Origin of the sequence: Azospirillum baldaniorum (assembly GCF_003119195.2) — a bacterium.
GTDB lineage: Bacteria > Pseudomonadota > Alphaproteobacteria > Azospirillales > Azospirillaceae > Azospirillum > Azospirillum baldaniorum.
The window spans coordinates 1,395,001-1,621,605 of the sequence record NZ_CP022254.1; the positions used below are offsets into that span (position 1 = coordinate 1,395,001).

196 protein-coding genes, 1 tRNA gene and 1 rRNA gene (1 of these 198 only partly in view) are annotated in these 226,605 nt (G+C 68.8%); 97 read left to right on the forward strand and 101 right to left on the reverse strand.

Features of this window, described 5'->3' with window-relative positions; translation table 11 throughout:
• Window positions 1-1,406, forward strand: a 23S ribosomal RNA gene (locus Sp245p_RS20620) (it extends 1,342 nt beyond the left edge of the window).
• Between the two features lie 151 nt (window positions 1,407-1,557).
• Here the strand turns inward: Sp245p_RS20620 and Sp245p_RS20625 are convergent.
• The 11 genes from Sp245p_RS20625 to Sp245p_RS20680 all read right to left on the reverse strand — a co-directional run bounded on the left by Sp245p_RS20625 (window position 1,558) and on the right by Sp245p_RS20680 (window position 15,772).
• Window positions 1,558-2,622 carry a GNAT family N-acetyltransferase gene (locus tag Sp245p_RS20625; RefSeq protein WP_246119803.1) on the reverse strand — a complete coding sequence of 355 codons (1,065 nt, stop codon included), beginning with the start codon at window positions 2,620-2,622 and terminating at the stop codon, window positions 1,558-1,560.
• A gap of 38 nt (window positions 2,623-2,660) precedes the next feature.
• Window positions 2,661-3,668, reverse strand: coding sequence for an NAD(+) synthase (gene nadE / locus Sp245p_RS20630; RefSeq protein ID WP_014198150.1), 1,008 nt, complete (start codon window positions 3,666-3,668; stop codon window positions 2,661-2,663).
• 93 nt (window positions 3,669-3,761) lie between these two features.
• The gene (asnB, locus tag Sp245p_RS20635) at window positions 3,762-5,780 is read right to left on the reverse strand and encodes an asparagine synthase (glutamine-hydrolyzing) (protein WP_014198151.1); all 2,019 of its coding nucleotides are present in this window, start codon (window positions 5,778-5,780) and stop codon (window positions 3,762-3,764) included.
• A 55-nt stretch (window positions 5,781-5,835) separates the two neighbouring features.
• The gene (locus tag Sp245p_RS20640; protein WP_014198152.1) at window positions 5,836-7,395 is read right to left on the reverse strand and encodes a class I adenylate-forming enzyme family protein; all 1,560 of its coding nucleotides are present in this window, start codon (window positions 7,393-7,395) and stop codon (window positions 5,836-5,838) included.
• 64 nt (window positions 7,396-7,459) lie between these two features.
• Window positions 7,460-7,756: an acyl carrier protein gene (locus Sp245p_RS20645; RefSeq protein WP_014198153.1), complete on the reverse strand. Its 297-nt coding sequence runs from the start codon at window positions 7,754-7,756 to the stop codon at window positions 7,460-7,462.
• Window positions 7,757-8,251: 495 nt separating this feature from the next.
• Window positions 8,252-9,163 (reverse strand): polysaccharide deacetylase family protein, encoded by a 912-nt coding sequence (locus tag Sp245p_RS20655; protein ID WP_014198155.1) that lies wholly within the window; start codon window positions 9,161-9,163, stop codon window positions 8,252-8,254.
• Between the two features lie 117 nt (window positions 9,164-9,280).
• Window positions 9,281-10,408 carry a glycosyltransferase family 4 protein gene (locus tag Sp245p_RS20660; protein ID WP_014198156.1) on the reverse strand — a complete coding sequence of 376 codons (1,128 nt, stop codon included), beginning with the start codon at window positions 10,406-10,408 and terminating at the stop codon, window positions 9,281-9,283.
• Window positions 10,409-10,487: 79 nt separating this feature from the next.
• Entirely contained in the window at window positions 10,488-11,696 is a 1,209-nt protein-coding gene (locus Sp245p_RS20665; protein ID WP_014198157.1) for a glycosyltransferase family 4 protein, read from the reverse strand.
• A gap of 7 nt (window positions 11,697-11,703) precedes the next feature.
• Complete coding sequence (locus Sp245p_RS20670; RefSeq protein WP_014198158.1) at window positions 11,704-12,636, reverse strand: glycosyltransferase family 2 protein; 933 nt, start codon at window positions 12,634-12,636, stop codon at window positions 11,704-11,706.
• Between the two features lie 61 nt (window positions 12,637-12,697).
• On the reverse strand, window positions 12,698-14,035 hold the full coding sequence (locus Sp245p_RS20675) for an O-antigen ligase family protein (protein WP_014198159.1): 1,338 nt from the start codon (window positions 14,033-14,035) through the stop codon (window positions 12,698-12,700).
• A 291-nt stretch (window positions 14,036-14,326) separates the two neighbouring features.
• Window positions 14,327-15,772 carry an exopolysaccharide biosynthesis polyprenyl glycosylphosphotransferase gene (locus tag Sp245p_RS20680; RefSeq protein ID WP_014198160.1) on the reverse strand — a complete coding sequence of 482 codons (1,446 nt, stop codon included), beginning with the start codon at window positions 15,770-15,772 and terminating at the stop codon, window positions 14,327-14,329.
• Window positions 15,773-16,619: 847 nt separating this feature from the next.
• On the opposite strand from Sp245p_RS20680, the gene Sp245p_RS20685 reads away from it, so the two are divergent.
• Window positions 16,620-18,101: a lipopolysaccharide biosynthesis protein gene (locus tag Sp245p_RS20685; protein ID WP_014198163.1), complete on the forward strand. Its 1,482-nt coding sequence runs from the start codon at window positions 16,620-16,622 to the stop codon at window positions 18,099-18,101.
• Between the two features lie 167 nt (window positions 18,102-18,268).
• Here Sp245p_RS20685 and Sp245p_RS20690 read toward each other — a convergent pair whose 3' ends face one another.
• From Sp245p_RS20690 to Sp245p_RS20710, 5 genes are all read right to left on the reverse strand, one after another.
• Complete coding sequence (locus Sp245p_RS20690) at window positions 18,269-20,746, reverse strand: cellulase family glycosylhydrolase (protein ID WP_014198164.1); 2,478 nt, start codon at window positions 20,744-20,746, stop codon at window positions 18,269-18,271.
• A gap of 229 nt (window positions 20,747-20,975) precedes the next feature.
• Window positions 20,976-21,902, reverse strand: coding sequence for a class I SAM-dependent methyltransferase (locus tag Sp245p_RS20695; protein ID WP_014198165.1), 927 nt, complete (start codon window positions 21,900-21,902; stop codon window positions 20,976-20,978).
• A gap of 161 nt (window positions 21,903-22,063) precedes the next feature.
• The gene (locus tag Sp245p_RS20700) at window positions 22,064-23,323 is read right to left on the reverse strand and encodes an endo-1,4-beta-xylanase (RefSeq protein ID WP_014198166.1); all 1,260 of its coding nucleotides are present in this window, start codon (window positions 23,321-23,323) and stop codon (window positions 22,064-22,066) included.
• 188 nt (window positions 23,324-23,511) lie between these two features.
• Window positions 23,512-25,878, reverse strand: coding sequence for a GumC family protein (locus Sp245p_RS20705; RefSeq protein WP_109138809.1), 2,367 nt, complete (start codon window positions 25,876-25,878; stop codon window positions 23,512-23,514).
• Window positions 25,879-25,881: 3 nt separating this feature from the next.
• Complete coding sequence (locus tag Sp245p_RS20710; RefSeq protein ID WP_014198168.1) at window positions 25,882-26,574, reverse strand: WecB/TagA/CpsF family glycosyltransferase; 693 nt, start codon at window positions 26,572-26,574, stop codon at window positions 25,882-25,884.
• 557 nt (window positions 26,575-27,131) lie between these two features.
• On the opposite strand from Sp245p_RS20710, the gene Sp245p_RS20715 reads away from it, so the two are divergent.
• Window positions 27,132-29,399: a helicase-related protein gene (locus Sp245p_RS20715; RefSeq protein ID WP_014198170.1), complete on the forward strand. Its 2,268-nt coding sequence runs from the start codon at window positions 27,132-27,134 to the stop codon at window positions 29,397-29,399.
• A 148-nt stretch (window positions 29,400-29,547) separates the two neighbouring features.
• Here Sp245p_RS20715 and gpmA read toward each other — a convergent pair whose 3' ends face one another.
• Complete coding sequence (gpmA, locus tag Sp245p_RS20720) at window positions 29,548-30,309, reverse strand: 2,3-diphosphoglycerate-dependent phosphoglycerate mutase (protein ID WP_014198174.1); 762 nt, start codon at window positions 30,307-30,309, stop codon at window positions 29,548-29,550.
• Window positions 30,310-30,536: 227 nt separating this feature from the next.
• Between gpmA and Sp245p_RS20725 the strand changes: the two genes are divergently transcribed.
• Both Sp245p_RS20725 and Sp245p_RS20730 read left to right on the forward strand, forming a co-directional pair.
• Window positions 30,537-30,815 carry a MarR family transcriptional regulator gene (locus Sp245p_RS20725; protein ID WP_236778250.1) on the forward strand — a complete coding sequence of 93 codons (279 nt, stop codon included), beginning with the start codon at window positions 30,537-30,539 and terminating at the stop codon, window positions 30,813-30,815.
• Between the two features lie 12 nt (window positions 30,816-30,827).
• Window positions 30,828-31,169, forward strand: a complete 342-nt coding sequence (locus Sp245p_RS20730) for a hypothetical protein (protein WP_014198176.1) — start codon at window positions 30,828-30,830, stop codon at window positions 31,167-31,169.
• 15 nt (window positions 31,170-31,184) lie between these two features.
• Here Sp245p_RS20730 and Sp245p_RS20735 read toward each other — a convergent pair whose 3' ends face one another.
• Together Sp245p_RS20735 and glgX are read right to left on the reverse strand one after the other, a co-directional pair.
• A complete protein-coding gene (locus tag Sp245p_RS20735; protein ID WP_014198177.1) occupies window positions 31,185-31,382 on the reverse strand; it encodes a Nif11-like leader peptide family natural product precursor in 198 nt (65 codons plus the stop codon).
• A 209-nt stretch (window positions 31,383-31,591) separates the two neighbouring features.
• Complete coding sequence (gene glgX, locus Sp245p_RS20740) at window positions 31,592-33,877, reverse strand: glycogen debranching protein GlgX (protein WP_014198178.1); 2,286 nt, start codon at window positions 33,875-33,877, stop codon at window positions 31,592-31,594.
• Between the two features lie 569 nt (window positions 33,878-34,446).
• Here glgX and Sp245p_RS20745 point away from each other — a divergent pair.
• From Sp245p_RS20745 to Sp245p_RS20755, 3 genes are all read left to right on the forward strand, one after another.
• On the forward strand, window positions 34,447-36,597 hold the full coding sequence (locus Sp245p_RS20745) for a hybrid sensor histidine kinase/response regulator (protein WP_014198179.1): 2,151 nt from the start codon (window positions 34,447-34,449) through the stop codon (window positions 36,595-36,597).
• Window positions 36,598-36,709: 112 nt separating this feature from the next.
• Entirely contained in the window at window positions 36,710-38,002 is a 1,293-nt protein-coding gene (locus Sp245p_RS20750; protein ID WP_014198180.1) for a pentapeptide repeat-containing protein, read from the forward strand.
• Window positions 38,003-38,041: 39 nt separating this feature from the next.
• A complete protein-coding gene (locus tag Sp245p_RS20755; RefSeq protein ID WP_014198181.1) occupies window positions 38,042-38,521 on the forward strand; it encodes a conserved exported protein of unknown function in 480 nt (159 codons plus the stop codon).
• A 61-nt stretch (window positions 38,522-38,582) separates the two neighbouring features.
• On the opposite strand, the gene Sp245p_RS20760 is transcribed toward Sp245p_RS20755, so the two are convergent.
• From Sp245p_RS20760 to Sp245p_RS20790, 7 genes are all read right to left on the reverse strand, one after another.
• Window positions 38,583-39,383 carry a MetQ/NlpA family ABC transporter substrate-binding protein gene (locus tag Sp245p_RS20760; protein ID WP_014198182.1) on the reverse strand — a complete coding sequence of 267 codons (801 nt, stop codon included), beginning with the start codon at window positions 39,381-39,383 and terminating at the stop codon, window positions 38,583-38,585.
• A gap of 10 nt (window positions 39,384-39,393) precedes the next feature.
• Window positions 39,394-40,062, reverse strand: a complete 669-nt coding sequence (locus tag Sp245p_RS20765; RefSeq protein ID WP_014198183.1) for a methionine ABC transporter permease — start codon at window positions 40,060-40,062, stop codon at window positions 39,394-39,396.
• Window positions 40,028-41,092: a methionine ABC transporter ATP-binding protein gene (locus Sp245p_RS20770; RefSeq protein ID WP_014198184.1), complete on the reverse strand. Its 1,065-nt coding sequence runs from the start codon at window positions 41,090-41,092 to the stop codon at window positions 40,028-40,030. The genes Sp245p_RS20765 and Sp245p_RS20770 overlap by 35 nt, the downstream gene beginning before the upstream one ends.
• Window positions 41,089-42,759, reverse strand: a complete 1,671-nt coding sequence (locus tag Sp245p_RS20775) for an acyl-CoA synthetase (RefSeq protein ID WP_014198185.1) — start codon at window positions 42,757-42,759, stop codon at window positions 41,089-41,091. The genes Sp245p_RS20770 and Sp245p_RS20775 overlap by 4 nt, the downstream gene beginning before the upstream one ends.
• A gap of 171 nt (window positions 42,760-42,930) precedes the next feature.
• Window positions 42,931-43,710 (reverse strand): MetQ/NlpA family ABC transporter substrate-binding protein, encoded by a 780-nt coding sequence (locus tag Sp245p_RS20780; protein WP_014198187.1) that lies wholly within the window; start codon window positions 43,708-43,710, stop codon window positions 42,931-42,933.
• A 73-nt stretch (window positions 43,711-43,783) separates the two neighbouring features.
• On the reverse strand, window positions 43,784-43,984 hold the full coding sequence (locus Sp245p_RS20785) for a hypothetical protein (protein WP_014198188.1): 201 nt from the start codon (window positions 43,982-43,984) through the stop codon (window positions 43,784-43,786).
• 477 nt (window positions 43,985-44,461) lie between these two features.
• Window positions 44,462-44,731 (reverse strand): hypothetical protein, encoded by a 270-nt coding sequence (locus tag Sp245p_RS20790; RefSeq protein WP_014198190.1) that lies wholly within the window; start codon window positions 44,729-44,731, stop codon window positions 44,462-44,464.
• A 204-nt stretch (window positions 44,732-44,935) separates the two neighbouring features.
• On the opposite strand from Sp245p_RS20790, the gene hisG reads away from it, so the two are divergent.
• The 16 genes from hisG to Sp245p_RS20870 all read left to right on the forward strand — a co-directional run bounded on the left by hisG (window position 44,936) and on the right by Sp245p_RS20870 (window position 60,587).
• Window positions 44,936-45,670 (forward strand): ATP phosphoribosyltransferase, encoded by a 735-nt coding sequence (gene hisG, locus Sp245p_RS20795; RefSeq protein ID WP_014198191.1) that lies wholly within the window; start codon window positions 44,936-44,938, stop codon window positions 45,668-45,670.
• Window positions 45,654-46,961: a histidinol dehydrogenase gene (gene hisD, locus Sp245p_RS20800; protein ID WP_109138810.1), complete on the forward strand. Its 1,308-nt coding sequence runs from the start codon at window positions 45,654-45,656 to the stop codon at window positions 46,959-46,961. The genes hisG and hisD overlap by 17 nt, the downstream gene beginning before the upstream one ends.
• Window positions 46,958-47,440 (forward strand): UPF0262 family protein, encoded by a 483-nt coding sequence (locus Sp245p_RS20805; protein ID WP_041812404.1) that lies wholly within the window; start codon window positions 46,958-46,960, stop codon window positions 47,438-47,440. The genes hisD and Sp245p_RS20805 overlap by 4 nt, the downstream gene beginning before the upstream one ends.
• Before the next feature lie 16 nt (window positions 47,441-47,456).
• Window positions 47,457-47,918, forward strand: a complete 462-nt coding sequence (locus Sp245p_RS20810) for an arsenate-mycothiol transferase ArsC (RefSeq protein WP_014198192.1) — start codon at window positions 47,457-47,459, stop codon at window positions 47,916-47,918.
• A gap of 201 nt (window positions 47,919-48,119) precedes the next feature.
• Window positions 48,120-50,363, forward strand: a complete 2,244-nt coding sequence (locus tag Sp245p_RS20815) for a hybrid sensor histidine kinase/response regulator (RefSeq protein ID WP_244439431.1) — start codon at window positions 48,120-48,122, stop codon at window positions 50,361-50,363.
• 110 nt (window positions 50,364-50,473) lie between these two features.
• Window positions 50,474-51,550: a lysozyme family protein gene (locus Sp245p_RS20820; RefSeq protein WP_014198194.1), complete on the forward strand. Its 1,077-nt coding sequence runs from the start codon at window positions 50,474-50,476 to the stop codon at window positions 51,548-51,550.
• 142 nt (window positions 51,551-51,692) lie between these two features.
• On the forward strand, window positions 51,693-51,911 hold the full coding sequence (infA, locus tag Sp245p_RS20825) for a translation initiation factor IF-1 (protein ID WP_014198195.1): 219 nt from the start codon (window positions 51,693-51,695) through the stop codon (window positions 51,909-51,911).
• A gap of 56 nt (window positions 51,912-51,967) precedes the next feature.
• The gene (locus Sp245p_RS20830; RefSeq protein ID WP_014198196.1) at window positions 51,968-52,588 is read left to right on the forward strand and encodes a Maf family protein; all 621 of its coding nucleotides are present in this window, start codon (window positions 51,968-51,970) and stop codon (window positions 52,586-52,588) included.
• Window positions 52,585-53,841, forward strand: coding sequence for a ribonuclease E/G (locus tag Sp245p_RS20835; RefSeq protein ID WP_014198197.1), 1,257 nt, complete (start codon window positions 52,585-52,587; stop codon window positions 53,839-53,841). Before Sp245p_RS20830 ends, Sp245p_RS20835 begins: the two co-directional genes overlap by 4 nt.
• Before the next feature lie 3 nt (window positions 53,842-53,844).
• Window positions 53,845-54,030 carry a DNA gyrase inhibitor YacG gene (gene yacG / locus Sp245p_RS20840; RefSeq protein WP_014198198.1) on the forward strand — a complete coding sequence of 62 codons (186 nt, stop codon included), beginning with the start codon at window positions 53,845-53,847 and terminating at the stop codon, window positions 54,028-54,030.
• 98 nt (window positions 54,031-54,128) lie between these two features.
• Window positions 54,129-54,204 (forward strand) — tRNA-Phe (locus Sp245p_RS20845).
• Window positions 54,205-54,382: 178 nt separating this feature from the next.
• Window positions 54,383-55,360 carry a glycosyltransferase family 10 domain-containing protein gene (locus tag Sp245p_RS20850; RefSeq protein ID WP_014198200.1) on the forward strand — a complete coding sequence of 326 codons (978 nt, stop codon included), beginning with the start codon at window positions 54,383-54,385 and terminating at the stop codon, window positions 55,358-55,360.
• A gap of 19 nt (window positions 55,361-55,379) precedes the next feature.
• Window positions 55,380-56,102 carry a hypothetical protein gene (locus Sp245p_RS20855; protein WP_014198201.1) on the forward strand — a complete coding sequence of 241 codons (723 nt, stop codon included), beginning with the start codon at window positions 55,380-55,382 and terminating at the stop codon, window positions 56,100-56,102.
• An 8-nt stretch (window positions 56,103-56,110) separates the two neighbouring features.
• Complete coding sequence (locus Sp245p_RS20860) at window positions 56,111-58,594, forward strand: tetratricopeptide repeat protein (protein WP_014198202.1); 2,484 nt, start codon at window positions 56,111-56,113, stop codon at window positions 58,592-58,594.
• Window positions 58,591-59,376, forward strand: coding sequence for a galactosyltransferase-related protein (locus tag Sp245p_RS20865; protein ID WP_014198203.1), 786 nt, complete (start codon window positions 58,591-58,593; stop codon window positions 59,374-59,376). The genes Sp245p_RS20860 and Sp245p_RS20865 overlap by 4 nt, the downstream gene beginning before the upstream one ends.
• A 131-nt stretch (window positions 59,377-59,507) precedes the next feature.
• Window positions 59,508-60,587, forward strand: coding sequence for a ParA family protein (locus tag Sp245p_RS20870; protein WP_244439432.1), 1,080 nt, complete (start codon window positions 59,508-59,510; stop codon window positions 60,585-60,587).
• Between the two features lies 1 nt (window position 60,588).
• Here the strand turns inward: Sp245p_RS20870 and Sp245p_RS20875 are convergent, their stop codons facing one another.
• A complete protein-coding gene (locus Sp245p_RS20875; protein ID WP_014198205.1) occupies window positions 60,589-61,017 on the reverse strand; it encodes an Lrp/AsnC family transcriptional regulator in 429 nt (142 codons plus the stop codon).
• A 130-nt stretch (window positions 61,018-61,147) separates the two neighbouring features.
• Here Sp245p_RS20875 and rocF point away from each other — a divergent pair, with 130 nt between their 5' ends.
• From rocF to Sp245p_RS20890, 3 genes are all read left to right on the forward strand, one after another.
• Complete coding sequence (gene rocF, locus Sp245p_RS20880; RefSeq protein WP_014198206.1) at window positions 61,148-62,137, forward strand: arginase; 990 nt, start codon at window positions 61,148-61,150, stop codon at window positions 62,135-62,137.
• 27 nt (window positions 62,138-62,164) lie between these two features.
• Window positions 62,165-63,382: an ornithine--oxo-acid transaminase gene (gene rocD, locus Sp245p_RS20885; RefSeq protein ID WP_014198207.1), complete on the forward strand. Its 1,218-nt coding sequence runs from the start codon at window positions 62,165-62,167 to the stop codon at window positions 63,380-63,382.
• Between the two features lie 245 nt (window positions 63,383-63,627).
• The gene (locus Sp245p_RS20890) at window positions 63,628-64,743 is read left to right on the forward strand and encodes a M14 family metallopeptidase (protein ID WP_014198208.1); all 1,116 of its coding nucleotides are present in this window, start codon (window positions 63,628-63,630) and stop codon (window positions 64,741-64,743) included.
• Between the two features lie 152 nt (window positions 64,744-64,895).
• Here the strand turns inward: Sp245p_RS20890 and Sp245p_RS20895 are convergent, their stop codons facing one another.
• Window positions 64,896-65,654 carry a hypothetical protein gene (locus Sp245p_RS20895; RefSeq protein ID WP_129557205.1) on the reverse strand — a complete coding sequence of 253 codons (759 nt, stop codon included), beginning with the start codon at window positions 65,652-65,654 and terminating at the stop codon, window positions 64,896-64,898.
• 276 nt (window positions 65,655-65,930) lie between these two features.
• On the opposite strand from Sp245p_RS20895, the gene Sp245p_RS20900 reads away from it, so the two are divergent.
• The 5 genes from Sp245p_RS20900 (at window position 65,931) to Sp245p_RS20920 (ending at window position 68,669) form a co-directional block, all read left to right on the forward strand.
• Window positions 65,931-66,572: a calcium-binding protein gene (locus Sp245p_RS20900; RefSeq protein WP_014198210.1), complete on the forward strand. Its 642-nt coding sequence runs from the start codon at window positions 65,931-65,933 to the stop codon at window positions 66,570-66,572.
• A 119-nt stretch (window positions 66,573-66,691) separates the two neighbouring features.
• Window positions 66,692-67,342: a TetR/AcrR family transcriptional regulator gene (locus Sp245p_RS20905; protein ID WP_041812876.1), complete on the forward strand. Its 651-nt coding sequence runs from the start codon at window positions 66,692-66,694 to the stop codon at window positions 67,340-67,342.
• A complete protein-coding gene (locus Sp245p_RS20910; protein ID WP_014198212.1) occupies window positions 67,329-67,793 on the forward strand; it encodes an SRPBCC family protein in 465 nt (154 codons plus the stop codon). The genes Sp245p_RS20905 and Sp245p_RS20910 overlap by 14 nt, the downstream gene beginning before the upstream one ends.
• Window positions 67,794-67,827: 34 nt before the next feature.
• Window positions 67,828-68,262, forward strand: a complete 435-nt coding sequence (locus Sp245p_RS20915) for a VOC family protein (RefSeq protein ID WP_014198213.1) — start codon at window positions 67,828-67,830, stop codon at window positions 68,260-68,262.
• Between the two features lie 41 nt (window positions 68,263-68,303).
• Complete coding sequence (locus Sp245p_RS20920) at window positions 68,304-68,669, forward strand: DUF1428 domain-containing protein (protein WP_014198214.1); 366 nt, start codon at window positions 68,304-68,306, stop codon at window positions 68,667-68,669.
• Between the two features lie 9 nt (window positions 68,670-68,678).
• On the opposite strand, the gene Sp245p_RS20925 is transcribed toward Sp245p_RS20920, so the two are convergent.
• From Sp245p_RS20925 to gabD, 3 genes are all read right to left on the reverse strand, one after another.
• Window positions 68,679-69,563: a CgeB family protein gene (locus Sp245p_RS20925; RefSeq protein ID WP_014198215.1), complete on the reverse strand. Its 885-nt coding sequence runs from the start codon at window positions 69,561-69,563 to the stop codon at window positions 68,679-68,681.
• A 131-nt stretch (window positions 69,564-69,694) separates the two neighbouring features.
• The gene (gabT, locus tag Sp245p_RS20930; RefSeq protein WP_014198216.1) at window positions 69,695-70,981 is read right to left on the reverse strand and encodes a 4-aminobutyrate--2-oxoglutarate transaminase; all 1,287 of its coding nucleotides are present in this window, start codon (window positions 70,979-70,981) and stop codon (window positions 69,695-69,697) included.
• Window positions 70,982-71,009: 28 nt separating this feature from the next.
• Window positions 71,010-72,470 carry an NADP-dependent succinate-semialdehyde dehydrogenase gene (gene gabD, locus Sp245p_RS20935; RefSeq protein ID WP_014198217.1) on the reverse strand — a complete coding sequence of 487 codons (1,461 nt, stop codon included), beginning with the start codon at window positions 72,468-72,470 and terminating at the stop codon, window positions 71,010-71,012.
• 140 nt (window positions 72,471-72,610) lie between these two features.
• Here gabD and Sp245p_RS20940 point away from each other — a divergent pair, with 140 nt between their 5' ends.
• Window positions 72,611-73,195, forward strand: a complete 585-nt coding sequence (locus Sp245p_RS20940; protein WP_014198218.1) for a cupin domain-containing protein — start codon at window positions 72,611-72,613, stop codon at window positions 73,193-73,195.
• Between the two features lie 158 nt (window positions 73,196-73,353).
• Here the strand turns inward: Sp245p_RS20940 and Sp245p_RS20945 are convergent, their stop codons facing one another.
• The 5 genes from Sp245p_RS20945 to Sp245p_RS20965 form a co-directional block, all read right to left on the reverse strand.
• Window positions 73,354-74,184 (reverse strand): ABC transporter permease, encoded by an 831-nt coding sequence (locus Sp245p_RS20945; protein WP_014198219.1) that lies wholly within the window; start codon window positions 74,182-74,184, stop codon window positions 73,354-73,356.
• Window positions 74,181-75,443 (reverse strand): ABC transporter permease, encoded by a 1,263-nt coding sequence (locus tag Sp245p_RS20950; protein ID WP_014198220.1) that lies wholly within the window; start codon window positions 75,441-75,443, stop codon window positions 74,181-74,183. Before Sp245p_RS20950 ends, Sp245p_RS20945 begins: the two co-directional genes overlap by 4 nt.
• Before the next feature lie 150 nt (window positions 75,444-75,593).
• A complete protein-coding gene (locus Sp245p_RS20955; protein ID WP_014198221.1) occupies window positions 75,594-76,640 on the reverse strand; it encodes an ABC transporter substrate-binding protein in 1,047 nt (348 codons plus the stop codon).
• 95 nt (window positions 76,641-76,735) lie between these two features.
• Entirely contained in the window at window positions 76,736-77,845 is a 1,110-nt protein-coding gene (locus Sp245p_RS20960) for an ABC transporter ATP-binding protein (protein ID WP_109138893.1), read from the reverse strand.
• Window positions 77,846-78,123: 278 nt separating this feature from the next.
• A complete protein-coding gene (locus Sp245p_RS20965) occupies window positions 78,124-79,041 on the reverse strand; it encodes a LysR substrate-binding domain-containing protein (protein WP_014198223.1) in 918 nt (305 codons plus the stop codon).
• Between the two features lie 108 nt (window positions 79,042-79,149).
• Here Sp245p_RS20965 and Sp245p_RS20970 point away from each other — a divergent pair, with 108 nt between their 5' ends.
• The 3 genes from Sp245p_RS20970 (at window position 79,150) to Sp245p_RS20985 (ending at window position 82,901) form a co-directional block, all read left to right on the forward strand.
• Entirely contained in the window at window positions 79,150-80,352 is a 1,203-nt protein-coding gene (locus tag Sp245p_RS20970) for an acyl-CoA dehydrogenase (RefSeq protein ID WP_014198225.1), read from the forward strand.
• A 161-nt stretch (window positions 80,353-80,513) separates the two neighbouring features.
• Window positions 80,514-81,716, forward strand: coding sequence for a CaiB/BaiF CoA transferase family protein (locus Sp245p_RS20975; protein ID WP_014198226.1), 1,203 nt, complete (start codon window positions 80,514-80,516; stop codon window positions 81,714-81,716).
• Between the two features lie 258 nt (window positions 81,717-81,974).
• The gene (locus Sp245p_RS20985) at window positions 81,975-82,901 is read left to right on the forward strand and encodes a DMT family transporter (RefSeq protein ID WP_014198227.1); all 927 of its coding nucleotides are present in this window, start codon (window positions 81,975-81,977) and stop codon (window positions 82,899-82,901) included.
• Here Sp245p_RS20985 and Sp245p_RS20990 read toward each other — a convergent pair.
• Genes Sp245p_RS20990 through Sp245p_RS21000 form a run of 3 tightly spaced genes read right to left on the reverse strand, consistent with a single transcriptional unit; the run spans window position 82,898 to window position 85,713 of the window.
• A complete protein-coding gene (locus Sp245p_RS20990; protein WP_014198228.1) occupies window positions 82,898-83,278 on the reverse strand; it encodes a hypothetical protein in 381 nt (126 codons plus the stop codon). The genes Sp245p_RS20985 and Sp245p_RS20990 overlap by 4 nt on opposite strands.
• Before the next feature lie 18 nt (window positions 83,279-83,296).
• Complete coding sequence (locus tag Sp245p_RS20995; protein ID WP_014198229.1) at window positions 83,297-84,607, reverse strand: hypothetical protein; 1,311 nt, start codon at window positions 84,605-84,607, stop codon at window positions 83,297-83,299.
• Between the two features lie 2 nt (window positions 84,608-84,609).
• On the reverse strand, window positions 84,610-85,713 hold the full coding sequence (locus Sp245p_RS21000) for a hypothetical protein (RefSeq protein ID WP_041812409.1): 1,104 nt from the start codon (window positions 85,711-85,713) through the stop codon (window positions 84,610-84,612).
• A gap of 190 nt (window positions 85,714-85,903) precedes the next feature.
• Here Sp245p_RS21000 and Sp245p_RS21005 point away from each other — a divergent pair, with 190 nt between their 5' ends.
• Both Sp245p_RS21005 and Sp245p_RS21010 read left to right on the forward strand, forming a co-directional pair.
• The gene (locus tag Sp245p_RS21005) at window positions 85,904-87,922 is read left to right on the forward strand and encodes an AsmA family protein (RefSeq protein WP_014198231.1); all 2,019 of its coding nucleotides are present in this window, start codon (window positions 85,904-85,906) and stop codon (window positions 87,920-87,922) included.
• A 33-nt stretch (window positions 87,923-87,955) separates the two neighbouring features.
• Window positions 87,956-89,737, forward strand: coding sequence for an SLC13 family permease (locus Sp245p_RS21010; RefSeq protein WP_014198232.1), 1,782 nt, complete (start codon window positions 87,956-87,958; stop codon window positions 89,735-89,737).
• Between the two features lie 162 nt (window positions 89,738-89,899).
• Here the strand turns inward: Sp245p_RS21010 and Sp245p_RS21015 are convergent, their stop codons facing one another.
• On the reverse strand, window positions 89,900-90,724 hold the full coding sequence (locus Sp245p_RS21015) for an aldo/keto reductase (RefSeq protein ID WP_014198233.1): 825 nt from the start codon (window positions 90,722-90,724) through the stop codon (window positions 89,900-89,902).
• A 56-nt stretch (window positions 90,725-90,780) separates the two neighbouring features.
• The gene (locus Sp245p_RS21020; protein WP_109138812.1) at window positions 90,781-91,974 is read right to left on the reverse strand and encodes an MFS transporter; all 1,194 of its coding nucleotides are present in this window, start codon (window positions 91,972-91,974) and stop codon (window positions 90,781-90,783) included.
• Between the two features lie 129 nt (window positions 91,975-92,103).
• On the opposite strand from Sp245p_RS21020, the gene Sp245p_RS21025 reads away from it, so the two are divergent.
• The 6 genes from Sp245p_RS21025 (at window position 92,104) to Sp245p_RS21050 (ending at window position 97,494) form a co-directional block, all read left to right on the forward strand.
• Entirely contained in the window at window positions 92,104-93,003 is a 900-nt protein-coding gene (locus Sp245p_RS21025; protein WP_014198234.1) for a LysR family transcriptional regulator, read from the forward strand.
• A gap of 57 nt (window positions 93,004-93,060) precedes the next feature.
• Window positions 93,061-93,537, forward strand: a complete 477-nt coding sequence (locus Sp245p_RS21030; protein ID WP_014198235.1) for a MarR family winged helix-turn-helix transcriptional regulator — start codon at window positions 93,061-93,063, stop codon at window positions 93,535-93,537.
• A gap of 90 nt (window positions 93,538-93,627) precedes the next feature.
• Window positions 93,628-94,533 (forward strand): efflux RND transporter periplasmic adaptor subunit, encoded by a 906-nt coding sequence (locus Sp245p_RS21035; RefSeq protein WP_014198236.1) that lies wholly within the window; start codon window positions 93,628-93,630, stop codon window positions 94,531-94,533.
• Window positions 94,530-96,602 carry an FUSC family protein gene (locus tag Sp245p_RS21040; protein ID WP_014198237.1) on the forward strand — a complete coding sequence of 691 codons (2,073 nt, stop codon included), beginning with the start codon at window positions 94,530-94,532 and terminating at the stop codon, window positions 96,600-96,602. The genes Sp245p_RS21035 and Sp245p_RS21040 overlap by 4 nt, the downstream gene beginning before the upstream one ends.
• On the forward strand, window positions 96,599-96,805 hold the full coding sequence (locus Sp245p_RS21045) for a DUF1656 domain-containing protein (protein ID WP_014198238.1): 207 nt from the start codon (window positions 96,599-96,601) through the stop codon (window positions 96,803-96,805). Before Sp245p_RS21040 ends, Sp245p_RS21045 begins: the two co-directional genes overlap by 4 nt.
• A gap of 455 nt (window positions 96,806-97,260) precedes the next feature.
• The gene (locus tag Sp245p_RS21050; RefSeq protein WP_014198240.1) at window positions 97,261-97,494 is read left to right on the forward strand and encodes a hypothetical protein; all 234 of its coding nucleotides are present in this window, start codon (window positions 97,261-97,263) and stop codon (window positions 97,492-97,494) included.
• Here Sp245p_RS21050 and Sp245p_RS21055 read toward each other — a convergent pair.
• A complete protein-coding gene (locus Sp245p_RS21055) occupies window positions 97,485-98,249 on the reverse strand; it encodes a glycosyltransferase family 2 protein (RefSeq protein WP_014198241.1) in 765 nt (254 codons plus the stop codon). The genes Sp245p_RS21050 and Sp245p_RS21055 overlap by 10 nt on opposite strands.
• Before the next feature lie 84 nt (window positions 98,250-98,333).
• Here Sp245p_RS21055 and Sp245p_RS21060 point away from each other — a divergent pair, with 84 nt between their 5' ends.
• Window positions 98,334-100,007 (forward strand): tetratricopeptide repeat protein, encoded by a 1,674-nt coding sequence (locus Sp245p_RS21060; RefSeq protein WP_109138813.1) that lies wholly within the window; start codon window positions 98,334-98,336, stop codon window positions 100,005-100,007.
• A 1-nt stretch (window position 100,008) separates the two neighbouring features.
• On the opposite strand, the gene Sp245p_RS21065 is transcribed toward Sp245p_RS21060, so the two are convergent.
• The 3 genes from Sp245p_RS21065 to Sp245p_RS21075 form a co-directional block, all read right to left on the reverse strand.
• On the reverse strand, window positions 100,009-100,254 hold the full coding sequence (locus Sp245p_RS21065) for a hypothetical protein (protein ID WP_014198244.1): 246 nt from the start codon (window positions 100,252-100,254) through the stop codon (window positions 100,009-100,011).
• Window positions 100,255-100,368: 114 nt separating this feature from the next.
• The gene (locus tag Sp245p_RS21070; protein ID WP_109138814.1) at window positions 100,369-102,531 is read right to left on the reverse strand and encodes an O-linked N-acetylglucosamine transferase family protein; all 2,163 of its coding nucleotides are present in this window, start codon (window positions 102,529-102,531) and stop codon (window positions 100,369-100,371) included.
• A 45-nt stretch (window positions 102,532-102,576) separates the two neighbouring features.
• Window positions 102,577-103,122 carry an RT0821/Lpp0805 family surface protein gene (locus Sp245p_RS21075; protein ID WP_041812883.1) on the reverse strand — a complete coding sequence of 182 codons (546 nt, stop codon included), beginning with the start codon at window positions 103,120-103,122 and terminating at the stop codon, window positions 102,577-102,579.
• Between the two features lie 148 nt (window positions 103,123-103,270).
• Between Sp245p_RS21075 and Sp245p_RS21080 the strand changes: the two genes are divergently transcribed.
• The 5 genes from Sp245p_RS21080 (at window position 103,271) to Sp245p_RS21100 (ending at window position 107,537) form a co-directional block, all read left to right on the forward strand.
• Window positions 103,271-104,887, forward strand: coding sequence for an acyl-CoA synthetase (locus Sp245p_RS21080; protein WP_014198248.1), 1,617 nt, complete (start codon window positions 103,271-103,273; stop codon window positions 104,885-104,887).
• A gap of 249 nt (window positions 104,888-105,136) precedes the next feature.
• Window positions 105,137-105,880, forward strand: coding sequence for a sulfite exporter TauE/SafE family protein (locus Sp245p_RS21085; RefSeq protein WP_014198249.1), 744 nt, complete (start codon window positions 105,137-105,139; stop codon window positions 105,878-105,880).
• Between the two features lie 76 nt (window positions 105,881-105,956).
• On the forward strand, window positions 105,957-106,661 hold the full coding sequence (locus Sp245p_RS21090) for an ABC transporter ATP-binding protein (RefSeq protein WP_014198250.1): 705 nt from the start codon (window positions 105,957-105,959) through the stop codon (window positions 106,659-106,661).
• 92 nt (window positions 106,662-106,753) lie between these two features.
• Window positions 106,754-107,158, forward strand: a complete 405-nt coding sequence (locus Sp245p_RS21095) for a MerR family transcriptional regulator (RefSeq protein ID WP_014198251.1) — start codon at window positions 106,754-106,756, stop codon at window positions 107,156-107,158.
• A complete protein-coding gene (locus Sp245p_RS21100) occupies window positions 107,118-107,537 on the forward strand; it encodes a carboxymuconolactone decarboxylase family protein (RefSeq protein ID WP_014198252.1) in 420 nt (139 codons plus the stop codon). Before Sp245p_RS21095 ends, Sp245p_RS21100 begins: the two co-directional genes overlap by 41 nt.
• 3 nt (window positions 107,538-107,540) lie before the next feature.
• Here Sp245p_RS21100 and Sp245p_RS21105 read toward each other — a convergent pair whose 3' ends face one another.
• Both Sp245p_RS21105 and Sp245p_RS21110 read right to left on the reverse strand, forming a co-directional pair.
• Complete coding sequence (locus Sp245p_RS21105; RefSeq protein ID WP_035678432.1) at window positions 107,541-107,819, reverse strand: GNAT family N-acetyltransferase; 279 nt, start codon at window positions 107,817-107,819, stop codon at window positions 107,541-107,543.
• 43 nt (window positions 107,820-107,862) lie between these two features.
• Window positions 107,863-108,495 carry a trimeric intracellular cation channel family protein gene (locus Sp245p_RS21110; protein WP_035678407.1) on the reverse strand — a complete coding sequence of 211 codons (633 nt, stop codon included), beginning with the start codon at window positions 108,493-108,495 and terminating at the stop codon, window positions 107,863-107,865.
• A 169-nt stretch (window positions 108,496-108,664) separates the two neighbouring features.
• Between Sp245p_RS21110 and Sp245p_RS21115 the strand changes: the two genes are divergently transcribed.
• Window positions 108,665-109,363, forward strand: coding sequence for a pirin family protein (locus Sp245p_RS21115; protein WP_014198255.1), 699 nt, complete (start codon window positions 108,665-108,667; stop codon window positions 109,361-109,363).
• 162 nt (window positions 109,364-109,525) lie between these two features.
• On the opposite strand, the gene Sp245p_RS21120 is transcribed toward Sp245p_RS21115, so the two are convergent.
• Genes Sp245p_RS21120 through Sp245p_RS21130 form a run of 3 tightly spaced genes read right to left on the reverse strand, consistent with a single transcriptional unit; the run spans window position 109,526 to window position 111,426 of the window.
• Window positions 109,526-110,086, reverse strand: coding sequence for a hypothetical protein (locus Sp245p_RS21120; protein WP_014198256.1), 561 nt, complete (start codon window positions 110,084-110,086; stop codon window positions 109,526-109,528).
• A gap of 60 nt (window positions 110,087-110,146) precedes the next feature.
• The gene (locus Sp245p_RS21125) at window positions 110,147-110,572 is read right to left on the reverse strand and encodes a hypothetical protein (RefSeq protein ID WP_014198257.1); all 426 of its coding nucleotides are present in this window, start codon (window positions 110,570-110,572) and stop codon (window positions 110,147-110,149) included.
• A gap of 14 nt (window positions 110,573-110,586) precedes the next feature.
• Window positions 110,587-111,426: a TIGR02587 family membrane protein gene (locus Sp245p_RS21130; RefSeq protein WP_014198258.1), complete on the reverse strand. Its 840-nt coding sequence runs from the start codon at window positions 111,424-111,426 to the stop codon at window positions 110,587-110,589.
• A gap of 161 nt (window positions 111,427-111,587) precedes the next feature.
• On the opposite strand from Sp245p_RS21130, the gene Sp245p_RS21135 reads away from it, so the two are divergent.
• From Sp245p_RS21135 to Sp245p_RS21165, 7 genes are all read left to right on the forward strand, one after another.
• The gene (locus tag Sp245p_RS21135; protein ID WP_041812415.1) at window positions 111,588-111,794 is read left to right on the forward strand and encodes a heavy-metal-associated domain-containing protein; all 207 of its coding nucleotides are present in this window, start codon (window positions 111,588-111,590) and stop codon (window positions 111,792-111,794) included.
• A gap of 80 nt (window positions 111,795-111,874) precedes the next feature.
• On the forward strand, window positions 111,875-114,274 hold the full coding sequence (locus Sp245p_RS21140) for a heavy metal translocating P-type ATPase (RefSeq protein ID WP_109138895.1): 2,400 nt from the start codon (window positions 111,875-111,877) through the stop codon (window positions 114,272-114,274).
• 11 nt (window positions 114,275-114,285) lie between these two features.
• Entirely contained in the window at window positions 114,286-114,708 is a 423-nt protein-coding gene (gene cueR / locus Sp245p_RS21145) for a Cu(I)-responsive transcriptional regulator (RefSeq protein WP_041812887.1), read from the forward strand.
• Between the two features lie 55 nt (window positions 114,709-114,763).
• Window positions 114,764-116,713 carry a M1 family metallopeptidase gene (locus tag Sp245p_RS21150; RefSeq protein WP_014198260.1) on the forward strand — a complete coding sequence of 650 codons (1,950 nt, stop codon included), beginning with the start codon at window positions 114,764-114,766 and terminating at the stop codon, window positions 116,711-116,713.
• Window positions 116,714-116,818: 105 nt separating this feature from the next.
• The gene (locus Sp245p_RS21155; RefSeq protein WP_041812416.1) at window positions 116,819-117,451 is read left to right on the forward strand and encodes an SH3 domain-containing protein; all 633 of its coding nucleotides are present in this window, start codon (window positions 116,819-116,821) and stop codon (window positions 117,449-117,451) included.
• A gap of 121 nt (window positions 117,452-117,572) precedes the next feature.
• Window positions 117,573-118,712 carry a hydrogenase formation protein HypD gene (hypD, locus tag Sp245p_RS21160; RefSeq protein ID WP_014198262.1) on the forward strand — a complete coding sequence of 380 codons (1,140 nt, stop codon included), beginning with the start codon at window positions 117,573-117,575 and terminating at the stop codon, window positions 118,710-118,712.
• 144 nt (window positions 118,713-118,856) lie between these two features.
• On the forward strand, window positions 118,857-119,945 hold the full coding sequence (locus Sp245p_RS21165; protein ID WP_014198263.1) for a TRAP transporter substrate-binding protein: 1,089 nt from the start codon (window positions 118,857-118,859) through the stop codon (window positions 119,943-119,945).
• Window positions 119,946-119,988: 43 nt separating this feature from the next.
• On the opposite strand, the gene Sp245p_RS21170 is transcribed toward Sp245p_RS21165, so the two are convergent.
• Together Sp245p_RS21170 and Sp245p_RS21175 are read right to left on the reverse strand one after the other, a co-directional pair.
• Window positions 119,989-120,201 carry a hypothetical protein gene (locus tag Sp245p_RS21170; RefSeq protein ID WP_040135042.1) on the reverse strand — a complete coding sequence of 71 codons (213 nt, stop codon included), beginning with the start codon at window positions 120,199-120,201 and terminating at the stop codon, window positions 119,989-119,991.
• Window positions 120,202-120,430: 229 nt separating this feature from the next.
• Window positions 120,431-122,050, reverse strand: a complete 1,620-nt coding sequence (locus Sp245p_RS21175) for an ABC-F family ATP-binding cassette domain-containing protein (protein ID WP_109138816.1) — start codon at window positions 122,048-122,050, stop codon at window positions 120,431-120,433.
• Between the two features lie 122 nt (window positions 122,051-122,172).
• Here Sp245p_RS21175 and Sp245p_RS21180 point away from each other — a divergent pair, with 122 nt between their 5' ends.
• The 3 genes from Sp245p_RS21180 (at window position 122,173) to Sp245p_RS21190 (ending at window position 124,567) form a co-directional block, all read left to right on the forward strand.
• A complete protein-coding gene (locus Sp245p_RS21180) occupies window positions 122,173-122,895 on the forward strand; it encodes a helix-turn-helix domain-containing protein (RefSeq protein ID WP_246119804.1) in 723 nt (240 codons plus the stop codon).
• Window positions 122,896-122,951: 56 nt separating this feature from the next.
• Window positions 122,952-124,022, forward strand: coding sequence for an IS630-like element ISAzba6 family transposase (locus tag Sp245p_RS21185; protein ID WP_014198268.1), 1,071 nt, complete (start codon window positions 122,952-122,954; stop codon window positions 124,020-124,022).
• Between the two features lie 92 nt (window positions 124,023-124,114).
• Window positions 124,115-124,567 (forward strand): DMT family transporter, encoded by a 453-nt coding sequence (locus Sp245p_RS21190; protein WP_014198269.1) that lies wholly within the window; start codon window positions 124,115-124,117, stop codon window positions 124,565-124,567.
• Window positions 124,568-124,572: 5 nt separating this feature from the next.
• On the opposite strand, the gene Sp245p_RS21195 is transcribed toward Sp245p_RS21190, so the two are convergent.
• A complete protein-coding gene (locus Sp245p_RS21195; RefSeq protein WP_014198270.1) occupies window positions 124,573-125,355 on the reverse strand; it encodes an NAD(P)H-dependent oxidoreductase in 783 nt (260 codons plus the stop codon).
• Between the two features lie 96 nt (window positions 125,356-125,451).
• On the opposite strand from Sp245p_RS21195, the gene Sp245p_RS21200 reads away from it, so the two are divergent.
• Window positions 125,452-126,381: a LysR family transcriptional regulator gene (locus Sp245p_RS21200; protein ID WP_014198271.1), complete on the forward strand. Its 930-nt coding sequence runs from the start codon at window positions 125,452-125,454 to the stop codon at window positions 126,379-126,381.
• Between the two features lie 26 nt (window positions 126,382-126,407).
• Here the strand turns inward: Sp245p_RS21200 and Sp245p_RS21205 are convergent, their stop codons facing one another.
• On the reverse strand, window positions 126,408-127,646 hold the full coding sequence (locus tag Sp245p_RS21205) for a benzoate/H(+) symporter BenE family transporter (RefSeq protein WP_014198272.1): 1,239 nt from the start codon (window positions 127,644-127,646) through the stop codon (window positions 126,408-126,410).
• A 113-nt stretch (window positions 127,647-127,759) separates the two neighbouring features.
• Here Sp245p_RS21205 and pdxR point away from each other — a divergent pair, with 113 nt between their 5' ends.
• The 3 genes from pdxR (at window position 127,760) to Sp245p_RS21220 (ending at window position 130,833) form a co-directional block, all read left to right on the forward strand.
• Window positions 127,760-129,250 (forward strand): MocR-like pyridoxine biosynthesis transcription factor PdxR, encoded by a 1,491-nt coding sequence (pdxR, locus tag Sp245p_RS21210; protein ID WP_014198273.1) that lies wholly within the window; start codon window positions 127,760-127,762, stop codon window positions 129,248-129,250.
• 136 nt (window positions 129,251-129,386) lie between these two features.
• On the forward strand, window positions 129,387-130,088 hold the full coding sequence (locus tag Sp245p_RS21215) for a glutamine amidotransferase (RefSeq protein ID WP_014198275.1): 702 nt from the start codon (window positions 129,387-129,389) through the stop codon (window positions 130,086-130,088).
• 100 nt (window positions 130,089-130,188) lie between these two features.
• A complete protein-coding gene (locus Sp245p_RS21220; protein ID WP_244439433.1) occupies window positions 130,189-130,833 on the forward strand; it encodes a DedA family protein in 645 nt (214 codons plus the stop codon).
• Between the two features lie 6 nt (window positions 130,834-130,839).
• On the opposite strand, the gene Sp245p_RS21225 is transcribed toward Sp245p_RS21220, so the two are convergent.
• From Sp245p_RS21225 to ftsE, 6 genes are all read right to left on the reverse strand, one after another.
• Window positions 130,840-133,113: an adenosylcobalamin-dependent ribonucleoside-diphosphate reductase gene (locus Sp245p_RS21225; protein WP_014198278.1), complete on the reverse strand. Its 2,274-nt coding sequence runs from the start codon at window positions 133,111-133,113 to the stop codon at window positions 130,840-130,842.
• 117 nt (window positions 133,114-133,230) lie between these two features.
• A complete protein-coding gene (locus Sp245p_RS21230) occupies window positions 133,231-134,232 on the reverse strand; it encodes an alpha/beta hydrolase family protein (RefSeq protein ID WP_109138818.1) in 1,002 nt (333 codons plus the stop codon).
• A complete protein-coding gene (locus Sp245p_RS21235) occupies window positions 134,232-135,014 on the reverse strand; it encodes a lysophospholipid acyltransferase family protein (protein WP_014198280.1) in 783 nt (260 codons plus the stop codon). Before Sp245p_RS21235 ends, Sp245p_RS21230 begins: the two co-directional genes overlap by 1 nt.
• A 13-nt stretch (window positions 135,015-135,027) precedes the next feature.
• Window positions 135,028-135,663 carry a YdcF family protein gene (locus Sp245p_RS21240; protein WP_014198281.1) on the reverse strand — a complete coding sequence of 212 codons (636 nt, stop codon included), beginning with the start codon at window positions 135,661-135,663 and terminating at the stop codon, window positions 135,028-135,030.
• 35 nt (window positions 135,664-135,698) lie between these two features.
• A complete protein-coding gene (locus Sp245p_RS21245) occupies window positions 135,699-136,601 on the reverse strand; it encodes a cell division protein FtsX (RefSeq protein WP_014198282.1) in 903 nt (300 codons plus the stop codon).
• Between the two features lie 22 nt (window positions 136,602-136,623).
• Window positions 136,624-137,304 (reverse strand): cell division ATP-binding protein FtsE, encoded by a 681-nt coding sequence (gene ftsE / locus Sp245p_RS21250; protein WP_014198283.1) that lies wholly within the window; start codon window positions 137,302-137,304, stop codon window positions 136,624-136,626.
• 246 nt (window positions 137,305-137,550) lie between these two features.
• Between ftsE and Sp245p_RS21255 the strand changes: the two genes are divergently transcribed.
• Window positions 137,551-138,225 carry a zinc-ribbon domain-containing protein gene (locus tag Sp245p_RS21255; protein ID WP_109138819.1) on the forward strand — a complete coding sequence of 225 codons (675 nt, stop codon included), beginning with the start codon at window positions 137,551-137,553 and terminating at the stop codon, window positions 138,223-138,225.
• A gap of 23 nt (window positions 138,226-138,248) precedes the next feature.
• Here the strand turns inward: Sp245p_RS21255 and Sp245p_RS21260 are convergent, their stop codons facing one another.
• Entirely contained in the window at window positions 138,249-138,869 is a 621-nt protein-coding gene (locus tag Sp245p_RS21260) for a TetR/AcrR family transcriptional regulator (RefSeq protein WP_014198285.1), read from the reverse strand.
• A gap of 303 nt (window positions 138,870-139,172) precedes the next feature.
• Between Sp245p_RS21260 and Sp245p_RS21265 the strand changes: the two genes are divergently transcribed.
• From Sp245p_RS21265 to Sp245p_RS21275, 3 genes are all read left to right on the forward strand, one after another.
• Window positions 139,173-140,267, forward strand: a complete 1,095-nt coding sequence (locus tag Sp245p_RS21265; protein ID WP_244439434.1) for an HlyD family secretion protein — start codon at window positions 139,173-139,175, stop codon at window positions 140,265-140,267.
• A gap of 54 nt (window positions 140,268-140,321) precedes the next feature.
• Complete coding sequence (locus tag Sp245p_RS21270) at window positions 140,322-142,019, forward strand: DHA2 family efflux MFS transporter permease subunit (protein ID WP_165359988.1); 1,698 nt, start codon at window positions 140,322-140,324, stop codon at window positions 142,017-142,019.
• A 101-nt stretch (window positions 142,020-142,120) separates the two neighbouring features.
• Complete coding sequence (locus Sp245p_RS21275; protein WP_014198289.1) at window positions 142,121-142,639, forward strand: hypothetical protein; 519 nt, start codon at window positions 142,121-142,123, stop codon at window positions 142,637-142,639.
• Window positions 142,640-142,645: 6 nt separating this feature from the next.
• Here the strand turns inward: Sp245p_RS21275 and Sp245p_RS21280 are convergent, their stop codons facing one another.
• Together Sp245p_RS21280 and Sp245p_RS21285 are read right to left on the reverse strand one after the other, a co-directional pair.
• Window positions 142,646-143,029: a hypothetical protein gene (locus tag Sp245p_RS21280; RefSeq protein WP_014198290.1), complete on the reverse strand. Its 384-nt coding sequence runs from the start codon at window positions 143,027-143,029 to the stop codon at window positions 142,646-142,648.
• Between the two features lie 107 nt (window positions 143,030-143,136).
• Window positions 143,137-145,653: a sensor domain-containing protein gene (locus Sp245p_RS21285; protein ID WP_014198291.1), complete on the reverse strand. Its 2,517-nt coding sequence runs from the start codon at window positions 145,651-145,653 to the stop codon at window positions 143,137-143,139.
• Between the two features lie 204 nt (window positions 145,654-145,857).
• Here Sp245p_RS21285 and recO point away from each other — a divergent pair, with 204 nt between their 5' ends.
• The 3 genes from recO to Sp245p_RS21300 all read left to right on the forward strand — a co-directional run bounded on the left by recO (window position 145,858) and on the right by Sp245p_RS21300 (window position 150,441).
• On the forward strand, window positions 145,858-146,580 hold the full coding sequence (gene recO, locus Sp245p_RS21290; RefSeq protein WP_014198293.1) for a DNA repair protein RecO: 723 nt from the start codon (window positions 145,858-145,860) through the stop codon (window positions 146,578-146,580).
• A gap of 18 nt (window positions 146,581-146,598) precedes the next feature.
• Window positions 146,599-148,869 carry a DNA topoisomerase IV subunit A gene (gene parC, locus Sp245p_RS21295; RefSeq protein ID WP_109138821.1) on the forward strand — a complete coding sequence of 757 codons (2,271 nt, stop codon included), beginning with the start codon at window positions 146,599-146,601 and terminating at the stop codon, window positions 148,867-148,869.
• A gap of 474 nt (window positions 148,870-149,343) precedes the next feature.
• Entirely contained in the window at window positions 149,344-150,441 is a 1,098-nt protein-coding gene (locus Sp245p_RS21300) for a TRAP transporter substrate-binding protein (RefSeq protein ID WP_014198296.1), read from the forward strand.
• Between the two features lie 107 nt (window positions 150,442-150,548).
• On the opposite strand, the gene Sp245p_RS21305 is transcribed toward Sp245p_RS21300, so the two are convergent.
• The 6 genes from Sp245p_RS21305 to Sp245p_RS21330 all read right to left on the reverse strand — a co-directional run bounded on the left by Sp245p_RS21305 (window position 150,549) and on the right by Sp245p_RS21330 (window position 157,413).
• Window positions 150,549-152,060 (reverse strand): TRAP transporter large permease, encoded by a 1,512-nt coding sequence (locus Sp245p_RS21305; protein ID WP_014198297.1) that lies wholly within the window; start codon window positions 152,058-152,060, stop codon window positions 150,549-150,551.
• 20 nt (window positions 152,061-152,080) lie between these two features.
• Window positions 152,081-152,620 (reverse strand): TRAP transporter small permease subunit, encoded by a 540-nt coding sequence (locus tag Sp245p_RS21310; protein ID WP_014198298.1) that lies wholly within the window; start codon window positions 152,618-152,620, stop codon window positions 152,081-152,083.
• 241 nt (window positions 152,621-152,861) lie between these two features.
• Window positions 152,862-153,602 carry an arginyltransferase gene (locus Sp245p_RS21315; protein ID WP_014198299.1) on the reverse strand — a complete coding sequence of 247 codons (741 nt, stop codon included), beginning with the start codon at window positions 153,600-153,602 and terminating at the stop codon, window positions 152,862-152,864.
• A gap of 80 nt (window positions 153,603-153,682) precedes the next feature.
• The gene (locus Sp245p_RS21320; RefSeq protein WP_014198300.1) at window positions 153,683-154,660 is read right to left on the reverse strand and encodes an alpha-E domain-containing protein; all 978 of its coding nucleotides are present in this window, start codon (window positions 154,658-154,660) and stop codon (window positions 153,683-153,685) included.
• Window positions 154,657-156,123 (reverse strand): circularly permuted type 2 ATP-grasp protein, encoded by a 1,467-nt coding sequence (locus tag Sp245p_RS21325; RefSeq protein WP_014198301.1) that lies wholly within the window; start codon window positions 156,121-156,123, stop codon window positions 154,657-154,659. Before Sp245p_RS21325 ends, Sp245p_RS21320 begins: the two co-directional genes overlap by 4 nt.
• A gap of 231 nt (window positions 156,124-156,354) precedes the next feature.
• Window positions 156,355-157,413 (reverse strand): flagellar motor protein MotB, encoded by a 1,059-nt coding sequence (locus Sp245p_RS21330; RefSeq protein WP_014198302.1) that lies wholly within the window; start codon window positions 157,411-157,413, stop codon window positions 156,355-156,357.
• A 228-nt stretch (window positions 157,414-157,641) separates the two neighbouring features.
• Between Sp245p_RS21330 and Sp245p_RS21335 the strand changes: the two genes are divergently transcribed.
• A complete protein-coding gene (locus Sp245p_RS21335) occupies window positions 157,642-158,121 on the forward strand; it encodes a flavin reductase family protein (RefSeq protein ID WP_014198303.1) in 480 nt (159 codons plus the stop codon).
• A 66-nt stretch (window positions 158,122-158,187) separates the two neighbouring features.
• Here the strand turns inward: Sp245p_RS21335 and Sp245p_RS35850 are convergent, their stop codons facing one another.
• The 5 genes from Sp245p_RS35850 to Sp245p_RS21370 all read right to left on the reverse strand — a co-directional run bounded on the left by Sp245p_RS35850 (window position 158,188) and on the right by Sp245p_RS21370 (window position 164,637).
• Window positions 158,188-160,176, reverse strand: a complete 1,989-nt coding sequence (locus Sp245p_RS35850; RefSeq protein ID WP_014198304.1) for a M10 family metallopeptidase C-terminal domain-containing protein — start codon at window positions 160,174-160,176, stop codon at window positions 158,188-158,190.
• Window positions 160,177-160,289: 113 nt separating this feature from the next.
• Window positions 160,290-161,537, reverse strand: a complete 1,248-nt coding sequence (locus tag Sp245p_RS21355; RefSeq protein ID WP_246119805.1) for a threonine ammonia-lyase — start codon at window positions 161,535-161,537, stop codon at window positions 160,290-160,292.
• A complete protein-coding gene (locus Sp245p_RS21360) occupies window positions 161,534-163,954 on the reverse strand; it encodes a penicillin acylase family protein (protein WP_014198305.1) in 2,421 nt (806 codons plus the stop codon). The genes Sp245p_RS21355 and Sp245p_RS21360 overlap by 4 nt, the downstream gene beginning before the upstream one ends.
• A gap of 117 nt (window positions 163,955-164,071) precedes the next feature.
• Window positions 164,072-164,458 (reverse strand): c-type cytochrome, encoded by a 387-nt coding sequence (locus tag Sp245p_RS21365; RefSeq protein ID WP_014198306.1) that lies wholly within the window; start codon window positions 164,456-164,458, stop codon window positions 164,072-164,074.
• Entirely contained in the window at window positions 164,455-164,637 is a 183-nt protein-coding gene (locus Sp245p_RS21370) for a DUF3553 domain-containing protein (protein WP_014198307.1), read from the reverse strand. Before Sp245p_RS21370 ends, Sp245p_RS21365 begins: the two co-directional genes overlap by 4 nt.
• A 231-nt stretch (window positions 164,638-164,868) precedes the next feature.
• Here Sp245p_RS21370 and Sp245p_RS21375 point away from each other — a divergent pair, with 231 nt between their 5' ends.
• The 6 genes from Sp245p_RS21375 to Sp245p_RS21400 all read left to right on the forward strand — a co-directional run bounded on the left by Sp245p_RS21375 (window position 164,869) and on the right by Sp245p_RS21400 (window position 171,604).
• On the forward strand, window positions 164,869-165,513 hold the full coding sequence (locus Sp245p_RS21375; protein WP_014198308.1) for a histidine phosphotransferase family protein: 645 nt from the start codon (window positions 164,869-164,871) through the stop codon (window positions 165,511-165,513).
• 333 nt (window positions 165,514-165,846) lie between these two features.
• Window positions 165,847-168,612 carry a hybrid sensor histidine kinase/response regulator gene (locus Sp245p_RS21380; RefSeq protein WP_014198310.1) on the forward strand — a complete coding sequence of 922 codons (2,766 nt, stop codon included), beginning with the start codon at window positions 165,847-165,849 and terminating at the stop codon, window positions 168,610-168,612.
• Window positions 168,609-169,109, forward strand: coding sequence for a chemotaxis protein CheW (locus Sp245p_RS21385; protein ID WP_014198311.1), 501 nt, complete (start codon window positions 168,609-168,611; stop codon window positions 169,107-169,109). Before Sp245p_RS21380 ends, Sp245p_RS21385 begins: the two co-directional genes overlap by 4 nt.
• Window positions 169,110-169,157: 48 nt before the next feature.
• Window positions 169,158-169,523: a response regulator gene (locus Sp245p_RS21390; protein WP_014198312.1), complete on the forward strand. Its 366-nt coding sequence runs from the start codon at window positions 169,158-169,160 to the stop codon at window positions 169,521-169,523.
• 138 nt (window positions 169,524-169,661) lie between these two features.
• Entirely contained in the window at window positions 169,662-170,762 is a 1,101-nt protein-coding gene (locus Sp245p_RS21395; protein ID WP_052584397.1) for a protein-glutamate methylesterase/protein-glutamine glutaminase, read from the forward strand.
• Window positions 170,759-171,604: a CheR family methyltransferase gene (locus Sp245p_RS21400; RefSeq protein ID WP_014198314.1), complete on the forward strand. Its 846-nt coding sequence runs from the start codon at window positions 170,759-170,761 to the stop codon at window positions 171,602-171,604. The genes Sp245p_RS21395 and Sp245p_RS21400 overlap by 4 nt, the downstream gene beginning before the upstream one ends.
• A 14-nt stretch (window positions 171,605-171,618) precedes the next feature.
• Here the strand turns inward: Sp245p_RS21400 and gcvA are convergent, their stop codons facing one another.
• A complete protein-coding gene (gene gcvA / locus Sp245p_RS21405; protein ID WP_014198315.1) occupies window positions 171,619-172,524 on the reverse strand; it encodes a transcriptional regulator GcvA in 906 nt (301 codons plus the stop codon).
• A 148-nt stretch (window positions 172,525-172,672) separates the two neighbouring features.
• On the opposite strand from gcvA, the gene Sp245p_RS21410 reads away from it, so the two are divergent.
• Window positions 172,673-172,897: a DUF1127 domain-containing protein gene (locus Sp245p_RS21410; RefSeq protein ID WP_109138822.1), complete on the forward strand. Its 225-nt coding sequence runs from the start codon at window positions 172,673-172,675 to the stop codon at window positions 172,895-172,897.
• 70 nt (window positions 172,898-172,967) lie between these two features.
• On the opposite strand, the gene ctrA is transcribed toward Sp245p_RS21410, so the two are convergent.
• Window positions 172,968-173,699 carry a response regulator transcription factor CtrA gene (ctrA, locus tag Sp245p_RS21415; protein ID WP_014198317.1) on the reverse strand — a complete coding sequence of 244 codons (732 nt, stop codon included), beginning with the start codon at window positions 173,697-173,699 and terminating at the stop codon, window positions 172,968-172,970.
• Between the two features lie 277 nt (window positions 173,700-173,976).
• On the opposite strand from ctrA, the gene fliI reads away from it, so the two are divergent.
• Both fliI and Sp245p_RS21425 read left to right on the forward strand, forming a co-directional pair.
• The gene (fliI, locus tag Sp245p_RS21420; RefSeq protein WP_014198319.1) at window positions 173,977-175,323 is read left to right on the forward strand and encodes a flagellar protein export ATPase FliI; all 1,347 of its coding nucleotides are present in this window, start codon (window positions 173,977-173,979) and stop codon (window positions 175,321-175,323) included.
• Window positions 175,320-175,757 carry a flagellar export protein FliJ gene (locus Sp245p_RS21425; RefSeq protein WP_014198320.1) on the forward strand — a complete coding sequence of 146 codons (438 nt, stop codon included), beginning with the start codon at window positions 175,320-175,322 and terminating at the stop codon, window positions 175,755-175,757. Before fliI ends, Sp245p_RS21425 begins: the two co-directional genes overlap by 4 nt.
• Window positions 175,758-175,798: 41 nt before the next feature.
• Here Sp245p_RS21425 and Sp245p_RS21430 read toward each other — a convergent pair whose 3' ends face one another.
• Window positions 175,799-177,292 (reverse strand): sensor domain-containing diguanylate cyclase, encoded by a 1,494-nt coding sequence (locus tag Sp245p_RS21430; protein WP_244439488.1) that lies wholly within the window; start codon window positions 177,290-177,292, stop codon window positions 175,799-175,801.
• On the opposite strand from Sp245p_RS21430, the gene Sp245p_RS35855 reads away from it, so the two are divergent.
• Complete coding sequence (locus Sp245p_RS35855) at window positions 177,212-177,421, forward strand: hypothetical protein (protein WP_041812424.1); 210 nt, start codon at window positions 177,212-177,214, stop codon at window positions 177,419-177,421. The two genes, Sp245p_RS21430 and Sp245p_RS35855, sit on opposite strands and share 81 nt — an antisense overlap.
• 143 nt (window positions 177,422-177,564) lie before the next feature.
• Here the strand turns inward: Sp245p_RS35855 and Sp245p_RS21435 are convergent, their stop codons facing one another.
• From Sp245p_RS21435 to fliF, 10 genes are all read right to left on the reverse strand, one after another.
• A complete protein-coding gene (locus Sp245p_RS21435) occupies window positions 177,565-177,927 on the reverse strand; it encodes a hypothetical protein (RefSeq protein ID WP_014198323.1) in 363 nt (120 codons plus the stop codon).
• A 14-nt stretch (window positions 177,928-177,941) separates the two neighbouring features.
• Window positions 177,942-180,011, reverse strand: a complete 2,070-nt coding sequence (locus Sp245p_RS21440) for a hypothetical protein (protein WP_246119806.1) — start codon at window positions 180,009-180,011, stop codon at window positions 177,942-177,944.
• Window positions 180,012-180,018: 7 nt separating this feature from the next.
• On the reverse strand, window positions 180,019-180,813 hold the full coding sequence (locus Sp245p_RS21445) for a MinD/ParA family protein (RefSeq protein WP_014198325.1): 795 nt from the start codon (window positions 180,811-180,813) through the stop codon (window positions 180,019-180,021).
• Window positions 180,810-181,871 carry a flagellar biosynthesis protein FlhF gene (locus Sp245p_RS21450; RefSeq protein ID WP_014198326.1) on the reverse strand — a complete coding sequence of 354 codons (1,062 nt, stop codon included), beginning with the start codon at window positions 181,869-181,871 and terminating at the stop codon, window positions 180,810-180,812. The genes Sp245p_RS21445 and Sp245p_RS21450 overlap by 4 nt, the downstream gene beginning before the upstream one ends.
• A gap of 43 nt (window positions 181,872-181,914) precedes the next feature.
• Window positions 181,915-184,077, reverse strand: coding sequence for a flagellar biosynthesis protein FlhA (gene flhA / locus Sp245p_RS21455; RefSeq protein ID WP_109138824.1), 2,163 nt, complete (start codon window positions 184,075-184,077; stop codon window positions 181,915-181,917).
• A gap of 35 nt (window positions 184,078-184,112) precedes the next feature.
• Window positions 184,113-185,651 carry a sigma-54-dependent transcriptional regulator gene (locus Sp245p_RS21460; protein ID WP_014198328.1) on the reverse strand — a complete coding sequence of 513 codons (1,539 nt, stop codon included), beginning with the start codon at window positions 185,649-185,651 and terminating at the stop codon, window positions 184,113-184,115.
• Window position 185,652: 1 nt separating this feature from the next.
• Complete coding sequence (locus Sp245p_RS21465) at window positions 185,653-186,519, reverse strand: motility protein A (protein ID WP_014198329.1); 867 nt, start codon at window positions 186,517-186,519, stop codon at window positions 185,653-185,655.
• Entirely contained in the window at window positions 186,516-186,845 is a 330-nt protein-coding gene (gene fliN, locus Sp245p_RS21470) for a flagellar motor switch protein FliN (protein ID WP_014198330.1), read from the reverse strand. Before fliN ends, Sp245p_RS21465 begins: the two co-directional genes overlap by 4 nt.
• Before the next feature lie 62 nt (window positions 186,846-186,907).
• On the reverse strand, window positions 186,908-187,678 hold the full coding sequence (locus Sp245p_RS21475; protein ID WP_014198331.1) for a FliH/SctL family protein: 771 nt from the start codon (window positions 187,676-187,678) through the stop codon (window positions 186,908-186,910).
• A 4-nt stretch (window positions 187,679-187,682) separates the two neighbouring features.
• A complete protein-coding gene (fliF, locus tag Sp245p_RS21480; RefSeq protein ID WP_014198332.1) occupies window positions 187,683-189,347 on the reverse strand; it encodes a flagellar basal-body MS-ring/collar protein FliF in 1,665 nt (554 codons plus the stop codon).
• Window positions 189,348-189,886: 539 nt separating this feature from the next.
• On the opposite strand from fliF, the gene Sp245p_RS21485 reads away from it, so the two are divergent.
• The 4 genes from Sp245p_RS21485 to Sp245p_RS21500 all read left to right on the forward strand — a co-directional run bounded on the left by Sp245p_RS21485 (window position 189,887) and on the right by Sp245p_RS21500 (window position 198,968).
• Window positions 189,887-190,411 carry a helix-turn-helix domain-containing protein gene (locus Sp245p_RS21485; protein WP_109138825.1) on the forward strand — a complete coding sequence of 175 codons (525 nt, stop codon included), beginning with the start codon at window positions 189,887-189,889 and terminating at the stop codon, window positions 190,409-190,411.
• Between the two features lie 525 nt (window positions 190,412-190,936).
• Entirely contained in the window at window positions 190,937-192,124 is a 1,188-nt protein-coding gene (locus tag Sp245p_RS21490) for an aminotransferase (protein WP_014198334.1), read from the forward strand.
• Window positions 192,125-192,271: 147 nt separating this feature from the next.
• Window positions 192,272-193,900 (forward strand): sensor histidine kinase, encoded by a 1,629-nt coding sequence (locus Sp245p_RS21495; RefSeq protein WP_014198335.1) that lies wholly within the window; start codon window positions 192,272-192,274, stop codon window positions 193,898-193,900.
• A gap of 187 nt (window positions 193,901-194,087) precedes the next feature.
• Window positions 194,088-198,968 (forward strand): alpha-2-macroglobulin family protein, encoded by a 4,881-nt coding sequence (locus tag Sp245p_RS21500; RefSeq protein WP_109138826.1) that lies wholly within the window; start codon window positions 194,088-194,090, stop codon window positions 198,966-198,968.
• Window positions 198,969-199,071: 103 nt separating this feature from the next.
• On the opposite strand, the gene Sp245p_RS21505 is transcribed toward Sp245p_RS21500, so the two are convergent.
• Window positions 199,072-199,254, reverse strand: a complete 183-nt coding sequence (locus Sp245p_RS21505) for a hypothetical protein (protein WP_014198337.1) — start codon at window positions 199,252-199,254, stop codon at window positions 199,072-199,074.
• A gap of 315 nt (window positions 199,255-199,569) precedes the next feature.
• Between Sp245p_RS21505 and Sp245p_RS21510 the strand changes: the two genes are divergently transcribed.
• The 5 genes from Sp245p_RS21510 (at window position 199,570) to Sp245p_RS21530 (ending at window position 206,489) form a co-directional block, all read left to right on the forward strand.
• Window positions 199,570-200,067 (forward strand): MerR family transcriptional regulator, encoded by a 498-nt coding sequence (locus Sp245p_RS21510; RefSeq protein WP_014198339.1) that lies wholly within the window; start codon window positions 199,570-199,572, stop codon window positions 200,065-200,067.
• Window positions 200,064-201,227 carry a thiolase family protein gene (locus Sp245p_RS21515; protein WP_014198340.1) on the forward strand — a complete coding sequence of 388 codons (1,164 nt, stop codon included), beginning with the start codon at window positions 200,064-200,066 and terminating at the stop codon, window positions 201,225-201,227. The genes Sp245p_RS21510 and Sp245p_RS21515 overlap by 4 nt, the downstream gene beginning before the upstream one ends.
• Window positions 201,228-201,254: 27 nt before the next feature.
• Window positions 201,255-203,588: a 3-hydroxyacyl-CoA dehydrogenase/enoyl-CoA hydratase family protein gene (locus Sp245p_RS21520; protein WP_014198341.1), complete on the forward strand. Its 2,334-nt coding sequence runs from the start codon at window positions 201,255-201,257 to the stop codon at window positions 203,586-203,588.
• Window positions 203,589-203,605: 17 nt separating this feature from the next.
• On the forward strand, window positions 203,606-205,396 hold the full coding sequence (locus Sp245p_RS21525; RefSeq protein WP_014198342.1) for an acyl-CoA dehydrogenase C-terminal domain-containing protein: 1,791 nt from the start codon (window positions 203,606-203,608) through the stop codon (window positions 205,394-205,396).
• A 448-nt stretch (window positions 205,397-205,844) separates the two neighbouring features.
• Window positions 205,845-206,489, forward strand: a complete 645-nt coding sequence (locus tag Sp245p_RS21530) for a response regulator (protein ID WP_109138828.1) — start codon at window positions 205,845-205,847, stop codon at window positions 206,487-206,489.
• A gap of 91 nt (window positions 206,490-206,580) precedes the next feature.
• On the opposite strand, the gene Sp245p_RS21535 is transcribed toward Sp245p_RS21530, so the two are convergent.
• The 7 genes from Sp245p_RS21535 to Sp245p_RS21565 all read right to left on the reverse strand — a co-directional run bounded on the left by Sp245p_RS21535 (window position 206,581) and on the right by Sp245p_RS21565 (window position 214,550).
• Complete coding sequence (locus Sp245p_RS21535; RefSeq protein ID WP_014198345.1) at window positions 206,581-207,015, reverse strand: CBS domain-containing protein; 435 nt, start codon at window positions 207,013-207,015, stop codon at window positions 206,581-206,583.
• A 163-nt stretch (window positions 207,016-207,178) separates the two neighbouring features.
• Window positions 207,179-207,877, reverse strand: a complete 699-nt coding sequence (locus Sp245p_RS21540) for an OmpW/AlkL family protein (RefSeq protein ID WP_014198347.1) — start codon at window positions 207,875-207,877, stop codon at window positions 207,179-207,181.
• A gap of 160 nt (window positions 207,878-208,037) precedes the next feature.
• On the reverse strand, window positions 208,038-208,511 hold the full coding sequence (locus Sp245p_RS21545; protein WP_014198349.1) for a hypothetical protein: 474 nt from the start codon (window positions 208,509-208,511) through the stop codon (window positions 208,038-208,040).
• A gap of 14 nt (window positions 208,512-208,525) precedes the next feature.
• Window positions 208,526-209,686, reverse strand: coding sequence for an NAD(P)/FAD-dependent oxidoreductase (locus Sp245p_RS21550; protein ID WP_109138899.1), 1,161 nt, complete (start codon window positions 209,684-209,686; stop codon window positions 208,526-208,528).
• Window positions 209,687-209,794: 108 nt separating this feature from the next.
• Window positions 209,795-213,256 (reverse strand): chromosome segregation SMC family protein, encoded by a 3,462-nt coding sequence (locus Sp245p_RS21555; protein WP_014198350.1) that lies wholly within the window; start codon window positions 213,254-213,256, stop codon window positions 209,795-209,797.
• Window positions 213,257-213,281: 25 nt separating this feature from the next.
• On the reverse strand, window positions 213,282-213,962 hold the full coding sequence (locus Sp245p_RS21560) for a DsbA family protein (RefSeq protein ID WP_244439438.1): 681 nt from the start codon (window positions 213,960-213,962) through the stop codon (window positions 213,282-213,284).
• 108 nt (window positions 213,963-214,070) lie between these two features.
• Window positions 214,071-214,550, reverse strand: coding sequence for a DUF721 domain-containing protein (locus tag Sp245p_RS21565; RefSeq protein WP_014198352.1), 480 nt, complete (start codon window positions 214,548-214,550; stop codon window positions 214,071-214,073).
• A gap of 128 nt (window positions 214,551-214,678) precedes the next feature.
• Between Sp245p_RS21565 and mutY the strand changes: the two genes are divergently transcribed.
• The 3 genes from mutY to Sp245p_RS21580 all read left to right on the forward strand — a co-directional run bounded on the left by mutY (window position 214,679) and on the right by Sp245p_RS21580 (window position 219,242).
• Window positions 214,679-215,761: an A/G-specific adenine glycosylase gene (gene mutY / locus Sp245p_RS21570; RefSeq protein ID WP_014198353.1), complete on the forward strand. Its 1,083-nt coding sequence runs from the start codon at window positions 214,679-214,681 to the stop codon at window positions 215,759-215,761.
• A 38-nt stretch (window positions 215,762-215,799) separates the two neighbouring features.
• A complete protein-coding gene (locus Sp245p_RS21575) occupies window positions 215,800-216,561 on the forward strand; it encodes a DUF1194 domain-containing protein (protein ID WP_014198354.1) in 762 nt (253 codons plus the stop codon).
• A gap of 158 nt (window positions 216,562-216,719) precedes the next feature.
• The gene (locus Sp245p_RS21580) at window positions 216,720-219,242 is read left to right on the forward strand and encodes an ATP-binding protein (RefSeq protein WP_014198356.1); all 2,523 of its coding nucleotides are present in this window, start codon (window positions 216,720-216,722) and stop codon (window positions 219,240-219,242) included.
• Between the two features lie 4 nt (window positions 219,243-219,246).
• On the opposite strand, the gene Sp245p_RS21585 is transcribed toward Sp245p_RS21580, so the two are convergent.
• The 4 genes from Sp245p_RS21585 to Sp245p_RS21600 form a co-directional block, all read right to left on the reverse strand.
• A complete protein-coding gene (locus Sp245p_RS21585; RefSeq protein ID WP_041812902.1) occupies window positions 219,247-219,630 on the reverse strand; it encodes a dihydroneopterin aldolase in 384 nt (127 codons plus the stop codon).
• Between the two features lie 133 nt (window positions 219,631-219,763).
• Window positions 219,764-220,849: a site-specific DNA-methyltransferase gene (locus Sp245p_RS21590; protein ID WP_041812428.1), complete on the reverse strand. Its 1,086-nt coding sequence runs from the start codon at window positions 220,847-220,849 to the stop codon at window positions 219,764-219,766.
• 90 nt (window positions 220,850-220,939) lie between these two features.
• Window positions 220,940-221,611, reverse strand: coding sequence for a ribonuclease HII (locus Sp245p_RS21595; protein ID WP_014198359.1), 672 nt, complete (start codon window positions 221,609-221,611; stop codon window positions 220,940-220,942).
• Window positions 221,608-222,384 carry a cyclic nucleotide-binding domain-containing protein gene (locus Sp245p_RS21600; protein WP_052584425.1) on the reverse strand — a complete coding sequence of 259 codons (777 nt, stop codon included), beginning with the start codon at window positions 222,382-222,384 and terminating at the stop codon, window positions 221,608-221,610. The genes Sp245p_RS21595 and Sp245p_RS21600 overlap by 4 nt, the downstream gene beginning before the upstream one ends.
• Window positions 222,385-222,553: 169 nt before the next feature.
• Between Sp245p_RS21600 and Sp245p_RS21605 the strand changes: the two genes are divergently transcribed.
• Window positions 222,554-223,051, forward strand: coding sequence for a YchJ family protein (locus tag Sp245p_RS21605; RefSeq protein WP_014198361.1), 498 nt, complete (start codon window positions 222,554-222,556; stop codon window positions 223,049-223,051).
• Window positions 223,052-223,294: 243 nt separating this feature from the next.
• Window positions 223,295-223,873 carry a cold-shock protein gene (locus Sp245p_RS21610; RefSeq protein ID WP_014198362.1) on the forward strand — a complete coding sequence of 193 codons (579 nt, stop codon included), beginning with the start codon at window positions 223,295-223,297 and terminating at the stop codon, window positions 223,871-223,873.
• 202 nt (window positions 223,874-224,075) lie between these two features.
• Here the strand turns inward: Sp245p_RS21610 and Sp245p_RS21615 are convergent, their stop codons facing one another.
• Complete coding sequence (locus tag Sp245p_RS21615; RefSeq protein ID WP_014198363.1) at window positions 224,076-225,524, reverse strand: S41 family peptidase; 1,449 nt, start codon at window positions 225,522-225,524, stop codon at window positions 224,076-224,078.
• Window positions 225,525-225,841: 317 nt separating this feature from the next.
• A complete protein-coding gene (locus tag Sp245p_RS21620) occupies window positions 225,842-226,564 on the reverse strand; it encodes a sugar transferase (RefSeq protein WP_014198364.1) in 723 nt (240 codons plus the stop codon).
• Between the last annotated feature and the right edge of the window lie 41 nt (window positions 226,565-226,605).

A 226,605-nucleotide genomic window follows, 5' to 3' on the forward strand; every position in this document is an offset into this window, starting at 1 on the left:
GCGAGGCCGAAAGGCGTAGTCGATGGGAACCACGTTAATATTCGTGGGCCAGCGGGTGTGTGACGAATGGGAAAGCGTGTCGGGCCTTATCGGATTGGCCCGGCTGGGGACCCGTTCCAGGAAACAGCCCCCGCATCAGACCGTACCCCAAACCGACACAGGTGGACTGGTAGAGCATACCCAGGCGCTTGAGAGAATGGTGTTGAAGGAACTCGGCAAATTGCCCTCGTAACTTCGGAAGAAGAGGGCCCCGTTGTGGCGCAAGCCATGGCGGGGGGCACAGACCAGGGGGTGGCGACTGTTTACTAAAAACACAGGGCTCTGCGAAGCCGTACAAGGCGACGTATAGGGTCTGACGCCTGCCCGGTGCCGGAAGGTTAAGAGGAGGGGTTCACGCTCCGAATTGAAGCCCCGGTAAACGGCGGCCGTAACTATAACGGTCCTAAGGTAGCGAAATTCCTTGTCGGGTAAGTTCCGACCTGCACGAATGGCGTAACGACTTCCCCGCTGTCTCCAACACCAACTCAGCGAAATTGAACTCTCCGTGAAGATGCGGAGTACCCGCGGTCAGACGGAAAGACCCCGTGCACCTTTACTACAGCTTTGCAGTGGTGCTAGGGATCTCATGTGTAGGATAGGTGGGAGGCTAGGAAGCCCGGGCGCCAGCTCGGGTGGAGCCATCCTTGAAATACCACCCTTGAGGTCTCTGGCATCTAACCGCGCTCCGTTCATCCGGAGCCGGGACCCTGCATGGCGGGTAGTTTGACTGGGGCGGTCGCCTCCCAAAGTGTAACGGAGGCGCGCGATGGTGGGCTCAGAGCGGTCGGAAATCGCTCGACGAGTGCAATGGCATAAGCCCGCCTGACTGCAAGACAGACAAGTCGAGCAGAGACGAAAGTCGGCCATAGTGATCCGGTGGTTCCATGTGGACGGGCCATCGCTCAACGGATAAAAGGTACGCCGGGGATAACAGGCTGATGACTCCCAAGAGTCCATATCGACGGAGTCGTTTGGCACCTCGATGTCGGCTCATCACATCCTGGGGCTGGAGCAGGTCCCAAGGGTTCGGCTGTTCGCCGATTAAAGTGGTACGTGAGCTGGGTTTAGAACGTCGTGAGACAGTTCGGTCCCTATCTGCCGTGGGTGTCGGAGTTTTGCGAGGATCTGTCCCTAGTACGAGAGGACCGGGATGGACATACCTCTGGTGCACCGGTTGTCACGCCAGTGGCATGGCCGGGTAGCTAAGTATGGACGGGATAACCGCTGAAAGCATCTAAGCGGGAAACCCACCTCTAAACCAGAACTCCCTTGAGAGCCGTGACAGACCATCACGTCGATAGGAGGCATGTGGACGGGCGGCAACGCCTGAAGCTGAGCCTTACTAATCGCTCGATCGGCTTGATCCTTTATGAACGTCGCGTGCAGCGGCAAACCGCTCATGCGCTCGGAAGATGCACCCTCACATTCTCGACTTTACGCACGACCCATACGAAAAGGGCGCCCGCGACGATGCGGGCGCCCTTTTCGTTTTGAGCGGATTTCCGTTTGCGAAACCGTTTATCCGCCGAGATCCTTGAAGCCCATGTCGCTGTCGGCGGCGGTGACGAACCAGTTCTTCGGGTCGCCGATCAGTGGAGTCAGTTCCGGACGGTCGGCCGCGGGGCGGGCCATCATCCGGGTCGGCTGGCGCAGACCGTTCTTCAGGCAGAGGAAACCCATCATCGACAGGGGACGGGCGGCTTGGGCGTTCAGCGTGCGGCAGACCAGGGCGGCCAGCCGGTCCCGTCGGGCGCGCTCGACCAGCAGGGCGAAGGCGGGCATCAGCCAGCCCGGACGGGCCAGATAATCGCAAACCACCCCGACGCTCTCATCACGCCAGCGGTCCACCCGCAAAACCACATAGGCCACCACCGTCTCGCCGCGCATGACGAGGAAGCGGCGGTGCCGCGCCGCATTGGGGATCTTGTCGAAGCGCCACTGGAGATAGGCGTGGTCGCGCCGGGCGGCGCAGAGATGCTGGGGGGCCGCGGCCTCCCACAGCCCGTCCATCCGCTCGTCGAAGCGCTCGACCTCGACCAGCCGGGCGCCGAAGGTCCGGGCGGCCGCGTGGCCGACCAGCGAGGCGGCGCTCATCGCCGGCTTTCCCAGCCGCGCCATGAGGCGGGCCAGACCGCCGTCATAGGGGCTGACGCGCAGGCAGCGCGGCGGATCGATCACGCGCAGATAGGTCGGGACGTTGCCGAGATCGAGCCAGCCCGCCCGCTTGTAGGACTTGTAGGCGGCGTCGGTCATCGACAGGGAGACGCTCACCTCGCTGGCGGCGGCGTGGGTCTCCGACAGGCCCGGCCCGACGCCGCGCAGCCGCCATTCCGGGGCGACCATCAGGTCGATCGCCCAGGAGGCGCGGCGCACCCGCTGCCCCACCTTCAGCGCGAAGGGAATGCCCGCCTGCTGGCCGACGATCCCCCCGTTCCGCTTGCAGACCCAAAGCTGCATCCCCTCCGGATCGGGGGTCGGCGGCTCCTCGAACAGCCAACTGAAATGGGTGTCGTCCAGCAGCGGGGAGTCCGCGCCGAAGTGGTCGCGCTGGAAGGACTCCAGCGCGACACGATCCTCGGACATGAACCGTTCCACACCCCGCTGAAGCCAGGGCATTGCGGTCATGCGTCGCTCCCGTCCACCTCGACCGGCTGCACCAGCGCGGCGTTGCGCAGGATGCGGCCCGACGTGCGGCGCTTCAGGACGATGTCCTTGTAGACGCGGCGGACCTGCTCGACCGACAGGTTGAGGGCGCGGGCCGCCTCGTCCTCCGGCACGCCGCGGCCGTAGGCGCAGAGCGCCAAGTCCAGCTTGTCGTAGGGGATGGCGTAGTAGAACTCCTCCTGCGACTGCGGCAGGGTGTAGGTGTCGGTGCTCGGCGACTGGCTCTGGATGTCGTCGGGCAGGCCGAGCCAGGCGGCCATCTGGTAGACCTGGGTCTTGAACAGGTGGGCGATCGGCTTGAGGTCGGCCAGACCGTCGCCGCCGCGCACGAAGAAGCCCAGCTCATACTCCAGCCGGTTCGGCGTGCCGAGGACCGCGTAGTTCAGCCGGTCGGCGTGGGTGTATTCCATGGTCTTGCGGACGCGCTGCTTCAGGTTGGTGGCGGCGACCACCGACAGATAGACGTCCACCGGCATGCGGCTGGTCTGGCGGTCGCCCTCCGGCGATTCAACCGTCATGGTGAAGTAGTTGACGCGGTCGGCGTCGAGCAGGCCGGCGGCCAGACCGATCTTCTGCTTCCAGCCCGGCCCGTATTCCGGGAAGAGGCGGCGGATGGCGCTGTCGCGGCGGTCGTAGCAGCCGAGCGCGGTCAGCGGAGCGGTAAGGTTCTCCATGATCGGCTCGATGCCCAGGCTCTCGCAGAGCAACCGGCCCCGGCGGGTGCTGTCGGGCGAGGATTCCTTCTCCGGCATCAGGATCGCCAGGACGCGCTCCGGCCCGAGCGCGCGAACGGCCAACGCCGCGCAGACCGAGCTGTCGATGCCGCCGGACACGCCGAGCACAATGCCCTGGCGCTTCAGGTCGTGGGCGACGGTGCGCTGGATGAACTGTTCGATCTCCCGGGCCGCGGCCGCGCAGTCGAGCGAGAGGGCGTTGGCGTCGAAGGGATGCAGGGCGTTCAGCATGGTGTCGGTTTTCCCGGTTGGCGTTGTTGCATCGACTGTGAGAAGGAGACTGTGAGAAGGACTGTGCCTTGGGGACCGCGCCGGGCCGCCGGATCAGGCGGCGGCGGCGCTGTCCAAATGCTCTTCGAGAATGTGGATGGGCGCGGCGTCCAAGCGGGCGCGGAGCGTCGAGGCCCGGCCCGGCAGCTCGTCCAGCACGTTCCGGGCGAGCATCTGGAGGGTGAGCACGCCGACCAGGGCCATCTCCTCGCGCTCGCCGGCCATGCGGCCGTCGGTGCGATGGGCCTTGGCGGCCAGCGCGGTGACGCCGGCGGCGTCGACCAAGCCGTAGCGGTTCAGCGACTCCTCGGACAGCAAGTCCCGGACATAGGCCGGGGCCTGGGCGCCGAAGAGGGCGGTGGTCATCGGGGCGCGGTAGGGGCGCTTCGGGCGGTGGAAGATCTCCGCCGGCAGCAGGCGCGAGGCGACGCGGCGCAACGCCAGCTTGTCGCGCAGCCCCAGCATCTTGACCCGGTCGGGGAGGGCGGCGCAGAGGTCGTCCACCTCCGGATCGAGGAAGGGGTAGCGGACCTCGATGCTGTTGGCCATCGCCACCCGGTCGCCCTGGCTGGTCAGCAGGTAGGGCGACATGAAGGCGGCGATCTCCGTCCACTGGGTGCGGGCGAGCGGGCTCCAGCGCGACCAGCCGGCCGGCAGATGGGCGGCGACGACCTCGTCGAAGGCCTGCGCGTTGGCGGCGGAGCGCACGTCCGGGGCCAGCAGGCGCTGGGTCCAGGCGGTGTTCTGCCAGCGGATGCGGTGGGCGTAGAAGGGATCGTCGGTCTCCGTCATGCCGCGCTTCCAGAAGGCCTGCCAGAGCGGGCTGTCCTTCTGGCCACTGGTGGCGGCGTAGGGATGGATGCGGCTGAGCAGCTTCGGGCGCGCCGTGGAGTGCGGCTGCCGCGCCCAGAAGCGGCGGACCTTGTCCTCCTTGAAGATGTCGTAGCCGGCCAGCCACTCGTCGGCGCCCTCGCCGGACAGAACGACGCGGATGCCGCTGTCGCGGACGAGGCGGGAGAGCAGGAACAGCGGCGCCGGGGCGGTGCGGACCAGCGGCGATTCGCCGTGCCAGATCACATCGGGCAGGGCCGCCTGGATGTCCTCCGCCGTGCAGAGGATGTCGTGATGCTCCGTCCCGACATGGCCGGCGACCAGCCGCTGCTGCGGCGTCTCGTCGAAGGCGTTGTCGGCGAAGCGCACGCCGAAGCTGTGCATCTGCGTGGTGTCGAGCTTGCGGGCCAGCGCCGCGATCACCGAGCTGTCCAGCCCGCCGCTGATGTAGACGCCCACCGGCACGTCGGCGCGCAGCCGCAGCCGGATGGCGTCGAGCAGCTTCTCCTCCAGCCGGTCCGCCGCCTCGTCCAGCGTGATGCGGGACAGGGCGGGATCGCCGGCCATGTCCGGCTCCCAATAGCGGGCCTCGTGCAGGCGCAGGTCGGCATCGATGCGGATGGCGGTGGCCGGCGGCACGCTCTGCACCCCGGCGAAGACGCTGCCCTGGGGGGCGACGCTCCAGTGGGTGAAGACCTGGGCGAGGCGGGCGGCGTCAAAGCGCGGCTCGATGCGGCCGCCGCCGAACAGGGCCTTGGCCTCCGACGCGAAGGCGAGATGGTCGCCGCTGCGGGCGTAGAACAGCGGCAGGATGCCCAGCCGGTCGCGGACCAGCCACAGCTCGCGCTTCACCGCGTCCCACAGGCCGATGGCGAACTGGCCGTTCAGCTTGGCCCAGGCGGCGGGGCCGTACTCCTCGAAGGCGTGGACGATCACCTCGGTGTCGGTGCGGGTGTAGAAGCGGTGCCCGCGCGCCTCCAGGTCACGCCGCAGTTCGACGTGGTTGAAGATCTCGCCGTTGAAGGTGATCCAGAGTGTCCGTTCCTCGTTGTGGATCGGCTGGAAGCCGCCGGCCAGACCGACGATGCTGAGGCGCGCATGGGCGAGCCCGATCCGCCCGTCGCGGTAGAAGCCGTAGCCGTCCGGGCCGCGGTGCCCGATCATGGCGATCATGCGCTTCAGTTCGTCGAGTCCGGCGGGCTCGGCACGCGGCCCGGCGAGAACTCCGGCGACACCACACATCGCACGCTCTCCTGTGTGTCTTGATCCGGCGGGAAAGGGATCGGCGGTAAAAAAGTCAGGCGGTTTCGGCGAGCATCGCGCGCTTGATCTTGCCGGACTCGGTCTTCGGCAACTCGTCGCGGATCTCGATGAACTTGGGCACCAGATGGCTTTCCAGGCGGCCCCGGCAGTGCTGGCGGATCGCCATCTCGGTCAGGGTGGCGCCGGGGCGGACGACCAGATAGGCCTTCACCGCCATGCCGTCGGCGGAGTCGGGCACGCCGAGAACGGCGGCCTCGACCACGGCTTCCAGCTCGTAGAGGGCGTTCTCGACCTCCTTGGGGCTGACCTTCTCACCGCGACACTTGAACACGTCGTCCTTGCGGCTGACGAAGTAGAGGCAGCCGTCGGCGTCCATGGTGAAGAGGTCGCCGGTGTAGAGCAGGGTCTCGCCCTGCGGCCCGCTGCGCAGGCGCTTGGCGGTTTCCTCCGGCCGGTTCCAGTAGCCGCGCATCACGTTGGCGCCGCGGACCACCAGCTCGCCGACCTCGCCGGGGGCGGCGCGGTTGCCCAGCTCGTCCACCACATAGGCTTCGCAGTTGGGAATGGCCCGGCCCACCGAGGCGGTCTTGGTGCCGAGGTCGCGCGGGTCGAGGTAGCAGATGCGGGTGCAGCATTCCGTCATGCCGTACATCGAATAAAAGGCGGCATCGGGAAAGCGCTCGCGCAGGCGGTCGATGTGGGCGGTCGGCAGGGGGGCCGCTGCGTTGGTCAGGTAGCGCAGCGAGGACAGGTCGGCGGTCTTCAGCGCCTCCATCCCCAGCAGCGTGGAGAAGAAGGTCGGCACGCCGGGCAGGCCGGTGATGCGGTGCTTCACCATGCGCGCCAGCGTTTCCGCCGGGAAGGCGAAGGAACGTTCCAGGACCACCGTGAAGCCGACCCGCGCCCCGGTCAGGATCTGCGACAGGCCGTACCCGAAGGTCAGCGGCAGGACGCACATCACGACGTCGTCGGGCGTGTTCTCCAGATAGGTGGAGATCGACCAGGTGGTGTTCACCAGCGCGGCGTGGCTGAGCATCACGCCCTTGGGCCGCCCGGTGGTTCCCGAGGTGTAGAGGATGGCGGCCAGATCCTGATCGATCAGGCCGCGGCTTTGCGGCTTGGTGCCTCCGGACTGGGGGTCCGGGTGGGTGGCCACGATGTCGGTGAAGGAGAGCCCGCCGGCCCCGGCCGGCACGGCGGGCCCGACCCACAGCGTGGTGGCGAGGTGGGATGCCTCACCAGCCGCCGGCACAACCTGCCGGGCGAGCGCGGAGGGCGCGATGAGCGCCCGCACGCCGGCGTCGGTCAGGATGTAGGCCAGCTTGTCCGCCTTGGTGGACGGGTTGACGGGGACATAGACGGCCCCGGCCTTCAGCGCGCCGAACAGGCCCGCGACATACTCGATCGAGTTCTCCAGCATGACCGCCACCCGGTCGCCGCGCACCACCCCGGCGGACTGGAGCGCGCAGGCGACGGCGTCGCTCTGGCGGTCCAGCTCGGCGAAGGTGACGGCGTTCTCCCCCGCGATCAGCGCGGTGTGGTGAGGCCGCCTTGCGGCGGTTTCGCTGAGGAACTGATGAAGCAGGTGCGCCATGACGCTGTTCCCTTGCCTGGCTTCGGTGACTGTCCCGATGGTCCGTTCCGTCCTGGCGGACGGATCAGGCCGCGTCCTTCAGGGTCCGCTTGCGCTCGACGTAGGCGGCGATGCGGCTGACCGATTCGAGGTTGTCGGCCACCATGTCCTCGTCCTCGACGATGATGCCGAAGTGCTCTTCCAGGAAGGCCACGACGTGCATGATGCCGGTGGAGTCGATGATGCCGGTCTCCAGCAGGGATTCGGCGTTGTCGAAGCCGGAGTCGCTGCCGAGCAGGAAGTTCTCCACGATGAAGGCGCGGATTTCCTGGGTGGCGGGTGCGCTCAGGGTCGTCGTCTCGGTGGTGATGGCGGTCCGCATGTCGCTGGCAACTCCTGTGGGTTTGATCGTCGATCCTTGGCCGGCAGTTCGGGACGGTGGTCGACCTCGTTGGGAGTTACTCCAAAGGGGCCGTTCCGTTCCTTTCGGTGTTACCGCCTCGTTGCGTGGGATTGGGAAAGGCATTTCCCGTTCTTTGCAGAGAGGCTTCGGCAACGCCGCCGAGTACGTCATTCTTTATTGCATTCGAATGCGGTGTTTTCGAGAGTGCAAAGGACGATCGGACGGTGAAGACAGTGGCTAACCACTCAGGGTCATTGCAATTGAGCAGGGAATACCTTCTCGTACTCTTGGGGAACCCTCTCTGACTTGTGGCGTAGGAGGGCCTATCGCTCTCGTCATGGTTGCTGAGGGGCGGGCGTACGAGCCCCCACCCCGACCCTCCCCCGCTCCGCAGGGGAGGGAGAATCACGTCCCCTCCCCTGCGAAGCGGGGGAGGGTTAGGGAGGGGGCAAGGAGGAACGCGCGTCGCTGGGATCACGCCGCCGGCAGCGGATCGCCGTGCGTCGGGGTTGGAGCCGGCGCGACGCCGCCGTTCTTGCGCTTGCGCAGCCAGGCCGGAATGCCGGTCACCTGCACCGACAGCCAGTCCACCGAGGCGTCATCGGAAATCGGCACGGCGTGCAGCCGCAGCGGGTCGGCCTTCGGGCCGTTCCAGCCCGGATCGATGGTGCGCGCGGTGCGGAAGCCGGCCTGCCGGATGATCGCCACCTCACGGTCGCTGAAATCGCCGTTGGGGAAGGCGAAATGGCGGCAGGGCAGGCCAGTCGCCTCCTCCAGCTCGGTCTTGCACAGCGCGATCTCCTCGGCGCAGCGCTGGTCGTCGCATTGCAGAAGGATCGGGTGGGTGCGGGTGTGGGCGCCGTAATCGGTGACGGCGGCCAAATGCCGGACCTCGTCCCAGGTCAGCGACTGGCGGTCGGCGCCGTCCCGGTCGGGGTCGTCACCGGCCTCGGCCAGCCGGCGGCGGCGTTCCGGGTCGGGGAGGCGCTTCAGCGTCTCGGTGCCGATTCGCTCGGCGGCGGCGGTCTTCCACCAATAGGGGCGGGCGGTGCCGACCACGCGGCTGCACAGGTAGATGGTCGGTCGCACCCCGAATTCCTTGAACAGGGGCTCCAGGCGGGCGTTGTTGCGGTGGCCGTCGTCGAAGGTGACGACAAGCGGATAGGGCGGCAGGTCGCCCCACCGCCCGCTCTCCAGCGCGTCTGCCACCGCGTCCAGCGTGGTGAAGCTGTAACGTTCGGCGTACCAGGCGAGGTGCGCGCGCATCACTTCCGGGTCCGGATCGTGATACACGACGATCGTCACGTTCCGGCGCGCGAACAGATTTCGGAACAGGGCACCGACTCCCGTCCAGCGCACGATTCCGGCCGCGATGGCTTGCTTCATGGGGATTGGACCTCTGCTGTGTATCCGGTCCTTTGTTCACGGCTGGCGAGGCGGTTGCGGACCGGTTGAAAGGCAGGACGGGCCCGGCGCTGGACCGGACCCGGATCGGCGGGATCGTCAGCCGGAGCGCGCCCGGCGCGGCCCGATGGAGGCCGTGGGCGCCGGCTCGGACATCCAGCCGCGGGCGTTGCGGCGGTAGATCTCCACGATGCGCTCCCGGTAGACGGCGATGTCGAACTGGCGTTCGAAGCGGCGGCGGGCGCCCTGGCCCAGCCGGCGGCGCAACTCCGCGTCGTCGATCACGCGGGCCAGCGCATCGGCCAGGGCCGTCCGGTCGCCCGGCGGCACCAGCAGGCCGGTCTCCTCGTCGGCGATGGCGTCGCCCACGCTGCCGACCGGGGTGGCGACGATGGTCAGGCCGTTGGCCATGGCCTCCAGCACCGACATCGGCAACCCCTCGAACATGGAGGGCTGGACCAGCACATGGGCCTGCACCAGCTCCTTGCGGCAGCCGGTCTGGTCGAGCCAGCCGGTGAAGCGCACGCGCTCCTCAAGCCCCAGCGCCTTGGCCTGGGCGCGGTAGGTTTCCAGGTCGCCGTCGCCGGCGATGGTCAACTGCCAGGAGCGGCTGCGGCAAACGTCGGACGCCAGAGCGTCGAGCAGGACGTCGATGCCCTTCAGCTTGATCAGGCGGCCGAGGAACAGCAGGCGCACCGGCCCGTCCTCCGCGCGCTCCGGGATCGTCTCCGGCCCCGGCACGGCGTTGTGCAGCAGGGTCGTGCGGCGCACGGCCGGGAAGGTGGTGACCACCCAGTTGCGCCAGTACTCGCCCAGAACCACCACCTCGCTGGTCATTTCCATCATGTTGCGGATGGCCCAGCGGGACAGCGGCTTGGCGTCCTCGTAATGCTTCGGAAAGCGGCCGCCGTGCAGATGCAGGACGACCGGCACCCGGAACAGCGAGGCCATGGCGACGATCAGCCCCTTGCGCAGCACGCTGCCATATTCGGCCATGTGGATGTGCACGAGCTGGGCCTTGCCGGTCGCGAAGCAGCCGAACAGGCGCAGCATCGCGGCGGCGAAGTAGAAGGGCATCAGGTGGAATTTCGCGTCCGGCCCGTAGCTGTCGATCACCTCGAACTTCACGTCGGGGCGGTTCTCCCGCAAGTCCGTCGTGAAGTTGTCGACGATTCGCCCCATGCCGCCCTTTTCGAGCGTGCCGCCGGGTGAAACGATGTAGATCATATCCGCTCCTGACTGTCGCGCTCCCCTCGCGAAGCTTCAGGGAGGAAGGAATTAGGGACCCCGCGGAAAAAATGGGTTCTTACTGTCGGCCCGCGCGGGTCAGCGATGGCTTGGCCGCCGCGGCGTCGGGCAGCGCTCCCAATGAGGGGCGCCGGACGGCGTCGGGGCGGTTCAGCTCCGCATAGATGTCCTGAAGGCTGCGGCCATAGGACTCGATGACGAATTTCTCCAGGAACAGCCGGCGCCCCTCCGCCGACAGGCGCGCGTAGAGCGCCGGCCGGGCGGCGAGGTCGCGGACCGCGTGGGCCAGCGCCTCCGGGTCGTTGACCGGGACGATCCGCGCCGTCTCTCCGTCGGTCAGCACCTCCGGGATCGAGCCGACCGGGGTGGTGATGACGGGCATGCCGGTGGACAGCGCCTCCAGGATCACCATGGGCAACCCCTCGTGGGTCGAGGGCAGAAGCAGCATGTCGTGGTCGCGCAGATGGGCGTGCGCCTGCTCGCGGGAGATCCAACCCTCGAACCGGCACTCGCCGTCCACGCCCAGCTCCGCCGCCATGCGGCGGTAGCCCTCGACGTCGCCGCCGCCGCCGATGGTCACGCGGAAGCGGAAGCCCCGGTCCTTCATCAGCCGGCAGGAGCGCAGCAGCGTGCCGATGCCCTTGCGCTCCGACAGGTTGGCGAGCACGAGGAGCGACACGATCGCTCCCTCCGGCGGCGCCGCGCGGACCGGCAGGTCGGCGCCGATGTCCGGCACCGCGTTGTAGAGCACGCGCACCTTGTGCGGGTCCGTCCCGACCGACTGCACCAGGAAGTTCCGCCAGCTCTCGCCCAGCACCAGCGCGATGCCGCAGCGGTCGAACAGCCAGCGGCTGATCGCGCGGGACACCGGCCCCTTGTCGAAATACTCCATGAAGGACGCGCCGTGCAGATGCACGACCGTGGGGCAGGAGAACAGCCCGGCGAAGAGCTGGACCACCGCCTTGCGCCAGACGCTGGCGTTCTCCGACACGTTGATGTGCACGACCGTCGGGCGGCGGCGCAGCATCAGGGCGCCCAGCCGCGCCAGCGTGCCGGCCAGATAGACCGGCGACAGCAGGGCGCTGCCGGTGCCGCGGGTGTCGAGCACCACGGTTTCCGGGGCGGCCGGGCTGTTCTGGAAGGCGTCGACGATGTAGCCCGTCATCCGCCCGATCCCCCCGCCGCCGTCGAGCGCGCCGGGGGTGGCGAAGACAATGCAGGCGCGGGGCGCCTTCTTGCGCCGGAAACCCCTATCGATCAAACCCATTCTGCCCTCACGCCGCGCCGGGAGCCGAGAAGATGGCCTGACGCAGCCGGCGCCTCAGCCCGACCGGCATCAGCGAATGCATCAGGAAGGTGGTCAGCGCCATCGGGGTCGGCGCGCCGTCGCGCAGCGCCGATTTCAGGATGCGCTTGCGCACCGCCGGCGTCCGCGCCGCCTGTTCGCCGCCGGTGGCCTGGAGCAGCAGGCTGGCGTAGGCGCGGGGCGACAGCCGGGGCCGCACCGACTCCGCCCAGTTCAGGGCCATGTCGATGTTGTGGCAGGTCGACAGGGTGATGCGGTCCGATTCCGTGTAGTGGATCGCCAGCACCTCCGGCACCGTCACCAGGGCGCAGCTTTCGATCTGCCCGCAGGAGATCAGCCACTCCCAGTCGTCGAAGGCCGATTTCGGGATCGGCTGGCGCTGGAGCAGCGCCTTCGGGGCCAGCAGGGTGGTGGTGGGGGCGAAGGTCTCGCCCTTGAACAGCCCGTGGCGGACGAACAGGTAGTCGCCGATCCGGTCCCGCGGGGTGCACAGGCGCCGCGGCCATTCGAAGTCGCCGCGGGCCGTCACCACCTTGCAGCGGCAGCTCATGATCGGGTAGCGCACGCCGGGCGGGCGGGCGGCCATCTGCAGGGCGATCTTGCCCGGCATCCATTCGTCGTCGTCGTCGAGGAAGGCGATCCAGGCGCCTTCCGCGCGTTCCACGCCCAGATTGCGGGCGCCGGCGGCGCCGCGGTTCTGTTCCAGCGCGATCACGGTCAGCCGCGGGTCGCCGAACGCCCTCAGGCGCTCCTCGGTGGCGGGGTCGGGCCCGTCGATCACGACGACGACCTCGAGCGGGGCGTAGGTCTGTGCCAGCGCGCTTTCCACGGCCCGCGCGACCATGTCCGGCCGGTTGCGGGTGGGGATGACGACGGTGACCATCTCGTGTGGGGACGTCATGACATTACCTTCTGTCGCGACGGAGATTTCGGGGGGCGGAACATGAGGGGGCCTCCTTCCGTCAGCCGGGCCGGGCCGGACCGCTCCAGCCGGCGGCCGGAGGCCCGCCGTAGGAGGTTCCGTAAGGGGAGGAACTGGAGAAGCCGGCGTTGTACGCCTGCTGCTGGTCCTGCATGCGGGCCTGCATCTTCGCCCAGCGGCGGCGCTGCACGAGGCGGGTCACCGCGATCACCAGCACGATCCAGTTCAGGGAATGGCGTTCCAGGAACACGCTCTCCGACACCGAGATCAGCAGCAGGGCGCAGCCGACGGTGAAGATCCAGGCGGGCTCGGCGCGGTTCTCGCTGTAGCGGATGGCGCCGAAGCCCTGGATCAGCAGGCGTCCCATCAGCATCGCCGTCAGGATCACGCCGGGCAGGCCGAGGTCGAGCCACGCTTCCATCCACCCGTTGTGGGCGGAATTGATGCCCCAGCCCTGGGTGAAGGTGCTGCCCGGACCGTAGGCTCCGTACCAGTAGGCGCCGTAGCCCCAGCCGAGCAGGAAGCGGTCCTGGATGGACATCAGCGTGTGTTCCCACAGCACCGTGCGCCCGGTCAGCGTCGGATCGCGGCCCAGCATGTAGAGGATGTCGTGCCAGAAGGTCGTGCCGCTGGTGATGCCGACCACCGCGACCAGCAGGACGAAGGCCATGGCCGGCGCGAAGCTGCGGATGCCGCCGCGCACGAAGCCGCTGACCAGCAGCAGGCCGGCGACCAGGATCGAGGTCACCAGGCCGGTGCCCGACCGGCTCATCACGATCAGCAGCAGGGCCATCAGCAGCAGCGGGCGGACCACCCAGCGCTTGCCCTCGCGCGTCCAGTCGAGCCAGAGCAGGCAGAGCACCAGCCAGACCATCATGCGGCCCGTGACGTTCTTCTGCCAGAAGATGCCCTTCCAGGCGCCGACATGCTGCTCGTGGTCGAGCCCGACCGCCGGCATGGCGAAGACCGAGGCGTAGGACAGCACCATCAGGATCGACAGGCCCGTCGCCAGCATCCGGATGATTTCCGGGAAGGTGTAGCGCAGGGCGAGATAGACGGCGAAGGCGGTGGTGAACAGGAAGGCCACCGCGCGGCGCAGCGTCACGTCCGGGTAGATCGACCACAGGGCCGACAGGAAGGCCAGCGCCACGATCAGCGACACCGCCGGGCTTCCCGTCGGGATGCGGAAGGCCAGGCTGGGCCGCAGCGCGATCAGGCCCAGGATCATGACGTAGACGGCCATGAAGTAGATCACCGCGCCCGGCGCGTCCGGATCGGTCGTGCCGCCGCCGGTCAGCAGCGCCGGGAGCACCGACCCGCCGAACGAGACGATGCAGAAGACGGTGATGCTCTTTTCCAGAACTTCGAGGACTTTCATGGGGCCGCTGTTCCGGTGAAAAGGGCTGCTATGGCAGTGAACGCCCATGACGGGCGCACCGCATCGTTTTCTGAAGATGCCAACCCGATGCCCGGACCTGTAGCCGGGCGGAGGCATTAGGCCTAAGGAGGCCGCCCCCGTCGGGGCTACCTCCGGTTGGGCCACCCACCTCGATCTTGCGGGTCCCGCAGGGCCTATGACGGCCGGCTCCGGCGGCGTCGGAGCGGACCCCGGAAAAGGGAAAGCCCCTCTCCCGGGTGGGAAGAGGGGCCTGGATGGAGCGCTGCGGGGTCATGACCCTTCGCCCTTGAGGACGATCACCGCCGTCTTGCACAGGATGTAGAAGTCGAACAGCAGGCCGCAGTTGCGGACGTAGAAGACGTCCATGGCGACGCGTTCCTGGAAGGTGGTGCGGTGGCGTCCCGACACCTGCCAGTAGCCGGTCAGGCCCGGACGGACGGAGCCGATGACGTCCGCGGAGGCGCCGACCTCCGGCAGTTCCTTCGGCATGTAGGCGCGCGGGCCGATCAGGCTCATGTCGCCCATCAGGATGTTCACCAGCTGCGGCAGCTCGTCGAGCGAGGTCTTGCGCAGGAAGCGGCCGACCGGGGTGATGCGCGGGTCGTAGGTCAGCTTGTGGTAGGTCATGTACTCTTCGCGCATCTTCGGGTCGTTCTCCAGCAGGCGCTGGAGATGCTCCTCCGCGTTGATGTGCATCGAGCGGAACTTCAGCACGTCGAAGGTCTTGTCGCCGCCGGCCCAGCGCTTCTGGCGGAACATCACCGGGCCGGGGCTGTCCAGGCGGATCGCCGCGGCGATGCCCAGCATCAGCGGCGCCACCGCCACCAGCAGGATGGCCGACAGCAGGATGTCGAGCGCGCGGCGGATGCGCAGGTAGCTGGTCGGCGGACGGACCGAGACGCGCAGGGCCAGCGAGCCGTGCAGGTTGTGGTAGGTGGCGTCGACGGCGCTGACGTTGCCCTCGCCCAGCAGGCAGTAGACCTGCTTGAAGGGCAGCCGCTCGACCAGGGTCGTCAGCTCCTTCTTGTGCCGACCGATGTCGGCGACGATGGCGGCCTGGGCCTGCTGGGCGTAGGCCGGGGACTTGGCGAGCAGGTCGGTCGAGCCGACCACCGGCAGGTTGGCGACGCGGGTCTGCCACAGCGTGTCGTCGTCGTCGAAGAAGCAGACCGGACGCATCCCCAGCCAGGGCAGGCGCTGCAGCTTCTCCGCGATGGCCGCACCCTGCGGGCCGGCGCCGACGATCACCACCGGGGTGCGCCAGTTCAGCGCGCTGGCCATCAGGCCGTGCACCAGCAGCAGGTCGGCGGCGTAGGTGATCGCGAAGCCGATCAGGGCGACCGACAGCGCCTCGACGAAGAAGGAGCGGAAGCCGTCCATCACGATGAAGGGCACGGCCAGCACGGCGACCGACAGCAGGGCCGCCTGGAAGGTGCGGCGGGTGCGCTCCAGATAGTCGAAGCGGCCCAGCGAATAAATTCCGAAAACCGATTTCACCAGCGGCACCAGCATCAGGCCGGTGACCAGGGCGCGCTGCGACAGGTCCGCTTCCGGGGTCAGGGTGTCGCTTCCAAACAGCTGGATGAGCGTCCAGCCGAGCAGGGCGAGCATGAAGCCGTCGGACAGCGCCAACAGCAGCCCGGGTCCCACCGTCGGCATGGCCGTCTTCTTCACCGGGGCCAGATTGATGACCGCTTCTGGGTCGAGTTTGCTCATCGCAGGTCCCATTTATGTGTGAAACGGAATGTCATCCGTCTCGCGCCTGACCTAACGCGCCGCAGCGAAAGACGGTTTCTCATCAGCTTTTTCTTTGAGTCTTTCTGTGTTCAGAAAGACACACAAATATCAGCGCTTTCTCCGCCTCTGTGCAGACAGATCAGAAGGTTGCGCTGTTCTCCACGAATTAGGATAAAGGCTGCCGTCAATCAACAAATCACAAGAGGCTTCCTCCGCCAGCGGCGATACCCCTTACATCCAGAGTGGATTCCCCTGGGTGAGTTTGAAGAGATTAAGGAAAGTGGATGACTTCGTCCGGATCATCCGGATCGGTGGCGGCGCTGCCACCGCCGCTCCCCGGCTACTCCTTTCCTTCCCGCAAATTGGTGGTATCCGGGGGATGTTCCGCGTCCCCTATGGTGGGGTGCGGCGCCGGGTGGCGGCGGTATGTCCCGAGTTGGTCTGCCTGTCCCGCCGAGGCGGCGGCGCGGACGTATCCCATAAGAATCCAACCGACGATTTCGGATGAGGCGGTGTCTCCAACGCCCCGTTGATCGCGGTGGAGTGCCCTCGCAGGGTGGGTGGATTGCCCGCTGGGTCTTGCCCCCACCCTTACCTTCCCCCGCTATCGCAGGGGAGGGGACTGCCGTTGCTTGGCAGTAATCTCCCTCCCCTGCGTAGCGGGGGAGGGTCGGGGTGGGGGCACAGGTTGCCATCGGGATAAGTCCGAAGAGGACGACGACGGCACCAACGCGAAATTGAAACGTCCCGGTCCGGTTCCAATCATCGGAATTGCGTTCGCGGGTGCGGCAGAGCCGCCCCACCGGAGTTCTAGGCGGAGTTCCTGATGGCGTCCGAAGCAGCGACGATCTTGAAACACGGTTGGCTGTTCATGCTGGCCAACGTGGTGAACCGGGCTGCCGGGCTTCTGCTCCTGCCGCTCTACACCCGGCTTCTCAGCCCTTCCGAATTCGGCGTCTACGCGCTGGTGGTGGTGGTCGCCGACCTGCTGGCGGTCATGCTGATGATCGGCATGAACAACGCCTTCACCGCCGTTTATTTCGAACACGCGGAGGAAGGCGACCGGCGCCGCGTCGCCAGCACCTGCCTGCTGGCGGTGGTCGGCACGTCGGTGGCGATGGTCGGGCTGGCCTGGCCGCTGGGCATGGCGGGAAGCTGGGCGATGTTCGGCGACACCGGCCACGCGGCGGTGATGGCGATCGCGCTCGCCGGCGTCGCCCTGACCACCCTGTTCGAACTGGCGCTGGCCTATTACCGGGCGCGCAAGCGGTCGGGCCTGTGCCTGCTGGTGTCGCTGGCCAAGGTGGTCGCCCTGCTCGCCTTCAACCTGCTGTTCCTGTGGGCGCTCGGCCTCGGGGTGGAGGGCATCTTCCTGGCGAACGGCGCGTCCTTCCTGGCGCTCGGCCTCCTGCTGGTGGTGGCGATCCTGAAGGACACGGGCTTCTCCTTCTCCCTGCCGATCCTGAAGCGGGTGGCGGCGCTGGGGCTGCCCTACGCGCCGCAGTCGCTGCTCGACATCGCCAACAACTTCGTCTCGCGCTGGCTGCTGAACATCCTGCTGTCCACGGCGGCGGTGGGGCTGTTCGCCTTCGGGATGCGGCTGTCGCAGATCCTCTTCATGTTCCTGACCGCCTCCTTCCTGCAGATCTGGTCGGTCAGCCGGCTGGAGTCCCAGCATGGCGCGGCGGACCACGCCCAGGCGGATTTCGTCTTCCACCTGTTCGTCGTCCTGCTGACCGGAGCCGGGCTGGGGCTGGCGCTGACCGCGCCGGAGATCCTCTGGCTGATCGCGTCCGCCGACTACACGCCGGTGCTGACCAGCATGCCCTTCCTGGTGCTGGCCTATGTGCTGCACGGGGTGCGGATGAATCCGGAGGTGGCGATCCTGAAGGCCAAGCGCGTCGGCGTGCTGCCCTGGATCTCCGCGGCCAGCCTCGCGGTGGGCTCGGCGCTGGCGCTGGCGCTGGTCTGGCAGTGGGGCCTGCTCGGCGCCGCGCTGGCCAACCTCGGGCGCGAGGTCTTCCAGATCGCCCTGACCGAGACGGTGCGCCGCCGCATCTGCCGCGACGAGGTGCCGCTGAACGCCGTGCGGATCGGCTGGATCCTGGTGCCGGCGGCCTTCGCCTACGCGGCCGGCTGGTACCTGTTCGGCACCGAGGTCGACCCGGCCTTCACCGCCGAGAAGGTGCTGCTGGTGCTGATGTTCCTGGCGGCGGCGGTGTTCGGTCCGGGCATGGGATCGGCGGGCCGGGCGATGCTGGGCAAGCTGCTGCTGGGCCGCGTCCGCCGCATGCAATCGGCGTCCTGAGATTTTCCCTCTCCCGCCCCGGGAGAGGGAGGGGCCCACGCGTCAGCGTGGGAAGGTGAGGGTGCCGCCAAGGATCGGTGCCTGATCCTCGTACGACCCTCACCCGCCCGCTACGCGGGCACCCTCTCCCGGGGCGGGAGAGGGGACCTTCACCGCTTGCGCGGTCGTTACGCGGCCTGATGTTCGAGCATCAGGTTCACGGCGTCCACCGTCATCATGTGCGTGAAGTCGACCGACGACAGGTCGAGCGCGGACTGCACGCCCACCGACTGCACCGTCGCCGTGTCCTGGGCCAGGCTGTGGGCCAGCATGTCCGCCGACAGAGCCTGGGCGGAGCCCGGCGGGTTGATGGTGCCGATGCCGGTCCCGTCGGCGATGGTCGCCTGCGTCGGGTTGGAGAGCTTCAGGTTGAAGGTCTCGACGCCCTCGGCCACGTCGTCGCTCAGCACCTTGACGGCGACCGTCTTGGTGGTCTCGCCGGCGGCGAAGGTCAGCTTGCCGCTGGTCGCCAGATAGTCCGAACCGGCCTTGGCCGTGCCGTCCGCCGTGGCGTAGTCCACCGTCACCGTCTGGTTGTAGGCCTGGGACAGCTTCACCGTGAACACGGCGTCGGTGGTGACCGGGCTGGCGGCGGTGCTGCTGTACAGGCCGGGCTTGATGGCGTTGTACTTGTTGTAGTCCACCTTCCAGCTGTCGTTCATGATGCCGCCGGTGTCGCCCGAGCCGGGGCTCCAGGCCCAGTAGGTCCAGCTCGCCCCCTGGTCGCCCGCGGCGAGGTCGATCTTGCCGTCACCGTTCCAGTCGCCGTTCATGTACTGGATCAGCTTGGGCATCCACGCCTTGTCGATGGCGGTTTCCATGCGGCTGCCGAACTCGCCGACCAGGATCGGGGTCTCGTCGTTCTGGATGAAGTGGCCCCACATCTGGTCCCACTTCGCCGGCATGTTGTTCGGGAAGTTGTTGGCCTTGAACCAGTCCATCATGTAGAGCGACGGACCGTAGTCGTGGACCGAGTAGACCAGCTTGCCCGGTTCGTTGAACTTGACCTCGTAGTTCTTCTCGCCCAGCAGATTGCCGCCCCACCAGTACCACTGGTTCTGGTAGGTCTCGATGCCCTCGACGATCAGCAGCCAATCCTTGTTGACCGACTGGATGGCGTTGCCGATGCGCTCCGCGGCGCGGGCCCAGTCGTTGGGGCCGCCGTCGCCCCAGGTGGCCGGGTTGTGCGGCTCGTTGTGCAGGTCGGCGCCGATGACGGCGTCGTTGCCCTTGTAACGGGTCGCCAGCATCTTCCAGTTCTCGATCATCTTCGATTCCGGGTACTGGCTGGTGTACCAGAGCCCGTTCTCGTTGGCCGACGCGCCATCGCCGGAGCGGTGGTGGTCGAGGATGATCTTCATGCCGATCTTGTCGGCGTAGTCGATGATCTTGTCGAAGACCTCCAGCGAGGTCTTGCCGCGCAGGTCGGGGTTCTTCGAATAGTCGATGCCGGTCGGCATGCGGCCGTTGTCGAGCATCGCGTCGGAGTAGGGCAGGCGGATGGTGTTGAAGCCCAGATCCTTCATCTGGTTCATGTGGCTCTGGTAGCTGTCCATCCACAGCCCCTGCGGCGCGAAGGCGTAGCCCTCGGACCCGAACCAGTTCACGCCGGTCAGCTTCACGGCCTTGCCGCTGCTGTCCATGATCTGGCCGCCCTCGGTGTGCAGGAAGCCCGGCGCGATGCCGGTGGTCTTGCCGGTCGGCTCGGTCACCGAGACGTCGCTGACCGACAGGGTCGGCTTCGTCGGGGTGGGGGCCGGCGGGTTGGTCGGCGTGGTCGGGTTGGAGGAGCCGGGGAAGAAGCTCTTGTCGGCGTCGACGACCAGCGTGCCGTTCCACCACATGCCGGACTGGCCCTTGACCACGTCCTTGCCGTCCAAGGCACCCTTGTCATAGGTGACGTTGCTGTCGGTGGGCATGACCGACTTGCCGTTGATGGTGATCTTGTTGACCAGCAGGTTGCGGTCCTGGCCGTTCACCGTGGCGTCGTTGTCGTACTGGATCTGGACCTTGTGCGCCTGATCCGCCGTGGCGTTGATCGAGAAGGCGTAGTCCTTGGCCGAGGTGCCGGCGACGCCCTCGCCGACCTTCTTGCCATCGATCAGCAGGTTGAAATGCGCGTTGACGCCGCCCGCGGCGTTGCCTTGCAGGTTCAGGATGACCTGGGTGTTGCCGGCGGGGGCCGGCGGCGTCGGGACCGGGAAATAGTCCTTGGTCAGGGCGAAATCGAGCGAACCGTCCCACCACATGCCTTCCTGGCCGGGAATCACGTCCTTGCCGTCGGAGGCGCCGCGGTCGTAGGTGACCAGCGAGCTGGTGGAGGCGACGGGCTTGCCGTTCACTTCCAGCGACTTGACGAGCAGGTTGCGGTCCTGCCCGTTCACATAGCCGTCGTTGAAGTAGACGATCTGAAGCTTGTGCGCCTGATCCGGTGCGACCTGGGCCTTGAAGGTGTACCGGCCGTCGCTGGTCGAGCTGACCGTCGCCTGGCCAAGGTTGACACCATCCAGGAGCAGCCGGAACTGCGGCCAGATCCCGCCGGCAGCCTGCCCCGAGGCGTTGACGACGAAGGTCGTGTCGACGAGACCCGTGGTGGTCGTTGCCATTGGAAGTAACCTCTCTCCATTTTCGGTGGAGCAAAGGTGAGGCCCAATTGGTTAACGAGGTATTTCGGATTTTAGGGAAATGCGACTCAAAAGCCACGATAGGCTGTGAAAAGAATGAGGCGCGAAAAACCGCCTTTGCTGCGGTTTCCGCGCCACAGTGGGGCCTTGCGGCCACGGGGAGGTGAAAGTGTAAAGTCTTGTTACAGAAAGGTTTCTGAAATCCGCCGCCTCAGCCTTCGTGACTTTTGTGAGCCACCATGAAGACCTCCGGGCGGAACAGGTAAAGCTGGCCGATCTTGCCGAGCTTGCGCCGCAGGGTTAACGGCATCGCCCCCATGACGGATTCCACGGCCTTCACGTAGGCGAGGTATCCGCGCCCGGAACCATGGATGTGCATGCGCCGGCGCACCGCCATCGGGGCGATGTAGACGGCCTCCATCCGGGTGAAGCCGGCCTCGCGCAGCGCGCGCTCCGTCTCGCTCCAGGTGTATTCGCGCAGGTGCATGCAGATCGGCTCGTCCAGCCCGAAGACCTCCGACAGGTCCATCGGCCCGGCGTGCTTGTGCGGCATGCTGAGCACGTAGCGGCCCCCCGGCTTGAGGATGGCGTGCACGTTGGACAGGTGCACGGACACGTCCTCGGGGTGGAGATGCTCGATGACATGGGTGGAGACGACGGCGTCGTAATGGGCGCGCGGCTCGAACTCGGCGAGGTTCACGCCGTCGCAGCAGCGCCACGTCACGTTGGAGCGTTCGTCGGTCCAGCGCTCGCCGCGCTCACGGGTGATCTCGGTGGCGACGCAGCGGTGGCCGTGGCGGGCCAGATAGCTGAGCAGCCGGCCCTTGCCCGACCCGACCTCGTAGACGTCCCGCGCGCCCTTGAGCAGCGTCAGGAAGTGGCGGAAGTCCAACTCGTCGTTCTGCGCCGCCGTGTCCACCGCGTCGTTCAGCCAGGGGCATTCGCTGTAGAGGGTGGTGTAGTTCCGCTCGAACACCGTCCAGCGCTCTTCGCGGCGGGAATCCAGCAGCTCGCGGGCGAGCTGGCGTTCCAGGTCCCAATGCTGGCGGACCATGGTTTCGCTGAGGGGGTAGTTCGGGGCCAGACCGAACTTCCGCTTGTAGCGGGCGACCAGCTCATCCGACGTCAACGTGTCCACAGATCACCTCGTTGGGAGAAACGCCGCTGTTCCGCTAATCTAAGGTCGCTGTCGGAAATCCTTACAGGCGCGGACGGCGGAGCGGGCCGCGCGATCGGGCGGGGTAGAGGGGCCGGAAGGGGTACCGCGCCGCTTCCCGGCCGGAGTCGCCCCGATCCGCCTCACCCCGACCGGTTGCGTCCGCGCAGCGCCTGCACCGACGCCTCGTACAGCGGCAGCGGGCGCGACGCCGCGTCGTAGGGCGAGGGATGGGGCTTCAGCTCCGGCAATTCGCGGGAGATGTAGTTGAGGTCGGAGCGCAGGTGCCACCAGCACAGCTCGGCCAGCCGCGCGTTCCCGGCGATGTCGCCCAGATACTGCCCGGCCAGGAAGGCCATGGCGCGGTCCTTCTCCGCCCGCGACCAGGAGCGCGGCAGGTGCTTCTCGTTCACGTCGAACTCGGTGACGTGGATGGGCAGGCCCAGCCGGTCCATGGCCCGCAGGAAGCCCTTCATGCCCTCGCGGTCGTAGGGCTTGCCGGCCATCAGGTGGCTCTGCAGCCCGACGCCGTCGATCGGCACGCCGCGCTTGACCGCGTCGGTCAGCCAGGTCTGGAAATAGGCGCGCTTGCGCTGCTGCCAGCCCTCGTCGATCTCAATCCCGAACTCGTTGATAACCAGCTTGGAGGAGGGGAATTCCTTGCGGATGTGGTGGAAGAACGGGTCCAGCCATTCCGGCCCCTTGGCGCCGCCGGCCACCACCCACCACATGCCCTTGCGGAAGCCGTAGCGGTCCTGCTCCTGGGGGTGGCTGCGCTCGGTCTCCCAGAAGAAGGCCTCGTTCATCACGTCGATGCGGTAGAAATTGTCGCCGTAGCGCTGCTTGACCGCCGCGACCATGGCGGTGAAGCGCGGCCAGTAATTGTCCTCGGACAGCGTGCCGTCGGCCGAGAAATAGGCGCTCTCCGCGATGCCCAGCGCGCGCTGGCGGCTGGCCGGCAGCGTCATGTAGTCGGGCATGCCCATGTGCTGCCACAGGGCGCAGTGCCAGTTGGGCTTGGCGCCGATGCGGCGGGCCAGCTCCACCCCGGCGTCGAAGCGGCCCCAGTCGAAGTTGCCCTCCTGCGGCTGGAAGACGGCCCATTTGCCGCCGTTCTCGGGAGTCACCACGTCGCATTCCCGCGCCATCAGCGTGTCGAGCATGGGGTCTTCCGGCTCGATCAGGTGGTCGCGGGCGGCGCCGTGAAGAATCCCGGCGGCCCGGCAGGCGTCGCGCAGGGTGGGGTTGGGCACGGCGGCAACGGACGCCGCCTCGGCGACGGCGGGACCGGCGGCGGCCTTGCAGCTTGCCAGCACCGCGGCGGCTGCGGCGGCGCGCAAGGCGTCTCGGCGCGTGAAGGAGAGGGCTTTCGGCGAGGTGGCTTTTGGCGAGGTCTGGGCCATGGGCGTCGGGCCTCGTGAGGTTTGGAATGAAATGAAAATTCCCTCTCCCCTCTGGGGAGAGGGTTAGGGTGAGGGGGTTGCGCGCGTCGGGACCTCCGGCACAAGCACAACCCCCTCACCGGCCCTCCGGGCCACCCTCTCCCCAGAGGGGAGAGGGCTATGCGGGCAGAGGTGAAGGAAGGCGTCGCTTACGGCGCGGCGCGCAGGGTCTGGTCGCCGTAGTATTTCCGCGTGGCGACGTAGCTGTTGTACGGACCCTGGTAGCCCTTGCTGGCCGCCTTCTTCAGGTTCACGTCGGTCATCACGCAGACGAACTTGCTATGGTCGATCGGACCCAGGTCGGCCACCGCGTCCAGGTCGCTCGCCGTGGTGTGGCCCCAGCGGGTGACGAAGAGCACCTTGGAGGCGGCGCCGCAGACGATGCGGGCATCCGACACGGCCAGCGCCGGGGCGGTGTCGAACACCACCAGATCGAAGCTGGGCGACAGGCCGGCCATCAGCTGCACCAGGCTGTCGACGTTGAAGCGGTCCAGCGTCATCGGGTTCAGCTTGCCCGCCGGAACCATGGCGAAGGGCACGTCGTCGGAGGTGTGGACGATCTCGTCCAGCGTGGCGTCACCGGCGATCCAGTCCGACAGCCCCTTCTTGGTGGACAGGTCGAACAGCCCTTCCATGCGGGAGCGGCGGAAGTCGGTGTCCACCACCACCACCCGGCGGCCGGCCTGGCTGGCGACCTGGGCGACGGCGAGCGTCAGCGAGGTCTTGCCGTCCTGCGGGCGGGCCGAGGTCACCGCCAGCGCGCCGACCGGGCCGAGATCCGACAGATGGTTGCGGAACAGGGCGCGCAGGGATTCGCTGAACAGCGAGAAGGGGTGGCGCTGGAAGATCTTGTAGAGCCGGCCCTTGGCCCCGCGGTCGCTGTGGTGCGGCACGATGTGGACGGTGCCGACGCCCAGGATGCGGCGCACGGCGTCCGGGGTGTGGATGCGGCGCTGGAGAAGCTCCAGACCGAAGACGCTGAAGATGGCGAGCGCGAGGGCGGCGACGAAGCCGGCCAGCAGCAGCAGGACGCGGAAGGGACCCGACGGCTCGTGCGGCACCTGCGGCGCGGAGACCAGCTTGACGGCGGCCGGGAAGGCGCGGCTGTCCTTCTGGGCCTCGACCTCTTCCAGACGGCCCAGCAGGCTGTCGAGAAGCTGGCGCTTGGCGGTCGCCTCGGATTCCAGGGTGCGCAGCGGGATGGCCTGCTCCTGCATGGTGGCGTAGCTGCCCTCCATGCGGGTGATCATGGAGCGGAGCGCGGTCTCCTGCTCGACCGCGACCTGGGCGGCTTCGCGGACGCCGTTGATCTCGCGGCGGATTTCCTGCTGAAGCGAAGAGTTGGCTTCGTTCAGGCGGCCCTGCAGCTCGACGATGCGCGGGTGCTTCGGACCGTACTGGCGGGAGAGCTGGGCCATTTCCGTGGAGATGGCGGCGACCGTGGCGCGGAGCTGGGCGACGACCGGGGAGGCGATGCTGCCGCCGATGGCGTTCCAGTTGCCGGCCTTCAGGTTGCGCTCCAGCGTGTCGGCCTGGGCGACCGAGCGGGCGCGGATGGCCGACGCCTCGCTGAGGCGCAGGCGGGTCTGCTCAAGCTCGTTCTGGGCCATCAGGCCGGTGCCGCCCTTCAGCAGGCCGCCCTTGACGCGCGCTTCCTCGACCTTGGCGTCGGCCTCGGCCACCTCCTTGCGCAGCAGGACGATGCGGTCCTGCAGCCAGGAGATCGCGCTGGTCGACAGGTCGCGGTCCATCTGCTGACGGGTTTCCATGTAGCGGCGGACGATGCCGTCCACCACGTCGCGGCTCAGCTGCGGCTCCTTGGAGGTGAAGCGCACCTGGATCACGCGCGACCGGCCGACGATGGCGACGTCCAGCTTGCGGTGGATGCGCGCGATGATCTGGTCGTTGCCCAGCGCCGCGTGCGCCTCGCGCGCCCGGATGTCCTGCGCCACCTCGTCGCCGTGGCTCAGCAGCCAGGCGACCGGGGCCGGCGGGGAGCCCTCCCAGAAGCGCCCGGCGAGGTCGCGGCCGTAGGCCACCGCGCGCTCGACGAGCGGGAGCGTCTCGTCCTCCTGCGCCGGCGGGTTGAATTCCGGATGCTGGGCGAGCTGGAGATCGTTCACCACCTGGTTCAGCACCTGCGGCGACTTCAGGATCTCGATCTCGCTCAGGATCGCCGCGTCCTCGGTGGGGATCGCGCCCACCACCTGCTCGACCTCGCGGACGACGCGGACCTGCCGGTTGTCGACCAGCAGAAGGGCTTCGGAGGTGTACTGGTCCTTGAGCGTGGAGACGCCCAGAGCCGACAGGCCGGTCAGCACCACCACGATGGCCGCGATCAGCCACTTGTGGCTGCCCAGCACGCGCAGGATGAAGCGGAAGTCGGGACCCATGGACGGGGTCTGGGATTCGAACTCGCTGCGCCGGGACGGGCCGGGGGCGGCGGGCCATGCCGGAACCGGAGCCGGCGGACCGCCGTGATGGCCGCCATGATTGACTTGGGGCAGGTTTTCCACGTCTCAAAGCTCCTTATGCATGGGCGCTGGTGCTGGGGCGCTGGACGAACGCATGGCGGCACGGCGCATAAGCATGACGGTGTGGGCGAAGCCGAAAGCGCCGACGCAATAGCGGCGAAACAGGCGGCGGGGCTCCTGGACCAGCCGGAACGCCCATTCCAGCCCGATGCGCTGGACGGCGGCGGGGGCCCGGGTGAAGCGCCCGGCGAGGAAATCGATGATGGCGCCGCCGTTGACGATCAGCACCTTATGATCCAGCGCGCGCTTGAGCTGCACCGCGACCTCCTCCTGGCGGGGCATGCCCATGGCCAGGATGATGACATCGGGTTGAAGCTCCCGCGCACGGGCGATGTAATGCTCCACGGAATGGAACCCGTGCTGGGCATCGACGTAGTCGTGCGGGGTCCGCTCCTTCAGCCGCTCGATCCCCTCGTCCAGCCAGGGCGCCGCGGTGCCGTAGACGGCGACCCGACGGGGCGACAGCTGGCGGAGGAGGAGCGGGATGAAGTCGGTCCCGTTCATGTTCAGCCCGACCGGCTGGTCGAGCCATGGCAGGGCCGTCTCCAGCGCCACCCCGTCCCGCAACAGGACGTCGGAGGCGCGGAAGGCCGACCACGCGGCGGAGGACCCCGCGCAGAGGTTCACGCCGTGAGCGTTGAGGAACGACAGGATGGTCGGTCGCTCGACGGCTGACAATGTCTTTATCAATGCATGGCGCTCGTCCTCGCAAGAAATACACCGTATTCTCTCGATCAGTGCCAGGACGTCACGAGGGGTCGGCATGCACATCTCCTAACCAAATCTGCGAAGCGACGACGGTTACGTTGTCTGTGCAACGATGATGCCCGACGGTTTGCGGTGCAGTAAGACGATATTGCTTGCTAACACTTTCGATTGGTGGCATCCGGCAAGACCGTTACCGGGTACCCCTTTCGACGCGACCGCCGGACAACAGGGAATGATGTGGCTGGCACCGCCCCTTTTTCGCAGCGGTGGGATGGGAGAGGGGAAAGTTCAGGCGAATTAGCCCGGCCACGCCGGGGGAACCCCTGAATCGGCTTGCCCTATCCTATGGCTCCGACCATATAGGTACGCCCGTAGGGTGCCGGTGTGCAGAATAGGGGATGGGCGTCCGCCCTGCGGCACGGCACTGTTCGAGGTCCGGCAAAGCCCCCTCAAGACCGCCAGCCCCAACAGTTCCTTGAATCCCCAGGCCGATCTCTCCGGGGGCGGCGACGGAAGAAGACCAGTCCATGAGCAACGACGAAACCACCCCCCGCCAACCCGGCACGGCCGACGAATTCGACCGCCGCGACGCGCTGCGCGCCATCGCCGCGGTGGTGCGCGGCGACGGGATCGAGGTGGACGCCGACAGCACCCCGGCCCGCTGGTCGGTCGCCGTCGTGCATGAGGTGGTCGTTCCCGGAACCGACCGGAAGCTGAAGCTGCGGTTCCGCGTGGCGCTCGGCCCCTTGCCCGACATCGAGGCGGAGCTGTGGGGCCTGATGACGGCGGAGGAGGGCTTCGGCCGTCCCCAGGCGAAGACGCTGGGCAAGCGGGTCAAGGCGGCCTGCCTGTCCTCCGCCGCCATCGAGAAGGCGCGCGGGCGGGTGGACGGCTGGTTCGCCTCGATGGCGCAGCGCGCCAACGGCTTCGGCGAGGCGTGGCGGCCCAAGGGCTTCGCCGACGAGCTGGGCCGGGTGATCGGCTTCGGCGGCCGCATCCCGCGCCTGCAGACCCTGCTGGACGCGCTGGAGGAGGCCTTCTCCACCGCCGCCGCCCGCGCCGGTCTGAAGGTCCGGCGGGAGCGGCTGGAGAACGCCTCCGGCCTCGGCGTCTATCTCGACAGCTTCGCCACGGCCCGCGCCATGGTGCGCAAGCTGCGGCTGTTCGTCGGCCCGACCAACTCCGGCAAGACCCACGCCGCCATGGACCGGCTGGCCGAGGCGCCGAGCGGCTGCTACCTCGCCCCGCTGCGCCTGCTGGCGCTGGAGGGGCAGGAGGCGCTGGAGACGCGCGGGCGGGCGTGCAGTCTGGTGACCGGCGAGGAGCGCGACGTGCGGCCCGGCGCCTCCTTCACCTCCTCGACCATCGAGATGGTCAACACGTCCAAGGTCTGGGGTGCCTGCGTCATCGACGAGATCCAGATGATCGGCGACCCCGACCGCGGCTGGGCCTGGACCCAGGCGGTGGCCGGCGTGGCCGCTCCGGAAATCCTGATGACCGGCTCCGCCGACGCCATCCCCTACGTGCAGCGCCTCGCCACCGCGCTGGGGGAGGAGCTGGAAGTTGTCGAGTTCACCCGCAAGTCGCCGCTGCGCGTGCAGGAGGAGCGGGTGCCGCTGGAGAATGTCCGCCGCGGCGACGCGGTGATCGCCTTCTCGCGCAAGGACGTGATGGGGCTGCGGCGCGAGTTGCTGGCCCGCGACCACACGGTGGCGGTCATCTACGGCGCCCTGTCGCCGGAGGTGCGGCGGGCCGAGGCGCGGCGCTTCCGCGACGGCACGGCGGACGTGCTGGTGGCGACCGACGCCATCGGCATGGGGCTGAACCTTCCGGTTGCCCGCGTCGTCCTGTCGACCACCCGCAAGTATGACGGGCGGGAGGAGCGCGACCTGAACTCCTCCGAAATCCGCCAGATCGGCGGGCGGGCGGGGCGCTTCGGCATGCACGAGGAAGGCCGCGTCGCGGTTCTGGAGGGGGAGAACATCAACCCGGTGCGCCGGGCGCTGACCACTCCACCGGTCCCGCCCGAGGACCCGCGCACCTGGATCAGCCCCAACCTGACCCATGTCGAGGCCATCGCGCGGGAGCTGGACACCGACAGCCTCGCCAAGGTGCTGCGCACGGCGGGGCAGGAGCTGCTGCGCGCCAACCAGACCTTCCGCATGACCGACCTGGAGCAGCGCATCCAGGCCGCCACGGCGGTGGACCGGGCGAAGCTGCCGCTGGCGGAGCGCGACATGCTGGCGCGCTGCCCCATCGACGTGCGCGACCAGAACAACCTGCGCCTGCTGGCGCTGTGGGCGACGAACCAGGGCAAGGGAGTGCGCAACTCCGCCCCCGACGCCGCCGAGCGCTTCCACCACCGCGTCGGCACCGACGTGGAGCTGGAGAAGGCCGAGCGCGCGGTGAAGGAGCTGACCGCCTACGCGTGGCTGGCCTACCGCTTCCCCGACGCCTATCCGGACATGGACCTGTGCCAGGAGCGCCGGGCCATGCTGAACGCCTTCATCGAGCGCACGTTGGCCGAACGCTCGCTGGCCCGCGCCTGCCCGGTCTGCGGCACGCGGCTGAAGGCAAACCACCGCTTCCGGGTCTGCGACAGCTGCTACGCCGGTCGGGTGGAGGAGCGCCAAGGCGAACGGCGCGGGCGCCGTCCGGACGGAGCGCGCGGCCCGCAGCCGCCGGCGAAGAGCGGTGCGGAGGGTGGCCACCCGCAGTTCCACCACCCGCTGCCGGGACGCAAGGGCGGCAAGGGCGGGGCCGGGCACCGGGGACGCCGTCCCGCCGGCGGGTGAGGTCGTTCCCTCGCCCCTCTGGGGAGAGGGTGGCCCGAAGGGCCGGGTGAGGGGGTTGTGCGTGGCGGAGCGTCCGGCACAAGCGCAACCCCCTCACCCTAACCCTCTCCCCGGAGGGGAGAGGGAATGAAGGAAAGGGCTCATCGTATTACGCTGCCACGACTCCGCTCAGGCCGGTGTCGTCCCGGCGGGTCCAGGTGATCTCCTCGGTTCCGCCGCCCTCGGTCAGGAAGTAGCGGCGCAGCGGGACCAGATCGGCGCCCAGCTCGTAGACCAGCGGGCGGCTGGTCGGGATCTCGAACAGCGGGATGTCCTGGTCGGGCACCTTGTCGAGATGCTTCACGAGGCCGCGCAGGCTGTTGCCGTGGGCCGACACCAGCACCCGCGCGCCCAGCCGCAGGGCCGGGCAGATGCCCTCCTCCCAGAAGGGGATCACCCGGTCCGTGGTGTCCTTCAGGCTTTCGCCGCGCGGCAGGTTCGCGCGGCCGATCCCGGCGTAGCGCCGGTCCGACACCGCGGAGCACGGATCCTCGGGTTCGACCGGCGGGGGCGGGACGTCCCAGCTCCGCCGCCACAGGAAGACCTGATCGGCGCCGTGGCGGGCCGCCGTCTCCGTCTTGTTCAGCCCCTGGAGCGCGCCGTAATGGCGCTCGTTCAGGCGCCAGTGCTTGTGCACCGGCAGCCACATCCGGTCCATCTCCTCCAGCACGATGTCGAGTGTCCTGATCGCCCGCTTCAGGACGGAGGTGAAGGCCACGTCGAAATCGAATCCGGCCTGCTTCAGCAGTCCGGCGGCGTGGCGGGTTTCGTCAATCCCCTGCTGGGTCAGATCGACGTCGGTCCAGCCGGTGAACAGATCCGAGCGGTTCCAGACGCTCTGACCGTGCCGCAGCAGCACGAGCCGGTGCATGGGTCCCCTCCTCCTCACGTGACGGTTGCTCCTTCGGGGAACGGGAGGGTGGGGGGAAGGGTTCCGGCCGAGGCGTCACAAATGGCACGGCTTTATGTCAATTTGGAAACGCACGAGACACATTCGGACAACAAATGCGGGGTAACCTGCGGAGCAGGCGAAATTATCCGCCCGGCGCGTGCACAGCCGCACTGCGACGCCGAGCCAACTTGCGTTCCGAGGCCGCCATGCAGCATCATGACCTCCTCTCCAGGACCGTTTCGACCGATCGGGACATCACCCTGGAGGCGCTTCGTGTGTTCACCTACCTGAGCCGGCGGCTCCATTTCGACCGTCCCGTGCCGGTGCTTCAGTCCGAACTGGCTGATGCGCTCGGCATGCAGCGGCCCAACGTCAACCGGGCCATCAAGCTGCTGGAAACCAAGCAGATTCTTCTGCGGGATTCCAAACTGGGACGTGCGATCACGTTCCGGTTGAACCCGGAACTGGAGGGCGGCCGGGCCTGAAACTGGTCCGGAATGATTTTCGAAACGCGTCACCTTGTCTTCACGAATTCGGCCCTCAAGAAAGCCTTCGGCTGGTACCAGAAGGTGCCGAATCAGACCGATCTTCCGCTGGGCCTGATCGCCTCCGTCGTTCCGAAATCGGACGGGGGCGTGGTGGTCATGGTGCAGCAGGGGGCCGCGAAGGTGCGGGATGTCGCCTTCATGCCCAGTAAGACGCTCGGCGTCCTCCTGCTCTTCTGCCGCCGCCAGAAAATTCCCATTCCGCGCGACGCCGACAAGGACATCTTCCCGTCCGACGACGGGATCATGCTGACGATCCGCGGCAGTTGCAGCACCACGGCACCGCCGCCGTGACCTTGCCCCGTCCGCTCAGTCGGTTCCGCAGGCGACGGGTTGGGCCACGGCCAGGGGAATGTCCGCCTCGGTGAAGCGAAAGCCGTGACCGGCGGCGAAATCGACCAGATCGCCCAGAGTCAACAGGCCGCGCGACGCCCGCCGCAGCGCCGCACGCAGGGCCGGGTCGGCCTCGGTCGCAACCAGGAATCGGATGTAGTCGCCATGACACATGCCCAAACCTCCTGGAATCGTTGCGACTGCCCTTCGTCCCGGAGCGCGGAAACGGCGTCAATGTTGCGTTGCGGACGCAAGCAATGACTCAGCGCGAACAGTCCGTCGTCTTAATATCGTCTATTTGCCTAAAATTGTATATAAAAAGATCGAGGAACGATGCGGCGTCCTGCCGCACCGTTCCTTGACGGTCTATCGGGACCCGGCGATCACTCGCCCGGCTGCTGCACCGTCTCGGCCGGGCTGGCGCCCGACGCGATGCTGTCCGGCGTGATCGCCGCCACCGGCTCGCCCGGCCCGGAGGCGGCGCGCAAAGCCCGTGCGGCGGCCTTCAGCCCGATGTCGGAGCGGCGGTCGGGCATCAGCTCGAACAGCAGCAGGGAACGCCCGTTGACCGGGATCTCGTCGCCGGTCTGGGCGGTGGCGACCTCCAGCCGGTCGGGCTCCGTGGTGTCCACCAGCGTCAGCCAGCGGCTGCCGCCCGCGACCTCCGGCAGCTTGAAGGGCACCACGTCGTGGTAGGCGTTGATGATGAGCAGCAGCGTGGCGTCCGACGCCACCTTCTTGATGCCGGTGGCCTGCGCCCGCCCGTCGAGCAGCATGCCCAGGCAGCGCGCCATGGGGTCCTGCCACTGCTCGGTCGTCTTCTCCTCGCCGGCGGGGGTGATCCAGGTGAGGTCCTTCACCTCCAGGTCGGGGTTGTAGGCGCCGGTGAAGAAGCGCCCGCGGCGCAGCAGCGGGTGGCTCTGCCGCAGCCCGATCAGGTGGCGGACGAAATCGGTCAGCGCCCAGCCCTCGTCGCTGACGCCCTCCCAGTCGATCCAGCTGATCTCGTTGTCCTGGCAATAGGCGTTGTTGTTGCCGTTCTGGCTGCGGGCGAACTCGTCGCCGGCCAGGATCATCGGCGTGCCCTGGGACAGCAGCAGCGTGGCCAGCAGGTTGCGCATCTGGCGGAAGCGCAGGGCGTTGATCTCCGGATCGTCGGTCGGTCCCTCCGCCCCGTGGTTCCAGGAGATGTTGTGCGAATGGCCGTCGCGGTTGTCCTCGCCGTTCGCGTCGTTGTGCTTGTCGTTGTAGGCGACGAGGTCGTGCAGCGTGAAGCCGTCATGGGCGGTGACGAAGTTGACGCTGGCCCAGGGCTTGCGGCCCCGCCGGTTGAACACGTCCGCCGAGGCGGCCATGCGGGTCGCCAACTCGGGCAGCTTGCCCTCGTCGCCCTTCCAGTAGGAGCGCACGGTGTCGCGGAACTTGTCGTTCCATTCCGCCCAGCCCGGCGGGAAGCCGCCGACCTGATAGCCGCCGGGGCCGCAGTCCCACGGCTCGGCGATCAGCTTGACGCGCGACAGCACCGGGTCCTGGCGGCAGGCGTCGAGGAAGCCGCCGCTGTGGTCGAAGCCGTAGGTCTCCCGCGCCAGGATGGTGGCGAGGTCGAAGCGGAAGCCGTCCACATGCATCTCGGTCACCCAGTAGCGCAGGCTGTCGGTGACCATCTGGAGGACGCGCGCATGCACGAGGTTCAGCGTGTTGCCCGTGCCGGTGTCGTTGATGTAGTAGCGCGGATCCGGCGCCAGCCGGTAGTAGGAGGCGTTGTCGATGCCCTTGAAGGACAGCGTCGGCCCCATCTCGTTGCCTTCGGCGGTGTGGTTGTAGACGACGTCGAGGATCACCTCGATCCCGGCGTCGTGCAGGCGGGCGACCATCTCCTTGAACTCGTGGATCGCGCCGGTCGCCATGTAGCGCGGGTCGGGCGCGAAGAAGGAGATGCTGTTGTAGCCCCAGTAGTTGCGCAGCCCCTTTTCCAGCAGGTAGCGGTCATCCACGAAGGCATGGACCGGCAGAAGCTCCACCGCCGTGACGCCCAGCGAGCGGATGTACTCCACCACCTCCTGCTGGGCGAAGCCGGCGAAGGTGCCGCGGTACTGCGGCGGCACCGCCGGGTGCCGCATGGTGTAGCCGCGCACGTGGGTCTCGTAGAAGATCGACTTCTCCCAGGGGATCGCCGGGTGGCGGTCGTGGCCCCAGGTGAAGGCCGGGTCGATCACCACGCATTTCGGCATGCCGGGGGCGCTGTCGCGCCGGTCGAAGGACAGGTCGCCGCGCGGCGAGCCGACGCGGTAGCCGAAATGCGCGTCCGACCAGCGAAGCGGCCCGACCATATGCTTGGCGTAGGGGTCGAGCAGCAGCTTGTTCGGGTTGAAGCGATGGCCCGCCTTGGGTTCGTACGGCCCGTGCACGCGGTAGCCGTAGACCGTGCCCGGCCGGGCGTCCGGCAGATAGCCGTGCCACACCTCGTCGGTGTATTCGGGCAGTTCGATCCGTTCCAGCTCGCGGCGTCCGTCCTGGTCGAACAGGCACAGCTCCACCTTGGTGGCGTTGGCGGAAAACAGCGCGAAGTTGACGCCCAGCCCATCCCATGTGGCACCGAGAGGGTAGGGAAGACCTTCCCGGATGCGGGACTGGCGGAAAACCTTAGGAGCGAACGGCGGCTTCTTCACGGTTGAACCTCGTGTGGGCGCGTTGCGGCATGAAGCAGCACAGGAACGCGCAGACCGCTCCGGTGATCCCGTCATCGGCGCAATTTCCGATGTTTGAGGAAGCTTCAACTCCTGGCCGAACCAATTGGTGCTCCCTCACCCAAAGAGTGGGTCTGGTATGAGCATGGTCATAGTCGTCATGGCGGGTCGCGCCGATAACTATAGCGTGCTATCATCGGTTCCAGACAATAAAGGCAAATAAACTTCTGGGGGATGTCCGGGAGCCGTTCGGCAAAGGGCCAAGAAAACGGGTGTAACGCAGATGTCAATGTTTGCCTTTCCGTGCCACCGCCGGCTCTTCAGCGCCGAAAAGGCGGAAAGATCAATGAAGAGCAAGGCCGACCGCCATTTCTCTGCGGCTTCTTCGGCCCAACGGCGATCTGCCACCCTGAAACCCGCAAGCGCCGCATTCTGAACCATCCACATCGGTCATCGCCCCAGGCCCCGGCTTCGCCGGTGCCCGGCGGCATCGTGCATCCGGCGGATCGGTGGCACCGCTCCCGATCCGCCTCACCAAGACGCCCCCGCCCATGATCCGGCTTTCGGTCAACGCCCTGCTCAACTTCCATCCCAAGGCCATCCTGGCGGCCATTGTCCTGGTGATGACGCTGCTGGGCGGTGCGGCCTGGGGTGCGCTGTCGCTGGTCGATTACGTCAACACGCTCGACCGGGCGGAACGCGGCAGCCGGCAGGCGGCGGCCTTTCTGGAAGGGCACGCCGACGCGGTGCTGGATGGCGGAGCCGCTGCCCTGGCGCGGGTGGCCGACCGGTTGGAGGAAGGCGGGTTCGCGTCGCTCCCCGACAGCGCCCTCGGCGAGGCGCTGTCGGCGTCGCGGTTCGGCGTGCTGTCCATCCTGGACGCCGAAGGCCGGACGGTGTTCGGCCCCACCATCCATCCCGACGGGGGTATCGCCAGTGTGCTCCAAGGGGGAGGCGGCGGACTGGAGCTGTTGCACGGGCAGGTGGACGGGCTGGATTCCATCCTGATGGTCCGCCGCATCCCGGGGCGCGGGGGCGCCCTGGAGGGTGCGGTCCTGCTGGCGCTTCCCTCATCCAGCCTGCACACGGTTCTCGACGTCTTCAGCGACGGGCGGCACAGCGTCGCCGGCCTGTTCCGCCTGGACGGCACGCGGCTGGCCGGCATCGGCGGCAGCGGGATCGGCCCGCTCCCCGCGCTGGACCCCGGGGCGGAGAGCGGCGAGAGCGACTGGTCGCTCGGCGGGCAGGGTGCCGGTCAGGGCGTGGTCATCGGCCTGAAGCGGATGCGCGACTTCCCGGCGGTGGCGGCGGTCGCCCTGCCGCGCGCCGTCGTTCTGGAGCCGTGGAGCAGCCGCCTGCAGCACGGCTTCATGATGGTGGGCGTCAGCGTCGTCGCGCTGTTCGGGCTGGCCGCGCTCGGCTGGGCCAGCCTGCGGCGCGAGGCGGCGGCCCGCGACGCCCTGCGCGACGCCAACGCCCGGCTGGAGCAGCGGGTGGAGGAGCGCACCGCCGACCTTCGCTCCCTCAACCAGAAGCTGGTCCGCGCCCTGGCCGAGAAGGAGCGCGCCAATCAGGCCAAGGCCCGTTTCCTGTCGGCGGCCAACCACGACCTGCGCCAGCCCTTCCAGGCGCTGCGCCTGTTCCATCATCTGCTGATGGAGCGGCTGAAGGAGCCGCGCGAGCGGTCGATCGCCGAGAAGATGGGCGAGGCGCTGGACAGCGGGGAAAAGCTCCTGCACGCGCTGCTGGAGGTCGCCACGCTGGACGCCGGCGTGGTCCGCCCGAACATCGCCGAGGTGTCCATCGCCACCGTCCTGGATGGCGCGGCGTCGGAGTTCCGGGGGCTGGCGGCGGACAAGCAACTGGATTTGCGGGTGCGGGCGTGCGACGCCATGGTGCGCACCGACGCCACGCTGCTGACCCGCATGCTGGGCGACCTGCTGCGCAACGCCATCGCCTACACCCCGGCGGGCGGGGTGGTGGTCGGCTGCCGGCGGCGTGGCCAATGGCTGCGCATCGAGGTGTGGGACACCGGCCCCGGCATCGCGGCGGAGCATCTGGACGCCATCTTCGAAGACTTCGTGCAGTTGGGCAACCCGGAGCGCGACCGCCGCCGCGGCCTGGGGCTGGGGTTGCCCAAGGTGCGCCGCAAGGCCGCTCTGCTGGGCCACGCGGTGGAGGTCCGGTCGCGTCCGGGCCAGGGGTCGGTCTTTTCCATCATGGTCCCGCTGGCGGCCAGCGAATCGCGGACGGACGCGGCGGCCCCGGCCCCCGCCGGGCGTGCGGAGGATCCGGCGGCGCGCCTGATCCTGATCGTCGAGGACGACCCGGTGCAGAGCGCCGGCATGCAGCTGCTTCTGGAAAGCTGGGGGCACGACGTGCTGATGGCGGCGGACGGCCCGGCGGCGCTGGCGGCGCTGCGCGCGGCCCCGCGCTGTCCGGACGTCATCCTGTCGGATTTCCGCCTGCCGGGTCCGCTGACCGGGGCCGAAACGGTCACCCGCGCGGCGGAGCAGGAGGGGAGGCCCATTCCTGGCATCATCCTGACCGGCGACACCGGCCCCGAACGCATCCGCGAGGCCGTGGCCGCGGGGTGCCGCCTGCTGCACAAGCCCGTCACCCCCGACGTGCTGCGCGACGCGCTGAACGCGCTGGGGGCGGAGCGCGTGCCGGTGCGGCAAAGCCAGTCGTCCGCGGCGTGAAGGCCGGACGGCGCTTTCCCCGGCAGGAAAAGCATCCCATTGTGGGCTGTATTAATCATTCGTGAAGGCCGCCAAGGGTACTCTGAAACCGTGATCGGAGGCGAACACGGCCATGCAGCAGCGTCCTCTCACCCGTCTGGATCAGGTCCAGCTCGACGCGGTGGTGCGCCGGCACGAGATGTTCCGGAACGCCCGCATCGGCGGGGCGCGGGCGACGCTGTCCTTTTTCGACCTGAATGGGCTCGACCTCACCGGGCGTGACCTCGCCCACGCCGACTTCGTCGGGGCCAGCCTGCGCGGCGCCAATCTGGCCGGGGCGCGGCTGGACTGCGCGTCGATGTTCGCCACCGACCTGCGGCTGGCCAATCTGGAGAACGCCAGCCTCATCAAGACCGATCTGCGCGGCGCCTGCCTGCGCGGGGCCATCCTGATCGGCGCCAACCTGTTCGAGGCCGACCTGCGCGACGGCTCGCTGGCGGAGAAGGACCGCGACGGCAGCCTGCGCATCATCCAGGTTGAGGACCGGCCGACCGAGGCCTCCGGGGCGGACCTGTCCGGCGCCAACCTGACCAACGCCCGGCTGTCCGGGGCCATGGCGATCCACACCGACTTCACCGACGCGCTGATGCGCGGGTGCAAGCTGGTCCGCGCCACCATGCGCGGGGCCAATTTCACCGGATCGAACCTGGAAGGGGCGGACCTGTCGGGGGCCGACCTGCGCGGTGCCTGCCTGCGCGGCGCGGTGCTGACCGGTGCCACCATGGTCATGACGGAGCTGGCCGACGCCGACATGGAGGACGCCCTGACCGACGATCCGGTCGGCCGCGTCGTCGCCGAACTCGGGCGTCCGCTGGACGAGCTTCTGCACGAGCACATCCGCTGGGTGGGGTCGAGCGGAGCGGAGGGGACGGCGCTCGACCTGTCGGGCTTCGACCTGCGGCACGCCCCGTCGCTGGCCCACACCTGCCTGACCATGCTGCGGGCGGTCGGGGCGACGCTGTACGGGCTCGACCTGACCAGCGTGCAGCTTCAGGCCGCGGTGCTGGAGAAGGGCGATCTGCGTCTGGCCAAGCTGATCAACGGCGACCTGCGCGGCGTGAACCTGCGCCTCGCCAAGCTGAACAACGCCGATCTGCGCAAGGCCAACCTGCGCCCGCTCTATTTCGACGAGAGGCGGTCGATGATCTCCGACCTGTCGGGCGCGCGGCTGCGCTACGCCGACCTGCGCGGCGCCTGCCTGCGCGAGGTGAATTTCGCGGGGGCCGATCTGTCCTTCGCCAACCTGTCCGGTTGCGACCTGACGAACACGGACCTGACCAACGCCCGCATGTTCGGAGCGAAGCTGGAGCGTCGCGCCCTTTCCGACGGGGCGATTCTCGACGGTGTGGCGGGGCTCAAGCTTTAGAACTATATCTGTTGCGGATGTCCTGCGGGAGTGCGGTCCATGTCCGGGCGCGTGGGTGCGGTTTGCGGTGGCATGGTGTTCGGCCTGATGCTGGCGGCGGGGCTGACGGCTCTGCCGGGGGCGGCCCAGGCGCGGTCGTCGGTGTTCCTGTCCTTCGGCGGCCCGGTCTATCCCGACCATCCGCCGCCCCACCGGCATTTCCACGGTTACCCGCCGGTGGTCTACGGAGCCCCGGTCTACGGAACTCCAGTCTACGGACCGCCGGTCTATGTGGTGCCGGCCCCGCCGCCGGTGGTTTATGTGCAGCCGGCGCCCGTACCGGCCCCGCCGCCCGCGGTGGTCTTCACCGAACCGACGCCGGCCCCCATCGCCGCCACCCCGACCGGCCCGGCCTATATGGCCCGCGACGGCCAGCTTTGCCGGGAATACCAGACGACGGTCATGGTCGGCGGTCTCGCCCAGCCCGGCTACGGCACCGCCTGCCGCCAGCCGGACGGAAGCTGGCGGGTGATCAACTGACCAAAGAAAAAGGCCCTTCCCCCGTCCGGAGGAAGGGCCTTCTGTCTGTGGCCGGCGGTGATTACCAGGCCGGAACCACGGCGCCCTTGAAGCGGTCGAGGATGAACTGCTTCACCTCGTCGCTCTGGTATACCTTCACCAGCGTGGCGACCCACGGCTTGTCCTGGTCGGCCTTGCGGACGGCGATGACGTTGGCGTAGGGGCTCTCGCTGGCCTCGCGGGCGATGGCGTCCTTGTTCGGGTCCAGGCCGGATTCCATGGCGAAGTTGGTGTTGATGACCGCCACGGTCACGTCGTCCAGCGAACGCGGAAGCTGGGCGGCGTCCAGCTCCAGGATCTGCAGCTTCTTCGGGTTCTCGGAGATGTCGAGCGGCGACGCCTTCAGGCCGGCGCTCTCCTTCACCTTCAGCAGCCCCTTGGCCTGGAGCAGCAGCAGCGCGCGGCCGCCGTTGGTCGGGTCGTTGGGGATGGAGACCTTGGCGCCGTCGGGCAGCTCGTCCAGGCTCTTCACCTTCTTCGAGTACACGCCCATCGGGAAGATCACCGTCTTGGCGACGCTGACCAGCTCGTAGCCGCGGTCCTTCACCTGGTTGTCCAGGTAGGGCTGGTGCTGGAAGGAGTTGGCGTTCAGGTCGCCCTGCGACAACGCCTGGTTCGGGATGACGTAGTCGGAGAACTCCAGAACCGTCAGGTCGAGGCCCTCCTTGGCGGCCAGCGGCTTGACCTTCTCCAGGATCTGGCCGTGCGGGCCGGGGGTGACGCCGATCTTCAGGGCTTCGGCCGACGCGCCGACGGCGGTCGCCAGGGTCGCGATGCCGGCCACCAGACCAAAGGCCGCGCCGAGCACACGGGTACGGAACATCTCCAACTCCTCAGGACTTCAGGTTGCGTTTGTTGACGCGGCGGGCGATCCAGTCGCCCGTCGATTGAACGATCTGCACCAGCACGATCAGCACGACGACCACGGCCAGCATGACCTCCGGCAGGAAGCGCTGGTAGCCGTAGCGGATGCCGAGGTCGCCCAGGCCGCCGCCGCCGACCGCACCGACCATGGCCGAATAGCCGATCAGGCTGACCACCGACAGGGTCAGGCCCAGCGCGATGGCGGGCATCGCCTCCGGCAGCAGGACCTTGCGGATGATCTGGAAGGGCGTGGCCCCCATGGATTGCGCCGCCTCGATCAGGCCGCGGTCGACCTCGCGCACGGCGCCCTCGACGATGCGGGCGATGAAGGGCACGGCGGCGACCGTCAGCGGCACGATGGCCGCGGCGGTGCCGATGGAGGTGCCGGCGATCAGCCGGGTGAAGGGAATGATCGCCACCACCAGGATGATGAAGGGGGTGGAGCGCGTCATGTTCACCAGCACGCCGGCGACCCGGTTGAAGGCGAGGTTCTGCAGCAGTTCCCCCCGGCCGGTGACGGCCAGGAGCACGCCCAGCGGAAGGCCCAGCGCCGTGCCCAGAAGGCCCGACACCGCCACCATGTAGAGCGTGTCGAGAAGCGCCTTAAACAGCAGCGCGTAGATTTCCGGGGACAGCATGACCGAGCACCTCGACACCGAGCTTGTTGACGTTCAGGAGGCTGATGGCCGCCTCGATGGACTGCGGGTTGCCGATGGCCTCCACCACCAGCGTTCCGAAGGGCGCGCCCTGGATCTCGTCGATCTGGCCGTGCCAGATGTTCAGGTCCAGGTTCAGCTTGCGGCTGATCGCGCTGATCACCGGGGAGGTCGCGCGCTCGCCGGTGAAGGTGATGCGCAGCACCATGTTCGACCCCGGCACCGGCGTCGCCGACAGGCGGGCGCGCAGACTGTCCGGGATGCCGCGGTTGATGACGGGATCGACGAAGGTCTTCGTCGTCTCGTGCTTCGGGTGCGCGAAGATGTCGAAGACCGGCCCCTGCTCGATGATCCGCCCGTTCTCCATCACCGCCACCTTGTGGCAGATCTCCTTGATGACGGCGATCTCGTGGGTGATCAGGACGATGGTCAGCCCCAGCCGCTTGTTGATGTCGGCCAGCAGGTGGAGAATCTGGGTCGTCGTCTCCGGATCGAGGGCGGAGGTCGCCTCGTCCGACAGCAGCACCTTGGGCTTGCTGGCCAGCGCGCGGGCGATGCCGACGCGCTGCTTCTGCCCGCCCGACAGCTCCGCCGGGTAGCGGTCGCGCTTGTCGGTGAGGCCGACAAGGTCGAGCAACGGCTCCACCGTCGCGCGGATCTGCGCCTTCGCCACCCCGGCCAGCTCCAGCGGCAAGGCGACGTTGTCGAACACCGTGCGCGAGGACAGCAGGTTGAAGTGCTGGAAGATCATGCCGATGCTGTGCCGCGCTTCGCGCAGCTCGCGGGCCGACAGGGCGGTGACGTCCACCCCGTCGACCAGCACGCGGCCCGACGTCGGCTTCTCCAGCAGGTTCACGGTGCGCAGCAGCGTGGATTTGCCGGCGCCCGAACGCCCGATGATTCCGTAGATCTCGCCGCGCCCGATGGTCAGGTCGATGTCGGCGAGCGCCTGGACCGGCTGGCCGGTGCCGCGGGACGGGTAGGTTTTCTGAAGCTGTTCGAAGGTTATCATACGCTCTTGGCCTCCCGACGCTCTCCCAGCTCGCGGGCGGCGTCGCGCAGGACGGTCTTCTGGATTTTACCGGTCGATGTCTTCGGCAGATCGCTGAACACAACGGTGCGGGGCACCTTGTAGTGCGCAATGCGGTCCCGGCACCATTGAATTATGTCGGACTCAGAGGGGCGCTCCGCGCCGGGCTTCACCGTGACGAAGGCGCAGGGGCTCTCGCCCCAACGGTCGTCGGGGCGGGCGACCACGGCGGCCTCCAGAACGGCGGGGTGCCGGTACAACGCTTCCTCCACCTCCAGGGACGAGATGTTCTCGCCGCCGGATATGATGATGTCCTTGCTGCGGTCCTTCACCTCGATATAGCCGTCGGGGTGCAGCACGCCCAGATCCCCGGTGCGGAACCAGCCGTCCTTCAGCGCCTCCTTGGTCGCCGCGGGGTTCTTCAGATAGCCCTTCATCACCGTGTTGCCGCGCAGCGCGATCTCGCCGATGGTCTGGGCGTCGGCGGGGACCGGCCGGCCGGTCTCGCGGTCGAGCACGGTGGCGTCCTCCACCGCGACATGGTTCACCCCCTGCCGCGCGAACTGCAGCGCCAGCCCGTCGGCGTCGAGATCCTCCCACCCGTCCTGCGGAGCGCAGACGGTGGCCGGGCCGTAGCATTCGGTCAGCCCGTACATGTGCACCACCTCGAAGCCCAGCGTCGCCATGCCGGCGAGGACCGCGGAGGGCGGGGCCGCGCCGCCGGTGCCCACGATGACGCGGCGGGGAGCGGGCCGCCGCACCGCCGCCGGGGCGTGGATCAGCATGTTCAGCACGATCGGCGCGCCGCACAGATGGGTGACGCCCAGCTCCGCAATGGCGTCGAAGATCGCCGCCGGCTCCACCCGGCGCAGGCAGACATGGGTGCCGCCCGCGGCGGTGACCGCCCAGCTGTAGGTCCAGCCGTTGCAGTGGAACATCGGCAGCGTCCACAGGAAGACGCTCTCAGGCCGGACGTTCAGGGTGAAGGCGTTGCCCAGCGCGTTCAGATAGGCGCCGCGGTGGTGGTAGACGACGCCCTTGGGGTTGCCGGTGGTGCCGCTGGTGTAGTTGAGCGCGATGGCCTGCCACTCGTCGTCCGGCCCGTGCCAGGGGGCGGGGTCGGCGGCGGCGAGGAAGTCCTCATACTCCACGGCACCCAGCGACGGCGCGTCGGGCGCCTGCTCGTCGGCGATCTCCACCAGCGTGATGGGGCGCTCCGTCCGGGCGAGCGCCGCCTTGGCGACCGGCGACAGTTCGCGGTCGACGATCAGGAGCTTGGTCTCGCTGTGGTCGAGGATGAAGGCGATGGCCGCGGCATCCAGCCGGGTGTTCAGCGCGTTCAGGACCGCGCCGGCCAGCGGCACCGCGTAGTGCGCCTCCAGCAGGGCCGGGACGTTGGGCGCCAGCACCGACACCGTGTCGCCGCGCCTGACCCCGGCCCGCAGCAGCGCCCCGGCGAAGCGCCGCACCCGGTCGTGGAACTGCGCGTAGGTGATGGTGCGGCGGCCGTGGCGGATGGCCGGCTTGTCCGGATAGACCTTCGCCGCGCGTTTCAGGAAGCTGAGCGGGCTGAGCGGGACGTGGTTCGCGGGGTCGGGGGCGAGGCCACGGTCGAAGATCGAGGCGGTGCGGCTGAACGGGCCGGTCATGACGGAGCTTCCTGAAAAGAATCACTTTCGCGATTCCCTCTCCCCTCTGGGGAGAGGGTTAGGGTGAGGGGGTTGCGCGTGGCGCCACGTCCGGCAAAAGCACAACCCCCTCACCGGCCCTCCGGGCCACCCTCTCCCCAGAGGGGAGAGGGCTATGACAACCGGCGGCGCTCACCAGGTCGGGATGATGGTGCCGTTGAAGCGCGTGTTGATGAAGTCCCGCACCTCGGCGGAGCGATACAGCTCGATGAAGCGCTTGATCGCCGGGTCCTCGGCGCGATCCTTGCGGACGGCCCAGACGAGGTGCCATTTCGACTGGTCGTCTTCCAGAACCAGGGCGGTCTTCGGGGTCAGCCCGGCCAGGACCGCGTAGTTCAGCGTGATGACCGAAGCGTCAACGTCGTCCAGCGAGCGCGGAAGCTGGGCCGCGTCCAACTCCACCAGCTTGATCTTCTTCGGGTTGGACGCGATGTCGGCGATGGAGGTGTTCAGGCCCGCCCCGTCCTTCAGCCCGATCACCCCGGCCTTGGCCAGCAGGAACAGCGCGCGGGCGCCGTTGGTCGGGTCGTTGGGGATGGAGACGCTGGCCCCCTCCTTCAGGTCGGCCAGCGACTGGACCTTCTTCGCGTAGATGCCCATGGGCACGACGATGCTCTTGGCGACCGGCACAATGTCGTAGCCGCGCTGCTTGATCTGGTTGTCCAGGAAGGGCTGGTGCTGGAAGTTGTTGGCGTCGATGTCGCCGGACTGGAGGGCGGCGTTGGGCATGTTCCAGTCGGTGAACTCGATCACCTCCGCCTTCAGGCCCTCCTTGGCGGCGATCTTCGCCGTGTATTCCAGGATTTCGCCATAGGGACCGGCGGACACGCCGAGCTTCAGGGCCGCGGCGCCGGCGCCGGTGGAGACGGTGAGAAGGGCGGCGGTGACAATGGACGTCAGAAAGGCTTTCACGGAACGGGTCCTCTGTGCGCGGTGTGGAATGGCTTGGTCGGGCGATGGCGGTGTGTGAAATGCGGGCGCGCGGTCAGCGCCGCCGCACGCCGGAGCGCCGGGCTGCCAACTGCTTGGCGGCGCGCTCGGCCTGTCCGACGTTGCGGAAGGTCTTGCGGTCCAGGTCCTTGAAGGACCAGTCGGACACGAAGAAGGTGAAGCCGCCCTGGCCGGCGACGACGATGCCGGCGGACCGGCCCTGGACTTCGATGGCGTAGGCGTTGGAGGTGCTCATGACGGCGTTCTCCCTCGGCCCGCGGCGCTGCGGCGCGCGGGATTCATGCGGATCGGATGCTGGACTGGATGGCTTGGCGCGCTGAAGTCAGCGGCGACACGAGGCGTTGCGCATTCGGCAACACAAGCCCATCGCGGTGCCGGTCCGATCGGCGGAGGAGGGGAGGGTCATCATGGTCATTCCGGTCACTCCTGTCAGAGTTCCACGACCGGTATCGTGGCGCTTTAGCGTTTGGTGACGCGGCGCAAGCTGGCGATCAAATTGCCGCGGGGCGCCCCCCTTGGGCGTCCGGGGGTTTATCTACAATGTCGATGGGCATTCGGTCAAGGCGGAAAATGCGAGCGATGGTGTGAAAATACATATTTCACATCGCAGTTAGGTGTTTGTGCTCGCCACGGTTTATCGATGCCGCCCTTGCCCCCATCCCGACCCTCCCCCGCTTTGCAGGGAAGGGTGAGGGTGGGACCGTCGTGGGGCTCAGACCGAGCCGCCCGGCGTGCCGATGGTGGCGCTGCCCTTTTCGTGGCGGTCCGGGTCCATCGCGTCGGCGTAGGGTTTGCCGTCCGGGGTGGTTGTCTTGGGATGGCGGCCTTCCTTCTCGGCCTGAAGCCGTTCGGAAATGCCGGTCGGCGCGTCGTCGGAGCGCCGCGGGTCGGCGTTCGGCGCGGGGCCGCCCGTGCTGCTGGGATCGCCCGCGATCCGCGGGCCATGCGGGTTGATCGGCTGGTTGGAGCGGTCCTGGGTCATGGCTCCTGTCCTCGATTCAGGGAAAGGCGAATCCAACCGGCCGCGGCTGAGCGAGTTCCCCCTTTCATCGAGGAACCCCTTTCATCGAGGAACCCCTTTCATCGAGGAACAAGGCCGCCCTGCGCCGCGCTATGCCTCCTAAGACCGTGACGGCGGCGCGGAATGTGGTATATCCGGGCAGCGGTTCAGCCCGAGGAGAGTTCTTTGCCCGCCGATACCCGTGCTCTTGGCGCGCCGGCGCCCAGCACGCCGGCCGATGCGTCGTCGAACGTGTCGGCCAGTCAGCCGCTGGTTCTGGCCCTGCCCAAGGGACGCATCCTGAAGGAGCTGCGCCCGTTGCTCGCCCACGCCGGCATCGAGCCGGAAGCGGCGTTCGACGACGCGGACAGCCGGCTCCTGCGCTTTGCGACCAACATCCCGAATCTCAGCATCATCCGCGTCCGGTCCTTCGACGTGGCGACCTTCGTCGCCTTCGGCGCCGCCCATCTGGGCGTGGCCGGCAACGACGTGCTGATGGAATTCGATTATCCGGAAATCTACGCGCCGCTCGACCTCGGCATCGGCAAATGCCGCCTGTCGGTCGCCGAACCGGTCGAACTGGGGGAGAGCGACGATCCGTCGCGTTGGAGCCACGTGCGCGTCGCCACCAAATACCCGGAGGTCACCAGGAAGCATTTCGCGGCGCGCGGGGTGCAGGCGGAGTGCGTGAAACTGAACGGCGCGATGGAACTTGCCCCGACCCTCGGCCTGTGCCGCCGCATCGTCGATCTGGTGTCCACCGGCTCGACACTGAAGGCGAACGGGCTGGTGGAGATCGAGCACATCGCCGACGTCACCTCCCGCCTCATCGTCAACCGGGCCGCCTTCAAGACGCGGCCCGAGGAAATCTCCGGCTGGATCGACCGCTTCCGGGAGGCTGTGAATGCCCGTCAGGCTTGATGCCCAGGACCCCCGCTTCGCCAAGGGCTTCGAGGGGCTTCTCCACGCCAAGCGCGAAACCAGCGAGGACGTGCAGGTCCTGGTCGCCGGCGTCATCGACGACGTGCGCAAGCGCGGCGACGCGGCGCTGATCGACTACACCGCCCGCTGGGACCGCCAGACGCTGACCCCCGCCACGCTGCGCATCTCCCAGGAGGAGGTGGACGCGGCGGTCGGGCAGTGCGGCGACGAGCTGCTGCGCGCGCTCGACACCGCGGCGGAGCGCATCGAGAGCTTCCACCGCCTCCAGGTGCCGGAGACGACCGACTACCGCGACGCCCAGGGCGTGCGGCTGGGCGCCCGCTGGACGGCGGTCGGCGCCGCCGGCCTCTATGTGCCGGGCGGCACGGCGTCCTACCCCAGCTCCGTCCTGATGAACGCGCTGCCGGCCAAGGTCGCGGGGGTGGAGCGCATCGTCATGGTGGTGCCGACCCCGGACGGGGCGATCAACCCGCTGGTCCTGGCCGCCGCCAAGCGCTGCGGCATCACCGAGATCTACCGCATCGGCGGCGCCCAGGCCGTGGCCGCGCTGGCCTACGGCACCGAGACCATCGCGCCGGTGGACAAGATCGTGGGCCCCGGCAACGCCTTCGTCGCCGCCGCCAAGCGGCTGGTCTACGGCACGGTCGGAATCGACAGCATCGCCGGCCCGTCGGAGATCCTGGTGGTCGCCGACAACCGGAACGACCCGGCCTGGATCGCCATGGACCTGCTGTCCCAGGCGGAGCACGACACCTCGGCCCAGTCGATCCTCATCACCGACGACCCGGCTTTCGCCGACGCGGTGGCGGCGGCGGTGGACCGGCATCTGGAGACGCTGCCGCGCGCCGCCATCGCCGGGGAAAGCTGGCGGGAGCACGGCGCCATCATCGTGGTGCGCGACCTGCTGGCCGAGTCGCCGGCCCTGATCGACCGGCTGGCGCCGGAGCATCTGGAACTGGCGGTGGAGGACCCGGACGCGCTGGCCGCGACGGTGCGCAACGCCGGGGCCATCTTCCTCGGCCGCTACACGCCGGAGGCCATCGGCGATTACGTCGCCGGCCCGAACCATGTCCTGCCGACGGCGCGCTCCGCGCGCTTCTCCTCCGGCCTGAACGTGCTCGATTTCATGAAGCGGACGACCTTCGTCGCCTGCGATGCGGACAGCGTGAAGGCGATCGGTCCGGCGGCGGTGACGCTGGCCCGGTCGGAGGGTCTGGACGCGCACGCGCTGTCGGTGGCGCTGCGCCTGCCGGGGGGAGGTCAGGGGTGAGCACGAAGGGCAACCGCCGCATCGTCCACGTGACGCTCGACGAGAAGACGGTGATCCGGCGCAAGCCGGAGGTGGAGCACGAGCGCGCGGTTGCCATCTTCGACCTGCTCGAAGACAACGAGTTCTGTCCGTGCGACCATGCGGACGACGGTCCCTATCACCTGCATCTGTCGATCGAGGACAACCGGCTGGTCTTCGACGTCCGGCGCGACGACGACAGTGCGCTGGACAAGATCACCCTGCCGGTGACCGGCTTCCGGTCCATCGTCCGGGACTATTTCCTGATCTGCGAAAGCTACTATCAGGCGATCAAGCGCTCCTCGCCCTCGCAGATCGAGGCGATCGACATGGGGCGCCGCGGCCTGCACAACGAAGGATCGGAGATGCTGCGCGAACGGCTGGCCGGCAAGGTCGAAATGGATCTCCAGACGGCGCGTCGGCTGTTCACGCTGATCTGCGTCCTCCACATCCGCGGCTGACGGGGTCGGGCGGCGCATGGCCCCGGTGCTGCAACCGCTCCCCGTGACGAGCGTGTTGTTCGCCTGCACCTACAACATGATCCGCTCGCCGATGGCGGCGGCGATCATGCGCCATTTCCATGGCACGCGCGTCTACGTCGATTCGGTCGGCGTGCGCGAGGGGGACGAGGTCGATCCCTTTGCCGTGGCGGTGATGGAGGAGATGGGCATCGACCTGTCCCGCCACCGCTGCCGCAGCTTCGAGGATCTGGAGGACACGAATTTCGACCTGATCGTGTCGCTGTCGCCGGAGGCGCAGCACCGCGCCATCGAAATGACCCGCACCATGGCGTGCGACGTGGAGTTCTGGAACACCTTCGACCCGACCCTGGTGGACGGCAACCGCGAGGCCATGCTGGAGGCCTACCGCAAGGTCCGTGACGGGTTGCTGGGCAGGATCAAGGAGCGGTTCCCCCTGTCCCGCGGCCCGACGGTGTGACCATCCGGTGGTTTGGCGGCGGGATTTCGGGAAGTCCTTTTTCAAGGTTGGGTTGAGGTGCTATTGAGATGAATCATCGAATGACGTGCGCGCCGCCCCCTAGACTTTAGCGGTCCCTGAGAGGTTCTCCGCCTGATGCTCGCCGGCTTACCGTCCCGCCTGTTTCGTGCCACCGGCCTGCGGAGTCTCCGGCTACGACTGATGGGCGTCGTGCTGGCGTCGCTGGCTCTGCCGTTGGCCGGGGCGCTGTACTTCTTCGACCAGCAGCTCGACCAGCGCCTGAGCAGCGCCCGGGAACTGTCGCGGCACCTGACCGAGGACGGGGTGGAGCGGCAGCGCGACCTGATCGGCGAGGCGCGGAACCTGCTGAGCGTTCTGGCCCTGGTGCCGGCGGTCCGCGACGCCGACCACGGCAACACCGACGCCTGCGTCGCCACGCTGGCGCCGATGCCGCGGCAGCACCGCTGGACGACCGGCGTGTGGGTGACCGACCCGAACGGCCTTCTCATCTGCGACACGACCGGCCCCGGCTCCGGGATGAGCCTGCGCGAGCGCGAGTATTTCCAGCGGGCGCTGGACACCAAATCCTTCGTGCTGAGCGAGGTGGTGATCGGCAAGCGTTCGGGGAAGCCGCTGATCCTGGCGGTGCAGCCGGTGCTGGTGAACGGCGAGATCGAGCGGGTGCTGGGCGTCGCCATCGATCTGGCCTGGCTGACCGATCTCGTGAAGGTGACGCGGCAGGACGACGCGCGCATCCTGGTGCTGGACCGTCATGGCGTGCTGATCGCGCGCCAGCCCGATCCGGAAGGCTGGGTCGGGCGCAGCATGGCGGATTTCCCGCACATCCGGCGCATGCTGGCCGAGGGCAACGGCGCGTTCGAAGGCGAAAGCGCCGACGGGCTGAACCGCATCTGGGCCTTCCGCCATTCCCCGGAAACCGACACCATCTTCGCCGTGGGCATGCCGACCGGGCCGATCGTGGCGGACGCCCAGCGCGACCTGTTGCGCGGGCTGGTCCTGCTCGGCATCGCCGGATTGCTCAGCGTCGCGGCGCTGTGGTCGCTGCTCCACGCCTCGGTCCTGCGCTGGATGCGCGTTCTCAGCCAAGCGGCGACCCGGATCGGGGCGGGCGACGTCGGGACCGTGGTGGAGGCCCGCGGCGCGCCCGACGAAATCCGGCTGGTGGCCAACGCCTTCAACGACATGTCGGGGCGGTTGAAGCGGCGCGAGCAGGAGCTGCGCGCCGCCATGGAGGAGGCCCGCGCCGGCAGCCGCGCCAAGGAGGACTTCCTGGCGACCATGAGCCACGAGATCCGCACGCCGATGAACGGCGTGATCGGCTTCGCCGACATGCTCCTGGAAACGCCGCTGACCGCGGAGCAGCGGCGCTACGCTTCCCAGGTGCGGGAGGCCGGGCGGTCCCTGCTGACCGTCATCAACGACGTGCTGGACCTGTCGAAGCTGGAGGCGGGCAAGCTCGACCTGGTCCGCGTGCCGTTCCGGCTGGACGATCTGGCCGACCGCTGCCAGGCCATCGTGCGGCTGGCCGCCGAGCAGAAGGGGTTGGAGATGCACACCTCCGTCTCCGCGGCGGCGCGCGGCTACGTGCTGGGCGATCCCGACCGGGTTCGCCAGATCCTGCTGAACCTGCTCGGCAACGCGGTGAAGTTCACCGACACGGGCAGCGTCCGCCTGACCGTCAAGGCCATGGGGGACGAGGCCGGCGCGCGCCGCTACACCTTCACCGTCAGCGACACCGGCATCGGCGTCCCCGAGGATCGCCAGCGCGAGCTGTTCCAGCGCTTCAGCCAGTTGGACCGCGGGCGCGGCGGCACCGGGCTGGGGTTGGCCATCTGCCGCCGCCTGGTGGAGCTGATGGGCGGCGAGATCGGCGTGGAAAGTCGCCCCGGCGTTGGCAGCACCTTCTGGTTCAGCCTGCCGCTGCAGCCCGCCAGCGCCCCGGAACGGGACGACCAGGACGGCGCCGGGCTGAACCACCAGCCGTCGAGCCGTGGCGCGCGCATCCTGCTGGCCGAGGATCTGGCGATGAACCGCGATCTGGTGATCGCCATGCTGACCCGGGCCGGGCATCATGTGGACGCGGTGCCCGACGGGGCCGCCGCCGTGACCGCGGTGCAGGAGCGGACCTATGACCTCATCCTGATGGACGTTCAGATGCCGGTGATGGACGGGCTGGAGGCGACGCGGCGCATCCGGGCGCTTCCCGGCGTGCTGGGCCGCATCCCGATCCTGGCCCTGTCGGCGGGCGTGCTGGCCGTGGAGGTGGAGCGCTGCCGGCAGGCCGGGATGGACGATCATCTGGCCAAGCCGTTGGAGAAAAGCCGGCTTCTGGCCGCCGTCGACCATTGGAACGGCGAGGGGCGGCGAACGGCGGTCGACACCGGCCCCGGCCCCATCCGCATGGCCGACACGCCGGGCGATTGAATCCTCCGCGCCGATCCCGGTCAATGATTAAGAAAAATTAAGGCTTTTGTGCTAAAGCTGCGACGAAGGGTTCCGCGAGAGCGGTTCCGGTCTGACGGTTCCGGTGTTCCATGAAGGTCGCGCTGCCTCCACTCGTCCCGCTTCCCGAGCGCAAGCCGGATGTTCCCGCGCCGCCCTCCTCCACGGGCGCCGCGTCGGGCGGGTCGTTCCAAAGCGCGCTGGCGGACGCCCAGCCGGTTCCCCGCGGGCGATTGACCAACGGGCAGAAGGTGCCGCCCCTGCCGGCCGCGAAGCCGGAGGCGCCGATCCAACTCGCCGACGGCACCCGCGTGCCGTTTCCCGCCCGCAAGCCCGAGGCCGCCGCGACGGCTGCTGCGTCAGGCACCCAGTCGACGGTGATCGGCGCCGCGCTGGCGAACAGCCCCGCCGCCGGGCGGGTGGTTCTGGCGGCCCAGCAGGTCGCCGGCCTGTCGGGCCACAGCTTCACCGCCATTCTCGCCCAGGCGACCCAGGAAAGCGGGCTGGACCCGGCGGCCCGCAACCGCTCCAGTTCCGCCGCCGGTCCGTTCCAGTTCCTGGAGCGCACCTGGCTCGACCTGTTCCGCCGCCATGGCTCCGCCTACGGCCAGGGCGAGCTGGCGAGCGCGATCCAGAGCCGCAACGGCATTCCCTCGGTCAAGGACCCGACGGTGCGCCGCCAGATCCTGGCGCTGCGCCACGACGTCGACCTCTCCGCCGGCATGGCCGCGCGCTACCTGTCCGAGGGGCGCGACCGTCTGGAAGAGCGGCTGAAACGCCCGGTGTCGGAAACCGAGAGCCGCATCGCCTATGTGCTGGGCGTGGGCGGGGCGGCCAAGCTGATCCGCGCCGCCGAGTCGTCCCCCAGGGCGGCCGCCGCGGAGCTTCTGCCCGCCGCGGCGCGGAGCAACCGGGGCCTGTTCTACGACCGCGCCACGGGCCGGGAACTCACCGCGTCGGAGACCGTCGCGCGGCTGACGCGCCACATGGACACCGACCAGAAGGAGATGTTCGAGCGCATCGCGCAGGCCGCGGAACCCCGCTTGCGGCTCGATGGCGGCCCGTCGCCGCTCAGTTCTTTCCAGTCGGCGGCCCTTGGCGGCACCGCGGGCATGGACGCGGACGGCGCGGGGGAGTATGAAAACGGCGACGGAAACCCGTTCGGCTGAACCGCCGGCTGTTTCCGTCCCATCTGGAAGGCTTTGGCCAACCCCCACGCCGGAGGCTCACCGCCCCCGGTGGAATCCCCCTTGACCGGGCGGCTTCGGGAGGTCAGTTATTGCCTCGAAACTGTTACGGACTTAAGGGGCTATGGCTAAGGAAGATCTGATCGAGTTCTCCGGAACCGTCGTCGAGCTGCTGCCGAACGCGATGTTCCGTGTGAAGCTCGACAACGAGCATGAAGTGCTGGCGCACACCTCCGGCAAGATGCGCAAGAACCGCATCCGCGTGCTGGCCGGTGACCGCGTCAACGTCGAGATGACGCCCTACGACCTGACCAAGGGCCGGATCACGTTCCGGTTCAAGTGATTGAACCGGTTTCCCGCGTTGAACCGGTTTCCACCGTCGGCCATCCTCCCCGCGTTATGAGCACCGAAACCACCCACCGGCTCGTGCTGGCGTCCGCCTCGCCCCGCCGGCTCGACCTGTTGCGCCAGATCGGCGTGGTGCCCGACGCGGTCGACCCCGCAGACATCGACGAATCGCCCCTGCCGCGGGAGCTTCCGCCCCAGCACGCGCTGCGTCTGGCCGGCGAGAAAGCCGCCGCCGTGGCCGCGCGCCACCCCGGCGCCTTTGTGCTGGCCGCCGATACGGTGGTCGCCTGCGGCCGCCGCATCCTGCCCAAGGCGGAGGAGGAGAAACAGGCGCGCGCCTGCCTCGCCCTGCTGTCCGGGCGGCGGCACCGGGTGTTCGGCGGGGTCGTGCTGCTGTCGCCCACGGGTGAAGGGAAAGCGGGGGAAGGAGACGTGTTGCGCCGGTCGGATCGGCTGGTGCGCACCGACGTGACCTTCAAGTCGCTGTCCCACGAGGAGACCGAGTCCTACATCGCCTCCGGAGAATGGCAGGGCAAGGCCGGCGGCTACGCCATCCAGGGCCGGGCGGCGGCCCATGTCCGCTGGATCGGCGGCTCCTACAGCAACGTGGTCGGGCTGCCCCTGTTCGAGGTGGCGGCGCTGCTGCGCGGCGCGGGGTTCCCGTTGCCGTGAGCGGCCCGGCGGGCGGGACCGGATCGGACATCCTCATCGACCGCGACGGTCCGCTGACGCGGGCCGCAGTGCTGACCGGCGGACGGCTGACCGACCTCTACATCGACCATGCCGAGCGGCCTTCCCTGCTGGGCCATGTGTTCCTCGGCCGGGTGGAGCGCATCGCGACGGGGCTGGACGGCGCCTTCGTCGATCTCGGCACCGGCAAGTCGGGCCTGCTCTCCGCACTGGACGCCCGCGGGCCGAAGGGGCGTCCGAAGGCCAAGGGCGAGCGGATCGGCAACCTGCTGCGCACCGGCCAGACCGTGCTGGTGCAGGTGAAGGCCGACGCCACCGGGGCCAAGGGGCCGTCCCTGACCATGGACATCACCCTGCCGGGCCGTTTCCTGGTGCATGCGCCGCTGGGACGCGACGTGGCGGTGTCGAAGCGGCTGGGCAGCGGGCCGGAGCGCACCGAACTGGCCCGCCGCATCCAGGACATCGCCCCCGGCGCCGGCTGGATCGTCCGGGCGGGCGCCGCCACCGCGCCGGACGGGCTGCTGGCCGCGGAGTCGGACGCGCTGCATCTGGCGTGGCGGTCCATCCGCGACGCGGCGGAGCGGGGCGGCGGCCCCTCCTTGCTGCTGACCGGTCCCGACGCGCCGCGCCGCGCCCTGATCGAGCATGGGGCAACCGCTCCGTCGCGGATCATCGTGGACGACGTGGCCCTGGCCCGCGACCTCGCCGACTGGTGCGCCGACCGTGCACCGGACCTGGAGGAGCGGGTGGAGCCCTTCGACGCCCGGCTTCTTGCCGCGCCGTGCCCTGATCGAACAGGGGGCGGCCGGCAACGGCTGTTCGACCTGCGCGACCTCGACGCTGAAATCGAAACGTTGCTCGGCACGCGGGTGCCGCTGTCCGGCGGCGGGTCGCTGGTCATCGAGCGGACCGAAGCGATGACCGTCGTGGACGTCAACGCGGGGGAGCGCGGCAACCCGCTGGATGTCAATCTGGAGGCGGCGGCGGAGATCGCCCGGCAACTGCGCCTGCGCAACGCCGGGGGGATCGTCGTCGTCGATTTCGTCAACATGCGCAACCGGGGCGACGCCGAACGGCTGCTGAACGCCCTGTCCCGCGCGGTGGAGGACGACCCGGCGCAGACCCAGGTCTATGGCCTGTCCAAGCTGGGTCTGGTGGAGATGACCCGCGCCCGGCGCGGCACGGCCCTGGCCGAATTGCTGGGAACCGTCCGCACGGCCGCGGCGGAGGATTGAGCGATGAACGACAACCAAAAGCCTTCTGAGAAAGCCTGCCCGATCTGCGGCCGCCCGGCGGTGGAGGAAACCAAGCCCTTCTGCTCCAAGCGCTGCGCCGACGTGGATTTGTCGCGCTGGCTGGGCGGCGTCTACCGCATCGAAAGCCCCGACCGCCCGGACGCCGAGGAGGCCGACGAGCGGGAGTGACGGGGCGGCGAATTTATGCATTTTAGGGCTGGACAGGCCCGGCGAATTTGCCTACAAAGCGCGCCTCGACGCGCCGCGGTCTCCACCGCGGCCTCGGTGCCCAGGTAGCTCAGTTGGTAGAGCAGGGGACTGAAAATCCCCGTGTCGGCGGTTCGACTCCGTCCCTGGGCACCACTTCTTCCCCTCAAGGGGTTGTGGTGTTGCGAACGCTCCGTCATCCGCGGGGCGTTTTTTGTTGTGTTTTTTGTTGCCCGCGCCGCGTCTCCCGGCCTAGCGGGCGCGCGGAAGGGGTGGCGTTCCCGCCGCGGCGACCGTATCGTGCGTCGCGCAACGATCCGGCGCGGATGGCGGGATGCTCGATCAGCGGACAAGCGCGTTTCTTGAGGAATTCCTGGCGAAGCCCGGCGGCGACCCGGAGCGGCTCGACCGTTTCCTGTTGCATGGCCCGTACCGTGGCCGGCGTGGCGGCCGGCCCCGGCTGAAGCTGGCCTTCCACGACTTCTGGCCGGAGTTCGACACGGGGACGAACTTCTTCATCGAGATCCTGTCCAGCCGCTTCGACCTGTCGGTGGTCGAGGACGACAGCGACCTCGCCATCGTGTCGGTCTTCGGCGGGCGGCACCGCGAGGCGCGCAGCTGCCGCACCCTGTTCTTCACCGGGGAGAATGTCCGTCCGCCGCTGGACAGCTTCGACATGGCGGTGTCTTTCGACCGCGTCGACGACCCGTGCCATTACCGCCTGCCGCTCTACGTCATGCACGCCTACGAGCACATGCGGGAGGGAGCGGTGCCGCATTTCTGCTCTCCCGTCCTGCCGCCGGTGCCGCCGACGCGGGCGGCCTTCGCGGAGCGCGGCTTCTGCGCCTTTCTCTACAAGAACCCGAACGGGGAGCGCCGCAACCGCTTCTTCCCGGCGCTGGACGGACGGCGGCGCGTCGATTCGGTGGGCTGGCACCTGAACAACACCGGCAGCGTCGTCAAGATGGGCTGGCTGTCGAAGATCCGCGTCTTCGAACGCTACCGTTTCGCCTTCGCCTTCGAGAACGCCAGCCATCCCGGCTATCTGACGGAAAAGATCCTGGACGTCTTCCAGGCCGGGGCGGTGCCGCTCTATTGGGGCGATCCCGACCTGGAGCGCGAGGTGGCGGCCGGCAGCTTCATCGACGTGTCGCGCTTCGCCACGGACGAGGAGGCGGTGGACCACATCCTGGCGGTGGACGACGATTACGACGCCTATTGCGCCCACCGCGCCGTGGCGCCCTTCCTGGGGACGGAGGAGTTTTATTTCGACGCCTACCGCCTCGCCGACTGGATCGAGAGCCGGCTGTGAGGGCCGGGGAGAGGGAGCGATGGCGCGGGTGCTGCTGAACTACGCGGACGGGGCCTTCCTGGCGGCACAGAAGCGCAACGCCCGCAGCGGAATGGACATCGGCGGCTTCGATTCCGTCGCCATGCTGGGGCGAAGCCACATCGATCCGGCCTTCGTCGAGCGCAACCGCTTCATCCTCGACCAGCCGCGCGGGGTGGGCTACTGGCTGTGGAAGCCCTGGGCCATCTGGACCCTGCTGCGCGACCATCTGAAGGACGGCGACGTGCTGTTCTACTGCGACAGCGGCGCCCATTTCGTGCACCGCGCCGACCCGGTGATCGAGCTGTGCCGGGAGCGGCGCGACCTGCCCATCTTGCTGTTCACGCTGCAGGACGAATTCAAGAACCGCGGCTGGACCAAGCGCGACTGCTTTCATTTCATGCGGCTGGACCGGCCCGAATACACCGACGCCACCCAGATCCTGGCGAGTTTCATCGTCTGCGAACGGACGCCGGACACCATCGCCTTCGTCTCCGAATGGCTGCGCTTCGCCCAGGACGAACGTATCCTCACCGACGCTCCGAACGAGTGCGGCAAGCCCAACTACCCGGAGTTCCGCGACCACCGGCACGACCAGAGCATCCTCAGCCTGCTGGCCCGCCGCCGCGGGGTCAGCACCATCCCCGACATCTCGCAATGGGGCGACGACCGCCGACCGCCGGAGATCCCGCGCATTCTGCTGCACACCCGTCAGCGGGACTGAGAGGGCGCATGGACCTTTCCGAGACCGCCGAACGGGCCGCCGCGCTGCACCGGCAGGCCGTCGCCGCCCAACGCGAGGGTCGCGTCCGCGAGGCCGTGGCGCTGTTCCAGCAGGCGCTGGCGCTGCGCAAGGACGTGGACATCTATCTGGATTTCGGCGGGTTGCTGGCGGGGCTGTCGCAATGGGGGCCGGCGGGAGCGGTCTACGCCGCGGCGCTGAAGCTGGCGCCCGACTCCCCCGACGCCCATTACGGGGTGGCGCTGTCCCTTCACGCCCAGGGCCGCCCGGCGGAGGCCGAGCCGCACTACCGCACCGTCCTGGCTGCCTGCCCCGGGCTGGGCGAGGTGTGGAACAATCTGGGCGTGGCGCTTCAGGACCAGGGCCGCCCGGCCGAGGCCGAAACCGCCTACCGCGACGCACTGCGCGACCGGCCGGAGGACGCCGGCACCTGGAAGAATCTGGCGGTCGCGCTGGAAGCCCTGGGCCGGACCGGCGAGGCCGAAACCGCCTACCGGGAGGCGCTGTCGCGCAATCCGGAACACGGCGTGTCCCTGAACAACCTCGGCGTTCTCGTCCTGGCCGCCGGGCGCCGGGACGAGGCGGGGCGGATCGGCCGCCGCATGGCGGCGCTGAACCCGGCGGACCGGAACGGCTGGATGCTGCTGGGGACCGCCGCCCATGCGGCGGGCCACCGGGACGAGGCGGTACGGGCGAACGCGGTGGCGGTGCGGCTGGCGCCGGACGATGCCGTCCTGCGCCACAACCTCGCCAACGCGCTCGCCGCCGCCGGACGGCGGCAGGAGGCGGTGGCGGAGTACCGGACGGTTCTCGGGCTTCGGCCCGACGTCCCGGCGGCGGTCAGTCTGGCGGCGGAACTGCTCGGCCTGCACGACCTGCCCGGCGCCCAGGCGGTGCTGCGCGGCGCGCTCGGGCGGCATCCGGACCATGGCCCGGCGTGGCGGATTCTTGGCCAGACGCTGGCCGGGGCCTTGCGGCCGGACGCCGCGCTCCACGCGCTGCGCCGGGCGGTGGCCCTCGATCCCGGCGACCCGGCGGGGTGGGAGGATCTGGCCGCCGCCGCGACCCTGGCCGACCGGGTCGCGCCGTCCATTGAGGCCCTCCGCCGCGTCCGCCGGCTCTCGCCCGCCTACAACCCGGCGCTGGCGCAACTGGTGCAGCAGCAGCGGCACGCCTGCGACTGGCGTGATTTGCCGGCGCTGGAAAGCGACCTGATCCGGCGCCTGCGCGCCGGGGCCCTGGGTATGCCGCCCTTCGGCCTCCTGGCGGTGGACACGAGCTTGGCGGACCAGCGGGTGGCGGCGGAGCGCTGGGCGCGGCAGAAGGCGCAGGGAGTCCCCGCCGTGGCGCGGACGGCGGTCGCCGGTGATGGGCGCCTGCGCATCGGCTATCTCTCCGCCGATTTCCACGAGCATGCCACCGCCTATCTGATGGCGGAGCTTCTGGAGCGGCACGACCGGACGCGCTTCGCCGTCACCGCCTATTCCACCGGCATCGACGACGGCAGCCCGATGCGCCGCCGCCTGACCGCGGCGGTGGAGCGCTTCGTGGACCTGCGCGACCACGCCGACCGCGCCGCCGCGCAAGCCATCGCCGCCGACGGCATCGACATCCTGGTGGACCTGAAGGGCTACACGGCCTTCGCCCGCACGGCGATCCTGGCGGCGCGGCCCGCCCCGGTGCAGGTGAACTGGCTGGGCTATCCCGGCACCATGGGGGCGGACTTCATCGACGTCATCCTGGCCGACGCGGTGACCATCCCGCCCGGCGAGGAGGGCTTCTACAGCGAGGCGGTGGTGCGGCTCCCCCACTGCTACCAGCCCAACGACCGCCACCGCGCCATCGCGGAGCGCACGCCGTCGCGCGCCGATTGCGGCTTGCCGGAGGACGGCTTCGTCTTCTGCTGCTTCAACAACCCCTACAAGCTGACGCCCGCTGTGTTCGACGTCTGGGCGCGGCTGCTGCGCGCCGTGCCGGGGAGCGTGCTGTGGCTCTACGCCGGCAACCCGCTGGTCGCCGGCAACCTGCGGGGCGAGGCGGCGGCCCGCGGGGTGGCGCCGGACCGCCTCGTCTTCGCGCCGCCGCGCCCCCTGGTGGAGCATCTGGCGCGCCACCGGCTGGCCGACCTGTTCCTCGACACGCTGCCCTACAACGCCCATACCACGGCCAGCGACGCGCTGTGGACCGGGCTTCCGGTGGTGACCTGCCGCGGTGCCACCTTCGCCGGGCGGGTGGCGGCCAGCCTGCTCGACACGGTCGGCCTGCCGGAATTGGTGACCGACTCGCCGGCGGCCTACGAGGCGCTGGCCCTGGGCCTCGCCCGCGATCCGCAGCGGCTGGCCGGGCTGAAGGCGCGGCTGGCGGCGGCGCGGACGGCCAGCCCGCTGTTCGACGGGGACCGCTTCGCCCGCGATCTGGAGGACGCCTATCGCGCCATCTGGCAACGTTTCGCACCGGCAGGAGACCCGCGATGACGACCACGGACCGGCGGCTTCACATCGTCGTGCCCTACCGCGACCGCGCGGCCCATCTGCGGGACTTCGTGCCGCGGGTCGGCGCTTACTTCGCAACGCTCGCCGATCCCATCGACTACCGCGTCACCATCGTGGAGCAGGAGGCCGGGCTGCCCTTCAACCGGGGCGCCATCAAGAATGTCGGCTTCCTGCTGGGCGAGGCGGAGAGCGGCTACACCTGCCTGCACGACATCGACTATCTGCCCGTCGACGCCGATTACTCCTGGGTCGACCGGCCGACCCCCATCCTGTCCTTCGGGGCGGAGCAGCGGCCGGTGGCGCCGGGGCGCTCGGACCAGACGGTGACCACCGACCTGGAGAGCACGATGGGCGGCGTGCTGCTGATGCCCAACGACGTGTTCCGGCGGATCGACGGCTATTCCAACGCTTACTGGGGCTGGGGCTACGAGGATTTCGACCTGTCGCTGCGCATCCGCTCCCGCCGCATCCCGACCGCGCGGCGGCCCGGCCGGTTCGAGCCGCTGGACCACGACAACGAGGGCTTCAACCCCGACGCCTCGGCCTCGCCCATCTCGCGGGTCAACAAGCGGGTGTTTCAGGCCAACTGGGCCGGCGGGACAATCCCGGAGGAGGATGGCCTGTCCAGCCTGTCCTTCGAGATTCTCGACCGTCGCCCCTGCGACGGATGCCATCCCGGCGCCGAAGGACGGTGGGAGATCGTGCGCGTCCGCCTGACCATGGCGCCGCTGCCCGGCCAGCTGGCGGCCTTCAAAGCACGCTGAACCTGTTACCTTTCGGGACACCCGCGCATCTGCGGGAAGACATCGGCCCGCACGCTTGGCTATAGTGCGCCGCTTTCGGCGGCTCTTGGCCCGCAGGACGAACACCCGCGAAACGACGAAGCGGAATGGACATGACCAGCCACGAAGACGTCTTCGACGCGCCGGAGACGCGGCAGCCGACCATCCTGGCGGTGTACAATCAGAAGGGCGGCGTCGGCAAGACGACCACCTCCGTGAACCTCGCCCTGGCGCTGGCCGCGCTGGGCAAGAGCGTCGTCCTGATCGACTTCGACCCGCAGAGCAGCGCCACCAGCAACTTCCTGCTGCGGGAGAAGGCGCGCGTCGGCATCAACGACCTGCTGAGCCAGGACACCTTCGTCGAGGACGCCATCACCCCGACCAGCTTCGACGGGCTGTCGATGATCGTCGGCGCGCGGAAGCTCTATTCGCTGGAGCACGCGCTGGACGCCCGCGGCGGCTCGCAACGCGGCCTGCGCAAGGCGCTGCACTTCTCGCGCAACCCGCCGGATTACGTGGTGATCGACTGCCCGCCGGCGCTCGGCCATCTGGCGGCGGGCGCGCTGGCGGCGTCGGACCGGCTGGTGCTTCCCGTCTTTCCGGGGCGCTACGCGCTGGACGGGCTGAAGCGCACCCTGTCGGTGGTCGAGCACATCCAGAAGGGCATGAACCCCAACCTGTCGGTGGCCGGCATCCTGATGCTGTCGATCACCAACGACGAGGTCGGTCGCGAATCGCTGACCCTGCTGCGCTCCGAGTTCCCGGAGCTGATGTTCCGCACGGCGATCCCCTATGACGTGGACGTGGTGAAGGCGACCTACCGCCGGATGCCCGCCGCGATCTTCAGCCCGGAGGGGCGGACGACGACCCGCTTCCTGGCACTGGGCTGGGAGATCGTCCACGGTCGCGGCTCCTCCCCGACCGACGAGCAGCTGAAGCCGGCGCAGGACCGCATCCGCGCGTGGCACGCCGACACCGACTCCTCCTACACCGCCCGCCGCGCGGCGGCGCAGGACGACGGCGACGACTCCGCGGGCGGCGGCAACGGGCGCAGCGCTGGGGCTGAGGCGCCCAAGGGCGGTGGCGGCCGGGCGCTGGTCGCGGCGGCGGTCGGGCTGATCGTCGGCTTCGCGCTGGGCGCGCTGTTCGGCCAGCCGCTTCTGGGCGGCGTCCTGGCCGGTCTCGGCGGGTAGGCTACAGCACCGCCTTGCGGGCGGAGAGCAGGATGCTGGTCTCGGTGGAGGCGATGCCGGCGATCTGCCGGACGCGGCGCAGCGTGTCGTCGAAGGCCTCCAGCGACTCCGTTTCGATTTCAGCGACGACGTCCCAGCGCCCGTTGGTGGTGTAGACCGTCCGCACCTCCGGAAAGCCGTGCAGGCGGGCGATGACCGTCTCGGCGGCGCGGCCCTCCACCTCGATCATCGTGATGGCCCGGACCATGGCGGGCCGCAGATCCTTGCGCAGCAGCACCGTGAAGCCGGCAATCACCCCGCTCTCGACCAGACGGTCGATGCGGGCGCGCACGGTTGCGCGCGACACCTTCAGCGCGGCGGCGAGGCCGGCGACGGGCTGGCGCGCATCGGCGCGCAGCAGGCCCAAAAGGCGGTGGTCCAGGTCGTCCATGCCAGAATGATAAGTCGGGCTTCTCAAACTGTCAAAAACGCTGCCGTTCGTTGGCACTTTTCCGTCTTTCTGCCGCCTGTCTCGCCCCCGATAGTCATGGGAGACAGTTTCACACCGGGAGAGGGACGGCATGGCGTCGCAGGCGTCGGCGGATCGGGACGATCAGCGCTTCGTGGAGATCATCGGCGTTCCCATCGAGGCGGGGGCCGGCCATCCTGGCGCCCTGATGGGGCCGGCGGCGCTGCGCACGGCGGGGCTGGTCCGCGCCCTGCGCGAGCTGGGGCACGAGGTCCGCGATCTGGGTGATTTGGGGCGGGGTGACTTGACCCCCGCCCCCTGGAGCGAGGGCGATGCCGCCACCGCCCGTCTGGCGGAGATCACCGCTTGGTCGCGGGCGCTGGCCGACCGCTCCTACGCCATGATGCAGGCGGGCGGCGTGCCGGTCTTCCTGGGCGGCGACCACAGCCTGTCCATGGGCTCGGTCACCGGGGTGGCCCGCCATTGCCGGGAGACCGGCAAGCCGTTGTTCGTGCTGTGGCTGGACGCGCACGGCGACTTCAACACGCCCCACACCTCGCCGTCCGGCAACATGCACGGGATGCCGGTGGCCCTGCTGTGCGGGGAGGACGGATTCGACAACGTCTTCCCGCCGGAGCAGCGCGCCACCGTGAACCCGGCCCATGTGCATCTGTTCGGCATCCGCTCCCTCGACCCCGGCGAGCGGCGCCTGCTGCGCGCCCGCGGGGTGGACGTGGTGGACATGCGGCTGATCGACGAGCACGGCGTCGGCGTCCACATGCGCCGCATCATCGAGCGGGTTCGGCAGGCCGGGGGCCATCTGCACGTCAGCCTGGACGTGGATTTCCTCGACCCCGCCATCGCGCCGGCGGTGGGCACGGCGGTGCTGGGCGGGGCGACCTACCGCGAGGCGCATCTGATCATGGAGATGCTGCACGACGCGGGCGTCGTCGGCTCGCTGGACGTGGTTGAACTGAACCCCTTCCTGGACGAGCGGGGCAAGAGCGCCCTCCTGCTGGTCGATCTGGTGGCGAGCCTGTTCGGCCGCCGCATCATCGACCCCGCCGTCACCCAGTCGCAGATCGGCGGCCAAGCCGTCTGAAGAAGAAACAGACCCGGAGAGAACGCCATGCTTCAGCACGCCGCCGACCTGATCGGGACCGAACACCGCCTGGGCGCCCACAATTACAAGCCGCTGGACGTCGTGCTGGCGCGCGGCGAGGGCGTCTATGTCTGGGACACCGAGGGCAACCGCTACCTCGACTGCTTGTCGGCCTACTCCGCCGTCAACCAGGGCCATTGCCACCCGAAGATCCTGGAGGCGATGGTGCAACAGGCGTCGAAGCTGACCCTGACCTCCCGCGCCTTCCGCAACGACCAGTTGGCGCTGTTCTACGAGGAGCTGGCGGCGCTGACCGGCTCGCACAAGATCCTGCCGATGAACAGCGGGGCGGAGGCGGTGGAGTCGGCGATCAAGACGGTGCGCAAGTGGGGCTACGAGGTGCGCGGCGTGCCGGAGAACCAGGCGGAGATCATCGTCTGCTCGGACAATTTTCACGGCCGCACCATCTCCATCGTCAGCTTCAGCACCGACCCGGACGCCCGCGGCGGCTTCGGCCCCTTCACGCCGGGCTTCCGCACCGTGCCCTTCGGCGACGCGGCGGCGCTGGAGGCGGCGCTGACCCCCAACACGGTGGCCGTCCTGCTGGAGCCGATCCAGGGCGAGGCCGGGGTCGTCATCCCGCCCGCCGGCTATCTGCGCCGGGTGCGCGACCTGTGCACGGAGCGCAACGTCGTGATGATCCTGGACGAGATCCAGACCGGGCTGGGCCGCACCGGCAAGCTGCTGGCCGAGGAGCATGAGGGGGTGGAGGCCGACGTCACCCTGATCGGCAAGGCGCTGTCCGGCGGCTTCTACCCGGTGTCGGCGGTGCTGTCGAACTCCGAGGTGCTGGGCGTGCTGAAGCCCGGCCAGCACGGCAGCACCTTCGGCGGCAACCCGCTGGCCTGCGCCGTCGCCCGCGCCGCCATGCGGGTGCTGGTGGAGGAGGGCATGATCGACAACGCCGCCGCCCAGGGCGCCTATTTCCTGGAGCAGCTCGGCGCCATCCGCAGCAACGTGATCCGCGAGGCGCGCGGGCGCGGCCTGATGCTGGCGGTGGAGCTTCACCCGGAGGCGGGCGGGGCGCGCCGCTATTGCGAGGCGCTGCGGGCGCGGGGCGTCCTGGCGAAGGACACCCACGACCACACCATCCGCATCGCCCCGCCGCTGGTCATCACCCGCGAGCAGGTCGATTGGGCGCTGGAGCAGTTCGACGCCGTGCTGACGGGAACCGCCCTCCCGTAAAAGGCCTGGGTCATCGCATTCGCCCTTTTTAGCCCTCTCCCCTCCGGGGAGAGGGTGGCCCGGAGGGCCGGTGAGGGGGTTGCGCATGGCGGTACGTCCGGGAAAAGCGCAACCCCCTCACCCTGACCCTCTCCCCAGAGGGGAGAGGGGATTTTAACGCACAGCCCGGCGCAAAAGGCGCTTGCAGCCCGCCCCGGCCTTCGCCACGGTGGGGCGGGCTTTTCCTTATCCGGCAGCGATCCGCCATGCACAGCGCCATCATCGACCTCCCGTCCGCCACCCCCGGCACCCGGCGGACCCTGACCGTCCAGCGCTTCGGCACGGCGGGCGCGCGGCCCTGCGCCTACATCCAGGCGTCGCTGCACGCCGACGAGATCCCGGCCATGCTGGTGGCCGACAAGCTGCGCCGCATCCTGACTGCGCTGGAGGCCGAGGGGCGGATCGCCGGCGAGGTCATCCTCGTCCCGGTCGCCAACCCGGTGGGGCTGGGCCAGTCGCTGATGGACCATCACCTCGGCCGCTTCGACCAGGACGACGGCAAGAACTTCAACCGCGACTACCCCCACCTGACCGAGGCGGTGGCCGAGCGCGTGGCCGACCGGCTGACCGACGACGGCGAGGCCAACAAGGCCGCCATCCGCGCCGCCCTGGCCGAGGCCCTGGCCGAACGCACCCCGCGCACCGAGACGGAGCACATGAAGCACCGTCTTCTGGAGCTGGCGCTCCAGGCCGATTGGGTGCTGGACCTGCATTGCGACCTGGAAGCGGTGATGCACCTCTACACCCTGACGCCCTCGGCGGAGGCCTTCGCCCCGTTGCAGCGGCTGCTGGGCGCGCGGGCGGTCTTCCTGGCCGAGGAATCCGGCGGCGACCCCTTCGACGAGGCGGTCAGCCGCCCCTGGAACGAGCTTGCCAAGCGCTGGCCCGACCGCCCGATCCCCTTCGGCTGCCATTCCGTGACCGTGGAGTTGCGCGGGCAGGCCGACGTGGAGCACGCCCAGGGCGAAGCGGACGCCCAGGCCATCGCCGGCTTCCTCACCCATGCCGGCGTCCTGTCCGGCGAGCCGCCGGCCCTGCCGGAGCCGCTGTGCGCCCCGACCCCGCTGGAATCCTCCGAACCGCTGACCGCCCCGGTGGGCGGCGTTGTGGTCTTCCACCACAAGGCGGGCGACCGCGTGGAGGCCGGCGCCGTGGTCGCCGACATCCTCGACCCGCTGACCGGCGACGTGACCCCGGTGCGCAGCGAATCGGCGGGCGTGCTCTACGCCCACAGCGCGACCCGCTTCACCCTGGCGGGCAAGCGGATCGCCAAGGTGGCGGGGACGACGCTGCGAAGGACGGGGCCGCTGCTGAGCGCGTAATCCGGTTGCACGATGATGGCCTCATCGTTGTTCAGCCGTGACATTCGGCCGATCAAAGCACTGGCGCTGATTGAGAGGGCTGCGTCGGCAGAGCCATGTGGCGCTGCCGGCGTGAGGTGGCAATCCTGGCCTGCTCGCTCTCTCGATCCGTCTCACGACGCAGATCCGGATTTGATTTTATCAAGGATCTTTTCGTTTTCCTGCGCGTGATTGTTCACGTCCGCTTCGGCCAACATCTTGATGGCGGATTCGAATTTCTCCGATTTGAAGCCAAGTTCGTTCAAGCGCTGTCCGGCTTGGCGCTCTTCGTCACTCTGCACGTAGCGTTCATCGCCAGCGTTCATAAAATACGGCGTGCTGACATTTCCGAAGGATCTTTTGGCGGCTTCGAATCCCGCGGACCCCTCGACACTCTTGCCGAAGATATCGCTTTGCATTTGCTGCATCGCGGCGATTTCCTGAGCTCCGGTCATGCCGCTGCTTTTGATCGCGCTGCGCCGCGCGGAGGTCTGACTCATCTGTTCTGCCGAAATGTCGAGTGGGCCGGGCGTCCCGGATGCACGGCCCGAAAGGGACTCAACGGCATCGGATGCCTTGCCCCAGAATGTGTTGGCGCGTTGCTGCTTCAAATGACTGGACAGAGCAAGTCCCAGGTCCCGCGCGCTCATCGCTCCGGAGGAAACCAAGTTTCCGAGTTTGCTGCGATCCTCGGTTGAAAGCTGTGAGAAGACCTTAAGGGAGTCTCCCTTCAATTCCGAGGCGAGAGGGCTGAGGACGATAGAGTCCTGTTGAGGGCCTGTGTGGCTGGAGGCCTGAGCGCTTTCATTTTTTGTTGATGCGACGCTTGGTGGGGGCGTGGCCGGGATTGTCTTTGCTGCGCTGGTGGCTCCCGATAGATCGGAGACAATCATATCGATCTCCTTCCTTTGAGAATTTTCCGAATGGCATTTTAGGAGATGTTCCTTCGAGACCTAAATATTAGGTTTCGAATGATCGCATCGTCTATGCTTATAATTCATTGCATGTTATTAATAAAGTCTTAAAGCAAATATTATTTCATTAGATATCTAGTGGTTTGTATTCTAAGTAATGCAAATGTATTAATAAAAATTGGTTGCTGATCTATAATTTTTATGGGATAGGTGCGCTGCTGTCTTTTGTATTCACATACATGATAATGGAGGATAATGATGGGCGTTTATGTTCTTCCATCAACTCAGTACAACTGGGGTGCTAGCAACGTAAATGAATCTTGGTCTGTGTATGGAAATAGCCTCGATAATTATATTATCGGTGGAAATCTAGGTGATTACATTGATGGCGGCGCCGGTAATGACACGCTAGACGGCAACCCCGGTAATGACACGCTCAATGGTGGCGCTGGCAATGACACGTTGTATGGTTGGACCGGCGATGACAACCTCATAGGGGGCAGTGGCGAAGATTGGCTTGAAGGGGAGGCCGGCAACGACACGCTCAACGGCGGCGCTTCGGGGTTTCGTGACGTTCTCCTTGGTGGAGACGGAAGCGATACATACATTCACTATTACAACGATACCGGCCTTTCTTGGATCGCTGATGGTAGTGGGACGAGTGACAAACTTATAATCAACGATGTTTCATCTATCTATGATCTCCGTTTTGCATTGGACTCGAGCAATGCAAACAATTTGGTGATATACACCGATGCGGATGCGGCTAATGGTATCAGTGATGGAGTGGTAATTCAGGATTACTTTAGCGGTGCGGGGCATGGCGCCGGAGAAGTCGAGTATATTCAGGTTGGCAGCTATACCACTTCTCTTTGGGGCTTCCTCGGTCTGTCCTAAGCTTAACTACATTTGCGGTCGGAGAAGCTGGCGAAGGGAGCTTCGCCAGCTTCTTTCAATCGATTCGTAAATCAAAACGCACTCGACAAACATACCAACCGTTCGGTATGTTTCTGCCCATGCCGAGACCCGCCAAACATCACCCCGAACGCGGCGACGCCCGCACCCGGCTTCTCGAGGCGGCGCGGGACGTCATCCGGGCCAAGGGCTTCGCGGCGACCTCCGTCGATGATCTCTGCAAGGCGGCGGGGGTCACCAAGGGTGCGTTCTTCCACCATTTCGAGACCAAGGAAGCGCTCGGCGTCGCCGCCGCCGCCTATTGGGCGGAAACCACCTCGGCCTTCTTCGCGAACGCGCCGTACCACCGGCTCGACGACCCGCTCGACCGGCTGTTTGGCTATGTCGACTTCCGCAAGGCGATCATCGACGGCGACCCCGCCGAATTCACCTGCCTCGTCGGGACCATGACGCAGGAGGTCTACGGGTCGCACCCGGCGATCCGCGACGCCTGCGCCGCCAGCATCTTCGGCCACGCGGCGACGCTCGAACCGGACATCGCGGCGGCCATGGCGGCGCGCGGGATCGAGGCCGACTGGACCCCGGCGAGCCTCGCGCGGCACACCCAGGCCGTGCTCCAGGGCGCCTTCATCCTCGCCAAGGCGACGGGCGGGCGCGAGGACGCGCTGGACAGCGTCGATCACCTGAAACGCTACCTCACGCTGCTCTTTTCACAGCCCCATTCGAAAGGGAATTCCCATGACGGACGGTGAGCGCGACCTCGTTCTGACCCGCAGCCTCGACGCGCCGCGCGGCGCGCTGTGGCGCTGCTGGACCGAGCCCGAGCTGCTGAAACAGTGGTTCTGCCCCAAGCCCTGGTTCGTGTCCGAGGCACGGATGGACCTGCGGCCGGGCGGCGAGTTCTTCACGCGGATGAACGGTCCGAACGGCGAATCCTTCGGCGAGCCCGGCGTCTTCCTCGACGTGGAGGAGGGGCGGCGTCTGGTCTTCACCGACGCTTTCCGCCCCGGCTGGCGGCCGTCGGGCCGGGCCTTCATGACCGCCGACGTGCGGTTCGAGGACGCGGGCGCCGGCCAGACCCTCTACACCGCGCGCGCCATGCACTGGAGCGCCGAGGCGCGCGACGAGCATGAGAAGATGGGCTTCCACGAAGGCTGGGGCAAGGCGACCGATCAGCTCGAAGCCCTCGCCCAGACGCTCTGACCCGAAAACAGTCTGAACGGGAGGAAACGACAGCATGGAACCGACGATCTACCTGTTCTTCAACGGGACCTGCCTGGAGGCGATGACCCACTACGCCGAGACCCTCGGCGGCGACATCGTCTACGTGTTCCGCAACGGCGACGCCCCGGATGCGGACAGCCGGATGACCGGGGGCGATGACCTCGTGATGAACATGATGGTGAAGCTGGGGGCGACCACGGTGATGGCGTCCGACTCGCCGGACAGCATGTACAGCAAGCCGCAGGGATTCCGGGTGCAGATCGCCCCGCCGTCGCTCGCCGAGTTCGACCGCATCTTCGCCGTGCTGGCGAAGGACGCCCGCGTCGTGGAGATGCCGCCGGGCGAGACCTTCTGGGCCGAGCGCTTCGCCATGTTCACCGATCGCTTCGGCACGCCGTGGATGCTCAACCACACCGGCGCGAAAGACCCGGGCGCGGCAACGTCCTGACGGACGTGGCCGAAGCTTCAAACAAACAAGGGAGGAAAGACATGGCTTACATCGACGGGTTCGTCATCGCCGTTCCAACGGCCAACAAGCAGGCCTTCATCGACCACGCGAACAAGGTCGACGTTCTGTTCAAGGAGCTTGGCGCGACGCGCATCATCGAATGCTGGGGCGACGATGTGCCCAACGGCAAGCTCACCGATTTCCGCCGGGCGGTGCAGGCGAAGGACGACGAGACGGTCGCCTTCTCCTGGATCGAATGGCCGGACAAGGCGACGCGCGACGCCGCCATGGGGCGGATCGAGGAGCTGATGAAGACCGACGAGCGGTTCAGCCCGGAGAACAACCCGATGCCCTTCGACGGGAAGCGGATGATCTTCGGCGGCTTCGCGCCGGTCGTCGAGGTGTGAGCGGGCGCTTCAGCAGCCGGTGAGCGCGCCGGCCTCGCTGTTTGAAAAGCCGAGGTCCGCGGTGGCGCTGCGCATCAGCGCCACCGCATCCCGGTCCCTCATGCGCCGGTATCCCGCCTCGGCCAGCGCCTCCCGCCGCGCATTGTCGGCGACCAGCGCGCAAGCGGCCTCGACCAGCCCGTCGTAGGGGGCGAAGGCCATGGCGTCCAGCAGGTCGGGGTCGATTTCGGTGTCGGGGTGGCGCTCGGCCAGCACCGCCTTGCGGTTCGACAGCAGGTGCGAGACGCGGACGATCTCGAAGATGCCCGCCTCGTAGTAATGCAGGTTCAGCACCAGCTTGGCGTCGGCGACGAAGCGGTCGCGCAACGCCCCGTAATAATGCTGGAGGCTGACCACGGTCAGGCCGCGCTCGCCCAGCGCGTCGAGGATGGCGCGGCGGCGCGGGTTCACGGCACCGTAGAAGAGCACGTCGATGCCGGGGGAGGGGCTGTTGGGGATGCGGGTCATCTCGTCGGCATGCCCGACGGGAACGAGGCGCGCCCGGATGCCCTGGCCGGCCAGATCGGCGATGTTGCGCGGGCTGTAATCCCACACCCGGCAGCGGCGCAGCAGGTCCAGGTAATGGGCGCTGCGCGGGTGGAGGGTGGCGATCTGCTCCAGATTGTAGAGGATGGTGCCGCTGGGCAGACGGTCGCCTTCCTCCGCCGACAGGTCGTGCCCGCCCAGGACGATGGCGCGGCGCCGGCGGCCGACGCGGTTCCACACGATCTCCGCGTCGATGCCCAGGCGGCGCAGCGCGAAGCACAGGGTTTCCGCGACCTCTGAAAAGACGCTGGCCCCGGCGTCGCCCAGCCCGTTCTTCTTGATGATGACGATGTCGATTCCGCCGGCCATGCGCCCGTCCTCCGCCCCGCACCCTCATCCTAAAGCGGGGGCGGGCGGGCGCACAAAAAGAAACCCTCCTTCCCTTGCGGGAAGGAGGGCGTGCAGGCTGGGGACTTCACTGAAAAATCGGGACTGAAAAATCAGGCCGAAACCAGCTCCTCCAGGGAGCGCTCGATGATGTCCAGACCCTCGTCCACCAGCGCGTCCGACGCGGTCAGCGGAACCAGGATGCGGATCACGTTGCCGTAGGTGCCGCAGGACAGCAGGACGAGGCCCTTCTCCGCCGCCTTGGCGACCAGCGCCTTGGTCAGCTCCGCCGCCGGCTCCTTGGTGCCGCGGTCCTTCACCAGTTCCATGGCGATCATGCCGCCCAGGTTGCGCACGTCGCCGATCACCGACAGCGTGTTGCGCTGGGCCATGGTGCGGAAGCGGCCGGCGATGCGCTCGCCCAGGTCGTTGGAGCGCTGGATCAGCTTCTCCTCCTCGATGACGTCCAGCACGGCCAGCGCCGCGGTGGTCGCCAGCGGGCTGCCGGCGTAGGTGCCGCCGATGCCGCCGGGGATCGGAGCGTCCATGATCTCTGCCTTGCCGGTGACCGCCGACAGCGGGAAGCCGCCAGCCAGGCTCTTCGCCATGGTCATCAGGTCGGGCTCGACGCCGGAATGCTCGATGGCGAACATCTTGCCGGTGCGGGCGAAGCCGGTCTGGATCTCGTCGATGATCAGCAGGATGCCGTTTTCGTCGCAGATCTTGCGCAGGGCCTGCAGGAACTCCGGCGGGGCGATGTTGAAGCCGCCCTCACCTTGCACCGGCTCCACGATGATCGCGGCGACGCGGGTGGCGTCGACGTCCGACTTGAACAGCTGCTCCAGCGCCTTCAGGCTGTCCTGGACGCTGACCCCGCGGTAGGCGTTGGGGAAGGGCGCGTGGTAGACCTCGGCCGGGAAGGGGCCGAAGCCGACCTTGTAGGGCACGACCTTGCCGGTCAGCGCCATCGCCAGCAGCGTGCGGCCGTGGAAGGCGCCGGAGAAGGCGATCACGCCCGGACGGCCCGTGTGGGCACGGGCGATCTTCACGGCGTTCTCGACGGCTTCCGCACCGGTGGTGAAGAAGGCGGTCTTCTTCGGCGTGGAGCCCGGAACCAGCGCGTTCAGACGCTCCGCCAGGGTCACGAAGGACTCGTAGGGCGTGACCATCGCGCAGGTGTGGGTGAAGCGGTCGAGCTGGGCCTTCACCGCCTCGATGATCTTCGGATGGCGGTGGCCGGTGTTCAGCACCGCGATGCCGCCGGCGAAGTCGATGAAGCGGTTGCCCTCGACGTCCCACAGCTCGGCGTTCTCGGCGCGGTCGACATAGACCGGCATGGCGTTGGCGAGGCCGCGCGGAACGGCGGCGTTGCGACGATCCTGGAAGGACTGGTTGCTCATCTCAAACCCCCGATTGGAAAGGATGGCGTCAGGCGCCCAGGCCGACGCACAGGTACTTGATCTCCAGGAAGTCCTCCACACCGTACTTGGAGCCTTCCCGCCCGATGCCCGACTGCTTGATGCCGCCGAACGGCGCGACCTCGGTCGACAGGATGCCTTCGTTGATGCCGACCATGCCGTATTCGAGCTGCTCGGCGACGCGCCACACCCGGCCGATGTCCCGGCTGTAGAAATAGGCCGCCAGACCGAACTCGGTGTCGTTCGCCATGCGGATGGCGTCGGCTTCCGTCTCGAACTTGAACAGCGGGGCCACCGGGCCGAAGATCTCCTCGCGGGCCACGCGCATCTCGGTGGTGACGCCGGTCAGGATCGTCGGCTCGAAGAAGGTGCCGCCCAGGCCATGCCGCTTGCCGCCGAGCGCGACCTTGGCGCCCTTGGCCAGCGCGTCGCCCATCAGCTCCTCGACCTTCTCGACGGCCTGCCCGTTGATCATCGGACCCTGGGTGACCCCGGCCTCCATGCCGTTGCCGACGCGGATCTGCTTCACCGCCTCGGCCAGCTTGGCGGCGAAGGCGTCGTAGACGCCGGCCTGGACCAGCAGGCGGTTGGCGCAGACGCAGGTCTGGCCGGAGTTGCGGTACTTGGACGCGAGGGCGCCCTTGACCGCCTCGTCCAGGTCGGCGTCGTCGAACACGATGAAGGGCGCGTTGCCGCCCAGCTCCAGCGACACCTTCTTCACCGTGTCGGCGGACTGGCGCATCAGGATCTTGCCGACCTCGGTCGAGCCGGTGAAGGACAGCTTGCGCACGATCGGGCTGGCGGTCAGCTCGCCGCCGATGGCGACCGGGTCGGAGCCGGTGACGATGTTAAACACCCCGGCCGGAACGCCGGCGCGCTCGGCCAGCTCGGCCAGCGCCAGGGCGGACAGCGGGGTGTCCTCGGCCGGCTTGACCACGATGGTGCAGCCGGCGGCCAGCGCCGGGCCGACCTTGCGGGTGATCATCGCGTTGGGGAAGTTCCACGGGGTGATCGCCGCGACGACGCCGATCGGCTCCTTCAGGACGACGATGCGCTTGTTGCCGGCGAAGCTGGGGATCACGTCGCCGTAGACCCGCTTGCCCTCCTCGGCGAACCACTCGATGAAGCTGGCGCCGTAGGCGACCTCGCCACGGGCCTCGGCCAGCGGCTTGCCCTGCTCCAGCGTCATCAGGACGGCCAGATCCTCCTGCGCCGCCATGATCAGCTCGAACCAGCGGCGCAGGATGGCCGCGCGCTCCTTCGCGGTCTTGGCGCGCCAGGCGGGCAGGGCGGCGTCGGCGGCGTTGATGGCCTGCCGCGTCTCTTCCGCGCCGACGTCGGCGACCTGGGCCAGCTCCTCGCCCGTCGCCGGGTTGGTCACCGCGAAGGTCTTGCCGGAGAAGGCGTCGCGCCACACGCCGTTCACATAGGCTTGCGTCCGAAGAAGGCTCTGGTCGTTCAGCGACAGCATGGGAATCAGCCTCGATTTGCGATGTGAAGGGAGCGTACCCATGTTTAATAAATTAAACAACCCTAATCGGGTGTTGAGTTTTTGATGACGCACACACGCGAATCCGGTATGCCTTCCGGTCAGGAGCGAGGAACCGATCCATGGATGTGGACGCTGTCGATTTCAACGTGGGCGCGCGCCTGAAGCAGGTTCGCGAAGCGCACGCCCTGTCCCAGCGCCAGTTGGCGCAACGGGCGGGCGTGACCAACGGCACCATCTCGCTCATCGAACAGAATCGGTGCAGCCCGTCCGTCTCCTCGTTGCGCAAGGTACTTCAGGGCATTCCGATGACCCTGGCGGAGTTCTTCTCCTCCGACGACCTGCCGCCGCGCGAGCAGATCTTCTTCAAGGGAGGCGATCTGGTCGAGCTGACCGGGCTGGTGAAGAGCCGGGTCGGCTCCATCTCCTTCCGGCAGGTGGGCGACCTGCGCGGCCGCAACCTCCAGGTGCTGCACGAGAAATACGCCCCCGGCGCCGACACCGGCGGCCGCACCATGCTCCAGCACGAATCGGAGGAGGGCGGCATCGTCATCAAGGGCCGGATCGAGCTGACGGTCGGCGACCGCAAGGAAATCCTCGGCCCCGGCGACGCCTATCTGTTCGACAGCCGCATCCCGCACCGCTTCCGCAACCTCGGCGACGAGGAATGCGAAATCATCAGCGCCTGCACCCCGCCGTACCTGTAATTCCCTCTTCATAGTCCGTTCCCTCTCCCCTCTGGGGAGAGGGGTAGGGTGAGGGGGTTGCGCTGTTGCCGGATGTACCGCCACGCGCAACCCCCTCACCGGCCCTTCGGGCCACCCTCTCCCCAGAGGGGAGAGGGTTGAATTCCCCAGAATGAGGCTCAGCGCAGGTTGCCCTTCAGCCGCTCGTTGCGGCGGCGCAGCGCCTCCAGCGTGGCGAGCAGGATGACCGAGATGGTCGTCAGGATCACCGCCGCCGCCGTGATGGTCGGGCTGATGTTCTCGCGGATGCCGCTGAACATCTCGCGGGGCAGGGTGCGCTGCTCCGGTCCCGCCATGAACAGCACCACCACCACCTCGTCGAAGCTGGTGGCGAAGGCGAACAGGGCGCCCGAGGCCAGACCCGGCAGGATCAGCGGCAGGATCACCCGGCGGAAGGCGTAGATCGGCGAGGCGCCGAGCGAGGCCGCGGCCCGCGCCAGATTCATGTCGAAGCTCTGCAGCGTCGCGCTGACCGTGATGACCACGAAGGGCGTGGACAGCGCGGTGTGCGCCAGGATCAGCCCGGCGTAGCTGCCGGTCAGGCCCAGCGGCGCGAAGAAGAAGTACAGGCCCACCGCGGTGATGACGCCCGGAACGACGACCGGCGACAGCACGATGGCCAGCACCAGCGGCTTGAACTTGCTCTTCCATTGGGCGAGGCCGAGCGAGGCGAGCGTGCCCAGCACCATCGACAGGATGGTGGAGGCCACCCCGATGATGACGCTGTTCTTCAGCGACGACACCCAGCGCGGGGAGTTCAGGAAGTCCTCGTACCAGCGCAGCGACAGGCCCGGCAGCGGGTAGGTCAGGTAGGAGCCGGAGCTGAAGGACAGCGGCATGATCGCCAGGATCGGCGCCATCAGGAAGACCAGCACCAGCGAGGCGACGACCACGGTGGTGATCCAGGCGACGCGCTGGCTGGCGGTGCGGGGGGCGTGGTTGTCGCTCAATTCTTCATCCCTCCCGTGACCTGCTGGCCGTGGACCAGCTTTCCATAGACGACGGCGAGCAGCAGCGTGGCGAGCAGAAGCACCGCGCCCAGCGCCGAGGCCAGACCCCAGTTGACGGTTTCCGTCGTGTAGAAGGCGATGAAGTAGCTGATCATCTGGTCGGCGGCACCACCCACCAGGGCGGGCGTGATGTAGTAGCCGATGGCCAGGATGAAGACGAGCAGGCTGCCCGCCCCGATGCCGGGCACGGTCTGCGGCAGGTAGATGCGCAGGAAGGCGGTGACCGGCGAGGCGCCGAGTGACGCCGCGGCCCGCATGTAGGCCGGGGAGATCGAGCGCATGCTGCTGTAGAGCGGCAGGATCATGAAGGGCAGCAGCACGTGCGTCATCGCCACATAGACGCCGAAGCGGTTGTAGATCAGCCGCAGCGGCTCGTCGATCAGGCCGATCCAGCGCAGGCTGTCGTTGACGATGCCCTCGCTCTGCAGCACGACGATCCAGGCGCAGGTGCGCACCAGAAGCGAGGTCCAGAAGGGCAGCAGCACGAAGATCATCAGCACGTTCGACTGGCCCGTGGGCAGCGTCGCCAGCATGTAGGCGACCGGGAAGCCCAGGATCAGGCAGAGGACCGTCACGCCCAGGCTGATGGTGAAGGTGCGCCCGAAGACGTCGCGGTAGATCGCCTGCTCCTCGGGGGCGGCGACGATGGCGCCGTCCACGTTGCGCGTCAGGTCCAGCGCGCCCAGCAGGTAGAAGCTGGTGAGCGGGCCGCTGGCACTCTTGATCGCCGCCCAGGTGGCGCGTTCGCCCCAGGCCGGGTTGATGCCGATCAGCGTGTCCTTGGCGGTGCCGGGTTCCGGCAGGGCTTTCAGGTTGCGCGCCGTGCCCGACATGATGGTGCGGAAGCCGTTCAGCGCGTAGTTCAGCCGCTTGGACGCGATGGCGACGGTGCCGGCGTCGCGCGCCGTGCGGATGTCGCCGGCCAGCGCGGCGAAGGCCGGCTCGCCCGGAACGTCCTTGCCGTCCCAGTCGGCCAGGGCCGCGACGGTGTGGGGCATGACCTGACGCACCTCCCAGTCGTCGACCGAGCGCCAGAGCATGCCGGCGATGGGACCGAGGAAGGTGAACAGCAGGAAGAGGAGGAGCGGCAGGATCAGCGCCAGGGCCTTGAGCCGGCGCGTCCGCTCCGCCCGTTTCAGGCGGCGCTTGAGAGGCACCTCGGACGACGCATCGGCGCCGGCGACGAACGCGGCTGTCATGGGCGGCCTATTTCGAAAATGCGGTAGAGACGTGTGCGGGTGGTCGAGGTGGGCCCCCACCCCGGCCCTCCCCCGCTTCGCAGGGGAGGGAGATTGGTCCCCTCCCCTGCGAAGCGGGGGAGGGTTAGGGAGGGGGCCTGACTCAGCGGCTTACTTCGCCGCCCACTTGTTGAAGCGCTCGGTGAGGCGGTCGAGGTTCTCCAGCCAGAAGGGAACGCTGATCTCGACCGCGTTCTTCATGTTGTCCGGAGCGGTCGGCAGGTCCGTCAGAACCGCCGGGGCCAGCTTGGACGGGGCGTCCTTGTTGGAGGTGCCGTAGGCGATGTTCTCGGACAGCTTCGCCTGGTTCTCCGCCTTGCCGACGAAGTCGAGGAACTTGTAGGCGGCCTCCTTGTTCGGGCTGCCCTTCAGGATCACCCAGCTGTCGATGGTGTAGAGCGCGCCGTTCCACACCATGCCGAAGTTCTTCTTCTCGGCCTTGTTGGCGGCGTCGATGCGGCCGTTGTAGACCGAGGTCATCGCCACCTCGCCCGAGGCCAGCAGCTGCGGCGGCTGGGCGCCGGCCTTCCACCAGACGATGTCGTTCTTGATGGTGTCCAGCTTCTTGAAGGCGCGCTCCAGGCCCTCTTCGGTGCCCAGAACCTTGTAGACGTCCTTCGGCGCGACGCCGTCGGCCATCAGAGCGATTTCCAGCGTGGTCTTGGCGCCCTGGCGCAGGCCGCGCTTGCCCGGGAACTTGGTGGTGTCGAAGAAATCGGCCCAGCTCTTCGGCGCGTCCTTGATCTTGTCCTTGTCGTAGCCGAGCACGAAGTCGTACACGATCGCGCCGACGCCGCAGGCATCGACGGTCTGCGGCAGGTAGGCCTGCTCGCCGCCGATCCTGTTGAACTCCATCGTCTCGAACAGGCCCTCTTCGCAACCGATGGCCAGCTCCTCGCTCTCCACCTGCACGACGTCCCAGGTCGCCGCGCCGCCCTGGACCTTGGCGCGCAGCACGCCGACGCCGCCGTCCCAGGACTCGTCGTTCATCGGGGTGCCGGCCTTCTTGAACGGCTCGAAATAGACCTTCTTCTGGGCTTCCTGATAGGCGCCGCCCCAGGACACGACCGTCAGGTCGCGGGCCTGCGCGGCGGTGGCCAGCGCCACACCGGCGGTGAACGTCGCAAGGAACCCAACTGCCACCTTAAGCTTCGACATCGTCCCCGTTCCTTCATTATGTGTGGTTGCGTCAGGAGGTGGTGCGCGCCCCCGGTCCCCCCTCCCGGAGAGACCGGACGGACGGGTGCGGCCGATCACACGGGATCGAGCGCCCGGCAGTCCTCGGGGCGGAAGCCGATGGACACGCTCTGGCCGTGGCTGAGTCCCGCGTGGGCGCCCGGCGGCAGCTTGACCATGAATTCCCCGTTGCCGGCGACCTTCAGCACAGCCAGCGCGTGGTCGCCGAGATAGATGGTGTCCTGCACCTGGGCGGGCAGGGCGTTCATGCCGTCCGGGGCCTGCCCGTCGGTCAGGATGCTGATGCGCTCCGGCCGCACCGACAGCGCGGTGGCGGCCCCGGCGCCGGCGACGTTGACCGCCTGGGCCACGACCGAACCGCCCGACGCCAGCGCCACCCGGCAGAAGCCCTGTTCGATATTCTCGACGGTGCCGCTCAGCACGTTGTTCTCGCCGATGAAGTTGGCGACGAAGCTGTTGACCGGGCGTTCGTACAGCGCGTCCGGCTTGTCGATCTGCTGCACGATGCCGTCGTTGAACACCGCGATGCGGTCCGACATGGTCAGCGCCTCGCTCTGGTCGTGCGTGACGTAGACGACGGTGATGCCCATCGTCTCGTGCAGCTGCTTGATCTCGAGCTGCATGTGCTCGCGCAGCCGCTTGTCCAGCGCCCCCAGCGGCTCGTCCATTAGGACGAGCTGCGGGTTGAAGACCAGCGCGCGGGCCAGCGCCACGCGCTGCTGCTGGCCGCCCGACAGCTGGCCGGGATGGCGGTGCGCCAGATTCTCCAGCTTGATCATGCGCAGCGCCGAGCGCACCCGCTCCTTCACCTCCGACCGCGGCATCTTGCGCACGGTCAGCGGGAAGGCGACGTTCTCCTCGATCGTCAGGTGGGGGAACAGCGCGTAGTTCTGGAAGACCATGCCGATGTCGCGCTTGTGCGGCGGCATGTTCTTGATCGGCCGGTCGGCGAGATAGATATCGCCGTGGGTGGGGACCTCGAAGCCGGCCAGCATCATCAGCGTGGTCGTCTTGCCCGAGCCCGAAGGGCCGAGCAGGGTGACGAACTCGCCCTTCTTGATGTCGAGGTCGAGGTTCTTCACCACGAGGTGTTCGCCGTCATAGGTCTTCTGGACCCCGACGAAGCGCACCAGTGCCTGTGCGGTCGTGACCATGCCGCCGTCCATCATCCTCCCCCCGTCCGAGGTGTCCCGAGCGCGGTCCGGGGCCAGGGTTGCGTTCCCGACACAGGACCTATGCAATGGGGCAGACGGTATACCCGTTTAATAAATTCGACAAGCCCGTTGCTCGCGTCGCGATCAATTCAACGGTCTGACGAAAATTTGTGCATCTGCGAAGGCCGTGCACGCGGTTTGAACGGGAGTTTGCTCCTTCCTTGACCGCTTGGAAACCCAGACTTTGGGATGTTCGGCGGCGTGCCGGACGATTTTGCCCGAGTCGCCGATCAGCCACCGCCGACGGGTGGAACAAACGGAACGATCCGCTCCACGAGACCGGTGAATTTTTTCACCAGGGGCGAACTTTCGTTGCTCCGTTGGGCCAGTTGCAGGGTGGTGACGGCGTCCGGCGTGTCGAGCGGCCGGTACACCACTCCTTCCAGCGCCACCTGCCGAAGCTGGCCGGGCAGAATCGACACGCCCAGCCCGGCGGCGATCAGCCCGATGATGGTGAAGGCCTCGCGCGCGTCCTGGGTCACGTTGGGGCGGAATCCGGCGGCGGCGCACAGCGCGAAGACCTGCTCGTGCGTGCTGGTGCCGAAATCGGCGGGGTAGAAGACGAAGGGTTCGTCGCGCAGGGCGGCCAGCGGCACGACCTCCCGCCCCGCCAGCGGGTGGTCGGCGCGCATCACCGCCAGCAGCGGCTCGCGCACCACGTCGTGGAAGCGGAAGGACTCGGGCTCGGGGACGAAGCGCGGCTCGCGGATGAAGCCGACGTCGAGCCGGCGGTCGGCCAGCGCGGTTAACTGCTGCTTGGATGGCAGCTCGACCAGGGTCAGATGCACGTCGGGATGGGCGCGGCGGTAGGCGTCGATGATCCGCGGCACCATCGGCAGGAAGGGGGCCGCCGCGGTGAAGCCGACGCGCAACTCGCCGACCTCGCCCTTGGCGGCGCGGCGGGTCAGCACGGCGGCGCGCTCCGCCCGCGCCAGGATCTCGCGCGCCTCGCCCAGCAGGAGCTGGCCGGGTTCGGTCAGCTCGACCCGGCGCTTTGTGCGTTCGAACAGGCGGGCGCCCAGTTCAGCCTCCAGCGCCTGGATCGACTGGCTGAGCGGCGGCTGACCGATGCCCAGCCGGGCGGCGGCGCGGCTGAAATGCAGCTCCTCGGCGACGGCGACGAAATGGCGGAGATGGCGCAGGTCCATACCAGTGTCTTATATGAGGATCATATTAAAGTCCCCTGATAAATGTATTTGAACCATGAAAGCGACCGCGCCATGTTGGGGCGCATCGGACCTAGGGAGACACTGATTATGGCCGCCAAGACCGGAGCCGCCTCCGCCAAGCTCGCTTCCTTCGCCTGGGAAGACCCGCTGCTCCTCGACGAGCAGCTGACCGAGGACGAGCGGATGATCCGCGATGCCGCGCGCAGCTATTGCCAGGACAAGCTGCTGCCGCGCGTGACCGAGGCCAACCGGCACGAGATCTTCCACCGCGAGATCATGAACGAGATGGGCGAGCTGGGCTTCCTCGGCTCCACCATCGACGGCTACGGCTGCGCCGGGGTCAACTACGTCTCCTACGGTCTGGTCGCCCGCGAGGTCGAGCGGGTGGACAGCGGCTACCGCTCCGCCATGTCGGTGCAGTCCTCGCTGGTCATGCACCCGATCTACGCCTACGGCAGCGACGTCCAGCGCGAGAAGTACCTGCCGAAGCTCGCCACCGGCGAGTGGATCGGCTGCTTCGGCCTGACCGAGCCGGACGCCGGTTCCGACCCCGCCGGCATGAAGACCCGCGCGAGGAAGGTCGCGGACGGCTACATCGTCAGCGGCGCGAAGATGTGGATCACCAACTCGCCGGTCGCCGACGTCTTCGTCGTCTGGGCGAAGAACGACGAGGGCAAGATCAACGGCTTCGTGCTCGAAAAGGGCATGAAGGGCCTGTCGGCGCCGAAGATCGAGGGCAAGTTCTCGCTGCGCGCCTCGGCCACCGGCGAGATCGTCATGGACGAGGTCTTCGTGCCGGAGGAGAACCGCCTGCCGAACATCGAGGGCATCGTCGGCCCGTTCGGCTGCCTGAACCGCGCCCGCTACGGCATCGCCTGGGGCGCCATGGGCGCCGCGGAGTTCTGCTTCCACGCCGCCCGCCAGTACCAGATCGACCGCAAGCAGTTCGGCCGTCCGCTGGCCGCGAACCAGATCCCGCAGCTCAAGCTCGCCAACATGCAGACGGAGATCGCGCTCGGCCTGCAGGCGGCGCTGCAGGTCGGCCGCCTGCTCGACGACGGCAAGGCGGCGCCGGAGATGATCTCGCTCATCAAGCGCAACAACTGCGGCAAGGCCCTGGAGATCGCCCGCGTCGCCCGTGACATGCACGGCGGCAATGGCATCGCCGACGAGTTCCACGTCATCCGCCACGTGATGAACCTGGAGGCGGTGAACACCTACGAGGGCACGCACGACATCCACGCCCTGATCCTGGGCCGCGCCATCACCGGCATCCAGGCCTTCGCGTGAGGTGATTGTTGAAGCCCTCTCCCCTCTGGGGAGAGGGTGGCCCGAAGGGCCGGTGAGGGGGATGTGCACGGCGGAAGGTCCGGCACAAGCAACCCCCCCTCACCCTGACCCTCTCCCCAGAGGGGAGAGGGGAAATGGTCGAATTTATAGGGATGTAGAGCATGCCCGGCCCGCTTTCCCATGTCCGTGTCCTGGAACTCTCCCGCGTGCTCGCCGGGCCGTGGGCGGCGCAGACGCTGGCCGATCTCGGCGCGGACGTCATCAAGGTCGAACGGCCCGGCGCCGGGGACGACACGCGCGCCTGGGGTCCCCCCTGGGCGGGCGAGGAGTCGGCCTATTTCCTCTCCACCAACCGCGGCAAGCGGTCGATCACCATCGACTTCGAACGCCCGGAAGGGCAGGAACTTGTCCGCAAGCTGGCCGCCCAGGCCGACGTCGTCATCGAGAACTTCAAGGTCGGCGGGCTGGTCAAGTACGGGCTGGACTATGACAGCCTGAAGGCGATCAACCCGGGCCTCGTCTACTGCTCGATCACCGGATTCGGGCAGGACGGCCCCTACGCCAAGCGCGCCGGCTACGACTTCATGATTCAGGGCATGGGCGGGCTGATGAGCATCACCGGCCAGCCCGATACCGAGGCGGGCGGCGGGCCGGTCAAGGTCGGCGTCGCGGTCACCGATGTCTTCACCGGCCTCTACGCCACCATCGGCGTGCTCGGCGCGCTGGCCCACCGCGACCGGACGGGGGAGGGGCAGTGGGTGAACCTCGCCCTGCTCGACGTGCAGGTGGCGGTGCTGGCGAACCAAGCCATGAACTATCTGGTCGGCGGCAAGGCGCCGCAGCGGCTGGGCAACGCGCACCCGAACATCGTGCCCTATCAGGCCTTCGCCACGCTGGACGGCCACATCATCCTGGCGGTCGGCAACGACGGGCAGTTCGCCAAGTTCTGTCAGGTCGCCGGTCGTCCGGAACTGGCGCAGGACCCGCGCTACGCCACCAACCCGGCCCGCGTCGCCAACCGCAAGGAGCTGGTGCCGATCCTGGAGCTGCTGCTGGAGCAGCGGACCAGCCGCGACTGGCTGGCGGCTCTGGAGGCGGTGGGCGTGCCCTGCGGGCCGATCAACGACGTGTCGCAGGTCTTCGCCGACCCCCACGTCCAGGCCCGCCACATCCACCAGGACCTGCCGCACCCGACCGCCGGGACCGTGCCGACGGTGGCGAGCCCGATCCGCTACTCCGCGACCCCCATTGAGCACACGGCCGCTCCGCCGACGCTCGGCCAGCACACCGACGCCGTGCTGGAGGAGGCGCTTGGCCTATGCGCGGCGGACATCGCCGCCCTGCGGGAGAAGGGCGTGGTCTGAACCGCGCGCACCCGTCATTTTGCCGCCCCTGTCCCATCCTTCAGGGCATCGTATCGACTGTCATAACCCTCTCCCCTCTGGGGAGAGGGTGGCCCGAAGGGCCGGTGAGGGGGATGTGCACGGCGGAAGGTCCGGCACAAGCAAACCCCCTCACCCTAACCCTCTCCCCGGAGGGGAGAGGGGATATACGATGCGAATGCCCTGTCCCATCCCTTCTCCCGCCATGCGCGGGGGGAGGGATTTTTTGCGTGAACCGAGATGATCGCCTCCAGCACCCCGTCCTCCGCCGCCACCGACACCCGCCTGGGCATCCTGCTGATGCTGCTGGGCATGTCGCTGTTCACCGTCAACGACGCGCTCGGCAAATGGCTGGTCGCCGACTATCCGGTGGCGATGCTGCTGGCCATCCGCAGCCTGTTCGGCGCGATGCTGCTGGCTCCGCTGATCCTGCGCGAGGGGGTGCGGTCGGTCTTCGCGGTGAAGCGGCTGCCGTTGCATCTTCTGCGCGTCGGCTGCGTGGCGGGGGAGGTCGCCTGCTTCTACTGGGCGGTGCGGTCGCTGCCGCTCGCCAACGTCATGACCATCTACATGGCCGCTCCGCTGATCGTCACCGCCCTGTCGGTGCCGCTGCTCGGCGAGAAGGTGGGCTGGCGCCGCTGGGCCGCGGTGGTGGTCGGCTTCGCCGGGGTGGTGATCGTGCTGAACCCGACGGGCCAGTTCGACGCGGTGCCGTCGCTGGTCGCCCTGTTCGGCACGCTGGTCTTCTCCACCGGCCTGATCTCCACCCGGCTGCTGCGCGATTCGAGCAACCTGTCGCTGGTCAGCTTCCAGACCTTCGGCACCGGCCTGCTCGGCAGTGCGGCGCTGCCGCTGGTCTGGGTGCCGCCGCCGGGGCTGGATTTCCTGCTGCTGGGGGCGCTGGGCGTCACGGCGCTGGCCGGGCACGCGGCGATGAACCGCTCGCTCCAGCTCAGCCCGGCGGCGGTCGTGGTGCCGTTCCAGTATGTGTCGATCATCTGGGCGGTGGTGCTGGACCTGCTGGTCTGGGGCACCGCGCCGACCCTGCGCATCATCGTCGGTGCGCTGCTCATCATCGGCAGCGGGCTGTTCGTCTTCCACCGCGAGCAGGCGCTGAACCGCGGTGCCGCGGCGGAGGCCAACGCCAGCGGCGGTCCCGGCGCTTAAAGCGGGAAGAAGCGCGGCTCCAGCCGGACGGCGACGGCCTCCACCGGAGTCCAGCCGAGGCGCGCGATCACCGCGTTCGACTCCACGGCGCGGCGGCCCGGCCCCAGCGACCATGTGACGTGGTAGGTCCCGCCGCCGGGTCGGTCGGTCGTCCCGGCGATGGCGACGACCAGAGCCTGCACGCCCTCCCCATCGTCGGCCAGCCCCAGGACCGTTCCTTCACGCTCCGCGGGCAGCGGATGACGTGCCCCGACGCCGTGGGCCAGCGTGACGTGGTGGGCGACGGTGCGGGCGTAGCGCGCCGGGAACCGCGCCAGCAGACGGGCGCGCTCCGCCTCCGGCAGCGCCCAGCCGACATAGCCCCCGCGACGCGTCATGCGATCTCCCCGGTACCCTCAGCGGCGCCCACCCCTCAGGATGTCGTCCATGATCTGGTTGGCCTCCGCCGGTCCGGCAATCAGCTCGATCATGCGGATGGCGGTGTAGCCGGTCCGCATGTCGCCGACGCCGTCGGCCAGCGATTGCCGCGCCGTGCCGGTCAGCGAGGCGGTGGCCTGCTGGGTTACGCTCCTCAGCTCGCCGCGCAGGCCCAGCGTGTCGGCGATGGTCGAGCATTTGCGCAGGGCGCGGGCTTGGTTCTCCGCCTGCACCATCCGGGCGGTGTCCGTTCCGGGAGCCATGGTCTCCACCGCGGAGAGGATTTCGGTCTCCGCCCCGTCGAGCACCTGGGTGCGCACCAGTTCGTGCACGGAGTTCCGGATGGTCTTCAGCCGCTGGTCGAAGTCCTTGTTGCGGCTGTGCTCCATGGCGTTGCGCGTGGCCTCCAGGCTGGCCACCAGATCGACCGCGAGGGTGGCGGCGGCCATGCGGTCCACCGTGCCGCCGGCGGCCGAGGCGACGCCGCGCGACCGCTCCTCGATCTGGGCCACCACCGTGCCGCTGAGATCCAGGAACAGGGCGGCCCGGTCGCTGGATTTCTGGCCCAGGTCCATGTCCCACAGGTTGCCCAGCAGAATCGAGGGGTCGGACAGGCGGGCCGCCGCCAGCAGGATGAACAGCTTCAGCGCCTCCGGCCGCCCACGCGCGACCTGCCGCCCGATGGCCTGGATGCCGTCCAGATGGTCCTTGTGCAGCTTCTGGACCGGTTTGGGCGACAGGACGGCCTTCAACTCGGCCACCGGCTGGGCGATGGTCAGGATGCGGGCGATGTCTTCAAGGGTCCGGATGCGGTCGGGGTTCAGCCGCAGCCCCAGCTCGTCCGCGAAGCGCCCCGTCTCCGTCTGCTCCAGAATGCCGGCCACGGCGGCGGAGGCCATGGACCAGAAGGCGCGGGCCGGCTCCGCCCGCGACGCGCCGTCGCCCAGCGCGCCGGCGACGCCGCGCAGCCGCTCCTTGCCGATCTGCCCCTCCACCAGCGGCCAGAGGGCGTTGACGGCGTCGCGGTCCACCTTGTTCAGCGGAGCCGGCTGGTTGCCGGTGGGAAGCTGGAACAGGTCCTCGAACGGTTCGCAGAACAGTCGTTTGAAGGTCGCGCGTCGCCTGGGCCGCACCTCCGCCAGACGGGGGCGGATCAGCGAGAAGGTGTGCCGGACCTCCGGATGGTCGCCGATCTGCTGCAGCAGGTCGACCACCTGCCGGAACCGGGCCTCGTCGATGTCCAGCAGCTTGGTGCCGAGGCTGAGAAGGGCCTTGGGGTCCGTGGTCATGGTCAGGCCGCCTTCCCCTTGATCGCCTCGATCCGCATCACGAGGTCGGTGTCGAGCTGGCCGCTGCGCCAATCCACATAGGCCCGCACCGTGCGGCGGTTCGCGGCCAGCAGCCCGTCGGCCAGAAGCGCGTGATCGGACTTTTCCTCGTCCCTGGGCAGCAGGGGCAGCACGCGGAACAGCTCGTGCACGGCCATGTCCTGCTCGTGCTTGCTCCGCGTCTGGGCTTCCGCCCAGCTCGTGATGATGAAGTCCCAGCCGTCGAGCAGCCAGGACAGCCGGGTGGTCGACCTGCGCACCAGAGTGCGTTTGGTGTCCCACTGGCGCAGCAGCAGTTCGAAGGCGGCGACCGACTGGTCGAGCTGGTTCACCACGTTGCGGACCTGGTTGAGCGTGTGCTCCGCCACCTCCGCGCAGAAGGTGCCGATGGGAGCGGCTTCCGACACGTTGCCGGTCGACCAGTCGGTCATGCTGTCGCGGAACTGCAGCAGGTCGCGCGCCAGACGGCGCAGCCGCGCCGGCTTCGGCGAGGTGGCGACGCCCACCGGCTCCATGAAGGTCGCCAGTTCGGCCACCCGCGCGTAGAGTTCGGTCGGTTCCAGGGCGAGGCTCTGCGCCGCCTTGGTCATGTAGCTGCGGGTCAGCTGCTCGCCCTTCTCGGAGCCGAGACCGGCGCGCAGGATGTCGGTCGATTCCAACCCGACCGCCTTCAACACCTCGACGATCAACTGATAGTTGATAAGCAGCCGCTGCTCGTCCTCGTCGCGGAGTGCCGCCTCCGCCGCGTCAACGGCCAGCGGGCCGGCGAGGCCGCAGCGCGCCGCCTGGAGCACCGCCTTGCGGATGTCGTCCGGCGAGCAGCCGTCCGCCTTGCGGATCAGGTCCTGCAACATGCGGTCGTGAACGGTCATCGGGAAGGCGACCGGCAGACCCTTCCACGGCACCACATAGACCCCGTGCCCGTCCGACAGGTTGGGGATCAGAACCTCCAGCTTGTCCCGGTCGTCCTTGCGCACCCGCGTCTGCGCCAGCACCGGCGTGGTGAAGGCCACGGCGGCGCCGCGCTCCTCGAAGGTGGAGGGAGCAAAATTCGTAAGTGAACGCATGGTTCTCGGGTCGGGAGGGAAGTGGAAAGCCGCGCGGTACCACCCGTAGCATGATTCGCTCAATTTTTCGTTAAATCCTCACAAGATCGTCCTTTCCTCAGCCCTTTGGAGGTAAGGCGCCACACCGCCGGTCCTTTGCCCGTTATTCAGCCAGAGGGTGCGGTGCAGGCAGGCAGGGGGGGCGCGGCGGATGGCCGTGGTGAAATGGATCGGCTACGGCCTGTTGGGGCTGGTGGTGACCGTGGCGGCGGGAGTCGGCATCGCTTTGGCCGTCTTCGACTGGAACGACGCCCGCGGCTTCATCGCCCGGCAGGCGTCCAAGGCCCTGAACCGCGAGGTCGCCATCGACGGTGATCTCAACGTGCGGCTGGGCGACCCGCTGCGCATCCACGTCGAAGGGCTCCGGGTCGCCAACGCGGACTGGAGCGACGACAAGACGATGGCGGAACTGCGGGTGCTGGACCTTCAGCTTCGCCCCTGGCCGCTGCTGCGCGGCGACTTCGAGTTTCCGGAGATCCGCCTGTCGGGTCCCAAGCTGCTTCTGGAGAAGAACCGGGAGGGCGCCGCCAACTGGAATTTCGGCGGGCCGGACCCGCGCAAGGAGGCGGCGAAGGAGACGGTGAAGCCGGAAGACCGCACCGATCTGCCGATCATCGAAACGCTGGTGGTCGAGGAGGGGCGCCTGCGCTTCCGCGACCCCATCCGCAAGATCGACATCGACAGCGGCGTCAACACCGCGGTCGGCGGCAACGGCGACCAGGAGGTCCGGCTGGAGGGCAAGGGCGACTTCGCCGGCAAGCCCTTCACCCTGACGGCGGCCGGCGGCTCGCTGGAGTATCTGCGCGACGATCCCAAACCCTATCCCCTGCGGGTCGAGACGGCCATCGGCAAGACCCGCGGCAAGATCGAGGGCTCCATCGCCGAGCCGGTGCTGCTTGAGGGCGTCGACCTGTCGGTGGAACTGCGCGGCGACGATCTGGCCGACGTCTTCCCGATCCTGGGCATTCCCGTGCCTACGACGCGGCCCTATGCCATCTCCGGCCATCTCGGGCGCGAGGGCGACGTCTGGCGGTTCGAGGGGATGAACGGCAAGGTCGGCGAGAGCGACCTGTCCGGACAGGTGGCGGTCGATCTGGGCGGCGAGCGCCCGCGGATCACCGGTGACCTCACGTCGCGCAAGCTGGCGGCGATCGATCTGGCGGGCTTCATCGGCGCCTCGCCGGAAGGCCGTGGCGACTACCCGACCAAGGGACGGGAGCGGATCATCCCGGCCACCGAGGTTCCGCTGGAGAAGCTGCGCACCGCCGACATGGACGTGAAGTTCCGTGGCGAGCATGTGGAGGCGCCCTTCTCAACGCTGGACGCCCTCGACGCGCGGGCCAAGCTGGAGAACGGGCGGCTGGTGCTCGACCCGCTGTCGCTCGGCGTCGGCGGCGGGCGGGTGGCCGGCACGGCGGTGCTGGACGGCGGGCGCAAGACCCCGGCGCTGGACGTGAATCTGGACGTCCGGCAGATCAAGCTGGCCCGGCTGTTCCGCGAGACGGCCTTCGCGCAGGAGATGGGCGGCACGGCCAGCGGGCGCATCCAGCTGAAGGGGCAGGGCACCACGGTCGCCAACATCCTGGGGTCCTCCGACGGCAAGCTGGGCGTCGCGGTGGACGGCGGCCGGATCACCAGCTACGCGGTCAAGGGGCTGAAGACCAACATCCTGGAGACGCTGGGCGTCGTCCTGTCCGGCGACAAGCCCTTGCCCTTCAACTGCCTGGTCGCCGACGTGACGGTGAAGGACGGGCTGGTGGAGAGCCGCGCGCTGGTGCTCGACACGCCGGAAACGCTGGTGACGGCGGACGGTACGATCAACCTGCGCAGCGAGGCGATGGACATGACCGTGCTGGGGCGCGCCAAGAGCCCCCAGATCTTCGCCACCCATGTCCCGGTCCATGTCCGCGGCACGCTGGGGTCGCCGGACATCGGGGTGAACGCGACGGAGTCGGCGGCGCGCGGCGCCGCGGCGGTGGCGCTCGGCGTCCTGCTGACGCCGCTCGCCAGCGTCCTGCCTTTTCTTGACCCAGGCAGTAACGAGCAGCCACACTGCGGCGAACTCGTCCGGAACGCCCGGTCCCCGTCGAACTCCAGCACCGGTTCCAGCGGCACCGGCAAGGGGCGCGACGCGGCTCCCTCGGGCTCCCCGTCCGGCAAATCGCAGTAACGACGCACCAACAATTCCCAAAAAAAGGGCTGCATGACGCTCGACCAGGGACTAGCCTTCGGCATCATCGGCGCGGTGATCGCGCTGCTGATCTGGGACAAGCTGCGCTACGATCTCGTCGCCATGCTGGCGCTGCTGGCGGCGGTGGCCGTCGGGATCGTCAAGCCAAAGGACGCCTTCAGCGGCTTTTCCGACGACATCGTCATCATCGTCGGCTCGGCGCTGGTGGTCAGCGCGGCGGTCGGCCGCTCCGGCATCGTCGAGGAGGTGATGCGCCCCCTCAGCGCCCGCATGAAGACCGTGCCGGCGCAGATCATCGTGCTGACCGGGGCGGTGACGCTGCTGTCGGCGGTGGTCAAGAACATCGGGGCGCTCGCCATCTTCATGCCCATCGCCATGCAGGTGGCGCGGCGCAACGGGACGAAGGTGTCGTCGCTGCTGATGCCGATGGCCTTCGGCTCGCTGCTGGGCGGGCTGATGACGCTGGTCGGCACCTCCCCCAACATCATCGTCAGCCGTCTGCGCAACGAGATGGTCGGCGAACCCTTCACCATGTTCGACTTCACGCCGGTCGGCCTGACCGTCGCGGTGGCGGGGGTGGCCTTCCTGACGGTCGGCTACCGCCTTCTGCCCACCGGCCGGCAGGCGGCCTCGGGCAACGCCGGGGGCTTCTCCATCGACGACTACACGGCGGAGGCGCTGCTGCCGGAGAAGTCGCCCTTCGTCGGCAAGACGGTCGCCGACCTGGAGGCCTACGGCGAGGGCGACGTGACGGTCGCGGCGATCATCCGTGAGCGGCATCGCCGCTACATCCCGTCCGGCCATTGGGTGCTGCTGGCGGGCGACGTGCTGGTGCTGGAGGCCGACACCCAGGCGCTGGGCGACCTCGTGAAGCACGCCGGCCTGGAGCTGATGCACGAGAAGGAGCTGGAGGGGGTGCAGAGCGACGAGGATCTGGCGGTCCTCGAAGCGGTGGTGGAGCCGCGCTCCCCCCTGATCGGCAGCAGCGTGGAGGATGTGGAGCTGCGCGAGCGCTACGGCGCCAACCTGCTGGCGCTCAGCCGGCGCGGGCGGCCGATCCGCCAGAGGCTGCGCCGGGTCCGCTTCCAGCCGGGCGATCTGGTCGTGCTCCAGGCGCGGGCGGCGGGGCTGTCGGACACGCTGAACGAACTCGGCTGCCTGCCGCTGGCGGAGCGCAACCTGTCCATCGGGCGGCGGCGCAAGCGGCGGATCGCGCTGGCCGTGATGGCGGTGACCATCGGGCTGGTGGCGACCAGCCTCGTCCCGGTGACGCTGGCCTTCTTCGGCGCGGCGGTCGCCATGACGGCGCTGCGGGTCATCACGCTGAAGGAGGCCTACGAGTCGATCGAGTTGCCGATCCTGGTGTTGCTGGGCGCCCTGATCCCGGTCAGCGAGGCGTTGCGCACCACCGGCGGGACGGAGCTGATCGCCGGCTGGCTGTCCATCGCCGCGCAGGGGCTGCCGCCCGTCGGGGCGCTGGCCCTGATGCTGGTGGCGGCGATGGCGGTGACACCCTTCCTGAACAACGCGGCCACCGTGCTGGTGATGGCCCCCATCGCGGCCAGCCTCGCCAACCATCTGGGCCTGCAGCCCGACGCCTTCCTGATGGCGGTGGCCGTGGGGGCGGGCTGCGATTTCCTCACCCCCATCGGGCATCAGTGCAACACGCTGGTCATGGGGCCGGGCGGCTACCGCTTCAGCGACTACGCACGCCTCGGCCTGCCGCTGTCGCTGATCGTCATCGTGCTGGGCACGACGGCGATCGCGCTGTTCTGGCCCCTGATGCCGCATTAGACGCCCTCTCCCGTCCCGGGAGAGGGAAGGGGCCCGCGCCGAAGGCGTGGGAAGGGTGAGGGTATCGCCAAGGATCAGCGCATTGATCCTCGTACGACCCTCACCCGCCCGCTACGCGGGCACCCTCTCCCGGGACGGGAGAGGGCTTCTTGTTCGGCCACATCAATCCCAGGCGGGCGCCAGACCGTCCGGGCTGACGATCCGCCCGTCGGGGCGGGCGAGGCCATGGATGGCCGCCATGTCCGCCTCCGACAGCTCGAAGTCGAAGATGGCGAGGTTCTCGGCGGCGCGCTTCTCGCCGACCGTCTTCGACAGGGCGATCACCCCCTCCTGCTGCACCAGCCAGCGCAGGACCACCTGGGCGGCGCTCTTGCCCAGGCGGGCGGCGATGTCGGTCAGCACCGGGTCCTTGAAGACCTTGCCGTCGGCCATGGCGTAATAGGCGGTGATCGACTGGCCGTGGCGGCGCGCCGCCTCCAGCATCACCGACTGGTCGAGATAGGGGTGGTATTCGATCTGGTTGGTCACGATCGGCGCTTTGCTGAGGCGCACGGACTCGTCCAGCAGCGTCCGGTTGAAGTTGCTGACGCCGATGTGGCGGGTCTTGCCGGCGGCCCGGACGGCGTTCAGGGACTCGATCTGCTCGGCGAGCGGAACGGCCTCGTTCGGCCAGTGGAGCAGCAGCAGGTCGACGTAATCGGTCCGCAGCTTCGCCAGGCTCTCGTCCACCGAGCGGCGGAAATCGTCGGCCTTGTAGTTGCTCACCCAGACCTTGGTGGTCAGGAAGACCTCGCCACGCGGCAGATTCGACGCCTTGATGGCCTCGCCGACCTCGCTCTCGTTGCCGTAGATCTGGGCGGTGTCGATGTGGCGGAAGCCGAGCTTCAAGGCCTCCGGCACCATGCGCAGCACGTCGGGGCCGCTCATGCGGAAGGTGCCGAAGCCGAGGGCGGGGATGGAGGCGCCGTTGGCGGTCACGGTGTGCATTGGTCTCGATCCTCTCGAATGCCGAGTTTTTCTCAGTGTATCAGGCCGGCCGGGTATCACGCAGGCTGGGCGATGGCGGCGTTGCGGCGCCCGTCCTTGCGGTCGAGCGCGCCGCTGAGCAGGGTCAGCGCCAGCCCACCCAGCACGAACAGCCCACCCACCCACGGTGTTGCCGCGAGGCCGAGCGCGCTGTCCACCACCCGCCCGCCGAAGAAGGCGCCGGCGGCGATGCCCAGGTTGAAGGCGGCGATGTTCAGGGCCGAAGCGACGTCCACCGCGCCCGGCGCGTGGCGCTGCGCCAGCTGCACGACGTAGAGCTGAAGCCCCGGCACGTTGGCGAAGGCCAGCGCGCCCATGCCGGCCAGGGTGACCAGCGCCGGGACCGGGCTGGAGGCGGTGAAGGTGAAGACGATCAGCACGGCCGCCTGAAGGGCGAACAGCCACGCCAGCGCGCGGACCGGGTTGCGGTTGGCGAGCTTGCCGCCGACCATGTTGCCGACCGCGATGGCCGCCCCGTAGAGCACCAGGACGAGGCTGACCGTGCCGCTGGAGAAGCCGGTGATCGTCTCCAGGATCGGCGCCAGATAGGTGAAGGCGACGAAGGTCCCGCCATAGCCCAGCGCCGTGATGGCGAAGGCCAGCAGCAGGCGCGGCTTGGCCAGCACGCGGACCTGGGTGCCGAGACCGGCGGCGGGCGGCTGGCTGAGCTTCGCCGGGACCAGAGCCGCGACGCCCAGCGCGCCGATCACGCCCAGAGCGGAGACCGCCAGGAAGGTGGCGCGCCAGCCGAAATGCTGGCCGATCCAGGTGCCCATCGGCACGCCGGTGACGATCGCGATGGTCAGGCCGGAGAACATCATGGCGATGGCCGAGGCCCGCTTGTCCTCCGGTACGAGGTCGGCGGCGATGGTCGCGCCGACCGAGAAGAAGACGCCGTGCGCGAAGGCGCTGAGCACGCGGGCGGCCAGCAGCGTCTCGTAGTTGGGGCTGACCCCGGCCAGCAGGTTGCCGGCGATGAAGAGGCCCATCAGGCCGAGCAGCAGCGGCTTGCGGCGCAGCCGGCCGGTCAGCGCGGTCAGGACCGGGGCGCCGACGGTGACGCCCAGGGCGTAGACGCTGACCACCATGCCGGCCATCGGCAGGCTGACGTTGAGGTCGGTGGCGACGGTCGGCAGCAGGCCGACGATGACGAATTCCGTCGTCCCGATGGCGTAGGCGCTGATCGCCAGCGCCAGCAGTGCGAGTGGCATGACTGAAGGCTCCATCCATGCGAGCTGTGCAGGACGCATCAGATGAGCCAAAAATCCGGGATGCGGAATGCCGTCCGTTTTCGCATGATCGTGTCATTCAATGACAAGATTGACGGAAGGGCACCTTTGATGAGCGACAGCCGCGCCTGGGACATGAGGGTCTTCCTGCGCGTCGCCGCGCTGGGCAGCTTCAGCGCCGCCGGGCGCGAGGTCGGCATGACCCCGTCCTCCACCGCCAAGCTGGTGACCCGGCTGGAGGAGCGGCTCGGTGTGCGGCTGGTCGAACGCTCCACCCGCCGGCTGCGCCTGACCGCGGAGGGCGAGCTGTACCGCGAGCGGGCCGAGAGTCTGCTGGGCGACCTCGACGCCATGGAGGCGGAGGTGGCGGGCGGCGCCCGCTCGCCCACCGGCCTGATCCGCATCAGCGTGTCGGTGCCCTTCGGGCGGCATTGCCTGCTGCCGCTGCTGCCCGACTTCACGCGGGCCTATCCCGATATCCGGCTGGACCTGACCTTGACCGACGAGGTGGTGGACCTCTACGCGGCGCGGACCGACGTGGCCTTCCGCGCCGGGCGGCTGTCCGATTCGGCGCTGCTGGCGGTGCGGCTGGGCGACGTGCGGCGGCGCATCGTGGCCTCGCCGGACTATCTGGAGCGCATGGGCCGGCCGGAGAGCGCCGCCGACCTGGAGCGCCACGACTGCCTGGGTTTCAACTTCCGCCGCGCCGCCGCGGTCTGGCCGTTGAAGTCCGGCGGGCGGCTGGTCGACCGCGAGATCGACACGCGCATCGTCGCCAACAACGGCGAGACGGTGCGCCACATGGCCCTGCTCGGCCTCGGTCTGGCCCGGCTGGCCGAATACCACATCCGCAACGACCTCGCCGCCGGGCGGCTGGTCAGCGTCCTCGACGACGTTCTGGTGGACCGCGAGGAGATCCACGCCGTCTACACCGGGCGGGAGCGGGTGCCGCACCGGGTCCGCGCCTTCCTCGATCACATGACGCCGCGGATGCGCGCATGCCTGCAATGACCGAGCGGCGGGGTGGGGCGTCTTGCCGAAAATAGATAGCAAAGCTATTAAATAGGCATGCAATCGAATAACCCGTCCATCCCCGCTCCCACCGCCGCCCCGGACTTTCCGTCCAACTTCGGCATCCACCTGTTCCGCGCCGCCCATCTGTGGCGGCGGGAGGCGAACAAGGTGCTGGCGGAGAGCGGCTTTTCCTCCTCCGTCATCTCGCCGCTGATGCTTCTGAACGAACTCGGCGACGGGATGCGCCAGCGCGAGCTGGCCGAGGAGATGGGGGTGGAGGGGCCGTCGCTGGTCCGGCTGCTCGACAGCCTGGAGGCCGCGAAGCTGGTCGAGCGCCGGGAGGCCCCGGACGACCGGCGGGCCAAGACGCTGCACCTGACGGACCAGGGCCGCGACCTGCTGGCCCGCGTGAACGCCGCGCTGAACGATGTGCGCCGCCGCCTGCTCCAGGGCGCCTCCGGCCCGGAGATCGCCGGCGCGGTGCGCGTCATGGCGGCGATTGAGTCGAACGCCCGAGCCATGAAGGGCTGACGGCGGTTCTACACAGCAGCGCGTCCCGCAGCGGCGGGACACGGAACGATCGCTCCCGGCCGCGCCGGTGGAGCGCAAGGACGAACCACGGTGAAACTCTTCTCCCTCCTCATTCGGATCACGGTCACGCTGGTCGTCACGCTGGGCGCCGTCGGCGGCGGCTGGTGGCTGTGGGACTACTACATGAACCAGCCCTGGACCCGCGACGGGCGGGTGCGGGCCGACGTGGTGCAGGTGTCCTCCGACGTCGCCGGTCTGGTGACCGAGGTGCGGGTCATCGACAACCAGGCGATCCGCAAGGGCGACGTCCTGTTCGTCGTCGACCCCAGCCGCTACCGCCTCGCCGTCGACCAGGCCGAGGCCAATCTGGAAAGCGCGCGCGCCGAGCTGTCCTTCCGCAAGGCCGAGGCCGACCGCTACGCGCAGCTCGGCAACAACGTCGTCTCCACCGCCCAACGGCAGGAGGTCGCCTCCGCCCAGGCCAAGGCCGCCGCCGCAGCCCGCCAGATGGAGGCGGCGCTCGACCTCGCCCGCTTCAACCTGGAGCGGACGGAGGTGCGGGCGACGGTGGACGGCTTCGTCACCAACCTCCAGCTCAAGGCCGGCAACTACGTGACGGCGGGCCAGCCGGTGGTCGCGGTGATCGACCGCCATTCCTTCTACGTCGTCGGCTATTTCGAAGAGACCAAGCTGCCGCGCATCCGCGTCGGCGACCCGGTCCGCGTCACCATCATGGGCGAGCCGGAGCGGCTGACCGGCCGGGTGGACAGCGTGACCCATGCCATCGTCGACCGCGACCGCACCGAAGGGACCGGCCTTCTGCCCAATGTCAACCCGACCTTCAACTGGGTCCGTCTGGCCCAGCGCATCCCCGTGCGCGTCGCGCTGGAGCAGATTCCCGACCCCCGCGACCTCGTCGCCGGGCGCACCGTGACCGTCGAGGTGGTGCGGGGGGCGGAGCAGGGGGCGCCCGCCGAGCGGGTGGCCAAGCAATGAAGACGCCCTCCCTGAAACTGGTCTCGCTGAACGAGGCGCTGTTTTCGGTCAAGGCCTTCGCGGCGGCCATGGCGGCGCTCTACATCGCCTTCTCCATGGGGCTGCCGCGGCCCTTCTGGGCGATGGCGACCGCCTACATCGTCTCCGGCCCGCTGTCGGGCGCGGTGCGGTCGAAGGCGGTCTTCCGCGTCGTCGGAACGGCGCTGGGCTGCGCCGGGGCCATCGCGCTGGTGCCGGCTTTGGCCGATTCGCCGGAGCTGCTGACCCTGGCGCTGGGGCTGTGGGTGGCGGTCTGCCTGTTCATCTCGCTGCTCGACCGCACGCCGCGCAGCTATCTGTTCATGCTGGCCGGCTACACCATCGGCCTGATCGGCTTTCCCGCGGTGACCGACCCGTCGACCATCTTCGACACCGGTCTGGCCCGCGTCGAGGAGATCCTGATCGGCATCCTCTGCGCCACCGTGGTGCACAGCGTGGTCTTCCCGCAGAGCGTCGGACCGGCTCTGCTCGGCCGGCTGGACGCCACGCTGCGCGACGCGGAGCGCTGGACCCGCGAGGCCCTGTCGCGCGAGACGGCGCCGGAGGGCGCGGCCAACGCGCAGGAGCGCCAGAAGCTGGCCCGCGACATCACCGAACTGCGCGTCATGGCGACCCATCTTCCCTACGACACGTCCGACGTGCGCTGGATGACGCGGGCGGTGCGGGCGATGCAGGACCGCATGGCCTATCTGCTGCCGCTGACCGCGGGCATCGAGGACCGGCTGGACGCCCTGCGCGGCCAACTGCCCGCCGAGGTCTCCGCCCTGCTGGCCGATCTCGACCGCTGGGTGGGTGGTGATGATGAGGAGGGCGGCGCCGAGCGCCTGCGCGCCGAGATCGCCCGGCTGTCCCCGGCCATCGGCGCGGACACCGGCTGGAAGGAGGCGACGCTTCTCAATCTGCTGACCCGGCTGCGCTCGCTGGTGGACATCCACCAGGACTGCCGCGACCTGCGGGCGCACATCCGCGACGGCAAAAGCAGCCTGCCGGAGCGCCTCGACCCGCTGACCCGCCGCCGCTCGCGCGACGTCTTCCATCTCGACGCCGGCATGGCGCTATGGTCGGGCTTCGCGGCGCTGCTCGGGATTGCGGTGGTCTGCGCCTTCTGGATCGCCACCGGCTGGTCGTCGGGATCGGCGGCGGCGATGATGACGGCGGTCTTCTGCTGCTTCTTCGCTTCGCTGGACGACCCCGCACCGGGCATCCGCCTGTTCCTGGTCTTCACCCTGCTGTCGGTGCCGCTGGCCGCCTTCTACCTCCTGGTCGTGCTGCCGTCCTTCGACAGCTTCCCCATGCTGGTGCTGGGCCTTGCCCCGACCTTCCTGCTGCTGGGCGTCTTCGTGGCGCGGCCAGCGACCATGGGCAAGGCGATGGCGCTGCTGATGGGGGTGGTCGGCTCGCTCAGCCTGCTCGACCTCGGGACAGGGGATTTCGCCTCGTTCCTGAACAGCAACGTGGCGCAGGTGGTGGGCATCGCCACGGCGCTGCTGGTCACCCAGCTCTGCCGCTCGGTCGGCGCGGCGTGGAGCGTCCGGCGCCTGCTCCGCGCTGGCTGGAGCGAGATCGCGGCGATGACCGCCGCCCGCTCCGGCATTCCGGTGGGCAGCTTCGAGAACCGGATGCTCGACCGGGTGGGGCTGCTGTCCTCCCGTCTGGCGCTGGCCGGTCCGCAGCAGGATCTGGCGGCGGCGGACGCGGTGAACGACCTGCGCGTCGGTCTGAACGTGGCGGAACTGCAGCGCGCGCGCCGCGCGCTGGGCGGCCCGGCGGCGCCTCATGTGGCGCGGCTGCTGGGCGCGGTGGGGCAGCATTTCCGCGGCCTGTCCAGCCGCCGCCTCGGCACGCCCCCGTCGGAGGTCCTGCCGATGATGGACGCTGCCTTGTCCAACCTGTCGGCCGAGCCGCGGTCGGCGGAGCGCGACCGCGCGGTGATCGCGCTGGCCGGGCTGCGCCGCGCGCTGTTCCCGCACCTGACCTTCGCCGCCCCTGACCCCTCCAGCGAATCGCTCCGCGAACCGGTGACCGCATGATCGGCGAAATCGACATCTATGGGCTGTTCATCCCGCCGCTGCTGATCCTGGCAATCGCGGCCTGGTTCGTCTCGGGCCTGCTGCGCCGTGGCCTGAGGGCGGTGGGATTCTACGGCTGGGTCTGGCACCCGCCGCTGTTCGATCTGGCGCTCTACGTGCTGGTGCTGAGCGCGCTGACGGCGCTGACCGCGTGGTTGCGGTAAGCGGCTGTGCCGGAAGAGGAAAGGCGGGTCGGGGCGCTTATTGTTATGGACTTCCCTCCGACGCCCCGAACCACCTATACCCATCCAAACCATAAGGTTTAGAGGCGTATCGGTTACCGCTGATATAACAGTTTGTCAAGCGATGGGACGGTTGAGAATCGGGAAGATTTTATCCGGCTCTTAATAACCCTCTCCCCTCTGGGGAGAGGGTGGCCCGTAGGGCCTCTCGCGCTGGCCAGAGGCCAGCGCTGACGGCGGCAGGCGGATGCCTCTGGCATCCGCTGAGAGCCGGTGAGGGGGATGCGCGTGTCGCGACGTTCGGCAAAAGCGCAACCCCCTCACCCCAACCCTCTCCCCGGAGGGGAGAGGGAATATCGGCGCTTCCGCGCGACAACGGATGGACCGCGCCGGCTCCGCCTTGCCGGTGAGGCGGCCTTTGCGGTACCATTTCGGCCATGGTTGAAACGCGACGCACCGGTGACCGCTCCAACGAACCGATCCGCTCCGAGGTCGGGGGTGGGCGCGTCGCGTCGCCCGGCACGGTCGGCGTCCGCAACCGGGCGGAGCAGGTCGGCGGTGGGCGCCAGCGCATTCCCAGCGTCCGCGAACTGGCCAGCCTTCTGGTCAACGGCATCCTGACGCTGCCGCGCAATTACCGCCGCGGCATGTATCTCGACGTTCAGGTCTGACCCACCCCGCCCCCCGTGTACGCCGCGATGTCCGGTCCGAACAGGCGCTCCAGCAGCAGGGGCGGCAATTCGTACTGCGGCAGGCACAGGCTGGTGCTGCGGGCGTGCAGGGTGTGCAGGCACAGCCCCTCGGCGTCCGGAAAGGCGGCGACGCGGAAGCGCTCCCGCGCCGCCTTCATGAAGGGCGCGTCCTCGCAGGCGTTGACCGGCGGGAAGCGCACCGCCTCCCACACCGACCGCCGGTAGGCGTAGGAAAAGCCGTAGCCCAGCACATTGTCGTCGGACGGCGGTGTCTCCGGCGCCTCCACATAGGACCGGGTCGTCCGCCCCCAGCGGTGATGCGAGCCGCCGCGCGCCGTGTCCCAATAGCCGAAGGTCCCGTGCACCGCGCTGTGCAGGAACCAGCCGGACAGCGTCACCGCATCGCGCCCCGCCTCCAGCCAGCCGAGCAGCCGCTCCACATAGGTGGGCGCGTAGAAGTCGTCGTCGTCGAAATGGACGATGATCTCGCCGCGCGCGTGCTCGGCCAGGATGTTGCGCTTCTCCCCGATGGCGTAGCGGCGCGGCGCGTAGAAATACTTCAGCCGTGGCCCGGCGAGCGGCTGGAGATAGGCGGAGGGGCGAGGGCTGTCGTCGAACACCAGCCACTCGATGTCGGGAACGGTCTGCGACAGGACGCGCGCGTGGCACAGCGGCAGGAAGGCTTCCCGTCCCCAGCTTGGCGTGATGATGCTGACGAGTGGCCGGTCGGCCATGGTCTCTCCTTCGCAAAGCAAAGCGGCGCCCCCGACCGCTGCGCCGCATGGACTCCGGCCCGGCGGCGCGTGTAGACAGGCGGCATGGTGACACTTCGGGATGCCCTGGCCGCCGCGGTCGGCCACCATCAGGCGGGCCGGCTGGACGCGGCCCGGCCCCTCTATCATAGCATCCTGCGCAGCCAGGCGGGCCACCCCGACGCGCTTCACCTGCTGGGCGTCCTGGAAAGCCAGAGCGGCCGGCCGGGCGCGGCCCTGCCGTTGCTGCGCCGTGCCGTGGCACTGCTGCCCGGCGACGCGGATTTCCTCGGCAATCTGGCGCGGACCCTGCGCGCGGCGGGGCAGCCCGACGCGGCGGAGCGCGCCTTCGCCCGCACGGCGGCGCTCGACCCCGCGGATGCCCAGATCGCTTTCACGCTGGGCGCGCTGCGGCTGGAGCGCGGGGATGCGGCGGGTGCCGCGGCGGCCTTCGCCCAGGCGCTGGTCCGGCGGCCCGACTTCGTGGAGGCGCGCATCAACGGCGCCAACGCCCTGGCGGCGCTGGGCCGGGCGGAGGACGCGGCGCGGCTGCGCCGGCAGGCGGTGGCCCTGGCGCCGGCCCATCCCGACGCCCTCCACAACGCCGCGGTGAGCGCGCTTGCCGACGCCGGGCTGGACCGCCCGCTGTCGCACGCCCGGCGCCTCGACCCGGATTTGGTGGAGCGCGCGGGGCGTGCCCTGGTCCGCGCGCTCGCCGCCGACCCGCGGCATGGGGCGGCGGCGGACGCGCTGCTCGGGACGGCGCTTTCGCTCGTCCAGGCCGGGCAGGCGCCGGAATGGCTGTTGGACCGCGCCGCCCGCACCGCCCTGACGGTCCTGCGCGGCAACCCGCGCGACACGCGGGCGGCGGCGGTGGTCGCCTACCGCTTCTACCGGCGGGGGCGGACGGACCTCGCCAGCCGCTTCATGCGGCGCGTCGCCCGGAATTTCACCGCGGCGGAGGTGGCGGCGGATTTCGAGCTGCGCCTGTGGTCGATGGTGCGGGCGGGGTGGCGGGCGCTGGATGGATTGCCCGACGCCGACGCCCTGCTCGGCGCCTTCCCCCCGCTGGAACTGCTGGCCGATCCGACCGCGGGGAGCGGGCCGTTGCTGGCGGTCTCCTGCGACGACGGCTACTACCGGCGCTTCGCCACCGGCCTGCTCGATTCGGTGGAAGCGGTGGGCGGCGGTGTGGCGGTCCATGTCCATGTCGTGAACCCTTCACCGGAAACCCTGGCCGACCTCGCCCGGCAGCGGGAGCGCTTGCGTCTAAGCTGCAGCCGGGAACGGGTGGACTTCACGGGCTGGGACGATCATCGGCGGACCACCTACTACGCCTGCGTCCGTTTCCTGCGCTGGCACCAGTTGATGACGCTCTGGGGGCGGCCCCTGCTGCATCTCGACGCCGACTGCACGCTGGCCGGCGGACTCGATGCGCTGGCGGCGCTGCTGGACGGAGCCGACGTCGGGCTGCTGCGCGACGCCCGTTGGCGCGGCCCGACGCGGGAAATCACCGTCTGCTTCGCGGCGTTCCAACCGACTCCGCGGGGGCGTGCCTTCCTCGCCTCGACCGCGGCCTACATCGGGGCCTTTCTGCAGGAGGGGCGCGGATTCTGGATGCTGGATCAGGCCGCACCCTTCGCGGTGCTCGACGCGCTGGAGCGGCGGGGGGAGGGGCCGGGGGTGCGCTGGTTCGACGTTCTGGATTTCCCCTGGGTCCGCTTCATCGGGGAGAAGTGACTCAGGAGGGGAGCCGGGCGCAGCGTCCATCCGGGCAGTCGCGGCAGCATTGCCCGCAGATGTCGTCCAGATCCACGGCGATGCCGTGCCGCTTGAGGAGCCCCTGGGCATAGGCGGTGTAGAGGCGCGCCAGCGCCCGCCGGTTGGTGGCGACCGTCTTGGCGGCCAGCGTCTCCGGCGCCAGCATCGTGGCGATGGCTTGCTCCACGTCCTCGATGGCTGTGCGGACAGCCGAAAGGTTCAGCATCCAGGACCCCCTGGGCGTCACGACCCTTGATGAATCTGATATACAACGTGTGACGAAAAATTAGTGTCCAAACAACCCTTAATTTCGGATTTTGCGGTGTCCTATCCGGAAAGGCTAATCGCCCCTCGCTAAACCACGCAGGGCTGTCGCCAGCGCTTCAGCAAGGCGCCGCCCGTCGCAGAGCGGCCCGGCCGCCATGCGCGGGCGCAGGGTTCGGCGCAGTTCCGCCAACCGCGCCGGGTCGGCGGCCCAGCCGGCGGCGCGATCCACATAGTCCGCCGGGTCGCGGGCGACGCAGCCCTCCACCCCCGCCACCTTCAGGAAAGCCAGGGAATGGCGGCTGGAGAAGGTCTCGCCGGGCAGGGTGACGACCGGCACGCCCATCCACAGCGTCTCCAGCGTCGTCGTGCTGCCGGCGAAGGGGAAGGGGTCCAGCGCCACGTCGACGCGGGCGCACCAGCCCATATGCTCGCGGCTGGGAGTCGCCCCGGCCAGGATCAGCCGCTCCGGCGCAATGCCCGCCGCGGCCAGCCGTTCGCGCCAACGGGCGGCGGTTTCCGGGCAGGACAGCGCCTTGGTCTTCAGCAGCAGGCGCGACTCGGGCACGCGGGCGAGCAGGGCGGCCCAGGTGGCGAGGACCTCGTCGGTCAGCTTGGTCAGGATGTTGAAGACGCCGAAGGTGACGGGCTGGCCGGTCAGGCAGGGCGGTGGACCGGGCTCCGGCGCGTCCGGCGGCGGGTCATAGGCGATGAAGGCGCCGGGCATGCGCAGGATGCGCTCGCTGTAGAAGCGCTCCGCCCCCTCCGGCACATGGTGGGCGTCGGCGACCAGCGCGTCCATGGCGGCGAGCCCGGTGGTCGCCATGTAGCCGGACCACGCCACCTGGACCGGAGCCGGCTTGCGCGCGAAGACGCCCAGCCGTCCGCGGGCGTTGTGCCCGGCGAGGTCGATCAGCGCGTCCAGCCGGTCTTCGCGGATCAGTGTTGCAAGTTCAGCGTCGGTCCGGTCGGCGACCGGCACCCAGCGCGCCGCCGCGGCGCGGAAGCGGTCGGTGAGGTCGTCCGCTTCCAACTGGTTGGCGTAGAGGGTCAGTTCGACGCCGAAATCCGGCAGCGCCTCGACCGCCCGCACCGCGAACTGCCCCGCCGGGTGGCGGCGGAAGTCGCCGGACAGAATGCCGACGCGCAACGGGTGGGAGTCGTCCCGGATCGCCGGGGCGCGCGGTGTCCATTCGGGTCGCAACGGCGCGCCGTGCACGGCGTCCCAGCCGCGGTGCGCCTCCAGCACGCGGGCCAGCGTCACGCCGGGTCGGAACAGCTCCAGATAGGCGAGGTTGGAGCGCACCTCCGCAAGATCGGGCCGCAGCGCCAGCGCGCGGCGGTAGCCGGCCTCCGCCCTGTCCAGGTCACCCTGCGTCTGGCGCACCAGCGCGAGGTTCGCGTACGCCTCCGCCAGATCGGGACACAGGGCGGTGCCCCGGGCGTAGGCGCGGGCGGCCTCGGCCAGCCGGTTGCGCTTTTGCAGCGCATCGCCCCGGCGCAGCGCCGCCTCCGCGAAGTCGGGGCGCGCGGATTCGGCGCGGCGTGCCGCCTGTTCGGCGTCGGCGGGGGCGTCGAGGGCCAGCAAGGCGGCCGACAGGTTGGCGAGCGCCGTGGCGTGGTCGGGGCGCAGCGCCAGCGCGCGGCGCAAGGCGCGCTGAGCCTCCGCCGCCCGGCCGCGTTGCAACATCAGCGAGGCGCGGTTGGCGTGCGCCTCCCCGAATCCGGGATCGTCGGCCAGCGCGGCGCGGAAGGCCTCGTCCGCCTCGCCCAGCCGGCCGAGCGCCGTCAGCGTGTTGCCGAGGTTGAAGCGCGCCCGCGCGTAGCCGGGGCGCAACGCGGCGGCCTGCCGGTAGGCGTCCACCGCCTCCTCCAGCCGGCCCAGACGGTCCAGCGCGTTGCCGAGGTTGTAATGGGCCTGCGCGAAGGCCGGGCGCAGGCGGATCGCCGCGCGGTGGGCGTCGGCCGCCTCCGCGTCGCGGTCCAGGGCGCGCAGCGCGCTGCCCAGATTGTCGTGATAGTCGGCGACGGTCGCGTCGGCGCGGATGGCGGCGCGGATGCGCGGCTCGGCCTCCGCCGGGTGTCCGGCCTGGAGATAGACGACGCCCAGCAGATGCAGCGCGTCGGGATGGTCGGGCAGCGTGTCGAGGACGGCCTGATAGCCGGCGGCGGCCTGCGCCAGCCGTCCGGCCTGATGATGGGCCAGCGCCGCGGCCAGCACGTCCTTGATCGTCGCCATGCTGGCTTGTGTAGAGCATTTCACCGCATGGCTGAAGAGCGCGCGTCAGCTTACCATGCGCCAGCTTCCGTCCGACTGGCGGCAGGCGGTGCCGTAGCCCTGCTGAAGCTGCCCGCCGACCACGATGCTGGTCTGGAACTCCCGGCACGGCTCGCCATAGGGACCGGTGCCGTCGCGGGTCGGGGTGTAGGTGCCCCAGTTGCCGGTCTGCGGGTTGTTCCACTGCACGGTCGCGCCGGTCGGCGCCATGTAGGCCTGCCCCGCGGCCTGCTGCGCGTACATCAGGTCGGCGCGGTCCATCGACTGGCCGGCGGCGTTGCCGAGCGCGGCGCCGAGCAGCGTGCCGACGCCGACCGCCACCAGCTTGCCCGTGCCGCCGCCGAAGCGCGACCCGGCGAGGCCGCCGACCACGCCGCCCAGCAGCGTGCCCGCCGTCGCCTTGTTGCCATAAGCGGGGGCATAGCCGCCGCCATAGTTGGCCCCGTACCCGCCACCACCATACCCACCACCATACCCATAGCCATAGGGGCTGGCGCAGCCGGCCAGCAGGCCGACGGACAACACGACCGCAACGATCCCCTTGGCCTTCATCTCGAACCCCACGGAACGGAACCTGCCCCCGTAAACATGGCAGCCCCGCAAACTATTCCGTCCGCGTGACGGAACACCGCCGTTGCCCCTATGATGAAGCCAAATGGCCGCGTCCAAGCGGCCGGCAAGAACCTGTCGGGAGGAAAGCATGCTGCCGGAAGCGGACAGCTACGAGGGCCTGCGCGACCGTTTCGTCTGGTCGGTGCCGGAGCGTTACAACATCGGCGTGGACGTCTGCGACAAGTGGGCGGAGCGCGATCCGGACCGCACCGCCCTGATCCACAAGCGCCGGGACGGCGCGGTGGAGACCCACAGCTTCGCCGACATCCGCCGCCTGTCGAACCGCCTCGCCAACGCGCTGGCCGCCCATGGGGTGGCGCGCGGCGACCGGGTGGGCATCCTGCTGCCCCAGGCGCCGGAGACCGCGGTCAGCCACGTCGCCGTCTACAAGATGGGCGGCGTCGCCGTTCCCCTCTTCTCGCTGTTCGGCGTTGAAGCGCTGGAGTACCGGCTCGGCAATTGCGGGGCGCGGGCGGTGGTGACCGACGCCGTGGGTGCGGCCAAGATCGCCCAGATCCGCGACCGCCTGCCCGAGCTGAAACTCGTCCTGCGCATCGACGAGGCCGGAGAGGGCGAGCTGGACTGGCACGCGCTGGTCGATGCGGCGTCGGAGGACTTCACGCCGGTGGACACGGCGGCGGACGACCCGGCGGTGATCATCTACACCTCCGGCACCACCGGCCAGCCCAAGGGCGCGCTGCACGCGCACCGGGTGCTGCTCGGCCACCTGCCGGGGGTGGAGATTTCCCACGACCTGTTCCCGCAGCCGGGCGACCGCATCTGGACCCCGGCGGACTGGGCGTGGATCGGCGGTTTGCTCGACGTGCTGATGCCCGCCTGGCACCATGGCGTGACCGTGGTCTCCCACCGCTTCGAGAAGTTCGACGCGGAGGAGGCCTTCCGCCTGATCGCCGATTTCCAGGTGCGCAACGCCTTCCTGCCGCCGACCGCGCTGAAGATGATGCGCGCGGTGAAGGACCCGCAGACGCGCTGGAATTACAGCATGCGCTCCGTCGCCAGCGGCGGCGAGACGCTGGGGGCCGAGCTTCTCGATTGGGGCCGCCAGACCTTCGGGCTGACCATCAACGAGTTCTACGGCCAGACCGAGTGCAACATGATCGTGTCCTCCTGCGCCACGGTCATGCCGCCCAAGCCCGGCGTCATGGGCCGCCCGGCGCCCGGCCACGACGTGGCGGTGATCGACGGGCAGGGCAACCGCCTTCCTCCCGGTGAGATCGGCCTGATCGCCGTGCACCGCCCGGACCCGGTGATGTTCCTGCAATACTGGAACAACCCGGAGGCCACCGCCGCGAAGTTTGTCGGCGACTGGCTGGTCACCGGCGACCAGGGCGAGTTGGACACCGACGGCTACATCCGCTTCGTCGGGCGGGACGACGACGTGATCACGTCGGCCGGCTACCGCATCGGCCCCGGCGAGATCGAGGATTGCCTGATCGGCCACCCCGCCGTCCGCATGGCCGCCGTGGTCGGCGTGCCGAACCCTCTGCGCACCGAGATCGTGAAGGCCTTCATCGTCCTCCAGGACGGCGTTCGCCCCAGCGACGCACTGGCGGCGGAGATCCAGGCCCATGTGAAGACGCGGCTGGCCGCCCACGAGTATCCCCGCGCGGTTGAGTTCGTGGACAGCCTGCCGATGACGACCACGGGCAAGATCATCCGGCGCGAGCTGCGGGGGCGGGGGTAACGTTCCAAACCCTCTCCCGTCCCGCGAGAGGGAGGGACCCGCCGCGCAGCGGCGGGAGGGTGAGGGTGCGGCCAAGAATAAGGCATCGATCCTCGCGCGACCCTCACCCGGCTCTCAGCGGATGCCAGAGGCATCCGCCTGTCGCCGTCAGCGCTGGCTTTCAGCCAGCGTGAGAGGCGCCTTCGGCGCCACCCTCTCCCGAGGCGGGAGAGGGACGAAAAACAACAAGAAAAGACAACGACCCGAACGATGGTGACGACATCCCTGCTCCTGCTCGCCGCGGCCTTCCTGGCCGGGGCGATGAACGCGGTCGCCGGCGGCGGCAGCTTTCTCACTCTTCCCGCGCTGATCTACGCCGGGGTTCCGCCCGTGGCGGCGAACGCCACCGGTACGGTGGCGCTGCTGCCCGGCTACGCCAGTGGCGTCTACGGCTACCGCCACGACCTGGAGCCGGTGGGCGGGGTTGGGCTGGTCACGCTGTCGGTGGTCAGCCTGACCGGCGGGCTGATCGGGGCGGCGCTGCTGCTGGTGACTCCGGATTCGGTGTTCCGCAGCATCGTGCCCTGGCTGCTGCTGGTCGCCACCGCGCTGTTCGCCTTCGGCGGCATGCTGGCGGCCCGGCTGCGGGCGGTGGGGCTGCACGGGACGGGGGCGATGCTCGCCACGCTGTTCGCGGTGTCGGTCTATGGCGGCTATTTCAACGGCGGCCTCGGCATCCTGCTGCTGGCGCAGCTGAGCCTGTTCGGGATGACCAACCTGAACGCCATGAACGCGCTGAAGAACCTGTTCTCCGCCGTGCTGACCGCCATTGCGGTCGCCGCCTACGCGATCGGCGGGGCGGTGGAGTGGTCCTACGCCGCGCTGATGACCGTGGCTGCGGTGGCCGGCGGCTATGTCGGGGCGCGGGTCGGGCGCAAGATCCCGTCGCGCATCCTGCGCGCGGGCATCATCGCCGTGGGCTTGGCGATGAGCGTCCTGTTTTTCCTGAAGTAAAAGCCGTTCGGTTCCGGCGGCGCCTGCGCTAAGGTGGCGGCCCTTCTCCCAAGGCCGCCACGACGCAAGACCCCGCATGCTGACCGTATCCGACCTCGACCTCTTCTACGGCGACGCCCAGGCGCTCGACGGCGTGTCCATCGCGGTGGCGGAGGGCACGACGACCGCCATCGTCGGCGCCAACGGGGCGGGCAAGACCTCGCTGATCCGCACCATCTCCGGCATCCTGAAGCCGGCCCGCGGCACCATCCGCTTCCGCGGCAAGGACATCGCCGGCCTGCCAAGCCACGTCGTCTGCGACCTCGGCATCGGGCAGGTGGCGGAGGGGCGGCAGATCTTCCCGACGCTCAGCATCCGCGAGAATCTGGAGATGGGCGCCGTCATCCCGCGCGCCCGCGACGGGGCGAAGGACACGTTCGAGCGCGTGCTGACCCTCTTCCCCCGCCTGAAGGAGCGGCTGGAGCAGGCCGCCGGCACGCTGTCGGGCGGCGAGCAGCAGATGCTGGCGATCGGGCGCTGCCTGATGGGCAAGCCCGACCTGATCATGTTCGACGAGCCGTCGCTCGGCCTCTCCCCGACCATGGTGCAGGAGCTGTTCCGCACCATCCGCGCGCTCGCCGCCGAAGGCATGACGATCATCCTGGTGGAGCAGAACGTCGCCGCCTCGCTGAAGTTGGCACAACGCGCCTATGTGTTGGAGAATGGGCGCGTCGTTCTGGCCGGCACGGGCGAGGAGTTGCTGGCCGATCCCGCGGTCAAGCAGGCCTATCTCGGCCTGTGACGCCTTGGCGGTCGCGGTGACCGAATCCCTCTTGACTTAGAGCGCGCTCGAACCCGTAGCGTCCTGTGCATCGTGATGAGAAGCAGACGCGCATGAAGATCGGGGACCTCGCGAAACGTTCGGGGCTGACGGCCCACACCATCCGCTACTATGAGCGGATCGGGCTGCTGCCCTACGCCGACCGGAACCAGTCCCGCCACCGCGATTACGACGCCTCGATCCTGACCTGGATCGAGTTTCTCGGCCGTCTGAAGACGACCGGCATGCCGATCCGCGACATGCTCCGCTATGCGGCGCTTCGTGAGGCGGGCGCCGGGACCGAAGCGGAGCGGCGGGCGTTGCTGGAGCAACACCGCGAGCGTGTGCGCGCCCAGGTCGATGAACTGAACGCCTGTCTTCTCGTCCTCGATACCAAGATCGACGGTTACGTCGAAACGGAACAGAGGAAGACTGACGATGACGACACACCTGTCCAGGATCGAAGAAAGCCGGCTTGAGCGCGGGCAACGGGCGCTCGCCGAGATCGACGGCGCGGCCGGCCATAAGGTGGTGGCGTCGCTTGCCGACATCGCGCCGGACTTCGCGACCTATGTGTTCGAGTTCCCCTTCGGCGACATCTACTCGCGGCCCGGACTCGATCTGCGCTCCCGCGAGATCGCCACCATCGCGGCGCTCGCCGCCATGGGGAACGCGGCACCCCAGCTCAAGGTGCACATCGAGGCCGGATTGAACGTCGGGCTGACCCGCGACGAGATCGTCGAGGTTCTCATCCAGATGTCGGTCTATGCGGGGTTCCCGGCCGCTCTCAACGGGCTGTTCGCGGCCAAGGAGGTCTTCGCGGCGACCGATGGGCAACGGCCGCCGGGACCGTCGTGAGATCTACCGCGCCAGCAGGTCGTGATGCTCGCGGTGGCGGTGCATCCAGTTGGCGGCGTAGCCGCAGATCGGGACGATGGTCAGCCCCTCGGCGCGGGCGATGGCCATCACCCCCTCCAGCAGCCGCCCGGCGGCGCCGGTTCCGCGCAGGGACGGCGGCGCCTCCACATAGGGGATGTGCAGGATGGTGCCGCGGCGGCGGTAGGTCGCGAAGACCGTCTGGCCGTTCACGTCCAGTTCGAACCGGCTCATGGCCGGGTTGTCGGTCACGGTGTCGCTCATGCCCATTCCAACAGCCCAAGCCTTTGGTTGTTCACCGCAAATGTCAGGAACCGGGGGCGCGCGGCGCGCTCCAGCCGCGCAGGACGCTGACCACCCGCAGCAGGAAGGCCGCCGCCGCCCCGGCGATGGCGACCGGCGCCTTCGGCAGGTCCAGCATGGCCCCGGCGATGACGATCGCCGCACCCAGCAGGGCGGCCACCGCGTAAATCTCCTCGCGCAGCACCCGCGGCACCTCGGCCACCAGCACGTCGCGCACCAGCCCGCCGCCGCAGGCGGTCAGCACGCCCAGCAGAACTGCGGGCAGCGGGCCCAGCCCATAGGCCAGCGCCTTGCCGCAGCCGGCCACCGCGAAGATGCCAAGGCCGGCTGCGTCCAGCACCATCACCGGCTTGACCAGCCGGTTGATGAAGGGGTGGAAGAAGAAGGCGAACAGGCCGGAGGCCAGCGCCGTGATCAGGTAGCGCTCGTCCTGCATGGTGGCCGGCGGGATCGCCCCGATCAGCAGGTCGCGCAGCACGCCGCCGGCCAGCGCCGTCACCAGCGCCAGCACCATCACGCCGAAGATGTCCAGACGGTGCCGCACGGCCAGCGTCCCTCCCGTCAGCCCGAAGATGAAGATCCCGGTCAGGTCCATGGCGAGGAGGAGGGGCGAAACATCAGGGATGATGGCGGGCATGATGGTGGTCGGCGACGCTGGTTGAGAGGAGCCGCCATCATAGCCGTTTGTTGCATCTCATGGAACAGATAAGCCGCAACTCCGGCAATTGTTGTTTTGCGGAAACGGGAGCACATTCCTCTCCAGACGAGGGGCCACAGGGCCTCGCACAGGACGAGGAGGAGCAGAGATGATCACGATCCGCAACCGCGACGAACGGGGCGCCGTCAACATGGGCTGGCTGAACAGCAAGCACAGCTTCTCGTTCGGCCACTACTACGACCCGGCCCATATGGGCTTCCGCGCGCTGCGCGTCATCAACGACGACCGCGTGATCCCCGGCGCCGGCTTCCCCACCCACGGGCACGCCGACATGGAGATCGTGTCCTATGTTCTCGACGGCGCGCTGGAGCACAAGGACACGCTGGGCACCAGCTCGGTCATCCGCCCCGGCGACGTGCAGCGGATGAGTGCCGGGTCGGGCATCCGGCACAGCGAGTACAACGCGTCCAAGAAGGACCCGGTGCACTTCCTGCAGATCTGGATCCTGCCCAACGAGGAGGGCATGGTCCCCGGCTATGAGCAGAAGGCCTTCGAGCGGGAGGAGAAGCAGGGCCGCCTGCGCCTCGTCGGTTCCCAGGACGGGCGCGACGGCAGCGTGGTCATCCATCAGGACGTGGACCTCTACGCCACGCTTCTGGACGAGGGCGACAGCGTGACCCACGAGCTGCGTCCGGGCCGCCACGCTTGGGTGCAGGTCGCCCGCGGTCAGGTCCGGCTGAACGGCGAGGTCCTGAAGGAAGGCGACGGCGCCGCGATCAGCAAGGAGGAATCCCTGACGCTGGACGGCGTGGTCAGCGCCGAGGTGCTGCTGTTCGATCTGGCGTGAGGCATGAACCCCTCTCCCGTCCCGGGAGAGGGTGGCCCGGAGGGCCGGGTGAGGGTCGTGCGAGGATTGATGCGCGAATTCTCGGCGGTACCCTCACCCTCCCGCCGCTCGCGCGGCGGGTCCCTCCCTCTCCCGGGGCGGGAGAGGGTATCTCGGGAATCTTCACATCCCCTGCGGTGCAGCCAAGCGGATGCCCATGCGGTGGGCCTCCAGCATGAAGGCGCGGGTCATCTGCACGAGATCCGTCCGCCAGTAGAGCTGCTCCAGCGGGTTGTCGAGGAAGTCCTCGGGCAGCATGGCGTAGCAGTAGGTCTCGACCACGCGCCGGTCGGGCTGCCAGGGGTCGGCGCCGTCGCGCCAGCCGATGGTCCAGCCGGCGTGGCCGGCGCCGATGGCCCAGCGTTCGAAATGCGGGGAGATGGTGGCGCTGGCCACCGGATCGGCGACCGGCACCTGATAGATCGCCACGAAGCGACGGACGTTCAGTTGCAGCCGCATCACCAGCGATTCATCGAAGGCGTCGACGCGGTACAGGCAGTCGGACGCCCCCTCGACATGGCTGAAGCGCACCGCGGCCCGCCTTGCCGCCTCCAGCGTCAGGCCGGACGGCTGGTCGGCCAGCGGCGGGGATTCGTAATCCACGGCGCGCAGCGCCTCCACCATGTCGCCGGTCAGGAAAAGGCGGATGCGCTGCTGCGCCTCGTCGATGGTCAGGCGGGTCATCGCGGGGTCGGTGTCCTCTGTTGCCGGTGCCAAGGACAACAGGCCGGGAGCCCGCTTGGTTCAGGGCTCCACATAGCCCAGCACGCGCAGGCGCAGCGCGTGCGCCCGCGGGTCGCGGTCGAAGAACAGGCCGCCCTTCTGCTCGGAGCCGGCGGGCACATAGTCGAACTCGGCTACGGACGTTTCCAAGGCCTCGTCGCCCGCCATCAGTTGGCCCTCCACCTGGACCTTCGCACCGGTCTTGCCGCCGTCGTTGGTGAGCCGGATGTGGGCAAGCCAGCGTGGCCCGGCGGGAACCACTTCCTCGACGACGGCGGTGATCGCCGGTGGGCCGCTGCCGCGGGTGATGCCCTCGTAACCCAGCACCCCCACCGAGCCCAGGAACAGCAAGAGCCCCAGCCCCGACGAAATCCAGGCCAGCCGCGACACCGACGCGCTGCCGTCCTCGTCCCTCGACGTGATGTCGTTTTCCCGGATGTCGGCCATCGGCGTCCCTCCCGTCACACGATCAGGCGGGCGGTGGCGGCGCCCAGCGCGCTGGGGAAGCCGAGCACCACCGTGGCGGTCACCAGCTCCATCATCGACAGGCCGGCGATCCGCTCGAAGGTCCACAGCAGATAGAGGCTGATCAGCAGGGCGATGCCGTAGCCGGCGACCGAGAAGCGCAGGAAGACGGACAGGAACCCGTCGTCCCCGGCGCTCTCCTGCCCGGCGAAGCCGACCGTGTAGACGAAGATGTGCAACAGCCCCAGCGACAGCACCGCGAGCGCCACGGCGTGCCAGGGCGACATCTTGTAGGAGATCAGGATCATCTCCTCGGTCGGGGCGACGTTGAAGCCGACGAACAGCGCCCCCGCCCCCATCAGGAACAGTTCCCCCGGATAGCTGGAGCGGATGCGCCGCTCCCGATCGGCGTCGTCCTGCTGGCCGAGCTGCTTGCGCGCCAGCATGGCGCCGATGCTGGCCGGCACGGACTGGAGCGCGATCTTGCCGATGATCTCCGGCAACGGCTGGTCCAGACGCACGATGGCGAAGACGGTCAGCAGCGCCGCCGACATCAGGAAGCCGACGGCGAAGGCCGACAGCGCGTCGATCAGGTCGTCCTGCCAGCAGAAGGTTTCCTCGAACCCGGCGAAGTAGGACAGGCCGAACAGCACCGGCAGCGTCACCAGAATGAACAGGGCCAGCCGGAAGCGGTCCATGTAGAAGCCCAGCTCCCACATCTCCATGGTCATCAGCAGCGGCAGGGCGAAGATGATCGCTCCCGCCGATGCGCGGGCCAAAGCGCGGGCGAATTGGGCTTCGTCATGGAGAAAGCTGCGCTGGCGGGTGATGTCCATGACCCATGAATGCGCGAGCGTGGCGGTTGGTTCCGGCGGTACCACGGCAGTGTTCGGAGCAGTGATGGGGCGGCGATCGGGGCAGTGGATTTCCTCTTGACCTTCCAATCGCTGGAAGGCGGAAGCTGACGGCAACACCACCTCGTGGGAAGGAGTTCGTCATGGTTGCGTTCAAGGTTCCTGGCATGACTTGCGGCGGCTGTGCTGCCTCCGTCCGCCGTGCGCTCGGCGCCGTCGCCGGGGTCGAGGATGTGCAGATCGACCTGGACTCGAAGGACGTCCGTGTCAGCGGGGCGCCCAGCGCCGATGCCCTGCGGACGGCCCTCGACAAGGCCGGCTTCGAAGCCGAAGGGCTTCCGGTCGCGTAACGGTTTTCGGCACCCTTGACCTTCCAGTCATTGGAAGCCTTATCTGAGGGAGCCGGTTGAAGACGAAGAAAGGACGGATCATGTCCGCCACCACCGACCTCGACATCGGGATTTCCGGCATGACCTGCGCCTCCTGCGTGGGGCGGGTGGAAAAGGCGCTGTCGCGCCTGCCGGGCGTCACCAACGTGTCGGTCAACCTCGCCACCGAGCGGGCGCGGGTCGCCTTCGCGGGCGATCCCGATCCGCGGGCGGTGGCGGAGGCCATCGAGAATGTCGGCTTCGAACCACAGAGGCAGGCGTTCGACCTGACCATCGGCGGCATGACCTGCGCCTCCTGCGTCGCGCGCGTCGAAAAGGCGCTGCTGCGCGTGCCGGGGGTGGAGTCCGCCGCCGTGAACCTCGCGACGGAGCGGGCGCACGTCACCGCCTATGCCGGAACGGTGGACGCCGCCCGGCTGGCCGAAGCGGTGGAGATGACCGGCTTCACCGCCGCCCCCGTCGCCGACACCGATTCCGCCGCAGCGGCGGTGGAGGACCCGGCGCAGGATCGTAACCGGCGCGATCTCCGCCATGTGCTGATCGCCGCCGCGCTGTCGGCGCCGCTGGTCCTCGGCATGGCGGGGGATTTGCTGGGGCTGAACCTGATGCTGCCAGCCTGGGCGCAGTTCCTGCTGGCGACCCCGGTGCAGTTCTGGCTGGGCTGGCGCTTCTACCGGGCCGGCTTCATGGCGGCGCGCGCCGGGTCCGGCAACATGGATCTTCTGGTGGCGCTCGGCACCTCGGCGGCCTGGGGGCTCAGCGTCTACATGATGCTGACGGCGCATCCGAGCCATACGCCGCACCTCTATTTCGAGGCGTCGGCGGTGCTCATCACCTTCGTGCTGCTCGGCAAATGGCTGGAGGCCCGCGCCAAGGGCCGGACGGCGGCGGCGATCCGCGCGCTGATGCAGCTTCGCCCTGACACCGCCCGCGTCCGCCGCGATGGTGTGGAGGTGGAACTGCCCATCGCCCAGGTGCGCGTCGGCGACCGCGTGGCGGTCCGTCCCGGCGAGCGCATCCCCGTGGACGGGCGCGTGGCGGAGGGGGCGGGCAGCGTCGACGAATCCATGCTGACCGGCGAAAGCCTGCCGGTGGAGAAGACGCCGGGCTCCCGCGTCACCGGCGGATCGATCAACGTGGACGGGCTGCTGCTGGTCGAGACGGTGGCGGTGGGCGCCGAGACGATGCTCGCCAAGATCGTCCGCATGGTCGAGGGCGCCCAGGCGTCCAAGGCGCCGATCCAGCGGCTGGTCGACAAGGTGGCGGCGGTCTTCGTGCCGGTGGTGCTGGGCATCGCCGCGGTGACGCTGGTCGGCTGGTGGATCGGCACGGGGAACGTGGAAACCGCGATCATCACGGCGGTGTCGGTCCTGGTCATCGCCTGCCCCTGCGCGCTGGGCCTCGCCACGCCGACCGCCATCATGGTCGGCACCGGAGCGGCGGCCCGCCACGGCATCCTCATCAAGGACGCGGAGGCGCTGGAGCACGCCCACGCCATCACCGCCGTGGCCTTCGACAAGACCGGCACGCTGACCGAGGGCAAGCCCCGCGTCACCGATCTGGTGCCCGTGGATGGCGTCGAGGAGGAGGAGCTTTTGCGGCTGGCCGCGGCGCTCCAGAGCGGCAGCGAGCATCCGCTGGCCCGCGCTGTCCGCGATCGCGCGGCGGAGCGCGGCGTGGCCGGCGTTGCGCCGGAGGGCTTCAAGGCGCTGGCCGGGCGCGGCGTGTCGGCCACCGTGGAGGGCCGCGCCCTTCTGCTGGGCAGCAAGCGGCTGATCGCGGAAAGCGGCCTGTCCGACGCGGGGCTGGAGGCGCGGGCGGCGGCGCTGGAATCCGCTGGGCGCACCGTGTCCTGGCTGGCCGAAACGACGCCGGAGCGGCGCGTTCTGGGCCTCGTCGCTTTCGGCGAGACGGTGAAGGAGAGCGCCCGCGCCGCCGTCCGCTCCCTGAAGGCGCAGGGGGTGGAGACGGTGATGGTCACCGGCGACAGTGCCGGGGCCGCCCGCGCGGTGGCCGCTGACCTGGGCATCGACCGCGTCTTCGCCGAGGTGCTGCCGGACGGCAAGGCCGAGGTGGTGGCGACGCTGAAGGCGGAGGGCAAAGTCGTCGGCATGGTCGGCGACGGCATCAACGACGCGCCCGCCCTGGCCGCCGCCGACGTCGGCATCGCCATGGCGACCGGCACCGACGTTGCGATGCACACCGCCGGGGTCACGCTGATGCGCGGCGATCCTGCGTTGGTGGCCGGTTCCATCGACGTGTCGCGCCGCACCTATTCCAAGATCCGCCAAGGGTTGTTCTGGGCCTTCATCTACAATCTGGTGGGCATCCCGCTGGCGGCATCGGGCCTGCTCAGCCCGGTGCTGGCCGGGGCGGCGATGGCGCTGAGTTCGGTCAGCGTCGTCCTGAACGCCCTGTCGCTGCGGGGGTGGAAGCCATGAGCGTCGGCGGCATGACCATCGGGGACGCGGCGAAGGCGTCCGGCGTCAACGCCAAGCTGATCCGCTACTACGAATCCATCGGCCTGATCCCCGAGGCCGGGCGGACGGCGTCCGGCTACCGCGTCTATTCGCCCAGCGACGTGAACATCCTGCGCTTCGTCAAGCGGGCGCGGACGCTGGGCTTCAGCATCGAGCGCATCCAGATCCTGGTCGGGCTGTGGCAGGACCGCAGCCGTTCCAGCGCCGAGGTGAAGCGGGTGGCGCTCGACCATGTGGCGGAGCTGGAGGCCAAGATCGCCGAGCTGCGCGCGATGAGCGACACGCTGAAGCATCTGGCCCACGCCTGCCACGGCGACGAGCGGCCGGATTGCCCGATCCTGCGGGATCTGGAGGAGGGTGGGGAATGCTGCCATGGGGCGGAGCGGGATCAGTGAGGGCTTGGCATGCCTCCGCTGGCGCGGCGCAGCCCAAGCCTTATATTGCAGGGTCATGCGCACCCTCCTCCTCGCCCTTTGCGGCATCCTCGCCGTCGCGCCCGGCTGGGCCGCCGGCCTGCACCATGACCTGACCGTCACGCTGGACCCCGCCGCGCGGCGGCTGGAGGTTGAGGACCGGCTGCGCCTGCCCGGCGGCACGCACCGGCTGCGGCTGGCGCCGGGGCTGGCGGTCGGCGAAGCCCGGCTCGACGGCAAGCCGGTGGCGGTGCGCGGCAACGCCCTGCCAGTCACCGTTCCGGAGGGCGGCGGCGAGCTTCACCTGCGCTACGCCGGGACCTTGCCGCCCTTGACTCCGGAGTCGCGCGGTGGAGGTGGTGGGGCGGAGGGCGCCTATCTGCCCGCCGGCACCGGCTGGATTCCGACTCCCGAAAGCGGTGCGGCGGAGCCGCCCTCCTGGCGGCTGTCGGTTCGCGTGCCGGCGCCCTTCGTCGCGGTGGCGACGGGCCGTCTGGTCGAGGAGACGCGCGATGGCGCCGGCTACACCGCGATCTTCGCGGAGGAGCGCAGCGTCGAGGAGCCGTCGCTCTTCGCCGGGGCGTGGCAGGTGACGGAACGGATGCACAATGGTCTTCGTCTCCGCACCTACTTCCATCCGGAACAGGCCCCGCTGGCCGACGAGTATCTGGACCTCAGCGCCCGGACCATCGACGTGCAGGCGGCGCGGATCGGTGCCTATCCCTTCGCCGGTTTCGCCATCCTCTCGGCGCCGCTGCCCGTCGGGCTGGGCTTCCCCGGCCTGACCTACATCGGGCGGCAGGTGATGCCGCTGCCCTTCATCCGCGCCCAGTCGCTGCCCCACGAGATCCTGCACAACTGGTGGGGCAACGGCGTGCGCGTCGGCGACAGCGGCATCTGGCCCGGCAACTGGTCGGAGGGGTTGACCACCTTCTTGGCCGACTACGCGGCGGCGGAGGCGCGTGGCGAGGATGCGGCACGGGCCATGCGGCTGGACTGGCTGCGCGACTACGCCGCCCTTCCGGCGGAGCGCGATTCCGCCCTGACCGATTTCCGCGCCAAGGTCCACGACGCCGCCCAGATCGTCGGCTACGGCAAGGCGGCGATGCTGTTCCACATGCTGCGCGCCGAGATCGGGAGGGACGCCTTCGACGCGGGCATCCGCCGCTTCTGGGAGGAGAAGCGCTTTCAGGACGCGGGGTGGGACGATCTGCGCCACGCTTTCGAAGCGGCGTCGGAGCGGGACCTCAAAGCCTTTTTCGAACAATGGCTGACCCGCGTGGGGGCGCCGACGCTGGAACTGGTGCAAGCGAGAGCCGACGGCGACCGGGTGGCACTGACCCTGCGCCAGGGCGAGCCGGCCTATGGCCTGACCGTGCCGGTGGAGGTGCAGACCGTGGCGGGGACGGAGCGCCATACCATCCGCCTCGACGGGAATGAGGCCACCGTGACGATCCCGGCCGCCACAGCACCGCGGGCGCTGGCGGTCGATCCCGGCTTCGGCCTGTTCCGCCGTCTGGCGCCGGGGGAGGCGCCGCCGACTCTGCGCGACGTGACGCTGGACCACGCGGCCACCACCGTCATCGCCACCGCTGACGGCCCGGCCGCCGAGGCCGCCCGCACGCTGGCCGAGCGTCTGGCCGATGGCAAACCGCGCATTGCCGCCGCGGACCGCGCCGACCCCGCCGGCCCGCTTGCCGTGATCGGGACGGCGGGGGAGGTCGACCGGCTGCTGGCCCGGCTTGGCCTGCCGCCGCTGCCGGACAGCCTCAAGGGTCGCGGCACGGCGCGGGTGTGGACCGCAAGAACCCCGCAGGGCCGCCCGCTGCTGGCGGTGGCCGCGGACGACGCGGCGGCGCTGCAGGCGCTGCTGCGCCCGTTGCCCCATTACGGCCGGCAGAGCTGGCTGGTCTTCGAGGGCGCCCGCGCCGTTGACCGCGGCGTATGGCCCGCCGGCGGCAGCCCCCTGCGTGTGTCTTTCGAGTAGTTTCGCCCGCCCTTCCTCTGTCCATGGAGCATACCCCGCCTTTGCCTGTTGTAGGGGAAACGGCGCGCGATGCGCGCGTTCTGCGGGAGAATGCACATGTCTCGGATGACGAAGACTTTCCTCGGAACCCTGGCCGGTGTCGGCGTGGCGGCGCTGGTGGCCCTGCCCGCGGCGGCGGCCCCCGGCGACATCCACACGGTGACCGGCGAGAAGGTCAACCTGCGCGCGGCCCCGTCCGACAACGCCTCGGTCCGCTCCACCGTCACCCGCGGTGACGAGGTGATCGAGCTGAAGCAGGAGGGCAACTGGATCGGCGTGCGCTCGATGCGCACCGGCGAGGAAGGCTGGGTCTTCGGCGACCTCGTGAAGCGGCAGACGCCGAGCACGCTGGGCGGCGCGTCGTCCGCGGCGTCGGACGCCGGGTTCGGGCGCATCTCCTCGGGCTTCGACGGGTTGATGGCCGGCATCAACAACCAGCTCGGCTACCGCTTCGCGGAGCGGGTGGAGCAGTCGGGCAACGGCGCGCTGCGCGTCATCCCGACCCAGGAATGGCTCTACAACACCAGCCGCGAGGCCAAGATCTACGCGGCGCTGGCGCTCTACGAGATGTGGAAGAACCACAACAACGGGCGTCCGGTCAGCGTGGCGCTGGGCTCCCCCGGCTCCTCCGCCATCGGCATCGAGGATTCGGGGCGGGGTCCGGAGCTGTCGCTGCCCGTGATGGGCGCTTCGAAGTAAGGCGTTCACGGCGCGGCGGGCGTGATGCCGTCCCGCCGCGCCCCATTCTTGATCCGCATCAACGCCAGCGCTCCCCGCCGCCGTCCAAATGCCGTGACGGCAGGCGGAAGGGGCTGGAGCGATGAAGTACGTCGATGAATTCCGGGACGCGGCGCTGGCCCGCGGCATTGCCGCCGCCATCGCGCGGGAGGCGGCCACCGGGCGGACCTATCACCTGATGGAGTTCTGCGGCGGCCACACCCACGCGGTGTCCCGCTACGGCATCCCCGACCTGCTGCCGGACAACGTGCGGATGATCCATGGGCCGGGCTGTCCGGTCTGCGTCCTGCCGGTGGGGCGGATCGACGACGCCATCGCCATCGCGCGCCAGCCCGGCGTGATCCTGTGCACCTACGGCGACGTGCTGCGCGTGCCGGGATCGGGACGGGTCAGCCTGCTGAAGGCGAAGGCCGAGGGGGCGGACGTGCGGATGGTCCTGTCGACCATGGACGCCCTGCGCATCGCCGAGGAGAACCCGGACCGTGAGGTCGTCTTCTTCGCCATCGGCTTCGAGACGACCACCCCGCCGACCGCGGTGGCCGTCCACGCCGCCCAGGCCAAGGGTCTGAGGAATTTCAGCGTCTTCTGCAACCACGTCCTGACCCCCGCGGCCATCCGGGGCATCATGGACAGCCCGGAGGTGCGGGAGATGGGCACGCTGCCACTCGACGGCATCGTCGGGCCGGCGCATGTCTCCGTGGTCATCGGCAGCCGCCCCTACGAGTTCGTGGCGGAGGCTTACGGCAAGCCGGTGGTGATCGCCGGGTTCGAGCCGCTGGACGTGCTCCAGGCCATCCTGATGCTGATCCGTCAGGTCAACGAGAGGCGGGCGGTGGTGGAGAACCAGTTCACCCGCGCGGTGACCCCGGAGGGCAACCGGAAGGCCCAGCGGCTCGTCGCCGACACCTTCGACGTGCGATCCGGCTTCGAATGGCGGGGCCTCGGCTCGCTTCCCGACAGCGGCCTGCGGTTGAAGGAGGAGTTTGCCGCCTTCGACGCCGAGCGGCGCTTCTCCGTACCGGGCCGCGCGGTGCCCGACCACAAGGGCTGCGAGTGCGGCGATATTCTGCGCGGGGTGAAGAAACCCAGCGATTGCAAGTTGTTCGGCACCGTCTGCACGCCGGAGAACCCGATGGGTTCCTGCATGGTGTCGGCGGAAGGGGGATGCGCCGCCCATTACACCTACGGCCGATTCCGCGACCACCGATTGGCGGTGCCGTAACCGTTGGTTTCAACCACAAACGGTTTGTCACGAAATATTTCGTCGGGGAAGCTATTCGCCCTTTGCACGGCTAACCTTTTGCGGGGGTTCGGAGGACGCTGATAGGTTCCTTCCTGAACAAAAGAACAGGAGGGGACTTCCCGTATGAAACGCCGTTCGTTCCTTGCCAGCGCCGGTGTCGGCGTCGCGGCCAGCACCCTTGCCGCTCCGGCCATCGCGCAGAGCACGCCGGAAGTGCACTGGCGCCTCGCCTCCAGCTTCCCGAAGAGCCTGGACACCATCTACGGCGCCGCCGACGTGATTTCGCGCCGCGTCGCCGCCATCACCGACAACAAGTTCACGATCCGGCCCTTCGCCTCGGGTGAGATCGTTCCCGGCCTGCAGGTTCTCGACGCCGTGCAGAACGGCACGGTCGAGTGCGGCCACACCGCCAGCTATTACTATGTCGGCAAGGACCCGACCTTCACCTTCGACGCGACGGTGCCGTTCGGCCTGAACGCCCGCCAGCAGAACGCCTGGATTCTCCAGGGCGGCGGCATGGAACTGCTGCGCGAGTTCTTCAAGGGCTACAACGTCGTCAACTTCCCGGCGGGCAACACCGGCACCCAGATGGGCGGCTGGTTCCGCAAGGAGATCAAGACGGTCCAGGACCTGAGCGGCCTGAAGTTCCGCATCGGCGGCTTCGCCGGGCAGGTGCTGACCAAGCTGGGCGTGGTGCCGCAGCAGATCGCCGGCGGCGACATCTACCCGTCGCTGGAAAAGGGCACCATCGACGCCGCCGAGTGGATCGGCCCCTACGACGACGAGAAGCTCGGCTTCAACAAGGTCGCCAAGTACTACTACTACCCCGGCTGGTGGGAAGGCGGCCTGAACGTGTCGCTGCTGGTCAACCAGCAGAAGTGGGAAGAGCTGCCGAAGCCCTATCAGGCGGCTCTGGAAGCGGCCTGCTACGAGGCGCTGGCGATCATGAACGCCAAGTACGACGCCGACAACCCCGCCGCCCTGAAGCGTCTGGTGGCCGGCGGCGCCCAGCTTCGTCCCTTCCCGCGCGAGGTGATGGAGGCCTGCTACAAGGCGGCCTACGAGCTGTACGACGAGACGGCCAAGAACAACCCGGAGTTCGCCAAGATCTACGAGCCGTGGAAGAAGTTCCGCGACGAGGAATACCTGTGGTTCCGCGTCGCCGAGAACAGCTTCGACAACTTCGCCTTCACCGCCGGGCAACGTCGGTAAGGGAGGATCGGTGCGGCGCTGCGGCGCCGCACCGCTTCGGCCGCTACTGGGCGGCCAGCTTCTGGGACAGGCGTTGCAAATCCTGCGACGCGCGGTCGGCGATGCGCTGGGCGGCCACCAGCGTGTCCGTCAGAGTGCCGACGTCCGGCGCGATCTCGCCCGCGGCGTCGGACATCTCGTCCAGGGCCTTCACCGCGGTGTCGATCAGGCGGATGACCAGCCCCGCGGGGCCGTCGGCGTTGTCGTACCCAGCCATTCCAAAATCTCCATGGTTGCGCAACCCAGCCCGAACGACACGGACACAAGTTTCCATGGAGGGGGCGGCCCGCGCAAGCCGCTTGTTGCGGTGCACGCGTTCCCGCCCCGGCCGGCGTTAAAGCGGATTGCGATCCGCTTTGGACCGCGACGGCGGTCCCGGTCGCACATGCGACCGGAGCCCGCCGGCAAATGAGGCGATATGAGTCTAAAGCGAACGAAAGTTCGCTTTAGTGGATGCCCGGGGCTTCCTGTCCGGTGCTCGCCACATACTCGGTGTAGCCGCCGCCGTACTGGTGGATGCCCTCCGGAGTCAGCTCCAGCACCCGGTTCGACAGGGCCGCCAGGAAATGGCGGTCGTGCGAGACGAACAGCATGGTGCCCTCATAGGCGCCCAGCGCCGAGATCAGCATCTGCTTGGTGTCGAGGTCGAGGTGGTTGGTCGGCTCGTCCAGCACCAGGAAGTTGGGCGGGTTGAACAGCATGGTCGCCATGACCATCCGGGCCTTCTCGCCGCCGGACAGGACGCGGCACTTCTTCTCCACATCGTCGCCGGAGAAGCCGAAGCAGCCGGCCAGAGCGCGCAGCGACCCCTGGCTCGCCTGCGGGAAGGAGGCCTCCAGCGATTCGAAGATCGTCTTGTCGCCGTCGAGCAGGTCCATGGCGTGCTGGGAGAAATAGCCCATGCGCACGCTGCCGCCGACCGCGACGGTGCCGCTGTCCGGCTCGGTCGCGCCGGCCACCAGCTTCAGCAGCGTCGACTTGCCGGCGCCGTTGACGCCCATGACGCACCAGCGCTCCTTGCGGCGGATCGTCAGGTCCAGCCCCTCGTAGATGGTCCGGCTGCCGTAGCCCTTGTGCACATTCTTCAGCACCGCGACGTCGTCGCCGGAGCGCGGGGCTGGCGGGAAGTCGAAGGTCACGATCTGGCGGCGCTTGGGCGGCTCGAACCGCTCGATCTTGTCGAGCTTCTTCACCCGGCTCTGGACTTGGCTGGCGTGCGAGGCGCGGGCCTTGAAGCGCTCGATGAACTTCAGCTCCTTGGCCAGCATGGCCTGCTGGCGCTCGAACTGGGCCTCCTGCTGCTTCTCGCGCAGCGCCCGCTGGCGCTCGTAGAAGCCGTAGTCGCCGGAGTAGCTGGTCAGCGACCCGCTGTCGATCTCGATGATCTTGTTGACGATGCGGTTCATGAACTCGCGGTCGTGCGAGGTCATCAGCAGGGCGCCCTCGAAGCCCTTCAGGAAGCCTTCCAGCCAGATCAGGCTTTCGATGTCCAGATGGTTGCTCGGTTCGTCGAGCAGCATGACCTCGGGCCGCATCAGCAGGATGCGGGCCAGCGCCACGCGCATCTTCCAGCCGCCGGACAGCATGCCGACGTCCATGTCCATCATTTCCTGACTGAAGCTGAGGCCGGCGAGCACCTCGCGCGCCTTGCCCTCCAGCTCGTAGCCGCCCAGCTCGTCGAAGCGGGCCTGGACCTCGCCGTAGCGCTCGATGATGGCGTCCATCTCGTCGGCGCGGTCGGGGTCGGCCATGGCGGCTTCCAGCTCGGCCAGCTCGGCGGCGACGGTGCTGACCGGGCCGGCACCGTCCATCACCTCGGCGACGGCGGAGCGGCCGGACATCTCGCCGACGTCCTGGTTGAAGTAGCCGATGGTCGCCTGCTTCTCGATCGCTACCTGACCGGTGTCCGGCAAATCCTCGCCGGTGATCATGCGGAACAGCGTCGTCTTGCCCGCCCCGTTGGGACCGACCAGCCCGATCTTTTCGCCCCGGTTCAACGCCGCCGATGCTTCGAGGAAGAGGATTCGGTGACCATTCTGCTTGCTGATGTTGTCGAAGCGGATCATGTGCGGCTGCGTTCCTGCGGCGTTGTTCCCATGGCGTGGCGGGGGCTCTTATGCCACAGGATGTGCGGTGCGATGGAGTCCAGATCGGCGCCATGCGAAAATCACAACCCGGAAACAACGTGATGGGAAGGATCGCCGTCATGGGGCGTCCGCCGCAGGTTTGGGACTATTGGCGCCCCACCGGCAGCGGGGGCGGCAGCGGCATCGTCGAGCTGGGAACGGTGCGCGGGCTCGACGTGGCCCTGCCGGTGCATTTCCATCGCGAGGATCAGCTGACCTTCGTCCTGGCGGGACGGCGGCGCTTCGTCATCGCCGGCGACCTGCGCGAGGCCGGTCCCGGCGAGGGGGTGCACATTCCTGCAGGCCTGCCGCACCGCTCGCTGTGCGGGGCGGACGAGGTCGTCTGCATCAACCTCTACACGCCGCCCGGCCTGTACGCCGCGCCGGAGGCGATCGCCGGGCTGGCCCGGCACTGGCGGAGGACGGGCGGGCTGGGCTGGCCCGACCTGACGCGGATCGCCGAGGACCACCGCCGCCCCATCGGGACCGGGGTGGAGCCCGCATCCGCGTTCACGGGGGGCGAGGCGTGGGACAGCGTCGGCGAGGCGGCCCGCCGCGCCGGGATGAGCCGCGAGGGGTATTCCCGCCGGTTCCGCAAGCACCACGGCGTCCCACCCCATGCCTTCGGGCTTCAGGAGCGGCTGAACGAGGCGCGGTTGCTGCTCCGCGCCGGGGAGCCCATCGCCGCGGTCGCGGCGGACACCGGATTCACCGACCAGAGCCATCTGGGGCGCTGCTTCCGCCGCGCCTTCGGCGTGACTCCGGGCCGCTACCGGGCCAGCTAGTGCACTGACGCAGACATAGGATTCACAGCGGCCGGCCGACGTGCGATTCTGTCGGCATGGCCCAGACCGTCAGCATCATCGTTGGAGCGGAGGACCGCGCGCGCTTGGCCGCGATCCTCGGCGACCGGAACCGCCCTCAGAAGCATGTGCAGCGGGCGACCATCATCGTGCTCTCGGCCGAGCGGCTACCGGTGCAGGAGGTGGCGCGCCGCGCCGGTGTCAGCCGCCCGGCGGTCTGGCGCTGGCAGGTGCGCTACGCCGAACAGGGCGTGGACGGGCTGCTGCGCGACAAGACGCGTAAACCTGGGCGGGCGCCGCTGCCCACCGCTACGGTAGCCAAGGTGCTGGCGCTGACCTGCTCGGAACCACCCGGCGCGGTGACGCATTGGACCGGCCGGGCGGTGGCCAAGGCGGTCGGCATCAGCCTGCGCGCCGTGCAGCGCATCTGGGAGGCCAATCGCCTTCAGCCCCATCGCATCCGCACCTTCAAGCGCTCCAACGACCCGGCCTTTGCCGCCAAGGTCGAGGACATCGTCGGGCTCTACATGGACCCGCCGTGCCACGCAGTGGTGCTGTCCATCGACGAGAAGAGCCAGATCCAGGCGCTCGACCGCACCCAGCCCGGCCTGCCGCTGAAGCCCGGCAAGTGCGGGACGATGACGCACGACTACAAGCGCAACGGCACCACCACGCTGTTCGCCGCGCTGAACACGCTGGACGGCACGGTGGTCGGGCGCTGCCTGCCCAAGCACACCCACAAGGAGTTCATCAAGTTCCTGAACGCTGTGGAGCGCGCCGTCCCGGCGGGCAAGGTGATCCATGCCATCGTCGATAATTACGCCACCCACAAGCATCCCAAGGTCCTGGAATGGCTGGCTGATCACCCGCGCTGGGTCTTCCACTTCACGCCTACCTCGGCCTCCTGGATCAATGCCGTCGAGGGCTTCTTCTCGATCATCACCCGCAGACGCATTCGGCGCGGCGTCTTCAAGTCCGTGGCCGACCTCCAGGACGCCATCGCCCGCTACATCCGCGAGCACAACAAGGCATCCAAACCCTTCGTCTGGATCAAGCCCGCCGACACCATCCTCGCCAAGATCGCCCGGCTCCCTGCACCTTCTGAATGAGTCAGTGCACTAGGTCACATCCGTACCAGACCGCCGCCGCTCCGCCTGCTACCCATCCGGCATTCACCCACAGCCAATCTTGGGAGCATGGCATGTCCATCGCAGTGTCCGCCATCTCGTACCTCCTGGTCGTCGGCGCCGGGGTCAGCGTCGCGTTGCAGCAGGTCCTCAACGCCAACCTCAGGGCCGACCTCGGCTCGCCCTGGTGGGCGGGCTTCGTCAGCTACGTCGTCGGCATGCTGGCGATGCTGGCGGTGGCGCTCCTCGCGCCCGGACCCCGCCTCGCCGAAGCGGTGAGCGGGGCGGGGTCGTGGGTCACCTGGACCGGCGGGCTGTTCGGCGCGCTGTTCATCGGGACGGCCATCCTGATGGTGCCCCGCCTGGGGGCGGCGACGGTGCTGGCGCTGATCGTGGTCGGCCAGATGCTCGGCTCGCTCGCCTTCGACCATGTCGGCCTGCTCGGGCTGCCGCAGCAGCCGATAAGCCCGACCCGGCTGGCCGGCGCCGCCTCCCTGATCCTCGGCGTCGTCCTGATCCGGCTGTAGCGCTCTCAAGCGGTACGGTGCAGGGCGAAGCCGGATGCGCCGGGGGCTTCCAACTCCGGGCGGAGTTCGAGGCTGGGGATCGCATAATCGCCGCCGTTCTGACGGCGGAAGGGGATCGGCGCCGTCGTCTCCAGCGTCCGCATCCGCTCCCGCAATTGCTCCGCCGCCCGCGCGAAACCGGCCTCGTCGAAGCGGTCCACCCGATAGGCGACGAAGGGCGGCAGCACGTCGTAGCCGGGGTAATGCAGGATGCCGTGGTTGATCGGGAACAGCAGGTCGTCAATCGGACCGTTGATGCCGCGCGGCGCGTAATGCTCGGCCCAGCCGCCCGTCGTCACCACCAGCATGGCGCGCTTGCCGGCGAAGCGGCCCTCGCCGTAGCGGTCCCCCCAGCGGCGGTCGCTGTGTTCGCCGACTCCATAGGCGAGGCCGTAGGCGTAGACGCGGTCGACCCAGCCCTTGAGGATCGCCGGCATCGTGAACCACCAGAGCGGGAATTGCAGGATCAGTGCGTCGGCCCACAGCAGCTTTTCCTGCTCGGCCTTCACATCGTCGGTCAGCGCGTCGGCGGCGAAGGCGGCACCGGAGGCGGCGGCCACCTTCAGGCGCTCCCCCTCGCCGAGGCTGGGGAAGTCGGCGCGGTCCACCGTGGTCTTCCAGTTCATGGCGTAGAGGTCGGAGACCTGCACCGTATGGCCCTGCGCCTCCAGTTCCGCGATGGCGGCGTCGCGCAGGGCGGCGTTGAGGGAGCGGGGATCGGGGTGGGCGAAGACGATCAGCACGTTCATCACAGGCACCTGTTCGCTTGAAACGCTTGCGCCTCACGCTAGGCCGGTGGAGATTGATCCGGTAGACGAAGTGAATGGATAGAACTCTGCCGTAAAATGGATCAATCGAACGTCACGCTGGACCGCATGCGGACCTTCGTCCGCGTCGCCGAACGGGGAAGCCTGTCGGCGGTGGCGCGCGAGATGGCCATCGGGCAATCCAGCGTCACCCGGCACATCCGCGAGCTGGAGGAGGCGCTGGGCGTTGCCCTGTTCAGCCGGACCACGCGTCGCGTCGCGCTGACCGCGGAGGGCGAGCGCTACTACGCCAACGCCGTCCAGATCCTGCGCCTTGTCGAGCAGGCGGGCGACGAGGCGCGCGACACCGGCCGCGCCTCGGCCGGGACGGTGCGCGTGTCCTGCACGGCGGCGCTCGGCGTCCGGCACATCAGCCGGCTGATCTTCGCCTTCCAGGACCGCCATCCGGACATCGCCGTCGATCTCGGCCTGACCGACGAGCGCATCGACCTCGTCCGCGATGGCGTTGACATCGCCATCCGCCTCGGTCCGCTCACCGACAGTTCGCTAAAGCGGCGGGCGCTCGGGCTGAGCCGGCGCGTCCTCGTCGGGGCGCCGGCCTGTCTGGAGCGGCACGGCCGGCCAACGACGCCGGCCGACCTCGCGGGGTTCGACGGTGTGCGCATGTCGAACATCGCGGGGAGCGACCGGCTGACGCTCGAAGGGCCGGACGGCGCCCTTCACGCCGTGTCCCTGGGCGGACGGCTGCGGGTCGATCACGGGCTGGCCGCGCGCGAGGCCTATCTCGCCGGCCGCGGCATCGGCCCGGCCCATGTCTGGCTGGTCGACGACCTGCTCGCCGACGGCCGCCTGGAGGTTCTCCTGCCCGACCACGCGCCGCCCGCCGTGCCGCTCAACCTGCTGATCGTGCCGGAACGGGCCGGCATCGCGCGGGTCCGGCTGCTGGTGGAGTTCCTGGCGGAGACGGTCGCGACCATCCCCGGGATCGAGCGGCCGTCTCGGGGATAGCCGCCCGGGGAGAGCCGATGGGGTGATTACGGGGTCGCTCCCTCGGTCACCGCCTCTTTTCTGACCGCCAGGCTGCGGCGGGGCAGGCGCAGGCGCCCGTTGAGGACGAGATGGGCGACGAGGCCGATCATCAGACCCCAGAACGCCCCGCCGATGCCGAGCAGCTTGATGTTCGCGGCGGACGCCAGGAAGGTGATCAGCGCCGCCTCGCGGGACGCCGGGTCGGCCATCGCCCCGGCCAAGCTGCCGCCGATGGTTCCAAGCAGCGCCAGACCGGCGAGCGCGGTGATGAAGGTTGCGGGAAACGCCATGAAGACGGCGGCCAGCGTCACCCCGAACACCCCGACGAGCACGTAGAAGACGCCCGCGGCGATCCCGGCGATCCAGCGCTTGGACGGGTCCTCGTGCGCCTCCTTGCCGGTCGCGATGGCGGCGGTGATGGCGGCGATGTTGAAGGCGTGGGAGCCGAACGGGGCCATGAGCAGCGAGCCGAGGCCGGTCACCGTCACGATGGGGTTGGCGCTCGTCTTGAAGCCGTCGTTCCGCAGGACCAGCATCCCCGGCATGTACTGGCCGGACAGCGTGATCAGGAACAGCGGCAGAGCGACCGACAGCAAGGCGTTCAGCGAGAAGTCCGGCGCGGTGAAGACCGGGGCGGCGAACTCCAGCGACAGCCCAGACAGATCGACGCGGCCCTGCGTCAGCAGGAAGGCGAGCCCGAGAATCAGGATGCCGACCACGGCGTAGCGGGCGGAGAACCGCTTCAGCGCGACATAGGCGACGATCAGCAGCCCGACCAGCAGCGGATCGACGCTGGCCCCGCCGAACGCCCCGATGCCGAAGGGGAGCAGGATGCCGGCGAGAAGGCCGGAGGCGATGCCGGGCGGGATCAGCCGGATGACCTTATCGAAGCAGCCCGACAGGCCGAGCGCGACGAAGGCCGCCGCCGAAATCATGTAGGCGCCGACCGCCTCGGCGTAGGGCGTCGTCGCCAGCGCGGTGACGAGGAACGCCGCGGCCGGGGTGGACCAGGCGGTGATGATCGGCTCGCGATGGCGCCAGCTCAGGAACAGGCCGGTCAACCCGACGCCGATGGAGACCGACCAGACCCAGGAGGCGGTGAGGTCGGGGCTGAGGCCCGCGACCTTCGCCGCCTGGAAGACCAGGATGAAGGTGCCGCCGTAATTGACGATGACGGAGATCAGGCCCGCCACGACGGGGTGGGTGAGGTCGTTGAGGCGGATGGGAGCGGAATTGGGTGGCATGGTTGCGCGGGACCTCCGGACGGTTCGAGCCGCAAGGGCGATGAGCGGCCTTGACAACTACCCGACCAATGGCCTGATGTGCCCATCCGCTTTATCGAAGAAGGCCAGACCAATTGTTCCGGCATTCCCAGCTTGAGTCCGTGAAGGCGTGGATCGCCAACCCCGCCCATGCGGCCATGCCGCTCCACGCGCGGATTCAGCGAGCCGTCCGGCAATTGATCGTCGACGGCGCGCTTGGGCCGGGCAAGCCGCTGCCCGCCTCGCGCGCTCTCGCCATGTCGCTGGGGGTGTCCCGCGACACGATCGAGGCGGCCTACGCCCAGCTTCACGCCGAAGGCTTCATCGACCGGCGCGTCGGCAGCGGCAGCTTCGTCGCGGAGATCACCGAGTTCACCCCCGGCCGCCGCCGGCCCCGGCGCGACACGCTCCCGAGCGATCAGGCGCCCGCTCTCAGCCGGCGCGGGGCCGCCGTGTTCGAGGGGGGCGGCGTGCGCGAGATGCCGGTGCCACGGCCCTTCGCCCATGGCGTTCCGGAAACCCGGACCTTTCCGCTCGCGCTCTGGGAACGGCTGGAACGGCAGGTGCGCAAGGAGGTTGGCGCGCAAAGCCTGTTTCACGGCGATCCACAGGGGACCGAGCCGCTTCGCCGCGCCATCGCCGACTATGTGAACCTCGAACGCGGCGCGCGCGCCACCGCCGACCGTGTCCTGGTGCTGACCAGCTCGCAGCAGGCGATGTCGCTCTGCGCGACCCTGCTGTTCGACCCCGGTGACGGGATTTTCCTGGAGGACCCGGCCTATTACGGGGCGCGCAAGGCGTTCGAGGCGGCGGGGCTGGACTGCGTTCCGGTCCGCGTCGACCGGCAGGGCGTCGTCGTCGATCACATCCTGGCCGAGCCGCAGCGGGCGAAGGCGGTGTTCCTGACGCCGTCCCACCAGTTTCCGACCGGCGCGACGCTGGCGCTGGACCGCCGTCTGGCCTTGATCGAGTGGGCGGCCCGGCATCAGGCCTGGATCATCGAGGACGACTACGACAGCGAGTTCCGCTACGCGGGCAAGCCGACGGCCTGCGTGCAGGGGCTCGATCCCCATGGCCGCACCATCTACATCGGCACCTTCACCAAATCGCTCTTTCCCGGATTGCGGATCGGCTACGCCGTGCTGCCGCCGTCGCTCGTGAAGCCGATGACGGTGGCACGCACCCTGCTGGACGGCCACACGGCGCCGATGGCGCAGCTCACGCTGGCCCGCTTCATGGAAGGCGGGCATTTCGGGGCGCATGTCCGGACGATGCGCGGCGTCTACGCCGAGCGCCTCGACGCGCTGGCGGGTCTCGTCCGCAAACACCTGTCGGATTTCGTCGAGCCGCAGGTGCCCATCGGCGGGTTGCAGATGCCCTGTCTGCTGACCGGCGACCTGACGGAGCGCGCCGCCGTCGACGCGGCGCGGCGGGCCGGGATCGAACTGCTCGGCCTGTCGGCGCTGCACGCCGCCTGCGACGGCAAGGCCGGCTTTCTGATGGGCTTCGCGGCCTACACGCCGTTCGAGATCGAGACCGCGGTCAGAAAGCTGGAGAGGGCGCTTCGCATGGCGGCGACGCCGTAAAGTCGGCGGGCCTCCGGAACAAGGAGAATTGGTCTGGACCATTGCCGAAAAATGGCTGGGCACAGCGAGCCATTCGTCTGGTATCCGAGAACCGACCAATCCACGACGTTCCCGGCGCGGGAGCGGGAGGCGACCCATGCACAAAACGGCACTGGCGATCCGGCACGTCCATTTCGAGGACCTTGGCATCTTCGGCGCGGTGCTGTCGGAGGCCGGCTATTCGGTCCGCTATCATGATCTCGACATGGCGCCTTTTGCGCTGCTCGATCCGCTGGAGCCGGATTTGCTGATCGTCCTTGGTGGTCCCGTCGGGGTCTATGACAGCGACGCCTATCCGTATCTCGCCGAGGAATCGACGCTCCTGGCGGCAAGGCTGGCCGCGGGGCGCCCGACGCTCGGCATCTGCCTCGGGGCGCAGCAGATCGCCAAGGCGCTCGGCGCTGCGGTGCATCCCATGGGCCACAAGGAAATCGGCTTCGGCCCGCTCACTTTGACCGATGCCGGACGGGCCGGACCGCTTCGCCATCTGGAGGGCGTTCCGGTGCTCCACTGGCACGGGGACGCCTTCCAGATCCCCGCCGGAGCGGAGAGGCTGGCGGCGACGCCGCTCTGCGCAACCCAGGGGTTTTCGGTTGGCCGCCACACGCTGGCCCTGCAATTCCATCCGGAGGTCGATGTGGCCGCCGGCATCGAGCGATGGCTGACCGGCCATGCCGCCGAACTGGCCGGGGCCGGCATCGACCCGCGCGTGCTGCGCGGTCAAGCGGCGGGGATCGGCCCGGAATTGCGTGAGGCCGGGCAAAGGATGCTGGCCGAGTGGCTTCAGGCCGTGCCCTGATTCCTCTGCGGTGAGGCGGGGTGGGATGTTCACCGATCTGCACGACGCTGCCGATCTGTGGCACAGTCCGCTCCAACGAGCCGCCTCACAGGGAACCTGAATGAACGACGCAGCAAGGAACATGCTGATCGATGGCATGGAGCGTTGGAGTGCCTTCATCGAAGCGAACGCCTCCTGGGCGGAGGTGATCTTCTTCCTGTGCGCGTTCGCGGAGTCCCTGGCTTTCGTCGGGTTCGTGGTGCCGGGCGTGGTGCTGATCGCCGCGGGAGGCGCGCTGGTCGCCTCCGGCGCCCTCGGCTTCTGGCAGGTCTACGTCGCCCTCGCGCTGGGCGCGGTGCTGGGCGACGCCGTGTCCTATTGGCTCGGCCGGGTGTTCGGCGATCGGGTCCCGGTGGTCTGGCCGTTCCGTCAGCGGCCGGAGCTGCTGGAGCGGGGCAGCCGCTTCTTCCTGCGCCACGGCGGCAAGAGCGTCTTCTTTGCCCGCTTCCTCGGTCCGCTGCGGCCGGTGGTGCCGATCACCGCCGGGATGATGGCGATGCCGCACCACAGCTTCCAGACCGCCAACCTGCTGTCCGCGGTGATCTGGGTGCCTTTGATGATGGCGCCCGGCATCGCCATCGCGAAGGGGGTCGGCATCGACGAACTTTTGTCCGGCGCCCCGGCCCCGCCGGCCGTCACCCGGAACGGAGGCGACACGCCCTGCGTGCCGGCGCCGCCGATTTCCGGCGAGCCGTCACGGTGCTGACCGCCCTCAGGCGCATTTGGAATAGCCGCAGTTCAGGCAGCTGTCGCAGCCTTCCTGCCGGATCAGGCCGGGCTGGCCGCATTTCGGGCATTGCCGGAGATTGGCCGACTCGGTTCCGATGACCACCGGTGCGGAACCGGGGGCGGCGTCGGCGGACGGGGGTGCGGTCAGTGCCCCGTTGGCGGCCCCGTCGTCCGGCAGCATGCCGATGGCCTTGAGGTGCCGTTCGATCACGTCACCGATGGCCGCCAGAAGGGATGGGACGTAGCGGCCCTGCATCCAGGCGCCCCCGCGCGGGTCGAAGACCGCCTTCAATTCCTCCACCACGAAGCCGACCTCGCCGCCGCGTCGGAAGACCGCGGAGATCATTCGCGTCAGCGCCACGGTCCAGGCGTAATGCTCCATGTTCTTGGAGTTGATGAAGACCTCGAAGGGCCGGCGGCGCCCGTTCTCCACGATGTCGTTGATGGTGATGTACATGGCGTGGTCGCTGTCCGGCCAGCGCACCTTGTAGGTTTCGCCCGGCAGGGTCTCCGGACGATCGGGCGGCTTGGCCATCGGAACGGGAGGCGATGCCGTGCCCTCCTTCTTCACCGACAGGACGGAGCCGGTGACCGCGTTCGGGCGGTAGGTGGTGCAGCCCTTGCAGCCCAGCTCGTAGGCCTGCCAATAGACGTCCTTGAAGGCGTCGAAGGGCAGGTCCTCCGGACAGTTGATGGTCTTGGAGATGGAGCTGTCCACATGGCGCTGGGCCGCCGCCTGCATCACCACATGCTCCGCCGGGGTCAGCGACTGCGCGTCCACGAACCAGTCGGGCAGGGGGGCCTCGTCCCCGAACCGCGCACGGAACAGGCGGTGGGCGTGGTCGCTCACCTCCTCCGTCCGGCGGGTGCCGTCGGGCATCAGGACGGTGCGCTCGTAGCTGTAGGAGAAGACCGGCTCGATCCCCGACGACACGTTGTCGGCGAACAGCGAGATCGTTCCGGTCGGCGCGATGGAGGTCAGAAGCGCGTTGCGGATGCCATGCTCCGCGATCAGGGCGCGCACGTCCTCGTCCAGCCCGCGCACCATCGGGGCGTTCGGATAGGCGTCGCGGTCGTAGAGCGGGAAGGCGCCCTTCTCCGCGGCGAGCAGGGCGGAGGCCCGGTAGGCCTCGTTGCGGATGATCCTCAGCCAGGACTCGGTCAGCGCCACCGCCGCCTCGCCGCCGTAGCGCGTGCGGCAGAGGATCAGCGCGTCGGCCAGCCCGGTGACGCCCAGCCCGATGCGGCGCTTGGCGTGGGCTTCCCGCGCCTGTGCCTCCAGCGGGAAGCGCGAGGCGTCGACCACATTGTCCATCATCCGCACGGCGAGCGCCGTCAGCTCCTTCAGCCGGTCGGTGTCGAGCCGGGCCGTCTCCTCGAACGGGTCGATCACCAGGGCGGCGAGGTTGATCGAGCCGAGCAGGCAGGCCCCGTAGGGGGGCAGCGGCTGCTCCCCGCATGGGTTGGTGGCGGCGATGGATTCGCAATAATTCAGGTTGTTCTGCCCGTTCACCCGGTCGATGAAGATGACGCCCGGCTCCGCATAGGCGTAGGTGGCCTGCATGATGCGGTCCCACAGGCCGCGGGCCCGCACCTCGCGGTGGACCTGCCCATCGAAGACCAGCGGCCAGGGCCGGTCCTCGCGCACGGCGTCCATGAAGGCGTCGGTGACCAGGACCGACAGGTTGAACATGCGCAGCCGGCCCGGCTCGCGCTTGGCGTCGATGAAGTCCTCGATGTCGGGGTGATCGCAGCGCAGGGTCGCCATCATCGCGCCGCGCCGGGCGCCTGCCGACATGATGGTGCGGCACATGCTGTCCCACACGTCCATGAAGGACAGCGGGCCGGAGGCGTCGGCGCCCACACCCTTTACGAAGGCCCCCCTGGGCCGCAGGGTGGAGAAGTCGTAGCCGATGCCGCCGCCCTGCTGCATGGTCAGCGCCGCTTCGCGCAGATGGGCGAAGATGGCGCCGAGATCGTCCTCCACCGTCCCCATGACGAAGCAGTTGAACAGAGTCACCGCCCGCCCGGTGCCGGCCCCGGCCAGGATGCGCCCGGCGGGCAGGAACTCGAAGCGGGACAGTGCCCGTTCGAAGCGCGGCGCCCAGACCTGCGGGTCGGCCTCCGGCGCGGCGAGCGCCGTGGCGACGCGGCGCCAGGTGTCGGCGACGGTCTGGTCGATGGGATCGCCCGCGGCGGACTTGAAGCGGTACTTCATGTCCCAGATCCGCTGGGAAATGGTGGCGATCCCCGTCATACGTCCTCCCCTGCGCGGGCGGCCGGTCCATGGCGCCGGCCCGCCGACAGCCATGTCCGAAGAGTAGGTGCCACCCTCCCGGGGGTCAACCCAGCCGTTCTTCTTGCGTTCCGGCTGTCAGTTGCTGATGCGGTCCCGTTGATCCGGCATGGCCTTGAGCGTCGCCAGGATATGGCCGCTGTCGGCGCCGGACCCGCACAGGCCGAGAGCGGTCTCGCCGAAGTCCACGAGGCTGTGGTGGCGCGGGGCCGGCGCCCGCTCCAGCGGCACCAGCCACGCCGCGTGCCCGCGCGCGGTCAGGGCGTCGAAGTAGCCGCGCTGGGTGTCGAACGGGATGTTGGTCTCGCGCGGGTCGCCGATGACGAAGACGCGGCGTCCAGGATCGGGCGGGATGCGGTCGAGCGATGCGGCGGGGTCGAACCAGCCCTGCGGGCGGGCCAGCAGCGTCCGCAGCCCGCGCGCCTCCAGATAGGCGCGGTAGGCCGGCGCGCCGGAGGAGATCACCGCGCAGCGCAGATCATGGCGGCGGGCCAGGAACTCCGCGGTCAGCGTTCCGCCGGCGCTGTGCCCGCCCAGCGCCCATTCCGTCACGCCGTAGCGGGCCTTCAGGACGTCGAGCAGCGCGTTCATCAGGGCCGCCTCGCGCGGCGTGTGGCGCGTCGTCCAGAAGCGGCCGGAACTGCCATAGGCGCCGGGCCGGGCGAGGAACAGGAAGGGGATGCCGAACCGCTCCGCCAGGGCGCGTTCCTGGTCGATCATGGCGGCGACGCCCAGCCCCTCCTGGTGGCCGACGGAGGTCGGCTTGGTCCCCATGATGTCGCCGTGCATCCAGGCCGCGGCAATCGGGTTGGGGCCGGGGGCGGGGCGCAGGCCCGCCGCGTAGTAGCGCAGGCATTCCCCGCGCCCGTCCACCTCGACCCAGGCGGCGGTGTCCTGGGCCTCCAGCGCGGCGCAGGCCTTGCGGGTGATGGTGACGCCCCCGGTCACCGCGGCGTTGGAGAAGCGTTCGCCGCTCGGCTGCGACTGGGCGTGGGCGTCCGTCGCCACCACTGTCGCCACCACCGTCGACATCGCCAGCACAAGACCGGCGAGGAAGGCGAAGGCCGCGCCCCGGCGCATCAGGAGGCGGTTTCGCTCACCGCGGCGGTGGCTGGTTCCGCCGCCTTCGGCCGCACGGTCGCCGGCCCGCCGGCGGCGACGACCAGCCGGTCGGTGGCCGCCTCCAGCCGCTCCTCCAGCTCCTGCATGGCCTTGGCGCGGCCCAGGCCCGCTGGGATGGGGGGCAGGAATTCCACGATGATGGTGCCCGGCCGCTTGATGAAGCTGTTGCGCGCCCAGTAGAGACCGGCGTTCAGCGCCATCGGCACGATGGGGATTTTGAGATGGTCGTAGAGCACGCCGACGCCGATCCGGTAGGGTCGGTAGGCGCCGACGGCGACCCGCGTCCCCTGCGGGAAGATCACGATGGGCCGCCCCTCGTCCCGCACCGGGCGGGCGTTCCGGACCATCGAGGCGACGGCGCGGCCCTTGGCGCCGCGGTCGACGGCGATCATCCGGGATCTGGCGGCGTACCAGCCCCAGATGGGAATCCACAGAAGCTCGCGCTTCAGGATGATCGCCGGGTCGTTGACGAGGAAGTGCAGCTTCATCGTCTCCCAGGCCGACTGGTGCTTGGCGGCCAGGAGGAAGGACCCGCTCTGGGGGACGTGCTCCCGCCCGCGCACCTCGTAACGGATGCCGACGAGCGTGCGCTCCAGCCACGAGACGGTGCCGAAATACCATGTGATCACGCGGATCATGCTGCGGCGCGGCAGCAGCAGCGACCACAGGATGCCGACGCAGATGACCGCCGTCCACACATAGAAGGCGACGTTGAAGGCGAGGGAACGCAGGAAGATCATGGCCGGGAACTTGTCAGGATTCGATCAGCTTCTCAAGCGTGTAGCGAAGGCGCGTCACAATGTACTTGTTGTACTCGGTCATCAGCAGATTCGCCGTGCCCGGCCACAGCCACCAGTCGTTGAGATGCACGTTGGGGGAGGCGACGGGGTGGGGCACCACCTCGACCTCCGGGATCACCATGCGGAACTCCAGAAGGCTGCGCATCATGTGGTAATTGGCGGTGACCAGCCGCATCGAGCCGTAGCCCTGCGCGCGCAGCCAGTCCGCCGTCTCGTAGGCGTTGCCGATCGTGCTGTCCGCCGAATAGCCGAGCGTGATGCAGCATTCCATCTCGCCGGGGAACTGGCGCGAGCGCTTCAGCAACTCCTGCACCTCCAGCCCCTCGTAGACGCCGGAGACGAACAGCCGGTGCGCCCGCCCGTCGGCCAGCAGCTCCAGCCCGGTGCTCAGCCGCCCGCTGCCGCCGGTCAGCACGACGATGGCGTCGGTGTTGCGGGTGGCCTCGGCGCTGCCGGGCGGCGGCGGGGTGCGGGGAATCGACGCGGCGAACCAGAACAGCCCGCCGAGCCACGCCAGCCCGCCCAGCATCGCCAGAAGCAGCAGCCGTCGCAAAGCCCGCAGGACCCGGGCGCGCCGCGAGTGGGCCATCCCTCAGCCTCCGGACGGACGGATCGGGAGGACGGTCACGGCATCGACTCCAGCGTGCGCAGCACCGTCCAGCGCGCGGTCAGCGCCGCCAGCAGGCAGGCGGCCAGCGGCACGGCGGCCAGCGCGGCGACGGCCCACCAGGGCGAGGTGGCAAGGTCGGGCAGCAGGCTGGCGTGAAGCCCGGCGGCGGCGTGGCCGATCCCGCCCAGCGTGCCGGCGGCCAGCAGCAGCCCGGTCATCCCGCCGCGCAGGGTCAGGCCGATGACGTGCGATTCGAACTGCCGCGCCACATAGCGGTCGGTGGCCCCCATCAGGTGCAGCAGCTCCACCACATGGCGGTGGATGGCGAGTCCGGAGCGCACGGCGAAGACCACCGCCATCACGCCCGCCCCGCCGATCAGCGCCACGATGCCCAGCGCCGCCAGATGCATCGCCCCGGCGAAGCGGCGCAGGTCGGCCAGCCACACCGCGTGGTCATCCAGCGTGGCGCCGGGGGCGGCGGAGGTCAGGCGCACGGACAGCGCCGCCGTGTCCACCGGCCCGTTGGTCATCACGTCGATCAGCCGCGGCATCGGCAGCAGCGGGTCGGCGGCCTCCTTGCCCAGCCAGGGTTCGAGCAGCCGGCCGACGTCGCCGCTGGACAGGACGCTGGCGGTCGCGATGCCAGGGGTGGCGCGCAGGACGGTCAGCGCGGCCTCCGTCCGCTCCTCCAGCGGGGCGGCCTGGGCGCTGTCGGGCAGCGGCATGATCTGCACGGTCAGCCCACCGGCCAGACCGCTGTCCCAGCGCCGGGTCATGTCGGAGACGAGCAGGGCCCCGGCCAGCGCCAGCGCCGCCAGATAGACCATCAGCGCGGTCAGCCACATGAGGAAGCGCGAGGTCGGGTCCTTCGCCAGCGGCAGATCGGAATTTCGGCGGGTCAGCGGCGGCAGGGCCATGGCGTGTCTCCTTCCCTCCGCGTCAGGCCCAGCGCGAGGCGTGCGCCGGCAGGACGTGCAGGCGCCCGTTCTCCAGCATCAGCCGCGGGTGCTCGAAGCGGCGGATCAGCGCCTCGTTGTGCGAGGCGATGACCACGGTGGTGCCCAGCTTGTGAAGCTCCTCGAACAGGTAGAGCAGGCGCATGCCGATGCCGTCGTCCACGTTGCCGGTCGGCTCGTCGGCCAGCAGCAGGCGCGGGCGGTTGATGACCGCGCGGGCGATGGCGACGCGCTGCTGCTGCCCGCCCGACAGGGTGGAGGGCAGGGAGTTCAGATGGTTGCCCAGCCCCACCCAGCGCAGGATTTCCGTGCAGTGCTCCACCACGTCGGACTCGCGCGCGCCGCCCATGCGCAGCGGCAGCGCCACGTTGTCGAGCGCCGAGAGATGGTCGAGCAGGGCGAAATCCTGGAACACCACGCCGATCTGGCGGCGCAGCGCCGGCAGGTCGGTGCGCTTGACCCGCGCCATGTCCTTGCCGAACAGGGTGACCAGCCCGCGCGACGGGCGGAGCGCCAGATACATCAGCTTGAGCAGCGACGACTTGCCGGCCCCGCTCGCCCCCGTCATGAAGTGGAACGAGCCGGGTGGCAGGGTGAAGCTGATGTCGCGCAGCACCTCCGGTCCGGTGCCATAGCGCAGTCCCACATTCTCGAAACGGATCACGGTCCCACCAAAGGCGCAACGGAAGGCCCCGGCGGCGTCCCGCCGGGTGCGCGGATGGACAATGCACCGGCAGGGGCCGGCGCGTCCACCGCTGTCCGCCCCGCGGCCCCGAACATTGTCTTCGTCAGCCGGGCCATCCTCGTCCGGCTGGGGACGGCCGCGCGCGGCGCCCGTGCGTTCCTTGCTTCACACCTCACGACTACCTATAAGGACAGTCTGCAAATTCGGTGACAACGATCGGCATCTATGATCATCACCTGTCCGGCCTGCGACACACGGTACACTCTTGCCGATTCGGCGGTCGGTCCGCAGGGCCGGAAGGTGCGTTGCGCCCAATGCGGCCACATGTGGTGGCAGTTGCCGCAGGACGATCCCGTCTTCCATCCCGACGCGGTGACCGAGTTCCACCCGGTCCCGCCGCCCTCCACCAAGACGCCGTCCTCCAAGACGAAGGCGGCTGCCAAGCCTGTGGCCGACCCCGGGGCGCGGCGCCGGGCGCTGGTCGGTTGGGGGGCCTTCGTGGCGGTGTTGCTGGCCATCGGTGCTGCCGGTTATTTCGGCCGCGCCACCGTGGTGCGGCTGTGGCCTCCGGCCGCGCTGTTCTACGAGACGGTCGGCCTGCCGGTGGAGCCGCCGGGCACCGGCCTGCAGCTTCAGAACGTCCGCTCGGAACAGAAGGCCGAGGACGGCAAGGCCGCTTTGCTGGTGGAGGGGCAGATCGTCAACGTCTCCGAGACGCTGCGCACGGTGCCGGCGCTGCGGGTCACCGCGCTGGGCGCCGACCGCCAGCCGTTGCGGAACTGGACCGTCGAGCCGGTGCCGCCGCAGATCCTTCCCGGTGAGATCGCCACCTTCCGCGATATCCAGGCGGACGCCGCCGGGGTGCTGGAGGTCATGATCACCTTCGACGGCGGTCGCTGAGGCTGGCGCTGACCGCAGTTCCGTTATGGCGCGTAGCCCCGGATGATCAGGGAGACCGCGCCGTCGACGATCCGGGTCAGTTGCTCCTCGGTCGGGCGTTCGGACAGGCACAGCATGAAGCGCAGATGCGTGTGCGACTTGACGAGTCCGACGAACTGCTCCGCCGCCAACTGCGGGTCGGGGATGCGCAGCAGGCCGCGGCGGTCGAGGTCGGTCATGAAGGCGCTGATGTGCTCCATGGTGCGGGCCGGGCCCGCCTCGTAGAAGGCGCTCGCCAGTTCGGGGAAGCGGTGCGCCTCGCCGACGACCACGCGGTAGCCGGCCAGCGCCTGCGGCGACAGGATCAGCGTGACGAAATGGCGGGCAATCAGGCGCAGCCCGTCGGCCATGTCGAGCGCGCGCGCCTCCTCGCAGACGGCGGCCATCGCCTGCCCCTTGCATTCGCGGGCGACCATGACGCGGAACAGCTCGTCCTTGCTGCCGAAATGGGCGTAGAGCGTCGCCTTGGACACGTTGGCCGTCTTGGCGATGGCGTCCATGCTGACGGCGCCGTAGCCATGGTCCAGGAACAGCTTTCCGGCGGCCTCCAGGATCTGCGCGGGCTTCGATCCTGCCTCCGGGGTGGGGGCGACCAGCGTGCTCATGCGTTCCTCGTGTCCTGAAACCGGGTGTCCTGAAACCGGCCCTGCGTCCTGTTCTACCACGGTGCCGACGGTGCTTGCGGGACTTCCTGCACCGAGTCCCCGCTGCCGTAACGCGTTCCGCATTCAACCACAATCCCAAACGTTAAAACTAGACCGTTCAGTTCACTCTTGACAACAGGTAGGCCCACGATCATCTTTTCGCAAGACTAAACTGAACGGTTCAGTTTCGGCGGGACGGCGGCAAGCCGGACCGCGCCGGGCAAAGAACCGAAACGGGTGGGCTGGATTACGATGGTCAAGGCCGTGCGGAAGATCGTTCTGTCGGGTGTGGCGGTGGCGGCGCTGGCCGGTGGCGGCTACGCCGGCTGGGAGTGGTGGACCGAGGGTCGCTTCTTCGAGTCGACCGACAACGCCTATGTCCACAGCGACATCACGGTGGTGAGTCCCAAGGTCTCCGCCTATGTGCGGGACGTCCGGGTGGCGGAGAACCAGCAGGTCGCCGCAGGCGACGTGCTCGCGGTGCTGGACGACCAGGACTTCCGCGCCAAGGTCGCGGAGGCCGAGGCCAACGTCGCCGCGCAGAAGGCGGCGCTCGGCACCATCGACAGCAAGCTGCAGCTCCAGAAGGCGATCATCGATCAGGCCGCCGCCTCGGTCTCCAGCGCCGAGGCCGAGCAGCGCCGCGCCCAGCAGGATTTCGACCGCACCCGCGCGCTGGCCAGCGACAGCTGGGCCAGCCGCCAGAAGTTCGAGACGGCGGACGCCGACCTGCGCAAGGCGACGGCGGAGACCGCCCGCAGCCGCGCCGCGCTGGTCGCGGAACAGGATCAGGTCGGCGTGCTGAACGCCAGCCGCAGCGAGACCGACGCCCGCCTGCGTCAGGCGGAGGCCGCCCTGCAGACCGCGCGCAACGATCTGAACAACACGGTCATCCGCGCCCCGGTGGACGGGGTGGTCGGCAACCGCGGCGTCCAGGTCGGCCAGTACGCGCGTCCGGGCGTGCAGCTTCTCTCGCTGGTGCCGCTGCCCGACGTCTATGTGGTCGCCAACTTCAAGGAGACGCAGCTCGCCCGCATGCGTCCCGGCCAGCCGGTGACGGTTGAGGTCGACGCCTATCCGGACAAGCATCTGCTCGGCCGGGTGGAGAGCTTCGCCCCGGCGTCGGGCTCGCAGTTCAGCCTGCTGCCGCCGGAGAACGCGACCGGCAACTTCACCAAGATCGTCCAGCGCGTGCCCGTGCGCATCGCCCTGCCGCGCGACAGCGTGCTGTCCGGCCTGCTGCGCCCCGGCCTGTCGGTGGTCGCCGAGGTGGACACCCGCGGCGCCGAGGAGCAGCCGCACGACAGGGGCACCGTCATGGGCGCGCTGGTCCCCGGCCGGACGGTCGCGTCGAAGTAACCACGCCAACACCCGTTTTTCGTTTCAATCTCTTTCGTCCTGGAGAGGGCGACCATGACCGCCATCACCAACGACGACACGCCCACCGCCAGCACCGCCAATCCCCCGGCGGACGCGGGCGGCGAGACCGCCGCGTCCCGGCTCCAAACTCCCCCGCCCCCTGCGGGCCGGGACGCGGCGGCTCCTTCCCCTTCCAGTGCCGGGTCCAGCGCCGGGCCGCGCCCGGTGAGCACGCGCGACTGGCTGGGCTTCCTGTCCATGGTCGTCGGCATGTTCATGGCGATCCTGGACATCCAGATCGTCTCCAGCTCCCTGTCGGAGATCCAGGCGGGCCTCGCGGCCAGCGCCGACGAGATCTCGTGGGTGCAGACCTCCTACCTCATCGCCGAGGTGGTGATGATCCCGCTGTCCGGCATGCTGGCGCGGATTCTCTCCACCCGCGTGCTGTTCACCATCGCCGCCGCCGGCTTCACCCTGACCAGCGTCGCCTGCGCCTTCACCTCCAGCATCGAATCGATGATCGTGTGGCGGGCGCTCCAGGGCTTCATCGGCGGCGCGATGATCCCGACCGTCTTCGCCACCAGCTTCTCCCTGTTCCCGCCGGAGAAGCGGGCCGGCGTGTCGGTGATGATCGGTCTGGTCGCCACCATGGCGCCGACGCTGGGCCCGACTCTCGGCGGCTGGCTGACCCAGAGCTTCTCCTGGCACTGGCTGTTCCTGGCCAACGTCCTGCCGGGCATCGCCGTGACCTCGCTGGTGTGGACGCTGGTCGACGTGGACAAGCCCAACCCGGCGCTGCGCAAGGGCTTCGACTTCATCGGGCTGGGGCTGATGGCCGCCTTCCTCGGCAGCCTGGAGTTCGTGGTCGAGGAAGGCCCGCGCCAGGACTGGTTCCAGGACGAGTATGTGGCGATCTTCGCCGTGGTCGCCGCGGTGTCCGCCGTCGGCTTCTTCTGGCGGGTCCTGACCTACGGCAACCCGATCGTCGAGCTGCGCGCCTTCCTGGACCGCAACTTCGCCATCGGCTCGCTCTACAGCTTCATCATCGGCATCGGACTCTACGGGGCGGTCTATCTGCAGCCGCTGTTCCTGGCGCGGGTGCGCGGGCTGAACAGTTTGCAGATCGGCACGATCATGTTCGTGACCGGCGCCTTCCAGTTCCTGTCCGCGCCGATCGCCGGCGCGCTGTCGAAGAAGCTCGACCTGCGGGTGATGCTGGCGATGGGGCTGTGCCTGTTCGGCACGGGCGTCTGGCTGAACGCCCACCTGACCAACCAGTCCGGCTTCTGGGAGCTGTTCCTGCCGCAGGCGGTGCGTGGCCTGTCCCTGATGCTCTGCTTCATCCCGGTGAACACCATCGCGCTCGGTACGCTTCCGCCGGAGCAGCTCAAGAACGCGTCAGGCCTCTACAACCTGATGCGCAACCTGGGCGGCGCCATCGGTCTGGCGGCGATCAACACCGTGCTGCTGGAGCGGGCCTCCCTGCACATGAACCGGCTGGGCGACAACCTGAACCTCGCCCGCCCGCTGGTGCAGGAGACGCTGGACGGGCTGGCGACCAAGTTCGACGGGCTGGTCGCCGACCCGCAGGCCGCCGCCATGAAGACGCTGGCCCGCATGGTGGAGCGCGAGGCGATGGTGCTCACCTTCAACGACTGCCTGCTGCTGATGGCCGGGGTGTTCTTCGCCGGGCTCCTGCTGATGCCGCTGGTGCGGCGTCCGGGGGGCAAACCGGCGGCGGCGGATCACTGATCGGGGTGACACCGTCTTCGCGCCGGTGAAGCGTCCCGGTGACCGGCGCCCGTCTTCGTGCTATAGGGCAGGCCGTCGCGTCGAAGGGTCTTTCCGCCGTCATGAGCAAGCGCCAATACACCCGCGCCGAGGTCAAGGAACTGCTGTCCGCGCTGGAGCGCCAGTGCCGGGAGGCGTCGAAGCTCGCCCAACTGGCCGAGCATGAGGCGAGCAAGCACAGCTTCGGCGCCTACCGCGAATTCCGCGACAAGGTGGGCGAGTTCCAGGCGCTGGTCATCCTGATCGAGCAGCGGCTGCGCAACCTCGTGGACACCCGCTCCGACGACCTGCGCGACCAGTTCGAGCGGCTGGACACGGTGATGCTGGCCCTTCTGGTTCGGGCCAGCATGCGCTTCTTCTTCGTGCTGTCGGCCAACCCGATCCTGCCGATGGGCGCCCGCGAGATCTTCGTGGCGGAGCTGCGCAGCCTGCACGACGCCCACGAGAAGCTGAAGCGCCCCAACTACGCCGGCAAGCTGGGCCAGGACCTGGAGCGCGATCTGGAGACCGCCTCCCTGATCCTGGAGGAGATCATCGACAAGGCGCCGAGCCTGCTCAACTTCCGCGGCGGCGCGGCGTAACCGGACTCAGCGCTGGATCAGCGCGCTTTCCTTGCCGGACAGCACGAACACCTTGGCGTAGCTCTTGAGAAGCGCGTCGATCAGGGCGTTGACCTTCGGGCTGGACATGGCGCGCGGCTTGGCCGGATCGACGTGGAGGACGCAGCTGTCCTTGACGTCGTTGAAGGCGGCCAGGGCGTGGATGCGATCGGGCCGGAACTCGTCGGGGAAGTTCTCGTCCATCAGCCAGAAGCACTGGAAGTTCCGGCAGGACTGCGGACGCTCCTCATAGACGGTGCAGCCCTTGCCCTGGTCGCAGGACACGCACCACTTGGCCGAAGGCTTCTTCAGTTCGGGCACGCCCATCAGCTTGCAGCACAGCGTGCATTCTCCGCAGTTGCGGTCGGCCATAACGCAGAATCCCGATCTGTCCCGGTGAAAGAGCGCGGACACTCGCACAAAGGGCGGTGCCGGGGAAAGTGTCCGTTCGATGGGGCCGGATTGGGAGACGCGGGGCCTTACGCCAGGCTGGGGAGGGCCAGCGGTTCCTCCGCCTCGCGGAGCAGCAGCGCCTCGATGGCGTCGGCGGGGGCCGGTCGGGCGTAGAGGTAGCCCTGCGCGTACTTGCACATGATATCGCGCAGGAACTCCGACTCCATCTCGGTCTCCACGCCTTCGGCCACCGCGTCCATGCCCAGGATGGCGGCCAGCGTGGCGATCACCTGCACGATGGCCGCGTTGCCCTCGCCCGACGAGATGGCCTGGACGAAGCTGCGGTCGATCTTCAGCGTGTCCGCCGGGAACTTGTGCAGGTAGGACAACGACGAATAGCCGGTGCCGAAATCGTCGATGGACAGGCGCACGTCCATGTCGCGGATGCCCTGCATCAGCACCCGGCACTTGGCGGGGTCCTTCATCAGCAGGCTTTCCGTGATCTCCAGCTTCAGGCTGGAGGGCGGGACCCGGCTTTCCTGGAGAACCTCGCTGACCAGCCCGATCAGGTCGTCGTCGCTGAACTGGCGGGAGGAGACGTTCACGCTCATGAACAGTGGGGTGGAGCGCGGGAAGCGGGCCTGCCATTGGCCGAGCTGGCGCGCCGCCACGCGCAACGCCCAGCGGCCCATCGGGACGATCAGGCCCGACTCCTCGGCCAACGGGATGAACTCGCCCGGCGGGACCAGCCCGCGCTCGGGATGCTTCCAGCGCATCAGCGCCTCGAACCCGGCGATCTGGCCCGAGGAGAGGGCGACGATCGGCTGGTAGTAGAGGACGAGCTGATCCTGCTCCAAAGCCATGCGCAGGTCGGTTTCCGTGCGCATCTGGGCCATCGCCTGACGGCGCAGGTTGCTGTCGAAGACGTCGATGCGCGCTCGCCCGCCCGACTTGGCGCGGTACATGGCGAGGCTGGCGTCGCGCAGCATCTCCTCCGCCCGGTCGTAGCCGGAGACGCTGAGGGCGATGCCGATGGAGGCGGACAGCACCAGGTCGTGGCCGTCCAGGGCCAGCGGCCGCGCGACGGCCTCGCCCATGCGCTCCGCCGCGGACAGGGCGTCGCCCACGTCGTCGATGCCGTCCAGCAGAACGGCGAATTCGTCCGCCGACAGGCGGGCCAGCGTGTCGCCCATGCGGCGGGTCTCGTCCAGCCGCTCGGCGATGGTCTTCAGCAGCCGGTCGCCGACGCTGGACCCCAGCGCGTCGTTGATCGACTTGAAGCGGTCGAGATCGACGAAGATGACGGCGAAGGCCTTGCCGCCGGCCCGCCGGTTGCGGTCGAGCGCCTGGCCGATGCGGTCCAGCAGCAGGGTGCGGTTGGGCAGCCCGGTCATGCCGTCGTGGAAGGCGTCGAACAGGAGCTGCTGCTCCGCCCGCTTCTGGGCGGTGATGTCGGTCATCGAGCCGGCGATTCGCACCGCCCGTCCCGACCCGTCCCGCACGGCGAGCCCGCGGACCAGCATCCACAGCTCGTCCCCGTCGGCGGCCTGGATGCGGAAGACGTGCTGGAGATGTTCGCGCTCGCCCGTCAGATGCAGGTCGAAGGCGGTGCGCAGCCCGGCCAGGTCGTCGGGGTGCACGCGGTCGAACCATTCGCCGATGCGGTTGGACAGGCTGTCCACGGCGAAGCCGAGCATCGCCGCCCAGCGCGGGGAGTAATAGACTTGGTCCGTGTCCAGCCGCCAGTCCCACAGCCCGTCGTTGGCGCCCGCGGCGGCCAGCGCGTAGCGCTCCTCGCTCTGCAGCAGGCGTTGCTCGGCGGTCTTGCGGTCGGTGACGTCGGCCTGGCTGCCGACCAGCCGCACCGGCCGGCCCTGCGCGTCCAGAACCGCGATGCCGCGGCAGGCCATCCAGCGGATGCCGCCGTCGGCGTGGTGCACGCGGTACTCGATCTGGAAAACGGTGTTCTCGCCACCCAGGGCGTCGAGCGCTTCGCGCAACGAACGGCGGTCGTCGGAATGGACGCGCTCCATCCATTCGTCCGGGCTGTTGCCGATGCTGCCTTCCTCAAGCCCGAGGAGCGACAGCCAGCGCGGCGAATAATAGGCGGTTCCGGCGTCGAGATCCCAATCCCACAGCCCGTCATTGCTGGCTGCGGCGGCGAGAGCGTAGCGCTCCTCGCTCTTGCGGAGCTGGGCTTCGGCGTGCTTGCGATCGGTGATGTCGGCGACCGACCCGACGAGACGCACCGGATCGCCCGATTCGTCGGGCACGGCCATGCCGCGGCAGACCAGCCAGCGCCAGCCGGAGTCGCCATTGTCCGGCGACAAGCCGGCTCCGGCGCGGCGGACTCGGTGTTCGATCTGGAAAGGAAGCGAGACGCCAACCATCTGGCCTTCGAAGGAGGCGTAGAGCCAGTCGATGTCGTCGGGGTGGACGTGGTCGAGCCAATCCTCCGGGCGATTGATCTCGCCCGGCGGCAACCCGAGAAACTCCTTGAAGCGGGGAGACAGGAACATCGTATCGTTGCGAAGGTCCCAGTCCCACACGCCCTCGGAGCCAGCTTTCTCGGCCAGCAGATATCGCTCGATCGTGCTGCTCAAAGCCCCCTCACCGCCGCGGCGCGCCCGCATTCCGTCACTCGCAACATAGTGCCCGAATGGTGAATGAGAAATGAAGCCCTGTTGCGAAGGATTTGCGCCATGCTGGCGGAAAGCGTGACCGATCCCGCCTTGCGGGCACTCCGGGGTATGCCTGGGCGCCGCGGGCGAGCCTCGCAGGCCCCGTCAACGTAAGGAAGCAGGCCTATGGAGTGGTCCGATCAGGGCGTCGTGCTGTCGGCCCGGCCGCATGGCGAGACCTCGGCGGTCGTCACCCTGCTGACGCGGGACCACGGGCGGCACGCCGGCATGGTGATGGGCGGGCGGTCCAGCCGCACACGGGCGGCGCTGGAGCCCGGCACGCTGGTGTCGGCGCGCTGGCGCGGGCGCCTGCCGGAGCATCTGGGCAACCTGACGCTGGAGGTGGTGCAGGGCTATTCCGCCGCCTTTCTCGATGATCCGTTGCGACTCGCGACCCTGACCGCCGCCTGCGCGCTGGCCGAGGCCGCCCTGCCGGAGCACCAGCCGCACCCGGCGCTGTTCGACGGGCTTCTGGCGCTGTTCGGCCTGCTGGGCGGCGACGCCTGGGCCGAGTCCTACGTGCGGTGGGAGGTCGGGTTGCTGGCGGAACTCGGATTCGGGCTGGATCTCGACCGTTGCGCGGTCACCGGAGCCAACGATTACCTCGCCTATGTCAGCCCGCGCACCGGGCGCGCGGTGTCGGCCTCCGCCGGGGAACCCTACCGCGACCGGCTGTTGCCGCTGCCCGGATTCCTGATCGGTCTGGGCGGCGGCGGGCCGCAGGCGGTGGCGGAGGGACTGCGTCTGACCGGTCATTTCCTGGAGCGCCATCTGCTCAACGGACCGCTGCCGCCCGCAAGGCTGCGATTAAGAGAACGTTACGAGAACACGGTGGCGCGCCGCCGCTAGATTTGGTATCCACACGCCATGACGTCCCGAGACCCTGCCCAAGACCCCGTCCTCGACATCCAGGAGAAGCCGCTCCGCGACGCGCTGAGCGAGCGGTACCTGAGCTACGCGCTCTCCACCATCATGGCGCGGTCGCTGCCCGACGTGCGCGATGGGCTGAAGCCGGTGCACCGGCGCCTGCTCTACGCCATGAGCCAGCTGCGGCTCGACCCCTCGACGCCGCCGAAGAAGTCGGCGCGCGTGGTCGGCGACGTGATCGGCAAGTTCCACCCGCACGGCGACACCTCCGTCTACGACGCGCTGGTCCGTCTGGCGCAGGACTTCGCGGTGCGCTACCCGCTGGTGGACGGGCAGGGGAACTTCGGCAACATCGACGGCGACAACGCCGCGGCCATGCGCTACACCGAGGCGCGCCTGACCGACGTCGCCAAGGCCCTGCTGGAAGGCATCGACGAGGACGCGGTCGATTTCCGCCCGACCTACGACGGCGACGGGGACGAGCCGGCGGTCCTGCCCGCCAACTTCCCCAACCTGCTGGCCAACGGCTCCAGCGGCATCGCCGTCGGCATGGCGACCAACATCCCGCCGCACAACGCCGCCCAGCTCTGCTCCGCCCTGCGTCTGGTGCTGAAGCACAAGCTGGACTGCGTCAAGGCGGCGCTGGCCGGCAAGGAGAAGCCGGCCCCGACCAAGATCGAGGATCTGGTCACCCTGATCTCCGGCCCCGACTTCCCGACCGGCGGCGTGCTGGTCGAGCCGCGGGCCAACGTGGTCGAGGCCTACCGCACCGGCCGCGGCTCCTTCCGCCTGCGCGCCAAGTGGGAGGTGGAGAAGCTGGGGCAGGGCACCTGGCAGGTCGTCGTCACCGAGATGCCCTATCAGGTGCAGAAGGCCCGGCTGGTCGAGAAGATCGCCGAGCTTCTGACCAACCGCAAGCTGCTGCTTCTGGAGGACGTGCGCGACGAGTCGGCGGAGGATGTGCGCCTCGTCCTCGTGCCGAAGAGCCGCAACGTCGACCCCGAGGTCCTGATGGCCTCGCTGTTCCAGACGACCGATCTGGAAATCCGCTTCGCCATGAACATGAACGTGCTGGACAAGGACAACGTCCCGCGCGTCATGAATCTGTTCGAGGTGCTCGACGCCTTCCTCGACCACCGGATGGAGGTGTTGGAGCGGCGGTCCCGCCACCGGCTGGCCAAGATCGACCACCGGCTGGAGGTCCTGGGCGGCTACCTGATCGCCTATCTGAACCTGGATGAGGTCATCCGCATCATCCGCGAGGAGGACGAGCCCAAGCAGGAGCTGATGCGCGCCTTCTCCCTGACCGAGGTGCAGGCCGAGGCCATCCTCAACATGCGGCTGCGCAACCTGCGCAAGCTTGAGGAGATGGAGATCCAGCGCGAGAACGACGCGCTGACCGCCGAGAGGACCGGTCTGACCGAGCTGCTGTCGGACGAGAGCCTGCGCTGGAAGACCATCGGCAAGGAGACGGAGGAGACGCGCAAGCGCTTCGGCGAGGACCGCCGCACGCTGGTCGCCGAGGCCACCGCCGTCATCGATATCCCCGTCGACGCCATGGTGGAGCGCGAGCCGCTGACCGTGCTGTGTTCGCAGAAGGGATGGATTCGCGCGGTGCGCGGCCATCTGACCGACGCCGAACGCCTCGACGTGAAGTACAAGGAAGGCGACAAGGAAGGCTTCTGGGTCCATTGCGAGACCACCGACAAGCTCCTCGTCTTCGGCACCAACGGCAAATTCTACACGCTGTCCGCCGACAAGCTGCCGCGCGGGCGCGGCTTCGGCGAGCCGGTGCGGCTGATGATCGATCTCGGCAACGAGGCGGACATCATCACCCTGTTCAAGCACCAGCCCGACCGCCGTTTGCTGGTCGCGTCGGAGGACGGGCGCGGCTTCCAGGTCGAGGAGAACGAGGTCGTCGCCCACACCCGCTCCGGCAAGCAGGTCCTCAACCCCGACGACAACAAGGACGCCAAGATCTGCATCCCGGCGGAGGGCGACCATGTGGCCGTCATCGGCAACAACCGCCTGCTGCTGGTCTTCCCGCTGGAGCAGGTGCCGGTGATGGCCCGCGGCAAGGGCGTGCAGCTTCAGAAGTACAAGGACGGCAGCCTGTCCGACCTGAAGGTCTTCACCATCGCCGAGGGGCTGAGCTGGAAACACGGCGAGCGGCAGTTCAACGTCACCAACCTGACCGGCTGGCTGGGCAACCGCGCCGGCGTGGGCAAGATGCCGCCCAACGGCTTCCCCAAGGTGAACCGCTTCACGTAAGACGGCCGTTTCCCGGACCCATACACCTAACGTTGCGCGCAAACGGGGGGCCTTTGGCCCCCCGTTTCACTTTTGGCGGAATTTTCGACGGAAAATTCCCGAATTGGTAGGGTCGAGCCATGCTCGGACTTGAAGTCTGCCCCGCGATTCCGGCATAGTGATCGTATCAAAATGAACTCGGTGCCACCGACCGAAGGAGTGCCCCGAAGGGGGCGCCAGGGGCCGGAGGAACACCGGGCGACAGGGAGGCACGCGCATGGTCACCACAGATCCGTGTGAAGGCACAGCGGCGGCACGGGGGCCCATCGGCTCCGGCAGCTCCGGTCCGTGATCCGCACGGTGACGTCGATCCGGCGTTGCCAGACAACTTCCTAAAAACCAACAGCCTTTCGGTTCGCACGCCGCGCCCCCTTTGCGGGGGCGGGAACGGCGGTGTGCGCCCACGCCGGGACGAGAGGACCCAAGGAGACCGCCATGAAACGCCGTACCTTCATCACCAGCGCCGGTGTCGGTGTCGCCGCCAGCACGTTGGCCGCCCCCGCCATCGCGCAGAGCAACCCCGAGATCAAGTGGCGCTGCGCGTCAAGCTTTCCCAAGAGCCTGGACACCATCTACGGCGGGGCCGAGCGGGTGGCCAAGCGCGTCGCCGAGATGACCGAGGGCAAGTTCCAGATCCGCACCTTCGCCAGCGGCGAGATCGTCCCCGGCCTGCAGGTGCTGGACGCCGTGAAGGACGGCACCGTGGAGTGCGGCCACACCGTCTCCTATTATTACGTCGGCAAGGACCCGACCTTCGCCTTCGACGCGGCGATGCCCTTCGGCCTGAACGCGCGCCAGCAGAACGCCTGGATGACCCATGGCGGCGGCATGGAGCTGATGCGCGAGTTCTTCAAGGGCTACAACATCGTCCAGTTCGCGGCGGGCAACACCGGCACCCAGATGGGCGGCTGGTTCCGCAACGAGCTGAAGACGGTGGAGGATCTGAAGGGTCTGAAGTTCCGCATCGGCGGCTACGCCGGCACCATCCTGCAGCGCCTGGGCGTCGTGCCGCAGCAGATCGCCGGCGGCGACATCTACCCGGCGCTGGAAAAGGGCACGATCGACGCGGCGGAGTGGGTCGGCCCCTACGACGACGAGAAGCTCGGCTTCAACAAGGTCGCCAAATACTACTACTACCCCGGCTGGTGGGAGGGCGGACCGCAGGTGTCCTTCCTCGTCAGTCTGCCGCAGTGGGAGCAGCTTCCCAAGCATTACCAAGCGATTCTCGAAGCGGCCTGCGCCGACGCGACCGCCGACATGGTCGGCAAGTACGACGTGGTGAACATGCATGCGCTGAAGCGTCTGGTCGGCGCCGGCACGGTGCTGAAGCCCTACCCGCGCGACATCCTGCAGGCCTGCTATCAGGCGACCTTCGACGTCTACGAGGAGGAAGCCGCGAAGAACGAGAAGTTCCGCAAGGTCTATGAGCAGTGGCGCAAGTTCCGCGACGAGGAATACCTGTGGTTCCGCGTCGCCGAGAACACCTTCGACAACTTCGTCTACTCGGCCCCGACGCCGAAGAAGAAATCCTGAAAGAACACCGAACACGAAAAAGCCCCGCGGAAGCGGGGCTTTTTTGTTGCCGATACGCGGGTGGGCTTTCCGGTTCCTCCCCCGCTGGGCGGAGGAGGAGGGAGCGGTTACTTGCCCTGCAACTGCCGCATGAGGTCGGCGTTGGGGTCCTCGGCGGGCTGTTCCGGCGCGCCGAAGGGCGGCGGCGGTTCGCCCGAATCGAAGGCCGGGATCTCGATCTTCACGTTGTCCAGATCAATCGGCTCGCCGCGGTCCAGACCGGAGAAGACCATCTCCGGGAACATGATGACCAGCGCCACCATGATCAGCTGGATGCAGACGAACGGCACAGCGCCCCAATAGATCTGGCCGGTGGTGATCTTCTTGATGATCTTCCCAGTGATCTTGTCCTTGTAATCCTCCCGTGGAGCGACGCTTCGCAGGAAGAACAGGGCGAAACCGAAGGGCGGATGCATGAAGGAGGTCTGCATGTTGACGCCCAGCAGGACGCCGAACCAGATCAGGTCGATGCCCAGCTTTTCCGCGACCGGGGCGAGCAGCGGCACGATGATGAAGGCCAGCTCGAAGAAGTCGAGGAAGAAGGCGAGCAGGAAGACCATGATGTTGACGACGATCAGGAAGCCCAGTTCGCCGCCCGGCAGGCTGGTCAGCAGATGCTCCACCCACAAGTCGCCGTTGACGGCGCGGAACACCAGACCGAAGACCGTCGAGCCGATCAGGATGAAGATGACGAAGGAGGACAGCTTCGCCGTCGTGTCCATCGCCTGACGCATCAGCGACCAGCTCAGCTGCCGCTTCATGAGCGCCAGGATCATGGCGCCCGCGGCACCCATGGCGCCGCCTTCCGTCGGCGTCGCGATGCCGATGAAGATGGTGCCCAGCACCAGGAAGATCAGGACCAGCGGCGGCACCAGCGAGGTCAGCACCCGGAACAGCAGCTGGAAGCCGCGCAGGGAGCGGGCCTCCGGCGGCAGGGCCGGGGTGAATTCGGGGCGGACGATGCTGACGACCAGGATGTAGCCGGCGTAGAGACCGGTCAGCACCAAGCCGGGGACCAGGGCGCCGGCGTACATGTCGCCGACCGAGCGACCGAGCTGGTCGGCCAGGATGATCAGCACCAGCGACGGCGGGATGATCTGGGCCAGCGTGCCCGACGCCGCGATGACGCCCGACGCCAGACGCCGGTCATAGCCGTAGCGCAGCATGATCGGCAGCGAGATCAGGCCCATCGAGATGACCGACGCGGCCACCACGCCGGTCGTCGCGGCGAGCAGCGCGCCGACGAAGATCACCGCGTAGGCCAGACCGCCGCGCAGCGGACCGAAGAGCTGCCCGACCGTGTCGAGCAAGTCTTCGGCCATGCCGGATCGTTCGAGGATCAGCCCCATGAAGGTGAAGAAGGGAATGGCCAGCAGCGTGTCGTTGCGCATGATGCCGAAGACACGCTCCGGCAGCGCCTGGAACAGGGCCGGGGTCAGCAGACCCAGTTCGATGCCGATCAGACCGAAGAGGAGGCCGTTCGCGGCGAGCGCGAAGGCGACCGGGAAACCCATCAGAAGGAAAAGAACAAGCGCCGCGAACATCAGCGGCGCCATGTTCTCAATGAGGAAGGCGGCCATCGTGTGTGGTCCCCGGTCTCTTAGGAGTGGCTGTGCATCTTCTCGCCGGGCTGGTCAATCAGACCGGCCAGGAAGGCGATGCGTTTGATCAGCTCGGACACCGCCTGCATGGTCAGCAGGAAGAAACCGGCGGGAACCAGGATCTTGGCCGGCCAGCGGATCAGGCCGCCGGCGTCGCTCGACATTTCCTTGGTGATGAAGCTGTCCCAGAACATCGGCCAGGAGAGCCACATGATCAGGATGGCCATCGGGAACAGGAAGAAGAGGATCCCGAAGATGTCCACCATGCACTGGACGCGCCTTGAGAAGCGGCCGAGCACGATGTCGATGCGGATGTGTTCGTTGCGCAGGAACGTGTAGCCCGAGCACAACAGGAAAATCGCGGAGAACAGGTACCATTGCAGCTCAAGCCAGGCGTTGGAGCTGTAATGGAGGCTGTAGCGGATGACGGCATTGCCGGAACTGACGATCACGGCGACCAGCACCAGCCAATAGACGAGCTTGCCGATGCCGTCGTTGACAGCATCGATCAGCCCGCTGATTCGGAGCAGGAACCTCAACGGAGAGCCTCCCTGTTGGTTTGGGACGGGTGTATCCCCGTCCGTTCCTTTTGTTGCCCTGTGAACGGTGGCGCTGGGCGCCGGTTCAATCTTTTATGGTAACACCATGGGGTGTTTGCTGCGGCAATATTCCGCAGGAGGCCCCGGCAGCGCAAGAGCTTGAAAGCCTTTATACGTGATTGCCCCAATAGTCTCCGATCACGAGCAATCCGGGATCGCGAGCAATCCGGACGACGGCCCGTCAGTCAGTCGGATCGTTGGGCAGACGGAACCAGCCGTCGCGGCCCAGCGCCTCCAGGGGGCGGAACTTGGCCTTGTAGGCCATCTTGCGGCTCTGGGCGATCCAATAGCCGAGATAGACGTAGGGCAGCCCGTCCGCCTGGGCGCGCTCCAGCAGGCTGAGGATCATGAAGCTGCCCAGGCTGCGGCGGTCCTGGCGGGGGTCGTAGAAGCTGTAGACCGCGGAATAGCCGTCGGTCAGCCGGTCGGTCAGCATGCAGCCGACCAGCCGTCCTTCCGCGTCGCGGGCTTCGAACAGGCTGGTATCCGCCCGCCCTTCGTCGATCATGGCGGCGAAGTCGGCCATGGCCATGCGCGCCATGTCGGATTCGCCGTGGCGGGAGTTCTGGTAGAGCGAGAACAGCCGGTACTGCTCCGTCGTGGCGGCGGCGGGCGCCTCCGCCAGAGTCAGGTCGCTGTTGGCCCGGCGGACGCGCTTTTGCGACCGGGTGGGCGCGAAGGAGCCCACCGGGATGCGGACCGGGACGCAGGCTTGGCAGTTCGGGCAGACCGGCCGGTAGACGATGTCGTGGCTGCGCCGGAAGCCGGCGCGCGACAGGGTGGAGTTGACCTCCGCCGAATAGGGGCCCAGCAGCCGGGTGAACAGCTTGCGCTCCACCCGTCCCGGCAGATAGGGGCAGGGCATCGGCCCGGACCGGAAGAACTGCTGGAGCGGGCGGAGTTGCGGCTGGATGACCGACATCGGGCTGGCTGACTTCTGAATAACCGGCCCGTGGGTCGGCTGTTGGGGTTCGGCGGCTGGAAGAGGATGCTGAACGGAGGTTATTGGGATTGGCTCTGGGTCATGGGGACGGTGTCCTGGCCGAAGAAGGCGCGTCCGATCTCGGTGGTGATGCCGCAGAGCTGGGCCTGCACGCCGTCCAGATACTCGTGCAGGCCGAGCTGGATCACTTCCTCGATCGGGCGTGCCAGAAGCGCGCCGAGCAATTCGTCCACCTTCTCCATCGCGTCACTGCCGTTGCGCAGGGTGTAACGGGACTTCAAACGGGTCAAGAGGCCGTCGATCTGTCGCACACACATCACAACGGAGCGTGGGAACCCCTCGTTGAACATCATGAAGCCGGCGACCGTGGTGGGCGACATGCCGCGCGGGTAGACGCGCCGGAAGGCGTGGTACCCGGCGGCGGAGCGCAGCACCGTCGTCCACTGGCTCATGTCCAGCGTGGAGCCGACCGCGACGGGGGAGGGCAGCAGCGTGTGGTACTTGATGTCGAGCAAGCGCGTCGTCTGGTCCGCCCGCTCGATGTATTTGCCGAGCTGGTAGAAGTACCAGCCCTGGTCGCGGTAGAAGGTGCCCTCGGTGATGCCGGTGTGGGTCTGGCACTCCTCCTTGATCCAGGTGCAGACCTTGGACAGGTTGGGCAGGGCCACGTCCTTGCCGTTCATCTCCACCAGCTTGTTGTGGAACACGTTGATCTGCGTCCACATCTCGGTGGAGATCCAGGGACGCAGGACGCGGGCGTTCTCCCGCGCCATGCGCAGCATGGACACCAGCGAGTTCGTGTTCTGGGTGTCGAACATGTAGTAATGGACCACCGCTTCCGCCGTGGGGCGGTCGTGGCGGCTGAAGAAGTCCTTCTCGTCGGCGTTGAGCTGGACGATGGAGAACCAGTTGGTCATCCCCCGCGTGTCGCGCGCGAAGGTCTCATGCACGTCCAGGATCCGGGCGAGATTCTCGGCGCGCTCCATGTAGCGCGCCATCCAGAAAATGCATTCGGCGTAACGGGCCAGCAGATTCACGACGCGCTCCCTTCCTGTGACCCATCCTGGAGAACCCCGTCCTGGAGAACCCAGGTGTCCTTGGACCCGCCGCCTTGCGACGAGTTGACGATCAGCGTGCCCTTCTTCAGCGCCACGCGGGTCAGACCGCCGGGCAGCACCCAGGTGTTCTTGCCCGTGATGGCGAAGGGGCGCAGATCGACGTGGCGGGGGTCGATCCCGTCGTCGGTCACCGTGGGGCAGACCGACAGGTCGACCACCGGCTGGCTGATGTAGTTGGACGGATCGGCCAGCAGCTTGGCCCGGCAATCCGCCAACTCTTCCTTGCTGGCGCGCGGGCCGATGGTGATGCCGTAGCCGCCGGCCTCGCCGACCGGCTTCACCACCAGCTTGTCCAGGTTGTCCAGCGTGTATTGCAGCGCGTCGGCCTCGCGGCAGATGCGCGTGTCCACGTTGGGGATGATCGCCTCCTGGTCCAGGTAGTATTTGATCATCCGCGGGACGTAGCAGTAGATCGCCTTGTCGTCCGCCACGCCGGTGCCGACGGCGTTGGCCAGCGCCACGTTGCCCTTGCGGTAGGCCTCCATGATGCCCGGCACGCCCAGCATGCTGTCCGGGTTGAAGGCCTTGGGGTCGAGGAAGGCGTCGTCGATGCGGCGGTAGATCGAGTCGACCCGCGCCAGACCGTTGGTGGTCTTCATGTAGACGCGGTCGTTCTCCACCACCAGATCGCGGCCCTCGACCAGCGGCACGCCCATCTCGCGCGCCAGGAAGATGTGCTCGAAATAAGCGGAGTTGTAGGAGCCGGGCGACAGCAGCACGACCTGCGGGTCGGCCACGTCCTGCGGCGCGATCTCCATCATCGCGTCGAGCAGCTTGTGCCCGTAATTGTCCACCGGACGGATGCCGATGTCCTGCATCAGGTCGGGGAACACGCGCTGCATCATGTGGCGGTTCTCGACCACGTAGGACACGCCGGACGGCACGCGCCCGTTGTCCTCCAGCACGCGGAACGTGCCCTCGCGGTCGCGGACCAAGTCCGTGCCCATGATGTGGATGTAGGTGTCGAACGGCACGTCCAGCCCGACCATCTGCGGCCGGAAACAGCCGTTGCCCAGCACGAGGTCGGCGGGGATCACGCCGTCCTTCAGGATCTTCTGGTCGTGGTAGATGTCGTGGAGGAACAGGTTCAGCGCGGTGACGCGCTGGGTGATTCCCGCCTCCAGATGCGCCCATTCCTTGGCCGAGATCACCCGGGGAATGATGTCGAAGGGAAGAATCCGGTCCACCGCGTCCTTGTTCGAATAAACAAGGAAGGTGATGCCCAGATTGTACAGTTCACGTTCGGCGTCTTGCGACCGCCTCAACAAATCCCCGAAGTTCAGACCGGCCAGTCTCTGCCGGATCAGCGCCGAGTGCTCGGCTGGATAATCACGGCCTCCGAACAATTCGTCGTAGTAAAGGCCGGGATCATAGTTCGTCAAAAGGTCATTCGCCTTGCCTTCGGGTACGCTCACAGACTCCCCCGCAGCTAACGCCCTTGATTGACCGATGCCGTGTGGCAATGGTGTCTGACGCGAAGTATGAACCATCGCTTCGCCTTTTGAACAGGGCAAACATTCCCCGCGTTGTGCGGCGCATCGACAAAACAAGAAGGGGTACGTTCAAAGGCAAGGAACTAACGCCTTGGTACCAACGCCTCATCGGCTTTGGTATCAATTCGTGGCGGCGGGTGCGGTGGTGGTCTTGCTTTCGCGCAGCAGAACCATGCTGATGCGGCGGTTGCGCGGGCTGCCCGGCTGGTCGGGCACGAGGAGATCGCGGTCGGCGCGGCCGATCACGTCCTGGACGCGCTCCTCCGGGATGCCGCCGGCGATCAGGGCGCGGCGCGTGGCGTTGGCGCGTTCGGTGGACAGGTCCCAGTTGTCGCGCCCGGCCCCGGAGGTGAAGGGAATGCCGTCGGTGTGGCCGCTGATCGACAGCTTGTTGGGCAGCTTGGCGAGCGCCTTGGCCACCTGCATGACGAGCTGGCGGGTCTGCGGGTACATCTGGCCCGACCCGCCGGGGAACATCGAGACGCGGTCCTGGTCGACGATCTGGATGCGCAGGCCCTCGGGCGTCTGGTCGATCATCAGGTTCTGGGCCAGCGGCTCCAGCTCCGGCACGGATTGGATGGCCTGGCGGATTTCGGTGGCGGCCTGCTGGAACTGGCGGGCCTCCTTCTGGGCGTCCTGCAGCTTCTCGCCGCCTTCCTTCACCCGCTCCGCGAAGTCGGACAGCCGTTCGCCCGGCTTCTGGCCGGGGATGCCGAGTTGCTTGGCCTGCTCCTCCAGCCGCTTCTGGTAGTCGAGCCGCGACTCGTTGGATTTCTGCTCGGCGGGGGAGGAGGGGGGCGGGGCGGCGTCGGTCGGGTCGTTCGCCTCGTCGTCCTCCTGGGTCGAATGGCCGGGCGGCCCGGAGACCGGGACGTCGGCGGACATCGGGGAGGAGGGGGAGATCTGGGCGCCCGGCGCGGTGATGGTGCGCCCGCCCAGCATGCCGCCGGACCCGGAACTTTCGCGGCTGACCGAGGTGGGCGAGAAATAATCCGCGATTCCCTTGCGCTGGTCCGACGTGGTGACGTTGAGCAGCCACAGCAGCAGGAAAAAGGCCATCATCGCCGTCACGAAGTCGGCATAGGCGACTTTCCAGGCGCCGCCATGGTGGCCGCCATGGCCGCCCTTCTTCTTCTTGATGATGATCGGCTGTTCGCCGCCGGACGGGTTCGCTGACATGAAGCCTTGCTGAATGGGGCCTTGTGGTCGGGAATTCGCGGTCCGTGCGGACGCCCGAAGGGTGGACCCTCATCCTTAAGATCCATTTAATGTGGCGGAGGGCGACATCCGGCCGCTTCCGGACGGGTCGCGGCAGATGCGACTTGCACCGACGGTCCGGCTGGGTTAATCCCGCAGTTTCGCCGCAGCACCCTCGCCCCAATAACCGACGAGCCCACACAGGCCGCCATGACCTTTGATTCTCGGGCTTTCCGCAACGCCCTCGGATGCTTCCCCACCGGCATCGCCGTGGTCACCACCGTCGCACCGGACGGCGAGCCGATCGGCGTGACTGTGAACTCCTTCTCGTCGGTGTCGCTCGACCCGCCGCTGGTGCAGTTCTGCCTGGGCCGGGCGGCCATGTCGTTCGAGGCCTTCACCACCGCGCCGTCCTTCGCGGTGAACATCCTGGCCGAAGGGCAGGCGGAACTGTCCAACCGCTTCTCGCGCCGCGACCTGCAGGAACGCTGGGACGGGGTGGAGGTGGAGCGCTGGGACAGCGGCGTGCCGATCCTCACCGGCTGCCTCGCCAGCCTGGAGTGCGACCGGGAGCATGTCTATGACGGTGGCGACCACGTCATCATCGTGGGCCGCGTCCGCCGTCTGTCGGGCAGCGAGGACGGGAAGCCGCTACTCTACTTCCGTGGCGCCTACGCGCAGCTTCCCTGAATGACCGCGCGGCGGCGTGGGCGGCCGTTCCTTCCGGACGCCCACGCAATCATTTTTTAGGAGCGGTTACTTCAGCGTGAAGGCGAGGTAGCTGGAACCGTTGACCTCGCCGGGCGTGACCAGGACCGCGCCGGAAGACTTGCCGGCGATGGTCATGCTCATGTCGATGCTGCCGTTGTTGTCGAGGTCGATGTGCGCGGTGGCGCCCTTGGCGCCCTCGGCCCCGGCCATCTCGGCCCAGGTCAGTTTGGACGTGCCCTCCTTCCAGCCCCAGGCGGTGACCCACTCCCCCGGCTCCAGGTCGGTCACGGTCGACCAAGTGATGCCGCCGCCGCGGCCGTCCACGAAGAAGGTGTCGCTGCCGCTTCCGCCGATCAGGTAGTTGGAGCCGAGACCGCCGTCAAGCACGTCGTCCCCGCCGCCGCCATTCACCGCGTCGTCGCCGCCCAGCGTGTTGATGAAGTCGGCATGCGCCGTCCCGTGCATCGCTTCGCTGTCGTTCTGGCCGATGTGCATGTTGCGAAGCCAGGTCACCGGACCGGAGTAGCTGTCCATCGCCACTTCGGTGCTGGCACCGCCGCGAGTGACGTAGAGGCGGCGTGCGGGATCAATGGCGGGAACGGGTGACGGGGGTGGAGTCAGCGACGGGGGGATGGGAGACGATGGGGGATTCGGATTCGCGCTTGATGGGAGGAGGATGGAGGTGGCGTCCGCGGCGGCGAAGCTGCGGTCGGTGAAGGACAGTTGTTCGATGTCGACCAGAGTGTCGCTGATTCCGAGTTTGGGAATCGACAGGATCAGGGTGCCTTGCACGGTGTAGGCATAAGCGTCGGTCGACGCGGCGTCGTAGACGGCGGTGTCGTTGCCCAGGCCTCCACTGAGCGAGTTGCGGCCCGTGCCGCCGATCAGCGTGTCGTTGCCGGACCCCGCCAAGATCTGGTCGTCGCCGGGTCCGCCATCGATGCGGTTGTTGCCGCTGTGGTCGAACCACACGCCGTCGGGACCAATGCTGGGCCTTTCGTTCGTTCCAAAGATGGTGTCGTTGCCGGCGCTGCCGATGGCATTTTCGAACAAGGCGCGCGGGGCAAGGTTGTGACCGTAATTAATCGAGCTCGCTTCCAAGTTGAAGTTCACCCCGGTTGTCGATGCGGAGGCGTCGAGAGTGTCGATTCCCCCGGCGTCCCACAGTGCCCTCGTCAAAAGCGGCCCGTCGATCCGGTAGGTGTCATTCCCGGTTCGCGTGTTCAGATTGGCCCCATACCAGGACTGCAGCACCAGGATGTCCGCCATCATCGGCCCCGCCGGGTTGAACACCGCGCCGGCGGGCAGGCGGGAGACCGGCATTGTGGCCGACATCATTGTCCATTCCGTGCTCCACACGCCGTTCTCCGACGTTGGCCCTCTGTAGGTTGCGGGAGCGTCGCTTGGCTCGAAGCTGTAGGTAAGCCCGAGGGCGCGGCCGATCTCACGAAGAATCGTCGCGTAGCCGCCGCCGCTGGCAGCGGTGACACGGTCGGAATCGAAGGCCACCAGACCGCTGGACAGGGCCGTCGCGGACGGCCCGATGGCGTAGGACGCGGTGTTGGGATCGCTGTCCAGCCGTGCGTCATCGATGAAGCGCAGATGGCCGACCAGAGCACCCGAGGCACCGGGAGCGCCGGTCGCACCGCCCGTCGCCGACTCGGTGATCTCCACGAAGCTGATGTTGGCGACATCGGCGATGCTGACCAGGGCGCTGCGGATGGCATCGCGGAAGGCAATGTCCAACGGTGCCGGGGTCACGCCCGCCGCGGCGACGGCGGGACCGCCGCTCTCGTAGAAGGAGTAGGTGAGTGTGACCGGCGCCGCGGCCTGGGCGGTGCCCCACTTGCTTCCCGACAGGATGGGGATGAGGGACGTATCGGAGATCGTCTGGGGAGTTGTGACGATGCCGGTTCGCAGCAGGGCGGGATCGCATCCCAGCGGGCCGCCGTCGATGTCGGTGGTGGGGCGGTTGGCGGCGGTCAACCCGTAGACGGTTGCGGAGGACGTAGGGCCCCAGGCGGCAATGGACATACGCGAGTATCCCAAAGATTATTCTCGTTGCCCGATCAATCTATCACAGGATGTGGATGCCGCGAATAAGGCGCGTATGTGCGGATGACCCTTGTGTGTCATTCCACCGCAGGTCAGGAAATGTCGGTCATCAGCTCCGTCGGAAAGCCCGCCTCCTCCATGTGGGCGACGAGGCGCTGCACGTGGCTGCGCCCGCGGGTTTCCAGCACCACGTCGATCTCGGCCATGCGGACCGGCACGTCGTGGAACAGGCGCTGGTGATGCACCTCGACGATGTTGGCCCCGGCCTCGCCGAGCAGGCGGGCGACGCGGGCGAGCGCGCCGGGAGCGTCGGTGATGCCGATGCGCAGCCGCACCATGCGCCCCTCGTAGACCAGCCCGCGCGTCAGCACCTGCGCCAGGATGCGCGCGTCGATGTTGCCACCGGACACGACGATGCCCACCCGCTTGCCGCGGAACCGCTCGGGATCGTCGAGCACCGCGGCCAGACCGGCTGCCCCGGCGCCCTCGGCGACCAGCTTCTGCACGGTGGCGAGGCGGTAGACGGCCTCCTCCAGCCGCGGCTCGCCCACCTCCACCACCGCGTCCACATGTCGGCGGACCAGCGGCAGGGTGACGGCGCCAGGGGCCTTGACGGCGATGCCATCGGCGATGGTTGCGCCGCCGCAGGTGATGGGTTGCCCGGCCAGCGCCTGGCGCATCGACGGGAACATGGCGCACTCCACCCCGATCACCGCGATGTCCGGCTTCAGCGCCTTGGCCGCCACCGCCATGCCGCCGATCAGCCCGCCGCCGCCCACCGGCACCACCAGCATCTCCAGGTCCGGCGCGGCGTCGAGCAGTTCCAGGGCGGCGGTGCCCTGGCCGGCGGCGATCAGCGGGTCGTCGTAGGGATGCACGAAGACCAGCCCCTCGCGCGCCGCCAGCTCCTGGGCGTAAGCCGCCGCGTCGCTCAGCGTCTCGCCGTGCAGTTCGACCCGCGCGCCGAGGCTTTCCGTGCGCTCCACCTTGGTGAAGGGGGTGAAGGAGGGCATCACGATGACCGAGCGGATGCCCAGCCGCGTGGCGTGGCAGGCCACCGCCTGGGCGTGGTTGCCCGCCGACATGGCGATCACCCCGGCCTGCCGCTCCGCCTCGCCCAGCGACAGCAGCTTGTTGAGCGCCCCGCGTTCCTTGAAGGAGCCGGTGAGGTGCTGGTTCTCCAGCTTCAACACCACCGAGCAGCCGGTGATCTCCGACAGGCGGGGCGAGGCCTCGGTGGGGGTGACAGGGAGATGATTGCCGATCCGCGCGGCGGCGGCGCGGACGTCGTCCAGGGTCAGGGGCAGGGGCAGGGTCGGAGACGGTGCGGCCTCGGTCATTGCGGACTCCCTGGACGGGTGGGGGAAAGCGTCAGCAGCGTGGCGCCGTCGCGGGCCAGCGTGCCGCGGTCGCCGGCCAGCCGCAGGCCCACCCCGTCGCGCCAGCCCTGCACCAGATCCCCCCAATGGGGCGACAGCGGGTTGCCCGACTGGCCGGTGGCGATGGAGAAGCGGGAGTTGCCGAGGTCCGCCAGATCATAGACCGCGCGCAGCCCCGGACCATGGACGTGGGAGAAGGGGTCCTGCGGGTCGCGCACGCGGGTGGTGCCGCGGTTGACGGTGAAGGCGCCGCCGCCGGTCGGGATCGACAGGTCGAACATCGAACCGAGCAGAGGCACCCGGCCGAGCAGCCGGTGGTTCAGGGCGGCTTTGTGCTCCGCCCCCCAGCGCCAGCCGTTCATGTCCGCGCCGTGGCGCCGCTCAATCTCCGCCAGCGCCGATTTCAGAGACCCGGCCAGCATGACAGCGCAGTCCTCGCGGGCCGGCGTCGTCCGGTCGTCGCACCACTGCGGCGCCTGGGTCAGCACGCGGTGCAGGGCGCGCGGGCGCAGGTCCCAGTAGCTCTGGAACAGCGGTCCCAGCTCGTCTGCGAAGACGCTGCGCACCAGCTCCCGCTCCCACCAGGAGAAGATCAGCGGCTCGGCCCGGTCGCGGTCCATCCGCCCGTCCCAGCCAGCCAGACGGTCCAGCGCGGCGCGGGCCTGTCCATTGAGATCGGGCACGTTGCGCAACGGCTCCAGCATCAGGGGCAGCAGGTCGCGCGCCGGCAGGGACAACTCGTCCATCTGCTGGGCGGCGACCTCCTCCACCGTGTGCGGGCCGTCGCCGAGCATCTGCACGATCCGCTCGGCGCGGGCGGGGTCCGGCCATTCGGTCGCCAGGGCGTAGGGATAGCCGGGGCCGACCACCGCGTTGTTGGCGTTCACGAACTGGCCCGACGGCGGATCGACCGCCTGGGGCAGCGCGTCGAAGGGGATGTAGCCGATCCAGTCGTACTCGCCGGTCCAGCCCGGCACCGGAACGCGGCCGTCGCCGCCGCGCCGCACCGGGACCAGCGCCGGCGACAGGAAGCCCAGCGTCCCCGCCGTGTCGGCGTAGACGACGTTCTGCTGGGGCGCCACGTGGAGGAACAGCGCTTCGCGCACCGCGGCGGCGTCGGCGGCGTGGTTGAGGCGGTACAGCGCCTCCGCCGTGGTGTCGGCGGCGGACAGGCCGGGGAAGGCCAGCGCCAGCACATGGCCTTCGGGCGCCGCGTCGGCGGCATCCGGCGTGGCCAGCACCGGGCCGTGCCGCGTCTCGCGCACCGTCAGCGTCTCGTCCGGCTGGCCGGCGACGCGGATCGTCTCCTGGCGCGTCTCGAAGGCCGCGCTGCCGTCCGGCGTCAGGTAGCGGCCGGGGTCCTGCGGGTCGAGCTTCTCGATGAACAGGTCCTGGGTGTCGCTGTGGGTGGTGGTGAAGCCCCAGGCGACGCGACCGTTGTGCCCCAGGATGTGAAGCGGCACGCCGGGGATGGTCGCCCCGGCGATGCGGTGCTCCGGCGTCACGATGCGCGCCAGATACCAGAGGACCGGCGCCTCCAGCCCGAGATGGGGGTCGTTGGCGATGATCGGCTTGCCGGTCGCGCTGCGCCCCCCGGTCAGCGCCCATTCGTTGGACGCGGTGTCGAAGCCGAGATCGGGCAGGGCGGCCAGCGCACCCTGCAAATCCAAGCCGTCGAGCGCCGCCGCCAGGGTCACCGGGGCGGTGGGGTCCGAGTCCGGGAACAGGTCGCGCATCTGCTCCGGCGTCAGGCTCTTCAGGGCGCTGGCGCGGAACAGCTCGTCCCGCGAATCGCCGGAGAGCTGGAGCGCCATCAGCTTGCCCCAGACGAGGCTGTCGGCGGGCCGCCAGGGCTCCGGCGTGTGGCGCAGGAGTTGGAACTCGATGGGCAGCGCCTCGCGGCGCGTCTCCATCCAGGCGTTGACCCCGGCGGCGTAGGCGTCGAAGGCCGTGCGGGCCTCCGGCGACAGCTCCTCATAGGCCTCCTCGGCCCGGCGGTAGACGCCCAGCGTGCGCATGGAGCGGTCGAGCCGCAGCGCCCAGTCGCCGAAGCGCGTGCCGACCAGCTCGGCCAGCCGTCCGGCGGCGCCGCGCCGCATCGTCTCCATCTGCCACAGCCGGTCCTGCGCGTGGGCGTAGCCGAGCGCGAAATAGGCGTCCCGCTCGGTGGCGGCGAAGATGTGCGGGACGGCGTTGCGGTCGCGCAGGATCTCCACCGGGCCTTCGATTCCCGGGACGGTAGCCGCGCCCTCATAGGCCGGGGTCTGCTGGCGAAGCCACAGCAGGAACCCGCCCGCGCCCAGCACAGGCACCACGACCACCAGGGCGAGAACGGCGACCAGGATGGCCAGGGGCTTGCGGGCGGCGCGGGGAATCATCGGGAAACCACAGCTCGGAAAAGGGGCTCGGAAAGGGGGTTCGACAGACAGAGATGGGGATGGGGTCCGTCCGGGGCCATGCTCCTCAATTCCGCTTGCCGGCCTCGCAATCCGGACTTACGGCGCCGTGGCGTCCTTCAGGTACGCGACCAGATCGCGGCGGTCGGCCGCGCTGGTGATGGTCTGCATCGGCATCTTGCTGCCGGGGGTCATCACGTCGGGGCCGATTTCGAACAGCCGGGCCACCGCCGCCTCGTCCCAGACGATGCCGCTGCCCTTGAGCGCCGCGGAGTAGTGATAGCCCTCCACCGCCCCGGCGGGGCGCCCGAACAGCCGCCACAGCGTCGGGCCGGCGCGGTTGCCGCCGTCCGGAGTCAGCGTGTGGCAGAAGGCGCAGGCGCGGAACAGCGTCTTGCCGCGCTCCGGATCGGGGGCGTCGTCGCCCAGCGCGGGGGTGCCGGCGGCCAGCAGGAGGAGGGCGGCCAGCGGCAGCTTCCCGCTCATGGCGCGTCGTCTGGATCGGTGACGGTCAGCGCGACCACGGACGTGTTGATGAGCAGTTTTCCGGCATTCTCGAAATTCACGGTGACGCGGTCGCCGATGGCCGACTGCACCTGCCCCAACCCCCAGTCCGGGCGGGCGGGGTGGCGCACCCAGGCGCCGGGAACCAATGAATCGTCCATGCCGCGCCTCCTGCATCCGCTGGAATTGGTTATCGCTTTCGCGGGATGACCGTGGAAAAGCGGCGGCATCCGCGCTCTTGGAATGATACAAACGAACGTCGCCGCCGGCCATCCCCATGGGGCACCGGCATGCAACAGAATGCCGCCCGGCCGGGGGAAGTTCCCAAGCCTGCGGCCATGGTCGCCAGCCGTTCCGCCGGCGGTCGGCCATCAACGATCTGGAGACCACCCGTGCCGCTTGACATCCGCGTGATCGAGCTTGTCGCCTCCCGCATCTGCCACGACCTCGTGAGCCCGGTGGGAGCGATCCGCAACGGGTTGGAACTGATCGAGGAGATGGAGGACGAGCCCGCCGGGGGCTTCATGGGCGAGGCGGTGAAGCTGATCGAGCATTCCTCCGGGCAGGCCGACCGGCGGCTGCGCGTCTTCCGGCTGGCCTACGGCCTCGCCGGGCGCGAGCAGAAGGGCTTCGGCGACACCCGTTCTTCCGCTCAGGGACTTCTGGAGGGCGGGCGCACCACGCTGGACTGGCCGGCGGGGGTGCCGAACGACCAGCTCGCCTTCAAGCGCGGCGCGTCGAAGGTGCTGCTCAACGTCATCATCCTGGCCGACGAGGCGCTGACCCACGGCGGCACCATCACCGTCGCGGCGGAGGGGGACGAGCAGGCTGGGCGCTTCACCATCACCGCCGCCGGGCGTCCCGGCGCCCTCAAGGATGAATCCGCGGCGGCGCTGGCCGGCACGGTGGCCGCCGCCGACCTGACCCCGCGCAGCATCCACGCCTACATGACCGGGCGCTTCGCGGAGGACGACGGATACCGCGTCGCCGCCACCCCGGCCGGTCCGGACCGGCTGGTCTTCACCGTGGAGTGGTGACGCGGCCCCCGCCGGGGGCGTGACCCGCGCATCGACGTGTTTCAAACCGCCACTGCTCCGGTGCGCGGCGCTTCATCATGGCTGCGTGAGGCGTCCCGGCGGTCATAGGCCGCCGTGCCGGCACCGGCCTTGCGGGCTGTAACCTTGGGCCGGTGGGCTCGGCATGACGGCGGAGCCCAAGAGTGGTATCGAAGGAGGTAAGGTTCTCTTAATCAGTGTTTGACAGGCTCCCACCGTAGCTGGAAAGGCCCGTACCGGCGGCGACACGCACGCCGCCATCCGGACGGCCGGCCGGCCGGAAACGGATACAATTGCGGGCGTGGGGATCGCGACATGGATGATCTGCTCTCCGAATTCCTGACGGAAACCAACGAGAACCTGTCGGTTCTCGACGTGGAACTGGTCCGTCTGGAGCAGAATCCCAACAATCCGGAACTTCTGTCGAACATCTTCCGTCTGGTGCACACCATCAAGGGCACCTGCGGCTTCCTCGGCCTGCCGCGCCTGGAAAAGGTCGCGCACGCCTCGGAAAACGTTCTGGGCAAGTTCCGCGACGGGGAACTGACCATCAACCCCGAAGCGGTCTCGCTGATCCTTCAGGCGCTGGACACCATCAAGAGCCTGCTGGCGGTGCTGGAGGCGACCGAGGCGGAGCCGCCGGGCGACGACCTGCCGCTGATCGAGCGGCTGAACCTGTGCGCCGAAGGCAAGCTGGGTGCCGCCGCCCCGGCCAAGCCCGCCGCGGCCCCGGTGCCGCCGCCGGCCCCCGCGGTCGCGGCGGCGGAGGAGGTTCCGGTCTCCTCCTCGGGCAACCTCACGCTGGACGAGCTTGAGGCGATCTGGAACGCCACCCCCGGCCCGACCAGCACCGCGCTGGCCCCGGTCGCCGCGGAGCCGGCGGAAGAGCCCGCCCCCTCGCACGATCTGGTGGTGCCGGACCCCGATCCGGTCCCCGCCGCCGCCAAGATGCCCGCTCCCGCCGCGGAGGCCGCGTCCGGCGCCGGTGCGGGCGGCGAGGCCGCGACCAAGGAATCGGCGGTCGCCGCGCAGACCATCCGCGTCAATGTGGACCTGCTCGAAAACCTGATGACCATGGTCTCGGAGCTGGTGCTGACCCGCAACCAGCTCCTCCAGATCCTGCGGTCGCAGAAGGAAAGCGAGTTCGCCGCCCCGCTGCAGCGCCTGAACCACGTGACGTCGGAGCTGCAGGAAGGCGTCATGAAGACGCGCATGCAGCCCATCGGCAACGCCTGGGCCAAGCTGCCGCGTCTGGTGCGCGACCTGTCGCACGAACTGGGCAAGAAGATCGACCTTCAGATGCTCGGCGCCGACACCGAGCTGGACCGCCAGGTGCTGGAGCTGATCAAGGACCCGCTGACGCACATGGTGCGCAACTCCGCCGACCACGGCCTGGAGGTGCCCGCCGACCGTGTGCGCTCGGGCAAGTCGGAGACCGGCCGCATCACGCTGAACGCCTATCACGAGGGCGGCCACATCATCATCGAGATCCAGGACGACGGTAAGGGCCTGGCGATCGATCGCATCAAGCAGAAGGCGATCCAGAACGGGATGGCCTCGGAAGGCGAGCTGGCGGCGATGTCCGACCAGCAGATCATCCAGTTCATCATGAAGCCCGGCTTCTCGACCGCGGCGAAGGTCACCAACGTGTCGGGCCGCGGCGTCGGCATGGACGTGGTCAAGACCAACATCGAGAAGATCGGCGGCACGATCGAGATCAAGTCCCAGCAGGGCAAGGGCTCGACCTTCGTCATTAAGATCCCGCTGACGCTGGCCATCGTCTCCGCCCTGATCGTGGAGTGCGCCGGCGAGCGCTTCGCCATCCCGCAGATCAGCGTGGTCGAGCTGGTGCGCGCCGCCGCCGACAGCGAGCACACCATCGAGCGGCTGAAGGGCACGCCGGTCCTGCGCCTGCGCAACCGCCTGCTGCCGCTGGTCTCGCTGCAGGAGCTGCTGCGGCTGGACGACCAGGAGGGCGGCGAGAAGAAGACCGACGAGACCTTCATCGTGGTCACCCAGGTCGGCACCTACACCTTCGGCATCATGGTCGACCGCGTGTTCGACACCGAGGAAATCGTGGTGAAGCCGGTGGCGCCGATCCTGCGCCACATCGAGATGTTCTCGGGCAACACCATCCTCGGCGACGGCTCGGTCATCATGATTCTCGACCCCAACGGCATCGCGTCGGCCACCGGCGAGATGGCCATGGGCGAGGCCGCGTCGAAGGAGACAACCTCCGTCCAGGCGACCCGCCAGGAGGACAAGATGGCCCTCCTGCTGTTCCGTGCCGGGGCCGGCGCGCCGAAGGCGGTGCCGCTGTCGCTGGTCGCCCGCCTGGAGGATGTCGACCTCGCCAGCGTCGAATCGTCCAACGGCATGCCGGTGGTCCAGTACCGCGGCAAGCTGATGCCGCTGGTGCCGATCGATCCGGGCTTCATGATCGGCCAGGAGGGCCGCCAGCCGGTTCTGGTCTTCGCCGACGGCGACCGGTCGATGGGCCTGATCGTCGACGAGATCGTCGACATCGTGGAGGAGCGTCTGGTGGTGCAGCTCACCGCCGACCGTCCGGGCCTGATGGGCTCGGCGATCATCGCCGGCAAGGCGACGGACGTGATCGACGCGGGCTTCTTCCTGACCCAGGCCTACAAGGATTGGTTCGGCTCGTCCTCGACCGATGCGTACGAGGAGGAGAAGGCGCTGCAGCGCGTGCTGCTGGTCGACGATAGCCCCTTCTTCCGCAACCTGCTAACCCCGCTGCTGTCGGTCGCCGGCTACGACGTCACCGCCGTGGAGAACGCCAACGAGGCGCTGGCGCTGTGCGAGGCGGGCGAGGACTTCGACGTCATCGTCTCCGACATCGAGATGCCGGGGATGAGCGGCTTCGACTTCGCCGAGGCGGTCCGCCAGGGCGGCACCCGCTGGAGCGGCACGCCGATGGTCGCCCTGTCCAGCCACGCTTCCCCGCGCGACCTCGACCGCGGCCGTCAGGCCGGGTTCACCGACTATGTCGCCAAGTTCGACCGTGACGCTCTGCTGTACGCGCTGCAGCAGACCCTGTCCGAGCAGAAAGGTGCCGCATGAGCAACGCCAAGCTGCCCGCCACCACCAAGAAGTCCAAGGGCGACGAGATCACCTCCGGTGGCAGCCAGGACTATGTGACCATGACGATCGCCGACCAGCTGTTCGGCATCCCGGTCCTGCAGGTCCAGGACGTGCTGGGGCACCAGCGGATCACCCGCATCCCGCTGGCCCCGCCGGAGGTCGCCGGCTCGCTGAACCTGCGCGGGCGCATCGTCACCGCCATCGACGTGCGCCTGCGGCTCGGCCTGACGTCGCGCCCGAAGGACAAGCCGGGCATGTCCATCGTGGTGGACCTGCGCGGCGAACTCTACAGCCTGATGGTCGATTCGGTGGGGGAGGTGCTGAGCCTCTCCAACGATGACTTCGAGCGCAACCCGGCCACCCTCGACCCGCGCTGGCGCGAGGTGTCCACGGGCATCTATCGCCTGAACGGTCAGCTCATGGTGGTCCTGGACGTGCCGCGTCTGCTGAACTTCACCACGATGGAAGCGGCCTGAGGCGAACCCCCGGTCGGTGTGCAAAGCGAAGCCTGAGGCCTGTTCACCATGAAAGTTTGTCTGGTCGTCGACGACAGCCGCGTGGTCCGCAAGGTCGCGCGGAAGATCCTGGAAGAGCTGCACTTCGCCTGCACCGAGGCGGAGGACGGCAAGCAGGCCATGGAGGCCTGCGCGCAGAAGATGCCGGACGCCATCCTGCTGGACTGGAACATGCCGGTGATGACCGGCATCGAGTTCCTGCGCCGCCTGCGCAAGATGAGCGGCGGGGACATTCCCAAGGTCGTGTTCTGCACGACGGAGAACGACCTCGCCCACATCCAGGAGGCGCTGTCCGCCGGGGCGAACGAGTACATCATGAAGCCGTTCGACAGCGACATCATCCAGACCAAGTTCGAGCAGGTCGGGCTGCTGTGACGGGCGGGACCACCGCACCGCGCACCGTTCCGACCCTGAAAGGCTGATTGCGTTATGTCCGATCGTTTCGGCAGACCTCCTCCCCCCGCGCCGGCGGGGCATCCGACCGGTGCGGCCGGCGGCGATCCTGTCCGGGTGATGGTGGTCGACGATTCCGCCGTCATTCGTGGCCTTTTGACCCGCGCGCTGGAAGGCGATACCGAAATCCGCGTGGTCGCGTCGGTTGGCGACGGCCAGATGGCGGTCAACGCCCTGCAGCGCAACTCGCTCGACGTCATCGTCCTCGACATCGAGATGCCGGTGATGGACGGGCTGACCGCCATCCCGAAGCTGCTGGCGGTGGCGCCGCAGGTGAAGATCATCATGGCCTCCACGCTGACGCTGCGCGGGGCCGACATCTCCATGCGCTGCCTGTCCGCGGGCGCCGCCGACTACATCCCCAAGCCGACCTCCACCCGGGAGATCGGCGGGGCGGACGCCTTCAAGCGCGAGCTGGTGTCGAAGGTCAAGGCGCTGGGCGCCGCGGCCCGCCGCGCCGGCTCCCGCACCCGCGGCGAGCTGCGCCCGCTGACCCCGGTGCCCGCCGCTTTCCTGAAGCGCGAGCCGCCGCCCGTCACGCTGCGCCCGGCCCCCGCCGTCGGCTCCGTCGGCCAGGTCAAGCCGGACGTGATCGCCATCGGCAGCTCCACGGGCGGTCCGCAGGCGCTGTTCGAGGTGCTGGCCCATCTGAAGACCGGCGTCACCCAGCCGATCCTGATCACCCAGCACATGCCGGCGACCTTCACCACCATCCTGGCCGAGCACATCACCCGCCAGTGCGGGCTGAACGCCCAGGAGGCGAAGGACGGCGAGCCGGTCGTGTCGGGGCGTTGCTACATCGCGCCGGGCGACTTCCACATGCTGGTGACCCAGCGCGCGGGCGCCAACGTGATTTCGCTGACCAAGGACCCACCCGAGAATTTCTGCCGCCCTGCGGTGGACCCGATGATGCGGTCCATCCTCCGCGCCTTCGGCGGGCGCAAGGTCCTGGCCTGCATCCTGACCGGCATGGGGCAGGACGGGTTGAAGGGCTGCACCGAGGTGGTGAACGCCGGCGGTACCCTGATCGCGCAGGACGAGGCGTCCAGCGTCGTGTGGGGCATGCCGGGCGCCGTCGCCCAGGCGGGCATCTGCTCCGCGGTGCTGCCGCTCAAGGAAATCGGTCCCTACATCCGCAAGTTCGCATCGAGGGCAGCATGAGAGTCGAAGATTTCGACATGTTCTCCACGCTGCTCAAGCAGCGTTCCGGCCTGGTTCTGACCCGGGACAAGGCCTACCTGCTCGAATCCCGGCTGATGCCGGTGGCGCGCAAGTGGAACATGAAGGGGCTGGAGGAGTTGGCCTCCACCGTGCGGACGCGCAAGGACGAAGCGTTGCTGCGCGACATCACGGAGGCGATGACGACCAACGAGTCGTCCTTCTTCCGCGACCAGAAGCCCTTCGACCAGTTCAAGCAGATCGTCCTGCCGAAGCTGATGGAGGCGCGGTCGGCGAAGCGGTCGATCCGCATCTGGTCGGCGGCCTGCTCGTCCGGGCAGGAGGCCTACTCGCTGGCCATGCTGCTGAGCGAGGACGCGGCGAAGCTGGCCGGCTGGCGGATCGAGATCGTCGGCACCGACATCTCCGCGGAGATGGTGGAACGCTCCAAGTCGGGCATCTACACCCAGTTCGAGGTGCAGCGCGGCCTGCCGATTCAAATGCTGGTGAAGCATTTCAAGCAGCAAGGCGACAAGTGGCAGATCAGCCAGCAGCTTCGCCAGATGGCCTCCTTCCGCGAGTTCAACCTGCTGGGCGACCTGTCCACGCTGGGGCAGTTCGACATCGTGTTCTGCCGCAACGTGCTGATCTATTTCGACCAGCCGACCAAGACCAAGGTGCTGGAGGCGATCGCTCGCCAGATGCCGCAGGATGGCGTGCTCTATCTCGGCGGCGCGGAAACCGTGCTGGGCATCACCGACCGCTTCAAGCCGGTGGAAGGCCAGCGCGGCCTCTACAGCCTGGGTGGTTTCCAGGTGCCGAGCGGGCTCCGGGCGGCCGTCTAACCAGGCCCGTCTGATCAGGGCGGTGTGACGGTGAGGCGGTCGGCGGCGCCTTCCTCCATGATCCAGCGGCGGAAAGCGGTGATCTTGGGCCGGTCGGCGGTGACCTCCGGGCAGACGAGGTAGTAACCGAAGTCTCCCGGCAGGGCGAGGTCGAACAACCGGGTCAGCCGCCCGCTCGCCAGCTCCTCCAACACCAGGGTGCCGCGCGCCATCGCGATGCCCTGGCCGTTCTCGGCGGCCTCGATGGCGATGCCGATCTCGTCGAAGACCATCTCGGAGCTTGGCTTCAGGTCGCCGAGCCCGGCCATGGCCAGCCACGTCGCCCAATAGCTGTGGCCGGTCTCCTCGACCAGAACATGATGGCGCAGGTCGGCCGGCTGCCGCAGCGGCGTCGATCCCTGAAGCAGGGCCGGGCTGCACACCGGGAACACCGCGTCATCGAGGAAGCGGTCGGCCCGCAAGCCCTCCCACACCCCGAGGCCGTGGCGAAGCCCGATGTCGATGTCGGCTTCGCGCTCGAAATCGATCTCGTGCTGGCTGACGCTGATGCGCAGATGGATTTCCGGGTGGCGGGCGCGGAAGCGGCCGATGCGGCTCATCAGCCAGCGGCTGGCGAAGGAGGGCGAGACGCTCATCGTCAGCACGCCGGAGCGCTCATGCTCCATCACCCGCTCAAGGCCGGTGGCCAGTCGCGCGAAGGCGTCGCGCACGCTGGGCAGCAGGAGCTGGCCGGCGTCGGTCAGGACGAGCGCCTGATTCAGCCGGCGGAACAGCCGGATGCCCAGCCGATCCTCAAGCGTGCGGATCTGGTGGCTGATCGCGCTCTGGGTGACGTTCAGCTCCTCCGCCGCGCGGGTGAAGCTGAGATGGCGCGCCGCCGCTTCGAAGGCGCGCAAGCCGTTGAGGGGAGGGATCTGCATGGGTCCGCATCCGCCGGATTGTTGCCGCCGGATTGTTGCCCGAGCGCATGAAATTCTCTCATGCAGGTTAGAGAAACCATCCTTTGCGGACAAGCCGCTTCCGGGTGCATTCCTAGGGAACGGAATTCATCAAGCGGAGTGTCGGATCATGAGCAGGAGAGCGCTGGGCGCCGTTTCCACAGACCGGGGCATGGTGTCTCTCGTCGGCGCGCGGCGGTTTGCCAAGCGGGCGCTCGGGGAGGTGCTGGGAATGATCGAGCGCCACCGGCAGCGTCGCTCCCTGGCGGCGCTGGACGACCATCTGCTGCGCGACGTCGGGTTGAGCCGCACGGACGCCCGCCGCGAAGCCGACAAGGCGTTCTGGCAGGAATGACATTGAATGGCGGCGGGCCTGAGCCCGCCGCTCACCGGCATGAATGTTAACCGTGATGGGCGGTCGGCGGTCAGCCGGCCGCCTGGGCCTGTTGGTGCGGGACGCGCGGGATCGGGGACGCGTCCTCGTGCGGGTCGCGCAGCACATAGCCGCGGCCCCACACCGTCTCGATGTAGTTGTCGCCCTGGGTCGCCGCGGCCAGCTTCTTGCGCAGCTTGCAGACGAAGACGTCGATGATCTTCAGCTCCGGCTCGTCCATGCCGCCATAGAGATGGTTCAGGAACATCTCCTTGGTCAGGGTCGTGCCCTTGCGCAGGGACAGCAGCTCCAGGATGCCGTATTCCTTGCCGGTCAGGTGGAGCGGCTGGTTGTCCACCTCCACCGTGCGGGTGTCCAGGTTCACGGTCAGGCGGCCGGTGCGGATGATGCTGTCGGAATGGCCCTTGGAGCGGCGGACGATGGCCTGGATGCGGGCGATCAGCTCGCGCTTGTCGAAGGGCTTGGTCAGGTAGTCGTCGGCGCCGAAGCCCAGACCCTTGATCTTGTGGTCCAGTTCCGACAGGCCGGAAAGAATGAGGATCGGCGTGGTCACACGGGCGGCGCGCAGGCGGCGCAGCACCTCGTAGCCGTCGATGTCCGGCAGCATCAGATCGAGGATGATGATGTCGTAATCGTACAGCTTGCCGATTTCGAGCCCATCCTCACCGAGGTCGGTAGAGTCGACGATGTAGCCTTCCGACTGGAGCATCAGCTCGATGCTCTTGGCCGTGGAGGAGTCGTCTTCGACCAGCAGAACCCTCATGGCGGTATCCCGATGTTAGATGGCGCGTTTCTGGCTTCCGATGCGGCGTTGCTTTCCCGCAGTTCCTTAACCAATTCCCTTAACAGATCGGCGCGTCTGTTTACACAAGTTAACAGACGATTCAGCTTAACGCCAGAGGCATAGCACTTCATTTAACGTTAATGTTTTTGGACGAGCATGACGCGGGCGGCATGGTGGCGGACTTCGAGCCCACCGCAAATTGCGCCGTCCGCACCCGGCTCACCCGTCCCAATTCCGTCCGCTGATCCGCAAGACCGTGCCCGCCGACGTCGCCCGCATCCTTCAGGAAATCGAGTCCGTCTCCGGCTGCAGCCGGTTCGGGCGGGTCACCGCCGTGCTCGGCCTGCTGGTCGAGGTCGGGGGGATCGAGAAGGAACTGTCGGTGGGCGGCCGCTGCATCGTCGAATCCCGCGACGGCCGGCAGGTCCCCTGCGAGGTGGTGGGCTTCCGCCAGGGCCGCGCGCTGCTGATGCCCTTCGGCTCCATCGACGGGGTCGGGCTGGGCTGCCGCGCGCTGGTGTCGGACAGCCAGCCCATGGTCTTCCCGACGGAGGCGTGGCTCGGCCGCGTCATCAACGCGCTGGGCGAGCCGGTGGACGGCAAGGGGCCGCTGCCCAAGGGGACGCATGGCGTTCCCATCCGCAACAACCCGCCACCCGCCCATTCCCGCGCCCGGGTGGGCGAGAAGCTGGACCTGGGCATCCGCGCCATCAACGCCTTCCTCACCTGCTGCCGCGGCCAGCGCATGGGCATCTTCGCCGGCTCCGGCGTCGGCAAGTCGTCGGTGATGTCGATGCTCGCCCGCTTTTCCGGCGCGGAGGTCGCGGTGATCGGGCTGATCGGCGAACGCGGGCGCGAGCTTCAGGAATTCATCACCGAGGATCTTGGGGAGGAGGGGCTGGCGCGCAGCGTCGTGGTCTGCGCCACCTCCGACGAGGCGCCGCTGATGCGCCGCCAGGCCGCCTACATGACGCTGGCCGTGGCGGAGGCCTTCCGCGACGCCGGCTGCAACGTGCTGTGCATGATGGACAGCGTGACCCGCTTCGCCATGGCCCAGCGCGAGATCGGCCTGTCCGCCGGCGAGCCGCCGACGACCAAGGGCTACCCCCCCACCGTCTTCGCCGAGCTGCCGCGCCTGCTGGAACGCGCCGGGCCGGGCCTCAGCGGGTCGGGCTCCATCACCGGCCTGTTCACCGTGCTGGTCGAGGGCGACGATCACAACGAACCCATCGCCGACGCCGTGCGCGGCATCCTGGACGGCCACATCGTCCTGGAGCGCCAGATCGGCGAGCGTGGGCGCTATCCGGCCATCAACATCCTGCGCAGCGTGTCGCGCACCATGCCCGGCTGCAACTCTCCCATGGAGAACGAGCTGGTGAACCACGCGCGGCGGCTGATGTCGTCCTACGACAACATGGCGGAGATGATCCGCCTCGGCGCCTACCGCAAGGGCACCGACCCGCAGGTGGACGAGGCCATCCATTTCCAGCCGGCCTTGGAGGCCTTCCTGAAGCAGGGCAAGCGCGAGGCGACCGACCTCGACAACAGCTACGCTCAGCTTGCCGCCATCTTCGGCATTGAACAGTGGCCGCCGCAAGAATGAGCAGTCTGAAGACCATCATCCGACTCCAGAAGTGGAAGCTCGACGAGAAGCGCCGGGCGCTGGCGGAGTTGCAGAATCTCGCCGACCGGCTCCAGGCCGAGATCGAGCGGCTGAAGGAGGAGATCGCGGCGGAGCGCGACACCGCCCGCGGCAACGTCGAATACGCCTTCACCTACAGCAACTACATCCAGGCGGCGATGGAGCGCGGCAAGCGGCTGACCCAGTCGATGGGGCAGGTGGAGGCCCAGATCGCCGTCGCCACCGACGAGATGGCCGAAGCCTTCCAGGAGCTGAAGCGCTACGAGTTGGCCGAGGAAGAGCGGCTGAAGCGCGAGAAGGAAAAGCTCAAGCGCAAGGAGGCGAACATGCTGGATGAGACCGCTCTGGTCGGTTTCCGCCGCCGCCAGCAGGAGGAGAGCGGCGTCGAATCCTGACGGACCGGACTGTTCCCATCGGCCTGTTCCCGTCAGCCGGTTCAGGTTGCCATGGCGTTGCCGGTGGGAAGATCCGAAGTGGGAAGATCCGAATAGGCCACCACGCGCGCGCGGCCGGCGCGTTTGGCGGCGTACAGTGCCCGGTCGGCGTGCTGGAGCGCCACGGACAGGTCCGCGGCGTCCGCCGGCCAGAGCGCGACACCGATGCTGCACCCGATCCGGACGTCGAGCCCGTCGGCGGTGATCGGAGCGGAGACGCTGTTGATGATCCGTCTGGCCACGTCCATGGCGTAGTGCGCCTGATGGCCGTCCGCCAGGGAGAGCAGCACCGCGAATTCGTCGCCGCCGAGGCGCGCGGCGAAATCCCCCTGGCGCACGCAACGGGCCAGCCGGTCGCCGATCTCCTTCAACGCCAGATCGCCGGTATGGTGCCCATGCTGGTCGTTGATCGGCTTGAACCCGTCGAGATCGATGTAGAGGATGGCGATCGCGGTCTGATCCTGCGCCGGCTGGTCCCGAAGGCGCTCCACATGGGCTTCGAAAAAGCGCCGGTTGGCGAGCCCGGTCAGGCGATCCTCGAAGGCGATGGCGCTCAGCGTCCGTCCCATCGTCCGCATCGCCTGGGCGACCTGGCTGAATTCGGACGGGTGGACCGGGGCGGGCATGCAGGGGGCGTGGGGATCGAAGAGGTCCGACGACAGGAACGCCGCCGACGCCTTGAGATCCCGCAGGCGGCGCAGGACCATCACCTCCATCAGAACCCAGACCCCGCCGACGATTAACAGCACCACGCCGGCCATGACGCCGGTTCCCAGCAACAGGTTCCGGTCGGCCGCGGCCAGGATGTCGTCGCGCGCGACGGCGACGACGATCTTGGCGCCGGTTTCCTCCAGGGTCGAGAAGCCGCTGATCCGGGGAATGCCGTCCAGACCGTCGTCCTCGATGATCCCGGCCTCCTCCTCCATGATTTTTCGAACCATCGGGTGGTCGGTCATCGATCGCCCGACAATCCCCTGCGGGTCCGGCACGCGCGCGAGGATCGTTCCTTCGGAATCGAACAGCGATACGGTTCCACCGGACTCATGGGCGATTTCGACGGACAGTTCCGCAAGCCAGTTCAAGTCCACCCCGGCCAACAGGACGCGGATGACCTTACCATCGTCACCGAGAATCGGCAGAGCCGCGACCACGCGGGGTTGCTTGCTGTTCTGCCCGATCAGGAAGTTGCTGACCGTGAAGCCGTGCGTCGTCAGAGCTTCGCGGAAATAGTCACGGTCGCCCACATTCATGGGCCGGCTCCTGTTGCTACTGCACAACAGATTGCCATCGGGGTTGAACACCCCGAAGCCGGTGCTCCAAGGATAAAGGTCGGTCGCCTGTTTCAACATCGTTGCGCAACGGTCGGGGCTCGCCTCCCGGATGTCGGGGACCAGGGTGAGAAGCTGGAGGACGCTGTGGGCCTGCTGAACGATCTGCGCCTGCTGCTGCGCGCCCCGGTCGGCGAGCAGGCGGGTGGCATCGCGCGCCCGCTCGATGTCCTGGTTGCGCTCTTGAAGCAGAAGGACGACGACCAGGCCCACCATCGGAAGAAGGGCGAGCAGGATGAAGGCCTCGAGGCGCGCGCGAAGCCCAACACGCGCCCAGAGGGTTTGGGCGCGCCTTAATATTCGTGTACGTTTCAACAGACTCATCCACGCACCAGCCGACCCGCTTTATTCTCATGCGGGTTGAGGAAATCAAGCGGCGAAAGCTGTGACGTGGCGCGGTGCAGCCATGCTGGACGACGGGCGAGGCGGGGATCGGAGGATCAGACGCGCCGCATCCGGGCGAAAAGATGCGGGTTGTCCCAACCGGGCTGGCGGTCCTCAATGACCACACGCTGGGGGACGGGCAGGGTCCGTTCCACCGTGACCTCAACCCAGCGGGGGATCAATTCGTTGTTCAGGTCGTCGAGCACGGCGACGGCCAGGGATTCCGGTCCGGCGGTCGCCGCGGTGTCGGACAGGGCGCCGAGATAGGCGGCGACACCGTCCGGCGTGGCAACCGCGCGGTCGGGGACGTAGCGCAGGGTCAGGCGGGTGCCGGGCGCCGGTTCCCCGTGCAGCTCCACCAGATAATCGTGGCGGGCGTCCGGGTTGGCGGCGGTGGCCAGAAACTCGCGGCGGTGCATGGCGTCCAGGCTCGTCAGGCGGTGTAGCTGCTGCCGCCCGCTCCGGCCCGGGTCAGCTTGACCCAGCATTTGGCGCCGGACTGGAAGGACAGGCCGCCGATGTAGCCCACGGCGCGGATGCTGTCCGCGAAAATCTGGATCAGGTCCAGGCGGATCTCCGGGGTCAGCGGGGTGTGGCTGCGCAGGATCAGGTCGAACCGGTTGGGTTGCACCAGCCCGTCGAGCTGCATCGGGCCGAGACGGCTGAGATCCAGGTCAAGCAGGAAGCGGCTTCCCTTGTCACCGCCCTTTCGGCCCGTCTTTCCGTCCTCTTCCGAATGTATCGGATGGATGTGCAGCTTGATCGGCAGCAGCCCGTTGGCGTCCATCATCGGCAGGGTGTAGGGGCGCCAGTCGCCGGGCAGCGGATCGCCCGCCTGCTGCTGAAGGCTGCGGAATTCGCGCTCCAGCTGGGACAGCAGGCTCCCCTGGCCGGATTTCTCCAGGGCGGAGGCGGCGTCCTCCCCCAGCCAGCCGCGGGCGTCGCCGCCGCGGATCGCCGACAGGAAGAAACTCATCGCCGCGCCCAGCTTGCGGTTCGGCTGCGGCATTACCGTGCCGATCAGCGCCTGCGCGGCGGAGCGGTCCACCCCGGCGAGCGCGCTCAGGAGTTGGCGCATGGCGGGCCAGTCCCGTTCGCTCAGCGGTCCCGGTTCCGTGGCGAGCGGAGGCGGCGCGGTCTGGAGCGCCTTGGCCGGGTCGGTCAGGGCGGCGGTGACGGCGCTGCCCTGCGGCAGGCTCGCCTGGACGTTCAGCGCCAGCATGCCCTGCGGCGTGGCGAGGATCGGTTGGCCCTGCGGCGTGCTGCCGGCCACCGTGCCCTTCAGCACCGGCCCGTCGGGCGTGTCCGGCGTTGCCGGGGAGGCGCCGGGGGGCGCACCGGGCATCGTGGGCGTGGCGGTCGGGGTTGCGGTGCCGCGGGGCGAGGCGGGGGCCGACTGCGGGGCCGCCGTGGATTGGGAAGCGGGTTGGGACGGAGCGCCGTCCTTGCGGGGCGGGCTGCCGGCGCCCTGGCCGTCCGGTGACGGAGAGCCATCGTCCGGCGGGGCGGCCTGCGGCTGGTCCGGCGGGGGCGTGACGGTCAGGATCTTGAGGGCGACGGTGCCGCCCTGGGTCAGAACCGGTTCCCCGGCAGGCTTCGCGGGGGGCGGTTTTGTGGGGGAGGCGGGCTCCGGCATATCCCCGCCGGGATGCGCCGCGTCGCCGCCGAGTTCCACCGCGCTGTCGAGCATCGGCTTGCCGGGGAGCGGCGATGCGCCCGAAGGCGTGGGCGGCGCCTGCGGAGGGGCGGGGGCCGCGTTGGGCTGGCCGGCCTGTGTCGGTGCCGGGGCTTGGCCGCTGCCGCCGTCCGTGACGGGAAGGGGGGGCGGCGCTGGTGTGACGGTGGGCTGGCCGGGCAGGGTCGGGGCCGCACCGGGCGGAGCCGGCGGCTTCGGCGCCGCGGCGATGACCAGCGCCGGAACGATGGTGCCGGGCAGCAGCAGGGGGAGCGGCTGGCCCGCCGGTCCCACCATCGGCGTGGTGGACGCCGGGCTGGGCAGGATCACCACCGGTGTCGCCGAACCCTGAGGGGCCGAACCCTGAGGAGACGTCGCTCCGGTCTGGCCGGGAACGGCCGGCGCCGGCCCGCCGGAGGTCGGCACACTTGGTGTGGTGGTCGAGGGAGTGCCCTGGGTCAGCACCAGAACCTTCGCCGCGAGGCTCTGTATGGGGGAGGGCGCGGCGGAGTCGGTCGACGCGGCCTGGGCCTGTTCCAGAAGCACCTGCGCCGGGGTGATCTGGAGCGTCACCGGCTTGTCGGCGGGCAGCGGCGTCGGGGTTTGCACAAGCACCTCGCCGGCCTGGGTGCGCACGCGGGCGAGGCCCTCCGGCGTGGTGCCGATGACGGTGCCGGTCAGCACCACCGGGCGGGCAATGTCCTGCAACCGCTCCGGCAGCGCCTTGACCGTGCCCTCGGCGACCACCACCGGGGCGGGCGCGGGGGTGGCCGCCGCCGCTGGGGTGGCGGGCGCACCAGCGGCCGTGGGAGGGAGGGCGCCCCCCATCCCGGCCTTACTGGCCGTTCAGAAGCCGCTGGGCGATGGCCAGCACGTCCCGCGCAGCGTCGGAGCTGGGGGAGCGGGTCAGCAGCGGCGACTGGTTGCGGATGGCGTCGCGCACCTTCAGGTCGCGGCGGATGATGCCGGCCAGCGCGGGCTTGTATTTCAGGAAGTTCTGGCAGGCCTTCAGGATGGTGCCGTAGGTGCGCTCGCCGTCCTTCACGCTCTGCGCCATGTTCACCACGACGCGCAGGTCGGCGGTGGGGTTGGTGGCGTGGGTCAGCTTGATGAAGGCGTAGGCGTCGGTCAGCGAGGTCGGCTCGTCCGTCGTCACCACCAGCGTCGTCCCGGCCGGGCCGGACAGGGTGCGCACCGTGCGGTCGACGCCGGCGCCCATGTCCATGATGACGCAGTCGTAGCGCCGGGCCAGCTCCATCAGGTCGTTGCGCAGGCCGGACAGGCGCTGGCTCGGCAGCTGGGCGAGCGTCCCCGAGCCGGAGCGGCCGGCGATGATGTCGAAGCCGCCCTCGGTGTAGCGCTGCGCCGCGCGGCCCAGCGTCACGTCGCCGTTGATCACCGCGCCGAGATCGTTCTTGGGCTGGAAGCCGAGCTGGATGTCGACGTTGGCGAGGCCGAGGTCGCCGTCGAACAGCAGCGAGTTCTTGCCCATCTTGGTCAGCGCGTGGGCGAGCGTGATCGAGAACCACGTCTTGCCGACGCCGCCCTTTCCACTGGCCACGGCGATGACGTTGGCACCGCGCAGCGGGTGAACGTTCTTGAGGGCGGCCGGAAACACCGGATCGGTCATGGGATGGTCCTCGACGAAGAACGAACGGCTTTGGTCTTGGCAGGGGCCGCCGGCTTGGGCCGGTTGCGCGCCGCCTTGTCCTCGGCGGGCATCATCAGGCGGGCGAAGGCCACCGGGTTCAGCGGTGTCAGCCCTTCGGCCACCTTGGAGGAAACGCTGGCGTTGCAGAAGGCCATGCGCGAACGGTGCGCCGTGCCGAGCAGGCTGCCCAGCCGCCGCGCCATGTCGAGCCGGGTGATCAGCATCCGCCGCACGCCCAGCGCCTTGAAGGACTGGGCGATGTCGGCGGCTTCCATGGCGTCCAGCCCGGCGGGGAGCACGAGGATCGGCTCGGCCACCCCGGCGGACAGCAGGGCCTTGAGGTCGGCCATGTCTTCCCGGTTGTAGGGGTTGCGCCCGGCGGTATCCACCAGGACGACGTCGGCGCCGCGGCTGACCTCGAACGCGCCCGCGAGCGCGTCGGGGTCTTCCACCGTCGCCAGTTTGATTTTCATCAGACGCGTGAAAGCGGCCAACTGTTCCATGCCGCCGGCGCGAACCGTGTCGGTGGTGATCACGCCGACCGAGCGTTTGCGGAACACCGCCTGGGCGGCCAGCTTGGCGACGATCAGCGTCTTGCCGCTGCCCGGCGGGCCGACCAGGATCAGCGGCTTGTTGCCGCCGCGCCGGTCCTGCAGCGGGCTGAAGGTGAACATGGAGTCGAGGGCGGCGCCCAGCGCCAGCGCGGGGTCGTCGGTGTCCAGCCCGGCGGCGGCGTCGATCAGCTGCTCGGCCAGGGCCGCGGGCACGCCGTGGCGGTGCAGCACGTCGGCCACCACCTCGCCCACATCGATCTCCGGCTCCTCCTCGACCACCACCACGGGGCGGGCGGTCCGGGTCGGTTGGGCCGTGCGCGCCTGCGCCATCAGCAGATCGTCGTCCTCCACCGCCGCGGTCACGCGAACGCCGCCGCCGTCCTCCTCGCGCGTGGCGACGATGATGGCATCGTCGCCCAGCGTCTGGCGGACCATGCGCATGGCTTCGGACATGGACTTGGCGTGGAACGACTTCAGCCGCATCGGCTCGCTCCCCGCCCGTCACACTGGTTCGTCATGGCCTGCATCAGATCTGCCCCAGGGTCTTGATCCGCGCCTTGGGGTGGATCTCGTTCTGCGACATCACCACGGTGGCCGGCCGGAACCGCTCGACGATCGAGCGGACGAAGGGACGGATCAGCGGGCTGGTCAACAGGACGGGGGTCTCGCCCATCATGGCGTGTCGCTCGAAGGTTTGGCGGACCGAAGTGATGAATTGCTGAAGCCGGCTCGGCGCCATCGTCAGTTGCCGGTCGTCGCCGTCACCCACCAGCGATTCCGCGAACGCCTGCTCCCACTCGGGGGACAGGGTGACGAGCGGGATCACTCCCATCTCGTTGATGTTCGCGTCGCAGATCTGCCGCGCCAAGCGCGTGCGCACATGCTCGGTGATCTGCGTGATGCTGCGGGTTTGGCTTGCCGCCTCGGACACGCCCTCCAGAATGGTGGCAAGATCGCGTACCGAAACCCGTTCTGCAAGCAGGTTCTGCAACACCCGTTGCAATCCGCCCACAGTGATCTGCGCCGGCACCACGTCGGCGATCAGCTTCTGGTGCTCCTTGTCCAGCTCGTCCAGCAGCTTCTGGGTCTCGGTGAAGGACAGCAGCTCGGGCATGTTGTCCTTGATGAGTTCGGTCAGATGCGTGGTGATGACCGTGGACGGGTCGACCACCGTGTAGCCCTTGAACAGCGCCTCCTCGCGGTAGCCCGGCTCGATCCAGATGGCCGGCAGGCCGAAGGTCGGCTCCACCGTCTGCTCGCCGGGCAGGCTCATCGCCTCGCCGCGCGGGTCCATGACCAGCAGCATGTTCGGACGGATGTCGCCGCGCCCCGCCTCGATCTCCTTGACGCGGATGATGTAGGCGTTGGGCGGAAGCTGCAGGTTGTCCTGGATGCGCACGGCCGGCATGACGAATCCGACCTCGCCGGCGATCTGGCGGCGCAGACCTTTGATCTGGTCGGTCAGCCGGTGGCTGCCCGCCTGCGGCTGGTTGATCAGCGACAGCAGGCCGTAACCCAGCTCCAGCCGGATCAGGTCGATGGCCAGCGCCGTGGCGATCGGCTCGTCGGCCACCGGGGCGGCCCCGCCGCCCGGCCCGCCCATGCCCGCGGCCTCGGCGGCGGCGGCCTCCGCCTCCTCCGCCTCCTTCTTCGCGCGCATCTTCGGCAGATACCAGGCGGCGGCCCCGACGGCGGCGACCACCGGCAGGAAGGGCAGCATCGGCATGCCCGGCATCAGGGCGAGCAGGCCGATGGCGCCCGCCGACAGGCCGAGCGCGCTGACATGGTTGGTGAGCTGCCCGACCACCGCCTTGTCGGTGGAACCGCCGGTGCCGGCCTTCGACACCAGGAAGCCGGCGGAGATGGAGATGACCAGCGCCGGGATCTGCGAGACGAGGCCGTCGCCGATGGTCAGCTTGGTGAAGGTGTCCAGCGCCTGCATGATCGGCATGTCGTAGCGCAGGACCGCCAGCGACACGCCGCCGATGATGTTGATGAACATGATCATCAGGCCGGCGACGGCGTCGCCCTTCACGAACTTCGACGCACCGTCCATGGAGCCGAAGAAGGCGCTTTCGTCCTCCAGCTCCTTGCGCTTGGCGCGGGCGGTGGTCTCGTCGATCATGCCGGCGGACAGGTCGGCGTCGATGGCCATCTGCTTGCCGGGCATGGCGTCCAGGGTGAAGCGCGCCGCCACTTCGGCGATGCGGCCCGAACCCGCGGTGATGACCTTGAAGTTCACGATCGTCAGGATCGCGTAGACGATCACGCCGATGATGAAGTCGCCGCCCATGACGAAGCCGGCGAAGGCCTCGATCACATGGCCCGCCGCCGCCGTGCCCTCGTGACCCTGCGTCAGGATCAGGCGGGTGGAGGCCATGTTCAGCGACAGGCGCAGCAGCGTCGTGATGAGCAGGATCGTCGGGTAGGCCGACAGCTCCAGCGGCTTCTCGATGAACAGCACCACCATCAGGATCAGGACCGAGATGGTGACGTTCAGCCCGAGCATCATGTCGAGCAGCATCGGCGGCAGCGGCAGGATCAGCCCGACGACGATCAGCATGATGCCGGCCGCCATCACGATGTCGCCGCGCTTCAGCGCCCCCTTGGCGACGGCCACCATGTCGGTCAGCGCCGACATGTTGCCGCCGCCCGCGCGTGCCCCCGGATTGTGTTCGGTCAGTGCCATGCCGCCGCTCCTCCGCCTTTCCCCCAATCAGCGGATCAGTAGGCCGCCCGTTCCTCGCTGCCCGGCGGCGGCACCGGCACGCCCTCCTCGCTGTACTGCTTCAGCTTGTTGCGCAGGGTGCGGATGGAGATGCCCAGGATGTTCGCCGCGTGGGTGCGGTTGCCCAGGCAGTGCGACAGCGTGCCGATGATCAGGTCGCGCTCGACCTCCGCCACGGTGCGGCCGACGAGGCCCTGGACGGCGGGCGCACCAGGCGCTGTTCCGGCGTTGCCGTAGGACGAGGCTCCGGCGTTGCCGTAGGCCGCGGCCCCCGCGGCGTGGCCCGGAGGCGGCGCGTAGGAGGTGGGATAGCCGGGAGCCGGCTGCCCATAGCCGCGCGGCGCCTGGGGCACCGTGCCGCCCGGCCCGGCAAAGGGGTTGGCGACTGGCGAGTTGGTCGGGATCGACGCCTGCGCCGACCCTTCCGGAGCGAGCATCTGGCTGGTGAGCATGATCGCGTCCGGCCCGACCGTCTCCGACTTGGAGAGCAGGACGGCGCGGTGCATAGTGTTTTCCAGCTCGCGCACGTTGCCGCGCCAGTGGTGGGCGCGCAGCATCAGCAGCGCGTCGTCCGACAGCCGCTTCTCGCCCAGACCGTTGGCCTGCGCGTATTTCTTCAGGAAATGGTCGGCGATCAGCGGGATGTCGGCCGGCCGTTCGCGCAGGGACGGGATGGCGACGCTGAAGACGTTCAGCCGGAAATAGAGATCCTCGCGGAAGTTGCCGGCGCGGACCTCGTTCTCCAGGTTGCGGTTGGAGGTGGCGACAAGACGGACGTTGACCTTGACCGGCTGCGACGAGCCGATGCGGTCGATCTCCTTCTCCTGGATGGCGCGCAGCAGCTTGGCCTGCAGCCGCGGGTGCATCTCCGACAGTTCGTCGAGCAGCAGGGTGCCGCCGTTGGCCTCCTCGAAGCGGCCGAGCCGGCGGGCGACGGCGCCGGTGAAGGCGCCCTTCTCATGGCCGAACAGCTCCGATTCCAGAAGGTTCTCCGGGATGGCCGCGCAGTTCACCGCGACGAAGGGCGCGTCGGAGCGCCGGCTCTTGCGGTGGATGTAGCGGGCCATCAGCTCCTTGCCGGTGCCGCTCTCGCCGGTGATCAGGACGGAGGCGTCGCTGGGCGCCACCTGGTCCGCCAGCCGCAGGGTCGCCAGCATGGCCGGGTCCTGGCAAACGATGGCGTGGCTTTCCTCCGCCACCGCTTCCAGCACGGCGGCGATCAGCTCCGCGTCGGGGGGTAGGGGAATGTATTCCTTGGCGCCGGCGCGGATCGCCTTGACCGCCGCCGCCGCGTCGGTGCCGATGCCGCAGGCCACCACGGGAATGGTGATCCGTTCCGCCTTCAGGCTCTCGATGAAGGTCGCGATGTCGAGTTTGACGTCGATCATCACGAGGTCGGCCCCCGCCGCCGCGCGCAGGGCGTTCAGGGCGCCCTCGATGCTGTCGGTGTGGGACACCTTCGCCCCGCGCTGCATGGCGATCTTGCCAGCGGCGGTGATGTACCCTTCCAACGTTCCAACGATCAGCAGACGCATCTTACGCTCCCCTCGGAGAACCCCGGTCGGAGTCCCGGTCGAAGTACTGAATCCGCTTTCCAGGCGGAAGAACGGCGTTCAGGAGCATCTCCAGACGCCGCGGATTTTCCTGACGCGCGATGGATACCGCGCCGATGGTGTAGAGAGTCTTGACGAGCGCGTCCTCTTCCGCCGTCCGCTCCACCTTGGCGGCCAGCGGGGCCAGCGCGACGTTGCCCAGCACCGCCCCGTAGAAGGTGGTCAGCAGGGCCAGCGCCATCGCCGGGCCGATGCTCGACGGGTCGTTGAGGCTGCCCAGCATCTGGACGAGGCCGACCAGCGTGCCGATCAGTCCCATGGCCGGCGCCACCTCCGACGCGCGGCGCAGCACGCCGGCGCTCTTGACCTTGCCGGCGCCCGACGCCTCGACCTCGCCGATCAGCATCCGCTCGATGTCGTCGGGCGGCAGGCCCTCGGCCACCAGCGTGACCGAGCGGTGCAGGAACGACTCGTGCTTCAGCTCCGGCAGGACATTGCGCAGCGTCTCCGGCGCCCGCCGCGCCGCCTCGGCCAGCAGCAGCACCTGCCGGGCCACGCCGCGCGGGTCGCTGGTCCGGTGGATCAGCACCGCCCCGGCGTCGCGCCACGCGATCGCCACGTCGGACAGCGAGAAGGAGGCGGTGGTGACCGCCAGCGTGCCGCCCAGCACGATGATGAGCGATGGCGGGTCGACGAAGGCGCGCAGACTGCCGCCCGACGCCATGGCGACGAAGATGACCACGGCGGCGGCGGCCAGACCGACCAGCGTCGCCATGTCCACCCCGCCGCGCGGGCGGGCGGAACGCCCACCCCGGCGGGACGCTTCAGCGCTGTCTCGTGTGAGGCTCATCCGCGGTCCGACTTGATGATTTCGGTCATGGTGATGCCCAGCCGGTCTTCCACGACCACGACCTCGCCGCGGGCGACCAGGCGGTTGTTCACGTAGATGTCGATGGCCTCGCCGACCTTGCGGTCCAGCTCCACCACCGCGCCGCGCCCGAGCTTGAGCAACTGGCTGACCTGCATGGTCGATTTGCCGAGCACGGCGGAGATCTGGACGGGGATGTCGTAGACCGCTTCCAGATCCTTGGCTGGACCCAGGCCGGTCTCATACTCCGCAATGTCGCTGCGGCCGCCGCCGTCCAACTCGTCGAGGGAGAAGCTGTCCTTGGCCATCGAAGTCTCCAGAAGCCCTTAGAACCTTGAAAATCCTGTCCGCCGTCCAACCCGCGGGGGTGTCACCCCGGCGGCGCCTCCAGCAGGCCGGCCATCCGCCGTTCGATCTGGGCGAGCAGGCCGGCGGTGTCCCGCTCCACCCCGCCTTCGGCCCACTCGATCCGGCAGCTTCCCGGCGCGAGGCCGGAATCGCCCACCACCATCAGCTTGGCGCCGAAGCCGCGGGCCGCGATCACCTGATCCAGATGCTCGCGCACCGCGTCCACCATGTCGTCGGCGACGCGCACCACCAGGCGCGGCTCGTCGATCAGGTCGGTCAGGCAGGCGCGCACCAGCCCTTCCACCTCCATCAGCCCGCCGCGCCGCGCCAGCTCCGGCATCAGCTTGCGGACGATGGCCAGGGCGATGTGCACGGGCTGGTCGGCCCGCTGGGCGCTGGTGGCGTAATGCTCGTTCAGCAGATGCTGCACGCCGTTGCCGACGGTTTCCAGCGCGTTGGCGATCCGCGCCTGCACCGTCGCCTCGATCTCGACGCGGGCCTGCTCGTAGCCGTCCTTGCGGCCGGCGTTGTTGCCGTCGACGAAGCCCTTGCCATAGCCCGTCGACTTGCCGGCGGTCTCGCCCTCCGTGAAGCCGGCGGCGCGGGCGGCGGCCAGATCGGCCTCGCCGAACACCGGCGGCGGCGGTTCGGGCGGCAGCTCCGGCTCCGGTTCGGGCTCCGGTTCCGGCAGGGGAATGTTGTCGAAATAGTCGTCGTCGGCCTGGAGCTGGCGGCGCGGCGGCGCGTCCACGTCGAAGGACTCGTCGAACAGGAATTTGCGGACCGAGCTCATCGCGTCAGCTCTCCTGATACAGCCAGTTGCGCAGGATCGACACCGCTTCCTCCGGATGCTTCTCCACGATCTCGCCCACCTTGCGCAGCGAGGAGGCGCGGACGCGGCCTTCGACGCGGTTGATGTCGATCATCTGCTCCAGCTCCTCATCGGCCTGGGCGGCTTCCAGGGCGAGATCCTGGGCCAGCGCGCCGGTCGGCGCGGCCAGGGCGGCGGGCATGCCGCTCTGGTCGGCCAGCAGGCGGTCCATGTCGTCCTCCTCCTGCTGGTCGGCCTTCTCGAAGGCGCGGGTGATCAGCGGGCGGATGACCAGCAGGATGATGAGGACGGCGACGATGCCCAGAACGACCATCTCCGCGATGCGGAACAGGTCGTCCTTGGTCATGCCGAGGAACAGCTCCTCCGGCTTCTGGACGTCGTCTTCCGGCGACCAGAAGCGCATGTTGATGACTTCCAGCGTGTCGCCGCGCACGGCGTCGAGGCCGACGGCGGAGCGGACGAGCGCCTTGATGCTCTCCAGCTCCTGCTCCGGCCGCGGCTGGTAGGCCGCCGGGTTGCCGTCCCTCGGCAGGCTGTAGGTGCCGTCGACCAGCACGGCGACCGACAGGCGCCGCACCTGCCCGGATTCGCGGACGTGGTTCTTGGTGGTCCGGCTGATCTCGTAGTTGATCGTCTCTTCGCTGCGGTTCTGCTTGTTCTGCGAGATCGGCCCGGCGTTGTTGCCCGACTGCGCGGTCGGCAGGTTCTGGTCCACGGTGACCGGCGACAGCGGGTCGCGGTCGTGGCTCTCGTTCGCCTCCGTCACCGTCTGGGTGGAGCGGACGACCTGGCTTTCCGGATCGAAGATTTCCGATTGGGTGGTGATGCGGTCGAAGTCGAGATCGGCCGATACCTCCGCCCGTACCTTGCCGTAGCCGACGGTGCGGCCCAGCAGATCCTCGATGATGCGGGCGACGCGGCTCTCGTAGGCGACCTTCTTCTCCTCCGCCGAGGCCAGCATGGCGTCCGCGCTGTCGTTGCCGGTGCCGCGGGCGAGCAGGGTGCCCTTGTCGTCGACGATGGAGATGCGGCTGGGGTCGAGGTTCGGCACGGAGGCGGCGATCAGGTGCTGGATCGCCTGGATGTTCTCGCGCGACAGCTGGGCGCCGGGGCGCAGCTTTATGAAAATGCTGGCGGTCGCCGGATTCTGCTGGCGCGCGAACAGCTCGCGCTTGGGCAGCACCAGATGGACGCGGGCGCTCTGCACCCCGTTCAGCGTCTGCACCGTGCGCGCCATCTCGCCTTCCAGGGCGCGCAGATGGTTGATGTTCTGCATGAAGCTGGTGGCGCCGAAGCCTTCGCCCTTGTCGAACAGCTCGTAGCCGATCGAGCCGCCCGAGGGCAGGCCGGCGGCGGCCATGCGCATGCGGGTCGGCCCGACCTGCTCGGCGGCGACCATGATCTTCGTGCCGGTCTTGTCGACCGTGAAGGGGACCTTCGCCTCCTCCAGCTTCTTGGCGATGGCCGCGGCCTCGGTGGGCTGGAGTTCGGCGTAGAGAAGCTCCATCTCCGGGGTGGAGAGGCGCGTCATCAGGTAGACGAAGAATCCGATCAGGAGCAGGCCGACGCCGCCGATGGCGGCCAGGCGCGCGGGACCCAGATTGCGCAAGGTCTGCAGAAGGTTGTTCACGCGCTAGTCCCCGATCGGATGCCCCGGTGGATCTCCGGGAAGTTCTTGATTTCGCAGACGCAAAAAAGGAATTTGCAAAAACCGCGCCGGTCCTTGCCTTAAGCGCGCATGCTGGGCTGTCTTGATGAAGAGAGCGTTAATTCATGGGCAGAAATTGCCCAGTGCCCGGCAAAATGTGCCTATCGATGCGCGTCGGCAACGCTCTTCTGCCCACCTCCAGGCGAGGAGGAAGGGGTTGATTCGCCGCAAAAGAGCGCGCGCCAGATTGTTTCTTCTTTGAACAATTTAAAATTACCTCGAAAGAAGGAATAATGCGCGTGTATATAACCCTTCTATTTCTGTGGTTTGTTGGGACGTAGGTAGTAAATGCCGCAACGGTGGTTGACTTTGCACCGCCGACGTCATAGCTGAGTTGCAATGGTCGCTTGTCCGATACCAAAAAGATCGTGGCACAAGCGCGTCGGAATCTTTCCAACGCAGAACCGAATGTTGCTTCGCGCGACATGGGGCTTTGCCACTTTTCCTGATGGGGGAATGTTGTGAAAAAACGTGGACGTGAGAAGAAGGAAGGCCTCAACGAGGTCGATGTGTTTGTTGGGCAGCGTCTGCGCGAACTGCGCATGCTCGCCGGCCTGAGCCAGAGCGATGTCGCGTCGGCTCTGGGTCTGACGTTCCAGCAGCTTCAAAAGTACGAGCGCGGCTTCAATCGGGTCTCGGCCAGCCGGCTGTTCAAGCTGGCCCAGTTCTTCCGGGTGCCGGTCTCCGTCTTCTTCGAGGGGCTGGAGGAACGCCACGCCGCCCAGGAGGCGGGGGTGGCCAGCCCACAGGCGGAAGAATCGGAGGGCACTCTGCGGTCCCGCGAGGCGCTGATGCTCGCCCGTTACTTCCAGAACATCCGCGATCCGCAGATCCGCGGGGCGATCCGCGAACTGGCGGAGCGCTGCGCTGACCAAGCCGACGGTGCCGGCGGTCCGGCGCTCGACGAGGATGCGGAGGCGATCGACCCGACCGCCGTCCGTGGACGCCGCGGGCGCAACGCCGGCCACAGCGTCGGTCAGGCGTGAGGAGCGGGCGGCACCGCCGTTGGGGCCCGGCCCCATGCGGTTCACCCGCCCGGTTTCGTAGGTAGGCCCGGCCCCGGCGTCATCGCTGGGCCGCGTCGGTTCGCGCCGCCCTGCCGCCTCGGCCCCCCGTGAGGCGGTCGGGCGCGCGCGTTTGATTCGATTGAGGCCGTTGATTCGGCCGTTGCTTCGATGCGGGTTCGCGTCGGCCGTCGATGACGGGGCCCGGCACGAGCGGGCAAGGATTTCGTTGACGCTCGCCGTGTCCGGCTGGTCCCGCCACGTCCGCGGTGGCGGTCGCATGCTCTTGAAATGGAAGCCGCGCACAGCGCCTCGGCCGGGAAATCCCGTCGAGGCGCTGGACGAACGGCTGCAATCCGTCGATAAGGCAAGCTGGAACAAGGCTGGTGCGACGACCGCTGAATTCCGTCCGTTCGATCCGCGATCCGAGACGGGCGGCGCTCTTCCGATCTGGCCAGTCACCGATCAGCCACCACGGAACTCACCCAACCACACCGACGGTGTTCGATGCAAAATTCCGGAGAATCGAAGACAGGCTTCCTTGGTCGGCGGGAGCTTGACCTCCCGGTCACGATCTTCGAGGTGATGTCCCGCCTGTCGGACGAGCACAAGGCGATCAACCTTGGCCAGGGCTTTCCCGATGAGCGCGGTCCTGCCGACGTGCTGGACGTGGCGGCCAAGGCCATCCTCGAAGGGTGGAACCAGTACCCGCCGATGATGGGCACGCCGGACCTGCGGCAGGCGCTGGCCGCCCACGGCCGGCGGTTCTACGGGCTGGACATCGATTGGAAGACCGAGGTGCTGGTGACCTCCGGCGCCACCGAGGCGCTCACCGCCAGTCTGCTCGGCCTCATCGAGCCGGGTGACGAGGTTGTGCTGTTCCAGCCCATGTACGACAGCTACCTGCCGATCGTCCGGCTGGCCGGCGGCGTGCCGCGCTTCGTCAGCCTGAAGGCCCCGGACTGGAGCTTCACACGGGCGGACCTGGAAGCGGCCTTCTCGCCGAAGACCAAGCTGGTTCTCATCAACGACCCGCTGAATCCCGCGGCCAAGGTTTTCAGCCGCGCCGAACTGGAACTGCTGGCGGAGTTCGTCCAGCGCTTCGACGCCTTCGCCGTCTGCGACGAGGTGTACGAGCACATCGTCTTCGACGGGCGTCAGCACATTCCGCTGATGACTCTGCCCGGCATGCGCGACCGCTGCCTGAAGATCGGCTCCGCGGGCAAGACCTTCTCGCTGACCGGCTGGAAGGTCGGCTACGTCACCGGCGCGCCGCACCTGCTCCAGCCCGTCGCCAAGGCGCACCAGTACATCACCTTCACCACGCCGCCCAACCTTCAGACGGCGGTCGCCTATGGGCTGGGCAAGGACGACGCCTATTTCGCCGGGTTGTCCAGCGGGCTCCAGGCCAAGCGCGACCGGCTGGCCGACGGGCTGCGCGCCGTGGGGTTCGAGGTGCTGCCGTCCGCCGGCACCTATTTCGTGGTCGCCGACGTGTCGCCCTTCGGTTTCGACGGCAACGACGAGGCCTTCTGCCGCCGTCTGACCGCCGAGGCCGGGGTGACGGCCATCCCCGTCGGAGCCTTCTTCGTTCAGGACGCGCCGCGAAGTTTCATACGCTTCTGCTTCTCCAAGAGGGACGAAATCCTCGACGGAGCGGTTGAGCGGTTGAGGGCGTATTTCACGCGGAAATGACAGGATGGCCTCCGTCATCAACGTTGGATGGAGAGGCTTGCCGGAGACTTCGATGGCGTGATACCCCTTGTCCTCTAGGGTCGATACCGGGCCGGAACGGATCATCGTCCGGACCCGCCCCGGTGGACCGCCTGTGGAAAGACCGGGATGCGCCTGCCGATCTCGTTCCGCTGGTGCGTGTTCGCCATCGCCGCCGTTGCGATCACGGTGGTCTGGGGAGCCTACGCGCAGGTGGCGCGCGAACTGCTGGACGGCCAGACGCGGGAAGCGGTGGCGAAGGCCGAGATCATGGTCCGGGCCTTCGCCAAGAGCACCCATCGCGCGGTGCACGAGGTGGACATCACGCTGCGCTCCCTGGCGCTGGAGTTCGGGGAGAACGGCCTGCCCGGCATCCGCAACTTCCTTGATCAGACGCTCTACGATCCGACGCTGATCCATCACTTCACCGTGCTCGACGCCGACGGGATCGTGCTGTTGCGCAGCGAAGGGCCGGGCGAGCGGGAGAACGAGCGGGACGAGGCGGCCTTCGCCTTCCATCAGGGCACCGGCCGCGACCTGATGCACATCGGAACGCCTTTTCCCGGAACGACCGGCGGCGGCCCCCTGCTGCGCCTCAGCCGGCGGCTGACCGACGGGGATGGCGGCTTTGCGGGCATCGTGATCGCCAACATCGATCCCGACATCCTGGGGGAATTCTACCAGCAGGCCAATCTGGGGCCGCAAGGGGCGGTGACCCTGATCGGGGTGGACAAGGTGATCCGCGCCCGCGGCGCCTCGCGCGGTGTCGAGGCGGTCGGCCTCGCCATCCCCCAGTCCCGCCTGTGGGGGGAACTGGGCCGGTCGCTCGCCGGCGTCTACTGGCAGGAGTCGCAGACCGACGGCGTCCTGCGCGCCTTCGCCTATCGCGTGGTGGAGAGCTATCCGCTGGTCGCCACCGTCGGCGTCGCGCAGATGGACATCGAGGCGGGGGTGGCCGACCTGCGCAACACGCTGTTCCTGCTGGCGGCGATCCTGACCGCGTCCATCCTGCTGGTGACGCTGTTCCTTCTGGTGCAGCACCGCACCGCGGAGCGGCTGCGCGCAGCACTGGCCCTGAACCGCAATTTCCTGGCCCGCGTCAGCCATGAGCTGCGCACCCCGCTGAACGCCATTCTCGGCTTCTCGGAGATCATTCGCGATCAGATGCTCGGGCCGCAGGCCGACGGGCGTTATGCCGACTACGCCCACGACATTCATGAATCGGGGCGGCACCTGCTGGGGCTGATCAACGACATCATGGATCTGTCGCGGCTCCAGGCGGGGACGTTGCCCCTGCATCGGGAGGATCTCGACGTCGCTCCGGTCGTCGAGTGGGCGTTCCGCATGGTGGCCCCGCAGGCCGACGCCAAACGCATCCGGCTGGACATGAACGTCGAACCGGGGCACCACAGCGTCTCGGCGGACGAACGCGCCCTGAAGCAGATGCTCCTGAACCTGCTGACCAACGCCGTCACCTTCACGCCGGAGGGCGGGCGCATCCTGGTGACGGTCGGCGGCGGAGCGGACGGCGGATGCCGCGTGCGGGTGACGGACAACGGCATCGGCATGACGCCGGAACAGCTCCACCAAGCCGCGGAGCCCTTCGGACAGCCTGCGGTGCATGTGGCGTTGCCGGGGCAGGGCGGCGGGCTGGGGCTGCCCATCGTCAAGTCCCTGATGGAGGCCCATGGCGGGCGCCTGCGCATCGACAGCCGGCCCGGCGAGGGCAGCCAGTTCACGCTGGAATTCGCCGCCTGATCCCCGTCCCGTCCACGGCCGAATCCACCTTGCGGGATTTTCCGGGCGGGGCCGCAAAGCCGTGGCGAAACCATGGGCGCTTCGGCATACTCCGCGCCGGTTTGCCGAAAACGGTGTTTTCGCAGGCCCCAAGTTTTCGCATAGGCCCGCGCGCGCCGCGCCGGGCGGCTGGTCCAGGGAAGATCGAATGTTGCGTGCAGTGGCGCGTGTCTGTGCCGTCCTCGTCGCGTCCTCAACCCCCGTCATCGCCGCCGACGCGCCGCCCGAGCCGGTGCCCTTCGGCGTCTCCTCCGCCGAGGTGGTGGCGGAGCGCGACGTGCCGCAGGCCTGCTTCACCTTCACCGACCGGCTGGAGAAGTCGCGCGCGGTGAACTACCGCGACTATGTGGAGGTGACGCCGACAGGAAATGGGGCGGGGGGCAATGGGGTGGCCGGTGGCGGGGCGGCTTTCGACGGGACCGCCGTGGCGCGCGACCGCACGCTCTGCGTCGAGGGTCTGAAGCACGGGCAGAGCTACCGCATCACCCTGCGCGACGGGCTGCCGGGCAGCGACGGGAAGCGCCTGCCCAACCCCGACGCGCGCGACATCGAGGTGCCGAACCGCAAGCCGGCTCTGACCTTCCGCGGGGCGGGCTACATCCTGCCGCGCATCGGCGCCGACGGGCTGCCGCTGCGCTCCATCAACCTCGACCGAGCGAAGCTCCAGGTGCTGCGGATCAACGACCGCAGTCTGGTTGAGAAGATCTATTTCGGCCGCATCGGCCAGCAGATGTCCGACCACGAGGTCGGCGAGATCCTCGACCGCTCCGGCCAGGAGGTGTGGCGCGGGGAAATGGCGATCAGCAACAGCCGCAACCAGGCGGTGGTGACGCCCTTTCCGATCGACGCCGTCCTGGGCCGGCTGGAGCCCGGCGTCTACATCGCCGTGGCCAGCACCGAGGACATCAAGCCCGGCGGCTGGGACCACAAGGCGACCCAGTGGTTCGTCGTCTCCGACCTCGGCCTGAACGCCATCACCGGCGAGGACGCGCTGGTCGTCTTCGCCCGCTCGGTGAGGGGGGCGACCCCGGAGGCCGGCGTCGAGCTGCGCCTGCTCGCCCGGAACAACGAGGAGCTTGGCAAGGCGCTGACCGGCGCGGACGGGCTGGCGCGCTTCGACCTCGCCGCCCTGCGCGCCGCCGGGCGGGAGCCGGTGCAGGCGCTGTTCGCCTACCGCGGGGCGGGGGACTTCGGCTTCCTCGACCTCGTGACGCCGACGCTGGCCAACGCGCCGCCGGCGGCCGGGGCGCCGAACGCGGTGCCGGGCGGCGTCGCGGTGGCGGTTCCGGCGCGCCCGGTCCCCGGCCAGCCCGACGCCTTCCTCTACACCGAGCGCGGCATCTATCGCCCCGGTGAGACGGTGCATCTGGCGGCGCTGCTGCGCGATGCCGACGCCAAGCCGGTCACCGGCCGTCCCGTCACGCTGAAGATCCAGCGTCCGGACGGCTTCGAGGTGGACCGCCGTCCGCTCGCCGAATCCGGCGGCGGCAGCTTCGCCGCCCGCGTCGAGATCCCGGCCAACGCCATGACCGGCACCTGGGCGGTCACTGCCCATGGCGAGCCGGAGGCCGGGAGCCAGCCGAACACGCTGGGGCCGGTGCTGGGCCGCGCCGAATTCCTGGTCGAGGACTTCGTGCCGCCGCGCCTTGAGGTCGCCCTCGCCGCCGAGGCGGCGGAGCTTCCGGCGGACGGCAAGACGACCCTGACCGTCGACGGGCATTTCCTCTACGGCGCCCCGGCGGCGGGCCTGCCGGGCGAGCTGGCGGTGACGCTGCGCGCCGCGGCGAACCCCTACCCGAACCTGCCCGGCTACCGCTTCGGCCTCACGCAGGAGGAGGTGAAGCCGCTGCGCAGCGACCTGCCGGGCTTCACGACCAACCGCAACGGGCAGGCCAAGGCCGATCTCGCGCTGCCCAAGGCGCCGGAGAGCACCAAGCCGCTGGAGGCGGTGGTCCGCGCCACCCTGCTCGACATCGGGGGCCGCTCGGTCAGCCGCGATCTGGTCCTGCCGGTGCGCCACCAGCCCTTCGCCGTCGGCATCCGCCCGCGCTTCGAGGGCGACGGGGTGCCGGAAGGCGCCACCGCCGGCTTCGACGTGGTCGCGGTCGGGCCGGACGGCCAGCCGATGGACAAGGAGGATCTCTCCTACGAGCTGTTCGAGGAGGAGTACGACTACGCGTGGTTCGAGGCGAACGGGCGCTGGGACTACAAGGTCACGGTGCGCGACCAGCGGGTGACCGGCGGCACGCTCGCCGCCCAGGCGGCCAAGCCGGCTTCCGTGGAGGCCCCGGTGACCGCCGGGCGCTATCGGCTGGAGGTGTTCGACCCCAAGACCGGCGTGGCGAGCAGCCTGCGCTTCGCCGCCGGCTGGTGGATGACCCCGACCGCCGGCGAGCGTCCCGATCAGGTGGACGTGACCGTCATGCTGCCCGCCTACAAGGGCGGCGACACCGCCTGGGTCTACGTCAAGCCGCCCTACGACAGCGAGGTGCTGATCACCGTCGCCGACCGCAAAATCCGCGACGCCTCCACCCGCCGCATCGGGCCGGAGGGGGCGTTCCTGGAGATCCCCGTCGATCCGACCTGGACCGGCGGCGTCTATGTGCTGGCGACCGCCTTCGGCGCGCCGGACGCGGCGGGCGGCCCGTCGAAGGGCGTGGCGCGCCGCGCCGTCGGCCTGTCCTGGCTGGCGGTGGACGGGGACGAGCGGGCGCTGGACGTGCGCGTCGCCGCCCCGGCGCAGACCGAGCCCCGCCGCTCCGTCACCGCCGAGGTGGTGGTGGAGGGCGCGCCGGAAGGCCAGCCGGCCTATGTGACGGTCGCCGCGGTGGATGACGCCGTGCTCCAGCTCACCGACCAGCATTCGCCGAATCCCATCGACCATTATCTCGGCAAGCGCCGCCTGGGCGTGGAGCTGCGCGACTCCTTCGGGCGGTTGATCGATCCGGCGGTCCTCGACGCCACCCGCACGCGCCCCGGCGCCGCCCCGCGGCTGCGTCAGGTCGGCGTCACCGTTCCGCAGAAGTCGGAGCGCGTCGTTTCCCTGTTCTCCGGCGTGCTGACCGTGGGGCCGGAGGGCAAGGTGGCGGTGCCGCTGGACGTCCCCGACTTCCAGGGCCGGCTGCGCCTGATGGCGGTGGCGTGGAGCGGGGACAAGCTGGGCCGCTCCGAATCCTCCATGCTGGTCGCCGATCCGGTGCTGGCCGACCTCGGCCTGCCGCGCTTCCTGGCGCCGGGGGACCGGGCGGTGGTTCCGGTGACTCTCGACAACGTCGCCGGGCCGGCGGGCGCCTACACCATCTCCCTGATCGCCAGCGGCGCGGTGTCGCTCAGCGAAGGCAGCATCGCCGTGCCGGAGCTGGGCAAGGGCAAGCGGGCCGCCGCCGGGCGGGTCCTGACCGCCAACGGCGTCGGTACCGGGCACATCGCGCTGGACGTGACCGGGCCGGACGGCCTGCGCATCACGCGCCAGTGGGAAATCCCGGTGCGGCCGGCCTCGCCGCTGGTCACCCGCCGCACCGCCACCATGCTGGCCCCGGAGCGCAGCGTCGAACTGCCCGCCGACCTGCTGAACGGCCTGCGTCCGGAGACCGCGACGGCGGCCCTGTCGCTCGGCAACCTGCCGGACCTCGACATCCCCGGCCTGCTGACCGCGCTGGAGCGCGGCGGCCCCGGCGGGCTGGAGATGACGGCCAGCCGCGCGCTGCCCCTGCTGTCGCTGGGCGATGTGGCGGTGGCGCTGGGCGTCGCCTCGGACGAGCGGGTGAAGGCGCGGGTGCAGCGGTCGGTCGATCGCGTGCTGACCTTCCAGCGGATGGACGGCGCCTTCGCCGCCTGGTCGCCGAAGGGGGAGGCCGATTCCTGGCTGACCGCCTACGCGCTCGACTTCCTGGGCCGCGCCAAGGCCGCCGGCTACCGCGTGCCGGAGGGGCCGTATCGCAAGGGACTCGACGGGCTGCGCGGCGCGCTCGACAACGCCTGGGTGGAGGCCGACGAGCAGCCGGCCCGCGCCTACGCGCTTTACGTGCTGGCCCGCGCCAAGATGATCGACGCCGGTGCGGTCCGCTACTTCCAGGAGACCTTCTGGGACAAGCTGCAGACCGACTTCGCCCGTGCCCAGGTCGCCACGGCCATCGCCGCGCTGGGCGACAAGGACCGCGCTGCCGAAGCCTTCGGGCGGTTGTCCGGCGCCCGCGTCGTGTCGGCCAGCCTGCGCGACTACGGCTCGTCCCTGCGCGACGAGGCCGGCGTGGTGGCGCTGATGGGCGAGAGCGGCGTGGTTGAGCGGGACCGCTTGGCCCAGGCGACCGAACGCCTGTCCAAGACCTACGCCGCCGTCCGCACCACCGGCGTGCAGGAGCAGGCGTGGCTTCTCCAGGCGGCCAGGGCGCTGATCGACCGGGCGCCGTCGATGAGGATCGCCCAGAAGGACCAGCAAGGCGCCGATCAGGTCGCCGAGGGCGTCAAGCCGCTGTTCCAGCGCATCGACCCGGCGGCCCCGCCGGCCATCCGCAACGCCGGGGGCGAGCCGCTGCGCCAGATCCTGTCGGTGTCCGGCATCGCCGACGCGGCGCCGGGGGCGGAGGAGCAGGGCATGACCGTGACCCGCAGCCTGTTCGACATGACCGGCCGCCCCGCCGATCCGGGCGCCGTCCGCCCGAACGACCGGCTGGTGGTGATTCTGGAGGGCAGCGCCTCCGATCCGGTGGACCGGCAGGTTCTGGTGTCCGATCCGCTGCCCGCCGGCTTCGAGATCGAGGCCGCCCGCTTCGCCGGAGGCGGGGCGCCGCTGGGCGACCTGTCCTGGCTGGGCGAGCTGACCGCGCCGCGCGCCGTCGATTACCGCGACGACCGCTTCGTCGCCGCGCTCGACATGACGAAGCAGGCGCCGCGCTTCCGGCTGGTCTATCTGGTGCGCGCGGTGACGCCCGGCGACTACGCCCAGCCCGGCGCGACGGTGGAAGACCTCTACCGCCCGCACCAGTCGGCCCGCACCGCCGCGTCGCGCCTGCGCGTCCTGCCGGAGTAGGCGGCCCAAACGGAAAAGCCCCATCGTCCGCCGCGTGGCAGACGATGGGGCTTTTGCTTTTTGAAATGGGCCGTTGCGGCACTGGCCGGGCCAGATGCCGGTCTCAGACGCTCGTCTTGTGCTCTTCGTCGCGCTGGCGGGTGACGAGCATCAGGATGGCCACCACGACCGCGAAGAAGGCGGTCAGCGCCACGTAGAACAGCAACGCGACCCCGACCGTCAAGGTGCCGATCAGCACCATGGCGAGTATCCAGATGCCCAGCGATACGATGGCGCGCGACGACATCGGCTGTCCCAACCCTGTTTGCCGTGACTCCGGTTTGTCCTGCCCTGTGACCGGCCGTTGCGCCCGGCCATGTCTGTGGCCCGGTTCCGCCGGCGGCTTTGTTCATTGAGTGCCCCGAGCCTGCCATAGCTGGGTAGGCACACCGCCCGTGGCATGCTGTCACAGCGCGCCCGCGCCGCACCCCGGATGTCCATCGGGAGGGCGCCCGAATGGGAGCGGGCTGCCCGCTTGACAGCAAATGGCAAGCGCCTTACCTTTACGTAAACGTCAACCCATGACAATTAAGGGCAATGACGATCCAGGGAAGGGTGGGGAATGTCGCAACCCGCAAGGTCGATGGGGCTGGGCACGCGCGCCGACATCGGGTTGGGCGTCGGGCTGGACCCCGGCGCGGACGGTGCCGGACGCTCCTTCGCCATCGGTGAACTGGCCGACGAATTCGGGCTGACGCACCGCACCATCCGCCATTACGAGGACGAAGGGCTGTTGGCGCCGCAGCGCGACGGCACCGCCCGCGTCTACGGCCACCGCGACCGCGCGCGCCTCGCGCTGATCTGCCGGGGCAAGCGGCTGGGCTTCAGCCTCGCCGAGATCAAGGAATTCCTCACCCTCTACGACGCGGACGAGATCCAGAAGGAGCAGATGCGCTTCATGCAGCGCATCGCCCGCCGCCGCATCGCCGACCTGGAACGGCAGCTTCAGGACGTCCAGCAGACGCTGGGCGAGCTGCGCATCATTGACACCCAGATCTCCGACCATTTCCGCAAGAACGGAATCACGGAGACGCACACCCCGGAGGACACGCAACCATGACCTCGGCGCCTTTGACCACGCCCGCCAACCCGGTCGTCATCGCCGGCTACGCCCGTTCCCCCTTCGCCTTCGCCAACAAGGGCGAACTGGCGAAGGTCCGTCCCGACGACCTGCTGGCCCATGTCGTCGCGGCGCTGGTCGAGCGCACGGGCGTCAACCCGCAGGACATCGAGGATGTGGTCGTCGGCTGCGCCTTCCCCGAGGGCGAGCAGGGCATGAACATCGCCCGCACCGTGTCCTTCCTGGCCAAGCTGCCGCTGACCGCCGGGGCCACCACGATCAACCGCTATTGCGGCTCCTCCATGCAGGCGATCCATCAGGCGGCCGGCGCCATCCAGATGGGGGCGGGCGAGGTCTTCCTGTGCGGCGGCATCGAGTCGATGAGCCGCGTCCCGATGATGGGCTACAACCCGCTGCCCCATCCGGGCCTGAAGGACCATTACCCGGAGGCTTACTGCTCGATGGGCGTCACGGCGGAGAATGTCGCCCGCCGCTATGAAATCTCCCGCGCCGACCAGGAGGCGATGGCCGCCGAGTCCCACGCCAAGGCCGCCGCGGCGCAGCAGGCCGGGCGCCTCGCCGAGGAGATCGTCGCCATCCAGACCGCCGCCGGCCTCGTGGAGCGCGACGGCTGCATCCGTCCCGGCACCAGCGGCGAGACGCTGAGCGGCCTGAAGCCGGCCTTCCTGGCCGATGGCTCGGTCACCGCCGGCACCTCCTCACCGCTGACGGACGGCGCCTCGGCGGTTCTGGTGACGACGGAGGCTTACGCCAAGGCCAACGGCCTGCCGATCCTCGCCCGCATCCGCTCGGTCGCGGTGGCCGGCTGCGCGCCGGAGGTGATGGGCCTCGGCCCGGTCCCGGCGGCGCAGAAGGCGCTGGCGCGCGCCGGCCTGTCCATCCGGGACATCGACGTGATCGAGCTGAACGAGGCCTTCGCCGCCCAGGCCATCGCCTGCATGCGCGACCTCGACATCGACCCGGCCAAGGTGAACCTCGACGGCGGCGCCATCGCGCTCGGCCACCCGCTCGGCGCCACCGGCGCCCGCATCACCGGCAAGGCCGCGGCCCTGCTGAAGCGCGAGGGCAAGCAGTTCGCGCTCGCCACCCAGTGCATCGGCGGCGGCCAGGGCATCGCCACGGTCCTGGAAGCGGTCTGACGGCGGCGGCACAGGGAGGCACCAACCATGCAGATCAAACGCGCCGCCGTGATCGGCTCCGGCGTGATGGGCAGCGGCATCGCCGCCCATTTCGCGAACGCCGGCATCCCCGTCGTCCTGCTCGACATCCCCGCCAAGGAGGGTGACGACCGCAGCGCCATCGCCAAGGGGGCCGTCCAGAGGCTCCTGAAGACCGACCCCGCGCCCTTCATGCACCCGAAGAACGCCAAGCTGGTGACTCCGGGCAATCTGGAGGACGACCTCGCCCTGCTGGCCGACGTCGACTGGATCGTCGAGGCCATCGTCGAGAACCCGGCGGTCAAGGCCGACCTCTACCGCCGCATCGACCCGGTGCGCAAGGCAGGCTCCGTGGTCTCGTCCAACACCTCGACCATCCCGCTGGGGGTGCTGGTCGAGGGGCAGTCGGACGCCTTCAGGCGCGACTTCCTGATCACCCACTTCTTCAACCCGCCGCGCTACATGCGGCTGCTGGAGATCGTCGGCGGCGAGGCCACCCGGCCCGACGCGCTGGCCGCCGTCGCCGACGTCTGCGACCGCGCGCTGGGCAAGGGCGTGGTCCGCTGCAAGGACACGCCGGGCTTCATCGCCAACCGCATCGGCGTCTACTGGATCCAGACGGCGATCAACGCCGCCGTCGATCTTGGTCTGACGGTGGAGGAGGCCGACGCCATCGTCGGCCGCCCGATGGGCATCCCGAAGACCGGCGTGTTCGGTCTGGTCGATCTCGTCGGCCTCGATCTGATGCCGCACATCGCCAAGAGCCTGCTGGCGACCCTGCCGGAGAACGACCCCTACCGCGCCGCCTTCCGCGAGCACCCCGTCATCACCCGGATGATCGCGGAGGGTTACACGGGCCGCAAGGGCAAGGGCGGCTTCTACCGCCTGAACCGCGACGGTGGGGCCAAGGTCAAGGAGGTCATCGACCTGTCCACCGGCGCCTACCGCCGCTCCGACAAGCCGAAGCTGGAGAGCGTGTCCACCGTCGGGCGCGACCTGCGGGCGCTGGCCGACTTCCCCGACAAGACCGGGCAGTACGCCCGCCGGGTGCTGGCCCACACGCTGGCCTACGCCGCGTCGCTGGTGCCGGAGATCGCCGACAGCATCGTCGCGGTCGATGAGGGGATGCGGCTCGGCTACAACTGGAAGCAGGGCCCGTTCGAGCTGATCGACCGGCTGGGCACCGCCTGGTTCGCCGACCTTTGCCGCAGCGAGGGCATCCCCGTCCCGGCGCTGGTCGAGCAGGCCGCCGGGCGGCCCTTCTACCGGGTCGAGGACGGCAGGCTCCAGCATCTGACCACCGCCGGCCTCTACGACACGGTGGTGCGTCCCGACGGCGTTCTGCTGCTGTCGGACATCAAGCGGGCGTCGCAGCCGGTGTGGAAGAACGGCTCGGCCAGCCTGTGGGACATCGGCGACGGCGTGCTGTGCGTCGAATTCACCAGCAAGATGAACGCGCTGGACGGCGACGTCATGGCCGCCTACGGCAAGGCGATGAAGCTGATCGGCGACGGAAAAGGGAACTGGAAGGCGCTGGTCATCCACAACGAGTCCGACAACTTCTCGGTCGGCGCCAATCTGGGACTCGCCCTGTTCGCCCTGAACGTCGGGCTGTGGCCGCAGATCGAGGAACTGGTGGAGGGCGGGCAGCGCGCCTACCGCGCCCTGAAATACGCCCCCTTCCCGGTGGTGTCGGCGCCCAGCGGCATGGCGCTCGGCGGCGGCTGTGAGATCCTGCTGCATTCCGATCATGTGCAGGCCCACGCCGAGACGTACATGGGGCTGGTCGAGGTCGGCGTCGGGCTGATCCCCGGCTGGGGCGGCTGCACGGAGATGCTGGCCCGCCACGCCGCCAACCCGCGGACCCCGAAGGGGCCGATGCCGCCCATCGCCGGGGCCTTCGAGACCATCAGCCTCGCCAAGGTCGCCAAATCGGCGGCGGAGGCCAAGGACCTGCTGTACCTGCGCGCGAGCGACGGCATCACCATGAACCGCGACCGCCTGCTGGCCGACGCCAAGGCCAAGGCGCTGGAACTGGCCGCGAACTACACCCCGCCCGAGAAAGTCACCTACACGCTCCCCGGCCCCAACGGGCGCGCCGCGCTGGAGCTGTTCCTGGAAGGCTTCGCGCTTCAGGGCAAGGCGACGCCGCACGACATGGTGGTCTGCGGCAAGCTGGCCGGCATCCTGACCGGCGGACCGAAGGCCGACGTCACCCAGCCGGTGACCGAGGACCAGATGCTGGCGCTGGAGCGCCGGGCCTTCATGGAACTGGTGCGCACCGAGGGCACCATCGACCGGGTGGAGCACATGCTGACCACCGGCAAGCCGCTGCGGAACTGATGGGGGAGGACTGAGCAATGCCGATCTACAAGGCTCCGCTGGAGGATGTCCGCTTCGTCCTCGACGAGATCGTCGGGGCGGGGAAGCTGGCCGAACTGCCGGGTTACGAGGACGCCACCCCCGACCTGATCGCCCAGGTCCTGGAAGAGGGCGCCAAGCTGTGCGAGGAGGTGCTGTTCCCGCTGAACCAGTCGGGCGACGGCGAGGGCTGCACCTTCGAGAACGGCGTGGTGCGCACGCCCAAGGGTTTCAAGGAGGCGTACGGCACGTACATCGAGGCGGGCTGGCAAGGGCTGTCCTGCGACCCGGCCTATGGTGGGCAGGGGCTGCCCAAGCTGGTCAACACCATGCTGGAGGAGTTCATCTGCTCCGCCAACCTCAGCTTCGGCATGTATCCCGGCCTGTCGCTGGGCGCCTACAACGCGCTCTCCACCTATGGGTCGGAGGCGTTGAAGCAGCGCTTCCTCGGCCGGCTGGTCGACGGCACCTGGGCGGGCACCATGTGCCTGACCGAGCCGCATTGCGGCACCGACCTGGGGCTGATCCGCACCAAGGCGGTCCCGCAGGAGGACGGCAGCCACACAATCACCGGCACGAAGATCTTCATCTCCGCCGGCGAGCATGACCTGACCGAGAACATCCTGCACCTCGTGCTGGCGCGGCTGCCCGACGCGCCGGCCGGGACGCGCGGCATCAGCCTGTTCCTGGTGCCGAAGTTCCTGCCCAACGAGGACGGCGGCGTTGGCCCGCGCAACGGCGTCGCCTGCGGCTCCATTGAGCACAAGATGGGCATCAAGGCCTCGGCGACCTGCGTCATGAACTTCGAGGACGCCACCGGCTGGCTGGTCGGCGAGCCGCACAAGGGCATGCGGGCGATGTTCGTGATGATGAACGCGGCCCGCCTCGCCGTCGGCATCCAGGGGCTGGGGGTGGCCGAGGTCAGCTACCAGAACGCGGTGGCCTACGCGAAGGAGCGTCTCCAGGGCCGCTCCCTCAAGGGCGCGGCGCACCCCGACAAGCCGGCCGACCCGATCATCGTGCATCCCGACGTGCGGCGGAACCTGCTGACCGCCCGCGCTTACACCGAGGGCGCCCGCGCGCTCGGTGCCCTGGTCGGCTACAAGCTGGACGTGGCGGAGAAGCACGCGGACGAAAAGACGCGCAAGGAGGCGGACGAATTCGTCCAGCTGATGACGCCGATCGTCAAGGCTCTGTTCACCGACATCGGCTTCGAGTCGGCCAACATCGCCGTGCAGGTGCATGGCGGGCATGGCTTCATCTGGGAAACCGGGGTGGAGCAGTATGTCCGCGACGCCCGCATCTGCCAGATCTACGAGGGCACCAACGGCGTCCAGGCGCTGGACCTCGTGGGGCGCAAGCTGCCGCAGGACATGGGACGGCTGCTGCGCCGCTTCTTCCACCCCGTCGGCGCCGAGATCGAGGCCGACATGGAAAACGAGGAGTTGGCCGAGTTCGTCCTTCCGCTCGCCAAGGCCTTCGCCAAGCTCCAGCAGGCGACCGCCATCATCGCGCAGAAGGGGCTGAAGGACCCGGAGGAGGCGGGGGCCGCCGCCACCGACTATCTGCGGCTGTTCGGTCTGGTGGCGCTCGGCTGGATGTGGCTGAGGATGGTCAAGGCCGCCCAGGCGAAGCTGGCGGCAGGGGAGGGCAACGCGGCCTTCCTTGAAGCCAAGATCAGGACGGCCCGATTCTACATGGCGAAACTGTTGCCGCAGACGAACGCACTGTTCATCACCATCATGGCCGGGTCCAAGCCTCTGATGGAGATGGAGGAGGCCGCCTTCTGAGGATCAGCCTTACGGGGTCTATGTCTTTGGTCCGGGATCGGTGTATGCTGCACCGGTTCCGGCCTTTTCGTTTCGAGAGATGCGAAAGATAGAAAGTACGAAAACGACGGCTCTTTGTCATGATCAAGCCTATGGCTTGATACAAACGTGTTCACTTTCGTCATGGATGGACGACGCGCGAAATGGATATTGCTGTTGCTCAGCAATGCCATTGCTCAGAGGCTGTTATGTGACAAAGGTTAAATTCAGGTTGTCCAACCCCACCGAATCGTGGTACATCCGATGTGTCATTACCCTGCATAAGGACTTTCTACACCTTTTGGAATTGGGTCATATGATGCTTGAAAATGACCTTCATTTTTTCCGAAACTGAGGTTTGGAACATTGGCCTTGTGTCAGGGCTGTACGTTCGGACCATTGAAAGCACTGAGTACGGGGGCACCACCAGATGAAAATCCTGATCGGAGACGACCATGTGCTTTTCCGGGAGGGATTGCGCAGGCTGCTGGAGCAGCTGAAGGAGGGTGCCAGCTTTGAGGAAGCCAGCAACTTTGATGAGCTTCTGGAAAAGGCTGGCAAGGGCGAGACCTACGATCTTGTCCTGACCGATCTGCGCATGCCCGGTTGGCCCGGCTTCTCCGGCATCCAAGACCTGCGGGGAAAGCAACCCGACTCCAAGGTCGTGGTCGTGTCGGCGTCCGAGGCGCATCACGACCTTCGCGACGCGCTGGAGCATGGCGCCGCAGGCTACATCCCGAAATCCTCCAGCGTGAAGATCATGCTCAGCGCGCTGGATCTCATCTTCTCCGGCGGCGTCTATGTGCCGCCGACCGTGCTGCGTGAATCCGGGGAGGCGGAAGTGCGCGTCGGCGCCATCCCGCCCAGCGACCCGCAGCTCGACCATCTGCTGACCCAGCGTCAGCGCGAGGTTCTGGACCGCCTGCGCGAAGGCAAGTCCAACAAGCAGATCGCCCATGAGCTGGGCCTGTCGGAAGGCACGGTGAAGATCCACATGACGGCGATCTTCAAGTCGCTGGGTGTGCGCAACCGCACCCAGGCCGCCATGGCCTTCCCGCAGTCGCACTCCGCCTGAACGGCCGGACTGAACGTTCGGTTGTCTTACCTTTGAAAACGCCCGCGGGATCGTCCGCGGGCGTTTTCGTTCATGGGATGGCGGGTAAGGCTCAGCCCATTCCGGCGACGTAGCCGCGCAGGGACTCGACCTCCAGTTCCGCGTCGTCCAGCCGCGCCTTCACGATGTCGCCGATGCTGACCAGCCCGACGAGTTCACCGTCCTCCAGGATCGGCAGATGGCGGATGCGGCGCTGCGTCATGACGCCCATGATCTGGGACACCGTGTCGGCCGGGCTCCCGGTGACGAGGTCCCGCGTCATCAATTCGCCGACTGGCCGTTCCAGGGCGGAAGCTCCATCCGCGGCAACGGCGCGGACGATGTCGCGTTCCGAGAGGATGCCGGCAGGCCGGCCGTCATCCCGCATCACCAGGACGGCGCCGATTTTGTGATGGGCGAGCTTGCGGGCGACCGCGTCGATCCGGTCGTCCGGATTGGCGGTGATGATCTCCGTGCCCTTCCTCTTCAAGACGGCGGCAATGTGCATGGTTGTGCTTCCTCCCGCGCGGATTCACGAAAGGGAATGCTCACCCACTGTCGCTGCTGTAGGAAGTCGCAAAAAGGAACAGGCCGGATACCTCTTTCGGGGTAGCCGGCCTGAATCCCATGGCCTCGCGAGGCCTCCCGTGGGGAGGCCGCGGAGACGCCGATTAGAAGCGGTAACCGACGCCGATGCCGATCAGCCACGGATCGATCTTGACGTCCGAGGTGACCGGAACGCCGCTGACGTTGGCGGTCACGTCGGTCTTCAGGAAGATCTTCTTGACGTCGAGGTTCAGCGACCAGTTGCCGGTCAGGGCAACGTCGACACCAGCCTGCAGGGCCCAGCCGAAGCGGTTCTTGTAGTCGACGGTGTTGGTCGTGAAGCCGTCCGCGTTGGTGCTGCGGGCGGCGGTCTCGTCGTAGAACCAGGTGTAGTTGATGCCGGCGCCGACGTACGGGCTGACGCGCTCCTTCGTGAAGAAGTGGTACTGGGCGGTCAGGGTCGGCGGCAGGAGCGAGACCTTGCCCACGTCGATGTCGTGGCCGGTGATCAGCGAACCGGAAACCTTGTGACGCGTGGTGCCGGCGATCAGCTCCAGAGCGATGTTGTCGGTGATGAAGTAGGAGACGTCGAGCTCGGGAATGTAATCGTTCTCGATGTCCACGCTGCCGATGTTGCTGCCGCCGAACGGACCGCCGCCGATCAGGTCACCATTCTCCTGCGGGATCACGGCGAGGGCGCGCGCGCGCACCAGGATGTCACCGGCAGACTTGCCCTTGAAATCCTGGGCCAGCGACGGGGAGGAAACGGCGGCAAGAGCCGTGGTCGCCAGCAGGGCGGCGGCGGCGCGCTTCAGGAAAGTCATGGGATTCGCTCCAGGGCAGAATTAGCTGATGTCGTTTTTTTGGCTTAATGCCTGGAGATGTATTACCAGAGTTTTTCTAGGGTTGCTATGCCGCCTCAACCAAAACGTCATAGTGAGGCGGCTTTGCAACAGCGACGAGTTGTCGCATGGACTGGAACTCTTAACGCGCTGGGGCCATGGACGGTTGTGGTGACTGTGAGGGGACTTGCCCCAGGCAGTTCTGTACGATCACGTAGCACTGGCCGAGTCGGCTTCCGCCGCTGGACGACCCGCCATAGACGATGCGTTCCACCGCGCCGTGGCGCAGCGTGAAGGTCGCCTCGCAATCGACGCTGGTCACATCGTAGCCGTAGCCGCCCCATCCGCCGTAGGGATAGCCCCAGTAGCCGCCGTAACCGCCCCAGGACGGGTAGGAATACAGCCGGTTGCTGCGGTAGGTGAAGAACTCCAGGTCCCCGGCGGTGGCCTGCCGTTCGGGAACGCCGGCGCAGGACAGCAGCGTCTGCTTCGGCATGCCGATCAGCGCGTTCTGCGCGACCATCGCCTGATCGGCGGCCGGGTTGGCGCAGCCGCCCAGAAGGCCGCCAACCAGAAGAACCGCAACGAAACCGCTTCCGCTCATCGTCCCGCGCATCACCGTGTCTCCCGTCAGGGGCGCCGCAGCCGGGCCGGCGCCAGATCCTCCGCACGCACGCCGAGCGCCGCAACCTCCGGCGGCAGGCCGCGTCCGGTCGCCAGGGCCGCCGCGGTGCGGCCCATGGCCGGCGCCGTCTGGATGCCGTAGCCGCCCTGACCGGCCAGCCAGAAGAAGCCGTCCGCGGACTCGTCGTACCCCACCACCATCACCTTGTCGGCGACGAAGCTGCGCAGGCCCGCCCATTTGTGCGTGATACGTCGAACGGAAAACCGCACCGCCTGTTCCATGCGGTCGATGGCGACGGCGATGTCCAACTCCTCCGGTTGAACGTCGCAGGGCTCCACGGGCGTCTCATCGGCGGGGGAGAGCAGCAGCCGGCCCGATTCCGGCTTCATGTAGAACCGCTCGTCCACATCGATGGTCATGGGCCAGTCGGCGAGTCCCGCCCCGTCCGCCGGGTCGGCGAGCATGGGATCGGCGAACACCGGATCGAAGGTAATGGCGGTGCGCCGCTTCGGCACCAGCCCAACGGGGCGCGCCCCCGCCATTTCCGCCAGAACGTCGGCCCAGGCACCCGCCGCGTTGACCAGCACCGGGGCGGCGAAGTCGCCCGCCGGGGTGGAGGCGATCCACAGCCCGTCGCGCCGTTCCAGCGCCGTCACCCCGGCGTCGGTCACCAGCCGCCCGCCGCGCGCCTTCAATCCGCGCAGATAGCCGCTGTGGATGGCGTGGACGTCCATGTCCATGGCCGCCGGCTCCCACACCGCGCCGTCCACGTAATCGGCCTTGAGGAAAGGGGCGCGGGCAAGCGCCTGGGCGCGGTCGAGGCGCTCCACGGTCGGGGTCAGCCGGCGGCCTTCGGTGAAATCGCGGTCGAGTGCTGAGGTCTGGTCGGCGCGTCCGATCAGCAGGACGCCGCGCGGCGTCAGCAGGGGATGTTCCGAAAAGCCCTGCGGCGGGTTGGTGTAGAAATCCCAGCTCGCCACCGTCAGCGCACGGACCACCGGATGCCCATAGGTCTGGGTGTAGAGCGCCGCCGACCGGCCGGTGGAGTGGTAGCCGGGCTGGCTCTCGCGCTCCAGCACGACGACGCTGCCGTGCGCCGCCAGCTCATAGGCCGCCGAGGCGCCGGCCATGCCGCCGCCGACGATCAGGAAATCCACCCGTTCCACGTCCACTCTCCCTTTCCGGCGACCGGCCGGTCATTCATCCGCCTTATCTTAGGCGCCCGGGAGGACGGAATGAAGCTGTGAAAGCCTGCGAACGGGAGCTGGAGCCGGTTACGCCGCCCCGCGCAGTTCCTCGGCCTTCTGCAGATCCACGCTGACCAGCTGCGACACGCCCCGCTCCACCATGGTCACGCCGAACAGCCGGTCCACCCGGGCCATGGTCAGGCGGTGGTGGGTGATGATGAGGAAGCGGGTGTTGCCCTCCCGCGCGATGTCCTCAACCAGATCGCAGAAGCGGCCGACATTGGCCTCGTCCAGCGGCGCGTCCACCTCATCCAGCACGCAGATCGGGGCGGGGTTGGAGCGGAAGACGGCGAACAGCAGCGACAGCGCGGTCAGGGCCTGCTCGCCGCCCGACAGCAGCGACAGCACCTGAAGCTTCTTGCCCGGCGGGCTGGCGTAGATCTCAAGCCCGGCCTGCAGCGGGTCCTCGGCGTTGACCAGCTCCAGATGCGCCTTGCCGCCGCCGAACAGGCGGATGAACAGCTCTTGGAAGTTGCGGTTCACCGTGTCGAAGGAGGCGACCAGACGCTCCCGCGCCTCGCGGTTCAGGCTGGCGATGCCCTGGCGCAGGCGGGCGATGGCGCTGACCAGATCCTCGCGCTCGGTCTGCAGCGTGCCGATCTGCGTTTCCAACTCCGCCGCCTCGATCTCGGCGCGCAGATTGACCGGCCCCATGTTCTCCCGCTCGCGGGTCAGCTTGTCGAGGCGCGATTCAACGACGGCCACGTCGGGCATCGCCTCGTCGGCGGGCAGGTCGGCGGCGGCACGGGTCTGCTCGGGGCGGCAGTTCAGCCGCTCGGCGATGCGCTCGGTCAGGGTCTGGCCGTTCTGCAGCGCGGCGGAGACGGCGGCCTCGGCGTGAGCACGGGCCTCGCGGGCGTCGGCCAAGCCGGACTCGGCCTGCTTCAGCAGCTTTTCGGTCTCGGCCAACCGGTTTTCCGCCTCGGCCAGGGCGTCGGCGGCGCGCTTGCGGGCGCGCTCGGCCTCGCTGATCCGGCCGAGCAGGGCCTGCCGGTCGGCCTCGATCGCCGCCGGGCGGCTTTGCAACTGGACGAGGTCGGTTTCGGCGGCGGCGGCGCGCTCCCTCAATTCGGCCACGCGGCCGCCCGCCCCGGCGGAGCGGGTGCCCCAGGAGGCGACGTCCTGCTGGATGGCGGACAAGCGCTGGCGGCGGGACTGCGCCTCGCGGGTCAGGCGGTCCAGCGCGTTCTGTTTTTCGGCCAGGACGGCGCGGTGCTCGGCGAGCGTGGCGCGGCGCTCGTTGACGGCGTCGCGGCCCTCGCGCGGGTCGGGCAGGGCGTCCAGCAGCTCCCGCGCCTCCTCCAGAGCGGCCTCGGCCTCCTGCCGGTCGGTGTCCAGCCGCGCGATGCCATCGACCACGGCCGCCAGCTTCGACGCGGCGGCGTCGGCCTCGCGGGCCAGCTTGGCGTGGCGGTCGCGGGCGGCGGTCACCCCGGCGAAGGCGTCGCGCACCGCGTCGCGGGCGCGGCGGTCGGCCTGGGCGGCCTCCTCGACGGCGCGCTTGGCTTCGTCCAGGGCGTCGCGGGCGACCTCCAGCCGCTCGTCGGCGAGGTCCAGTTCGCCGCGCAGCTCGTTCAGGCGGTTGCGCTGCTTCAGGCGGACGGCGGCGGCGGTCGGCGCGCCGGCCTGAACGGTCAGCCCGTCCCAGCGCCACGCCCCGCCGTCGCGGCTGACCAGGGTCTGGCCGGGCGCGAGACCAGCGGCCAGGGCCGCACCCGCCGCGTCGTCGGCGACCACGCCGATGTGCGACAGGGCGCGGGCGGCGGCGTCCGGTCCCTGGACGTGGGCGGCCAGCGGCTCCGCCCCGGTGGGCAGAGGAGCGGCGGCGTGGTAGGGCGGCAGGGGACGCCAATGGACCGGAGCGGCCTCGTCCAGCGGGGCGGTCAGCGCGTCGCCCAGCGCCGCCGCCAGGGCGCCCTCATAGCCAGGGGCGACGGTCACCGCGTCGACCAGCGGCGGAAACAGGTCGCCCGCCCCGGCGGACAGCAGTTCGGCCAGCGCCTTCTCCTCCGCCTTCAGCTTGGCGCGGGCGGATTCGGCGGTTTGCAGGGCTTCGCGGGCGCGGGCCTGGGCGGGTTCGGCGTCGGTCTTGGCGCGCTCGGCCCGTTCGGCGGCCTCGCGGGCGTCCTCCAGCCGCTGTTCGGCCAGCTCGACGGCCAGTTCGGACTCGGCCACGTCGGCGCGGGCGGCGGTCTCGCGCTCCAGCGCGTCGCGCTGCGCCTGCTGCTCGGCGAGGCGCTTGGCGAGTCCGGAGGCCCGTGTTTCAAAATCAGCGACCTGCCGCTGGGTGGCGGCGCGGCGGGCCTCGTCGGCGGCGGTCTGCTCGGTCAGGCGGGTCAGTTCGCGGTCGAGCGCCTCCACCGCCTCCCGCGCGTCGGCCAGCGCGTCGCGCGCGGCCTCCTCCAGCATCTCCTCGTCGGCCTGGGCTTCGAGGAGCCGGTCGCGCTCGGCCTCCAGCCGGGCCAAGGCGTCGCCGGCGTCGGCGGCCAGAGCCTCCTCGCGGCCGAGGTCGCCGGCGATCTGCTGAAGGCGGGAGAGCAGGGCGCGCTGCTGCTCGGCGACCCGCTTCTCCTCGGCGTCGAGCTGTTCCTTGGCGATGACCAGCCGTTGCAGGGCGGCCGCCGCTGCCGCTTCGGTCTGGCGCTTCTCCGGCAACCCGGCGGCGTCGTCGGTGCGGCGGGTGGTCAGTTGGGTGACCGCCAGCATCAACTCCCGCACCGCGCCCTCGGCCTTGGCAAAGGCGCCGCGGGCGCGCGCCAGCTCGCCTTCATGGGCGATCCAGCGCAGGTGCCAGAGCACCGCCTCCGCCTTGCGGATCTGTTCCGACAGGTTGCGGTAGCGGGCGGCCTGCCGCGCCTGCTTCTTCAGGCTTTGAAGCTGGGTGTCCATGGCCCCGATCACGTCGTCGAGGCGCATGAGGTTGGCTTCGGCCGCCCGCAGCCGCAGCTCCGCCTCGTGCCGGCGGGAGTGCAGGCCGGTGATGCCCGCCGCCTCCTCCAGCAGCATGCGGCGGTCCTGCGGCTTGGCGTTGATGATCTGGCCGACCTTGCCCTGGCTGACCAGCGCCGGGGAGGCAGCGCCCGAGGCGTTGTCGGCGAAGAGGAGCTGGACGTCGCGGGCGCGCACCAGCTTGCCGTTGATGCGGTAGTCGGAGCCGTTGCCGCGCTCGATCCGCCGCGTCACCTCCAGCTCGTCGTGCTCGTTGAAGCCGGCGGGGGCGGTGCGCGTGCGGTTGTCGATGAGGAGGGCGACCTCGCCCAGATTGCGCGCCGGACGATTGGCCGTGCCGCCGAAGATGACATCGTCCATGTCGTCGCCGCGCATCCGCTTGGCGGAGGTTTCCCCCATCACCCAGCGCAGCGCCTCCACCAGATTCGACTTGCCGCAGCCGTTGGGGCCGACGATGCCGGTCATGCCCGGCTCGATCACCAGATCGGTGGCGTCGACGAACGACTTGAAGCCGGACAGGCGGAGGCGCGTGAAGTGCACGGGATCGAAGCCTTCTGCCCGGTCCTTACTTCACCAGCTTGTCGATGGCGGCGGCGAAGGTCTCGAAGGACTGCGCGCCGCTGATGGTGGCCGCGCCCTCGTTGAGGACGAAGGTCGGGGTGGCCTCCACCTTGTACTTGTCCTGGCCGACCAGCCGGCTCTGCAGGATGCCGTCGGCCAGCGCCTGGTTGGCCATGCAGGCGTTGATGACCTGCTCGCTCATGCCGGCGAGCTTGCCGTACTGGGCCAGCGCCTTGACCGGGTCGGCGGCACGGCTCCACTGGCCCTGGCTCTTGAACAGCACGTCGAGCAGCGGGTAGTAGCGCTCCGCCGGGGCGCAGCGGGCCAGCATGGAGGCGCGCAGCGCCGCCTGATCGAAGGGGAAGTCGCGGAAGATCAGCTTCGCCTTGCCGGTGTCGATGTAGGCTTCCTTGATCTTCGGCAGCGTCTCGGTGTGGAAGGCGGCGCAGTGCGGGCAGGTCATCGACGAATAGTCGAGGATCGTCACCGGCGCGTTGGGGTTGCCGAGCACCCGGTCCGCCAGCAGGTCGGCGGTCGAGGCCGCCGGGGCCTGCGCCATTTGCACGGGCGGCTGCACCGGCAGAGTCTGCCCGTTCGACGGCCGGGAGCCGGCAACGGCGAGCCCGATGATCAGCGTCATGCCGACCGCGATCAGAGCAACGATGCCCAAAAGGTTGCGGTTCACTTTGGCCTCATCCCTACCAGATGTTGATGGTATAATCGAAACTCCCCTTTTGCGGCAAGAGTATGGCCCAGCCCGAGCCGGCTCCCGCCCCAAGGGATCGCATGATGGCTAGCGGCGGCGCGGCGCCGGACGCGGGCGGGCCAGCAGCGACCGCCCGAAGCGCTCCAGCGTGGCCCGCAATTCCTCGTCCTCCACCGTGGCGGTGGTGGTCATCACCGACAACTCTTCGTCCATGGTCAGGTCGCGCGGGCGCACCGTCGGCTTCTGGATGGTCAGCGGGGCGGCGTGGATCAGCTTGATCTTCGCCACCGCGCGGTAGCCGAAGAAGCTGTTGATCCGCTCCACGATCTGCGGTTCCAGATGCTGAAGCTCCAGCGCGATGGCGCCCATGGCGCGGATGTGCAGGACGGCGTCCTCCCGCTTGCCGCGCGGGAAACTCAGCTTGTCGGGGGCGGTGCGCAGGCTCAACTGGTGGCCGACGATGGACGGCCAGTCGTTGATGAGCGAGCCGAAGGCCAGCCCGCGCTTGCCCAGCGCCTTGCCGGCCACCTCGGGGACGGTCTGGCCGATTCGCCGCGGTCCGTTCATGTCAGGGTTTCCTGGTGATGGTCCGCGCACCCTAGCGCAAGCGGGCCGGACTTCGCCAGCGCCCCCGCGGGTGCTCCTTTATCGGCAGACCTTTATCGGCGTCCCGGTTCGCCCTATGTCTTGCCGCCATGACGACGCCTTCCCACACCGCCCCAAAGAGCGCCCCCAGCGACGCCGCCCCACGGCTGCTCTCCTGGTACGATCACAACCGCCGCGACCTGCCCTGGCGCGCCAAGCCGGGGGAGGTCGCCGACCCCTACCGGGTCTGGCTGTCGGAGATCATGCTGCAGCAGACCACGGTGCCCGCCGCCGCACCCTATTTCCGCGCCTTCACGGAGCGCTGGCCGACGGTGCGCGACCTTGCGGCGGCGCCGCTGGACGATGTGCTGGTGGCCTGGGCGGGGCTCGGCTACTACGCGCGGGCGCGCAACCTGTACAAATGCGCGCAGGTTGTGGCGTCGGAGCGGGCGGGGCGCTTCCCCGACAAGGAAGTGGCTTTGCTGGAGTTGCCGGGCATCGGCGCTTATACCGCGGCGGCGATCACTGCCATCGCCTTCGGCCACAAGGCGACGGTGGTGGACGGCAATGTGGAACGGGTGGTCTCCCGCGTGTTCGCCGTCGAGGAACCGCTTCCCGGCGTGAAGCCCAAGCTGCGCGCGCTGGCCGCCCTGCTGACGCCGGACGAGCGGCCCGGCGACTACGCCCAGGCGATGATGGACCTCGGCGCAACGGTCTGCACGCCGCGCAAGCCGAAATGCATGCTCTGCCCCTGGTCGGACTGGTGCGCCGCCCGCGCTGCCGGCATCCAGGAGCAGCTTCCCCGCAAGGCCGCCAAGGCGGACAAGCCGACCCGGCGCGGCGTTGCCTTCTGGCTGCTGAACCCGGAGGGGGCCGTGCTGCTGCGCCGCCGGGCGGAGGAGGGGCTGCTGGGCGGGATGACCGAAGTGCCCTCCACCCCCTGGGCCGGCCACGCGCCGACCGATGCCGAGATCGCGGCGGCGGCGCCGCTGGATTTGTCCTGGCGCCGCCTGCCGGGCGTGGTTCGCCATACTTTCAGCCATTTTCACCTCGACCTTGAGGTCGTCGCGGCCAAGGCCGGCGACGGCTGGCGGATGGCCGAGGGGCTGTGGGTTCCGGTGGACCGGCTGGGCGGGCAGGCCCTCCCTTCCGTCATGATGAAGGTGGTGCGCCACGCCCTGGCTCACGCGTAAACGGGGCGCACGCGTAAACGGAAGGTGGATGGAGCGAGATGAGGCGGCGGACGATCCTGGCCCTGCCGGCCTTCCTGGCCGGCGCGTGGCTTGCCAGGCCCCTGCGGGCAGAACCGCCCCTGCGGGCTGAGATCAAGGCGAAGAAGGCTCCGGCACCCGCCGGGCATCGCGTCGCCCTTGAACTGGTTCTGGCGGTGGACGGGTCGGCCTCCATCACCGATGGGGACCTGGAATTCCAGTTGCAGGGCCACGCCGCGGCCTTCCGCGATCCGGACGTCAGCGACGCGGTGACCGCGGGCGGAGCCGCAGCGACCCTGGTGGTCTTCTCCGGCCCGCACAGCCTGCGCGTGCTGGTGCCGTGGACTTCCCTGACCAGCACGGAGGAGGTCGCCGCCTTCGCGGAGCGGATCGACAAGGCGCCGCGCGGTTTCCAGGGGGATTCCACGGCGCTGGGCAGCGCCATCGACGAATCGGCGAAGCTGTTCGCCGGCAACGGCTTCGACGCCGCGCGCAAGGTCATCGACATTGTGTCGAACGGCTTTTCCAACAGCGGTCCGGACCCCGCGGGTGTGCGCGACCGGGTCGAGCGGCAGGGGATTACCATCAACGCCCTGGCCATCCTCGACGAGTTTCCGTGGCTGGAAGAGTATTATCAGGAGAATGTCGTCGGCGGCATGAATTGCTTCGTGAAGACGGCAATGGACCGCAGCAGCTTCGTCGAAGCGCTCCGGCAAAAACTCATCCAGGAAATCGCCGCTCTTCCTGCACCGCGCTCGGTTATCGCCGCAGCTAATTTTTGAGCAATGCCGCTCAACGGCGCTGAATTTTGGAAAATCGTCTGGAGGAATGAGGCCAAATCGGGCTACTTTACCGTTGCTTGCAAAACTCCATTCATGCGCATCGCTTGAGGTGTTTTTTTGTGCGGGTGGCGTCCTGGGCGATGCTCTGGAGCGGTGGGATGGACAATCGAAAGCCGGTGGGGCCGGGCGACATCGCGGTAGCGGACATCGTGGCGGCGGCCGGCGCGGCGGTCACCGCGAGCGCCGTCGCCCATGGCGCGGCTCCCCCTTCCAACGGTCCCTCTGGCGACGTTCCAACGGTTGGGGCGGTCAACCGCTCCGGGGGCAAGCCCCGTCTGCAGGCTGTGGCGATGATGCTGGCCGCCGTCGTCGTCCTGGTGCTGGGGACTTTGACGGCGGTGGTCGGGTCGGCCTTCCTCGGCATCGTCGGCATCGCGGAGGAGGCCCGCAACGCCACCATGCCGCGCGCCGGCGCGCAGCACCGCGACGCCCTGACCGCCGCCGAGCTGAGCCGGCTGGCCGAGGTGATCCTCAACAGCCGGGACCACGCCCGCCGCGCCGCCGCCCTGGACGAGGCGGAGGCGTTGGCCGGCCGGTTCGCCCTGGTGGTCGATGCCGATGTCTTGGACAAGCTCGACCGTGCGCTGAGCGCCGTGCGGCGCAGCAACCATCGCGCCGACCTGATCGACTCGCTGTCCGCCAGCATCCGCGAGCAGTTGGCCGGGGTCGACGACGCGCTGGCCGGCGCCACCGCGCTGCTGGCGGAGCCGGACAAGGCGGTCCAGGACTATGCCTTCCTCAGCAACCTGTATCATCTGCGCCGGCTCTACGGGCAGGCGGCGGCCGGCGAAACGGCGGAGCAACTCGCGCTGCTGGACAGCGAGGTCATGGGGCTGCTGCGCAACCAGCAAGCCTTGCTGGACAGCCTCTCCAGCATGAGGACGGGGCCGGCGGCCCAGCCCAACCGGCTTGCCATTCTTCTGGACCGGTTCGCGGCGGCGCGCACGGTGATCGACCTGCAACGCGGGCGCCTGTCCGTGCTGGCGCAGGTCCGGCAGGACGGCGACCTCGTCTATCGCCAACTGAAGACACTGGCCGACAGCCTGTCCAGCGACGCCGCCGCGACCACCCTGCTGATGACGGACCGCATCGTTGCCGATGGCTGGCGCGGGTTGTGGACCGGGGTGGCGGGCATCGCTGCGGCCATCCTGCTGTTGGGCATCGTGACGGCGCTGCTGCGCCGCCATGTGGTGGCTCCGGTCCTGCGGGTCAGCGACACGCTGCACATCTTGCAGAGGAGCCCGCAGACGGTGGCCCTGCCGCCGGCCTCGCTGGAGGAATTCGACCGCATCGGCAATGCGGTGGAACGGTTTGCCGAGGCGATCGGCGCGCTGCACCGCCAGTCCGCGGCTTTGCGGGCGAGCGAAGGGCGGCTGAACGTCATTCTGCAGTCCTCGCCCTTTCCCATCGTCATCGTACGGGGCAGCGATGGGCGCATCCTGTTCGCGAACGCTTCCGCCGCGGAGCTTCTGGAAACCACGGGCGCCGCCCTGCTGGAGCGCGCGATGCCGGATTTCCTGGAGGCTTCGGCCGATTGGCAGGGATTCGCCGACGGCGTGTTCCGCCGCGGACGGCGGCCGGATGTCGAGACACGGCTGAGAACCGCTGAAGGGCGTCCCTTCTGGGGTGTGTTGTCGGCGATGGCGATGGATCACGACGGTGTGGAGTCGCTCTTCGTGACTCTTCACGACATCTCCGCTCGCAAATACGCCGAAAAGGCGCTGGTCGCCGCGAAGGAGGAGGCGGAGCGTGCGCTGCGCGACCTCCGGCGGACCCAAAGGAGCCTCGTCCAGGCGGAGAAGCTGGCCTCGCTGGGTGCACTGGTGGCCGGAGTGGCGCACGAGATCAACACGCCCGTGGGAATCGGCGTGACCGCCGCCAGCCACCTTGCCGAGCAGGCGCGGCAGTTCAGGACCGGCTTGGCGGATGGACAACTGCGCCGCCGCGATCTGGAGGAGTTCGTGGACCGGATCGAGGAGGGGACCTCCATCGTCCTGGGCAATCTGGAGCGGGCCTGCGCGCTGGTGCAGAGCTTCAAGCAGGTGGCCGTGGACCAGACGTCGGAGGCGCGGCGGCCGTTCGAACTGCGCGGCTACCTGGACGGCGTGCTCGGCAGCCTGGCTCCGCAGTTGAAAGGCACCGGGTATCGGGTGACCCTGGACTGTCCGGACGGGCTGATCATGGACAGCTATCCAGGCGCCCTGTCGCAGGTCGTGTCGAATCTGGTCATCAACGCGCTGCTGCACGCCTTCCGGCCCGGCGTGCCGGGGACCATTGCCATCACCATCTACATCACCGCTGACACCGGCGGTCCGTCCTCCGCCGGTGCGGCGAGCGTCGTGCTGGACGTCGCCGACGACGGCCGCGGCATTCCGCCGGACCAGATCGAGCGTATTTTCGAGCCCTTCTTCACCACGCGCCGCGCCGAAGGCGGCAGCGGGCTCGGCCTGCACATCGTCTACAACATCGTCACGGGTACACTCGGCGGGCGCATCGCCGTGGCGTCGCAACCGGGGGCCGGCTGCCGCTTCACCATCCACCTGCCGCTGACCGCCTCACCCATGGCGCCGCCCGCCGTCACCGCCGGCCGCGTGACGGTGGAGGAGACGGAACCCGCCTGACGGGTCAGGCGCGGACGCGCTCGATCTCGACGCCGACGCTGGCGGCGTCCGGGAACACGTCCAGCTTTTCAACCCGCACCTTGACGCTGGCGATCCGTTCGTCGGACAGGCAGCGTTCGGCGATCCGTTCGGCCAGTGTTTCGATCAGGGTGACGTGGCCCTGGCTGACCAATCCCTTCACCACCGCCGCCATATCCTCGCCGGTGACGCCGGGGGCGACAACGTCCAGGTCGAGGCTCAGACGGATGCGCTGCGGCTTGATGCGTTCGTGGGCATAGACGCCGATCAGCGCATCCATGACCAGATCGCGCACGAAGCAACGGGTGGAAAGCGCCGCCGGGGCCGAACGGGGCGCCGGAGCGGTGACGGTGGCGAAGAGCTTGTTCATGGCGGACACGCCTATCACGCCGTCCCCGTCCTGCCAAGGCATGCGGGCGGCGCTCGATGAGGGGCTCCAATGCCGAACTTGCGGGAACGGGGCGGCGTGAACGGCCGCTCCGCCTCCAGTCCGGCGCCGGGGATCAGGCGGAGGCTTCGGAACGGATGCGCTCGCGCAGCACGTCGATGGGGCGCAGGTCGCCGCCGTCCTCGTAGTGCCAGAAGGTCCAGCCGTTGCAGGCCGGCAGCCCGGCCATGGCGGCCCCCACCTGATGAATCGAGCCACGATGCTCGCCGCGCGGGCCGGCCCCGATCAGCGTGCCGTCGGCGCGCACGCGGGCGACCACGCGGCGGCGCAGGTCGAACAGCGACGTGCCGGGGCGCAGCAGGCCGCGCTCCACCACCCAGCCGAAGGGGATGCGCGGGGCCGACCGCTTCGGCGGCGTGTCCAGGACGGCGGCGTCGGGCGCCTCCTCCACCGCCTCGATGCGGGCGGTCGCCGCCTTGGCGTAGGTCGGGTCGCGCTCCAGCCCGATCCAGTTGCGACCGAGCCGCTTCGCCACCGCACCCGTGGTGCCCGTGCCGAAGAAGGGATCCAGCACCGTGTCGCCGGGACGGGAGGAGGACAGGATGACGCGGTAGAGAAGCGATTCCGGCTTCTGCGTCGGGTGGGCCTTCCGGCCGTCCTCGTCGCGCAGGCGCTCCGCGCCGTTGCAGATCGGCAGCAGCCAGTCGCTGCGCATCTGCAAATCGTCGTTCAGCGCCTTCATGGCGTCGTAGTTGAAGCGGTAGCGGGCGTCCTTCTCGCGCGAGGCCCAGATCATGGTCTCATGCGCGTTGGCGAAGCGCGTGCCGCGGAAGTTCGGCATCGGGTTGGTCTTGCGCCACACGATGTCGTTCAGAATCCAGAAGCCCAGATTCTGCAGCGTGGCGCCGACACGGAAGATGTTGTGGTAGCTGCCGATCACCCACAACGATCCCTCGGGCTTCAGGATGCGGCGGGCCGCGGCGAGCCAGTCCCGCGTGAAGCGGTCGTAGGTCTCGAAATCCTCGAACTTGTCCCAGTCCTCTTCCACTCCGTCAACACGCGAGTGGTTCGGGCGCAAGAGTTCGCCCCCCAGCTGGAGGTTATAAGGCGGATCGGCAAAGACAAGGTCCACCGATTCAGCCGGCATTTCATTCATGAGGGCGATGCAATCGCCCACGAGAATTTTGTTCAGGGGGAGCATTGACGAAACCAAAACAGCGAATCAGTCGTTGGGACAATGATTCGCCGCCGAGTCGCCGTCAACTGATTTCTTGCCCCGGAATCGCGGCGGTCAGCCGGCCCGCTCGATTTGGGCGCGGACTGGTGCAAAAGTGACTCGGTGGTGGGGCGTCACGCCGTGGCGGCGCAGCGCCTCCAGATGCTCCGGCGTCGGGTAGCCGGCGTTGCGGTCCCAGCCGTACTGCGGGTGAAGCTCCGCCAGCCGCATCATCTCGCGGTCGCGCGCCACCTTGGCGACGATGGAGGCGGCGGCGATCGACTGGCTGCGCCCGTCGCCCTTGACGATGGCCTCCATCAGGCAGGACAGGTCGGGCTTGAACTTGCCGTCGATCAGCGCGACGGCGGGCGGCTCGCCGGGCAGCGCCTCGTAGGCGCGCTTCATGGCCAGCAGCGTGGCCTTGTGGATGTTGAGGTCGTCGATCTCCGCCGCGGACGCTTCGGCCAGTGCGACGGCCAGGGCGTGGGCGCGGATCTCCGGCTCCAGCGCCTCGCGGGCGCGCAGGCTCAGCGCCTTGCTGTCGTTGATGGCGCGGGCCAGCGCGTCGGGCAGGCCGCCCGCCGGAAGCACCACGGCGGCGGTGACCACGGGGCCGGCGAGCGGGCCGCGCCCCACCTCGTCGATGCCGCAGACCAGCCGCCCCTGGCCCAAGGCGATCTCGAAGGACAGATCGGGCTGCGGGCGGGGAACCTTGACGCGGACGGCTTTGGTGGTCTTGGGAGTCATGGAGAGTCGGTTCTTGCGGGTTCGGCGTGGTGGCGCAGGAGCCGTCCGCCGGACAGCTGTTCGATGTAGATGCGCGTCAGCGAGCGCAGGATGGGCGGCATCGTCTCGATGGCCTTGGCGAACTGGTCCTTGCGGATGATTTCGCAGACCGTGGCCTCCAGCGCAACGGCGGTGGCGGCGCGCGGCCGGTTGGCGAGGAGGGCCAGTTCCCCGAAGATGCGTCCCGGCCCCAGCACGCCGAGGTCGGTCCCGTCGCGCCGAACGCCGACCGAGCCGGACTGGATGAGGTAGGCCGCCGTTCCGGCGTCCCCCTGGCGGAAGAAGCTGTGGCCGTGGCGGAACATGCGGCGGTCGGCCACCGTGGCGAAGGAATCGGAGGAGCGGATGGCGGAGCCGCCCTCCTGCCGCTCGGGCTGGGACAGGCCGTAGCTGCGGCGGATCGCGGCGACGAGGCTTTCCAGCAGGTAGGAGGTCAGCGGCGGGCAGCGGCCGCGCAGCGCGCGGAAGGTGTCGCGCGACAGTTCCACCGCCTCGACGGGCGTCAGGGCGCGCACCGTGGCGCTGCGCAGCCCGTCGTCCAGCAGCGCCATCTCCCCGACGATGGCGTTGGCACCGACGGTGCCCAGGCGGCGCGGGCCGTCCGGGCCGTCCAGCAGAACCTCCAACTCGCCCGACTGGATCAGCCACGCGCAATCCCCGGCTTCGCCCTGGCGGATCAGCACGGTGCCGGCGGCGATGCGCCGCGTGGGAAGGTCGGGTCCGCTTCTGGTCATCACCGGTTCCATCGCTCCGGGTCGGGCGCCCCTGTTCTGTACAGATTAGCGCGAATGCCGGTCCGGTTCAGGCGAATTTCCCGTGGCCAATATTGTGGTGGCGGTGAGGCTTGGCGGAGGGCGCCGGCTGCGCTATGCATGGCGCCCTCAAATCGAGAGGCCGGAAGTCATGACCACCACCGCCACCACCGAATGCCCCTGCCGCTCCGGCAAGCCCCTGGACGCCTGCTGCGGCCCCTATCTGGACGGCAGCGCGCCGGCGCCCACCGCCGAAGCCCTGATGCGGTCGCGCTATTCGGCCTTCGCCTGCGGGAAGATCGACTATCTGCAGGAGACGCTGCTGCCGGAGACCCGCGAGGACTTCGACCGCAAGGAGATCGAGACCTGGGCCGCCAACAGCCAGTGGACCGGCCTGGAAGTCCGCGCCACCGAAGCCGGCGGGGCGCAGGACGAGGACGGCGTGGTCGAGTTCGTCGCCCACTTCACCATGAACGGCAAGCCGCAGAAGCATCACGAGACCAGCCGCTTCACCAGGCGGGACGGCCGCTGGTACTATGTGGACGGCACGCTGGGCGCCCGTCCGCGCAGCGGCCCCAAGGTCGGGCGGAACGATCCCTGCTCCTGCGGCAGCGGCAAGAAGTACAAGAAGTGCTGCGGGGCGGCCTGACGGCCCAGTCTTGATGGGGCGGTCTTGAGCGCCCGGACTTGACCGGCAATCCGCCGATTCTCGCAGCAATTGCGATATTTTTGGTCGCCCGGTGACCGCCGGGCGGTCTTCGGCCGGGTTTTTGCCGAATCTTTCTTTCCGACGCGCGCGATCTCAATTGAAAAGCGCGGCGGAACGGATCATCTTCGGGGGGCCATGTTCCGCCGGTTGGGGCATGGCCTATCACGACAGATGAGACCACGTATGTTCGACCGTCCGCAGCGCAACAGCTTCCGCGCTCCCGAGATCACCCAGCGCAACATCCGCGCCACCGTCAAGTGGTTCAACGCGACCAAGGGCTTCGGCTTCGTCACGCCCGAAGACGGTTCGCCGGATGCCTTCCTGCATTCCACGGTTCTGCAGTTCTGCGGACACGACAGCCTGCCCGAGGGTGCCACCATCACCTGTGACCTGTCCCGCGGCCCGAAGGGCCCGCAGGTCGCCACCATCCACGACGTCGACACCTCGACCGCCAGCGAGTCCCCGCGCCCGGCGGCGCGCGCTCCGCGCAGCGACAGCTACGGCGGTGGCTACGGCGGTGGCAGCAGCTACGGCGGTGGCGCCGGCGGCGCCGAGGAGACGGTCGACGGCACCGTGAAGTGGTTCAACGTGTCGAAGGGCTTCGGCTTCATCGCTCCGTCGACCGGCGGCAAGGACATCTTCGTCCACATCCGCGCTCTGGAGCGTTCGGGCCTGGACGTGCTCGCCGACGGCGAGCAGGTGCGGGTCACCGTCCGCCAGGGCGTCAAGGGTCCGGAAGCGCAGCGCGTCGAAGTGGTCTGACGTCGAACAGCCGGGTGTGAGGGGGCGGGGCGGACCCATCCCCGCACGCCCGGTCGCGGAAGCAGCACCATTCCCTTCGCCGTCACGATCCGCCCATAGGGTCTGAAACGGTGCGCGGGGCACAAAGAAAAAGCCCGCCGTTCCAATGGAGCGGCGGGCTTTTTTGTTTGATCCCGTTTTGCTTGGGCCTGGGGGAGGGGCTTTACGGCCGCCCGATCAGCGTGCCCATCAGGCGGGTGCGGATGGCGGCGACGGCGCAGTCCAGCGGGCGGTCGGCGTCGGCCTTCGACGGGGCCGCGGCCACGTCCGGGCACAGATCCTCGATCCGCCAGGCGCGCGGCGGCGGCGGCGGGGTGGCGTGCGGGTCGCAGGTCGCCGGGTCGGGATGCGTTTCCTCGCTGTTGTCGTTGGCCGGCTTGATCTCCAAATTCGGCGACACGCCGAAGCAGTCGACCAGCCCGCCCGACGGGCGGAAGTAGCGCGCGGTGGTCAGGCGGATGCCGATGTCGCCGGACAGCGACGAGATGGTCTGTACCGAGCCCTTGCCGTAGCTGCGCGTGCCGAACAGCAGCGCCCGGCTGTGGTCCTGAAGGGCGCCCGCCACGATCTCCGACGCCGAGGCCGACCCGCTGTTGATCAGCAGAACGATGGGCAGCCCGGCCAGCAGATCGCCCGGCGTGCCGGTATAGCGGCGGTTCTCGTCCGGGTCGCGGCCGCGCACCGACACGATGTCCACCGCCTCCAGGAAGCGGTCGGCGACGTTCACCGCCTGATCGAGCAGGCCGCCGGGGTTGTTGCGCAGATCCAGCACCGCGCCGGCCAGCCGGCCATGGGCCTGCCGGCGCATCTCCTCCACCGCATCGTCCAGAGCGTGGGAGGTCTGCTGGTTGAAGGCGGCGATGCGGATGTAGGCGACGTCGCCCTCCAGCCGGTAGCGCACGGGCTGGATCTTCACGATGGCGCGGGTCAGCGACACGCGGAAGGGAGCGTCGGGACCGCCGTTCCCGCTGTTGCCGCCGTTGCGCCGCATGGTCAGGGCGACGGAGGTGCCGACCGGGCCGCGCATGCGGGCCACCGCGTCGCGCAGGTTCATGCCCTTGACCTGCGCCTCGTCGATGCGGGCGATCAGGTCACCGGTGCGCAGCCCGGCGCGGGAGGCGGGGGAGCCGTCGATGGGCGACACGACGCGGATCAGGCCGCTGTCCTCGTCCATCGTCACCTCGATGCCCAGCCCGCCGAACTCGCCCTGGGTCTGCTCCCGCATGTAGCGGAAATGCTCCGAGTCGAGGAAAGCCGAGTAGGGATCGAGGGAGGTCAGCATCGCGTCCAGCGCCGCCTCGGTCAGCGTCCGGTCGGTGGCCCCCGGTTCCTCCTTCTTCTTCTTCTGGAGGCCGGCGACGGCCTTTTCGACCAGAACCTGCGGCGTGCCCGGCTTCACATGTTCGGCCAGCACGCGGCGCAGGACGTCGGAGAAGAGGAGATAGTTGCGGTCCGCCGGAGAGGGGAGGCTGGAGGTGCCCTTGGCCTTCGCGAATTCCTGCCGGTAATGCTCCAGCGCGATGCTGGTGTCGGCGCGGGAGGCGGGCACCACCGCGCAGGCGGGTCCCATCGCCACCATCAGCAGCAACAGCGCCGCCAGCAGTTTCGCCATCCTGCGCCCCTCTTGACTGACCGGCCCAGCCGGCGGAATCAAAGCCATCAACGCGACTGCAAGCCTTATTGTACCAGGGGTTTCGCCTGTCGGACGCCCAAGGCCGGTGCATCTGTGCTTTTGTACGGCGGAGCATGGCCTTTCGGCCGGTCCCGCCGGTCGTCCATTCGCAACCTAGCACGTTGACCGGGCAATCTCAAATCCTGCCCCCTGGTGCCGCGGGGCCCGCCGCCTCGCCCAGGATAGGATATGTGTCTCTGCCCGCCGCGCCGCCACTCTCCGGGCGAGGGAGGGCAGCGGCGCGGGGATTCTACGCCTTAATAGGCACCTTTTCCGCTGAGCATCACGCCGACCGTGCGCAGCAGGATGCGGATGTCGCCCCACAGGCTCCAGCCCAGCAGATAGGCGGTGTCGAGCTGGACGCGCCGGCCATAGTCCACGTCGTTGCGGCCGCTGACCTGCCACAGTCCGGTCAGGCCGGGCCGACAGCGCGTGTAGAAGGGGAAGCAGACGTGATAGCGCGTCACCTCCTCCTGCACGATGGGGCGCGGGCCGACCAGACTCATGTCGCCGGTCAGGACGTTGAAGAGCTGCGGCAGCTCGTCGAGGCTGGTGCGGCGCAGGAAACGGCCGATCCAGGTGATGCGGGGATCGTTGCGCAGCTTGCGCGTGGCCTCCCACTCGGCGCGGGCCTCCGGATCGGATTCGATCAGCTTCTCGAAGACCTCCGGTGCGTTGACGACCATGGAGCGAAACTTCCAGCAGGTGAAGTCCCGGCCCTCCGTCCCGATGCGCCGGTGGCCGAACACCGCGGGGCCGCCGTCCAGCGTGATGAGGAGCCCGACGATCAGCATCAGCGGTCCGAAGAACAGAATCAGCCCGACCGCCCCCACGAGGTCGAAGGCCCGTTTCACCCGGTTGCGGTGCAGCGGTTCCGTGGCCGGCAGGCGCGCGACCAACTCCGCGGCGGACGCCGTGCCGGCGAGCGTCGCCGGCTCCAGCGGTGCAGCACCCAACTGGATGGACTGCGGAATACCCATCGATCCCCCGTACTCACAATTCGGCTGGCGGAAACACGACC

Bases quoted from the DNA above. Each gene is read 5' to 3' on its own strand.
- Sp245p_RS21355 (WP_246119805.1), bottom strand. From the start codon at position 161,537: ATGACCGAGGCCGCACCGTCTCCGACCCTGCCCCTGCCCCTGACCCTG.
- Sp245p_RS20670 (WP_014198158.1), bottom strand. From the start codon at position 12,636: ATGACGTCCCCACACGAGATGGTCACCGTCGTCATCCCCACCCGCAAC.
- Sp245p_RS21025 (WP_014198234.1), top strand. From the start codon at position 92,104: ATGAGCGACAGCCGCGCCTGGGACATGAGGGTCTTCCTGCGCGTCGCC.
- Sp245p_RS21465 (WP_014198329.1), bottom strand. From the start codon at position 186,519: ATGAGCCTCACACGAGACAGCGCTGAAGCGTCCCGCCGGGGTGGGCGT.
- Sp245p_RS20640 (WP_014198152.1), bottom strand. From the start codon at position 7,395: ATGGCGCACCTGCTTCATCAGTTCCTCAGCGAAACCGCCGCAAGGCGG.
- Sp245p_RS21365 (WP_014198306.1), bottom strand. From the start codon at position 164,458: ATGAGCGGGAAGCTGCCGCTGGCCGCCCTCCTCCTGCTGGCCGCCGGC.
- Sp245p_RS21015 (WP_014198233.1), bottom strand. From the start codon at position 90,724: ATGCACACCGTGACCGCCAACGGCGCCTCCATCCCCGCCCTCGGCTTC.
- Sp245p_RS21120 (WP_014198256.1), bottom strand. From the start codon at position 110,086: ATGACCCGCCTGACCATCGACGAGGCGCAGCAGCGCATCCGCCTTTTC.
- Sp245p_RS20910 (WP_014198212.1), top strand. From the start codon at position 67,329: ATGACGGACGGTGAGCGCGACCTCGTTCTGACCCGCAGCCTCGACGCG.
- Sp245p_RS21445 (WP_014198325.1), bottom strand. From the start codon at position 180,813: ATGACCGATCCGGTGTTTCCGGCCGCCCTCAAGAACGTTCACCCGCTG.
- fliN (WP_014198330.1), bottom strand. From the start codon at position 186,845: ATGGCCAAGGACAGCTTCTCCCTCGACGAGTTGGACGGCGGCGGCCGC.
- Sp245p_RS21065 (WP_014198244.1), bottom strand. From the start codon at position 100,254: ATGCTGAACCTTTCGGCTGTCCGCACAGCCATCGAGGACGTGGAGCAA.
- gpmA (WP_014198174.1), bottom strand. From the start codon at position 30,309: ATGCACCGGCTCGTGCTGCTGCGGCACGGTCAGAGCGTCTGGAACCGC.
- Sp245p_RS20660 (WP_014198156.1), bottom strand. From the start codon at position 10,408: ATGATCTACATCGTTTCACCCGGCGGCACGCTCGAAAAGGGCGGCATG.
- Sp245p_RS20745 (WP_014198179.1), top strand. From the start codon at position 34,447: ATGATCCGGCTTTCGGTCAACGCCCTGCTCAACTTCCATCCCAAGGCC.
- Sp245p_RS21195 (WP_014198270.1), bottom strand. From the start codon at position 125,355: ATGAACGTGCTGATCGTCTTCGCCCACCCCGATCCCCGCTCCCTCAAC.
- mutY (WP_014198353.1), top strand. From the start codon at position 214,679: ATGACGACGCCTTCCCACACCGCCCCAAAGAGCGCCCCCAGCGACGCC.
- Sp245p_RS21590 (WP_041812428.1), bottom strand. From the start codon at position 220,849: ATGCTCCCCCTGAACAAAATTCTCGTGGGCGATTGCATCGCCCTCATG.
- Sp245p_RS20950 (WP_014198220.1), bottom strand. From the start codon at position 75,443: ATGACAGCCGCGTTCGTCGCCGGCGCCGATGCGTCGTCCGAGGTGCCT.
- Sp245p_RS20730 (WP_014198176.1), top strand. From the start codon at position 30,828: ATGATTTTCGAAACGCGTCACCTTGTCTTCACGAATTCGGCCCTCAAG.
- Sp245p_RS20725 (WP_236778250.1), top strand. From the start codon at position 30,537: ATGCAGCATCATGACCTCCTCTCCAGGACCGTTTCGACCGATCGGGAC.
- Sp245p_RS21490 (WP_014198334.1), top strand. From the start codon at position 190,937: ATGCAAAATTCCGGAGAATCGAAGACAGGCTTCCTTGGTCGGCGGGAG.
- Sp245p_RS21105 (WP_035678432.1), bottom strand. From the start codon at position 107,819: ATGAGCGACACCGTGACCGACAACCCGGCCATGAGCCGGTTCGAACTG.
- Sp245p_RS20975 (WP_014198226.1), top strand. From the start codon at position 80,514: ATGCCCGGCCCGCTTTCCCATGTCCGTGTCCTGGAACTCTCCCGCGTG.
- Sp245p_RS21450 (WP_014198326.1), bottom strand. From the start codon at position 181,871: ATGCGGCTGAAGTCGTTCCACGCCAAGTCCATGTCCGAAGCCATGCGC.
- recO (WP_014198293.1), top strand. From the start codon at position 145,858: ATGGAGTGGTCCGATCAGGGCGTCGTGCTGTCGGCCCGGCCGCATGGC.
- Sp245p_RS20790 (WP_014198190.1), bottom strand. From the start codon at position 44,731: ATGACCCAGGACCGCTCCAACCAGCCGATCAACCCGCATGGCCCGCGG.
- Sp245p_RS20970 (WP_014198225.1), top strand. From the start codon at position 79,150: ATGGCCGCCAAGACCGGAGCCGCCTCCGCCAAGCTCGCTTCCTTCGCC.
- Sp245p_RS20810 (WP_014198192.1), top strand. From the start codon at position 47,457: ATGGCCCCGGTGCTGCAACCGCTCCCCGTGACGAGCGTGTTGTTCGCC.
- ctrA (WP_014198317.1), bottom strand. From the start codon at position 173,699: ATGAGGGTTCTGCTGGTCGAAGACGACTCCTCCACGGCCAAGAGCATC.
- Sp245p_RS20995 (WP_014198229.1), bottom strand. From the start codon at position 84,607: ATGACCACGGACCCCAAGGCCCTTCTCAGCCTCGGCACCAAGCTGCTG.
- Sp245p_RS21460 (WP_014198328.1), bottom strand. From the start codon at position 185,651: ATGCGTCTGCTGATCGTTGGAACGTTGGAAGGGTACATCACCGCCGCT.
- Sp245p_RS21305 (WP_014198297.1), bottom strand. From the start codon at position 152,060: ATGGCCGCCTTCCTCATTGAGAACATGGCGCCGCTGATGTTCGCGGCG.
- Sp245p_RS21495 (WP_014198335.1), top strand. From the start codon at position 192,272: ATGCGCCTGCCGATCTCGTTCCGCTGGTGCGTGTTCGCCATCGCCGCC.
- Sp245p_RS20625 (WP_246119803.1), bottom strand. From the start codon at position 2,622: ATGTCCGAGGATCGTGTCGCGCTGGAGTCCTTCCAGCGCGACCACTTC.
- Sp245p_RS20920 (WP_014198214.1), top strand. From the start codon at position 68,304: ATGGCTTACATCGACGGGTTCGTCATCGCCGTTCCAACGGCCAACAAG.
- Sp245p_RS21300 (WP_014198296.1), top strand. From the start codon at position 149,344: ATGAAACGCCGTACCTTCATCACCAGCGCCGGTGTCGGTGTCGCCGCC.
- Sp245p_RS20735 (WP_014198177.1), bottom strand. From the start codon at position 31,382: ATGTGTCATGGCGACTACATCCGATTCCTGGTTGCGACCGAGGCCGAC.
- Sp245p_RS21425 (WP_014198320.1), top strand. From the start codon at position 175,320: ATGAGCAGTCTGAAGACCATCATCCGACTCCAGAAGTGGAAGCTCGAC.
- Sp245p_RS20905 (WP_041812876.1), top strand. From the start codon at position 66,692: ATGCCGAGACCCGCCAAACATCACCCCGAACGCGGCGACGCCCGCACC.
- Sp245p_RS20890 (WP_014198208.1), top strand. From the start codon at position 63,628: ATGCACAGCGCCATCATCGACCTCCCGTCCGCCACCCCCGGCACCCGG.
- Sp245p_RS21440 (WP_246119806.1), bottom strand. From the start codon at position 180,011: ATGGGGGGCGCCCTCCCTCCCACGGCCGCTGGTGCGCCCGCCACCCCA.
- Sp245p_RS21260 (WP_014198285.1), bottom strand. From the start codon at position 138,869: ATGAGCACGCTGGTCGCCCCCACCCCGGAGGCAGGATCGAAGCCCGCG.
- Sp245p_RS21075 (WP_041812883.1), bottom strand. From the start codon at position 103,122: ATGAAGGCCAAGGGGATCGTTGCGGTCGTGTTGTCCGTCGGCCTGCTG.
- Sp245p_RS21085 (WP_014198249.1), top strand. From the start codon at position 105,137: ATGGTGACGACATCCCTGCTCCTGCTCGCCGCGGCCTTCCTGGCCGGG.
- Sp245p_RS21255 (WP_109138819.1), top strand. From the start codon at position 137,551: ATGATCATCACCTGTCCGGCCTGCGACACACGGTACACTCTTGCCGAT.
- cueR (WP_041812887.1), top strand. From the start codon at position 114,286: ATGACCATCGGGGACGCGGCGAAGGCGTCCGGCGTCAACGCCAAGCTG.
- Sp245p_RS21275 (WP_014198289.1), top strand. From the start codon at position 142,121: ATGAGCAAGCGCCAATACACCCGCGCCGAGGTCAAGGAACTGCTGTCC.
- Sp245p_RS21410 (WP_109138822.1), top strand. From the start codon at position 172,673: ATGAGCAGGAGAGCGCTGGGCGCCGTTTCCACAGACCGGGGCATGGTG.
- Sp245p_RS21140 (WP_109138895.1), top strand. From the start codon at position 111,875: ATGTCCGCCACCACCGACCTCGACATCGGGATTTCCGGCATGACCTGC.
- Sp245p_RS21580 (WP_014198356.1), top strand. From the start codon at position 216,720: ATGGACAATCGAAAGCCGGTGGGGCCGGGCGACATCGCGGTAGCGGAC.
- Sp245p_RS20685 (WP_014198163.1), top strand. From the start codon at position 16,620: ATGGCGTCCGAAGCAGCGACGATCTTGAAACACGGTTGGCTGTTCATG.
- Sp245p_RS20985 (WP_014198227.1), top strand. From the start codon at position 81,975: ATGATCGCCTCCAGCACCCCGTCCTCCGCCGCCACCGACACCCGCCTG.
- Sp245p_RS20925 (WP_014198215.1), bottom strand. From the start codon at position 69,563: ATGGCCGGCGGAATCGACATCGTCATCATCAAGAAGAACGGGCTGGGC.
- Sp245p_RS21520 (WP_014198341.1), top strand. From the start codon at position 201,255: ATGCAGATCAAACGCGCCGCCGTGATCGGCTCCGGCGTGATGGGCAGC.
- gabD (WP_014198217.1), bottom strand. From the start codon at position 72,470: ATGCTGTCGCTGAACGACCAGAGCCTTCTTCGGACGCAAGCCTATGTG.
- Sp245p_RS21535 (WP_014198345.1), bottom strand. From the start codon at position 207,015: ATGCACATTGCCGCCGTCTTGAAGAGGAAGGGCACGGAGATCATCACC.
- Sp245p_RS20675 (WP_014198159.1), bottom strand. From the start codon at position 14,035: ATGAAAGTCCTCGAAGTTCTGGAAAAGAGCATCACCGTCTTCTGCATC.
- Sp245p_RS20755 (WP_014198181.1), top strand. From the start codon at position 38,042: ATGTCCGGGCGCGTGGGTGCGGTTTGCGGTGGCATGGTGTTCGGCCTG.
- Sp245p_RS21600 (WP_052584425.1), bottom strand. From the start codon at position 222,384: ATGACCAGAAGCGGACCCGACCTTCCCACGCGGCGCATCGCCGCCGGC.
- Sp245p_RS21010 (WP_014198232.1), top strand. From the start codon at position 87,956: ATGACGCTCGACCAGGGACTAGCCTTCGGCATCATCGGCGCGGTGATC.
- Sp245p_RS21500 (WP_109138826.1), top strand. From the start codon at position 194,088: ATGTTGCGTGCAGTGGCGCGTGTCTGTGCCGTCCTCGTCGCGTCCTCA.
- Sp245p_RS21545 (WP_014198349.1), bottom strand. From the start codon at position 208,511: ATGCGCGGGACGATGAGCGGAAGCGGTTTCGTTGCGGTTCTTCTGGTT.
- Sp245p_RS21040 (WP_014198237.1), top strand. From the start codon at position 94,530: ATGAAGACGCCCTCCCTGAAACTGGTCTCGCTGAACGAGGCGCTGTTT.
- Sp245p_RS21090 (WP_014198250.1), top strand. From the start codon at position 105,957: ATGCTGACCGTATCCGACCTCGACCTCTTCTACGGCGACGCCCAGGCG.
- Sp245p_RS21095 (WP_014198251.1), top strand. From the start codon at position 106,754: ATGAAGATCGGGGACCTCGCGAAACGTTCGGGGCTGACGGCCCACACC.
- flhA (WP_109138824.1), bottom strand. From the start codon at position 184,077: ATGGCACTGACCGAACACAATCCGGGGGCACGCGCGGGCGGCGGCAAC.
- Sp245p_RS21360 (WP_014198305.1), bottom strand. From the start codon at position 163,954: ATGATTCCCCGCGCCGCCCGCAAGCCCCTGGCCATCCTGGTCGCCGTT.
- Sp245p_RS20680 (WP_014198160.1), bottom strand. From the start codon at position 15,772: ATGAGCAAACTCGACCCAGAAGCGGTCATCAATCTGGCCCCGGTGAAG.
- Sp245p_RS21370 (WP_014198307.1), bottom strand. From the start codon at position 164,637: ATGGACGATTCATTGGTTCCCGGCGCCTGGGTGCGCCACCCCGCCCGC.
- Sp245p_RS21220 (WP_244439433.1), top strand. From the start codon at position 130,189: ATGAACGACGCAGCAAGGAACATGCTGATCGATGGCATGGAGCGTTGG.
- Sp245p_RS21110 (WP_035678407.1), bottom strand. From the start codon at position 108,495: ATGCCCGCCATCATCCCTGATGTTTCGCCCCTCCTCCTCGCCATGGAC.
- Sp245p_RS21565 (WP_014198352.1), bottom strand. From the start codon at position 214,550: ATGAACGGACCGCGGCGAATCGGCCAGACCGTCCCCGAGGTGGCCGGC.
- Sp245p_RS21155 (WP_041812416.1), top strand. From the start codon at position 116,819: ATGACGAAGACTTTCCTCGGAACCCTGGCCGGTGTCGGCGTGGCGGCG.
- yacG (WP_014198198.1), top strand. From the start codon at position 53,845: ATGAACGACAACCAAAAGCCTTCTGAGAAAGCCTGCCCGATCTGCGGC.
- Sp245p_RS21070 (WP_109138814.1), bottom strand. From the start codon at position 102,531: ATGGCGACGATCAAGGACGTGCTGGCCGCGGCGCTGGCCCATCATCAG.
- Sp245p_RS35850 (WP_014198304.1), bottom strand. From the start codon at position 160,176: ATGTCCATTGCCGCCTGGGGCCCTACGTCCTCCGCAACCGTCTACGGG.
- Sp245p_RS20965 (WP_014198223.1), bottom strand. From the start codon at position 79,041: ATGGACCTGCGCCATCTCCGCCATTTCGTCGCCGTCGCCGAGGAGCTG.
- Sp245p_RS21330 (WP_014198302.1), bottom strand. From the start codon at position 157,413: ATGTCAGCGAACCCGTCCGGCGGCGAACAGCCGATCATCATCAAGAAG.
- Sp245p_RS21515 (WP_014198340.1), top strand. From the start codon at position 200,064: ATGACCTCGGCGCCTTTGACCACGCCCGCCAACCCGGTCGTCATCGCC.
- Sp245p_RS20865 (WP_014198203.1), top strand. From the start codon at position 58,591: ATGACGACCACGGACCGGCGGCTTCACATCGTCGTGCCCTACCGCGAC.
- Sp245p_RS21380 (WP_014198310.1), top strand. From the start codon at position 165,847: ATGGATGATCTGCTCTCCGAATTCCTGACGGAAACCAACGAGAACCTG.
- Sp245p_RS20775 (WP_014198185.1), bottom strand. From the start codon at position 42,759: ATGACCGGCCCGTTCAGCCGCACCGCCTCGATCTTCGACCGTGGCCTC.
- Sp245p_RS21055 (WP_014198241.1), bottom strand. From the start codon at position 98,249: ATGGCCGACCGGCCACTCGTCAGCATCATCACGCCAAGCTGGGGACGG.
- Sp245p_RS21620 (WP_014198364.1), bottom strand. From the start codon at position 226,564: ATGGGTATTCCGCAGTCCATCCAGTTGGGTGCTGCACCGCTGGAGCCG.
- Sp245p_RS21435 (WP_014198323.1), bottom strand. From the start codon at position 177,927: ATGCACCGCCGCGAGTTTCTGGCCACCGCCGCCAACCCGGACGCCCGC.
- Sp245p_RS21000 (WP_041812409.1), bottom strand. From the start codon at position 85,713: ATGCGTTCACTTACGAATTTTGCTCCCTCCACCTTCGAGGAGCGCGGC.
- Sp245p_RS21475 (WP_014198331.1), bottom strand. From the start codon at position 187,678: ATGAGCTCGGTCCGCAAATTCCTGTTCGACGAGTCCTTCGACGTGGAC.
- Sp245p_RS21385 (WP_014198311.1), top strand. From the start codon at position 168,609: ATGAGCAACGCCAAGCTGCCCGCCACCACCAAGAAGTCCAAGGGCGAC.
- Sp245p_RS20770 (WP_014198184.1), bottom strand. From the start codon at position 41,092: ATGATAACCTTCGAACAGCTTCAGAAAACCTACCCGTCCCGCGGCACC.
- Sp245p_RS20750 (WP_014198180.1), top strand. From the start codon at position 36,710: ATGCAGCAGCGTCCTCTCACCCGTCTGGATCAGGTCCAGCTCGACGCG.
- Sp245p_RS21130 (WP_014198258.1), bottom strand. From the start codon at position 111,426: ATGGACATCACCCGCCAGCGCAGCTTTCTCCATGACGAAGCCCAATTC.
- Sp245p_RS20690 (WP_014198164.1), bottom strand. From the start codon at position 20,746: ATGGCAACGACCACCACGGGTCTCGTCGACACGACCTTCGTCGTCAAC.
- Sp245p_RS21080 (WP_014198248.1), top strand. From the start codon at position 103,271: ATGCTGCCGGAAGCGGACAGCTACGAGGGCCTGCGCGACCGTTTCGTC.
- Sp245p_RS21005 (WP_014198231.1), top strand. From the start codon at position 85,904: ATGGCCGTGGTGAAATGGATCGGCTACGGCCTGTTGGGGCTGGTGGTG.
- Sp245p_RS20900 (WP_014198210.1), top strand. From the start codon at position 65,931: ATGATGGGCGTTTATGTTCTTCCATCAACTCAGTACAACTGGGGTGCT.
- Sp245p_RS20895 (WP_129557205.1), bottom strand. From the start codon at position 65,654: ATGATTGTCTCCGATCTATCGGGAGCCACCAGCGCAGCAAAGACAATC.
- Sp245p_RS20940 (WP_014198218.1), top strand. From the start codon at position 72,611: ATGGATGTGGACGCTGTCGATTTCAACGTGGGCGCGCGCCTGAAGCAG.
- Sp245p_RS20700 (WP_014198166.1), bottom strand. From the start codon at position 23,323: ATGGCCCAGACCTCGCCAAAAGCCACCTCGCCGAAAGCCCTCTCCTTC.
- Sp245p_RS21030 (WP_014198235.1), top strand. From the start codon at position 93,061: ATGCAATCGAATAACCCGTCCATCCCCGCTCCCACCGCCGCCCCGGAC.
- Sp245p_RS21225 (WP_014198278.1), bottom strand. From the start codon at position 133,113: ATGACGGGGATCGCCACCATTTCCCAGCGGATCTGGGACATGAAGTAC.
- Sp245p_RS20875 (WP_014198205.1), bottom strand. From the start codon at position 61,017: ATGGACGACCTGGACCACCGCCTTTTGGGCCTGCTGCGCGCCGATGCG.
- Sp245p_RS21595 (WP_014198359.1), bottom strand. From the start codon at position 221,611: ATGACTCCCAAGACCACCAAAGCCGTCCGCGTCAAGGTTCCCCGCCCG.
- parC (WP_109138821.1), top strand. From the start codon at position 146,599: ATGACGTCCCGAGACCCTGCCCAAGACCCCGTCCTCGACATCCAGGAG.
- Sp245p_RS21115 (WP_014198255.1), top strand. From the start codon at position 108,665: ATGATCACGATCCGCAACCGCGACGAACGGGGCGCCGTCAACATGGGC.
- Sp245p_RS21390 (WP_014198312.1), top strand. From the start codon at position 169,158: ATGAAAGTTTGTCTGGTCGTCGACGACAGCCGCGTGGTCCGCAAGGTC.
- Sp245p_RS21240 (WP_014198281.1), bottom strand. From the start codon at position 135,663: ATGGCCCACTCGCGGCGCGCCCGGGTCCTGCGGGCTTTGCGACGGCTG.
- rocF (WP_014198206.1), top strand. From the start codon at position 61,148: ATGGCGTCGCAGGCGTCGGCGGATCGGGACGATCAGCGCTTCGTGGAG.
- Sp245p_RS21020 (WP_109138812.1), bottom strand. From the start codon at position 91,974: ATGCCACTCGCACTGCTGGCGCTGGCGATCAGCGCCTACGCCATCGGG.
- Sp245p_RS21135 (WP_041812415.1), top strand. From the start codon at position 111,588: ATGGTTGCGTTCAAGGTTCCTGGCATGACTTGCGGCGGCTGTGCTGCC.
- hisD (WP_109138810.1), top strand. From the start codon at position 45,654: ATGCCCGTCAGGCTTGATGCCCAGGACCCCCGCTTCGCCAAGGGCTTC.
- Sp245p_RS20665 (WP_014198157.1), bottom strand. From the start codon at position 11,696: ATGGGTTTGATCGATAGGGGTTTCCGGCGCAAGAAGGCGCCCCGCGCC.
- Sp245p_RS20960 (WP_109138893.1), bottom strand. From the start codon at position 77,845: ATGGACGGCGGCATGGTCACGACCGCACAGGCACTGGTGCGCTTCGTC.
- Sp245p_RS21205 (WP_014198272.1), bottom strand. From the start codon at position 127,646: ATGCCACCCAATTCCGCTCCCATCCGCCTCAACGACCTCACCCACCCC.
- Sp245p_RS21245 (WP_014198282.1), bottom strand. From the start codon at position 136,601: ATGGCCCTGCCGCCGCTGACCCGCCGAAATTCCGATCTGCCGCTGGCG.
- Sp245p_RS20655 (WP_014198155.1), bottom strand. From the start codon at position 9,163: ATGAAGCAAGCCATCGCGGCCGGAATCGTGCGCTGGACGGGAGTCGGT.
- Sp245p_RS21525 (WP_014198342.1), top strand. From the start codon at position 203,606: ATGCCGATCTACAAGGCTCCGCTGGAGGATGTCCGCTTCGTCCTCGAC.
- Sp245p_RS20990 (WP_014198228.1), bottom strand. From the start codon at position 83,278: ATGACGCGTCGCGGGGGCTATGTCGGCTGGGCGCTGCCGGAGGCGGAG.
- Sp245p_RS20715 (WP_014198170.1), top strand. From the start codon at position 27,132: ATGAGCAACGACGAAACCACCCCCCGCCAACCCGGCACGGCCGACGAA.
- Sp245p_RS20855 (WP_014198201.1), top strand. From the start codon at position 55,380: ATGGCGCGGGTGCTGCTGAACTACGCGGACGGGGCCTTCCTGGCGGCA.
- Sp245p_RS21185 (WP_014198268.1), top strand. From the start codon at position 122,952: ATGGCCCAGACCGTCAGCATCATCGTTGGAGCGGAGGACCGCGCGCGC.
- Sp245p_RS20760 (WP_014198182.1), bottom strand. From the start codon at position 39,383: ATGTTCCGTACCCGTGTGCTCGGCGCGGCCTTTGGTCTGGTGGCCGGC.
- infA (WP_014198195.1), top strand. From the start codon at position 51,693: ATGGCTAAGGAAGATCTGATCGAGTTCTCCGGAACCGTCGTCGAGCTG.
- Sp245p_RS21235 (WP_014198280.1), bottom strand. From the start codon at position 135,014: ATGATCTTCCTGCGTTCCCTCGCCTTCAACGTCGCCTTCTATGTGTGG.
- Sp245p_RS20830 (WP_014198196.1), top strand. From the start codon at position 51,968: ATGAGCACCGAAACCACCCACCGGCTCGTGCTGGCGTCCGCCTCGCCC.
- gabT (WP_014198216.1), bottom strand. From the start codon at position 70,981: ATGAGCAACCAGTCCTTCCAGGATCGTCGCAACGCCGCCGTTCCGCGC.
- Sp245p_RS20870 (WP_244439432.1), top strand. From the start codon at position 59,508: ATGACCAGCCACGAAGACGTCTTCGACGCGCCGGAGACGCGGCAGCCG.
- Sp245p_RS21060 (WP_109138813.1), top strand. From the start codon at position 98,334: ATGGTGACACTTCGGGATGCCCTGGCCGCCGCGGTCGGCCACCATCAG.
- asnB (WP_014198151.1), bottom strand. From the start codon at position 5,780: ATGTGTGGTGTCGCCGGAGTTCTCGCCGGGCCGCGTGCCGAGCCCGCC.
- Sp245p_RS21510 (WP_014198339.1), top strand. From the start codon at position 199,570: ATGTCGCAACCCGCAAGGTCGATGGGGCTGGGCACGCGCGCCGACATC.
- Sp245p_RS21170 (WP_040135042.1), bottom strand. From the start codon at position 120,201: ATGGCTGGGTACGACAACGCCGACGGCCCCGCGGGGCTGGTCATCCGC.
- Sp245p_RS21190 (WP_014198269.1), top strand. From the start codon at position 124,115: ATGTCCATCGCAGTGTCCGCCATCTCGTACCTCCTGGTCGTCGGCGCC.
- Sp245p_RS21125 (WP_014198257.1), bottom strand. From the start codon at position 110,572: ATGGCCGACATCCGGGAAAACGACATCACGTCGAGGGACGAGGACGGC.
- Sp245p_RS21175 (WP_109138816.1), bottom strand. From the start codon at position 122,050: ATGATCCGCTTCGACAACATCAGCAAGCAGAATGGTCACCGAATCCTC.
- hypD (WP_014198262.1), top strand. From the start codon at position 117,573: ATGAAGTACGTCGATGAATTCCGGGACGCGGCGCTGGCCCGCGGCATT.
- gcvA (WP_014198315.1), bottom strand. From the start codon at position 172,524: ATGCAGATCCCTCCCCTCAACGGCTTGCGCGCCTTCGAAGCGGCGGCG.
- Sp245p_RS21400 (WP_014198314.1), top strand. From the start codon at position 170,759: ATGAGAGTCGAAGATTTCGACATGTTCTCCACGCTGCTCAAGCAGCGT.
- Sp245p_RS20765 (WP_014198183.1), bottom strand. From the start codon at position 40,062: ATGCTGTCCCCGGAAATCTACGCGCTGCTGTTTAAGGCGCTTCTCGAC.
- Sp245p_RS21615 (WP_014198363.1), bottom strand. From the start codon at position 225,524: ATGGCGAAACTGCTGGCGGCGCTGTTGCTGCTGATGGTGGCGATGGGA.
- rocD (WP_014198207.1), top strand. From the start codon at position 62,165: ATGCTTCAGCACGCCGCCGACCTGATCGGGACCGAACACCGCCTGGGC.
- Sp245p_RS20955 (WP_014198221.1), bottom strand. From the start codon at position 76,640: ATGTCGAAGCTTAAGGTGGCAGTTGGGTTCCTTGCGACGTTCACCGCC.
- Sp245p_RS21335 (WP_014198303.1), top strand. From the start codon at position 157,642: ATGACCTTTGATTCTCGGGCTTTCCGCAACGCCCTCGGATGCTTCCCC.
- Sp245p_RS21200 (WP_014198271.1), top strand. From the start codon at position 125,452: ATGGATCAATCGAACGTCACGCTGGACCGCATGCGGACCTTCGTCCGC.
- Sp245p_RS20915 (WP_014198213.1), top strand. From the start codon at position 67,828: ATGGAACCGACGATCTACCTGTTCTTCAACGGGACCTGCCTGGAGGCG.
- Sp245p_RS21610 (WP_014198362.1), top strand. From the start codon at position 223,295: ATGTTCGACCGTCCGCAGCGCAACAGCTTCCGCGCTCCCGAGATCACC.
- Sp245p_RS21315 (WP_014198299.1), bottom strand. From the start codon at position 153,602: ATGTCGGTCATCCAGCCGCAACTCCGCCCGCTCCAGCAGTTCTTCCGG.
- Sp245p_RS21180 (WP_246119804.1), top strand. From the start codon at position 122,173: ATGGGAAGGATCGCCGTCATGGGGCGTCCGCCGCAGGTTTGGGACTAT.
- Sp245p_RS21505 (WP_014198337.1), bottom strand. From the start codon at position 199,254: ATGTCGTCGCGCGCCATCGTATCGCTGGGCATCTGGATACTCGCCATG.
- Sp245p_RS20850 (WP_014198200.1), top strand. From the start codon at position 54,383: ATGCTCGATCAGCGGACAAGCGCGTTTCTTGAGGAATTCCTGGCGAAG.
- Sp245p_RS20785 (WP_014198188.1), bottom strand. From the start codon at position 43,984: ATGAGCACCTCCAACGCCTACGCCATCGAAGTCCAGGGCCGGTCCGCC.
- Sp245p_RS21150 (WP_014198260.1), top strand. From the start codon at position 114,764: ATGCGCACCCTCCTCCTCGCCCTTTGCGGCATCCTCGCCGTCGCGCCC.
- Sp245p_RS21540 (WP_014198347.1), bottom strand. From the start codon at position 207,877: ATGACTTTCCTGAAGCGCGCCGCCGCCGCCCTGCTGGCGACCACGGCT.
- Sp245p_RS21045 (WP_014198238.1), top strand. From the start codon at position 96,599: ATGATCGGCGAAATCGACATCTATGGGCTGTTCATCCCGCCGCTGCTG.
- Sp245p_RS21050 (WP_014198240.1), top strand. From the start codon at position 97,261: ATGGTTGAAACGCGACGCACCGGTGACCGCTCCAACGAACCGATCCGC.
- Sp245p_RS20820 (WP_014198194.1), top strand. From the start codon at position 50,474: ATGAAGGTCGCGCTGCCTCCACTCGTCCCGCTTCCCGAGCGCAAGCCG.
- Sp245p_RS21215 (WP_014198275.1), top strand. From the start codon at position 129,387: ATGCACAAAACGGCACTGGCGATCCGGCACGTCCATTTCGAGGACCTT.
- Sp245p_RS21575 (WP_014198354.1), top strand. From the start codon at position 215,800: ATGAGGCGGCGGACGATCCTGGCCCTGCCGGCCTTCCTGGCCGGCGCG.
- Sp245p_RS21395 (WP_052584397.1), top strand. From the start codon at position 169,662: ATGGTGGTCGACGATTCCGCCGTCATTCGTGGCCTTTTGACCCGCGCG.
- Sp245p_RS20860 (WP_014198202.1), top strand. From the start codon at position 56,111: ATGGACCTTTCCGAGACCGCCGAACGGGCCGCCGCGCTGCACCGGCAG.
- Sp245p_RS21585 (WP_041812902.1), bottom strand. From the start codon at position 219,630: ATGAACAAGCTCTTCGCCACCGTCACCGCTCCGGCGCCCCGTTCGGCC.
- Sp245p_RS21280 (WP_014198290.1), bottom strand. From the start codon at position 143,029: ATGGCCGACCGCAACTGCGGAGAATGCACGCTGTGCTGCAAGCTGATG.
- nadE (WP_014198150.1), bottom strand. From the start codon at position 3,668: ATGCTGAACGCCCTGCATCCCTTCGACGCCAACGCCCTCTCGCTCGAC.
- Sp245p_RS21100 (WP_014198252.1), top strand. From the start codon at position 107,118: ATGACGACACACCTGTCCAGGATCGAAGAAAGCCGGCTTGAGCGCGGG.
- Sp245p_RS21230 (WP_109138818.1), bottom strand. From the start codon at position 134,232: ATGCGCCGGGGCGCGGCCTTCGCCTTCCTCGCCGGTCTTGTGCTGGCG.
- Sp245p_RS20645 (WP_014198153.1), bottom strand. From the start codon at position 7,756: ATGCGGACCGCCATCACCACCGAGACGACGACCCTGAGCGCACCCGCC.
- Sp245p_RS21605 (WP_014198361.1), top strand. From the start codon at position 222,554: ATGACCACCACCGCCACCACCGAATGCCCCTGCCGCTCCGGCAAGCCC.
- Sp245p_RS21270 (WP_165359988.1), top strand. From the start codon at position 140,322: ATGACCGCCATCACCAACGACGACACGCCCACCGCCAGCACCGCCAAT.
- Sp245p_RS20815 (WP_244439431.1), top strand. From the start codon at position 48,120: ATGGGCGTCGTGCTGGCGTCGCTGGCTCTGCCGTTGGCCGGGGCGCTG.
- Sp245p_RS21165 (WP_014198263.1), top strand. From the start codon at position 118,857: ATGAAACGCCGTTCGTTCCTTGCCAGCGCCGGTGTCGGCGTCGCGGCC.
- Sp245p_RS21530 (WP_109138828.1), top strand. From the start codon at position 205,845: ATGAAAATCCTGATCGGAGACGACCATGTGCTTTTCCGGGAGGGATTG.